Here is a 230,686-nt window from a genome sequence, read left to right as displayed (position 1 = left end):
GTGACCCTTGGCGGGGTAGATTGCCAACAAATATCTTCAAAAACCATGGAATCCCAATCACAGCAAGGGCTATATTTCATTGGCGAAGTGCTCGATGTCACCGGCCATTTAGGTGGTTTTAACTTTCAGTGGGCCTGGAGCTCGGCCTTTGCTTGTGCCAAGGCGCTTAAAGGCCAGAACCAGTAAATTAGGACATGCTTTAGTACACGTACTGGTCTAAGCTTTGCGATCTAACAAAACCAGTAGCGAGTAGTCTTATGAATCTAGCCATTATCTGCGGCAGCCAGCAGCCCAACTCTCAGAGCTTAAAGGTCGCCAAGTTCCTCCAGCAGCGCCTTAAAGAGCAGTCATTAAGCCAGCAAAGCTCAATACTGGACTTAGGAGAACAACCGCTCGCGCTTTGGGATCCAAGTATTTGGAGCGGTGACGAGCAATGGCAAGCGGTGTTAAACCCTATCGCTGACCGGCTAAAACAGGCCGATGCTTTTATCGTTATTGCCCCTGAGTACCACGGCATGGTGCCAGCGGCGCTCAAGAACTTCTTTTTAATGTGGGGTAATGGTGAGCTAGCCCATAAGCCAGCGCTACTAGTGGCAGTCTCAGCCGCTGTTGGTGGCGCCTACCCGATCGCCGAGCTGCGTATGAGCAGCTATAAAAACAACCGTATCAGCTATATGCCCGAGCATCTCATTATCCGCAACGTGGCTAAGGTGTTGAATGAAGAGCTGGCAGGTGAAGAGGATGAAAAACTGCGCCAAAGAATCGATTACAGCCTGGACCTACTGGCTGAGTACAGCAAGGCCTATGAAGGTTTACGTGCCAGCGGCGTTATTGACCTTAAAACCTGGCGCAATGGCATGTAAAGGCACAAAACTAAACAGCTAGATCTGTGTTGGCCAGTCATTGTGGTTGGCCAAGCATTTTCCTGAAGCCTCTTCAGGCACGATAAAACGCCCCAAAAACACTACCAAAAACAACAGCATCCATACTCTTAACCCTGCCCCAACCAAGCAAAACGCTTCTTTACCCAGCTTGAACCTACTTTAGATAGACATCCTTATAATGGGAACCATTGTCGAACGGCTCAAAAAGAGCCCAACTAATTTGAGGTCAGTCAGATGCTTGTTACTTCTATTTTGTATCCAGTTGTTTTCGCTCTACTGGGTTTAATTGCTAAGGACGATTTAAGTAAAGCCTAAGCAAATATCTTTTTATACCCCCTGCACCCTAGGTGCATTTACTCTGCGACGCTTGAAGCCCCAACTCCCGGGGCTTTTTTTATGCCTCGCGAAACTGAACGCTCTAACACCGCCCATTGTTTTACAAAAACAGCGGTCACACAGAAATCTGTTAGCGCTAAGCTCGTTTGCTCTGCGTTAAAACGCCTGAAAAATCCTATCAATAGCTGAGCAAGCGGAACACTTAACTCAGTCCCAACCAAGCAATACGCTTCTTTACCCAGCTTGAACCTACTTTAGCTAGACATCCGTATACTAGAAACCGTTGTCGAATGGCTCACAAATGAGCCCTACTAATTTTGAGGTCAGTCAGATGCTTGTTACTTCTATTTTATATCCGGTTGTTTTTACGCTCCTGGGTTTGATTGCTAAGGATGATTTGAGTAACTCCTAAGCATCACCTTTTTATACCCCCGCACCTTAGGTGCATTTACTCTGCGACGCTTGAAGCCCCAAACTCCCGGGGCTTTTTTTATTTCTGTAAACGGCTCTACTCATTTTCTGTTAACTTCCCTTTTTGAGCGGGTTCACCTTTTTCACGCTGCCGCAAACCCTACACCCTTTCCCAGCTGCCCAACTTGACTCAGCTCTACTCAGAAGAAACATTTCTAAACTACATACTTTCTGCTTATTTAGCTTGCCGAATATTTACCGATGCTATTGGAGTAATTACATTAGTCATATAAGAGCTTGTTAACATGAATGTACTGCTGTCTCCTGCGTATACTTCAGTTATCAAACTAAGGGAGTACAGCAGGTGGGTTCTTGAGATTGACACGGCGGTCAGTCTGCACTTTGCTCAACAAGGAATATGAGTAGTATCTAGTGTCAAAAATTCCTCTTAAAGCAGGCAGCCTTCTATCTGGCGTTTTAATTATTGGGCTACTGTGCTTGACTTTTCTAGCCAGCCCAACCTCACCAGCTCAAACGAGCATAGACAACGCTATTCAGTGGCCAATAGAAGGCGGCAAAACTCTACGTAGCAAATTACGTTTTTATGCTGATTCAGAAAACCAATTTCATGGCAGAAATTTTCCTGACGAGAAATTGTTCAAGCCGGCAGAGGAATTCAGACAGGCTGCCACAAATAATCCCATTTGGGTTACTTTTAGCCTTAGAGAGATGGCCGGCCGCAATCATGAGGCATTTCTGATTAACAACGACTCAATGTTTGATGTTATTGATATCTATGAGCGTAAAGATAACGGCAACTATCAATTAGCCATGAGGCTTGGTGATATTGATAGAGATTACACCGTACCAGAATTGTTTCAAATCCATCTAAAAAGTTATGAAATCAAAGAGTATTTAATAAAGTTGAGGCATAGCGGAACATTCAACCTACCGCTCAGCCTGCTATCCGATTATGATTTCTATGTAAATATAATCAAAGACACCATAGTAAAGAGTGCCTTCTATGCCACTTTAATTGCACTCATTGCGGTATATTTTATTGTTGTTAGGCAACACATTAATCGCAGTGATGTGTATTTTCTTACTTCATCCCTTCTCGCTGGCATGTGTTTTGCGCATATAGATGGGCTATTTCATACCCTATCTGATCGGCACTGGATAAAGCATGGCAACCTGGAGCTATTTACTTACCCCTACGTGATGTGTTGGGCTCTCTTTGTCAAAACATTCACAAATATTGAATCAGAGTTTCCACGAAAAATAAATGATAGGTTGTGTAGGATTTTTTTCTACTTCGGCTTAATACTATCTGCTACATACCTATTCGATTTATATAGTGGTCAATTGCCACACCCCAATCGAATATACATTTTCCCGGTAATAGCAGTATTTATCATGCTGATCATCAGTGTTAATTTGCGCTCGATATCTTACCGCACAATTACCATCGTATCCTCTGGCATACCCTGCATTGGCATATGTTTCTACCTGTTTTATAACGATGTTTTTGGCATGAGCCAAGAATATGACAACCATATCGTGGCAAGAGTGCTTTATGTGCTAAACCTGCTCTTTGCAGTTTATATTCTTAGCAAGCAATCAGTGAAACGCGTACAACAACAGTTACAAAGCGAGCAACGCAAAAGGCTCGACGACATCAAAGTGATTGAAACTGATCAGCTCATCAATAACATCGCCTCAAGCCTAAGGACACCACTGAACGGCTTAACAGGAATGATCGACCTAATCCGCAACACAAAACTAGAGGGCACCCAAAGGCATTGTGTGGATATTATCGACCGCTCAGGCGCCGAATTAGTACGACTGATTGACAATTTTGAAGATTACAACTCAAATAGCAGCCGCTTTACTGAAGAAATTCGTGAGACCTTTAGCTTGGAAGATTGCATTATCAGCAGCTGTCAAGGCTACTCTCAGCAAGCCATCAACAAGAACTTAGAACTCTTATATGACCCCAAATATGATACTAGCCATAAGTTCATTGGGGATCCCATAAAAATTCGGAAAGTCGTTTCGAGGCTGCTTGAAAATGCCGTAAATTTTAGCTGCAATGATGATATCAATATCATTTCAACCTTAAGCCAACCTGAAGCCAATGGCGAAGTTAATGTTGTTGTATGGGTAGAAAATAGAATCAGCAACGATATTGATGAACATATAAATAATATTAACTCGTTCTTTAATTCAACGGCCGACATCCAAAGGATGAAAGGCTTAGAAATCGCCCAGCAGTTGTTACACAGTATCGATGGAGAGCTGAAATTCAAAGTTGTTAACAATCTTGTAAGCATTGGGTTTTCAGTAGGCTTAGAACCAGCGCCCAGGACTCTGCGAACCACAGAAAGAAGTTTGAGTGACTACAATTGCTTGATAATTGCTCCAAAATCAAAACGAATTGAATTGCTCGAAATCCAACTGGAAGAGTGGAAAATGCGCTCGACCCACTTAAGCAATATAGAAATTATCGATAAGAGCTACCTAGAGCGACATGATTTTGATTGCTGCATCGTGGATATGGATTGTAAATTTACTTACAACTATATTAACAACCACTTTATGCGTGAATTCCATAGCTCGCTGCCTCCTGCCGTATTTATCTCTTATACCCTACGCCAACCCAATGTAGCCCTTGAAAACTTCAGATGGAATACAAAGTGCCTAGCAAAACCCATGCACCGCGATAAGTTAAAAATGGCACTCAAAAAATTAGCCGTATCCATCCAAAGTAATGACGATGACTATGTCAGCATCTCAAACACTGCACCACCCACCAGCGGTTTTAATTTATCTCTGGATATAAATACCGACAAGAGCTATCAACATCACCGAGTTATGGTAGCCGAAGATAATGCCGTCAATCGCCAAGTTATGCGCAGCCTGCTAAACAGATTGAGCATCAACTGTGATTTTAGAAATAATGGTTACGAGGTAACTACTGCCATCTGTGAAGTGCAGCGCCCTTATACAGTAGTACTAATGGACTGCGACATGCCAGGTATCGACGGATTCGAGGCCACAAAAAAAATCAGGCAATTCGAAAAACGTCATGCCTTAGAAGCGATACATATCATTGCCGTAACCAGCATAGGCGCCAAAGAACAGGAAGATAAGGCTCGCCAAAGTGGCATGACGGGCTTTATTCGCAAGCCCGTCAGCTTAGATATACTGCGCCTAGAGTTTGATAAACTGAGCAAAAACAAGCGTAATGCTGTAACTCGGCTTTACGAGTAATTTCCGTGTATAGAGCAACTAGGCCTGAACAAGTTTTTTGGGCCATAGAGCCCAAATTACGATCATAGACATGACTGCTTGACTCGATAGCGCAACCCACCATAGAGCGTTATCAAAGTAGTGTGAAAAACACACCAAACAAAACCAGCTAAGAACTAAACGTAATGTCTCCCAGCGCATGTCTTGATTATCAAGCATACTGGTAACCGTGAGTAAAGGCGCACTCATTAACACCCACAGTAGATACAGCTGTAACGAGCTAAAATCTGCCGCTGCCATGGCCAGATATAAAGTTGATAAAGCCGCCAATGAAATGTGAATACCCGCATAACACTTCATCCATAGTGGCGTATCAGGGTTGTATTTTTGAAAGCTCTTTAAAGGGTATTTTTTTATTGGTCGAGACTGCTCAACATCGAGGGGGCGCCAACCCGTTGGCATAAACCATATTCGTAATTTGTCTTTCCAGCTATTGGTATAAATCGCATCCTGTAGCATCTGCCACCACTGCTGAAAGTTGGCAAAGAAAGGGTTAAAACTTAACAGTGGGCGTCGAACACCAAAAATGGCAGGGACAGCATCAAGCTCCTCTTGAAAAGTACCAAAAAACTTATCCCAAATAATAAAAACTCCACCATGATTTTTATCAATGTATTCTGGATTTTGAGCGTGGTGAACACGGTGGTGAGCAGGTGTCACCATAATGGCCTCTATCCAACTAGGCAAACGCTTGATATGCCGTGTATGCACCCAAAATTGATAAACTAAATTCCAAGCCCCACAGGCAAGCACCACTTGCCAAGGGATTCCGATTAATAATAACGGTATTGAAAACAACCAAGTCATAATATGCGTGCTCGGCTGCCGTAAAGCCGTACTCAGGTTGTACTCTTCACTTTGGTGGTGCACAACATGCCCCGCCCAAAGAAAATTAATTTCATGGCTAAAGCGGTGCTTCCAGTAATAGCTGCAATCATAGATAATAAAAGCAATAACCCAGGTCCAAACAGACTCTTCTGGCCATAGCGGGAAAAGCGCGCCATTTAGTCCGGACATCGCCCACAGCCCTAATGAAAAAACAATAAGGCGGCTAGTTTGGCTTAAAACACCTGTTGCAAGGCTTCCAACGGTATCGTTTAATCGATAATAGCCCGTCCCTTTTCGCCAATCATAGGTAATTTCTAGCAACATCAATATAATGAACGCTGGTGTCGTATAGCTTAAAATACCCACAGGTAAACTCCCAAAGCTAAGCTAGTGATCGTTATTATTTTTACACTATACTACGATTTGCCGAGAAAATAACTGCAACAACAGGAGCAAATAATGATCAGCGAACAGCAATCCCTACCTTCCATAGACCTTCAAACCATGACAGAAAACGGCCCTATCACCCTCAGTAGTGATCAGCTGTTTAAAGATAAAAAAGTCGTTTTATTTGCAGTTCCTGGTGCTTTTACGCCAACTTGCTCGGCCGCCCATTTACCTGGCTATGTGGCACTGGCTGAGGACTTAAAGGCCAAAGGCGTAGAGGACATCTACTGCACGTCGGTCAATGATGTTTTTGTTATGCATGCTTGGGGGCAAGCGAGTGGCAGCCCGGATGTGAAGATGTTGGCAGACGGCAACGGAAAGTTTGCGGCCATCTTAGGGCTTGATATGGATGCTCAAGGCTTCAACATGGGCAGCATTCGATCAAAGCGTTACGCTATGATTGTTGATAATGGTGTAGTAAGTCACCTTGCTATAGACGCTAAAGGCCTCGATCAAAGTAGTGCCGAAGCCATTCTAGCCAAACTATAAATACTCGAGTCATAGCTTATTCTAGCGTTGTCTCACCATGCTTTGACGAGACCAAGAATAAGCTATGATCTGCGGCGACGCATATCACCGATTACTGTTTGCAGCGCCCGATCAAATAGCTGGCCGTCATTGAGCACCCGAAGCTTTTCATCTTTTATCGACCAAGCTAGCTCATCAAGGCTTAGCTCCATAACTTTTTTGCCTTGTCGATCAACAAAGACATAACGCCCAACAGAGGGCAAAATAGCCGCCAGGCGACATCGCTGTACACCATTATCACTATTCCACTGTAGCCATGCTCCCTGGCTTAAGCGTCTAGCTTGTCGCATCGCGTAGTCGCTTGGGGCCAAGCTCTCACGAACCAGTTTACTATCGGCACCAACTTCTTTTTCAGTCTTTTCTGCTAACTCTGCCTTAGGCTCATCCGGGTCAGCTAAAGGTAAGGCTTCAGTCTTCGCTGATACAGAACAAACTTCATCTAGATCTAAACTTACCTCTTGACGCGGCTTCTGATTACGCACATGGTTTTCAATAGCCTCAAACCAGCTTCGGCTCTGGAAACTATCTAAACCAACATCAGCTAGATCCGCTTCCATTTTTCGCACCAATAAAGCCAATTCAGCTTCATTATTGCGCTGAGCACTTTCGCGCACAATATTAGCCAACTGCTCTGCCAAATCCAGCTTTTCGCTCCAGGCGACGCTTTCCGCTCCCTGCTTTAGATAAACCATTTGCAGCACTCTAGACCAAGCCTGTCTTAGCAAGGCCTGGGCAACATTGGGTAAGTTTTGACAGGTTTTACCTAAGACCTGCTCAACCGCAGCTTTCGCTTGAGCACTAAGCGCTTCGCCCCTGACTTGATCGACAGTCCTCTGGGCAACTAATTCTGCACGGCGCTGTTCGCGATCTAGAAATTTTTTCAATTGATGGTGCAACTCAGTAAACAAAGTTACATCATCAACAAATTCACTCTGCACGCGCTGAACAATTAATTCTAATTGTTCTAGCAGCGTATCCTGTTTACGCTTATCAGCATCATCAGATTCCTGCCAACCCAGTGCGCAACGCGCCATCTCGTTTAATAACTGTCTAGCAGGGTGGCTGCCTGCTTGTAAGAATGCAGCATCGGCCAAGGCAACTTTTAATAAGGGAATTTGCATCCTAGACAATACTGCTCGCATTGGCGCTGCTAGATTTGGATCCTCCCAAATATACTCAAACAGCATATGTACGAGATTAATGATATTGCGGTCTAGCTGTGAAACCTGCCCCTGGCTTTGCAACAAAGCTGATAGTTTTGCGCTTAAAGCACGGGCATCCTGCTGGCTTTGCAAGGGCACATTTACTTGCTGCTGAAAACCCTCGAGTAACTGAGTAATATGCTGACTACTCAAAACATTTTCTTCAACCTTGCTATTTAAGGTTGGAATTAGGGCATCTTCATCAGTTATTAGCTCATGTAACTCACCAAGAGCATGGCCTTGCACTTTAGTATCTGCGCGAACACGGGTACGGCGGGTATTGAGCTTTGCACGTCTTTCGCGACTGATTTGACGCTGTAAATCAGGTAGCACTCCCTGTTGGGCCATTCGTTGATTCAGCAAGCTATAGGCATTGGCAAACTGCTGCAGAACGCTGCGCTCAAAGATTTTCAACAATAGGATTTTGATTTTTATTGCGACGGCTAAGCCGTCTAATTGCGCAGCGAAACAAGTCACGAGTTTTTGAGCATCACAGGGAAGTCGTTCCACATCATCTTCACCTTGTCGCCCTAACAAATAGAAACAGCGACGCCATAGGTGATCTAAGCTTTGCTGATGTTGCTGCTTATGGGCTGTCACCATAGCCTTGACAGCCACCTCTTCTTCTAAGTCGTCCTCAGAAACCAAGGCAACATCATCAGCGAATAACTCATGATCACCATAAATATCTATGGTAGTTACATTGCTAGCACTTGGACTTTGCAACTCTACAAAGGCTTTACGAAGAGCCTCAAACATTGATTGAGCCAAATTAGCCTTAGCCATTCGCACGGTGCGCATAGCCTCAAAATAACTGTTTTGCTCAAGATTACTGCCCGCTAGTTCTGCACGTTCAAATAGTGCATCATCAGCCTGATTGAAGAATTGACTCATGCCCTGCTGTAAGACCTTGGACAGCAACAGGTGCACAGCTTGCAGCCCTCTAGGCAGCTGTTCAACGGGTTTGTGAACCGGCTCTTTAAGCGCAGCGTCGCGCAGCTTGGCATTATCCACGCTGGGCTTATTGGCCTTAAGTGGTATCACATTGTCTTTGCTATTAACCATAAATTACTTAGCCTGGTAAGCAGAGTCCCTAGGTGAGCATAAAATGTCCAACAATGATTGATATTGCGGACGAAAGAAATCCGGCCTCCTATGCCGCTATTCCTTTAAGATAATAGTATTAATTATTCACAAATGGGCATAAAAACGACGTACTGTTAGAATGTTTGATAATAATTTGACTTGAAGCACACTCTCGCGGCTATAAGCTGGCGCCCTTTTTACCGGGCATCACTTAATTCAACCGGCGAACCAAAACCACCCAGAGACAAGAGCATGACAGATCACCAAACTCCCCCTGATCCAAGCACTGACAAAATGGGCCGAGGAATGATGTATTTGGCCTGGTTGTGCTTTTTAGTGCTGCTGAGCTTTGGCTTTAATAGTTGGCTGGAAAATCGCCAAGAACAGCGCTATCAACCTTTAAGTCAAAGGGAGGGGCAAGTGATCCGTGTCGACCTCAGCGCAAATAGGCAAGGACATTACCTCAGCCAGGGCAAGGTAAACGGCAAGAATGTTCGCTTTTTATTGGATACCGGTGCAACGCTGGTCGCAGTGCCTGAAGCATTGGCTCGCAAGCTGGGTATGCCAAAAGGCCAGGCCGGCTATGCGCAAACCGCCAATGGGCGGTCTCGCGTTTATATGAGCCGTATTGAAAGCCTAGAACTTGGAGATATTCAATTACAAAATGTCGCAGCTAGCATATCCACTGGCATGAAAGGCGAGGAGATACTGCTAGGCATGAGTGCACTTGGACAACTGGAGTTTAGTCAACAAGGGCGAACCCTTAGCCTACGCCAACTTAAAGCCCCCAATTAAGACTCACAGCCGCTATGGTATAATGCCTAGCTTTGTAACTTACAGAAGAGACAAACAATGGAGCTCAGTTCGCTCACAGAAGATATCAGCCGCAATGTACGTGCTGCACTGCTAGAAGATATTGGTGATGGTGACATTACCGCCGCATTGATTCCCGCCACGCAACAAGCGACCGCCAAGGTTATCACTAGAGAAGACTGTGTGGTCTGTGGAGTAGCTTGGGTGGATGAAGTTTTTCGCCAGCTGGACCCTAGCGTAAAGATCGACTGGCATGTACAGGATGGCGATAAGGTTAGCGCCGACAGCTTGTTATACACTCTCAGCGGCTCGGCCCGCAGCTTGTTAAGCGGAGAGCGCGCCGCACTGAATTTCTTACAACTGCTTTCTGGTACAGCTAGCAGCTGCCAAAGTTATGCACAAATGGTTGAGCATACCCAGGTTCGTATCTTGGATACCCGCAAAACTATCCCAGGGCTGCGCATGGCACAGAAATACGCCGTCAGCCAAGGCGGCTGCCATAACCACCGTATTGGTTTGTTTGATGCCTATCTGATTAAAGAAAACCATATCGCCGCCTGCGGTGGCATTGCAGAGGCTATTAACCAAGCTAAGATTAATCAGCCTGGAAAAGCGGTCGAAGTTGAGGTGGAATCAATCGACGAAATGATGCAAGCCTTAGAAGCTAAGGCCGACATTATTATGCTTGATAATTTTGACAATGACATGCTGCGCGAGGCAGTCGCTATTAATGGCGGCCATGCAAATAAAGCAAAGCTAGAAGCTTCTGGTAATGTTAATCAAAGCACCTTGGTGGGAATTGCAGAGACAGGTGTCGACTATATTTCCATCGGCGCACTTACCAAAGACTGCAAAGCTGTTGATTTATCAATGCGCTTGACCATGTCGTAATAAGCAAAAAAAAGGGCCTTAACTCAGGCCCTTTTTGTTTTATAAATCTGCTTTTAGGACCCTTCTTTTACAAACCAAATCGACCAACCAATTCATTTAAACGACTTACGGACTGACTCAGATCACCGGCCGTCTTTTTGGTTTCGGTCGAGCCTTGCTGCACAGCGGCGCCTAGAATTGAAAACTCTTCAACTTGGCTTTCAATACAGCGTGCATTATTACTTGCGCCGCTGTTCAACTCAGCTACTGTTCGACTAGATTGGCTTAAGTCCAATATGGTTTCTTGAATTTGATTCAAGGTCGCCACGGTTTCCTGAGACATCTTAGCGGACTGCTCAGCTTGATTACTATTGTGTTCCATCGAGGCAACTACCGTGCTTATAGCGTTCACCAGAGACGTTAACATATTGTTAATTTCTTCGGTTGACTGCTGCGTACGATTCGCCAATGTGCGAACCTCATCGGCAACTACTGCAAAGCCTCTACCCGACTCTCCTGCTCTAGCAGCTTCAATCGCTGCATTTAGTGCAAGCAAATTGGTTTGCTCTGCAATTTCTGCAATGGTTCCAACAACACTGGAAACTTGATCACCGGTATTACGAAGCTCACCAAGCTGCTGCGATGAAGCTTCAATATTATGGGACAGCTCCACCACACTGCCTGCCGTCGCGCGCACCTGCGCCGCACCACCTTCAACAACCTCTGCACCTTTTTGAGCGGCTTTATAACTTTCTTCAGAGCGCTGCAAACCTTCCTCAACTGAAGACCGAAGATCTTTCATTCGCAAATTCAATTGCTCGATTTCACCATTAAGTTGCACAACTTGTTGATCTGTATCACCAGAGTGCCCCTGCATATCTTCCGAAGCTGAGGCTACTCCGTAACTGACCTTTTGCACATCTGTGAGGGCCGACTGAACACTACTCAATAAGTTGTTAACACTGGATGATGCTCTGCTGATTTCTTCTGGACCACCAACAACTAGCTGCTCACGAAGATTCAGCTCTTCAGCAACCAAGGTTAATTTGTCAGCCAAATTTGATATAGGTTTTGAGATTGTCTGCCGACTTAGCCAAAATGCACCGATGGCCACTACACTGATGGATGCCAACATAATCAGCACCAGAGTAGTAATCTCATTAACATCTGCTCGAATCATCGCTGCACTTTCATTGGCCTCTCGCTCCAGAGAAAGCTTTATCTGATGCAGATCCTTGTGAGAAGTATCAATCTCTTCTTGTAATTCAGACAAGGTAATTCGCGCCGCATCCCAATCGATTTCTTCAGTGGACATATTTGCCAATAAGGTTTCCGATTTAGTGCGAATTTGAGTCACACCTCGAGAGAGTTTATCTCGCTCAACACCGAGTGCTTTTAATTGCAGAGCCTTATCAATGACTTTAAAGCTTTTAGCTGTGAGCTGCTGATATTGCTCTTTATCTATGCTGGTACTGTAAAAGGCATAGGAGCCGATAAGAATTTTATCTACCTGTTGTCCAAGCTGTTCAATCGTGGAAACTGCAGGAAGGGTTTCATCTACAAAATATTTGGTTCGCTGACCAACATTATTGGCGTCTGCAAAAAGAAAAACTGCAGCAATAGCGCTAACAATGAGTACAGCCAAGTAGCCAAGTAAGGCTTTCATACTGATCGAATTCACAATACACTCCTATGAGTAACGTCAGCCTTCCGTGGCTACGGGCGTTGACTGCTTCTCCCAAACAACCCTCGCAGGCGCTATCGGCCAGCTACTGCTTTTCTGAAGAGTAAAGATGAAAATTAAGAGTAAATTTCAAATATTTAGAATCAGCCTAGCCTTAATCAGCTTATTATTGTGGAGCCTAGGCTCAAGCGCAGCAGATAAGGACAATATCGCTATTGTGATCCACGGTGGCGCCGGTAATATCAAAGCCGCTCAGCTTAGCCCTGAACAAGAAGCTGCCTACAAAAAGAAGCTGCAAGAGGCGCGCGATAAAGGCTACGCTATTCTCGCCAAAGGTGGGGAGAGCATGGATGCTGTGGTTGCTGCCATCACCATCCTTGAAGACTCCCCACTCTTTAATGCCGGCAAGGGCGCTGTCTACAATTTCGACGGCCAGCATGATCTCGACGCTTCCATCATGGAGGGTAAAAACCTACAAGCCGGAGCCATCGCTGGGGTGCAAACCGTTAAAAATCCCATTCTTCTCGCTCGTGCCGTTATGGAGAAGTCAGAACATGTATTTCTGGCTGGCCGGGGTGCCGAAGCATTCGCTAAGCGACAACAGTTAGCCTTGGTGGAGAATCGTTATTTCAATACCGAAAAGCGCTTTAAATCCTTACAAAAAGCCAAACAATCGCTACTAAAAACCAGCTGGAATCAGACCGATAAAGATCTAGCAATAGACTATAAAATGGGTACAGTGGGTGCCGTAGCACTAGATCAACACGGTAATATCACCGCTGGTACTTCCACCGGTGGACGCACCGCCAAACGCTATGGCCGTATTGGCGACTCGCCGGTGATCGGCGCTGGCACCTGGGCTGACAATCGCAGCTGCGGCGTTTCGGCCACTGGACACGGTGAGTTTTTTATTCGATTCAATGTCGCTGCTGATATTTGTGCGCGGGTCAAATATCAAGGTTTAAATATTCAAACGGCAGCGGATCAGGTGATAAATCAGGAGCTTGCTAACATTCAGGGTTCTGGCGGCGTTATTGTGTTAGATAAACAAGGCAACATCGCATACTCCTTCAACACTAAAGGCATGTATCGAGCCTATAAAAATAAAAAGAACTCTCACGTAGCCATTTACTAAGCCCGCAAGGCTAATACTAAAGGACCAATTCAAGGGGAATCCTCCTAGGCCGATACGGTAAAGGCACATAAGTTAGTTTTAAGGTCTTGCTCTTCAAGCTACCATCACTATACTGCCTTGCTTTCCCGACCGGCCCTAAACTTTGGGGATACACCATGATCTTTAACGGTTCACACTCAGATATTAGCGAGCAATTGGATGCTATTGGTACCCCGGTATCTATCTGGCAACAGGGAAGTACAGACACTTATCAATTGATCAGTGCTAACGACTTGTACCAAGAGGTACTCGATGGCCCTGTCACCCGGCAGCTCGGCAATGAGCTGCAAGGGATATTACCTCGCTATATCATCGCCGATATTAAGCAAGCCATGAAGGAATGCTGTCGAGACCTAGAATCCAAAGAGGTCGAAATCGCCATTGAGCGGCATGGTGAAACATGCTGGTGGCGTTTTGTTTACACCCCCGTTAGCAGTGAAGGCAAACAAAGGGTCCTCAACACTTGCATAGATATCAGCGAGAAAAAGCGCCTAGAACATAGCTTACAAACTAGCATGCGGCGTTTCGAGGCTGTCATTAATTCTGCCTATGACGGCATTATCACTATTGATGACGAGCAGAACATTAAGATGTTCAATAAGGCTGCCAGTGAAATGTTCGGGCTTTCTCAGCACGAAGCATTAGGCAAATCTTTAAGCAATCTAATTCCTGCTCGATACCGTGGAAATCACGCCAGCCATGTCGCTGGCTTTCGGGAATCACCTACTTTATCAAGGCCCATGCATACTCGTGCATCGGTTATGGGCGTACGCCAAGATGGCAGTGAGTTTCCCCTAGAGATTACTATCTCTAAGATCCAAGTCGGCACCAATAGCGAAATGACAGCAGTCTTGCGAGATATTTCTGAGCGCGCCCTGCTGATTGAAGAGCTACGACAAGCTGCGGCAATCGACCCCTTAACCGGCGCCTTTAATCGACGTTACTTTTCTAAGCAACTCGACAATGAACGCAAACGCTGCCAGCGCTTTGATCATCAAATGGCCCTTATAATGTTTGATGTGGACCATTTTAAAGAAGTCAATGATGCCAAAGGTCACAGCGAAGGTGATAAAGTACTTGAAGCATTAAGCTTAAAAGTTCGCCAGCAATTGCGCGACGTGGATATTTTCGCGCGCTGGGGCGGAGACGAGTTTATTATTTTAATGCCAGAAAGCGATTTAGCGGCGGCTACCGTGGTGGCTGAAAAAATTCGTGAGGCCGTAGCAATTTCACTCGCTCCAATCAGCTTGAGCATGGGCGTGTTGGGCTCAAATGGTGAACAAGAAGGTATCGATATTCTCAATCAAGTTGATAGCTTGATGTATACCGCTAAGAACGAAGGTCGCAATCGTGTAATTGGGGCTTAACTAGGGGGGCTTAACTAGGAGCTTAAGGAGCACTCTAATAAAAAAGCCCAGGCCATGGCCTGGGCTTATTTGGCTGAAACAGCAGTAACTTAACCTGCCATTCCCTGCACAATAGAGATCATCACACCAGCAGCGACCGCCGAGCCAATTACACCCGCTACGTTCGGGCCCATCGCGTGCATCAACAAGAAGTTTTGTGGGTTGTATTCCAAGCCCACCTTGTTAGAAACACGCGCTGCCATTGGTACGGCCGATACACCCGCCGAACCAATCAAAGGGTTGATCTGCTGTTCGCTGAACTTGTTCATCAGCTTAGCCATCAACACACCCATGGCGGTCCCGATACCAAAGGCCACAACACCTAGCGCCATAATGCCTAAGGTCTTGGTGTCTAGGAATACATCTGCCGCCAACTTAGATCCTACAGAAAGGCCTAAGAAGATGGTGGTGATATTGATCAGAGCATTTTGAGCAGTATCCGATAAACGATCTACCACGCCACACTCTTTCATCAAGTTACCAAAGCAGAACATACCCAGCAGCGGTGCCGCCGAAGGTAGTAACAAGGCAACCGCAATCAAAACGATGATTGGGAATACAATCTTCTCGCGCTTCGATACAGGGCGTAGCTGAGTCATCACGATTTTACGCTCTTCCTCAGTGGTCAGGGCACGCATAATCGGTGGCTGAATCATAGGTACCAGTGCCATATATGAATATGCCGCTACCGCAATCGCGCCTAACAATTCTGGAGACAGGATCGAGGCCACGTAGATTGCTGTTGGGCCATCCGCACCACCAATAATACCAATGGCCGCCGCATCGGCAATGGAGAAATCCATGATGCCCATCGCACTGAGACCAACCGCACCCAACACCGTTGCAAAAATACCAAACTGCGCCGCTGCACCTAAGAACAGAGTACGAGGGTTGGCCAATAGCGGACCAAAATCGGTCATGGCGCCAACACCCATAAAGATCAACAAGGGCGCAATGGTTGAGCCAATCGCTACCGAGTAGAACTTATACAGCATGCCGCTTTCATAACCGGCATTGGCCGCAATCTGTTCAGCCAGTAAAATCTGCTGAGCCGAGGCATCACCCATTGCCGCTTTAATGTCGGCATAGGTTTCGTAGCTGCTCAGCTCAAGAGCACCCGCAATAGCCGCCATCATTTCTGGGCCACCACCCATCAGGGCATTTTGCACCGCCGAATAGGCCAAGCCAGCACCTGGAATGTTGGCCAAGATACCGCCGAAACCAATAGGAACTAACAATAAAGGTTCAAAGTTTTTGCTAATGGCCAACCACAATAGCAGCAAACCAATAGCAATCATGACGACCTGACCAGGCCCCGTAAACTGAGCAAGACCTGAGTCTGCCCATAGTCCAAGTAACGCTTCCATTTAGATCACCTCCAAACTTAAGCGATGGTCAGCAGGTTATCGCCAACGGCAACAGAGTCACCCTCTTTGATATTGATGCTGCCAATGGTGCCGGATTTAGGTGCACTTACTTCAGTTTCCATCTTCATGGCTTCCAAAATAATAATGGTGTCACCTTCATTTACTTGCTGGCCAGGGCTGACCAATACCTTAAAGATATTGCCCGCCAATGGAGCGGGTACTGGATCACCGCCGGCCGGTACTGTGCCGCCAGCTGTTGGAGCCGCGGCCGCTGCACCACCTACTGGAGCAATGCCTGTTAGATCTCCGCCATCGGATACGGTTACGGTGTAAGAGGCACCTTCAACCGTTACAGTGTAAACTTCTTCGCCGGCATCGTTAGTCACGGTAGAACCTTCCTTGCCAGTAGGCACAGGTTCAAAGGCCGATGCATCGCCACGATTTTCTAGGAACTTCAAGCCGATTTGCGGGAACAAGGCGTAAGTGAGGACGTCGTCGATTTCACGCTCACCTGATTCCAGTTTAACACCCTTCTCTTTGGCTAACTCTTGCAGCTCAGCCGTTAGCTTATCCAATTCAGGCTTTAGTAAATCCGCTGGGCGACAAGTGATGGCTTCAGCACCATCCAAAACGCGATCCTGCAGTTCCTTATTATAGGCCGCAGGCGCTGCGCCATATTCGCCCTTCAATACACCTTGGGTTTCTTTGGAGATTGACTTATAACGCTCACCGGTTAGAACGTTTAGCACCGCTTGTGTACCAACGATTTGCGAAGTTGGAGTTACTAGCGGGATAAAGCCCAAATCTTCACGTACGCGAGGAATCTCATTCAGTACATCGGCAAACTTGTCTTCAGCACCCTGATCACGCAGCTGGTTTTCCATATTGGTCAACATGCCGCCAGGAACCTGAGCGGTCAAAATACGGCCATCGATACCACGTAATGAACCTTCAAATTTAGCGTATTTCTTACGTACTTCTCGGAAGTAATTAGCAATATCTTCCAATAGTGCCAAATCCAAACCGGTATCACGATCTTGCCCTTGCAAGATAGCAACCATAGATTCTGTTGGACTGTGACCGTAGGTCATGGACATAGAAGAAATAGCCGTGTCGATATTATCGATACCCGCTTCCACACACTTCAAAGCTGTCGCTGTAGAAAGGCCGGTAGTGGCATGACACTGCATGTGAATCGGAATATTACAAGCTTCTTTAAGCTTGGTGACCAGCTCATAACCGGCGTAAGGCGTTAGCAAACCCGCCATATCTTTAATGGCGATAGAATCAGCGCCCATATCTTCGATTAGACGACCCTGATCAACCCACATATCAATAGTATGCACTGGGCTTAAGGTGTAAGCGATGGTGCCCTGAGCGTGTTTACCCTGCTTTTTAACCGCTTTCAACGCTGTTTCGATATTACGCATATCGTTCATGGCATCGAAAACACGGAACACATCAACACCGTTTACGGCACAACGCTCTACAAACTTGTCGACAACATCATCAGCGTAATGGCGATAACCCAAAATATTCTGGCCGCGGAACAACATCTGCATTGGGGTATTCGGCATGGCTTTTTTCAGCTCGCGAATACGCTCCCATGGGTCTTCACCCAAATAACGGATGCAGGCGTCGAAGGTCGCACCACCCCAGGTTTCCAATGACCAGAAGCCGACTTGATCAAGCTTCTCAGCGATGGGCAGCATATCGTCGATACGCATACGGGTGGCAAATAGGGACTGGTGGGCATCACGTAACACTACGTCGGTAATGCCTAGTGGTTTCTTGTTTTCGCTCATAATGGTGCCTTTAACTGGTGCCTAGCTAGTGCTGGCTTCCTAATTTCTAGTGGGCTGTTATTTGTTTCGATGCTGCTCAATGGCAGCCTGAAGAATCGCGATCAACTTTGGATCGTTAACTTGGGCTGGGGCCGCAGGTGAAGGCCCTGGTCTCGCCTCAGGTTCCGCTTCAGGGAAAAACTTTTGAATAACCGACGACATAACCGTCACGGATACTACGAGCAGGGTTAGGAATACGAATACCGTTCCCATCCCGAATAGCATCAGGTCAAAACCCTGCTGCATTAGGCTTGCTGACATGGTGGTCTCCTCGAAATCATACGAAGCTCGCTCAAGGCAAGTTTATACGTTTCTTTTATACGCTCTTTGATCCGCTTCATATAGATAGAAGCAGAATGAAGGCTTTTGTTAACAGCCCTTTAAACACTCGCAAATAAAGCTTGCGACTCACTACAGGGCCAAATCAGTGAGCTTGGAGAATGTATCTTGATCGGTCAAGGTAAGCAAATTTTCGCGCTTACTACAAAACTACAAAAACACTACAAAAAACATTTTTCATAAAATTCAACAACTTACGATAGACGTTTCGTCTGAAATCACCTAAACCCACATCCCAAACTACAAGAAATAAGGCCTTTATGCGGGAGGCGCTTAGAGATACTTCGCCAATTACAGTAGAATGCCTGCTTTTTTGCGAAGCTTATGCGTTTATTCCTAGCTCCAATGGAAGGTGTTGTCGACTTCCAGATGCGTCAAATGCTCACCGACATTGGCGGCCTAGATGCCTGCGTCACGGAATTCTTGCGCATCTGTGATCAACGCCTACCTAGGCGCGTTTTTATAAAGCTTTGCCCTGAGCTAGAACATCACAGTAAAACCCAAGCCAATACTCCAGTGGCCTTTCAGTTACTCGGGGGCAACCCTGAAGCCATGGCCTACAATGCCGCTAAAGCCGCAAGCTTGGGAGCCCATAGTATCGATCTGAACTTTGGCTGTCCGGCCAAAACTGTGAACCGTAATGACGGCGGAGCGAAACTCCTTCAAGAGCCAGAACGGGTGCACAATATTGTTAAAGCAGTCAGAAATGCTGTACCTAGTGACATCGATGTGACCGCTAAAATTCGCCTTGGATTTAAAGATCGTAGTCTGGGCTTAGATAATGCATTAGCCATTGCAGAAGGCGGTGCTCAGCAATTAGTTGTACATGCACGTAGCAAAGTCGACGGCTACCGCCCACCGGCCTATTGGAGCGAACTGCGCCCACTTCGGGAGCAACTGAGTATCCCTGTTATCGCCAATGGTGAAATATGGAGCCCAGAGGATTTGCAGCGCTGCGCTGAACAAAGTGGCTGCGTAGATTTTATGATAGGCCGAGGACTCCTGGCTCGTCCTGATCTAGCCCTACAGATAAAAAACCCCGATCAACATATTCCATGGCAATGGGGCAGTATACTGCCCATATTGCATAGCTTTTTCGAAAAGGGACTGACTCAATATCCCGAAAAGTATTGCGGCAATCGTTTAAAGCAATGGTTTATGTATCTTCAACGTAGCTACCCAGAAGCTGAAACTTTTTTCGATAAACTTAAGCGCTTGCGCAGCCGCATAGATATTGAAAACCTCTTTGTACAGCAGGCGTTAGCACACAATATTAAATTAAGCTATGACAACAAAAGATAGACAGCTGCAACATCATGAGCACAAACAAAGTAGCGCCAGCAAAACGGCAATTTACTTTTTACTACATGACATCGAGTCGCCCAGTAATGTAGGGGCTATCTTTCGTTGCGCTGATGCCCTTGGCTGCCAACACATCTATTTGAGCGGCAGCACGGCAGCACCGCCCAACCGCAAACTGCGCAAGGCCTCACGCTCGGCCGAACTCTATGTGAGCTACAGCCAACATCAGAGCTACCAAGAAGTCTTTGAAATACTGAACACTTCAAAGATAACAACTGCTGCACTTGAATTAAGCTTGCAAAGTGAAGCGATTGCCAACTTTCAAAAAAAGCCTGACTCGATGGGCATCTGCTTAATACCAGGCTCTGAAAACCATGGTTTAGATAATGAACTGCTTAACGCCTGTGAGGCCGCCGTTCATATCCCTATGCGGGGCAAAAACTCCTCCATGAACCTTGCAACGGCTTGCGCTATAGCAGCTTATCAATTGTCTACGCTTGACTAAGAAAAACAGGCTAGGCTATTTTTTCCGCGCCGTTTATTGACAGCATTTGACTAGCCTTATCTTCGCATAATCTCTTATCAATCTCTCGAAATAGATCGGAGACCTCTCGATTGATATTGCGCATAAAAATCTCACGCTCAAATAAAAACGGCGAGCGCCAGCCACAGTGTTTAACAGGGTCGCCAATTTCCTCAAACTTAAATCCAGATTGCTTTATAAGCTGAGCCAAACGAGGCTCCATCATCGCTGCACCGTACTCCGCTTCTGAGTTTACAAAGAGGGAAACACAAATTGAAAAGAGGCCTAAGAGAACCACTGGTGCTTTGCAAGCTTCTAATAAGTCAGCATTCTCTGGAAGAGTAGCGTCTCTACGAACCTGCCCTCTAAACTCTGGCAATACTGCTAAACGCGAGAACTCAATGATCTTCCCTGGCAGAAACACATCAGGGTCGAACAGTTCACGATTCAAATGATCCTTGAAAACGGTCTCGTAGGGCAATGGTTTTTCGGGCATGTCCATACTACCACCGATAATTCGAGCACAGGCTACGGCTTTACCACTTGGCTTATGCAACAACAGCGCGTGTTCAGAATGAGCATCATACTCGTCGACTTCTATCTCGTAGTCATCGGCGTCAAAATAATTAAGTTCACGACAAAAAACGCTATGTCGAATCCGATAACACTGTTCTAAGTCGTGCGGATTAAAAGCTCTTTTAACATCATAAAATTTTTCAAAATGGTCCAGCAAGGTCATCCTACTCCCTCCTAACTAATTGCGAAAACAAACACCCACAGTCGACCCCAAGGAGATCCTACTCTCTTACAGACAACAACAATTCTTTTAATAAGCTATGTCAAAGTAATATTATTTTCTTAAGATATGGTTTATCTTTTTGCACACCATTAACAAAGCAGAATCCATGATGAACAAAAACAAAGGTTATGTAAACCAGGATTATTTGAACCAAGCCGCACAAATGTTTGCTCCAATAAAATTAGATAGCTACGAAAAATTGCGTGCAAACAGCATTCAATCTTTGATTGACGTGGGCTGCGGAACTGGCATTGACACCACCACCATAGCCCAACTGAACCCCGAAATTAAAAACATTGTCGGTGTAGATTTTGATAAAGATATGATCGAACAAGCCGATAAGTTAGCTGAGCAAAAGGAATGCAGTGACAGGACGCGACACCAGCATGCCAACAGCTACGACCTACCGTTCGAGGATAATAGCTTTGATGCGGTAAGGGCCGAGCGCTTATTTATGCATTTGGAAGAGCCCGAAAAGGCTTTGCGAGAAATGTTACGCGTTGCAAAACCTGGGGGAAGACTGGTTATAGTAGAGACGGATTGGGCCAGCATGTCAGTCAATAATGGTATGGACGAACTAGAACGTCGAACCAGTCATTACTTTGCTAGCGAGTTTTTAAACAATGGTTATTCTGCGCGGCGCTTACCTGGACAGCTCAAAGCTGCTGGCTTAGAAAAGGTAGATATAGAGATCAGGAGCTTGCAGTCTTATGACTACCAGCTATGGCTGCTATTATCGCAGCACTCAGCAATGATGCAGAAGGCATTGCAAAACAACTTTGTATCGCAGACTGAATTTGATGACTGGAACAGCCAGTTAGAGAGCAATGACAGGAAAAAATCATTCTTTAGCACCATAAACATTATGAGTTTTTCTTGCGAGACCTAGTTCATTAGAAGCAAGTGTCACCACAAGCCTCCTTTCGACAAGCGGGAACGTGTGCCACTTTTTTTATAATGAAGGCCTACTCGCGAGCGAAAAGGCGCTATATCGGATATAATTTATCAGTCAATAATACTATTAAAAATTAATGCTGAAGGATGACACTTACCGTTAGAGGTCTTAAACGTCATCCAGTAAAACATGGAGGTAAGACCAGGTTAGGAAACCGGTACATTTAGACTAGTTTCGACTTGACAAGGATAGCGCTTGAAACTGTTAGCCGAAGTTAAACATTTTGCGAATTATAGGTATAGCGGAAATAGCTAGATGCGAGCAGGTTTTTTAAGTTTAAAGTGGCAAGTAGCTATTAGTGTCAGCCTGATTCTATTCTTGGGAATCGGGTTAATTACTAGCTTTGGGCAAAAAAACCTCGAAGAAACATTTATTCAAGAGCGTGAAAGGATTTTAAAAGACCGACAACGCTCTATTAACACCGCCCTGCTCTCAATCCAAGGGCAACTCTTACACCTTGCCGGCCACTTACAAGGGCAGGCCGCTCAGCGAACTGAGCCGAATTCTCTTAGAGAACGCCTAAGCGACTCGATTCATTCCAACTGGGACCAATTGAATTTCGAATGGGAAGTAGATGCCGTCCTTCTGTATGGCAGCGAACAAGAGCCCTGGTTACATCTTGGCCTACCCACCATGCAATCACTGCTCCCTAAAGAATGGCTAAATGCAGTATACAGCTCTGAATCACCATTGGACAAAATCCTATGCCGGCATTCATGCTGGCAGGTAGTGGCCGTACCAGTGCTTATTGATACCAATCAAAACGGTGTCATGATCTTAGTGAAATCATTGGTCGATGCCGTCATTGAATTTCAGCAATCTACAGCCGCTGATGTCGGAATTTTAATCCCTCAAAATGGCTCTAGAAGTAGTGCTCAAACAACCCTTCGCAGCCTACCGTCCTGGCAACACGACATCGTAGCCCTAACCGGCGGTCCGAGTGCACAGCAAGCTTTGCAGACACTCAGTTCCAGTACAGCTTTCCAAAACTTAGTTAACCAACGCAGAGTCTTAGCTTACAAACAACAAAATTTAGAGCTCGCAGCCATAAACCTAAGTGGTCAAACGCCCTCGGAGCAGGCTTCGGTTTTAATTATTGAGGACGTTAGTGTCCCTTTAAATGAATTAAACTCTACCATTCGCACATTATTATGGGCGGCCTTAGTTATTTTGATCAGTGCAGAAATAGCGCTGCTTTGGATACTTTGGCGCCCGATGAGCCAGCTCAAAAAAGTAGCCACAGTATTGCCCGAGTTGGCCCGTAACGATAGGAATCGACTAGAGTTGCTTCCCAAAGTTTCTGAAAGCTCGATTCTGCTACGCAATGAAATCCATAACTTACAGGACTCTAGCGTAGATCTAGCAGAAAAACTCGCTGAAATGGATGAGCAAATAAAGCTCCGAACCAGGGGGCTAAAAATTCGAAGCCGGGAACTGTTAACTGAAAAGAACTTCGCAACTACGCTAATCAATAACGTTCAGGCCATTATTCTCACCCAAGATAAAGATGGCAAGATTCATCTCATTAACAATGAAGGCTGCAATTTGCTGGGCGTTGCCATGAGCGCTGACAATCAAAGTAAAGATTCACTCAATTTTATAGATTGCTTTGGTTTTAGAGAAAACGAAATTGTAAACCATGGCATTGCAGCACTAAGCCAGGGGCCAGGAAACAGCTTTCAACATGAAGGCGAGCTGTCATTGCGCGGACAAAACTACTATATGCAATGGAAGCACAGCTTACTACCCGGCAAAGAGGAAATGATCTTAACGGTCGGTATTGACCTTAGCGGCCGCAAAGCCGCTGAGGATAATTTGGCTTGGCTGGCCGATCATGATCACCTTACGAAACTGTTCAATCGTCGCCACTTTCAACGTGAGTTTGAACAAATTTTGAAGCGCAGTCATCGCAATAAGCGAGCCGGCGCACTGTTCTTCTTCGATATCGATCAATTCAAGGTGATTAACGATACCTCTGGCCACCCAGCCGGTGATAGGCTACTTTGTGAAGTTGCAAATCATCTATCTCTTGGTGTACGTAATATCGATGTATTCGCACGACTAGGCGGAGATGAGTTTGCATTGTTAGTTGAAGAGATTAACGATGAAGGCATTATTATTTTGGCCCAAAAGCTCTGCGACATCGTCGGCAGCATTGAGGTAGATTTAAACGGCCTAAAACACAAGATATCTATCAGTACCGGAATTGTTAAATTCCCTGCCCACGGACAAGGTGTCGAAGAGCTCATGGCCAATGTCGATCTGGCTATGTACAAGGCCAAAGCCAACAATAATGGCCGCAGTAACTGGCAAATGTATTCAGCGTCTAGCAGCAGTAAAGGCGAGCTAGTAAAAACTGTGGACTGGCAGGCCCGCATACGCAGCGCCTTGGACGAAGAGCGTTTGGTACTCTACTACCAGCCCATTTACAACGTCAACGAGAAGAGCATCTCGCACTACGAAGCCTTAGTCCGCATGCTCGATGAGCATGGTAACATTATCCCACCCGGGCAATTTATACCTATCGCCGAGCAGACCGGCTTAATCATGGAACTGGATCAATATGTTGTTCAGCAAGCCATCAAAGACCTGTCGCGCTTTCAAAGCCAAGGGCAAGATATACATATTGCTATTAACATCTCCGCCAAAGCGCTGGCTAGCGGCGAATTTATACAAAGCCTCACCCAAGTAACCATGAACCGTGAAAGCCTTCACGGAAAAATTATTTTTGAGCTCACAGAGACTGCCGCGGTTGAAGATGTTCATATTACCGCCGATATCATTAACAGCTGTAAGCGCATGGGCTATTTATTCTCTATTGATGACTTCGGTAAGGGTTACGCCTCGTGGTTTTATCTAAGGGAATTGCCCGTCGACTATGTAAAAATCGATGGTTCCTTTGTACGCAACCTAGCTTCCAGCAAGGAAGATTACCTCTTTGTACAGGCGATCAATAATGTTGCCCAAGGCCTAGGTAAGAAGACCGTCGCTGAGTTTGTAGAAAATGCTGAATCTCTTGAGCTAATCAGGGAGCTCGGCATTGATTACGCCCAAGGCTATTACATCGGCAAGCCTGCCGAACAGCTTTTAAGAGATGAAGATATTCTTCATTTAGATAAAACCACTGAAAATCCAAATAAAGTTACAGCCATTAAAAAAAATACGGACTATGCAAAAAATAGCAATTAGAAATAAGCCCGCGTTTCTTGGCAGTGCCTACGCCTCTTTGCGGCGATACACGCTTTGCAGCCTGCTGCTGATGCTATGTATCCTCGAGAGTGCTGTGGCAAACCCACCCAATATAGCGGTGATTGCTCACCAGAAAGTCGACGCAGCTAGTCTCTCGGCACCACGTTTAAAATCTATCTTTGGAATGCGAACCACCACATGGAAAGATGGTAAGCAAATCAAAGTCTTTGTGCTGAAAGATAAAGACCCCTTGCATGTTCGCTTTGCGAAAGATGTCTTGCAAACCTATCCCTACAGTTTACGTCGAATATGGGAGCGCCGAGTCTATTCAGGGACCGGCTTAGCCCCCACGGTAGTCGGTTCAGAAACAGAGATGCTGAGATTAATCTCCGAAACAGAAAATGCCATCGGTTACATTCAGCAACACAATATTGATCAAAATGTTAAGGTATTAGAAATTCAATGAAAGGATTGCAAACAGCCATCACAGCCTTCTCAGTATTGGCACAGATAGCGGCCACCCCAGCGATGGCGGTGAATTTCGATACTGATCTAGGCAATATTCAAGTGCACGGTTTCGCCACTCAAACCGTGTTACACAGTGACGACAATAACTTCTTTGGCAACTCAGAAGACACCAGCTTTGAATTCTACGAAGCGGGCTTAAACGGTCTTTGGCAGTTAAGCCCAAATCTCAAACTGGCAGGCCAAATCCTCGCTCGAGATGCCGGAGCCACAGATGATGGCAAAGTCAGGGTGGATTATGCATTCTTAGATTATAACTTTTGGCGCGGCGATTCGGCGAATGCTGGCGTAAAACTCGGGCGCCTACTGAACCCATACGGCATGTACAACGACACCAGAGATGTTGTACATACACGCCCAAGCATCCTACTGCCGCAGTCTATTTATTTTGATGTTAATCGAAACTTGGCGCTTAGTTCGGATGGTGCCAGCCTTTATTATCAACAAGAATTTAGCAATAGCGGGCTAGATTTTGAAATACTATCTGTAAAGCCTAGAACCAGAGACCCTGACTTAGAGCCGGCAATATTCTTTACTGATAATCCTGGCGGCCTAGAAGGCGATCGCAGCACCTGGTTCGCGCGCGCGATCTACAGTTACGATTTAGATCGTGTTCGCCTCGGGCTCGCAGCAGGCTCCATTGATGTTAACTACCAGCCCGCTGAAGTTGACCCAATCGAATCTGCGGGCTTTAACTTTAAGCCTTTATTGATATTTGGCCAATATAATGCAGAAAAATGGAGTCTCACAGGTGAGTTCGCCAATCGCCGCCTTGAGCTATTCGCATCGATATTGCCTGCCAACGTGAAATCCGTAGGACACAGCTACTTCCTACAATATGATTATCGCCTAGCTCCAGCTTGGGAAGCCTTTATTCGCTATGATGATCTAGTTTGGGACAAGAGTGATCGAGAAGGGAAACAATTCTCGGCGGCTACAGGACTGCCTGCTCATTCGCGCTACGCTAAAGACTGGACCCTAGGCCTACGCTGGGATGTCAGTGACAATTTTCTGTTAAGGGCGGAATTTCACAAGGTCAAAGGTACTGGTTGGCTATCAAGTTTAGAAAACAGTAACCCACTTGCCACCAAGAAAGACTGGCGCCTATTCGCGCTCTCTGCATCTTATCGATTTTGAGGCTATGGCACGGCGTTTTTGTATCTGCAAGGCGCCAAAGCTGAAAAAAGAAGCCCTAAAACCAGCGCCCCTGCCCTGACATGCCTTCTTGCTTAAGACGAGCACCCAAACGCCCCTGGGTAATCACTCGGTGATTGGTAATCAACAATTTAATTTTGCGTCCCATACGCTTCATAAACTTCAACCTCAGCAGCGAATGGCGGAGTACAACTCAGCCTAAATAAAAAGCCCGCGAATTATAGTGGCTAGAGTTCAAAAAACCAGCACGGCTTTAGTCTAAATTCAGCTTTCAGACAAACTGCTGTTCAAAAATAGTACAGCACCCAACCATATCTTGATGTAAATCAGCGCAGCTCTCAGGACCACAGCTTAGAATGCTATGACTAGACCAGCTAAAGCTGGCGAATTTATGATCTCTAAGCAAGTGGACTAAAATGACTGATATTAGCTGGGATGAGTCGCTCATTAAGCGACATGATTTGGCGGGCCCTCGTTACACCTCCTACCCTACAGCCCCTCAATTTAGCGAAGATTTTGGCAGCACAGAACTAGAAGCTGCGATTGCACGCAGCAATCAAGCTGCTAGGCCGCTATCGCTGTATATGCACATCCCTTTTTGCGACACGATTTGCTACTACTGCGGCTGTAATAAGATCGTTACCGCCAACAAAAAACGCGCCGAGCCCTATCTAGAGAAATTGCATCAGGAAATGAGCATGCTGGCGCAGTGGATAGATTCGGATCGCAAGGTTAAGCAACTGCATTGGGGCGGCGGCACACCAACCTACATCAGTCATGATCAGATGCGAGCCCTAATGGATCACAGCAAATCGTTGTTCCAGTTTAGCGATGATGGCGAGTATTCCATCGAGCTGCACCCTGGCACTACCGATAGTGATACCATTAGCCTGCTAAAAGAAATCGGCTTTAATCGCTTGAGCATGGGTGTTCAGGATTTTGATCCAACCGTTCAAACCGCCGTCAACCGTTTTAATAGCGTGCAGGAAGTAAAAGATTTAGTCGACAGAGCAAGAATTGAGAATTTCGATTCTATCAGCATGGACTTGATCTATGGACTGCCATTTCAAAGCTGTAAAACTCTAGCCGAAACACTGGATAAGGTGATACAGCTCGGCCCAGATAGATTATCCCTTTTTAATTACGCCCACCTTCCGCATTTGTTTAAAACCCAAAGACAGATGGATGCCAGTGCTCTGCCCGCTGCAGAAGAGAAGCTTGCTATGCTGCATTTGGCCATCGACACCCTCTGTAGTAATGGCTATCAATATATTGGTATGGATCACTTCGCCAAACCAGATGATGAGCTTTGTAAGGCGCAATTCAACGGCAGCTTACAAAGAAATTTCCAAGGTTATGCTACCTATGGTGGCTGCGATATGTTCGCTTTTGGTGTTTCTTCTATCAGTGCTATTGATAATATCTTTGTGCAGAACCTTAAAGATATCCCTCGCTACAGCAAAGCGCTAGAGCAAAACGAGCTGCCCATTGCTAAAGGCTTAGAGCTCAGCAGAGATGACTTACTTCGCCAGCACGTGATCAATCGTTTAATTTGCCAGTTTGAATTGAACTTTGATGTCATCGGCCAAGAGTTTGACATCGACTTTCGCAGCTACTTTGCCAGTGAGCTGGATGAACTTAAGCCACTATACGCTGATGGCCTATTGAGCCAACTCGACCATAACAGCCTCCAAGTTAGCCCCGCAGGGCGCCTAATTATTCGTCGCGTCTGCATGGTATTTGATGCTTACCTAAAGCGCCCTCAAGATGAACAGCTGATCGCAAGCAGTCAGCAGCCTCGCTACTCTAAGATTATCTAACATTAGCACCCTTACCACTTTAGACATAGAGGGTGACCATTCGAGTTATAGACTCATAGGCCGGACTATTGAATAATGTTCGGCCTAGCCTAACTTAGAGATTTATCATGTCTGAATTTAGCCACCTAAGTGATAAGGGCGAAGCCCATATGGTGGATGTCGGCGATAAGAACGATAGCCAAAGGCTGGCCCGAGCCTATGCCCGAGTCGCATGTAGCCAGGCCATTTTAAGTGCACTCGCCGATCAAAGCGCCGCCAAAGGTGACGTATTGGCAACCATGCGAATAGCTGGTATTCAAGCCGCCAAGAAGTGCTCTGATATTATCCCTCTATGCCACCCTCTAATGCTCAACAAAGTCAGTATTGATATTGAGCTAGACCCAGCCAAGCACTGCGTACATATCTACAGCCTGTGCAAGGTAAGCGGAAAAACCGGTGTGGAAATGGAAGCCTTAAGCGCAGCCTCGGTTGCCGCACTGACTCTTTACGATATGTGCAAAGCCATTGACAAAGGTATGGTTATTGAAGAGGTTAAACTGCTAGAGAAGCAAGGCGGAAAATCCGGCCACTGGAAGAGCGAGTAAAGACATGATCACCCTATTGTATTTCGCCAGATATAGAGAAGCCCTTGGACTCGATAGTGAGCAGTTTTCCATTACATGTCCATGTAGCGTGCAAGATGTTATCGAACAACTAAAACAACGTGGTGAACCATGGCTAAGCATACTTGCTGATAGCAAATTAATGCTTGCGGTCAATCAAACCATCGCAACGCCCGACCAAGCTCTAACTGATGGCGATGAACTAGCATTCTTCCCACCTATAACGGGAGGCTAAACGTGAGCAGCTTATTAGAAGCCTATGTGCAAACAGAGGATTTTGATATCACCCAGGAATATCAAAACCTGCGTGAAAACAACAGCGAAAGCGGCGCCTTTGTCAGCTTTTTAGGACAAGTTCGAGACTTCAATGAAGGGGATAATGTTAGCAGCCTAGAGCTAGAACACTATCCAGGCATGACCGAAGCCGTACTAAATAAACTACTGCAGGAAGCATCCAATCGCTGGGCAATAAGCAGAGCAAAGATCATCCACCGTGTTGGCGCATTAAAGGCGAGTGATAAAATTGTTTGGGTAGCGGTTAGCTCCGCCCATCGAGCCGATGCTTTCGCGGCCTGTGAGTTCCTTATCGACGCCTTAAAAACCCAAGCACCATTTTGGAAAAAAGAACGCGGAAAGCAAGGCGAGCGATGGCTTGATGCCAAAGACAGTGATCAAGCGAAAGCCCGCCAGTGGATGAAATAAAGCTCTACAGAGCGGCTTTGCGACTCAACTGCAATAAATCCTGCTCACCTGCAACAATATTACTATAAAGATTCTCGTAGTCTTTACGGCGCTTTTCACCAAATAGCGGATCTTCTATGGCTGGCAGCTTTTCAGCAATCCACTGCCAGTCTTCATCTTGCAGGTGCTGCTCCATAAGAGGGTAAACCCACTTATTTTCTTTTTCTATGTGATCCGCTTGATTGTGAATATAAAGCTCAGCCAAGGTTTTCAAATTCTTGATTGGAACCACACAACCCTGGGCAATGCTACGCAAAAAGTGCTCTAACTCTGCGGTTTGTTTTTCCATGCGGCCATGATCGCAAATAATCTCTCGCAGCAATTCACTCTCAGGGACCCGCTTAAGCAAAAGCAGTGAAAACACTTGGTCTTCAATAGGATGATGCCAGTATTCTGGATACGTTTTAATATACTCAACAATATCCAAAAGCAGCTCTAAACGCTCAGGACTCACCCCTTCGGCTCCCAGTGGGTTGATGATGGTTCTCATACAATGAAGCAATCGCTGTATATGACGATGATCCATACACAGCTGGCGATACACGGGATGCATAATGGCGCCTCCAGGCAACTCAAGTTTTTATGTTTGCTACCGATGCTTTATAGCAAGGTAAGCTCTTTATCTCTTAAACCACAAGAGGCGAAGCAAAGCCGCAAAATGGCTCTACTAGGGCCTGTTAACACTAATTCGGCCTTTATGCCCTTTGGGTACGAAGGGTTAGGCTCGATAAAGCCCAGATTATTACTAAACTTAGATATGGGCGTTGATATGTATCAACGCAGGACCAGCGCAAGGAAACCTCTGTGCCAATGATTGATCCAGGCCCTAAAAACGGTAAATATTACTGGCAAGCTTTAAAAGCAGCGCTATATCAGCACTATACGGCCTCACAACGGCAGATCTTTAAGCAGTTTCGCTTAGGGGCAGGCTTATTTTTTGTGGGGCTAGTGGCCATTTATGGCAGCTACCAGCTAATGCCAGAATCTTTAGGAAGGGAGATAGTGCTGCTACTGAGCATCGCAGTGGTCTTAATCGGTTTTATAATTGCCATGCTGGCACAGATACGACTGTTGATTGGGCGCATCTTACACTTTATTTACCATTAGCCAGCTCAACTTAGTGATCAACATTTTTCTAATGCTTGATTGATGTATATATCGTAGCGACTGCTCTTACCTATAATTTGGTGATCGGGCTCCTCCATGCTCAAAAATGGAGCAACCTTAGGACGTTTAACCACAACTCTCGCCAAAGCCACAGCTTTAGCCGGCTCCAATAACTCATCTGCATCTAGGTCATTGCCCACCACATGGTGAAAACTCTGCATTTCTTTTTTAACTTGGGCGGATTTTTTTCGTTCTGGGAACATTGGATCTAGATACACCACTTGCGGGCGCTGCTCTACGACCAAGGCATCATTAGCAAGATCAAGTAGATAATCTTGAGCATTGGTATTGATCAGCTGCATTCGACTGATGACTTCAGCTAGCTCTGCGTCATCACGCCCCTCAGCTTTCGCACGTTCCAAACCGTCTCTTAACAGTGCATGCACAACAGCCGATCGCTCTAACATGGTAAGTTGGCAACCAAGGCTGGCCAGCACAAAGCTGTCTTGTCCCAAGCCCGCAGTGGCATCGAGAATTCGTGGGCGAAGCTTCGCTTTTATCCCGACAGCTTTGGCGATCATTTGTCCAGTGCCCCCACCGTAGACTCTTCGATGATTAGCCTTACCGTGGCAAAAATCCACTGTAACCATCATGGCATTGCTTAAATCAAGGAGTTGTATACCTTCAGCGGTGAGCAGATAGGCAAAGCGTTGATCCGGCGACTCTTCCAGAAGCTCTTTATAATAGACCGTACGCGCCTTACTTTTTTGCTTCAGTAATTCATATCGCTCTAGTAGAGGCAGCTGAAATTCTTCCGCTAGCTGCTGCGCTCGCACAGTCAAAGCAGAATCAAAAACCACAATGCCACGAAGGTTTTTTAGCGATAAATCATTTAACATTGGTCGAATTTTAACCCCACAGATCAACAATTGACTATTGGTCGGCAAGCTTAGCAACTGTTCACAGAACTTTCATAAAACTGTCATTTAAGATGCTTAAGTTAGCCCCTGATATTTCAATCTAATTCCAAACAACAGTTGCTAAACCTGTTTACTAGACTACTACTTAGAATCTCACCGGAGCACTTGCTTGCTGCGGCAAGAGGTCTTAATACATATCGAGATGTGCACAATATGATTTCTTTACGCCAACTGTTTATCTGTTGTTCTTTCCTTATTTTACTGCCCATCAGCAAACCTCTACATGCTAATGAGAACTGGGGCCTTAGCAGCACTGAAAGAGCCCTGTTTACCATGAAGGGATCGAACACTATTGGGGCAAGTTTAGGCCCCAACCTTGCCAAGCTATATCTTGAGCATAATGACGTTCAAGAGGTTCGTATTTTACCTAGCAATATCGAGAATGAATATAAAATTAGCGGGCTATTGCAAGGCCGGGAAGTTTATATCGATATTGCGGCACATGGTTCAAGCACTGGTTTTAGAGCTCTCCATAGTAACAATGCCGATATCGCTATGTCCTCTCGCCCAATTAAAGATAAAGAAGTTAAAAAGTTGGCGGCACTAGGAGATATGCTCGATCTGCATGCCGAGCATGTGATCGCAATTGACGGCATCGCGGTTATTGTGCACCCAAACAATCCCCTTGCTCAGCTAAGCGTTCAGCAAATAGCCAAAATATTCTCCGGTGAAATTCACAACTGGAATCAATTGAGTTCGAGTTACTCCGGCGCAATCAACATATACGCTCGAGATAACAACTCTGGTACTTGGGATACCTTCAAAAACTTGGTCCTCGGAAAAAAAATTCCCTTATCCGAATCAGCCAAGCGCTTTGAATCGAACGACCTACTTTCTGATACAGTTGCAGCCGATCCACAGGGCATCGGTTTCGTTGGTCTCGCATCGGTACGACAGGCAAAGCCGCTCTCGGTTTCAGACGAAAACACCGTGGCCTTACAGCCCTTACACATGACTGTAGCAACGGAAGATTACCCCCTCGCACGCCGCCTGCATTTATACACGGCCCCTACTGGCCGCAACTGGGCCGCGAATGACTTCTTAAGCTTTGTGCACGGACAATCGGGGCAAGAAATTGTGGAACAAGTAGGTTTCGTATCACAAAATCCAGTAGCCGTAGATAATCTAGAGGATCGCCAGGGACCCAATGAATACCTTGAATTAACGCGCAGCGCTAAACGCTTGAGTTTGAATTTTCGCTTCAAGCCAAGCAGCGCGTCTTTGGATAATAAGGCTCGCCAGGACATTTTACGCCTAAGCCAGTTCTTACAGCTTGCCGAAAATCGCCACATGCGTTTGCTGCTCATTGGCTTTGGTGATGAAAAGCAAAGTCAGCGTCGCGCTCACATCCTTTCCAAACTTCGCGCATCAGCGGTAAAATCGGCTTTACGCCATCAAGGAATCAGCAGCTTACCGGTAGCGGGCTTTGGCGCCTTTAAACCCGTTGCGACCAATAGTAGCTCAAAGCGTATTAAAAACCGAAGAGTGGAAGTGTGGTTAGTTTCAGAGGATAGCCATAGCGAAACACTCAGCATGGCTTGGCGTTAACCATTAAATTTCGAAGACTTAATAATAAAAGGCTTGAGTTAATCAAATAAGCCTTTTATTTCTAAGATTTTTTCCTTTGCCTGCTTCAAAATTTCCAGCGAAGTTTCTGGAGAGTAATTCTCTTTAAGAGGAAGCCTCTTTATAGCAGGAACTTCGGTTAGCCTGGCCATCGGAAGTGGTACTCGATTATTAAGATAGCGATGTAGAATGGCGACCTGTATTAAATCACATAAGTCTGCTGATGCTGGGTGTGTACGCTGCCAGTTTTCAGCCTGTTCAGTAACGGTGATGTACTGATCTGCGATTTGCCATTTACGCAGTATTTCAGCGCCCACATCGGCTTTAAATCCTGCTATGAGCTGATCGATATCCGCATCCTCTTTGAGTAGGCCTGGCTGCGCTAAGAACAGACCTAACAGACCTACCACACCAATATCATGCAATAAGCCCGCAAGCAGCGCCTCCTCGGATGAGTAAGCCGGAGCGATTAGCATTTCGCGAATTACCATCGCTAGAGCGGCCACTTCTAGGCTTTCAATCCAGCTCTGACGTAACTTAGCTCTCAATGCTTTGTCTTCGCTATTAAATAAATCACGCAGTGCAAAGCCCATGACCAATTGTCGAGTGGCCCCCAAGCCAAGCCTAACAATGGCATCGCGAGTGGTTTCACAGCGCCCTAAGGAGCCGTACAAGGAACTATTCGCTATACGCAGTAGTTTTGCGGCTATTGCCGGATCCGTATTGACTAAGTCGGCAACGGACTCTGCACTGGCCAAGTCTGACTCGACAAGCTCGCCAATTCGAATAGCCACTTGGGGTAGACTAGGGAGTTTTAAATCATCACTGTCTAAAGCAGCTTGCACTTCGCGAAACAAATCCACATCGTTTTCCGACTCTTCAGAGACTTCATCGACGCCGTAATCCAGCAGACTTGCCTCAAGATAATCGGGCGAGTCCGCGCTTTTAGCCTTGGGGCTATCGTAATCAAAGGATTTAACCACCAAGAGCTCTACAGCGCCTAGGGCCGAAACCGTGTATTGGCGGGGGCGTAATTTAGACACCTGGCGGTAAGCCATCGGATCTTCATCGCTGAATACACGGCTTTTCTGATCACTGGAGACCAGCTGTAATTGCCCTTTTAATAGAAAGTAGTCTTGCTCATCTCTATCCCCAACGCAAAAAACCACCTCTCCAGAGCGTAATACTCGGCGCTGGCTGTGGTTAATAACAATCGACAACTGGTCTTCACTCATGGAGTCGAAGGGCTCAAATCGCCGTAATTCTGATATTTCTATTTCGCTGGACATAAACTACTTATCACATTGTATTTTCACATCTGTTAGCGGCTAATTGAACAATTGCTTAAGCCGAAATTTAGTACTCTCCTCAGTATAGTCCAGCAATGCATAGCATTCCCTATTGGAAGCGCCTATGATGTTGGCAATTCAGTTAACAAGGAGCGCGCAAATGGCACGCAAATCTACGCTTTTAACGCCTTTGCTGATAGCAGCGACAGCAACGTGCTTAGTAGCTTGCGATGGCTACCGCTTGAGTATTAATGAGCAGGCCATTGGCCCCGAACGTGAAGTTTTCAGAGCCTACGACATCCCCGATAAGAATTTGCGCAACTGTGTAAGCCAACGCATTCACGACGAGCAAATCCAGCACGCAGGACAGCTGGATTACTTGAATTGTAGTCATGGAGATATTGCTGAGCTAACTGGTTTAGCGATCTTCGTCAGCCTGGCCCAAATCGATTTATCGTCAAACCAGATTCGAGATATCGGCGAGCTTAATCGTCTACCACAATTGAAAGAAGTTAATCTTGATAAAAACAGTGCTTTAGACTGCGCCCAGGTAGCCGCTTTACGAGCCAAGCAGGAAGTTGAAGTTAAAGCGAAGAGCTGCCGCTAGGGGTTAAAAGCTAGGTGTTTAGAGGCTAGGTGCTAGGAGCAGCCAAGAAGCAAAGCGCTAATGAGGCGCAAACATTAAGCCGACCACATTGCGATGTTGGTGCATTACCCTCATCGCAGTGGGCTCACTATTGATACTTCCCACTACCTTTTTAAATCTTACTTGCACCAAAGTTCCCACTGGTGGCAATGGTTGGTTTTCAATCAGTACCGATGCACCACCATCAGAGATATCTCTAGCAAAACCGATGATAGTGCCGAAGGCAGGATGAGTAATTTCGACACGAATTGAAGTCGGTTTTCGCTCAAAACGCCGGCGATCATCCCCACTCATAGCATCCCCTGAAATAGCTCTTATTCTGTTTTATTGCTTAAGTGAGCCAATATACACTGGCATCACAGTCCTTTTAAAGCCGAACAGCAGTATAAGATTTTATTCCGCTTGAAACCAGATCCTTTAACCCGCTTATGCGAATTCAACCACAACTCAGTTATGCACAGAATCTGTGGATAAACCTGTTCACAGCTTTGGGGTCTTTGTCAGCCCCCATTAAATATAGGGGGCGAGAGAGAACTGCGCAAACATTGAACAGAGTGAACGGCCTTATTTCTTGACCCACTGGCCGGCCGCATTTTGCACATAATTACCTTTGGCCGTTTTCGCATAGGCGCGTTGAGCAAAGCGTTTTGACACCTGATCTATAGTTGCACCTGTTTTACCCACAGTTTGGCGAAACTTATCACGGCGTTTATTATTTACGCTTTTAACGAGTTTTTGGACATCAGCACTTGCAGGCTTTACCACATAGCCTAAATAGCCATCACTACGCTCACCAACTAAACCTTTTGCCTTAGCGCCGGCTAAGTCGATCGCGAAAACCTGTACTGAAAATAATGCCGCAATGGCCGCTATCATTAACTTTTTCATAATGCCCCCTTTAAAATAGCCCACTATCTTCTTCGAACATGCCATCAAGCTCTTTGTCGACTTTAACTTTGATTTCATGCTCAATTTTTACGTTTAGGTTGATTTCAATAGGCTTATCAGGCACGGCTACTTGTACTGTAGGGGTACAAGCAGCAAGCCCAAAAGCTATGGCAAAAACAAACACAGCTCTATTCATTTTTTAGCTCCATTAAACAAAATTCGATTGATCTTACAGCTAAGCCGCTATTGCATTAGCTTTTCGCTGATCACATCGGTGACAATACGCCCGGCCTGAAGACTCTTAATTAGGTTGGGCACATTATCGCTGATATTTAAATTCAAATTCACTTGGCGTCCATCTTGAAAGTCAGGATTTTTTCCCTTTAGCACTACGGCCATTTGCAGATAACCACTGTCATCGTACTCTACATCCGCCGTTAACTGCTCATAGTGATAATTACTTAAAGCTTCAGACACCACATCCATCAAAGGGTTTCCGCTGTCTGCCAAACCAGAATAGCGAATATAACCTGGCTCTATTGCAGATAACTTTCCTTTTTCGACAAAAAGCTGATTCGCTTTGATCGCAAAGGGTAAGCGGCCACTTAACGTTGCGGTAGCATCAAGCCCGTCGTAATCCGCGGCAGCAAGCAAGCTTTGCAGTTTTACTTGCTCGATATCCAGATAACTCTTGGAACTGGATAGCAAGCCATCTTTGAACTGCAACTCCAGTTCCTGCTTTGAAAGCTGCCCATCTAGCAAACTGGCCCTAAAATCTTTGACGGTGACAGCGCCTAAATCGCTGAGCTGATACTGAAACCCTAATGAATTAAGCTCCAAGCCGATATCTAAACTCGACAGCGCTACAGAGCCATTAATATCCACCCTCTCAGCGGAATTTAGCTGCCAGCGCTGTTGCCCTTGCAAACCCAAAAAGCCGATATCTTGATAAACACCGCCTAGCTCTTCAAAGTTAAGCTCACCATCGGTTTTCCAACTAAACTGCGAACCTAGCTGCCAAGCGAAACGGCCCATTGCGCGCAGCCTACCATTGAGCAGATTGCCATCCAGCGGCCAATGTCCAAAACGCTTTGCCAGGCTATCAGAAGCCGTAAAAGGGTCCATTTTCATTTGCCAATGCAAAGCTCCTTCCGCTTTGTCCCTCAGTGCTTGATGAGAGCCTTCAACTGCCAAAATAGGACGAGCTTTATCACTGGCTAGCAGGCCATTGAAGAACCATTGCTGGCCATCAAACTTTAGCTCGCCATCAGCCTGCAAGCCCGCCACAGGAGTTTTCTGAAACTCACTTAAACCTAGATCCAGCTTCCACTTGCTGTTCAATTCGAATGTCTCAGCTAAGCTGAATGCAAGATCTTCAAGAGATACCGTCATTCGCTCGCTAAGTAAATCAGTGGCTAAGTTCAGCTGTTTTGTCTCTATGCTTAATTTAGGCAAACTGACATTAACCACAAATGAACCGCCCTGCAGATTCATATTGGCTGCAAGCTGATCAATATCGACGGTAGCAGCCTCGATTTTGGCAGGTGCTACATTCAACTTGCTGAGCTGCAGCTCACTGCTGCCCTGCCACTCTAATAAACGCTCTGTTAAACGTAGCTGCAGGGGACCAGACCAGCGTATCGTATCGATATACCCGCTCGTACTTTCTGGCAACAGATCTGTGGACTGCCAAGCCTGTAGATCACTATTGCTTGAGCTCCCTTGTACATCAATCAAACAACTGTCTAAGTTACAAGCCTGTTGTGATGCTAGCCTTAGCTGAAGTTTACCTAGTTTGTTGCCGTCAACAAAAACAGAAGACTGACCCAAACTAAATGACAGTTCTTGCGGCAGCCATTGCAATTCAAGTTTTTCTTGTAAAACAATCTTACTGTCGAGTTCAAGCTCGGCTATTTTTAGTTCAACTGATTGCTCACTAAAGGGCGGGACTACTCCAATAAATTGAAGTGGCGTAAAATCTTTATTTAGCTGAATCTTACCGTAAGCACTAATGTCCTCGCCTACGATTGCCTTAATACTATCTAGATCCGTTAACTCAGAATATGGAAGTTCTTTGGCCAAGCTCAAAAGCTTGCTGATTGAGCATTGGCCTTGCCAATCAATTTGATATTGACTGTCTTTAAGCTGAGCTTTGAGCCTGGCCGAAGCAATGTCTTGCAAGCCAAAACTGCCGGCAACAACGGGCTTATTCTCTTGCCAACTTTGCTCAACTTGCAGTTCAAATGCGAAAGGTTCTGGCCTTACTTCTGCCGCACTGATATGCCCCAACAGTTGAAAATTTTCCTGCTTCCCGTGTTGCCAATCAAGCTTAGCCAATAAGCTATTTTCTGCGTAGGATAACTGCAGTCTATCCACTCGCAGTTTAAACGGCTTCAAATCGCGTAATTGCTGCAAGCTTTCTTCAAAGGTCTGACTGAGAGTCATTTGTTGATCTTGTATGGCCGCATCACTTTGTTGCTCTAGCGATACGTCTACCAATCGATACTCTAAACGATCCAGCTGAATTTCCTTTGGCCAATAATGCCAAGACTTGAACTTAATTTTGAGTTGCTCAGTAGATAGCTCACCAGTTGGATGCTGCAATGAAAAAGAAGGACTCTTTAGCCACCAAAACCCTTGCTCCGAACTGAACTCGAAAGCTTGGTACTCCAACTGTTTGATATCGCTGCGCCAAAACCCAATCAACTTCGCGGTAAGAAAATAATTATGATTTAGTAATAACAGAAAACTGGCGAGCAGCACTAAGAAAAGTGCTGTATTTAGCAGCAAAAATTTAAGAGATTTTAGCAGCAGCTGTGATCGACCCCTTGGCATGATGCCGCTCCTTGTTCCAACAGCCTTAGTGCTTTTAGCAGCTGATTATGAGTGCTCGGCAACTTTCTCGCTAATCGCCTGCCCAACAGTTACCCAGCCAAAGCCTTCTTCTTGGTTGGCAAAGTGTAACTCTTCTAGCTGCTCATTAAAGCTTTGAAAAACTTCCTGCACTTTACTCAGGGCATTATTTTTTTCACTAATATGGGCTATCACCAATTGCTTTAGGCGATCTAAGTCGAGCGATTTAACAAATCGCAAAGCCTGCTGATTGTTTAAGTGGCCCCAAGGTCCACCAACCCTATCTTTGAGAGATGGAGGATAGGGCCCCATCGCCAACATCATAGAATCATGATTTGCTTCAAGCAATAGCGCATCACAATCTTGGTAACACTTCTCAACATGGGCACTTACATTGCCTAAATCGGTAAGCACCCCCAAGCGTAATTCCTCATAGCTGAATATAAACTGTGCGGGCTCTCTCGCATCATGAGGAACGGCAACAGGCTCAATATGTAAATCACCAAGCTGAAAACTTTGATAATTTTCAATCAAAACTAATTCAGGAATCTTGCCCAAGTCGCGAGCGCGATAAGTTCCCGGAGTCATATACACCGGCATACCATGTTTACGAGCAAAAGCAGGAACGCCTTTGATATGATCGCCATGCTCGTGGGTGACTACGATAGCATCAATATCGCCAGCTGCGAGATCAAGCGCGGCCAAGCGCTTTTCTGTTTCTTTAATCGTAAAACCGCAGTCCATTAACACGCAACTGCGGCCTGCTTGAACAACCGTGGCATTACCACGGCTGCCACTTCCGAGTGATGCAAACCTCACATCGACTCCACTATTAGATCAAATTACGACGGATGTGTTTCAGCAAATCATCAGCTTCCTTGCGGGCTAAACGCTGGCCGTAAGCATCGCGTATATGAACCTGCAGATCACCGTCTTCACCAGCAATGACCAATAGATAACCCGGCACATCTTCTAACTTGCGAGCCTCGTCACTGCCTTCCAGCTTTGGAAACAAGTTGGCTACATCTGGATTTTGCAGCGGCAAGTTACTCAAAATTTCATTCAGAGTGTAAGGTGATTTAGCCGCAACTTCTTCGCTGACAGGAAGCTCAACTTCTTCATCGTCACTACCAAAGCTAAACATGCGAGAGAAGAAACCTTGCTCTTCCTCGGAGGCGTTAACTTTGCCGAAGTTGATGTAGTAAACACCCGTGTTAGCATTTTCGTCATAGCGCACCATACCCTGCTGAGTGACCGCATGACCTAGTGTTGCCCAAGCGCGGGTTAAACCTAATGCCATGCTCAGTACAGGCTCGCGATCAACATCTTTAATGGCAATCTTAGCGCCACCACCGATGGTTTGTGCGAGTAATGAGGTTGCGCCGCCAGAGTCACCCTGTGCAGCCAAGTTACCGGCCAACTCATCAACCAACCAAGCTTCACGCTCTGCGTTAATCGAACGCTTAGGCCAATTTACCTGGCCATCGCCTTTTACTTCAGCAGGCACACTTAGGTGCAAAACATGAATCTCAGTACTATCGGGCTGAACTCCCTGCTCCATCTGAATGCGGTACCGATCTTTGGTCTCGGTAGATTCTTTAAACTGCAACCAACCGGTTTCAATAATACCGTTGATAGCGTCGGTATAAACCACTCGCAAGCCATTACTGCTTAAGAAGTGACGAACCTTCGGCCAAATTTCACTAGGCGGCAAGCCTGCCAAAATCCAACGACGGTCAGCTAATTTTTGAATTTTAACGTGCTCACCGAAAGCACTGGCTCCCAATGGTAGAGGACGTGGAACCGCAAAATCTAGGGCGGTAATCTCTTCATCCGCTTGGGCGTTAGCACGCGCCACTGGAGGAATCACATACAGCTCTTGGGTAGAGGCTTTATCAACCTGCTCGGGCATTTTCATCGCTGCAATCTCTACCGCATCTTGGTAGTCGTTGCCGCGATCACGAAACATGCCATCGTCCCCAGTCAGATAGCTACAACCATTAACAGCTACAACAGCTGCCGCCAGCAATAGGGGCTTAAAAGGTCTTGTATACATGATTAGCTGTTTATCCTTCGTTTTGGTCCTAAGATTTAGGCTTTTATTGTTCTTTGCTGATGACTCTTTAATTGAACCCTACAGCTTGCCTACTAGGCTGAATCAACCCAATAGCTATAAATTAAATCAGTTTCAGTGCGGCTAAGGCTGCACGTACCTGGCCATGATACTGCTCGGCTAGGTGGGTCATAGGTAGACGCAAGCCATGCTGCGCCAAGCCCATCTCGGCTACTGCCCACTTCACCGGTATCGGGTTAGACTCTACAAACATCGACTGATGCAGTGGCATTAGCTCTTCTTGCAATGCTTTTGCCTGCTCGGTTTCGCCGGCTATAGCCAATTGGCAGAGCTTGGACAGCAAATTAGGGGCAACGTTCGCCGTTACACTGATATCACCATGCCCACCCATAAGCATCAACTCAACAGCTGTTTCATCATCGCCAGAGTAAACTGCAAAATCAGCAGGCTTGGCATCGATAATGGCTTTCGCCCGACCCATATCGCCAGTGGCTTCTTTAATCCCAACAATGTTATCCACCTCAGCTAGACGCAAAGCCGTCTCAGCCAACATGTCTACACCGGTACGACCCGGCACATTATATAGAATTTGAGGGATCTCTACGGCCTTGGCGATATGCAAATGGTGTTGGTACAAGCCCTCTTGAGTTGGCTTATTGTAATACGGCGTTACTGATAGGCTGGCATCTGCGCCAAGATCTTTAGCTTGAGCGGTAAGCTCTACAGCTTCCGCTGTACTGTTTGCCCCAGTACCGGCGATAACAGGGATACGGCCTGCTACCTGATCAATAACGGCTTTCACTACCGCCATATGTTCCTGCACAGCCAAAGTAGCGGATTCACCAGTAGTGCCCATAGCCACAATGGCATTGGTGCCCTGCTCTACATGCCAGTCGACCAATTTGGCGAGGCTGTCCCAATCCAAGTTGCCAGCGGCATCCATTGGGGTGACGAGGGCAACCATACTACCTTGAATCATTGTTTACTCCGGCTACTAAAATGGCAAAGCGGTAATGGTACTGGCGCCCCCGCCTTGGCACAAGGCTTGCGGTGCATGTCGCGTGGATAAAGCCACAAATCAAAGCAAAATATCAGCGCTTAGAATCAAATTTGGCTATAAAGCCAAAGCCGGACGGGAATATTGATCATTTAAAGATCATTATTTCAGCGATAAAGATTGTTTGAAAACAGATCATGGAGGGTGGGCTACGCTAGGGGCAGCGGGACCACCCCCATGGCCAATTCACTCATAGCTGTGAGCGAGAATTATCTACGGTGCAGGAATCGGGTATTCGCCATGTAGCTTATCTAAAGCCTTTAGAGCCTCTTTATCTAGCTCCACACCCACACTCGCTATATTGCTACGCAACTGCTCCATGGTGGTGGCACCAATAATGTTGCTGGTGACGAATGCTTGCTGATTTACAAAGGCCAGAGCCATTTGTGCAGGATCTAGCGATAACTCACTAGCCAAACTAACATAGGCTTCAGTAGCGGCCGAAGAATTGGCATTGGTGTAGCGTGAGAAGCGCTCATATAAGCTTAAGCGCGCACCTTCAGGTCGCTTCCCTCCGAGATATTTACCACTGAGTACGCCGAATGCCAAAGGCGAATAAGCCAATAAGCCCACCTTTTCACGAATAGACATTTCAGCCAAACCCACCTCAAAACTGCGGTTCAATAAATTGTAGGGGTTTTGAATACTCACAACACTTGGCAAATTGTATTCTTTGGCTAGACGCAAATACTCCATCATGCCCCAAGGAGTTTCATTAGAAAGGCCGATATAACGAACCTTGCCCTGCTCCACTAACTTGGCCAATGCCGTTAAAGTCTCGTGAATGGCAATATCGTCACTTTCGCGATGGCGATAGCCGAGCTGGCCGAAAAAGTTAGCAGGGCGCTCAGGCCAGTGCACTTGATACAGATCGATAACGTCAGTTTGCAACCTTTCCAAAGAACCTTCGCAGGCCTGTTGCACATGATCGGCACTTAAACGAGGGCCACCACGAACATGTTCCATCCCTGGATTGTTATCACCGCGGCCGGTCACCTTGCTGGCTAAGGTTATTTTGTCTCTCAAGCCATGCTCTTTGAGCCAGTTGCCCACAATGGTTTCAGTACTGCCCTGGGTACTTGGTTTTGGCGGAACTGGATACATCTCAGCCGCATCAAAGAAATTCACGCCTTGCTCAAAGGCATAATTCATTTGTTCAAAAGCTTCCTGCTGAGTATTCTGCTCACCATAAGTCATGGTACCTAAGCAAATCAGACTTACATCAATATCCGTATTACCAAGTTGGCGGTACTTCATCTTTTTCTCCGTTACAGCCTAAGGCAGGTTTTTATTTAACGCAGCAGCGTCCACACTTCATGGTCTATCGATTCAGCCGCCCGCTTTTCAGCCCGGCCATCTATTTCTAATTTCAGCAAATGTGACCACAGGGCAATTTTTGCCACTGGCAAAACCTTAGGATCAACATCGTCATACACAATAGGGAGCAGCTGATCCAAAGTGCCAGATGCAATGCGTTCAAAGGCTGCCAGAACTTTTGATTCACGTGCCATGCGGTGGTCAATCAAACCTTGAATGACAGATTCCGCATCCAGCATCACATGACCGTGAGCAGGCGCCAGATACTCAGCGTGCAATTCCTTGAGCTTTTCCAAAGAGTGCAGGTATTCAGCCATATCTCCACTCGGCGGTATCACCACCACCGTGGTGCCCTGCATAATATGATCACCGGTAAACAGCGTTTTCTCTTCTTCGAGAAAAAAGCAGTAGTGATTACCGACGTGACCAGGCGTGTGCACGGCCCGCAAGCTAAATTCATCGTTGCTAAATACATCACCATCGTTCAACTCACGATCGGCCTTAAAGCTGGTATCTTGGTGGCCATCATCTTCAATGGTCGCCCCAATTAATTCTGCTCCTGTCGCCTCGGCCAAAAGCATCGCTGCCGGCGAATGATCAGGGTGGGTATGGGTAACGATAATCCAACGCAGCTTCGCACCTTCGCAGGCGTCTAATAAGGCGGATACATGGCTACTGATGCTTGGGCCTGGGTCGATGACGGCCAATTCTTTATTGCCGACGATATAACTATTGGTGCCGGGGCCCGTCATCACACTCGGGTTGGGGGCGGTGACACGACGCAATAAGGGGCTAACCTTACTGGCAGTGCCAGGCTCGATCTCTATCTCGAGCAATTTGGATTCCATCTGAGCCATCGTGTTACCTAATCAAACTCTCACAATCTACAGGTGCTGCTTAACTGTGTTTACACGCTTATTATTTTTTGTCGTAGGCAGCTGTTATTTTCTATGCTTAGCAGCATAGTTTATTTTGCTTTACAGCAAAACGGCCGGAATGACCGGCCGTTAAGTGGTTTGTGTCATCACTGCTAGGCAAGCCCAGCGCTGGCTTATTTCAGCTCGACATCAACTAAGGTTTCAACATCTTCTTCGTAATCTACACCGTCCAAGCCAAAGCCAAATAGACGTAAGAAGTTTTCGTTGTAGCCTTTAAAATCGGTCAACTCAAACAAGTTTTCTTCAGTAACCTGTGGCCAAAGGGCTTCAATTTTCGCCTGAGTTTCAGGGCGTAGCTCTTTGTCATCAACACGGAAACGATTACAATCATCCAAGCGCGGCGAATCGTTATACAAACACTCGGTAAATAAGCGATAGGCCTGTTCGATACAATCTTCATGAGTGCCCTCTTCTTTCATCACCTTGGCCATCAAGGAAATGTACAAAGGCATAATTGGGATCGCCGAGCTAGCTTGTGTTACCACCGCTTTTAACACGGCGACGTTGGCCTGCACCGACAAACCATCATGTGCCGTCGCAATGGCAGCCGCCGCACGATCCAGATCTTCTTTTGCTTTACCAATGGTGGCATGGCCATAGATTGGCCAAGTTAATTTTTCGCCCAAATAAGTATAGGCAACCGTTTTTGCGCCTTCGGCCAACACATCAGCATCAGCCAGAGCTTGCATCCACATTTCCCAATCTTCACCACCCATAACTTTAACGGTGTTGGCGATCTCTTCTTCGTTGGCGGGCTCAAGCGTGATATCACTTATTTTCAAAGTATCGGTATTGAGGTTTTTCGCCGTATAACTTTTGCCCACAGGCTTTAAGGTTGAGTTATAGGTTTCACCTGAATTGGGATCAGTGCGACGCGGTGAGGCCAAGCTGTAAACCACCAGATCTACCTTGCCCATATCGGCTTTAATCATTTCGATCGTTTGAGCTTTACACTCATTGGAGAAGGCATCGCCATTGATGGTTTCGCTATAAACTCCCGCCTCTTTAGCCGCTGCATGAAATGCAGCCGTATTGTAGTAACCGGCAGATGCTGTTTTGCGCTCGGTTGGAGGCTTTTCAAAACAGACACCCAAGGTATCGGCGCCAGAGCCAAAAGTCGCGGCAATTCGGGAAGCCAAGCCATAACCTGTAGAGCAGCCGATCACCAATACTTTTTTGGCGGCGCCATCAATAGGGCCTTGCGCTTTCAAGTAATCGATTTGCTGATTGACGTGGGCAGCACAGCCTTTAGGGTGAGCGTTAGTGCAAATAAAGCCACGAACTTTTGGTTTAATAATCATTGTTTCACCTTTGCAGTACAGATTATGCACAATTGGGTTTAGCGGGTGTCGAGGCTAGCCTGGAAGATCAAAATGTCTATTTTTTAGACAACAGCGTAGCCACAGAGCACCGGTTTTGCCGCCCATTATAGGGCGCTGTTAGAGATAAAGCAGCCATTTGGGCCAACTCTAAGCGCAAATTTACCCTGCAACTGGCTATAATGCCCCCTTTTGCATCAAGGAATAACCACCATCATGAGCAAGCTACGCTTTGCCACCACAGACGCCTGGACCGAAGCTGTCATGCAAGACTTAGACAGCTTTTTAATAGACCATGCTGCTGCCGAAAAAAAAGCGGCCGGCATGGCCAACTCCATGCTAAGTCACTATCCAGACAAAATTGAGCTAGTGAATGCTATGATTGATTTGAGCATTGAAGAGATGGTGCACTTTAAACAGGTGGTAAAGATCATGCATGAGCGCGGCTTAACACTTCAAGCCGATAGCAAAGACGCTTATGTTAATGAATTTCGAAAATCAATTCGCAAAGGCAGTGATGCCTATTTTCTAGACCGCCTATTGCTCGGCAGCGTCATCGAAGCCCGCGGCTGCGAGCGCTTTGGATTAGTCGCCGAGGCTTTGCCTGAAGGCAGCTTGAAAAAGTTTTATCGAAATATAGCCGCCAGCGAAGCAAAACATGACAGTTTGTTTGAAGATCTAGCGTGCTTATATTTTCCACAAGACAGCGTAGCAAGCCGCCTAGACGAGCTATTGGATATTGAAGCGGCAATCGTAGAAAAACTGCCAATCCGATCTGCCCTACACTAAACACTTATGAAAAAAAGCGTGCAACAATACCTTCAACGGTATGCCGCCAATGAAACTCGGTTACTGCAAAACTGGCCCATCAGCTTTGAAAGGGCCATGCTTATTCCTGCCAAGAATGAGACACCATCAATGATCGAGAACTGCCGGAGCTTCTGCTCTAGGCAGGGCAATACGCTATTGGTTTTGGTAATCAACCAGGGCGACAATCAAGAAGATAGAACTGAGAACAAACAGCTCTGGAATAGCGCCATTAAAAGTGGACCAAGTTGCTGGCAGCAAGGTAACTTACAGCTTCTACAGTGGCCAAATCAAAGCGGGCTACTGTTAATAGATCGTTTTAGCCAAGGCCTAAGCATTCCGCACAAAGAAGGTGTTGGCCTCGCGCGAAAAATCGCAGCCGATATCATCGTGCACCTAATCGCTAATGGAAAAATCATTAGCCCTTGGATATACAGTAGCGATGCCGATTGTCGCTGGCCGGCTAACTATTTTGATACTGACGCCCTCAATCAGAGAGAAGATAATAAAAACAAAATCGTGGCAGCTCACTTTGCCTTCGAGCATACAGCTTGTGTAGACGAATCCATAGATAGTGAAACAAGGCAAGCCATTAGCCAAGCCACAAAGATCTACGAACAAGGTCTGCACTACTATCAACAAGGGCTCGCTTGGGCGGAATCCCCCTATGCTTTTTATACCATTGGCTCATGCCTAGCCTTCCACTTCAAGGCCTATTGCGAAGTTCGGGGGTTTCCAGCAAGAGCTGCAGGGGAAGATTTTTATTTACTAAACAAGCTTGCCAAGCTCGGGGGTATCGCCTTTCTAAACCAGCAAACAATCGAAATTGAATCCCGACTCTCGCAGCGCGCACCTTTTGGTACCGGCCCTGCGGTCAGTGATATTATCGGAAATGGCATACAGCTTTGCGATTATGTCAGCTACCACCCTATGTGCTTTTTTAAAATAAAAGAGCTAATGCAGGCCCCATCAAAAATCCTTTCTACAGATCTCGATCCGACCATTGAAGTTGCTCTACAGAGCCTAGGTCTAGCAAAGTTCTTGCGTCACTTAAAGCAACAAAATGTAGGCCCTGACAAATTTGATTCAGAGTTCCATACTTGGTTCGATGGCTTTCGCAGCCTTAAATTTATCCACTATCTAAGAGATCATCATTATCCAAGCATCCCCCTACCCCAAGGTATTGCCCAACTACAAGACTGGAAAGCTTCGGTCACAGAAAAGTAAACGTCATGTCACTGTAGCTTTTTTAAGCTATGGTATATTAGTGTTTCAAAAACTAATAATCAGTAAACGCAACCGCAATACAATAATAAGGCGATCGCATGAGCATTTACGATAAATATATCCTCCCGCACCTATTGGATTTGGCCTGTAATACCAAGCCAATGCGCTACCAGCGCAAGAAAATCGTCCCACAAGCCTATGGCAAAGTCTTAGAGATAGGTATGGGCTCTGGATTGAACCTGCCTTTTTATGATCAAGATAAAGTTGATATGGTGTGGGGCCTGGAGCCCTCTGAAGGCATGCGCAGGAAAGCCCAGAAGAACCTCGCCAAGTCACCTATTAATGTTGAGTGGTTAGGCTTACCGGGTGAAGAGATCCCCCTAGAAGACGACAGCGCCGACTCGATTGTATTGACCTTTACCCTCTGTACGATTCCCGGCTGGCAACAAGCCCTAGAACAAATGCACCGCGTATTAAAACCAGGGGGCGACTTGCTTTTTGCCGAACACGGCCGAGCACCTGATCATCATGTCCGCAGTAAACAAGATAAATACAATCCGACCTGGTGTAAATTTGCCGGGGGCTGCAATATGAATCGCCCCATCGTGGAAATGCTACGAGATAGTGGCTTTGAAATAAAACAGCTAGATAGTGCTTACCTGCCTTCCACCCCCAAAGTGCTGGGCTTTAATGTTTGGGGAAGAGCTCAAATTCGTTGAGCACATCTTACTCAATTAGGGAAATAGGCAACACAAAAGAAAAGGCAGCTTCGATAAAGCTGCCCAATAATAAAGTGGCCTAAAGACCAACTGACTGAATAATAACTAAGCTTAGAAGCTGGCTAGCTCGAGCTGTAAATTAATAAACCAACTGAATGGAACCATGCACCTGGGTGCTTAAGGTAGATTCGCCGGCCTCCATTGCAACGCTTGGTGCCGCATCAGACATCATCATAGATTTCTCTGCACGTGCGTACATAACAGGAGGGTTGTGATGGCCTTGTTGATTCACAGAAATATTGACTACACGATAATCTTTTGCCTCCATCGCCTTTTGCACTAGCAAGGCCTTTTTCTTGAAAGCGCTCAATGCGCTTGTAGTCAGCTCATCCTGAACTTCATCACGTGTCTCATCTTTCGTGGTAAAACGCATCGACTCTATCTTTAAACGCTCCTGCAACTTAAGCAACAGATCGCCCACAGCATCGAAATCATCACTTTCAATAACCACTCGCTGACTAGATGTCCAAGAAGTGATGCGGTTGCTTCGATTGTAATTGGGATGGGTATTGTAGCCACGAGTTTGATACTTAATGTTTTTGGCTTTTTTCAGCAAATCCATTGCCCATGACATATCACGATTAACCTGACTTGAGGCACGCTCGGCTTTTTCTTCTTGGTGGTAACTGCTTAAAGTTACTTCCATTAAATCATTGGCCAGCTCCGTTTTGGCGCTGGCGTTGATATTCACGACATTGTAGTTAAGCTCTTCGGCAGAAACACTGAACGCAAAACAGGCTAACAATACACAAACTAAGGTTCTCATCGAACTCTCCTTCCAAAGTAGATACACCCTATACTTCACTCAGACCGCTTAATCCGAACTGAATTCCCTATAAACGGTTCACCGAGTTAAGGTTTTGCGCCGTTTATCTGTTCGATGAGATAATCTGCATTATTCAGAGCTGTACTAGAGCACCATTTCGGCAGCCCGAAAGATAGCGCGAGCCTTATTCATAGTTTCTTTCCATTCGAGCTCAGGTTTGGAGTCTGCGACTACCCCAGCACCCGCTTGTACATAGAGTGTTTTATCCTTAATAACCGCTGTCCTGATCGCAATAGCTGTATCCATATTGCCATTCCAAGAAAGATAGCCTACAGCACCACCATAGATCCCACGCTTTTCAGATTCCAGCTCATCGATAATCTCCATCGCTCGAATCTTCGGTGCGCCAGACAACGTACCGGCCGGCAATGCTGCACGTAGAACATCCATGGCACTGATATCCTCGCGAACTTCGCCTGTAACGTTAGAGGTGATGTGCATAACATGAGAATAACGCTCGACCACCATTTTATCGGTAAGTTTTACGCTACCAATTTTCGACACACGACCGGCGTCGTTGCGCCCCAAATCGATTAACATCAAATGCTCAGCAATTTCCTTCGGATCATTTACCAAATCTTGCTCAAGTGCCAGATCCTCTTCCTCATTTTTCCCTCGACGGCGAGTTCCTGCAATTGGCCTTACCGTAACCTCACTATTTTCTAAGCGCGCTAAAATTTCCGGGCTTGAACCAACTACATGGTGATCACCGAGATCAAGAAAATACATATAAGGTGATGGGTTTAAACTGCGCAGTGCTCGATACAGATTTAAAGGCTCAGCTTCAAAGGGTAGAGAAAGGCGCTGCGAGACCACCACCTGCATGGTATCTCCACTCAATACATAGTCTTTGATCTTATCCACCGCTTGGTGAAAATTTTGCTCTCCAAAGCTAGAGCGAAAGGCCGTTTCCGTATCCCCTTTCGCCTGCAGCGACATAGCTGCGGTTTCCGGAGTCGCTCCACGTAACTTATCTTCCAGTTTTAACAAATCCTGCTCGGCTCTCGCAATAGCAGCCAAGTCCTTTGCTTCCTCGCCACTAATCTCCGCATGATTAATCAAAATAATTTTTCCGGCCAAGTTATCAAAGACTAATATTTCTTCCGAAACCATCAGCAAAATATCAGGAGTACCAATAGTATCTTCATTTACCAAAGGCTTTAGCTTAGGCTCAACATAGCGCACACAATCGTAAGCAAAATAACCGACCAGACCACCGGTAAACATGGGCAGGCCAGAGATATCCGGACTGCGATAGCGCTCTTTGAACTCTTCTACAAAGCTAAGCGGATCCGCCAGAGTATGACTTTCAATCAACTCTCCGTGCCGGCGCACCTCTACTTGATCCCCTCTCGCTGTAAGAATCGTTTGCGCAGGTAAACCTAAGATGGAATAACGCCCCCATTTTTCTCCCCCTTGGACAGACTCAAAGAGGTAACTGTATGGACCTTGGGCCAGTTTCAAATAACTGGATAAAGGCGTATCAAGATCCGCCAGCACTTCACGTTGAACAGGTACACGGTTATAACCGGCCGCAGCCAGCGCTTTCACATCAATAGAGCTCATGGTATTGCCTTGCTAAAAACCCAACCGCTACATATAAAGAGCACAAAGCTCGAGTGTAGTTATGCGGGCTAGCCGTCGTTTGTATTGCGGCTAAATAATTAATATGTAAATGTTTTTTTAGAGGTGCAAAGATCACATCGATCCTTGCTAAAGAATCGCTTAGGGGCGCCATCGCCAGCTGAGGGCGTGGTAATTGATATGCATAGGCTTATTCACAGCCTGGGCTCCTAAAAGTGCACGGAATTGAAAGTGCACGCAAATTGAAAGTGCCTTCAAATAAAAATATCTGCAGATTTAGAGCTTCTGCAGATCAAAAGTGTGCGAAAGTTTACTGGCTTTTTTAGGGAATGAGAAGAGGGGAACATTTACAATATTGACTTACTAGTAAAGTACTTAAGTGTAAGATTACTATCTATCACAAGCATCGTAGAATAAAAAACCGGCTGGAGGTAATGCCAGCCGGGGTCCTATGGGCAAGTTCCTTTTGCCGCCTTGGGGGGAAATTGCTTACTTGCTGTGCGTGAAAAACCTTGTCGATCTTTGCTACATAAGCGCTGCTATTTTCGATGGCAGCGCTTAGATTCAGGGCTTCGAATTGGGGTCAGAACCCTTGGGTTCTGACCCCGGGGTTTGTTTCATCAGTGAAGCTTTTGGTTTTTGGGTCTTGCTAACTTGGTTATCTTGTCCCAGTCGCCATCAATCAGCGCCTGCTTTTTATCTCGATCCCAGGCTTTAATCCTTCGTTCAGATTTTTTGGCTTCATCTTTTGAAGGAAATTGATCTTTATAAACCAGTTTTACCGGCAAACGCTTGTAGGTATAACAACGCGTATTAATAGCTTCATTAATTTCATTAAGTCGGGCTTCTAAATCATCAGTGTGATTAGTGTAAAAGCTGCCGTCGGCACACTCTAAAATATAAACTATATAACTCATAGCTCATCTCCTTGTGTTGATTAACAGAGACCGGCGCTAGTACATTATTTTCCCGGTGAAATTAGTTGTCTCGAAAACTATTTTCAGATCCCTAAACAGGCCTCGAAGACAACTTAGGTATATCAAATTTTTTAATCTTGGGGAGGGGAAAATGGGTAAAAGGTCAGCTTAGGTTTAAAAAACCCAACTAGGAATGAACTGGTGTTAGCAGCAACTAAGCAAGAAGTTTTAGGCGCCATCACGCTTTTTTAAAATTGTTACCCTACTAAAGACATTACGATTAATTACAACAGCAACAAAAAGGAATCTATTTCCCCAAGGAAAGATTACTAGTCACGTAATTTGGCTGCCATGTTTGTACGGGCGTACCATTACTGTAGCCATAATCTACCGCAACCACTTTCACCTTTGCTGCTTGAGCAGCAAAAATATCTGCCTTCGAATCTCCAACCATAATGCACTGGCACGAACGTGCTAAAAATTTTTTCATGGCATGCTGAAGTGGCATAGGGTTTGGCTTTTTTTCCGGCAAACTATCACCGCCCAAGACCAATTCAAAGTAGTGGTCAATTTTCAAACCCTTCAATATAGGCCAAGTTAAATCGATTGGCTTATTGGTAATAACAGCCATCTTTATTTTTTGCTTATGCAAAGCTTGCAAACATTCTTCCACTCCAGGGTAGAGTACCGTTTTCGCAATGGGTACAGCTTGGTAGGCCAATAAAAACTGTTGCAGGTATTTTTGTACTTGGTTTTCTTCTAATTTATCAGCTGCCTGTTCAAATATATCGCCCGACAATTCTTTTTTAGATTCGAGGCATTGTAACCAGACTAAGGCTCTGCGAATTAAACGCTCGGCGCCGTTACCCACCCACTGGCGAATTCTTTGCTCACCGGCAGCGGGGTGTTGGTTTTTGACTAGCACCTTGTCTACAGCAGCGGCGATATCGTAGGCACTGTCTACGAGGGTTCCATCTAGGTCAAACATGACGAGCTTTGGTGGGGTTTGGAAGTTTAAGGCGTTTAGGATACTTGGATGCATGGTGCTTGAGGTTTTTTATTGGTGATGAGAGTTTTATTATTGAAGAGACTGAGAGACTTATCTCTGGCGAGATAAGGGTTTGAAACTTCGTTTTGTTGGCTGGGGCATTGAGTCTTTGGCTTCGAGTGGGGTCAGAACCTTCTGTTCTGACCCCGCCTGCGGCGTGCTCTAAAAGGCTTTGCTTTTAGAGGAGGCCTAGGCTTCCAAAAAAGTCCCTTAGCGCTTTTTCTTCGCCCTCTTCCCAGGCTTTTAGCGCTGCAGTACCGATAATACCCATGTCAGCATGCTTGGCTAAGAAATCTAAATCCTCTTTCGCGGAAACACCAAAGCCCACGCCTGTCGGTACAGGTGAGATGTCACGGCATTTATCGAGAAACTCGCCAACCTCCGCATCCATTTCTGTTTTGCCACCTGTTACACCACGGCGAGCAACTACGTATACAAAGCCATCAGCGGCTTTAGCAATGGTTTGCAAACGTGCATCTGTATTAGTTGGGGTCATCAACACAATTGGAGCAATGTCTTGGCTTTTGGCGTAGTCATGCAAAGCACCAGCTTCTTCCAATGGCAAATCCGGCACAATAAAACCACAGCCACCGGCGGCTTTTAATGCGTCCACAAAAGCTTCGTGGCCCATCTTAAATACCGTATTGTAATAGCCCATCATCAACACTTTAAAATCAAAGCGCTGACTGACCTTGGCCATAAACTCAAAACATTGCTCTACTGTCACGCCACTTTCGACAGCAATTTGATTAGCTTTTACAAACAGCGGGCCATCCGCAGAAGGCTCAGAAAAAGGAAACTGCAACTCTACGAAATCCACCCCTGCTTCGGCCATAATTTCCAGCTCTTTCAAATTGGCGTCAAAAGAGGGGTAACCACATACCACGTGAGTCATCAGCAGCAAGTCTTTATTTTGTTTGCGGCTTGCTATGTATTCATTCAGCGCCATAATGCTCGGCCTTTACCTTAATAAATTCTTTCCAGTGATCGTCATCCAGCGCATCCGCAACGGTGAAAATGTCTTTATCACCGCGACCAGACTGGTTAATTAAAATCACCTCGTCTTTGCTCATCTTTGGTGCTTCTTCAATAGCTCGAGCAAATGCGTGAGAACTTTCCAGTGCTGGAATTAAGCCCTCAGTTTTCATACAAAGCTTTAGAGCTTCGGTAACTTCAGCATCGGTTACCGCCTCAAAACGAACACGTTCGCGCTCCCATAAATGTACCAAGGCTGGATTGACGCCGATATAATCTAAGCCGGCTGCCACTGATTTGGTATGCAACATATTGCCGTCTTTGTTTTGCAAGAAATAGGTTTTAAAACCTTGGGCGACGCCAACACTGGCATCTTTATAAGCTAGGCGTGAAGCATGATTGCCCTCACCCGGACCAAGACCACCGGCTTCACAGCCGACCAGTTCAACTTGCTGGTCATCCAAAAAGCCCTGAAATAAGCCCATAGCATTCGAACCGCCGCCTACACAGGCAAACACGCGGTCTGGTAATTTACCTGCAACTTTCTGTATTTGACCGCGCGCTTCGCGACCAATAATCGACTGAAAGTAACTAACCATTTCAGGGAAAGGGTGCGGACCCGCGGCCGTACCTAAAACATAGTGAGTATCGTGCATATTGGTTACCCAATCGCGCAGGCACTCATTGATGGCATCTTTTAACGTTTGCTGGCCATCTTGTACCGCAACAACCTCCGCGCCCAAGTTTTCCATCCAAAAAACGTTTGGGCGTTGGCGAGCAACATCAACTGCTCCCATGTAGATTTTACAGTCGAAGCCAAAACGGGCAGCCATAGTAGCGGTCGCAAAGCCATGTTGGCCAGCACCGGTTTCAGCGATAACACGTTTTTTGCCCAGACGCTTACACAATAAGCCCTGCCCCATCACATTGTTAATTTTGTGGGATCCAGTGTGGTTAAGGTCTTCACGCTTTACATAAATCTGCGCGCCGCCAAGCTTGGCCGAAAGGTTGGCCAAATGACTGACCGGGGTAGGACGGCCAGAGTAGCTCTGCATTAACTGCTCGAACTCTTGCCAAAAACTAGGGTCGTGCTTGATATCCTGAAAAGCGGCTTTGAGCTCTTCAATAGTAGTGGTCAAAATTTCGGGCAGAAAACAACCGCCGTACTCCCCATAGTAGCCTTCACGGCCGGGTTCGAAATCAAATAAATCCATAGTGCTATTACTATCGTTAATGGTTGCTATCGTAAGGCTGGTTTAGCAGGCAAAGCCGCACCACTGAGGGTGTCAATCAGTCGAAAAGGGAGGACTGTTGAGCAGGCTTGCCAACAGATTACCTGGCGCAAAACTGGCCACATTATGGTTTTTTGCAGCCTCTGATTCAAGAGCCGCCCCCTTTTGACTAGCATTTGGCCGCTATTATGCGGATTCCTCGGAGCCTAAAAATCAATCAAGCAACAAATCCATGCTCAAGGTAGTGCTGAATAACAGCATCAACATAGCGGTCTGTGCCAGCTGCCGGTTGAGCTCCTGGCCCTCTCTGCGCAACATAAACCACATCAATAGAAAGACTGCGGGAAGCAAAATATAACTAAATCTCGGCGGCTGATGGAGACTCATAGCCCCTAATACCACGGCCATAAATAGCAATAAACCATATAAATATCGACTACCCCGTGCACCAAGGTAGGCCGCGAGTGTTTTCTTATTGGCCTGCAGGTCTGTACTGATATCTCGAGTATTGTTCACCAACATCACGGCTGCCGCCAATAAGCCCATGCTCAGGGCAGGCGAAATAAGATCCGTCGTGAGGTAACCCAGCTGAACATAAAAGCCACCTAAAATGGCAATAGGCCCGAAAACCACAAATACCGCGAGCTCACCAAGGCCGTTATAGGCTAAGGGCAAGGGGCCGGCGCTATATGTCATAACCGCCAGTACACAAATTATTCCAATTAATGATAAATAGGCATGACTGTGCAAAACCAAGAACAAACCCGCTAAGATACCCACAGCAAGGAATAATAGGTATGCCTTATGGATGGCAGCTTCACTTAGCCCTCCATTTACAAGCACCCGATCAGGGCCCAGTCTATTCGCTGTATCCACGCCCGATTTAAAATCGTAATAGTCGTTCGCTAGATTGACGGCAACCTGCAGGCACAGACCGCAAACCAAAATTAGGGCCGCAAGACTTATGTTAAAAAGTCCTTGCCCCAAACGAGAAGTTTGACAAATCTCTTGCAAAACAAGTACTTGGCTTAATAATATCGGCGCTAAAGAGATAACTAAGGTTTTCGGGCGGATGGCAGCCAGCCAGCTTGCAATCGTCATAATAACAACACTAAATCTATGGCAGGAGCCTACATTTGGACGCACTTACCATTAACAAAATTGTTTTGCCTGTGATGCTAGCATCCATGATGCTCACCATGGGACTCTCATTGCAGAGGGTTAACTTTATTGAGGTACTCCGGCACCCCAAAGCACTAGGCTTAGGTGTAACCCTACAGCTTGCTATATTACCTCTATTAGCTTGGCTGATCATCATAAGCTTTAGGCTACCTTCTGAACTGGCCGCTGGCTTATTACTGATAAGCCTTGCGCCAGGCGGAGCCTCCTCAAATGCCATTAGTTTTTTAGCCGATGGCGACGTTGCACTTTCAATCTCCCTTACCATCGTCAGTTCTTTGGTAGTGCCATTCATATTGCCGATCATGCTGATGTGGCACTACAGCTTCCTTGGCATGGGGGCCGAGCCCTTTGATATACCCATCCTCCCCACGATTACCCAACTTTGCGTGGTTTCCTTAATTCCCATTGCCTTAGGCATGTACATCCGCCATCGCTTTGAGGGTACCTTTGGCCCCTTGCAGAAACTCTTTGAAAAGTCGACTGGCATTATCCTTGGGCTGCTAATCGCCATTATGGCTTGGACCAATCGCGCAGAACTAATGGAGGTAATGGAAACCTCCAGCGTATTACTACTAGGGCTTTGCGCACTCGCTTATTGCAGCGGGGTGTTCATTGCACAGCTTATTGGGCTTCCCACTCAGCAACAACGCACCCTTGGGATTGAGACCGGCATTCAAAATGCTGGCATTGCGATGATGGTAGCCGCCAGTATTATGGGCAAGCCAGCATTAGCTATGATTGCGCTGTTTTACGGTATTGGCATGAACCTGCCCGCCATCGTTATGATTAGTTGGATTCGCTGGCGTAAACAAGAACCCAATGGCGAGCCCGCCCTCTAATACTCAATAAGGGTAGCCTAGTAAATAGGCTACCACTCCCTGGTAACTCTCTTACCCCTAGCCCTTAAATTACTCGCCTAAGCCCATGCTTGATCTATATGGTTTTGAAAAGTGTCCAGCTATGGTACTTTCTGCCTCGACTAATTTGAGGAATATTAGAATGAAAAAAATGACTTTGGCCTCGGCGCTGGCAGTAGCTAGCCTAGGTTTTGGTACTCAAAGCTACGCCAATGAAGGCATGTGGCAACCCCATCAGCTACCTCAGCTGAAAAAAGAGCTTAAGCGTACCGGTTTAAAAATCCCTGCAAAGAAAATTTCCAATCTAACCAGCTTTCCAATGAACGCGATTATCAGCCTTGGCGGCTGTACTGCGTCATTTGTATCTCCAGAAGGCTTAGCAGTAACTAACCACCACTGCGCTTATGGCAGCATTCAGTACAACTCTACAGCAGAGAAGAATCTATTGGCCGATGGTTTTTTAGCCAAGACCAAAGATGCTGAGCTGCAAGCGGCACCGGGCTCGCGTATTTATATTACCGAGTCTCTTGACAATGTTACTGATCAAATCTTAGGCGACTTGAGCGCTGAATTAAATGGTAAAGAGCGCTACCAGGCTATCGAAGATAAAGAAAAAGCCATGGTCGCAGAATGCGAAAAAGATGATGGCTATCGCTGTGAAATATACAGCTTTCATGGCGGTTTAGAGTATTACCTAATCAAACAGCTTGCCGTGCGAGATGTTCGTTTGGTTTATGCACCACCAGCCAGCATTGGTAAATACGGTGGTGACACCGATAACTGGATGTGGCCTCGTCACACTGGCGACTGGGCATTTTACCGCGCCTACGTAGGTAAAGATGGCAAGCCAGCAGACTTCAGCAAAGACAATGTCCCTTATAAGCCGAAGAGCCACTTAAAAGTATCGGCCAAAGGTGTAAAAGATGGTGATTTTATTATGGCTGCTGGCTATCCAGGCCGTACCAATCGCTATCGTACCTCCGCTGAGGTATTGAATAACTTTACTTGGGCTTACCCTACCGCTAAAGGTTATCGCGAAGAGTATATTGATACTATTAAGTCGGTAGCACCCGATGGCAGCGATGCTCGTATCAAATACGAAAGCACCATTGCAGGCCTAGCAAACTACGCCAAAAACTATGGCTCGATGATCAAGAGCTATAACAAAGGCGATATGTTGCAACGTAAACAAGCATTAGAAGCTAAGCTACAAAAATGGATTGACTCTGACGCTAGCCGTAAAGACAAATATGGCGCTGCTATTGCTGACTTAGACCGCTTGATTAAAGAAGGTCAGGAAGGTAAAGAGCATGATCTATTATTTGCGTACATCAAACGCACTAATATGATCCCAACAGCACAACGCTTATTGCGCTTAGCTCATGAAAAACAAAAAGCTGATGCCAAGCGCGAGCCGGGTTATCAAGAACGCGACATGACCCGCTTTACGCAGCGCATGGAACGTATTGATCGTCGCTATGATGCTAAAGTTGATGCTGCGGTAATTTTGCACTTCCTTCAAAAATACGCTGCACTACCTGCTGATCAACGCATCCCGCAAGTGGACAAAGCTTTTGGCTTGAGCGATGGCTTTAATGCTGAAAGCGTGGCCGCTATTTTACAAGAGATGCACAGTAAGACCAGCTTAGGCGATAAGAAAGCGCGCCTAGAGTGGATGAATAAAACGGTTGCTGACTTTGAAAAAAGCGACGACCCTTTCATCAAACTGGCCGTATCTTTGTACGATTACGAAATGGCCGAAGAAGCTAAAGAGAAAGCTCGCATCGGTGAATTACAGCAAGCGCGCCCTGCCTATATGGCGGCAATCATTGCTTACAATGAAAGCCTGAATAAGCCAATCTACGCAGATGCCAATAGCTCCTTACGTGTTACCTACGGTAAAGTGAAAGGCTATAGCCCTCAAGATGGCTTAATCGCAAAACCTTTTACTACTCTCGAAGGCTTAGCGGCCAAATATGTTAAAGGCGACGATGAATTTGATTCACCGCAGAAACAGTTAGATGCAATTGCCAATAAAGACTACGGTCGCTATGGTCAGAAATGGCTTGGCTCTGTACCGGTTAACTTCTTAGGCACCCTAGACATCACTGGCGGTAACTCAGGCTCACCAACCTTAAATGGCAAGGCTGAGTTAGTAGGCCTATTGTTTGATGGTGTTTACGAGAGCATCATTGGCGATTGGGATTATGACCAAAAGCTAAACCGTTCTATTTCTGTAGACTCACGCTATATGTTGTGGGTTATGGAAAAAGTAGATGGCGCTACCAATCTAATTGAAGAGATGGATGTTGTTCGTTAACGTTTAGACACTTCTCTTTCTTAAAGGGCCAGGGCTTTTAGCTCTGGCCTTTTTTATTATAGAGCTATTGCGCTGTATACCCACCATCCACAACCAATTCAGAACCTGTCATAAAACTCGCCTCTTCACTGGCTAGAAATACTACCGTAGTAGCGATCTCTTCTGGCTCTGCGATTCGACCAATTGGGTGAGCTGCTACAATTTGCTCGGCAAGTTCGCCGGGCAGCTCAGAAAACGTCTGTTCAACCAAGGGAGTTTTTACAAATCCTGGGTGCACGCTATTTACCCGAATCTTATAGCCTTGCTGGCCACAATGCAGCGCTGCAGATTTTGTTAATAATCTCACCGCGCCTTTAGCGGCATTGTAGGCGACTGCCAAAGAGTTTCCCACTAAGCCTTCAATTGATGAGATATTAATAATTGAGCCACCCGAATCCTTCATCACTTTAATGGCTTGTTGGGTTCCTAGGAATACCGATGTTTGATTGACTGCGATGGTTTTGTTCCAATCCTCTAGACTTAAATCTTCAATGCTACCGACAATAGCGATACCAGCATTGTTTACCAGAATATCTAAACGGCCAAACACCTCTATTGTGTATGCCATTAAGGTTTGCCACTGGGCGGGCGCAGTTACATCACAAGAAAAAATCTCAGCTTGACACCCTAAAGCGCGCATACTGTTTTGCAACGATTTAGCTTTATCCATTTGAACATCGGCAATCACAACCTTCGCACCAGCTTCCGCCAACGCTGTGCAACATGCTGCCCCAATACCACTAGCACCACCTGTGACAACAGCCACTTTGTTTTCAAGTCTCGACATAATATAAGCCCTTTTTTTGCTGATATTATTGCTTGGCATTAGCCCTCGAGATATGTGCTTGGCGGCCAGCCGCTTGTGAATTACGGCCAGCTTGAAATAGGCTATCTTTGAAGAGATTAACTTTAAAGAAACTGGCGTTGAATGGTCTAGGGCACCTCTGAATAATGCAGATTAGCTCAGGCTTCACGTCAATGTCGTAATCGAGGCGCTTCTTGCCAAGGGCTGCGGCTATTGCCGGCGAAGCACGCCTAGTATCTAAGCGCTTCAGGGCTCCGCTGAGCAAAACCTGCATTATTCAGAGGTGCCCTAGAAAAGCAAAGGACTAATAAACTTGTCGAAAGGTAATATTTATACGCTGACGTCCCAACAATGAGTGCTCACTGTCTTTAAGGGGCTGAACGCCATGAAAGCAAAAACGCGAAGGTCCACCCCAAACAACCGCATCACCGTGTTGCAAGGTGAGCCGCTTGGTAGGGCTACCTCTACTTAGACCACCAAACAAAAACTCAGCATTGATACCAAAGGATAGCGATACAATTGGAGCGCTCTTATTATTTTCGTCTTTATCTTGATGTAAAGACATCTTACTGCCCGGTAGGTATTGGTTTATTAAGCAGGCTTGGGGCTGAAAACGCTTATAACCAGCCTCCTGTGCAACTTGCTGAGCCAAATCTAAAAACAACTTGGGCATAGCAGGCCAAGCTTGCCCACTTAGCGGATCCAACTCTTGATAGCGATAACCCCCGCGATCACTCACCCAGCCCAGTTCGCCACAATTGCTCATCGCAACAGACATTTTATGGCCACCAGGCGTAATAAGATGCCTTAATGGTGCCTGTGTGAGTATAGGTTCTAGCTCAGCAATAACTTCTTCAGCTCTATCTAAGACAAAAGCCGGCAAGCATAGCGCCCCTCGGGCAAGCTCTTGCTTGTCGCGGTTTGTATCGGCCATTTGGTCAAAGAGATCTGCCATAACTGTTTTATGCTTTGCTAACTTTGTAAAACTCTACTTTTTATACCATCTAACTTTCCAAAAATACTGCACCGCTATGATCTTTACCGGCGATATCCTCTGGATTTCTTAAAGGGCAGGCTTTTAAGCTCAGGCAACCACAGCCAATGCACTCACCCAGCTCATCACGTAATTGATTCAATTGTCGAATGCGCTCATCCAGCTCCTTGCGCCAGTGTCTTGATAGACGCCCCCAGTCCTGTTTATTTGGCGTGCGATTATCAGGCAGGGTCGCCATAGCTTCCTGAATTCCTTGCAGGCTAATACCGATTCGCTGAGCCGACTTAATCACCGCCACTCTGCGTAAAACATCTTTATTAAAGCGTCGCTGATTTCCGCTATTGCGCCAGCTTTGAATCAGGGCCTTACTTTCATAGAAGTGCAAGGTAGAAACCGCCACACCGCTGCGTTTGGCAACCTCCCCTACCGATAGGCTCTCGCTTTCTTTTGCCATAGCTTAACCTTTAAATTGATGCCCCGGCCATTTAGAGCCTAGAAAATAATCCAACCATAGCGAAAAAAACTATTGACCTCAAGTTAACTTGAGGTTTTATAGTGCCTCCCGAATCGATATTTGAGAGCTGAACGCATCCAAACAGAGTACCGCATGGGAGGTGTCCAAATGAATGACCACACTGATAATCCAGAGAAGAAAACCATCGCCATTTTGTCGAGCTCACGCCGCAATGGAAATACCGCAAAGTTTCTAGAACTATTACAAGATTACTGGCCAATGGATTTTGTTTATCTCGAAGACCATGACATCCAAGCCTATGATTATCATTACCGCCAGCAAGATGATGATTTCCGACCACTAATGGATCGAGTACTGGCTTACGAGCATATTATCTTTGCCGCGCCTATTTACTGGTATTCAGTGCCACCTGCAATGAAAGCTTTCCTTGACCGGCTTTGTGACTACACGGAAATAGAAAGCCTAAAAAATGACGGGAGAAGGCTACGTGGCAAAAAAGCCTATGTATTGACGACCTCCAGCCACAGTAAAGCCTCTGATATCTTTATCAAGATGTTTAGCGGTACCTTTAAGTATTTAGGGATGGATTATCAAGGGTTTATTCACGCCGATTGCAGCGACGGCTTTATTGCTCACAGAGAGCGAGCAAGATGTGAAGACTTTGCCTTGCGAGACAGGCTGTTTTGGAGAAAAGTTAAGCACAGCCTAAAAGCTTGCGCTTTTTAACAATTGAAATCAGCATCGAGTACCGGGGTCAGAACCCAAGGGTTCTGACCCCGTTTCGAAGCCGAGATACTAAACCCCACCCCAAGTTTCAATTTCATTCACAAAGCAAGCAAGCCAAGCATTGGTTTGATGAGCATCCACTGCACGGTGATCAATACTTAAAGAAACATAGCACTTAGGACGAATACGCATTTCATCACGACCATCGACTTCAATCACTTCAACGCGCTTTTCCATCTTGCCAATACCCAAAATGGCCACTTGCGGTTGATTAATAATGATCGGCGCTGCCATCAAACTACCGCTCACACCATGATTAGAAATAGTAAAGGTTCCGCCCTTCATATCAAAAGGGGTTAACTTGTTCTCGCGCGCCCTTTGAGTTTGATCATCCAAGGCCTGAGCAATACCTAATAGATCCATCGCTTGTACGTTTTTCACTACGGGAACAACCAAGCCCTTATCACCAAGTGCCGTACCGACACCAATGTTGATCGATTGAAATATCTCTAAAGCATCTTCATGAAACTGAGCATTCATATCTGGCACGGCTGCCATTGCTTTGGCGCTGGCAGCAAGGAAATAAGCAGTAAAAGTTAGATTAACGCCTTTTTCAGCAAACTCTTTTTTATGCCATTTTCTGTGCTCGATAATATTGCTCATATCCATCTCAAACACAGAGGTCACATGAGGGGCTTTTTCCAACAAGCTCTCCACCATATGCTTTGCTATCGCCTTGCGCATAGATGAATGAGGCACCATACGGCTATTCATATCCGCCATAGCAACCGGACTGCTTATGGCATTATTATTCGATGCCGTTTTTTGCGCTTGCCCAGAGGCGATATAAGACAATGCATCTTCGCGAGTGATTCGACCACCGCGGCCACTACCCTGCATCTGTTCAATATCTAGATTATGCTCAGCAACCAGCTTACGTACCGCTGGGCCCATTAAATGACGACAAGACTGATCAGGGTTTACAGCGCTTTGTTGCGCAACAGCGTTAGTTGTTAAAACGTTCTCTTCAGATTTATTTCCCTTATCACCCTGTGAATCCGACTGCTGTGCTTCTGTATTGATCAAAGCCATTACAGAATCAGGCTCTACCTTATCGCCGGGCTTAAACTTATGCTCTGTCAAAACACCACTGCAAGGTGCCACCACTTCAATGGCAACCTTATCCGTCTCTAACTCCACCACAGGTTCGCCTTCGCTTACGGCATCACCAATGTTAAACAACCACTGGCTCAAAGTAGCCTCGGTGCCCTCTAACTGCTCAGCGGTCAAACGCAATTCTTGTAAACTCATCATCACAGCTCCAATAAATCCGTCATTTCACGAACAATATCTTCCACCGCAGGCACAGCAGCTTCGAGCAGGTGAATATTATGAGGGCTTGGAATATCCGGCATGGTTAAGCGACGCAGCGGCGCATCCAAATCGAAGAAACACTCATCACCCAAGGTCGCGGCAATTTCTGCTCCAAAACCTGCGGTTTTATTATCTTCGTGGACAATTAAGCAGCGTGCCGTTTTACGGACCGAGGCCAATATGGCGTCTTTATCCCATGGCTGAATACTACGTAAATCAATAACTTCAAGGGCGTCTCTTTCGGGGTTAATTTGCTCGGCAGCTATTTCGCAGCGCTCAACCATTGCACCCCAGGTAACCACCGTTAAACGATTGCCTTCTCTTAGTGTTTTTGCCTTGCCAAAAGGCACCACAAAATCATCACCCGGATACGGGCGGCGCGCCCAACCATTGTCGATAAGTGCACGATGCTCAAAGAAAATGGTTGGGTTATTGCTGCGCAAGGCTGAGCGCAATAAACCGACGGCATCCTCAGCATTCGACGGCATGACCAACTGCCAACCCACCTTGTGGGCCCATTCCACCTCATCCGACATGGAATGCCAAGGGTCACCACGACGAGCAAAGCCACCCGGTACACGCACCACCATAGGTGCAGCAAATTTATTCGCTGTGCGCCAGCGCATAATGCCTGTATCGGTTAGTTGCTCGGCCGCAGGTTCAGCATATTTGCGAAACTGAATTTCGGGCACTGGCATTAAGCCACTTAAGGCCATACCCACCGAGCGACCAATAATTCCCTCTTCAGATAAGCTGGTATCAAATACTCGCTGCTGACCGTATTTTTGATGCAAGCCTAAAGTTGCACCATGAACGCCACCCTTAGGGCCAACATCTTCACCAAATACCAGCACCTTAGGATTACCTTGCATCTCCACATCTAAGGTTTGGCGAATGGCCGCCAACATATTTAAACGACGACCTTCCGGTTTTGCTTCGGCATTACTTGCTGGAAATTGGTGATCTTGTGTCGCCAGGCCGCCGCGAGTTTGTAAAATCGTTTGGCCGGCGGCATCTTCTTCACTATATACAAAACGCTTAATCGCAGCCGGATCTGGCTGTGGCCTATGCATGGCTTCATCCAAGGCATGACGTACCTTGGCTTCGGCTCGCTCTTCAATTTGCGACCAGTGTGTTTCACTGACCAAACCGTTATCCAACATAAATTGCTTAAGCTTCGGTAACGGATCTTTGGCCTGCTCAGCTTCGATCATTTCAGCTGGCTTATAGGTTTGAGTGTCTTGGAAAGTGTGACCACATAGACGTGGCACTTTCAAACGAAGCAGGCAACAGCCTTTGCCAGAACGTACATAATCAACCGCCTCTTTAATTTTGCTAGCCGCTTCCAGCGGATCAGTGCCATCACCATCAACAATATGCAGCTGCTTGTAGGCTGCAAGGTTTGCGACCTGATCGCCCCCTGGAGTTTGCACCTCTTGTGGCACCGAAATACCGTAACCATTGTCTTCAATATAAAACAGATGGGGTAAATTATTAGTGGTGGAGATATTTAATGCCGCCCAGAAACCGCTGGTAGACATGGAAGAATCACCCCCCATAGAAACACCGATGGCCCCTTCATAACTACCATCATCTAGCTCGTCACGATGATAAACTACCGATTGTGCCCAACCGCTTATGGGAGAAAACTGAGAGCCCACACCACCACACATTGGAAATAAAGTGGTGCCGGTCGATTCGCCATTTCGCATATTGGGATAGTTGCACACCACCCCGATATCACGGCCATCGCTATAACCACCTGAGCGAGCCAGTGGCCCAGCAACAGCCTCTACAAAATCTAGGCCCAAGGACAACACAAAGGGACGAGAGCGGTAATATCCCGTAGCACCATCATGTTTGTGGTTAAGCAAGCTGCCCAGCATCACTTGAGCCAGGTCGTGCCCACGGGCTGAAAACTGGTTAAACACCAGCTTTTGAGGAACCAGTTCTTGCTCTTCAATGGTATCCATAGCTCGGGAGGCTAGAACAATATGGGCAATATGGGGCCAATCGAAGGCGGCGATCGCCTTTTCTGCATCGATGGAATTTGTCATTGTCGCTTCACATTTTAGTTATGGTTTCACAGCTCTAAAGCCGTGGCGGCGAGCAAGCTCAAGCCGCTTTATCACTCTGGGATACTGTAGCTTTAGAGGCCCGAAATGTGGTTGCGAATGCAGCCTAAGGCCCATAGGCAATAGAAACAAAAAGTCAACTACAATCCCAATAAGGAAAGGATATTGCTTTGTTATCGCAATTTATTAACTATATGATATGTAAATAAAGCAAGGGGGAGATACTCATCAAAAGCCCCAAACAACCATAACGATAACTATATTATGCAAAATGAGGCCGGTGATGGATAAATACGATGCACAGATACTGCATGAGCTACAACTAGAGGGGCGACTTTCCAACCGTGATCTGGCCGAACGCATTGCCCTTTCGCCAGCCCCTTGCTGGCGTCGAGTAAAGCGTCTAGAAGACGAGGGATTTATACGCGGTTACAGTGCCCAAGTAGACCATAAGAAAATAGGCTTACAGATAATCGCCTTTGTGGAGGTCAGTTTAGATATTCATCATCCCGAGACGATTCAAAACTTTCTATCCATGATCGCCAATGAGCCTGGCATTTTAGAATGTCACTCGGTAACGGGGCAGTGCGATTATCTACTCAAGATTGTCTCTAAAGACATGGAGAGTTATGAAACTTTCGTATCTACCCAATTATTAACCGCCCCAGGCATCCGCTCGGTGAATACTTTGATCTCGATGCGACAAAATAAATTGACCAGCGAACTGCCGGTAAACTTAGACTAATCACTTTAAATGAATCGTCTTGGCTGCAACTTGCCAAGACCTTGTTAGCGATTACAATGGGTGCTCTTTTGAGTTCGGCAGTAATGCTAGCTGCAACCATAGCGAAACGGGCCCAATGTTATGCGCCCACTTAGATAATCTGGAATAAATCATGTTTGAGAAACTCGACATTATCCCCCAAGACCCCATCCTTAGTTTGATGATGGAGTTCCAAGGTGACAACAATCCGAATAAGGTTGACCTAGGTGTAGGTGTTTATAAAACTCCTACCGGCGAAACGCCTATTCTGGCAAGTGTTAAAACAGCCGAAGAATATCGTTGGCGTAACGAGGCCACCAAATCTTATATTGGCGGCCCAGGTAATGCGGATTTCAACCAGCTGATGCGAGAACTCGCATTGGGTAAAGACCATAAGGTGCTCGCCCAAGGCCGAGTAGCGTCTATTCAAGCTCCAGGTGGCTGCGGCTCTTTACGTCTGGGCGCGGAGTTAATCAATCGAATTCAGCCTGGTAATAAAATTTGGATGAGCAACCCTACTTGGGCTAACCATGTCCCATTATTTGGCGAAGCTGGACTAGAGATAGCCGAATACCCATATTACGATCGCGAAAGCTGCTCTGTGCGCTTTGACGAAATGTACAAAACACTGGAACAAGAAGCCAAAGCCGGCGATGTTGTTTTACTGCATGCATGCTGCCATAACCCTTGCGGCGCGGACTTGAATACCGAGCAATGGCAAGCTATGGCTGAGCTATGCAAAAACAAAAGCTTGGTGCCTTTCTTGGATATGGCCTATCAAGGTTTTGGCACCGGCTTAGTGGAAGACACCATTGGTGTTCGCACCATGGCCGATACCGTGGACGAGATGTTTGTCGCGATTTCTTGCTCTAAAAACTTCGGTCTTTATCGCGAACGTATTGGCTTACTGATGGCCATCAGCAAAGACAGTAATGCTGCCCAAGCCGTTAGCAGTCAGCTGATTAATATTGCCCGTGGTATTTGGTCTATGCCGCCAGCTCATGGCGCTGCATTGGTAGCTACCATCCTTGGTTCTGATGAACTTACCAAGCAATGGGAAGCTGAAGTAAAGGAAATGCGCGATCGCATCAATGGTTTGCGCAGCCAAGCTGTAGCCAAATTAAACGCTGCCTGTAATGGTGTAGATTTTAGTTTTATCGAAAAAGAATTTGGCATGTTCTCTTTCTTGGGCATTAGCCCAGAACAGGTTGCCAAACTAAAAGCTGACTATGGCATTTATATGGTGAGCTCTTCGCGAATTAATGTTGCGGGCCTAAACGAAAGCAACTTAGACTACTTTGCAGATTCGGTAGCCAAAGTCCTATAAATCAGGTCCATTCGCTATACCAGTAGCGGGGTCAGAACCTTAGGCTCTGATCCCGTTTTTGTTTAAGCCATCTGTGTTGAAAACTCTTCCCGTAGAATCTTTGTTGCCGCCACCATATTTTCCAAAGCAGGCCACACTTCTTCTGACTTACGCGTTTTCAAACCACAATCGGGATTTACCCAAAGCTGATTAATATCAATATTCTTATTGGCTTCTCTTAAGAGCTTTACTATCGCTTCTCGGCTAGGGGTGTTTGGACTATGGATATCATACACACCAGGCCCTATATCATTGGGGTAATTAAAATCTTCAAATGCCTGTAGTAACTCATTACCAGAACGTGAGTTCTCGATAGTGATCACATCGGCGTCCATATCGGCAATATGCTCAATGATATCGTTAAACTCGGAGTAGCACATATGGGTATGAATTTGCGTAGCATCATCAACACCATTGGCCGATAATTTAAAGTTGCTCACCGCCCACTTCAAATAATTACCCCAAGCACTACGTTTTAAGGGCAAACCTTCACGCAGTGCGGCTTCATCTATTTGAATCACTTTGATTCCCGCCGCCTCTAGATCAAGCACCTCATCTCGTATTGCCAAGGCAATTTGCTCACAGGTCGTGTTACGTGGCTGATCATCACGTACAAAAGACCAATTTAAAATAGTCACCGGCCCGGTCAGCATTCCTTTCACAGGATTATCACTGCACGATTGCGCAAAGCGAGCCCAGCTTACCGTCATAGGTTTCGCTCTTTCGACATCACCGTAGATAATTGGCGGCTTAACACAGCGCGATCCATAAGATTGCACCCAAGCGAAACGGCTGAAAGCAAAGCCATTTAATTGCTCACCAAAGTACTCGACCATATCATTACGCTCGGCTTCTCCATGCACCAAGACATCCAAACCAATTTCTTCTTGTTGCTTAATACATTTGGAAATTTCGCTGCGCATCTGCTGCTGATATTGCGCCTCGCCTATTTGTCCCGACTTAAAGGCTCTACGTAAACGACGAATATCAGTAGTTTGCGGGAAAGATCCAATAGTAGTGCTTGGCAGCAATGGTAGTTTCAATGTTTTCTGCTGTATTTTCCGGCGCTTGTTAAATGCCGATTGACGTTGATACATATCGGCATGCAGAGCTTGACTACGTTGACGAACTTCAGTTCTTTGTGAAGCTTTATGAGCATTCCATTCTTTGAGCGCTCGCCGAGATTGTAAGAGCTCTTGCTCTACACTTTCCTCGCCATCGTTCAAGGCTAATGAGAGAACTTTCAATTCTTGCAGCTTCTGTTTTGCGAATGCCAGTACAGGGCGAATATCGGTCTCATCACCTACGGTTTGAGTTTCCAGCCCCAAATCTACCGGGACGTGTAACAGAGAGCAACTGGGCGCCAGCCAGATATCAGCTTCTCTTCGTTCAACAATTGGCTTAACAACACTTAAACTATGATCCAAGTTATTACGCCAAATATTTCTGCCGTTGATTATTCCCAGGGACAACACTTTGTGAGAAGGCAACCAATCCGCTACCACTTTGACTTCTTTTTCGGCGTTTACTGCATCAATATGCAAGCCTTGCACGGGTAGATCGCAAGCTAATCGCAAGTTATCCGCTAGGGCACAAAAATAGTTAGCCAATAGAATTTTAGGCCCGGTACCATTTAATTGATGATAGGCAAGGTTAATGGCATGGCGCCACTCTCTGTCCAACTCCAAAGACAAAATAGGCTCATCGATTTGCACCCACTCCACACCTTGTTCGGCAAAGGCTTGCAAAATCTCTTTATAAGCCAACAACAAACTAGGCAGAAGATCTAGTGGAGAAAAATCATCTCTTGCTTTTGACAGATACAAATACGTTACCGGCCCGATGATCACTGGCTTGGCTCGTTTTATTGAATATCCCTCTTCTACAAACTCTTTTAAAGCCTCAAGCCAGTGATTTGGATTCGCAGAAAACTTCGTCTGCTCTGAGACCTCGGGGACAATATAGTGGTAATTACTATCAAACCACTTAGTCATCTCAGCAGCCTGCGTGCAGTCACAAGTGTTATCAGCGACAGAGCGTCCACGCGCCGTTTTAAAGTAAGCTGCCAAGAAATCGTCTTGATTACTAATGATGTCTCCGACTTCGGCTCGATCGGGGATATTACCCAGGGCAAAGCTGGTATCAAGCACCTGGTCGTATAGCGAGAAATCACCCACGCTAATAAGATTTAGATCCTTTTGCTGCTGCCACATCCAGCTACGCATTTGTTTGGCCTTTTCCATCAACTCTACTGAGCTTGATTCGCCGGCCCAATAAGCTTCTAAAGCAAATTTCAATTCGCGCTGTGCGCCAATACGTGGAAATCCCAAACTGTGGATGTGTGCCATGTTTTTCTCCTAAATACGGCAAATTGGATAGGTCACGTATTGTAGAGAGGCCGAATTGTGAATAATATTGATATATTTACACCATATCATGAATATCACTCATAAATATGATTGAACGACTGCACTTAGAGATCATCCTGGCGGTTGCCGAACACAAAACCCTTACCCGGGCAGCTGAGCAGCTATGTCTAAGCCAATCAGCGCTTAGCCACTCTATCAAGAAATTAGAGGCTCGCTTAGGGGTTGAGCTTTGGTTAAAGGAAGGGCGTGGCTTAAGACTTAGCCCAGCTGGCTTGAGATTATTAAAGCTAGCACAACGCCTGCTACCTCAACTTAAGCATTGTGAGGGGGAGCTCATCGAGTATGCTAAGGGTCGCCGAGGGCAGCTGCGCATTGGTATGGAATGTCACCCGTGCTATCAATGGCTGTTGCGTACGGTCTCCCCGTTTTTAGAACATTGGCCCGATGTTGATGTTGATGTAAAGCAACGCTTCCAGTTTGGCGGCTTGGGTGCCATCTTACATCACGATATTGACCTGCTAATCACACCTGACCCCATTCAAGATAAGGCCCTGCAGTACCTTAGCGTATTCGATTATGAGCAAGTTTTGGTTCTGCATGAAGATCATCAGTTGGCGAATAAAAAATATGTACAGCCGGAAGATCTTCGTGATGAAACCTTGATTACCTACCCAGTCGAGAAAGATCGTTTAGATATTTTTAGTCAGTTTCTTTCACCTGCCGAACAATCGGTTAAAAAGCATCAGAGCATTGAAACGACCGACATTATGCTGCAAATGGTTGCCGCTAAACGCGGCGTTACTGCATTACCCGCATGGCTGTTAGAGCAGTATGAAAATACCTTGCCGCTAAGATCTTGTCGTTTAGGTAAGGCTGGAATACATAAGCATATTTATTTAGCGCACCGATTCGAGGATTCTGAAATACCTTATTTGCAGGGCTTTATCGAGCAAGCGCAAATAACGGCGGGGCATATGTTAAGAGCTTAGCCATCTCAGCTTCGACGCGGGGTCAGATCCCTAGGGATCTGACCCCAGGTTTAACGCATTGACCTTAGGATAAATGCTGGTTAGCATGCTCAAGCAATCAACACTACCCATAGCCTTGGCAAGGCAGTACTTCACGCTCTACGGAAGATAAGCCATATGGACATAATGCTAGCTTTACGGCCCAATACGTTTTACAAACTCGCTTTAACCCTATTTATTAGCTTCTGGTGTTCATTTTCACTGGCGACGATGTACACCTGGGTGGATGACAAAGGCGTTCGTCACTACAGTGATAAGGTTCCGGCTAAATACAAAGATCAAGCTACACCTATGGGGAGCCAAAAAACCAATGTGATGAAAAGTACAAAGGTTCCCAAGGTTAGTCACCGCAATAAAAAGCCTAAGCCCGCAAAAACGCAAGCTAAATCAAAAGCCCCTCGCGGTAACAAGCGCAAACAAAGAACGCCCAATATAAGTCAAAGCCAGTATGCAAAAATGAATTGCAAACAACAGTGGAACGCTTATAAGCAAAGCGAGCAATGTTACAACAAGTGCGCGGGATCGGTTGACAGGACTACCTATGTCAGCAGAGGCAGTGTGTGGGAAGAGCGCTCCAGAGATATGTCCGGCTGCGGACATTGCGTCGACTTAAAAAAGCCTGATTGCGATAAGCGATAGAATTTAAAATATCGGCTTCGATGCGGAGTCAGATCCCTCGGGATCTGACCCCAGCTTTTTCTTTAGTGAACGGGGTTAGAGTAAGCTTTGCTAATGTTTACCACTTTCATTGCAGTAAACTCATGAAAACCCTCTTCACCCCACTCGACACCAAGGCCGGATTCTTTGGCAGGCGCGAATGGTATATGGGGTCCAAAGGCGCAGTGCTGATTAATCCAAACGGTGCCAGAATCAATTTGCCCGGCGACTTCACGGGCACGATCCAAATTGCCAGACCAGACCGAACCACCTAGGCCATATTCTGAATTGTTCGCACGAACAATGACTTCGTCAAGATCGCTATAACGAACGATTGGTAGGATTGGGCCAAATGGCTCTTCATCAACTACCGTCGCACCATCTTCAATATCACGCACTACGGTGAGAGGAACAATAAAACCCGGAGCATCAGGAACATCGCCACCGGCTATGATACGGCCATTAGCCTTTGCACTTTCAATATAGGAACAAACCTTGTCGAACTGCATGCGGTTTTGTACCGGGCCAAACTGCACTCCATCTTCAAGGCCATTGCCTACAATGGCCGCAGAAGCCAGCTTTGCAATTTCATCACACAAGTCATCGTATATAGAATCGTGAACATATAAACGCTTTAAGGCAATACAAACCTGGCCAGAATTCAAGAATGCCGCACCGAAAATACCTTCAGCAACTTGCTTAGGATCCACATCATCTAAAACAATCGCAGCATCATTGCCGCCTAGTTCTAGGGTAAGGCGTTTAAGCGTGCTAGAAGCACTGGCCATGATTTTCTTACCCGTTGGGGTAGAGCCAGTAAATGAAACTTTTGCAATTTCTGGGTGACTACTAATTGCAGGGCCAAGATCATTGTTATCACAAATAATGTTTACCACTCCGGCTGGGAAAATATCGGCAACCAATTCGGCGAGCTTTAAACTACTTAAAGGAGTTGTAGGCGCCGGTTTAATGATAATGCTATTACCCGCCATCACCGCAGGAGCAATCTTGTACAAACTAATAAGTAATGGAAAATTCCAAGGGCAAATACCCGCAACAACACCTAAAGGTTCACGCAGAACTTCAATTCGACCGTTATCGTCTTCACTAAGCACTTTATCTTCAATAGTGCAGTCTGCGAAGTAATTGGCAAAAATTTGCGCAAACATCACCTCATCACGGGCTTGCGCTAATGGCTTACCCTGCTCTTGAGTCAGAATGCGGGCAAAATCCTCTGCATTTTCTTCAACTGCTGCGGTCAGCTTTTTGATATAGGCACCGCGCTCAGCGAAACTCAGTTTACGCCAGGATTGATAAGCTAGCTGAGCGGACTCTACAGCTTCGTTAAGCATTGCCTCATCAGCTACTGCGCATTTAGCCACTACCGTTTCATCAGCAGGGTTTATCACATCGATTGCTGATACGCCTTCGCGCAATTTGCCGCCAATCAATAGTTTGTATTCTGTCATCATCATTCTCTCTATATTAATAACCGAAACCAGGGGTCAGATCCCATGGGATCTGACCCCAACACGCGGCAACCTACTTCGTTAATTTTTCAAGCATGATTTCCCGCATACGGAATTTCTGAATCTTCCCTGTTACAGTCATCGGGAACTCTTCAACAAACTCGATAAATTTGGGAACCTTAAAATGCGTGATCTTGTCTTTGCAGAAGGCTCGCAAGGAATCTGTGCTCACACTCGCACCTGCTTTAAGCTGAATCCAAGCACAAACCTGCTCACCGAACGTTTCATCGGGAATACCAAAGACTTGGACATCTTGAATCTCTGGATGAGTAAACAGAAATTCTTCGACCTCTCGTGGATAAACATTTTCACCGCCACGAATGATCATATCTTTTAGGCGGCCAACGACCTGCACAAATCCCTCTTCGTCCATCACACCTAAATCACCAGAGTGCAGCCAGCCATCTTTATCGATGGTTTCCGCTGTGCGTTCAGCCTCATCCCAGTAACCTTTCATGACCGAGTAACCACGGGTACAAATTTCACCCCGCTCACCAATAGCTACGACAACACCATCATCGTTACAGATTTTGACTTCCAGGCGTGGCCCAGGTCGACCGACAGTTTCCACACGCTTTTCTAAAGGGTCATCAACCGCAGTCATGTGATTTACAGGGCTCAACTCAGTTTGCCCATAAGCAATCAGAACCTTACTCATATGCATCTGGCTGATCACTTTTTTCATTACTTCTGCCGGGCATGGAGCCCCCGCCATAATACCTGTACGCAAACTGCTGAGATTGAAATTTTGAAATTCGGGATGATCCAACTGTGCAATAAACATGGTGGGGACACCATGCAAAGCTGTGCAAGCTTCTTCTTCAACAGCCTGCAAAGTTGTAAGAGGATCGAAAGCTTCATCGGGGAAAATTGCGGCACTACCATGAGTAATACAAGCAAGGTTACCCATTACCATACCAAAGCAATGATATAGCGGTACAGGAATACAAAGGCGGTCGTTTTGATCTAGCTGCATACCATCGCCGACAACCTTACCATTATTTAAAATATTATAATGACTTAAAGTAGCCCCTTTAGGGTTGCCTGTTGTACCACTGGTAAATTGAATATTGATGGCATCATGACAATCCAAAGACCGTTGTACAGCTTTTACCTGTTCGCGATAATCTTCATTGGCCAGATCTTGCAACTCAGAAAAATTCAGCATCCCTGCTGAGGGAGTATCGCCCATCCGAATTACCCATTCCAACGAAGGTAATTTCTTGGACTTCAAAGCCTTAGTTGGCAAGGGGCTGTCGTCAACATGAGCTGCAACACGAGGAGAATGATTCTTTAATTCAGGCATAAGCTCATTGAGCATATCCAAATAGCGGCTGCTCTTAAAAGATTCTGCACTAATAATGGCCTTACACTGCACCTTATTCAGAGCGTACTCCAACTCATACAAGCGATAAGCTGGATTAATACACACCATAACGGCACCTATTTTTGCCGTAGCGAATTGTGTTAGACACCACTCGATACGATTAGGTGACCAGATGCCCACTCTATCACCGGGTTTAATCCCTATGGCCAGTAAGCCCGCAGCTAACTTTTCGATCTCCTGTTGATACTCTTTGTAAGTCCAACGTATATTCTGATGCTTAACAATAATAGCGGCGTGATCAGGGTATTGCTCAACGGTTTTATCAAAAGCAACTGGAATAGTCAGCTCTAATAAATCGACATCTTGACTGCCAGTTAACTGTGAATGTGTTAAGGGACTAGCTCGCATTGGCCCACTCCTTATCACGCAACTCAACTCGACGTATTTTTCCGCTAACCGTCTTTGGTAATTGATCGACAAATTCAATTTTTCTCGGGTATTTATAAGGTGCGGTCACAGTCTTTACATGATTTTGCAAATTGAGCTTTAATTCTTCATCGGGACTTACGCCCTCAGCCAAAACGATAAAGGCCTTTACTACCTCTCCGCGTTCTGCATCAGGGCTTGAAGTTACCGCAGATTCAATCACAGCAGCATGTTCTAAAAGAGCGCTTTCTACTTCAAAAGGGCCAATGCGATAACCTGAAGACAAAATCACATCATCAGCGCGCGAGACAAACCAAAAATAGCCATCTTCATCCACCGTGGCTCGATCACCCGTGATATACCAATCACCGCGAAAACAAGCTGCGGTTTTTTCTGGCAACCCCTTGTACTCTTTAAACAAACCTAAGGGCGCGATCGGTTTAACACACACAGCAATATCGCCCTCTTCACCAACGGCTAGACGATTGCCCTCTTGGTCAATCACCGCAAGGTCAATACCGGGAATGGGCTTACCCATTGAGCCAGGTTTCGGCTGCATATTTGGTGTATTGCCGCAAAGGATGACCGACTCGGTTTGCCCATAGCCATCGCGAATGGTAATCCCCGTTGCCCTGTTCCAGACATCGATAACTTCAGCATTTAAGGGCTCACCCGCACCAACACAGTGTCTCAGTTTGCCAAAGTTGGTATCACTTAAATCGTATTGCACGAACATGCGATAAACCGTTGGCGCCGCACAAAACGTCGTAATACCGTAGCGCGCAAACATAGCTAAGCTCTGCTCTGCGCTAAAACCCGATGTGTGGTGAACGAAAATTGCTGCACCTCGCAACCAAGGGGCAAAATAACTGCTCCATGCCGCCTTAGCCCAACCGGTATCACTCAAATTCCAGTGCAGATCGTTATCGGATAGATCCAACCAATGTTGCCCGGTACTGTTGTGGGCACGAGCATAAATATGATTATGGATGCACATCTTTGGATAGCCAGTGGTACCCGAAGTAAAATAGCAAAGCGCATCTTCATCAGATTCCGTTTTTACGGCAGGAAAATCCGCTGATGCATTGTTGACCATCTCCTGATAAGCCAACATCCCCCCTTGTGCGTCCCCGACAATGACAATGTGCTTGAGAGGATTACACTGCTCTTTCATCGAGCTAAGTTTATCGGTCTGACTAGCATCGGCGATTAAACAAGCGGCAGCTGTTGCTTCAACTCGATAGGCGATGTCTTTTTCAGACAGTTGAGTAGTGCCTGGTGATGCCACCAAGCCCATACGCAGGCAGGCCGTCATGGTGTACCACCACTCCAATTGACGCCCCATTAAAATAATTACAGTATCACCGCGCTTTAAACCCTGCATTTGCAAAGCACTGGCCAAACGCTGAGATTCAACACTTAGTTTTGAAAAACTAATTATTTCTTCGCGGCCTTCATCATCCACCCACACAATAGCGGTTTTCTCCGGCTGCTCTCTAGCAAATTTGTCAACCACTTCAGCGGCAAAGTTATAATACTGTGGCACAGAGGCGTTGGCGGAGATAGAAGCCTCACCTGGCAATGTGTGTTCATTATTCTGCATATCATCACTACTCATTAAAAAGTGCCTACCCCAGATCATTTAGCAGCGATCTAAGGCAGGCCAGCACACTACTTATTCAGACCAACTGTAATTAAAGGAAACGCCCCACCAACGCGGCAAACCATAATAGTTTTCAACCAAGCCAAATCCACCAACTGAAGGTTCACCCGCCAGATCAAAAGCCATAGTGCGATACTCTTCATCCGTTAGGTTGTTGACGAATAATTCTACTCGCCAGCTTTCATCGGCATTGGCATAACTTAAGCGAGCGTTACTCAAGGTGTAGGCTGACTCTCTGCCTACGGGGGAATTCTTCAACTGGAAATAATGATCATCCATATAAGTCGCATCTAATTGAGCAACGACTCTGGCCTCACCAAGATCCCACTGATAGCGTAACAAGCCATTTAGGTTTAACTTCGGAGTTAGTACAGCTGTGCGATCAACCGGCGTACCATCAGGTAGGGTATAGGCATCTTCGACATTGTTATCGATATAACCCGCACCAAAGATCAATTCTAAGCCATCCATTGGTGCTGCAAAAATCTCAATCTCGGCGCCCTTCACTTCAGCATCGGTGTTAAACACATAAGTCGTTAAGCTCTCAAGAGCAAAGGCCTGATAATCTTGATAATCGTAGTAGTAGCTCGCACCATTGATTCTCCAGCTGCCATCTTCCGAGCTCCACTTAAAGCCAAGCTCATAGGCGTTCAGCACTTCCTCATCAAACTTCATCTGGCTAGTTGGACGGCTACCGTTATAAAACAAGGTTGCATCCAATGGCGCATTGAATCCGCCTGCTTTAATGCCACGGTTATAACTGGCGTAAACTAAGGTGTTCTCGTCTGGTTTCCAATCGAGCTGCAATTTGGCAGTAATTAGATTCTCGTCGATACTGGCATCATTGGTATCGCCAACTACCAGCGCCTCCCCAAACCCTGTACCACCTGGATCATTAGTAACCGCTGTCGGACTAAAGGTGAATAAAGGGCCACCCAAGCCTAAACCATCAATCGCCGATACTTGACTGGAATCAGTAGCTGCAAAAAGGGAAGCGTATTGCTTGAAGTCAGTAGTTTTATCTTCGTTCGACCAGCGTAAACCCGCATGTACAGTAAAGGCTTCGCTTAGGTCATACTCGATTTGCCCAAAGAAAGCCGTAGATTTCGTTTCTGTTTTGAAAGGGCTATAGAGCCCCAAAGTATCCAAACTGGAATCATCTAATCCCGCCCCTGGAAAAGCTGCGCGGAAGAAGTTCGCCGCAATACCGCCGTTAGCAAAATCACCTTCGATCTCCAAATAGTAGGCGCCGGTAACCCAGCGTAAGTTATCGCTGTCACCACTTAAGCGAAACTCCTGGGACCACTGATCCAAATCACTTTGCAAAAAGAAAGAGAAGAAATCATTAGGTGAGGCATCGGAGTCTTCTAAGTAGTCTTTCTCCAAAGTTTGAAAATCAGTAATACTGACAAAATCAAAATTCTCAAACTCCCACTGAATATTACTCGTAAAGCCGCGAGTCTCGACTTTGTTATGGCCGATTACATTGTAGGCCCCAGAGTGAACGTCATTATTGTTCTCTTGGTAACCGGGCACCAGCGAATCGCCCAAGCCCTGCAAATCTTCACCATCAAATGGCAGACCTAGGCCGGTGTTCGGATCAACTCTAGCGGAACTGTGTTTGAAAAAACCTGAATCAATATCTTGCTCACCCGCCCTGGCACTTAGCAGCCATTGGCCTTTTTCAAACTCCCAGAGTAATTGGGCACGAACAGCCCAGTCATTACCGTCATTTAAATCTGTGCCGATACGATTTTCGATGTAAGGATCATGCTTATTACGCAAGAAAGAAATACGGCCAGATACCGTTTCGCTAAGACCGCCCCCAACAGCACCTTCGACTTTCACTTGATTGTGATCAGCTAGTGTGAGGTCAATATAACCCTCGTTTTCTTGGCTGGGCTTACGGGTAATGTAGTGCACTAGGCCACCCGTGGCATTACGGCCAAAGAGCGTACCTTGCGGACCCCGCAATACCTCGGCGCGTTCCATATCAAATAACTGAAAGCCTGCTCCCGAGGCCGCACTCACATAAGCTTCATCGACATAAACCGCTACCGGCGATTCTTGATGATCACCCGAAAAGTCATTTTGCCCGACGCCGCGAATACTGGTAAAAAATGACGACGGGCCATTGGGCTGAATAGTCGTTACTCCAGGAGTCATTGCGGTGATCTGCTGGGCTGTGTCATAACCCAATTCCTGCAATTGGTCGCCACTAAATGCTGTAACGGCGATGCCAACATCTTGCAAGCTTTGTTGTCTTTTCTGCGCAGTAACAACCACCTCCTCAATCACCGAAGAGTAGCTATTCATGGCTATGGGTAGGCTACAGGCGATCGCAATCGCCAAACGAGAGTGCTTCATCTTACTTACCTTCTATCATCGTTATTGTTATGTAGGTCAACCGTACTATATCCACGATTAATAGGTCAACCGTACAATTTTTAATAAAAAGCTATCCGCTTATAATTATTTTTATGCAATACGTACTATTTCTTGGCTTCTGTTATAATTTCGCTGGTGTGTTTACAGCGAATTAGGGGTTAACTTGAGCAGCACAAATAAAGTGAAGAATGGCGTATACAGCAAAGGAAAAAGCCGTATCAATGACATTCTCGACGCCGCCCATCAATTACTGATCGACGCGGGCTACCACAATTTTTCTATGCGCAAAGTCGCCGATGCCGCTGGCATCAAATTGGGGAATTTGCAGTATTACTTCCCCAGCAAGAGCTTATTAGTTTCTGCCATGTTGGATAAAACCATCCAGGTTTATCTCGACACCTTCGATGAAATTCGAACCCATGGCAGCCCAGAGGAACAGTTTCAAAATCTGATCAAACACGTCATCACAGATCTGACATCCCGTGAAACCACCCAGTTTTTCCCTGAACTTTGGTCGCTATCCAATCACGAAGAAGACATCACCGTGCATATGGATCAGATGTACGCCAAATATCGCAGCATCCTTGGCGATATCATCGCCGACATGAACCCTGCACTGAGCCCTAAGCAAGTTGAAAAGCTTTCTCTTTTCATTAGTGCCTCAGTTGAGGGCCATACTGTCTTTATTGGCCACAACAAACCTTGGACCAAGGAAGTCGACAATATCGTGGCCATGGCTACCCAGAGTTTTACCTGGCTTGTCGAACACGGAGACATACCAAAACGTTAGCCTTCAGGCCAAAAACTAGTTCGCCATTTCGTTTTATTTATTCTCTGCGAACTGGCGAACCAGTCGCTCACGTGTTTTCATCACATCCACTAGCACCTTGGCCCGTAGTTTTTTAACCTCAGCTTCGGTATACGGCGAAAAGTTATTGTTGCTAGTACCTGACGACATGCTACCCAGCATCCAATTCAAGAGCTCAGCCAGTTCCGCGTCGTTTAGAGGCGCATTAGCAGAGCCCGGCACTTGCACGAGAAATTCTCTACCACCAGGCACCGTTAAAAACTTATGCAATTCACCTTTCATGCTAGGCACACTGCCCGCCTTACCGCGACCATCAGCAAGATGGCAACCTTGGCAATTAATCATATAGTTGGTGCGCGGCTCCATCGCCGTCCAGCTGGTTGCTGGAAAACATAACAAGCACAAAGCGAATATTCGAAATACGGTGGCCATACCGAACGCCCTCAATTGATCAATTTAACTCTGGTCGCTTATTGATAAGCTGCTTACGCAAGTTAGCATTTGCTACAGGATTGCCCCTGTTTTTGCTAAGGTTCTTAATTTCTTGCTCGCTAAATGGCTGCCATGATTTAGATTTATTCTCAGCATCCAGTTTCTCAGTAGCATAGTTCAACAAATTAGTAATTTGTTGGGCGCTTAAATCGCCAGTTTGCGCAGGCATTACCCCAGAGTAGGTCTGGCCGTTTACCTTGATCACGCCCATTAGACCGCCATTGAGAACTTGCACTAGATACTGTCGACCTAGCTCAGAACTAGCAATTTTTGCAAGACGATTTTTTAAGGGAGGAAAGGCACCAGGAATGCCTTGCCCATCAGCTAAGTGGCAAGCTACACAACGAGCGTAATGTTGCTCGGCCTCACTGGCCTGAAGCAGGCCCGGTGAAGAAAGGATTAAGCTCAATGCCAATACGGATTTACTTATTATTGCTTTCATTATTTTTAACCTTATCGCTTTTCGGCTAGCAATGTTTAATTATCAGTGCTTAACTGGCTGAATCGGTTGCCACACCTAAGACGATCGCAGTCGAGCAGGTATATACCGTGCTGGATGCACCCAGACACCAATTGGTATCGTTGTTGGTTTGTGCACGATAGATCGGGGTATCACGTTCATTGCGATTACAAAGGCAGCGGCCGCAACTGCTGGTACCGCAGCAATCGTTATAAGAAATAATATAGCTCTTACCGTCTTCGGGATTTAGACAGGTACCAATCCAAGTAATGGGCGACATCTCAGTACCTGGCGGGCAACTATTTTGAGTACCACCACAACAGCTACATAAAAACCCATCGATGGCGCAGTAACGCCAATAATCACATTGACTCGGATCACCTGGATCTCCTTTTACACCCGATTCCTGAGCGGCAACGCCAGGGTACATTCCGCCCCCAGAACTGGATGCGCTCGCTCGAGCCACCGGCAATAAAGGAATCGCAGCACCACCGACAAGAGCCGTACCGAATCGCGTTATGAAGCTACGTCGCGAGGAGTTTTGCGCAAGGCGACGGGAGCTATTGACTGTTAATTTGTCTAACCACTTCATTATTATTCTCCTATCACAAACTACACACGAATTTCTTTTGCCAGTGCGGCACTAGGGTCCACCACATCTTTCTGCAGATAGCTTTGAATTGAGTCTATGCCGAGTTCTTTAGATTCAAACAAGCTTTCTAAATGCTCACGTGAATTAATCAAGCCCATGGAAGTTACACTACCCTGCTCGTCGATCAGAACTGCATAAGGCAGCTTGGCAACGCCATAAAGTTTACCTAGGCGCTCAGAAAGGACATAATCAAAGCTCTGTAATTGATGCTCGGCGATAAAATCAGCGTGCTCTTGCTCCTCGCCATCACTGGCCAAGGTTACCTTTAACCAAGATTTCTCAGCTTGGGCGCTCGATTTTAGTACTGGCAGTAGTGTTTTACAGACTGGGCAGCTAGGTGCTAGAAAAAATAGCAATTGCGATTTTTCTTGTTGCGCACCTATGCTAATCGCCCTTTTGCTTAGTAACTCTTCAACTTCTAGAGCCGGAGCTTTATCTCCTACTCTTAAAGTTTGATTCATCATCAAAGCACCAGCTGGTGCAACTCGTTCATAGAGCACACCAATTTGGCGGGCCAATGCCACCACCACAACAAGTAGCGCTATCACACATAGCCAAAGAACGGCATTTGAGATCAGTAGTAACTCAGTCATAATTTGATTCTCTTTATTCTCAACGTATATATTTTGCTTCTTTTGTTTTTAAATACTTATTGCCCTTGGCGGCTCATTAATTGTTGATTCTTGTAGAGCAGCTGCGCACCTTGACGCATAAGAATTAGGGCAGCACTGGAAAATAGCGCTAACACATAAGCATTTAATGGTGCTAATTCAGTCTGTATAGGCAGCATCAATAGCACCATTGCTATAAACAAGTTACGCAACACCATCCACCAAGAAATATTCTGCTTAGAATCGGGGCCATTACAGCCGCAATTCAAACGCTTGCGGCCTCGTAACAGATTAATAGCGATAGCCATGGCGTACACAAACAGCAATAGAGCAGCCACATATACAGCCATTGCCTGACTTAGCGGCAATATCAAGGCGGGAACCAATAGCAATTCCGTAGAAGCCAAGCTGCGATTTAGAAACCCAGTCAAGAACTTTGGAGCTAACTGATATGCTTCCAAGGCCTGTTGGCTATAGGCCTGATGGCGAATCTTCGACATGCCCGCGCTTAAAAACATAAAGCTAAATAGGAAAACAACGGTGTTTTGAAATACATCCATAGCATCACCCATTACTTACGCAGCGCATGCAGGCTCAAAGGCATCGCGGCAGCACCACCCACCATGGTTTTCCACTGGCCATTATTCGCCTGATATACATCAATCTGCATATCACCATTAGTGACCGCTAGCAGAGGATCTTTGCCACGGGTAACCTCAATGGATACGCCCCAGTTTTTAAGTACAATTTTTTGTAGGCGTTTTTGAGTATTTACGTCGTAAACCCAAACCTCTGGCCCACCCGATTTGTGTGTACCGTCCTTACCGTCTTTATGCATTAGGACATAGAGGTGGCCCGCATCATCCATGGTGGCAATTTGCCAACCACCGGGGCGCCAGTTATCTTTTAGCTCTTGCTCGCTCAATAGCGACCAACTGCCAAGATCTTTTGGCTTAGCTGCACTCAAATCGACAACTTGAACTAAACTTTTATAGCTTGGGAAATAGGCGACTCCCTTATGGAAAACCGGCTTATCAAAAAGTGGATCTTCATCAACACTGAATAGCGGTGGTAGTTTCTGTTGCTCGCTAAGCTTGCCATTGGCGTCTAGCTGCGCGCTATACATGGCACCATTACTGCAAAACGATGAGAAGCCACGCTTGCCTGTTGGATAAATCAAACCGCAGCCCGGCATCTGTACTTCTTCCACAATCTCTCGGCTATCCATGTCAATAACGCTGACCGACGCTGCGGGTGTAAAGTTGAAGACCAATAGAAAGCGGTCGTTATCGACCAAGCGGAAGGTATATCGATGACTTACCACCTGGCCGCGTTTATTACCCGGCAAAATAATCTCACCGTCTTGCTTTAGGCTTTCTGCATCATAGATGCTGATGACATCGGTTCTTTCGCCGCGAGTGGTGCGAGAATAATGAGTCTCGGCCACATAAAGCTCTGGCTTTCTGGTCGATTGAATAAAGCTGGCGAATTGAGCGGCATCCATTGCACCAAGATAGCGACGGCTTTGTTTTGCCAAATCTATCGCGACCACACGCCCCGCCACCAAGGCCTCGAAGTTCGCATCGTGAGCAAATAAAACAGAATCGGGTAATTGTTTTGGCAGTGTTTCATACACCGGTAGAGGTTCAGGTTGTATTTCTGCTTGTAGGGAACAGGCGGCCAGCATCAGCGGCCAAGCAAAAAACGAGCGGAGAGAATCTACGCGAGCCATTGAGATACCTTTTACTTATGTTGTTATTTTGGAAGTAGTCTAGGTCATTCGAACTATTTATGTCAACTGTACTAAATAGGTATTTTTTTGATCAGAGAAATAGCTAGTACTTAAGTGATTGAGAGAAAAGGAATTTTTGTTGCTGGCAAATAGGAGTTTGGGGCTCCCTTGTAGTGGCTGCTGAACGGAGAACCCCGGCTTCGATTAGGGGTCAGAACCCATGGGTTCTGACCCCATGTTTGGGCTCGATGCCTTTTTAGTGTCAGGAATTGGTTTTGGTACGAGTTGCTGTGATTTTCTAGGCTTTATGATCTCGACTTCGATTAGGGGTCAGAACCCGTGGGTTCTGACCCCTGCCGTCGCCTTAGTGGGCACTGTTATTCTTTATCTCGGCGGTATTCTTGAGGACTCAGGCCAGTCCATTGCTTAAAAGCACGGGTGAACGAGGAAGACTCAACAAAGCCAAGTTGCAAACCGATTTCAGAAATAGAGGTGCTTTCACGCACAAGTTTATCAATCGCGATATCGCGGCGCATGCTGTCTTTTAGTTGCTGATAGCTGGTATTTTCAGTTCGCAATTTACGTCGAAGCGTCGCCGTGGAAACATTAAGATATTCAGCTACACGCTCAAAATCTGGCACCGGCCCTTCTTTTCCAATAGTTTTGATCAAAATGGATTTAATTTGCGCCGTATAACTATTGTCACTGCCGGGTGTGACCATTAAACCCGCCGGGGCATCTTTAAGAAATTCTCGAGTTTCAGTCCAATCTCTAACACGCGGCAGAGATAGATACTGAGCATCAATAAAAAAACCATTGTATGCACTATCAAACACTCTTTTTTCAGGGAACAAGAGCTCATAAGCGCGGAGGTTTTCAGGTGCAGCGTAAGCAAAGTGATTTTCTAAGATTGGAATGCGCGTATCCGTTAGCCAGCACATCATCCGGTGGATACAAACCGTAATAAATTCCATTAAAAACGCGCTGACCTTCTCGTATCCCTGGGCACGCTTAAGCAAGAACCCTACTCGTCCATCCTCGTGCACTAGACTAAACTGCCACTCTACACGAGTCGTATTTTGAAAACGACAACACTCGCTGAGCATTCCCTTTAGACTATCAAACTGAAGTAAGTAGCGGGCCATTAAGGCAAAGTAACCTAACTTACAGCGCTGCCCCGTTAAGCCCCAATACTCATCGCCCGAAAGCTCTCTAAGCTTTTGCACCAAGCGAACATATTGCTCGGCGTGAACTACCGCATTATCCTGCGCGAATATATCGGCCGATATATCCAGCTCACTGAGTAATTCTTCAGTATCAATTCCAAGTTCGCCAGCTTGTCGGAGTGGAGCTCGAATAAAGTGAACGTCGATTGTTAGCATTGAAGCCATCTTTAGCTGACTGAAAGTGAAAACACTACAAATAAAAAGCCCTCGACTCAAGTAATACTTGGGCCGAGGGCTCTAAGTAGGACCAAGGAGATATCGTTGCTTCTTGTTATACCTCGACTAAAGCCTCACCCACCAAGGTCTGCTCGCCACTAGCCTTGGCGGCTTGAATCTCACAGCGCGCTAAGATTTTACCCTCTTGCTCTAGCAGCTCTACCACCTTTCCACTGCAGGTAACCACATCTTGCAACTGGGTAATGGCCGCAAATTTATTGCTAAACTTTTTCAGCTTAGCTTGTGGCTGCCAGTTCGTCAGCATTCTGCCAAGATACGCCATGGACAACATACCATGGGCAAATACATCCGGCATGCCTGCAGCTTTCGCAAAATCACTGTCAATATGAATTGGATTATGGTCGCCCGAGGCACCTGCAAACAAGGCCAAGGTATATCGAGAAATAGGCGCCAACTCTAAAGCGGGTATTTCACTGCCGATTTGAATATCAGTCATTTCTCTCTCCTTATCCGTTGCGGTAAACCAAGGTATTGGTAGAAGTTGCCACTAACTCGTCATCTTGATTGGTGAAGGAATATTGCAGAGCAACAAACTCTAAAGCGCCACCTTTCTTATCAAAGATGTCCACAATTTTTGAGCTTACAGTAATTTCATCACCTGCATAAATGGGTGCAAAGTACTCAAAGTCCTGTGAGCCGTGCAAGATACGGCCGATCTCTAGCTTTAAGGCTGTGACTACTGGAAATGGATCATCACTCTCTAGAGATAAGGTAAATGGAAATGTAGGCGGCGCCAAAACCGATTTATGGCCTTCGGCCTTAGCAGCTTCTTCATTAAAATAAATTGGGTTCGTTTCACCAATCGCTTTAGCGAAAAACTTCAAACGCCCTTTTTCGATTGTGGTGCTAAATGGCTCAAATTCATGGCCAATGAACTTCTTATCAATCATGCAACTGTCCTTTTTATTGGGCTCTTTACGAGGCTATCAGTGAGACCATTAACTCGCTTGATACAAGGTAACAACAACAGCGCCACCAAGACCTAGGTTATGCTGCAAGGCAAGCTTGGCATCAGTAACTTGACGCTGATCAGCAGTGCCACGTAATTGGTTTACCAGCTCATAGCACTGCGCTAGCCCGGTAGCCCCAATTGGGTGCCCTTTTGACATCAAACCACCAGAAGGGTTAACCACAAATTTACCACCATAGGTATTATCACCATCGGCAATAAATTTACTGGCTTCACCTTCAGAGCATAAGCCTAAACCTTCATAGGTAACAACTTCGTTAGTGGTGAAGCAATCGTGCAACTCAACCACGTCAACATCATTCACGTCCACGCCCGCTTGCTCAAACACTTGCTTAGAAGCACGACGAGTCATATCGGCGCCAATCAAATCGATGGGGTTGTCCCATGTTTGCGGCGTATCTGTAGCCATAGCTTGGGATAAAATTTTCACACCGCCATCGATGTTGTGCTTTTTAGCAAACTCTTCACTACACACAATCGCTGCACCAGCACCACAAGTAGGAGGACAGCACATGGTGCGAGTTAAGTAATCCATAAAGACCACTTTATCGCCCAAGACCTGTTCTTCAGTTAAAGGGGTGTTAAACAAAGACAATGGATTGTTTAAGGCATGATTACGGGTTTTTACCGATACCTTGGCGAAAATATCGCGAGTGGCACCATATTTTTCCATATAGTGGTGACCAGCAGCACCAAAGCAACGCAAGGCCAAAGGCGCGGCTGGATACTCAGCTTTATCTAATACCGTTAGAAAATTATCAAAGGGCGATTCGCGATCATCCCAATGAGAACTTAAAGCACCAGGCTGCATCTCTTCAAAACCGAAAGCCAATACACATTCTGCCGCACCACTTTCCACCGCTTGGCGAGCCAAGTACAAAGCGGTAGAACCTGAAGAGCAGTTGTTATTTACATTAATAACAGGGATGCCTGTCATAAAGGCATCGTACAAGGCATGCTGAGCACAGGTGGAATCGCCATAGATATAACTACCATAGGCTTGCTGCACTGAAGATGCTTCAATACCAGCGTCTTTTAGCGCGCCCTGAATGGCTTGCGACGCCATAACTCGATATGGTTCATGTTGGCCAGGCTTGGCAAACTTCACCATGTCTACGCCAGCAACAATTGCATTGCTCATAATTTTTCCTCGTAGTTTCTATTTGTTTGCTTTGGCCAATTACATGCCAGGAATTTTAATACCCAAGTTTGTAAAAACAGGTACAAACGAATCGTTAGCGGTTTTGGGTTTATCTGCATCGCTAAAGTCGCAGATTTGATCCCAGTTGTTTTCTACATCTTCGGCACTGAAACCTTCTGCAGGACTAAAGTTAACGCCCTTGGTGCGCTCCCACTGAAGCTTAGAAATCCAACCCGCACCTACTTCATAGAGGCCGCCGCTGTCTTGGTTTTGTTCGGCACAAAGCTTCACTACTAATGGGGTAATAAACTCCGGCTTCAGCGCTTTAACCACTTCAGGCGGCAAGATGGTTTCTGTCATGCGAGAACCCGCCACAGGTGCGATGGCATTCACTTTGATGTTTTTCTTGGCGCCCTCGATTGCTAGGGTTTGCGTTAAACCATACAAACCAAGCTTCGCCGTTGAATAGTTGGCCTGACCGAAGTTACCGTAGATGCCCGCAGCCGACGAGGTGTTAATTATGCGCCCGTACTCTTGCTCCATCATGTAAGGCCATGCAGCCTTGGCCACCTTGTAAGCACCCAGAATGTGTACGCGATAAATAAGATCCCAGTCTTGGTCGCTCATTTTGGCAAAGCTAGTATCACGCAGAATACCGGCGTTGTTGATAACGACATCTACACGATCAAAGTTATCGATTGCCGTTTGAATAATGGCATCACCATCTTCTACGGAGTCATAATTGGCCACGGCCTGGCCACCCATGGCGGTAATTTCGGCAACAACTTTATCAGCGGCTTCACTACCTTTACCTTCACCATGTGCGCTACCACCTAGATCATTCACCACAACTTTGGCGCCACGGCGAGCAAACTCTAGGGCATGAGAGCGACCAAGGCCGGCGCCCGCTCCGGTGACAACTACGACGCGATCTTCGAATTTAAGGGTATCAGACATGATTTGTTCTCCGATAATGGCTATAAAAACCAGAGTATGTCGTTATGGGCCCAGGATAGGAATGTTGAAGATGAGCAAAGCACTTAGCAAAATGTATCAATGCTATGGATTGAGGAGCAGATCAAGTAAACAACCTCGATCCGCAAGTAATAGATAGCCCCCTTAGCTGGAACGCGCTCAAGCCATCCAGGGCGCTCGGGTCGTGTCATCCGTGACACTCTACGGTTCCTGCTAAGGGGGCTACCTATTACTCGCTACCCTTCACTAAGCAATCAACAGCTATTTCTATTCAAGCATTAAACTCCCCAGACATTTGAATAAAGGCACTACTGTAGTCAAAAGGTGGGGATAAGCTTAGACCACAATTTAGAGCGAGCGCCGAACGAGTAAAAAAGACTCAGGTCTTTTCGTGAGGCTTTTTTAGGACTGAGGGAAGCCTGGAGGGCCGCCGATCGTGGGCTAAGCTTATCCCCACCTTTTGACGGTCAGACAACAAAGAAACAAAAACGAAGAAAACGCCAAGAACGAGCACAGATACTCATTTTTTGTGAAACTTTTTAGAACAGAGAAAAGCCTAGAAAGCTGCCAATCATGGGCTAAGCTTATCCCAACTTTTTGACGGTCAGACAACAAAGAAGTAATTAAAAAACGGAACTAGCAACAACGAGCCGGACGATCGTCCATGGCTTCTAGGCGCTTAAGATTTGATTTTGTCCAGCTACGATTTTCATCACTGGATAATTGCAGTAATTGCTTTGCCCAATCAGGCAAATTAGGGTTGATAGAATAAAAAACCCACTGCCCAGCACGGCGATCACTTAGCACACCTTGCTTGCGTAATTGTGCGAGGTGCCTCGACACTTTAGGCTGACTCAGGTCTAAAGCTTCCGTCAACTCACAGACACAAAGCTCTTCTTGCTGCACAATTAAATGCAGTGCACGAAGACGAGTATCGTCGGCCATCGCCTTATAAAATAGTACCGGGTCTAGAGTCACAGAATTACCTTAATTAAAACTTGGGCGACCTAGGCCGCCCTATTTTTTAATTAGCTGTTCTTGTAAACAGCTAATTAATTGAAGAAGGATTATTTAACTTCAATAACGCCTTCTTCAATTTTTGCTTGCCAAATTTTCGGACCAGTCTGGTGAGCAGATTCACCGGTACTGTCAACTGCTACGGTTACCGGCATATCTTTGATATCAAACTCATAGATAGCTTCCATACCAAGATCTTCAAAACCCGCAACCTTAGAAGCCTTGATGGCCTTAGATACCAAGTAAGCCGAACCACCCACTGCCATTAGATAAACCGCCTTGTTATCTTTAATAGCTTCGATAGCAAGCTCACCGCGCTCAGCTTTACCGACCATGCCAATTAGACCAGTTTCTTCCAGCATAGTGCGAGTAAACTTATCCATGCGAGTAGCGGTTGTAGGACCAGCAGGGCCAACAACTTCTTCACGTACTGGGTCTACCGGGCCAACGTAGTAAATAAACTTATTGGTGAAATCAACGGGTAGTTTTTCACCCTTAGCGATCATATCCACCATACGTTTATGGGCAGCGTCGCGGCCAGTGTACATTTTGCCGGATAGCAAAACAGTTTCACCAGTTTTCCACTCTTGAATGTCTTCTTTAGTAAGCTCATCCAAATTCACGCGACGAGCATCACCCACTTCCCAAGTAATCTCAGGCCAATCGTCTAAACTAGGAGGCGTTTGTAAAGATGGACCAGAACCATCTAAGGTAAACTTAGCCAAACGAGTCGCCGCACAGTTTGGAATAATCGCCACTGGCTTGTTGGCCGCGTGGGTTGGGCAATCTTTTACTTTGATGTCTAGAACCGTGGTTAAACCACCTAAGCCCTGAGCACCAATGCCTAGCTTATTCACTTTATCGAACAACTCTAAGCGCAATTCTTCAGCACGATTGCTCGCACCGGCTTCTTGTAGATCGTGAATATCGATAGGGTCAAGCAATGACTCTTTCGCCATTGCCAGAGCTTTATCTGCAGTACCACCGATACCAATACCTAGGATACCAGGCGGACACCAACCAGCACCCATAGTCGGCACCATCTTCAATACCCAATCGACAACATTGTCAGAAGGGTTCAGCATGGCAAATTTCGTTTTGGCTTCGCTACCGCCGCCTTTGGCTACAACATGCACATCAACTTTATCACCAGGGACAATTTTGTAGGTGATCATTGCTGGAGTGTTATCACCGGTGTTTTTACGGGCACCGTCTGGGTCGGCCAAAACCGAAGCGCGCAGCTTGTTATCTGGGTGGTTATAAGCCCGACGAACACCTTCGTTTACCATATCCTCTAGGCTCATATCGCCCTCCCACTGCACGTTCATGCCCACTTTCAGGAATACAGAAACAATACCGGTATCCTGACAGATCGGACGATGGCCTTCGGCACACATACGAGAGTTAATCAGGATCTGCGCCATAGCGTCTTTCGCCGCTGGGTTAGCTTCCTTTTCATAGGCACGGTGAACGGCCTGAATAAAGTCTACCGGATGGTAGTAGGAAATAAACTGAAGGGCATCTGCGACACTGTCGATCAGATCCTGGGGACGAATCACGGTAGTCATGGTGTTCTCTCTAATCTAGTTAGGCTAATTTCTACTATGGTTAAACTGTACGTTATCTGCGGCTGCAGCAGGGCGAAGCTTTAAGCTTCCTTTAACTCCCTTACAGCTCTAATTATAGCTCAGCTACGCGGCTGGTTTAGTGCCAGCTTGCACAGCATCTAAGCGTTTCTTGATGTTCAGTAGTTCTCTATTGGTGGTTTTACGGTAAACCGTAATGGACTCAATAGATTCCTCATTTTGCTTCACACGCTCAAGAATGCCATTACGCAATTGGTCTAATTGCAAAGCCTGAGCTTCTACATCACTCAAAGCGCTTTGTAAGTCCTTAGCGCGCTGCTGCAGGCTAGCCTCAGCTTGTGCTAGGCGTTTTTCCTGACCAGTACTAAGGGTTTCCAGCTTGCTTAAGCTATCCGCTTGGCTTGCAGAAGTTTTAGCAGCCTTAGAGGCCTCGCTCGCAGTGCTCTTTAGCTTTTTATCTAGGCTCGCCAGTTGCTTCTTATGTTGATCGATCGTTTTGCGGTTGCGATCATAGGCCACCCCCCACAACTTGCGAATCTCAGAATCTGCCCATTTTATCTTGGCGCGAATAGCCTCTACCGACTGGGTAGATTCTTCATTGGAAAAGTCGAGTTTTTGCTCCAAGGCGGCAATACGATCTTCTGCTGAGGACATAGCGGCGGCCGCTGCCTGCTTATCTTGCTGTCCCTGCCAATAGAGGTAGCCGGCAGCGCCGCTTGCTGCGAAGGCAAATAGTAGGGCGAAAAGTGCCAACCAAGAGAAAGAAGAACCCTGCGACTTAGCCGCCTTGGGCGGCGGCGCATAACTGGCCTGCTCAGATGTAACAGAATAACCAGTATTTACCTCGGCTTCGGGGGCTGCTTGAGAAGCACCCTGCTCTCCAAAAGTCGGCTCACGACGTTCAACACTCATATGACTAGCTATCCTCTTTTTACTGCCCTTATTTGATGGGCTAGCTGGTACCTTAATCAGCCCAGCATTCTACACGATCAAAGGCCGCTTCACGACACCTGTACACAAAACCACCAGTCCGCTCGAGGGTGGATTCCCCAGCAAACAAACGAAAAGTGATCTAGCAAGAAGAACTGGCTGGCACTTAATGAAAGTTAACGCTTGTTGGCTTTTCTTGGGCCCTTCGCCGTAAACGCGGATACGTTTATCCCAAATCTGAGACCTAAAATACAGCCATTGATTCAACGGACGTGGAGTATCACTATGAAATTATCAGTTAGCATGAGTCTTGCAGTATTGGCTTTGAGTTTAAACTCTCCTTTGAGCTATGCCGCTGAGCCCAAATATGATTATGTCGACATCAATGCTGGTGTGGCGGAATCGAAAATTAAAGTAGGTAATAACAGCTTTAAGTTAGACAGCAAAGCGTTTCGCACCGAGTTAAGCAAGCGTATTAATGAATACACATACGTACGTGGTGAGCTCACTCAATCACGTACGGATGACAGCGCCAACTCCGGCAATATACGTTTATCGCTGGATGACAAAGAAACCAATGCGAATGTTTCATTAGGTGTAATCGCAAAGCTAGACCCAAGTAATCATCTAAACTTCGAATTAGGCATGAACCACAATGATCACAAAGATCATGGCAGCTTAAAAATCGATAAAGCCATCGAGCCTTTTAGAGGATCTGGTAAAGAGACCGATGTACTTTGGTCAGTAGCTTGGAAAACCGCCATTAGCGATGGCTGGGAACTCAATGTCCGCTATACTAAAGCAGGAGATGTGAGTAGCTGGAAGCTCAACAGCCCTATCGCTATTAGCAAAGATGTATCTCTAGATTTGGCTCTTATTCACGGCAAAGACGATAGCGATAAGCGTCGCTATGAATCCAATGCCGCCACCATTGGCTTAAGATTCCACTTCTAAGCGATAGACGACCTTTCAACGACTCTCCTCTAGGCTATGGTTTATCCATAGCCTCTTTTTGTTCAGCCACTATGAACTGAATAACTTGCAAAGCTATATAGTTTGAAAGCCTATATAACTTGAAAAACGTGAATTTGCCGAACTCTGCCATAGGGAAGTCTACTATGACAAAAAAAGATGCCACTGTTTTAATTCCAGAATCTCAATTAATTGATGATCTTGCACCGCATTGGAAAAAGCGCTTTGTTAAAGCCACCCAAATCATGCAAGACCGCTTTAGCGAAAATTTAAATTGGAATGATATTGCCGATGAATGCGCCATATCACCCAGTCATTTTCACTATATGTTTAAGCTGGTATTCGGCGAATCGCCAGTTAAGTATCTTCGCCGAATGCGCCTAAAACAAGCGGTTTATAGCCTTTCCCTAGAGAAAAAAGCCGTTACAGATATCGCACTGGAAACGGGATTTTCTTCATCGCAAGCATTGGCGAAAGCCTTAAAAAGAGACCTAGGCTTATCCGCTTCTGAGATCCGACGCAGCAATCAACTAAAGGATGCCGAGTTGTGGGATCAAATTATGTTGAAGCTAGGACAGCCAACAGAAAATGAAACCAGCCTTGAAAAAGCTATGTGTAAAGACATGCAATTTGAACTTGTGAGTCTCCCCGAGCGTCACTACTTCACCAGTAAGCAGCAAGGTCATAACCTCGAAAAAATCTTTGAAATCTGGTTTCAAATCACACCCAAAGACATCTCCCACGGTGTGTCTATTTACCAATGGGACGCTGCGATTTCACCGGTCTCCCAACCATTTTACGTAGGCTATGAATGCCCAGCTCACTCTGCCAACAAAAGCCTTCCAGCTTCTCACTACCTGTGCACCAAAGTACGAATAGACTCCGGCACAGCTTATGCCGCTGCTTGGGATGCGCTATACAGTCACTTGCTAGAGCAAGATTTAGAAGCTGATTATGAAGCCGAGGTTATGGAGTTGATGAGTAATCTAAGAGATTATGAATCAAGAGAGATGGAAGTTACGCTGTATCTTCCAGTTAAAGTAAAAGACTAAAGACAAATAATTGATCTACCAAAAACAAAACCGCCAGCAAAGCTGGCGGTTTTAGTACAAATAAACTGTACTCGTAATTACGCCATGTTAGCGTTAACGAAGTCCCAGTTTACAAGCGCCCAGAAAGCGTTCATGTAGTTAGGACGCGCATTACGGTAATCGATGTAGTAAGCGTGCTCCCACAAATCAACGGTCAATAGCGGAGTTACACCTTCGTCAGTCAATGGAGTGGCTGCATTGCTGGTGTTTACAATAGCTACACTGCCATCAGCATTCTGTACCAACCAAGTCCAAGAAGAACCAAAGTTGTTAACGGCTGAAGTAGTGAAAGCTTCTTTAAAGGCTTCGAAAGAACCAAAAGCTTCGTTGATTTTATCAGCAACAGCACCAGTAGCTTCGCCACCACCATTTGGGCTTAAGCAGTTCCAGTAGAAGCTGTGGTTCCAGATTTGAGCAGCGTTGTTGAACACACCACCATCTGAAGACTTAACGATTTCTTCTAGAGTCTTGCCTTCGAACTCAGTACCTGGGATCAAACCATTTAGCTTGGTCACATAGGTTTGATGATGCTTGCCATAGTGATACTCAAGGGTTTCAGCAGAGATATGAGGTGCCAGGGCATCCTGGGCGTAAGGCAAAGCAGGTAATTCAATGGACATAGTCGTTTCCTTATCTTGCGGCTATCGGTTATCGGTATCAGGGTTTGTCTCGAATTATCAGTATCGAGTAATGGGGCTAATTTTAGCATCTTTTGCTTTTTGATTTACCGAATCCTAATAAATTTTTTCTATGGTGATTTGGAGCAGCCACTCTTAATTAATATTGCAAATCACTTACATTCGCATTAGCATCAATGTGTAATCACTCATGCAATATCACGCTAAACCACAGGGGAGCCCCTTTATGAAAAAATACCTACTTGCCGCTAGCCTTGGAGCCAGCCAAATTGCCTTAGCCCATCCAGGTCACGACCACCAGCACTGGGCCGCAGAGCCTATCCATATTCTTACCGCCATTGCGATCACGGCCGTTATTGGCACGGCGTTCTATATCGCCCGCAAGCAAAAAGCGAAAAACCACGATTAATGAAAAGCCTGCTAACAAAAGGAATAACCATGCATAAGCTATTGTCTTTGTTCGACAAAACCATCCCCAGCGCCAGCGCCCACTGCGATATCCCCTGTGGTATTTATGATCCAGCTATCGCGCAAATTGCCGCTTTAACCGCTATTCGCATGATCGACCAAATTAATGAGCTGGCTGCAAAAGGCGAACTTAGCCTTGCTGATCAAGCCAAGCTTGGCCGCCTAGTTGCTGAAAAAGAAAGCCACTGCAATAAAGCTAAAGAAGAGATTCGCATTATCTGGGGTGATTATTTTAAAGCGCCGCAGTTTGAGAAGTTTCCTGGCACCCACGAGCTTGCCCATAACATCATGCTGCAAGGCTCAAAAGTTCGTCAACATATCGATCGCGATATGGCTGTTGAGTTTCTAAATTTAATTAATCAATTTGCCGAAAACTTTTGGGCGACTAAAGGTGTTGAAACCTACACCGCCACCTGCCCTTATGCTCCAGCCGAGCAAGTGGTATACCCAAAGCTAGCCTAAGTTTTCATGCTGAAGATTTTTAAGATTACTGGTAACAGTATGAGCCCCCGTTTTAATGACGGGGACTACCTTCTACTATTCACACTTTACCAAAAATCAAGGCCGGGCCAGTTTTTGGTTTATGACCACCCCACGATAGGGCCCATATTCAAACAAGTTTGTGAAGTAACGGAAGGCGGAAGTTTTTATCTTAAAAGCCTTAATTCAGCGGGTGTTAGCAGCGAAGATATAGGGCTGTGCCAAACGGAAAATATCATTGGCAGAATGCTTTGGCATTTTTATCCTTAATGGGGATCTGCCCCCGGCTTTAGCGACTTACTTACTCTCTCCACAATCGAGCTTACTACGCTTATGCCCAACCATTACTGCATTACGCTCTTCTTTGTTTACCCACATTGGCGGTAACTCTTCAACAACTAAGCGGTAGTCATTCCCGCTCAATTTTTCATCTGCAGTGACCGCAGTAATATAAGCAATTTTTAAATTTGGTTTTAATTTCAGAAGCTCAGCCCCTGTGCCCAATCCGCCTTCCGTATGGAAACGTCCAGCAACATGAAATATTCGACGATTAGGGTTTTTATCCAAATGCAAAGCAATAGATTCAGCCATTGTGGCATCCCATGTCATTTGGGCGCCAAACATTTTAGCAATGCGTTCTTCGGATAAGCTCATACCCTTCATATTGCCCAAGAACTTTTCACGGTAAGGTGATTCACTGATATCCACCTTGGCGGCCACCATTGCACGCTCATCCGTTGCCAAACCATCTAGATAGGCTGGCCCAATTCGACCAACGCACTTCACATGGTTCCTTGGGGCATTTGCGGCAATAACAGGTAGTTTGTTGTGACGGGCAATTTCCACCATAGGGCGGTAATCACTTTTATAATTGTCCCAGGCCTTGGTGTTTTTGAGTAAAGTACTCTCACCAATTTCACCTGCTAGGTAGCGATTAAGCTCTGCTTGATCGGCACGCGTAAAATGCTCCATTGCTAAGCTGAGCGGGCGCTCTTGTGCTACCAAGGCCGCCATCAATTTGGCTTGAAATAAATGCACAGCTGGATGTGCATGCCACTCACCCACCATAAGCACATCGGCTTTATCGATCTCGGAAAGTAGCTGTGCTAATTCAATGGTCTCACTCGCGCTATTTTGCAGTTGGTAGTCGTATAAATTGGCTACAGATTCCACCTTCCCTCCCTTTATCACAATCGATTTGGATATTGGCGCAGTGCCAGAGCAGGCACTTAGTAATAGAGATAATGGTAACAACACAAAAGAAGTTTTGCGCATAGACGGCTTAAGCCAAGACATGATTAACCCCAACTAAAAGGGCGTTATTTTATCTCCTAAACCTACACACAGCAATGATTATCAATTACATCTGCAAGTAATTCCCAAAAACTTCAATGCTAGCCCCCTAGACATTAGCCCGACAAAGCGCTTCTAGCACAATTGGATATAATATGTCATACCAAGAAAAGCTAGCCTGTAGAGATATATAACAATGAATCAACTGCCCGTAACCGTACTATCCGGCTTCCTCGGCGCCGGTAAAACAACGGTACTCAGCCACATCCTCAATAATCGCCAAGGTAAAAAAGTGGCTGTAATCGTCAATGATATGAGTGAAATCAATATCGATGCCGCCACCGTTCAAAGCGAAGTATCACTTAGCCATCAAGAAGAAAAGTTGGTAGAGATGAGTAATGGTTGCATCTGTTGCACCTTGCGGGAAGATTTACTACTCGAAGTCAGCAAGCTCGCGCGGGAAGGACGGTTCGATTATTTAGTGATTGAATCCACTGGCATTTCAGAGCCTCTACCGGTAGCAGAGACATTTACCTTCGCCGATGAAAACGGAACATCCCTATCTGATGTCGCCTTGCTTGATACCATGGTAACCGTAGTCGATGCCGTTAATTTTTTAAAGGATTACGACGAAGCAAAATATCTGCAAGATGTGGGCGAATCATTAGGCGAAGACGATGAACGCAGCGTCGCTGATTTGCTGGTTGATCAAGTCGAGTTCGCCGACGTAATACTAATTAGCAAGACTGATTTAATCGAAGAAAAAGATTTAAAACGATTAAGCGCTATTTTAAAAACCCTCAACACCCACGCAAAAATCATCCCGATTGCCAACGGGCAAATCGATATTAACGAGGTATTAAATACTGGCTTATTCGATTTTGATCGCGCACAGCAAGCACCTGGCTGGCTAAAAGAACTACGTGGTGAACACGTACCAGAAACTGAAGAGTACGGCATAGCCAGCTTTAGCTATCTCGCCCGCCGCCCCTTCCACCCCGAAAAGTTTTATCGTTTTCTTCACAACAGCGAAACCTTCGGCAAGCTTATTCGCTCCAAGGGATACTTCTGGTTGGCAACACGCCCAGAGTTTGCTGGCCAATGGAGCCAAGCAGGTGGCATCGCCCACTACGGTTTTGCCGGCATGTTTTGGAAAGCTATTCCCAAAGCGAACTGGCCTACAGACCCAGAGTATTTGGAGTCTATAGAAAAAAGCTGGGAGGAACCTTTCGGGGACATGCGTCAGGAGTTGGTTTTTATCGGTCAGGGTCTAAACCAAGAAGCCATGATCGATGCATTGGATAGCTGCTTGCTTAGCGAGGAAGAAGTACTGCAAGGTAAATCATACTGGTTGCAACTGTCAGATCCATTTCCTGTCTGGCAACAAGAAGCATAATTTTAAAAAGCCGAACCCCTAATGGAGCATCAATGCTAAGCGAAGATCAAATCAAAGCCGCGCCCGATTCTGATTACATGAACGAGGCGCAATTAGAGTTTTTTAAACAGCTCCTGCTCGATCTTTACGATTCAACCAGCGCTCGCATAGAGCAAGCCAAACAACAAATGGCAACCCCCATCGATCTTAACGATGAAAATGACCGGGCATCTATGGAGGAGCAAAACAGTATTTCACTGCGAATATTTGAACGGGAACAACGCTTGCTGCCCAAAATACAGCAGTCCCTAAAACGTATTCGCGAAGGCGATTACGGATACTGTTTAGAATCTGGTGACCCAATTGGTATTCCGAGACTCTTGCTTAGGCCAACCGCTGAGTATTGTGCCGAAGTAAAAGCGATCCAAGAAACGAAGGAGCAACTTTATAGCAAACTTTAATAGCAAGATTTATCTCTTGTAATCTTTTCACTAAAGTAAAGCATGACCTATAATTGAAAACGCTATATAGCCGTACCCAATGGTTACTGGCATTACGCCGATACAAATAAAAACACCCGTTTTTCGGGTGATACCTCCCCTTAACTCATCTGGTTTTTTCATCGCCATGATAATAAACGGAGATGGGTTATATATCGCACCTATACAAGCTAGAGCAATAATTATTGTCGGTAAAGTGATATTCAATGACTGAACAGCCACATAAAACAGCCCAAGCAATCCTGCCATAATGCAATAGTCAACATGGGACCTTATCAACTGATGTGGCGAAGGGAATATTTTTTTAAAACCCTGCACTTTTAAGTAGTAAATGAGTGATACGATCCAAGCTTCTACCAGGGAAATAACAAGCACCACCGCAGCTGTTATCAAAAACCATCGACTATTCGAGTCACCAACAGACAACACTTCGTTAAACATTACATCTTTACCTCACGTTTATAATCACTCACTTAGGCTATTGAAGTGAGACTAGAAGAGAGGCTAGCTTACCAGCTTTAAAAAATGCGGACTTGTAAGATTATGCTACGACAAAAAGTAATCATCATCTTTGAGAAAGTTAAAGAAATCGAAGCTCATGAACCTATCAACCTTAGAAGTAAATATTTAGGTCTATATGCTTATTGAGAATTTGGGACGGAGCCACTCCAAATATATTTTTAAACGAATTTGAAAAGTGAGATGAATCAGAGTAACCACTGAGCAAAGCTGCATCTGTCAAATTTCCTGTTTTTGCGTATTGTTGATAGAAACAAGATAACTTTGACCATTGACGGTACTTTCTATAGCTAACCCCCATGCTTTCTGTGAACAAATGACTGTACCTAGAGCTGGACATACCTACTTTCTCAGCCAGCTCTTTCATACTTTGCTGATTTTTATCTTGATAAAAGCAGCGCAGGCTTTTTTGAATTCGCTCATCCACGGCACTATATATACTCGGCAATGAATCACGCAAAAGCTCATTAAACTCAAAGTCGTGTACTAAGTTAAGAAAACGTCGCTCACCCAAACTAGTACATGCAACATCAATTGCATATTCAGAGCCAGCTAAATAGTGAATTCGCATTCTATGGGCATCCAAGCTTTTCGTATTTAGATAGAAAAGCGCCATAAGCTCATTACATGGCTCGACCTTATGTGAAATACCTGCATCCACAATTGCACTTGAGGTGACAACTTTTTTCCCATCTCGGAACTCAAGTTCAAACCTTCCAGATACCCCCAGAAGGAGAACTGGTGAACCATGTGAATGCCAAGAAGTGGCAGGGAATGCACCCAAAAATGAAGATCTATCCTGCCATATATTCAAACAGTTCATATTGTTCATAAATTACCAGCCTTTAACTAACCAACTAGTGCCGAAAACTAAAAATAACATAACATCTCAAATTGAAACTCAGGCAACTTAGTTAGACTTTGAACGCAACAAGATACCACCAACAGGGCTTGCTTGGGAGCCCTCCAAAGCTGTCACTCAAATCTCAGATAGTCGTTTTTTCAGGCGCCAACAGCGTTGGAGTGCACAAGCCCTTTGCTAACCTTCATTTTCCACGAAACCGACCTATGACTGAAAATACAAAAACCTTCAAAACCATCACCCAATAAAAAACCCGCAAGCTTTCACTTGCGGGTTTTTAAGAGCTTTGGGTAAAGCGGGTGGCTTACATCATGCCGCCCATTCCACCCATTCCGCCCATGCCGCCCATATCTGGCATGCCGCCACCGGCGCCAGCTTCGGCAGGCTGATCCGCTACCATTGCTTCGGTAGTGATCATTAGGCCAGCGATAGAGCCAGCAGCTTGTAGTGCGCTACGGGTTACTTTAGCTGGATCTAGGATACCCATTTCCAACATGTCGCCGTACTCACCAGTACCAGCATTGTAGCCCTGGTTACCTTCAGCTTGCTTCACCTTATCGGCAACAACAGAAGACTCATCGCCAGCGTTGCTTACGATTTGACGCAGTGGAGCTTCCATCGCGCGACGGGCAATGCCAACACCAGCAGTCTGGTCTTCGTTAGCACCTTCCAAGTCAGCGATAGCGGCAACAGCGCGTAGCAAGGCAGTACCACCACCAGGCACTACACCTTCTTCTACGGCAGCGCGAGTTGCATGCAATGCATCTTCAACACGAGCTTTCTTCTCTTTCATTTCTACTTCAGTAGCAGCGCCAACCTTAATTACTGCAACACCGCCAGCTAATTTAGCTACGCGCTCTTGTAGTTTTTCACGGTCGTAATCAGAAGAAGTATCTTCGATTTGAGCACGAATCTGAGCAACACGTGCTTCGATCTCAGATGCTTCACCAGCACCGTCAACGATGGTGGTATTTTCTTTGCTCATGGTTACACGCTTAGCGGTACCTAGGTGCTCAAGAGTAGTGCTTTCTAGATCTAAGCCTACTTCTTCAGAGATCACAGTCGCGCCAGTTAGGGTAGCGATGTCTTGCAACATGGCTTTACGACGATCACCGAAACCAGGTGCTTTACAAGCTGCAACTTTAACGATGCCACGCATGTTGTTTACAACCAAAGTAGCTAGCGCTTCGCCTTCAACATCTTCAGCGATAATGATTAGTGGCTTACCGGCTTTTGCAACGGCTTCCAAAGTTGGTAGCAATTCGCGGATGTTGGAGATTTTCTTATCAACCAACAATAGGAATGGCGCTTCGTGCTCTACAGCCATGCTCTCTTGGTTGGTAATGAAGTAAGGCGATAGGTAGCCGCGATCGAACTGCATACCTTCTACTACGTCTAGTTCGTTCTCTAGTGCGTTACCTTCTTCAACGGTGATTACGCCTTCTTTACCCACTTTATCCATGGCTTCAGCGATGATTTCGCCAACAGAAGAATCGTCGTTTGCAGAAACAGTACCTACCTGTGCGATAGATTTGCTATCAGCACAAGGCTGAGCGATTGATTTGATGTGCTCTACAGCAGCGACAACGGCTTTATCGATACCGCGCTTAAGATCCATTGGGTTCATACCGGCTGCAACAGACTTCAAGCCTTCGTTTACGATAGCCTGAGCCAATACAGTTGCAGTAGTAGTACCGTCACCAGCGTCATCGTTGGCTTTGGAAGCAACTTCCTTAACCATTTGCGCGCCCATGTTTTCGAACTTGTCAGCCAGTTCGATATCTTTTGCTACGGATACACCGTCTTTGGTTACGGTTGGCGCACCAAATGACTTATCTAGTACTACGTTACGGCCTTTAGGGCCTAGGGTAGTTTTTACTGCGTCAGCTAGGATGTTTACACCTACCAACATTCTCTGGCGAGCTTCATCACCAAACAATACGTCTTTAGCCATGATTCAAATTTCCTTCAAATTTGTGTCTTAGGGGGTTATTGGAAGCAAGGCTCGCCTTAGCCTTCCAATACGCCGTAAATTTCGCTTTCGTTTAGGATAAGTAGCTCTTCGCCGTCTACCTGTACGGTATTGCTACCAGAGTACTTACCAAACACTACGATATCGCCTTCTTTTACTGCCAATGGGCGAACTTCGCCATTGTCAGCGATACGGCCTGTGCCTGCTGCAACAACTACACCTTGGGCTGGCTTTTCTTGCGCAGAACCCGGTAGAACGATACCGCCAGCGGAAGTAGCTTCTTCTTCCTGACGACGAACCACAACACGATCGTGTAAGGGACGAATTTTCATCAACTTTCTCCAAACGTTTACCTTCTACTGAAGGTCTATTGAACTTGATCTGGTCCAGCTCTGCGCCGGCCTAGATGTGTATATTGTGCCGCTCATAGGGGTTTCAAGCCTATGGAGGCGAAATTCTTGCGGGTTTATCCCGACTCTAGGAATGATGGGGGTCGAAATTGGGTTTTCAAGCGTTTGGAGGGATTTTTTTACGCTTCAAGAACGAAGATTTTTAGAAACGGTGGCTCCGATGAGAGTCTTAGCGCCTTTTCTGACCTGAGGGGCGCATAAATACATCCATGTAGCTCTTCTCCGGCATCCCTGCCTCCAAAGCCCTCAGGCCAGAAAAGGCGCTAAGACTCTCAGTTTAATACAGGCTTTCAAGTTAGCAGTATTCAAAGGAAATACTAATTCAAGGCTAAAAACTACAATGCCTAGCACTACGTAGAGGTTTATGTTGGGGGAGGGTGTCTAGGGGCTTTGGAGGCAGGGATGCCGGAGAAGAGCCCCAGGGACGGGTTTATGCGCCCCCTAGACACCCTTCCCCAACATAAGCCTCGGAACCGAAGCCCCTATTAAGCAAAACTAACGATCAGACGAGCTCCCTTGGTCAATATGCCCTTTAGGCTGATCAGCGGAGGGTTCCCACTCACCTTCGATAATATCGCCAGATTGCCCAGCGGGGCCTCGGCGGTAGCTTTGGCCACCAAAGCCCTGGCTATTGAAGGACTGAGTATGAACGGTTTGAACGTGTAGGTTTTTAACCACCAAAGCGATTAAAGCGGTACGAAGACCTGGAATTAAACAAGCAAAGCCGATCGCATCAGTAATAAAGCCAGGGGTAAGAAGCAAAGCACCTCCCACTGCCAAACAGATACCTTCAGCCATCTCTTTAGCTGGCATTTGGCCGCTTTCCATCTTAGTGCGGGCCTGTAGAAGGGTTTTTAGGCCTTGCCTACGAAGCAACCAGGTGCCAATGATCGCCGTTAAGAAAACCAGCGCAATGGTGTTTAAGCCGCCAATTTGCCCGCCAACCTGAATGAGTAGCCATAGCTCCAACACTGGCATAACGACAAACAACAAAAATAAACCACGCACCTTGATAACCTCGCTAATTAGAACAAGCTTGCAATAACACCAAGCTTTATATCTTAGATATGGCCCTTAAGTATCCAATAACAAGCGTACTTAGCCAATCTTAACCTACCATTGGTAGGCAACTCCTACAGTTAGACGAGTATCTTTACGTTTTGCTCCCTCAGCGGGCATATTATCGAAATCGTATTGGAATTTAAGATCCGAAGATAAACCGTAGCCCAACGGCACCTTTAAGCCGGTTTCACTATCAATTTCCCAATCTTCAGCCATCTGCATGGAATAGCTGAGTTTGTGCTTGTGAAACAAAGTTGCCGAAAACGGCAGGCGATAATCCAGCTGCAGCGCCCACTGCCAGTTAAGGCGCTCTTCAGCCTCGGTAGCCCCTGTTTGCTCTTCGTTTTGCAGATTCAAACCGCTTTCCAAGGCCAAACTGAGATCTTGCCTTTTAAACCACTGATAACCCACCCCCAAACCAAGGCCGTAGCGCTGATCTATATTCTTGGATTCCAGCATCTCAGTACTGACATCGCTGTATAAGAACCAACGCTCTTTAAAAAACCAATCTAACTGGTAAGCCAACTTATAGTCTTCGGTCTGTTCTGATTGCAGAAGCTTATCGGTGTTATCGTATTTGAAATCGGCCTCATGGCGATAGTCGCCATGTTCAGCACCAAGCTTGGCCGCCACATCCCAATCATCTTCTTCCTTATTACCGCGCGAGAGCACACCGGCCACCGCCAAGCTGCCATTTATATCGATATCTTTGGTATAGAATTTCTCAAAGGGCTCTACTTGATCAACCGCTAGTAAATCTACCTTGTTGCCCTGCTCCTCAGAGCAGCTGTAATGCATCACGCCATCAGTTACCGAAGTAATGCTGCAAGCATCTTTGCGACCTTGGATTTTGACCAGGGTATCGCTGTTAAAGCTTTCCACTTTATTTAAGGGTACTTTTAGCTCGCCCAGCATCGGTGACTGCCAGCGTAGAGTATTGCCCTCGATTCCGAGCAAATCCCCCTGTAAGCTATCACCATTCAGTAAAGTTAAACGTGCAGCCTGGCTAAGATTGCAGGCTAGCAGGTAAATAAGAAAAATAGTGCTTAATCGAATCATCTTTTAAGTAAATGAGTTTTATAAATAATGTCGATGGAAGAATTCTCCCAAGCGGTGTACCAAATCGTGGCAGCCATCCCCAAAGGCAAAGTGGCAAGCTACGGCCAAGTCGCCAAACTAGCGGGCTACCCCAATCATAGCCGGCACGTTGGCAAGTTGATGGGGCGCTTACCTAAGGGCAGCAAGATACCTTGGTTTCGGGTACTCAATAGCCAGGGAAAAATTTCACTCGCCCCCGGCCCAGCCTATCAGCGCCAACACGAATTATTGCTGGGCGAAGGGGTCGAGTTTATTGGGGAGCGAGTTGCCAAAGGCTGCCGCTGGCAACCTTAACTCTTAGGTATCCGCCAAAAGAATAGATTCTAAGTAAGTTGGCGACCTATTGCTTAGTTATTTTGAAATCACTCAAGAAATTCTAATGTTAAAAACGGAGTTTACTGTGGCGAATCTTTATCGATAGGTAAAGAGCGTTGCAACATTAGCACCAACACAACAGCAGGTATCCCCAACGCCGCGGTGAGATAGAAAAAGTACTCGTAACCTATTGCTAAAGACACCATCCCGGAGTAGCCCGCCAATAGCTTAGGAAATAAGGTCATTAGTGAACTAAAAATGGCGTATTGCATGGCAGTGAAAGAAACGCTTGTTAAGCTGGACAAATAAGCAACAAAAGCCGCCATCGCTAGACCGCCGCTCAAGTTATCTGCCGTAATCGCCATCATTAGCAGTGTGCTATCGGCCGCTGCAGTGGCTAAGAATGAAAAAAGAATATTTGTCAGCGCGGAAAGAACCGCACCAAGTAGCAGGACCCTATACACACCGTAGCGAATGGACAATAAGCCACCCAGGAACCCCCCGGCAAGGGTAGCAAACAAACCGTAGAATTTCGAAAAGGACGCTATTTGCTGTTTGGTATAGCCAGCGTCTACATAAAAAATATTGGCGATTACCCCCATTACAATATCCGACATTCGATATAAAGCGATCAAAGCTAGCAACATTACGGTTTTTTTGCCGTAGCGCTCAAAAAAATCAGCGATAGGGTCAATATAACTACGCTTTACTACTGCAGCAGGCACAAGCTCAACGGTGATAGCCAGCTTTACTAAAACAAAGGCAAAAACGATAGAAGCCAGTAAGCGAGCGCTCTCGACAATAAAGCTAGCCAACGCTTTATTATTGAACAGTTCCACCAACCAAGGTTTTAATTCAATAATATGCTGGCCAATAAACACAAACGCCAATACAAAGGATGCTGCGCAGATAATAAAACCCAATAAAAGCCGAACATTATCTCCCCTCGAAGCTACCACCTCACGCCTTTGCGAAACTGGCTCCTCAACCACCAACGTCGTAAACACACCTGCCAGCATAGCCACCGCCATACAAGCATAAGCAATAGTCCAAGCCGTCGGGCTATAGCCCTCCCCTCCAAACCAATCCGATAAATATAAAGCCCCAGCCCCGCCGAGTAACATTCCGATTCTAAAACCAGCAATATAGGCACTAGAGAGCATCGACTGCAGCGAACTGTCAGCAGACTCAATTCGATAGGCATCAATCACAATATCCTGTGTCGCTGCGGCAAAGCCCAAGGAAACCGCAGCCATTGTGGTCAGCCAGAGGCTATGTTGCGGATCACTAAAGGCCATCGTGAGTAGCGAGGCTATCACCCAACACTGGCTAATCAGCAGCCAGGAGCGGCGGCGTCCCAGCGATTGAGCCAAAAGTGGAATCTTTAATTGATCAATAAGCGGAGCCCAAACAAACTTAAACGAGTAGCCGAGGGCCGCCCAACTCAGGAAAGAAATAGTAGAGCGATCTATACCAGCTTCTTTGAGCCACAAAGAAAGCGTCCCAAAGATTAAGAAATAGGGAATACCGGCAGACAAACCCAACAAAAGCAGGGCGAGGACTTTTTTAGATAAAATGAGCCGAAACGTTTCGTTCCAACTCTGAGCATGGCTATCAGGCATTAAGTTGTTCTATTGATTAATCGCGAAAGTTATTAAACTGCAAAGGCATATCCAATTCAGAGGCGCGCAACATCGCCATAACAGCTTGCAGGTCATCACGCTTCTTGCCCGTTACCCGAACTTGATCGCCCTGCACCTGGGCTTGTACCTTGAGTTTTTTCTCTTTAATCATTTTGACGATTTTTCTCGCCAAATCGCTATCAATACCAGTGCGAACAATAACATCCTGCTTTTTTTGCTTGCCTGAGGAGATAATGTCTTTACATTCCAAACACTGAATGTCGATCTTATTTTTGTGCAAATCACTTTGTAGAATATCCAGCATTTGCTGAACCTGGAATTCTTCATCAGCACGAATAGTGATGGTGAAATCGTTGCGAGTGAAATCAGCATCCACGCCTTTAAAATCAAAACGGGTTGTTACCACACGATTAGATTGGTCAACGGCATTGGTTAAAGTGTGCTTATCCACTTCCGATACGATGTCAAAAGACGGCATGAAATTCCCCGGCTAACAAGTTCATAAATATGCGCCGCATAATAACAGCACCACCAAAAACTATCTCGATTGATTTTATGAGAAGTGCTTGAAGGAGAACTAAGCTGTTGGAATTTTGAGCGCGCTTAAACAGGGAATAAAGCGAAAGAGAAGATGGAAAAGGCCCTTACCGGCTCGACCCAAATGCAGCTAGTGTTTCAGTGCTAGGCGTCCATGCGAATCGAGGAGCTGTATATTTGTACAGGCAAACCGGCAAGGGTATTCATAATAGGTCTTGGCCACCTGCCCCGTCAAGGCCTGCTGTAAGTTATTTTTCAAAGACTGAAGCTTAAGCGCTAACCCTATATATTTAGGATCATACGTAGTTAGCAACTACCCACTAACTAACTGAGAACTAAGAAGTCTATGGAGACGAAGATGAACATCCTCTCGGCTAAGCATTTGAGGAACAGCCAATCGACGAAAGCGCAAAAAATGAGCAACATCCAGTAGCAGGTGAGCATCAGTGGCGGGATCATCACTGCCCATCTCTAGATAAAAATCATGCATCCGGGGATAGAGGCGATTGCACAATTCATAGGCAAAATTGCGCTGTTCTTCTTCCAGGTGAAGGTCAAAATGAAAGGTCATTTCCACAGCCACACCTTCACTGCGCTCTAGCAAATCAGACTCGATAAAGTCGGTCATATAGTTGACCAATAGGGTGACGAGCGCCGTTCTATCGCCGCTGAGCTTGGCCTCCACAATGGCCGGCTGTAAAAACTCCCCATGGAGGCTCTGCCAACGGCCCTCAAATTCATTGAGAACATTCTGCTTATAGTAGGCAAAAGCATCGTGCAGCAGCGCTTCTAGGTCTTTAAAATGGTAGGTGGTTAGTGAAAGGCTTACCCCAGCCTCTTTGGCTATAGCTCGATGAGTAAGGGCTCGATAACCCTGGCTTGCCAAGACTCTTAACGCCGCCTCCAGTATCTGTTGGCGAGTCTGCTCTCCCCTACTGGGCTTTGAGGACGGCTGGGCCATGGAAATTCCTACTTAAAAGGCGCCATCATAACAGCCAGGGGGCAATCTGTTGAGCTGTAAAAACGCAAAAGGGCAGCGATTAACTGCCCTTAATCTTTGCAAAGTCGCTAGGAATAGCGCTTACAAGGCCAACATGAGATAAACCGCCAATGCACATAACCAGAATAAGCCGGTTCGGTAGAACAAGGACTGTAAGGTCTCCATTTCACAGCAGATAGCCTCACAATCAAGCTTTTCAACATCAATATCTAAGGCGCCACCAACTGCATTACCCAACACCTTTTTCGACGGTGTTTTAAAACACAGCAAGCTGTCACGCCAGCGCTGCATACAGCTCATAAAGTTACCGGTGATGGCAAAGCTTAGCCCCAACACTCTAACTACCGGCCACTCCAACAGCCAAAGCAGCTTATTGAGAGGCTTGGCATCAATGACAAAGTCACCACCTTTAGCCTCCACGTTAGCCTCTTTCTTAGCCTCAGCGCTAGATTGGTCTTGGCCAGAAGCCTCAAGTGCTTGAGGCGCTTGCTCTGAGCTTTCCATGTTTTGGGCGTCTGTTTCTTGCTTGTCGCTATCTTCGCCGGTAGAAGAGGCTTGCTCCGCGGCTACGTTAACCTGCTGGGCATTTAGCTCTACACGACGTGCCTGATACTCGCTATAGAAAACACGTAAGATTCGGTAAGCCAGAGCTGCCAATGGGCCTAACATGGCAAACCAAAAGAACACCACAAATACGCGTTCCATAGCACGGTAGGCCGCATTTAACAGTGTTTGATGGTATAGCTCTGCCTTGTCGTTCGCGAGCTCTTCCTCTGCAGGACTTGCCTGTAACTCGCGCGCAGCGGCTTTAATGGCGTCGTTATCTGCGCCTCTAACAGCAGCAATAAAGCCTTGTACCTGGGCTTTGAAATCATCTCGACCAATGCTGTATAACAAGATAAAGGCGGTCACAATAAACTCTAAGAAGCCACTTTGATGGGCGCTCCATTGCAGCGCATAGGCCGCTATGGCCAAAGGCACCAAAGCCGCAATGAGCCAATATAGCCAAGGCTTATTTCGTAAACTCTTTCCCGCGATGGCCTCTAGCCACGGCTTTACCCATTGATCAAAATGAAGCCAGGATGGAGTTCCAAACCAGCGTACACAGATCAGGGCAATCAATAGAACAGTCAATTGCATAGTTTCACCCAATGTCTTTTCATTCGATAGCTATTCATTCGGTACAGTTTTACCGATTAAGTTTTACTCTCCCTTTTTAGACGAGGCTAAAGCGACTAACTATCACCATAAAGTGTAAAGATTTGCTGCAGCTGCTTTTCATAGCGGCGCCAGTCAAAGTGTGGGCCTGGATCTGTTTTGCGCCCTGGGGCGATATCGCTGTGGCCACTAATATGAAAACCAGCAACTTTTGACGACAAATTAGGCTGAGTGGCACGGATGGACGGGCATAGCTCTATCAGTTTGAAGCTAAGCTCTGCCAGGGCTTGATACTGCTCGGGGCTATAGCATTGGTCGTCACAGCCTTCGAGCTCTACTCCAATACTGTAATCATTGCAGTTTTCGCGCCCCTCGTAGCTTGACTGCCCTGCATGCCAAGCTCGCTCAAAGACATCCACAAACTGAATGATTTGCCCGCTACGCTCAATCAGAAAATGGGCCGACACTTGTAGCTCAGCGATGGTGGCGAAATACGCATGGGCGTTGCAATCGAGCTGATTGCAAAAAAACTTCTCGATATGATTACCGCCAAACTGCCCTGGCGGCAAACTGATATTGTGAATAACCAGCAGGGATATATCAGCAGACGCTGGGCGCCGGTTAAAATTAGGCGATGGGCATGCTCGAATATGGTGCAGCCAACCTTGATTCTGTTTACTCAAATTTATTCCTCATAGGCGCAGTACTTTGACAACCAAGATTAAATAATCAACATATATTTCGCCAGAGCAGCAATTGGCTTAAAATAAACCGTTTGGATAGTGGCTGCCTTCAGCCCATCTGCATTATTCTAACGCTCAACTAAGCGAGATAAAACTATGCGCGCTGCCGACATAATTGCTGAAATGAAAGTTTTACCGGAGATCAACCCCGAGCAAGAGGTCAATCGCCGCGTGTCTTTTATCAAAACCATACTAAAAGCAGCGAACAGTAAAACCCTCGTTCTTGGTATTTCAGGGGGTGTTGACTCAACTACATGCGGCCGATTAGCGCAGCTAGCAGTCAGCCAGCTAAACCAGGAAGAAGCTCAACAAGGCTACCAATTTATAGCTGTTCGCCTGCCATATGGCGAGCAACAAGACGAAGACGAAGCTCAACTGTCTTTGCGTTTTATCGAGCCAAGCCACTCTGTCAGTGTCAATATTCAGGCAGCTGCCGATGGCGCCCACAGCGCGACTTTGGCCGCAATTGGTAATGCAGGCCTAGATCAAGGCAGTACCGTTAAACAGGACTTTGTAAAAGGCAATGTAAAAGCTCGCTGCCGGATGCTTGTGCAGTACGAAATTGCCGGCTTATATAATGGTTTAGTGCTGGGTACGGATCACTCAGCCGAGAACATCACCGGCTTTTACACCAAATGGGGTGACGGCGCCTGCGATTTAGCGCCGCTATTTGGCCTAAGTAAAAGACAAGTTCGCCAATTAGCCGCACACCTTGGCGCCCCAGAGCAGCTGGTGCACAAAACTCCAACGGCAGATTTAGAATGCCTAGAGCCGCAAAAAGCTGACGAGCAGGCGCTGGGACTAAGCTATGACCAGATTGATGACTTTCTTGAAGCGAAAAATCAAGACCAGGATGTGGAAGATAAACTCATCCAAATCTATCTGCGCACACAGCATAAACGAGAAGCCATTCCTACGGTTTACGATGTAGAAGGCTAATTACGATGGCCACAGCCGCCAGCTCGACTCAACTGCCAGAATCCAGCCTTCGTATACTACGAGTCTACAGCTATTATCGTTTTGCCCTGAGTGCACTGCTGCTGACCATGTTCAGCAGTGGCTTTAGCCGAGATATTTTTGGCTCTTATGATCCCAAGCTGTTTTTCTATACAGCGGCGGCCTACTGCTTTCTTAGTTCCGTTAGCTTACTCCGCTTATGGCTGCAAGCTCCTGCCGCCAGAACCGAACAAGTCTTTGCTAGCACAGTCGTTGACTTAATTTTTATTAGCTTACTCTGTTATAGCAGTGGTGGTACCAGTAGCGGCCTTGGCTATTTATTTTTCATCAGCGTTATTACCGCCAGTTTATTTATCCAAGGACAGATACACTACGCCTTAGCCGCAATCGCCAGCATCTTTCTATTAACTGGTGAGTTGTTAATCACACCAGTCGATCCTCGCAATGTTTTTTCGGCCGGCGCCATTGGTGCTTTATTATTTCTGGTTTCTGGAATTTTTCAAAATGTAAGCCGTCGCCTGCACCTCAGTGAAGCTGCCGCACTAAAACAAGCGGAGCATGCTCAATACTTGGAGCAGTTAACTCATAGGATTGTGGCTCGCTTATACACTGGCATAGTCGTTGTAAACCAACATAAGCAAGTCGAAATTATCAACGAATCCGCTAGGCACCTACTAAACATTGAAGAGCAACTACCCGAGCTACCGTTTTCAATGCAAGTGCTACCCGAACTGCAAGAGCTACTCCTAAAGTGGCTAGAGAAACCCCAGCCCAGTGCCCAAATTATTCAGCTAGCAAACAACCCGCAGGAGCTGCGTATCGGTTTTGTTCAACAAGGGGACGACACTTTAATTTTTATCGATGATAATCGGCAAATCCATAACCAGGCGCAACAGTTAAAACTGGCTTCTCTCGGTCGCCTCACAGCATCTATCGCACATGAGATTCGCAATCCACTCGGGGCCCTTAGTCATGCCAATCAATTGCTACAAGAATCTAGCGAAATTCACGATGCCGATAAACGCCTAACGGAAATTATCGACAACCACTGTTTGCGAGTTAACGGTATTATTGAAAGTGTTTTACAACTTTCAAGAAGGCAGGCCGCCAATATTAGCTCTATAGAGCTCAACCACTGGTGCAGCGAATTCTGCAAGCGCTATAGCAGTGAAAAAGGCGCCTTTATCGGCAGCCACTCCTTAGCTGAAAATTTAAACAGTGCCTTCGACCAACACCAAATGTCACAGGTACTTAGCAACTTAGTAGATAACGGTGTGCGCTATAGCGAAGAACACAGTGGCAATGCCAAAATTGAACTAGTGCTGGATCTCGACAAGGAGACCGGACGCCCCATTATCGATATAATCGATAGCGGCCCAGGCATCCCGGAGCATGAGCGCAGTAAAATCTTTGAACCTTTTTATACAACGCACCACGCGGGCTCGGGATTAGGCTTGTATCTTGTAAAAGAATTATGCGAGGCCAACCAAGTTTCCATTATTATCAAAGAAAGCCGACCAGGGCATAACTGTTTCAGACTACGCTTTCCAGATCCAGAGGCATTACTGCAATGAGCAAGGCGCGCAAAGTTCTTGTTATCGATGACGAACCTGATATTCGCGAACTACTAGAAATCACCTTAGGCCGAATGGGTTTGGATACTGTTGCCGCTGGAGACTGCAAACAGGCAAGAAGCCTGCTAAAAGAGCAGGAGTTCGATCTCTGTCTTACTGATTTAAAGCTGCCCGATGGCGATGGTATTGAACTGGTTGAAGAGATTCAAAAGCTGGACTACGCCTTACCCGTCGCAGTCTTCACTGCGCATGGTAATACAGACACCGCCATCAACGCCATGAAAGCGGGCGCCTACGACTTTGTGTCGAAACCCGTAAACCTTGAGCAACTTCGGACCCTTGTAAATAATGCTCTAGAGGTAAAGAAAAAAGCCAAAAACGGCCGTAAGCAACAAGGACCAAGTTTTGTTGGTGATTCCCAAGCCACCAAGCGTTTGAAAAAACAGATCAAAAAATTAGCGCAGTCCCAGGCACCTATTTATATTTCAGGTGAGTCAGGAAGCGGTAAGGAAGTCGTTGCTCGCTCGATACACTATCAAGGACCAAGGGCAGAAGGCCCCTTTATTCCAGTTAACTGTGGTGCCATCCCTGCTGAGCTAATGGAAAGTGAATTTTTCGGTCATCAAAAAGGCGCCTTTACCGGCGCACACCAAGACAAAATCGGTCTGTTTCAAGCTGCCGATGGCGGCACTCTGTTTCTTGATGAAGTTGCCGACCTACCCCTAGATATGCAGGTAAAATTACTGCGCGCTATTCAAGAAAAAGCAATACGCCCTATTGGCGCTCAAGCAGAAATCCCCATTAACGTTAGAATTCTAAGCGCTACCCATAAAGATTTACATGCCGAGGTCAGCGCACAACGTTTTCGTAGTGACTTATTTTATCGAATCAATGTGATTGAAATAGCCGTTCCTGCATTGCGCGAGCGTCGAGAGGACATTACTGAATTATGCGATTTCTTTCTTGAAAGAATTGCCAAAGATATGGACCTGCAGGCAGCCAGTTTAGATCAAGGAGCCAAACGCAGACTACATAACTATCAATTTCCAGGGAATATTCGCGAGCTTGAAAATATACTAGAAAGAGCTTTCACGCTTTGTGACAATGACCTTATTACCGAAGCAGACTTATTCATCAACGAGCCACCTAGAAACAGTGTAGAAAAGCAATCAAGTGGCTCCAAACATAGCCTCGATGGTCGCAGCCTGGATGATTATTTGATCGAAATTGAAAAAGAGTTCTTGCTAGGAGCACTGGAAGAATGCCGCTGGAACAAAACCGCAGCAGCAGAGAGTCTAGGCATTACATTTCGCTCTTTCCGCTATCGCCTTAAGAAACTGGGTTTAGAAGACGTTTAATCTCTACACCAGATGGCTTATACAAAATAAGCCATCACCCTTCCCTTGCCCTAGTGCTAATGTAAAGACAGTCGTTATGCTTTGTTGAATCTTATCGTCGTTCTCAGCGAGAGGTTCAGCATGGAAAGACTATCGATCAGTAGTAAACATTTAAAAGGATTCAGCCTAATTGATGCCATGCTTGGAATTGCAAGCCTGGCCATTATAAGCGCATTGGCTTTACCGAATATGCGAAGCTTTTATCACAAGAGCAGCGCAGAGCATAGTGTGCGCCAACTTATTAGCGCATTACAAGCAACTCGAGCAGCTGCCGTACACAAGAGAAAGATAGTCAGCCTATGTCCCACTAGGAATGCACAAACTTGCAGCCGGCGGTGGGATGATCAACTTATGATTTTTGTCGACCTAGACAAAAGTGGCAAACGATCTGAAAACGAGGAAATAATTTATGTGAAAGGCGGCCTACAAAGAGGTGCATATATAGAGTGGAGAGCATTTCGCAACCCTAAATACTATATTCAATATCGACCTGATGGCAGCACCAATTATCACAACGGTACCTTTGCCTACTGTCCACCAATAGACCCAGAAATCAATCACCGGCAGATTCGAATAAACCGAGCTGGCCGACCAAGAATGGCATTCAAGCATGAGCACAATAAAAAGTTCTGCAAAAAATAAAGGCTATGGAGAAACTCACATAGCCCTTATTTAGAATCAGTTCAGGTTTAACGCCAGCACTTATTGATCTTATCTTGGTTGCTAGAGTTCTTTAAGCCGCGAACCCCGCCACTGGTATAAGTTAACGGGCCGCAATCGGGATCACTAAAACCGCCAGTTGGTGAAGCAGTCAAAGTATAAGTTCTGCACAATGGCGCAGTGTCAGAACCTGCCTCGCAGCCACCAGGGCCCACAGTCATGGTTAGCTTATAATGTTCATTTTCACTGAGATCATCAGTAAGGCCGATACCACAGGCAACGCCACTGCAACTACCACCACCACTTATTTTGTTGGTATAAGACACATACTGTGCAAAGAATTGCTCCTGCTTCGAAGCAGCCTTTAACAACAAATCCTTTGCTTCAATCCGCTGCCCGCGCTTAGCAGCCTCACCGAAGTATGGTATGGCAACAGAGGCAATAATGCCTACGATTACAACGACAATCATCAATTCAATCAGGGTAAAACCACTGTTAAATCTCGGGGATGGCTTCATGTACACTCCGTATATCAAATTTTTAAACTGCCAACTAGTTTAGCAGTTGTACGCTGTCAACGTACAAAACCTGAGTCTTTTTATCATAGCGCACAAAATACTCAACAGCCTGGCCCGTTCTCATCGCAAAACGGTTAGTTTTAGCACCGTTAGCCGCCAATACTTTAAAGTTCAGCGGCATTACAAATCGGCGGTCATCAATTATGAGCTGCTGCTTTTCATGGTGCACATAATGGATTGTACCTCTTAGCAGCCCCAATAGCTTAACCCCGCCGTTCTCATCATACTGTTGCGCGGCCACAGGACCTGTGAACAACCCAAACAACAACCCCAATATAATCATTTTTTTCATGTTGAGCCTCTATTACTTTAAGGTTGTCCAAGAGGTTTGCCTTGCCTGACTGCCAGAGCCGAGCAAATCTAACTGGATTAACTCTCCATCTTGCGTTGGAATCAGCACTTTAGTTGTCCCATTATCACCCTCCAGTGTAGATATTTCACCTGGCATACCCTCAAGTTTGATTCCTGCTAGAGGTACTGAGCCAATATTGGCTCTAGTGAAAACCTGAAATGGCGGCTCACCACCGGTGAACGCATCTACTGCCATCAAATAACCACTAGGACTACCTTCACACGTTGCAGCATCAGGGATAATACTGCCAAACACCACTACAGAAGAGCCCACCACAAAGGAATTAATAATCCGCTCACGATCAGCTGGCAAGTCAATCATCCAACCAGCTTCAGAAACTAAATCGTCGTAATCTACAGCATTATTACTCAGTGTTCTGCTATTGCTTTGGTTAGATACCGTCTGCCTCTGTAAATTGTTACGAGTTAAGCCGCCAACGCCTCTATCCCAAACACCATAAGCGGATTGTTTGGCGGTGTTTGCTTGGTCACCATTCGAAATAAATTGCCCAGTACCAAAATAAATTAACAAACTTGGGCGATAATTTGACGCCAACCGAAAGCGATGAGATTTTACTCTAGGCATGCTAGTAATCGGCTGCCTGTTTGCTACCTTACCATTTTGCTCGCAAGGAGCTTGATAACAGGCTGTAAATAGCGGTTGATTTCTGCCATTCTTTTGGTGAGCAACCTTCCAATTGTCACCATCTTTAGCGCTAACATCAAAGCTCCACATGTTGCCATGAAGATCGCCTGCGTAAATACGATCTGCAATTGAGTCGCTGTCTAAGTCCAGAACTAGTGGGGAGGACATGCCATTACAGTCGCTACCAATATCTTCGCAATTTCCTGCCGCTATCAGATTGGGATCACCGCTATTTTTAGTTTCAAGCACTCTATACGATGGAGATTTATTATCGAGATATACTATAAATAGTTTCGCATGACCATCACTGTTCGCCCCAGGGTTATAGCCATTGCCCATTACCGCCGCCCAACGACCGTCATTCATCCTTATTACAACAGGCTCGCTAAAAGTAAAGCCGAGGTCATTATGACTAAATTCTCTTACTACTTTTGATGCTGCATTCGATTCCGTCACTTGATCTGGGTTAGTAACATCTAGCACATAGATACCGCGGCCACCGCCGCGTAAAGCACCAACCAAATAAGTTTTCCAGGCGCCATCGACATAAACATCACGAACGGTAATTGAACCATCTACGTATGGAATATGTGAATAGTTAGTTGACGATAAATAATGCAAACCAAAAGCTGAGTTTTCATTAAATATTATTGAAGGTACGTATGCGAAACGCTCTTCCCCTGTATCTGCATCAAAGGCATGCAGCATACCGTCATTAGCGCCGACATATACCATTTCTCGGCGATTTGCTTTTGACTTTGCGAAAGCAATATAGGACTTTGATGCCTCATCACCCTCTATCCTATCCGGATAACTTTCATTTGGTTGTGCTACATAGATAGGGCTCGAGTGTGCAATATCACCCAGTCGCTCGCCGACTCGATCACGAAACACCTTATTAAAGTTATCTTCAATAGTCGCACTATTGGCCACGCCACGCTCATAAACATGCTCGCCACGCAGATAGTTCAACAGGCGTTCACCAAAAACTTTATTTTCATTAATTTGGCTTTGGGTACTAGCAGACTCATGTGGAGCGTCAAAAAGTAAGTCTGCAACCTGCCCTTTTGATATTTCAGTATTAGCGTCTGGGGTAACATAATTATTCGGGAACCTAAATGGAACGCCACGACTACCATTATATGTCAATATCTGCCGACCATTAGGGTCTCGAGCTTTAAGCTTTTCTGCCGCTGACCACTCATCTGTTAGTGCAATTTGTTCCACGCCGCCAACTGAAACAGTTGTGATTTTCTGCCTAATTAAATCGCCAGACCATGATTTCTCTGGAGAAAACACAGCTTTAAAAACTGCAGAATCAGATGTAATTGATGAGCTATTTAAAGCTAGCCCTGAAGAGGAGCCTACTTTGCTTTTGATCGAGTTGATCGCATCCGATAGGCGCTGAATAAGCTCCTGGGGATTCTTAGCACTTAAGAATTCTCCGCGCGAATTATAAGCCGCATGCAACATATCATCCACAGTACTTGCTTGGTTAGCTACAGGCTGCGGCCAATTACCATTTGCAGGCGGTTCGCTTAAACTACCATTTACACCGAAAGCTACCGTATAGCTGACTAAGTGCTGAGCACGATTCAACAGCGGGTCCGGTACAGGAGCATTAGGGTCTAGCTTTGGGCCAACTAGATTAGGAAGACCTGGAGCCAAATCACCTTCATAATAATACATCGCCACATCAGCTAGAGTGTTGGAGTATCCATCGCCGTATTTGTCCCCATCAAAGTCGGTATTGTCATCATTATCCGCATTGCCTACATTTGGATTGCCGCCATTCCAAAAACCATCACTCATTACTACCGCAAAATTTTGCTGACAGGCTCCATTTTCCGATGATGGTAGGATTGGTGAAGAAGGCGTTTGCCCGCCAAACAACTGACTGGGAGTGGTTTGATTTTGATGAAAATACTTGCCAACACGCTCCAAACTTCTACGCAACGGCGTTCCACCACTGGAGTCAATCTTAAACAATCGGCGCATCAAATCATTCTTGTTAGCTCGACTACCATAGTCTATCGGGGTGCTCAGATCATCAATATCTTTGATTGGTACACCCACGCTGCTGTTATTATGGAGAGTTGCCAAGCCCATTCGAGCATTACTCTCCAAAATGATTTGTGAAAGTGCACGTTTCGCAACAAACTCACGCTTGCGGTAGTATGTATACCAGTTAGCAAAATCGATTTGCTGCTCGGCCGGTAAGTTTCTAGCATAAATTTGAGTATTTAACGCACACTCACCTGCATCATATCTACCATTGCCCTTACCATCCGCCTCAATCGCATCATTCCACTCGTAAAAATACCAGTCGCGAATATTTCTATAAGATGTTGGGTTACTATATGGGTCGTCTGAAGCCGTAGTTAATGTTCTGTTGCCATATTCATTTCCATCGGAGTCGACGCCACGCCAAGGACTGTAAGCCAAGCGTTTCTCTAGCGTATCATTTGCAGGATCGGCCGCTTTCTCCCGGTATAGGTTCGCGTTGTACCACATGGCGTTAATCGCAGTACAACGATACGTAGCGGTATTTGCGTAATACACGTCGTAATCTGTGATCAAATATTCCCAGTTCATACTTCCGGAATCATCCACCAGAAACATAATATTGGACTGCGGAGTTTTACCTACAAACAATGGCTGAGACGCAATTGGGCCTGGCGCAGCGTGGGCTATATTTAGCCCTAGTGTCATTACCACTGCCACCGTAGCTTTTTTAAATAGAATTTCCATTAGTGCATTACCGTTCTTAGTGACCCACGCCGATTAAAATGACTCAGCGGTTTTGTAGGTAGTTTGAACTATCGAGTAGACCTGCGGGTCTTGCGCCCAGCCGATAGATATTATCCTGTAATGAAACACAGGCTTAGATTTAGCGCCCTTTTTATCGAGCTCTTTCACTGATCGACCTAGCTCTTGCTCACCTAAGAACTCGATAATATAACGCGGATTTTTAGCGGTCATAGGCAGTTTCAAGTCAGCCGCACTTACTTCTACACTATTACTGTTCTTCCAGGAGCTAGGATCGTGATAATCTGCAAAATTGTCATCCACAGAAATAGTTTCGTAAAAATACTCTTCACTATTGGCTGTATTAGAATACAACCCTTTGCTTACATCCTTGAAACGTAAATAAGGATTATTTGCATTAGTTTGCAAATACAACAATGCGGCTCTCGAACCAGCTTCCGCTGCATGCAATGAAACTTGCATTTGCCTTTCATTTGAAGCCATACGAGCTTGAAGCGTACTACTGGACATAGATGCTATCGCCACTACAGACATAACCAACAGCACAACAAGAGCCACTATAAGTGTAACCCCTTTTTGTTTAACTGGAAGCTCTCCCCAACCCAAACCAGGGAATCGTTTTTGAACTATCATCACAATTCCACCACCGGGTTTTTCAGCATAATCACTTGGGACATCTCGCGCTGAATGCGTTTAGTACTAGAATTATCATTCGTACCAGTAGCCTCAATAGCACTTAGAGTAACATCCATTTTAACTCGATCTACACGATTCCAACGTCCAGCTGACGCAACTGCAGTTGCATTTCCAAAGCTAACTAAGTTGCCATCTCTCCAACCATACTCAACTTGAAAATCTACAACTCCATCCATAATTTCCTGGCCATTTCTAAACAAAGCACAGTACTGAGGATGATTGCTGTCGCACTGAGCTGTACCACCTCTAGTGTTCGCTTGTTTAGCGGATTCGCTTAGCTGCACTTGGTAACTATAGCCCCCCATCCCCGCTAAAAATAAGCGCGCTCTTATTTTTCCTTCATTGTCCGCATTGTTTATACCAATAAAAGGTAGGTCTATGTTAGTAGATATATTCTTTTGCCCTGCATTAGGGTGACCACTCGGTGCTCCATTACCACCTTTAGTTAAAGCCACAACACCATCTGTGCCAGGATCATTGGTGACAATAAAAACAACTGCATAGTTACAATCGGTTAATACCGCAACATCCCACTGTTTGATGGAGTCATAAGCTAACTGAAAATTTATACTGTTATCTAAGGTTATTTGATCATCTAGCTCGGGCTTAAAGTCTTCCACCAGAGGAATCGAGCGCGGCAAAGCAAAGCGAAAGAAAACCTCGTCGGTACTATTCACCCCACTTGCATCTTTACCACTAATGGACGATGAAAAATTAGCTACTTCAGGCGTGCCATCAGCGTCAGCACCCGTACCTTCCGCCAGCAAGTTTATTACTCGCGTATCATCATCTAGGCGTGGTAGACATCCCAGAAAACCTGAGCTAGAACCTTCATCATTTAGCCTATTACTTGCAAAACGTATATTTTCTTGAATTCGCGACAGACCTTCCTGGCTTCGCTGACTTTCAACTGAGGTCAAATATAACTGAACCACCCCAGCCATAATCAACAAGCCGATAGTAACCGAAACCATTAACTCAATTAGACCAACACCTTGCTGGCGCTTTAAGGAAATAAATTTTCTCACAATCTAAACTCCAATCTAACGCAGGTTAAATCCGTTTTAGGGTTACCACCACAACCAACTTCAGACGCACCCGTTAGCTGGTCATCCCACATTACGATTACCTCGTGAACGCCATTATCATCAATTTCGACTGTGCCCCGCCCGGACGGCAATCTACTTTTTATCTCCTCGGCCCATTGCCCTGCATCCATAGTCTTGATGGTAGCCTGATCGCAATCAACACTACATACTGTTGCAGATCCAGAGTGGCTTTCAGTATCGATATTGTCATATAGGTTGTCATCAGCGGCTGAAAACACATTGTTGTTCGCATTGATTCGGTTAGCCATGTCTCTTGCCAAAACGATCGCAGACGAAGAAAACATCGCGCTTTGATTGCTTCGCTGACTGGAGTTTTGTAATGCCAGCGTACCAAGTAGTCCAACTGCCAATAAGAATAAGGCCACCATCACCTCAATCATGGTCGTCCCAGTCTGACGCTTACGCAGCACTGCTTTTATCCGCATGAATCTGCTCCTTTACGCACCGAAAAGGCGCCCGTTGGCATTATGGTAATTGTGACAGAGCGGTATTCGTCATTTGTGGCTTCTGCATTACCAGCACAAACCACCATTGTATAACCGGAAGCATCCCCCGGACTGCCATCGGCATTAAAGGTAATATATTTATCTGAAAATGCCATTGTCAGCTGACCACTACCAAAACGCTCTGTCGACAATAAACAGTCTTCTGTATCTTCACACTGCCCAGTCCCCGGGTTATAGGCATTGTTATTATTCCTATCAAGAAACATGATCCAATCTTCATCAAAGCGATTCTTAGCCTGATTTCCGGTACGGCAAGCGAATGAATTCGCCTTTTTAGCACACATAACTACTGGCGCACGGCGAGATACCGCTTCAGAACGGGCCATTTGCAAGGAGGTTTTAAACTTATCGAGATTGGCTCGCATTTGGCCGCGCTCACTCATTGAGGTCAGCCCAGGCACAGCAACCGACATAATTACAGCCACAATGGCGACAACAATTAAGAGCTCGATTAAGGTAAATCCATTTTCAGGGAACTTTTTCATAGCTTATATATACCAGAGAGATTCAATCAAAGAATCTTGAGGGGGATCGGCGGTGAGATGTGGCGATAAAATGCTAGATGTTGAGACAACTGACCGCATCCTGTCGGTTTAGAAGTGGTTCTGAGCATAGCTCAGCGGAGGAGAATGTGCCAGTTTTCAGCGACTTAGCACATTCTTAGCCATAGACTTATTAGCGCAGCTCCTTCGGCAAAGAGAAGCTTACATTCTCCTCTTGACCGCTCATCTCGGCTGGCGGGCTTGCACCAAGAAGCTGTAAGCGCTTGATCACATCTTGCACCAGCACCTCTGGAGCCGAAGCCCCGGCACTTATACCTATAGATGATATAGACGCCAACCAAGCCTCGTCGATATCTCGCGCAGTATCAATTAAATAGGCTTTTGCGCCACAGCGCTCTGCCAGTTCACGTAAGCGATTGGAATTTGAGCTGTTTGGAGAGCCCACCACCAACACAAGATCGTTTTCCAGGGCCAGCTGCTTTATGGCATCTTGGCGATTTTGGGTGGCATAGCAAATATCGTTTTTGCGTGGGCCGCGAATCTCTGGGAATCGCTCACGCAAAGCATCAATAACCTTGGCGGTATCGTCCATCGATAAAGTAGTTTGAGTAACATAAGCCAATTTAGCAGGGTCGCGGACGGCAAGCTTGGCCACATCTGCCTCATCCTCCACTAAGTAGATGCTGCCACCATAGCTATCATCAAACTGCCCCATGGTCCCCTCAACTTCAGGGTGGCCATTATGACCAATAAGTATGCACTCGCTTCCTTCGCGGCTGTATTTTAAAACCTCGATATGCACCTTGGTCACTAACGGGCAGGTCGCGTCAAAAACTTTTAAGCTGCGGCGCTTGGCTTCTTCTTGTACCGCTTTGGATACGCCATGAGCACTAAAAATAACGATAACGTCATCAGGCACTTCGTGCAGCTCATCGACAAATACCGCGCCGCGGTCGCGCAAGCTATCCACGACAAATTTGTTATGCACCACTTCATGTCGCACATAGATGGGCGCACCGTGTATATCCAAGGCTCGATTAACAATATCGATGGCACGGTCTACACCGGCACAGAAGCCACGCGGGTTCGCTAGGTTAATATTGATCATTAGTGCTTTTGCACTCCATCACAAACCGCCACAGCGATGATGCGCACCTCAAAAATAAGGTCGCGACCGGCTAGAGGGTGGTTGAAATCGACTTTAACCACATCATCATTTACCTCTGCAACTACACCAGGTAGCTCAGCCTGCTGCGCATCTGCAAAAGACACCATCAAACCTTCTTCCAGCTCAATATCATCTGCGAAAGAATTCTTGGGGATCTCTTGAATGTTGTTTGGATTACGCTGACCAAAACCTTGCTCCGGTGAGATCGGAAATTCTTTTTCATCGCCAGCGTACAAACCCATTAAGACCTGCTCAAACCCCGGCAGCAAATTGCCATCCCCAACACTGAAGGTCGCCGGCGAACCATCAAAGGTAGAATCTACTAAGGTTCCGCCTGCCATTTTGATGGCAAAGTGCAAGGTTACTTGTGTTCCTGGGCCAATGGCCAATTCTGTCATATCAGTCATAAAAGCTAATCACTTTCTTTCCATCAAGCTGCGCCCAAAAACATACTGGTGCTACTTAGAATCTTTTTTAAGTCGAACTTTTAAACTTTATTCGTTCACATCACTGTCTTTGCTGCGCCAAAGATCGATCAACAGCATTACTGCTCCAGCGCATATCGCACTGTCAGCAATATTAAAGGATGGCCAGCGATGCTGCTGATAATGCAAAGAAATAAAGTCGACCACATAACCTAAGGTTAGTCGATCGTAGAGATTCCCCAAGGCTCCGCCAAGAATAAGCGCCAAGGCAATGGGCTCCCAACGCTGCTCCGGGCGAATACGCGCCAACCAAACTACCAACATGCAGCTAACGCCCACAGCAATTGCCGAAAAGAACCAACGCTGCCAGCCACCTTCTTCGCTTAAAAAGCTGAAGGCGGCGCCATAGTTATACAACAATAACCAATCGAAAAACGGTGTCACCTCAACTGGCTGGGCATATTGAAAACTGGCCAAAGCCCAAGCTTTGGTGAGCAAATCAAAGGCAATAACAAAAGCTGCCAAGGCATACCAGAGCAGGGCTTTTTTCCAAAACCAGGGGCCGGCCAAAAGACCGGCAGCTTCGCTAGTCGGCTTAGGCGAACTCACGCACTTCCCCTTCACCGGCAACATTCTCTACACAGCGACCGCAAATTGTTTCATGTTCCGCAACTTGACCGACATCTTCACGGAAGTGCCAGCAGCGCTCACATTTTTCATGGGCCGATTTATTAACCAGAATCTTTAAGCCTTCAACTTCTGTTTCCACGGCTTCAGCAGGCGCATCGGCCAGTGATTTAACTTCAGCCGCTGAAGTAATCAGCACAAAACGTAATTCATTTGCCAAGCTAGACAATGAAGCTTGCAGTACTTCATCACAATACAACACCACCTCGGCCTGCAAAGAGCCACCAACAACACCCTCAGCACGTTTTGCCTCCAAGGTCTTATTGACCTCAGTCTTCACCGCAGCAACTTGCTGCCAGAACTCATGCCCCATGGCAGATTCCGCAGCTGCTTCGGGTAAGGCGTACCACTCTTGCACAAAGATAGAACCCTGACGCTCACCAGGAATATGCTGCCACAACTCATCAGCGGTAAAGCTGGTGATGGGCGCCAACCAACGCGTCATCGCTTCGATAATATGATACAAGGCTGTCTGCGCCGAGCGGCGTGCAACACTGTCTTCTTTACAGGTGTACTGGCGATCCTTAATGATATCCAAATAGAAACCACCCAAATCTACCACACAGAAATTGTGCAACTTTTGATAAATTTGGTGGAAGCTATAAGCATCGTAGGCCGCAATAATTTCTTTTTGCAGTTCTGCGGTACGCTCAACCGCCCAACGGTCCAAGGACAGCATATCTTCGATAGCCACTTGGTCGCTCGCCGGATCAAAACCATTCAAGTTCGATAACAGGAAGCGTGCGGTATTACGAATACGGCGATAGGAGTCTGCTGTACGCTTAAAGATCTCCTTAGATACCGTCATATCGCCACTAAAGTCAGTAGCAGCAACCCATAGGCGAAGCACATCAGCGCCCAACTCACTAATGATTTCTTTTGGTGGAATCACATTGCCCAATGACTTAGACATTTTATGGCCATTGGTATCAACCGTAAAACCGTGGGTTAACACCTGCTTATACGGTGCGGCGCCATTAATGGCCATTGCGGTTTTCAAAGACGACTGGAACCAACCGCGATGCTGATCCGAGCCCTCTAGATATAAATCGGCCGGGTAGCGCAAATTATCTCTACGTTGTAGAACAGCGTGATGAGTCACACCAGAATCGAACCATACATCTAAGGTATCAGTTACCTTTTTGTATTTATCAGCATCGTCACCCAAAAGCTCAGCAGCGTCTAATTCGAACCACGCTTCCATACCATCTTGCTCAACACGCTTAGCAACCTCTTCAATTAAACGTGGAGTATCCGGGTGTAACTCTTGAGAGTCTTTATCAACGAATAAAGCGATTGGCACACCCCAAGTACGTTGGCGGGAGATACACCAGTCAGGACTGGAATCCAGCATGCTATCGATACGAGCGCGGCCCCAGCCGGGAATCCATTCAACATCTTCTACCGCTTTTTTAACATCATCGCGCAAGCCCTTTTGGCTCATGCTAATAAACCATTGCGGGGTCGCACGGAAGATCAATGGCGTTTTGGTGCGCCAGCAATGCGGGTAGCTATGCTCGATCTTTTCTTCGCACAGCAATACGTCTTTTTCTTTCAGCAGTTCAACTACCGCAGGATCAACTTTATAAACATGCTGACCGGCAAAAACTTCGACGATGTCGCGATATATACCGCTATCGTTCAAATAATTTAAAGTACCCAAGCCATAACGCTGTCCAACATTAAAGTCATCGACACCGTGATCGGGGGCGGTGTGTACGCAACCTGTACCTGCATCTGTGGTTACATGATCACCCAAAATCACTGGAATCTCGCGATCGTAAAACGGGTGCGACAAGGCCAATTTCTCTAAGGCTTCGCCTTTACAACGTGCAATCACTTCAAAGCTTTCAATGCCCGCGCGAGCCATAACAGATTCGTGCAGAGCTTCGGCCATTAGCAAAACCTGCTCGCCCGCCTTAACGGCAACATAGTCCAGTTCGGCGTGCATAGAAACAGCCTGACTCGACGGCAAGGTCCAAGGCGTTGTAGTCCAAATAACCACAAACACATTCTCAACACCCGTGAGCTCTGGCATGGCTTCAGACAGTTTTGCGCTGCCTTTCACTGGGTATTTAACATCAATCGAGAATGAGGTTTTGTTTTGGTATTCTACTTCAGCTTCAGCCAAAGCCGAGCCACCAACAACACTCCAATACACCGGCTTAAAACCACGATGCAAATGACCGTTTTCAGCGATTTTGCCAAGTGCGCGAATGATGTCAGCTTCAAATTGATAGTTCATAGTGAGGTAAGGGTTTTCCCACTCACCAAAAACACCTAGGCGAATAAATTCCTTCTTTTGACCCTCTACCTGGCGTGCCGCATAATCACGACACTTCTGGCGAAAGCTTTTAAAATCTAATTTAACGCCGGCCTTGCCGTTTTTCTTTTCTACCTGATTCTCAATAGGTAGACCATGGCAATCCCAACCTGGAACATAAGGCGCATCGAAACCGCTCAAGGTTTTCGACTTGATAATAATATCTTTTAAAATCTTATTAAGTGAATGGCCAAGGTGAATATCACCGTTAGCGTATGGAGGGCCATCGTGCAAAATGAATTGCTCTGCGCCTTGGCGGGCATCGCGAATCTGCTGATACAGATTGTCATCTTGCCATTTTTTCAACATGCCCGGCTCGCGCTGAGCCAGGTTCGCCTTCATGGCAAAGCCAGTTTTTGGCAAATTTAAGGTGGCTTTGTAATCACTCATTGTCGTCACTTAATAATACGGGCGCAGTATTGCGCATTTTAACGGGCAGCAAACCAAGCTTGCGCTTCGTCCTTATCCCGGTAGATCTGTTGCTTAAGCTCGTCGAGAGAATCAAATTTCTGCTCGTCGCGCAGTTTATGTTTAAACTCCACCGCAATTTCTTGCTCGTAGATATCTCCCTCGAAGTCAAATAAATGCACTTCGAGAATTGGCGTGTTTTCTCCACCAATAGTTGGCCTAACGCCCACATTGGCGACGCCTTGCAATAGCTGTCCATCAGCTAGGCTTACTTCAACGGCAAACACCCCATTAAGCGGCGAGCGATAGCGGTGAAGTTGCACATTGGCTGTTGGCATATCCCATTGGCGAGCCAACTGTTGACCACGGATAACTTTGCCCTCAATTTTATAGGGGCGCCCCAATAAACGTTCGGCCAAGCGAAAATCACTCGCCTCTAGTGCCGCTCGAATACGGGTACTGCTGATGCGCTCACTGTCTAGCATCAGAGTTTGGGTGTCCGTCACCTCAAAACCATAGCGCTTACCCGCATCCAATAGGAACTGATAGTCCCCACTGCGATCACAACCAAATCGGAAGTCATCACCTATAACTAGGTACTTCACCCCCAGGCCATCAACCAGAATTTGCTTTACAAACTCTTCCGCTGATAAGGAGCTGAATCGACGGTTAAAGGTGACACAAAACACGCGATCAACACCCGCCTCAAACAAGGCCTTAGCCTTGTCTCGCACCCGCATTAGTCGTGCAGGAGCTTTTTCACCGGCAAAGTATTCATGGGGCTGTGGCTCGAAAGTCATCACTACCGAGGCCAAACGCAGGCGCTGGGCCTGATCTCGAACTTGGCGAACGATGGTTTTATGGCCTAGATGCACCCCATCAAAGGAGCCGATCGTCACCACGCTGCCTCGATGACGAGGCTGCAAATTGGCGATACCGCGAATAAACTCTTGTGCGCCCTGCTGCATGGTCGACTGCTAAGCCCTTTTAAAACACAAAAGGCCGAGTATACCGAAAAGCCCTGTACTGGCCTACAGCAGATGGGGGAATTACCGGAATAAATTACCCTTATTTAGGGCCTAGAGCATTTAGAGAGAAGGCTCTTACTGTAAACGGTGAGGAGGCAGCTCAACCGAGACATTGCGAGAACCTTGCATGATCACCCAGCCTTGATAGCGGTGATTGCCTGTTGAGGTAAACTCGAAGGCAAACTCTCGACGCAGACCCATATTACCATTGCCTGCACGCTGAAACTTAACGCCTTTGAGGGCAATACTGTCGTCAAGCAATTGCACATTTTCCATATTGCAACGTCTAGCGGCGGCCTGAAAAGCTAGCTCTTTCACCTTTACAGCTGTGAGCCAATACCATGCAAAGATCGCTACTGGTATTAAGGGCCACCATTGAGACAAGGTATACAACATTAGGCTTTTGCCTCCTTACTACGCTGCAGGGCAGCTCTTAAGTGGGCCACCCCCAAACGCTCGGCATGGCGTCGATTTCGCTCGGGGATTTTTTCAGGTGAACTCACATGCTCTAGCGCTTCGCTTAAGCTACTTTCACGTAGCAAGTGAAAAATCGGCCAAGGACTGCGATTAGTGTAATTTTCAGCCTCTTCCGCTGAAATACCATCAAAACAATAATCTGGATGAAAACTCGCCAACTGAAACTCACCAATAAAACCTTGCGCTTCTAACAAGGCCTGCAGCAAATCCAATCGTTCAAGATAATCATCAAAATCTTCTAGCCCTTGAGGAACAATCAACAGAGCGGTTTCAATAGCTGATTCCGCCTGCAGCTGATAGCAGCTGTCGATAAAGTCTTGCAGCTGCTCATGGGGGTCAGAAGCCAACAGTTGATAATGCACACGATCAAGCACAGGGGCCGCGTAAGGGCAAAAATTCTCCCCCACCACAACGCTATTCACCCAAGCTTGAACCTGAGCAATAATATCCTGTGCTTTTAATTCAGTACTCAATCTAAACCTCGCCCTTACCGGCTATAGCGACTTAGCTGTATTCATAGAAGCCGCGGCCAGACTTCTTGCCCAACCAACCTGCAGCAACATATTTGCGCAATAATGGCGCAGGGCGATATTTATCTTCACCCAACTCTTTATGCAGCACTTCCATAATAGCCAAGCAGGTATCCAAACCTACAAAATCAGCCAAGGTTAGTGGCCCCATCGGGTGATTCAGACCAAGACGAGCGCCGCGATCAATATCATCACGGCTGGCAACACCTTCCTCTAGGGCAAAAATTGCCTCATTTAGGAATGGCACCAATAAACGGTTTACCGCAAAGCCTGCTTTATCTTCACAGCTAACAACTTCTTTGCCCATTTGCTCAGCGAAAGCTTTTACTGCTAGGTAGGTTTCTTCGCTGGTCGCCAAACCTTTAATTACCTCTACCAGCTTCATCACAGGCACGGGGTTAAAGAAATGCAGACCGATAAATTTCTCAGGGCGAGAAATAGCACCGGCCATTAAAGTAATACTGATGGAGCTGGTATTAGAAGCCAAAATAGCAGAAGGCTTACAAACCTTATCCAATTCGGCAAACAGCTTTAACTTAAGATCAAGATTTTCACTGGCCGCCTCGATAACCAAGTCACAGTCGGCCAAATCAGCAAGGCCATTCACAGGTTCAATACCAGTCAGTACAGCCTGCGCTTCGGCTTCTACCAATTTGCCCCTGGCAACCTGGCCCATCAAACGCTTCTCAATGGCGGCTTTACCATTTTGCGCAGTGGCTAAATCAATATCGGCCAGCTTTACATCCAAACCTGTGGCTGCTGCAACCTGGGCAATGCCACCACCCATTTGACCTGAGCCCAATACGCCCACAACTTTAATCTGAGTCATCGTTACTCCAAACGCTATGCTATTGCTATTAGAAAACCGCGCTAGGATAGAGCCCCAGCAAGGGTTTGGAAAGGGGAACTTGTGTTAAATCTGGAAGGAATAGTTAAGAATTATTCGTCATCGCCGCCAAAAATGCTGTTTAAAGCATCTTTTTCGGCCGCCGAGACTTCAGCCTCAGCCTCAACTTTATGGATACCGTAGCAAACCTTATTGCGGCCGCTTTTCTTTGCCTTGTACAAAAAGTCATCAGCTTCTTGGATTAGCTCTTTTGCACTGATCGTGCTGTGGCGAGGATAAATACCAATACCCAAACTGGCCGTCATTTTAATCTCTAAGGTTTCGCCTTTTTGATTACAGATCTCAACATCCATGGCCTCGATATTTTTGCGTAGGCGTTCTGCCACCTGTACCGCCACCAAAGCCTCAGTGGCTGGCAGTATGATGGCAAACTCTTCGCCACCATAACGACACACCACATCCAGCTTGCGAAAGCTAGCCAGCATGCAATTCGCCAAGGCTTGCAAGGCCATATTACCGGCCTCGTGACCGTAGTTGTCATTAATCTTTTTAAAGTAATCGATATCCACCATGATCAAAGAGGTAGAAGCACCACTTCGCCTGGTACGTTCCATTTCTTGATCCAGTGCGCTGCTAAAATGCCGGTAGTTAGCGATCCCCGTAAGCGGGTCAGTCAGCAACTGCTCTTCAAGCTTACGTACCTCTTCTGGCCAAGGGCAGTTTTCGCCAGCAGGGCATTCAATGCCCTCATAGCTAGAAAACTGGTAATCGCTGTTGGAAATCTCTTCACTCATAGTCAATTAAGATAGTACATCTATAGCTCATTGGCACGAAATTAGCTGGTTTTCACAAGAAACCAAGGCTAGCTGTCATAGCGCTTTTGGCGAATGTGGTGGGGCCGGATACCTGAAATAAGCAAGCTTAGGGCATAACTAAGCAGACCAGCCAACACTAAGGCCAGCATAGTATAGCTACGCTGCCACCAGCCCCATTGATACCAGTCTTGCCAGAGGCTGCTCATATATAGCAAGACCAAGGCCATCACCACATTAGCCAATAGCATACGCAGCGCCAAAGCCCACCAACCAGGTTCCGCTTGAAACACCTGCTGCCGGCGCAAACCGACAAAAAGCAAACCAGCATTCAAGAAGGCCGAACAGGATGTGGCCAAAGCCAAACCCACATGCCCTAGGTTCATATAGGTATAGAGCGGCCAAACAAAGGCAATATTGAGTACCATATTGGCAACCATCGCGATAATACCGTATTTGACGGGTGTTTTTGTGTCCTGCCTAGAGAAGTAACCAGGTGCCAATATTTTAATCAGCATGAAGGCCACCAAACCAAAGGAGTATGCCCGCAAGCTCCAAGCCGCCATCTGAATATCTTCAACGCCATATTTACCGTATTGAAACAGCGTGGTCAGAATGGGTTCCGCCAGCAACATCAGGGCCAATGCAGCTGGCACCGCGATCAATAATACTAGGCGCAATGCCCAATCCATGGTGGCACTGAATTGTTGAGGCTTATCCGCTGAATGCTGGCGTGAAAGGCTCGGTAGAATCACCGTAGCCACTGCGATACCGAACACACCTAGTGGCAGCTCTGCCAAACGATCTGAAAAGTACAACCAAGTCACACTGCCCAATGGCAGCAAAGAGGCTAGAACAGTATCTAACAATAAATTAATCTGGCTAACGGACACTCCAAAGATAGCCGGCGCCATTAATTTTAAGATACGCCGAACTCCCGGATCCTTCCAATTCGCCTTCGGGTAAGGCAATAAACGTAATTGATATAAAAACGGCAGCTGAAACAACAGTTGCACTATACCTGCAGCCATCACACCCCAAGCCAAAGCCATAACCGGCTTTTCAAAATATGGACTAGCCCAAATCGCAGCGCTAATTAGGCAGATATTGAGCAGTACCGGCGTAGCGGCAGGTACCGCAAAGCGATCATAGCTATTGAGAATAGCGCCAGCGAAACCAGTGAGGGAAATAAGCAATAAATACGGGAAGGTGATGCGAATCATATCGCTGGCTAATTCATAGCGCTCACCGCCTTCCATATAAAACCCTGGCGCAAACAACATGGTCACAATAGGGGCGGCACTTACCACCAGTGCCGTGAGCAACAGCAAGCTTGAGCCCAAGCAGCCAGCTACCGCATTGAGCAACTGCCTGACTGCAGCCTGAGAGCCATTTTCACGATATTCCGATAACACCGGAACAAAAGCTTGTGCAAAGGCACCTTCCGCAAATAAGCGCCGCATAAAATTGGGGATCTTAAAGGCGACGATAAAAGCATCGGCATTGGCATCCGCCCCAAGAAAACGGGCTAGAACGACGTCACGGATCAAACCAAGAATACGAGAGAGGAAGGTGAAAGCACTTACCACCAAGCTGGATTTTAATAAGCCAGGACTGGCCTTAGGCTGCTGCTCTGCCTCAGTCAATGAATGCTTCCCCCAAGCATGGCCCGCTCTCTTCGTAACTCACGCGCTTTATACGCAACGCTCTTTAATAAAAGCAGGCCCAATAAAAAGCGGCATTGTCGCACAGATTACAGGCAAGCACACAGCCGGCCAAAGGGGTGATAAAATATTTTTATCACCCCTAACAAAGAGCCTGCATTGGACTTTGCAATGCCAACTGGCGAAACTGCCCTGCTTAGCGTTAATTTGAAGGAAATAAGCCATGAGCCTTTCACCTCAACTATCAGCCGAACAACTTGCCAACATCAGCCCTGCTGAGCTGCGACAAGCGATCCGTGAAGGCCGCCACAAGGCGAATACCTCCGGCCTGTGCACAGGCTTCGTGCAGTGTAATGTGGCCATATTACCGGCAGACTGGGCTAATGAATTCCTGCAATTCTGCCAGCTTAACCCGAAACCATGCCCAGTGGTTGCCATGAGCAGCCAGCCCGGTCAAATCGATATGCCTGAGATAGCTGAAGGCTTCGATATACGCAGCGACGTACCAAGCTATCGCATTTTCAAAGATGGTCAATTCACTGAAGAAGTTCACGATATAAAAGAGTACTGGCAAGACGACCTAGTCACCTTCCTATTGGGCTGTTCATTTTCATTTGAAGAGGCACTACTGGCCGACGGGCTAGAAGTTCGCAATATCAGCGAAGCCAAAAATGTCCCCATGTATCGCACTAATATCGCCTGCAAACCCGCCGGCCGATTCAGTGGCGATATGGTTGTGAGTATGCGTCCTTTTAAAGCGGCCGATGCAATTCGTGCCATTCAAATTTGCAGCCGCTTCCCAAGCGTACATGGCGCACCGGTGCATTTTGGTGATCCAAGTTTAATTGGCGTTAAGGATATCAACACACCCGACTACGGCGATGCGGTAACGATTGCCGAAGATGAAGCACCTGTGTTTTGGGCCTGCGGTGTGACCCCACAAGTTGCACTGGAACAAGCCAAGCCACCATTTTGCATCACCCACAGCCCCGGCTGCATGGTAGTGAGCGATTTACCTAATAGCCGCCTTGCCATTATGTAATTTCAAGCAAGATAGCCAATACCGAATAGCCAAAAAAACAATTAGAGAGGAAGCAATGAGCCTGTTATTGAACTGTGATTTAGGAGAGAGCTTCGGCAACTGGACCATGGGAATGGATGCCGCCGTTATGCCCCACATCGATCAAGCCAATATCGCCTGCGGCTTTCATGCTGGTGATCCTTTGATTATGCAGCATACACTCGAGCTGGCCAAAACTCACAGTGTGAGTGTTGGCGCTCATCCAGCCTACCCAGACCTTGTTGGCTTCGGTCGTCGCAGCATGAATATCAGCATGAGCGAATTAAAAGCGATGATCAGCTACCAACTAAGTGCCCTAGAAGGCATGGCTGCGAGCAAAGGTTTAACGGTGGAATACCTAAAACCCCATGGTGCCATGTACAACGACATGATGGCAAAGACAGAAAATCGCATTGCTATTATGGAAGCCATTGCTGAACACCATCGCCCAGTTAAATTAATGCTGCAAGCCACACCGCAGTGGCAAAGCCACCAAGACGAAGCACAAAAGATAGGTATTGAGTGCTTGTTTGAGGCCTTTGCCGATCGCTGTTACGACGATGACGGAAAACTTCTGGCCCGCAGCAAAGCCGGCGCAGTGCACGACAAGGAAAAAATGTTGGCGCAAGTTATTCAGCTAGCCAAGCAAGGCACCGTTACTACCGTAAGCGGCCATATTTTAGAATTACAGGCCGACACTCTGTGCGTTCATGGCGACAATGCCGAAGGTGTTGCGGCCATCGCCTCTATTCGCGAGGCAATTTCCTAATGACAGCAACACTTTATCCGCACATAGAAATTGCGGGCGCGGATGCACTGATTGTTTACTTAGGTGCAGATACTCAGCCAGAAATTTCAGCTGAAGTGCAGCGACTAGCTCAGGGGCTGCAAAGTTTTCAAGGACAAGAAATTGTCGACCTCGTTCCCTCTTACGCCTCGCTACTGATTAACTTTAATCCTTTGCTGTGTGACCACTTATGGCTACGCAAAAAAATTCGCGAGACTTTAGATAGCTCAACAAGCCAGCAAGAAAGCGAGAGCCGCCTAGTTGAATTACCCAGTTACTACAGCGAGGAATCAGGGCCCGATTTAAATTTGCTGGCAAATAACGCTGGTTTAAGCCCTGAAGAAGTTATCGCTCTGCACAGCGAAGCTGAGTATCGCGTTTACGCCATCGGCTTTGCGCCAGGATTCGCCTACCTCGGTCAAGTCGATCAAAAAATTGCTGCACCACGCTTAGCGACACCACGTAAAAAAGTACCCAAGGGCGCAGTGGCCATCGCCGACCGTCAAACGGCGGTTTATCCAGCCGTATCTCCAGGCGGCTGGAATTTAATTGGCCTATGCCCCACCCCGATGTTCGACGCCAATAATGAACCCCATATGCTTGTCGCGGTAGGTGATCGCATTCGCTTTCGCCCAATTGGCCGGGAAGAATTTTTTGATTTGGGCGGAGAACTGCCTGAATTTGAAGTGCAATCTTAAGGTGCCCATATGCAAGGATTAACGGTAATTGCCCCTGGCATTTTAAGCCTACTGCAAGACGCTGGCCGCTTTGGCCAACAGCAAATCGGACTAACAACTGGCGGCCCATTAGATAGCTTTGCTTTTACCGTCGCTAACCGGTTGTGCCACAACAGCGACAACGCTTGCGCGATTGAAGTCAGCATTGGCGGCCTAACACTGGAATCATCTATCGATAGTGTTATTGCCCTAACTGGCGCCAAGCTCGGTTTGAAAATTAACGGCCAAAACAAGGTTCAATGGCAAAGCCACGCAATTAAAGCAGGCGATAAAATTAATATTGGTTTTGCCAGCGAAAAAAACAGCGGCTGTCGAGCCTATCTTGCTGTTGCCGGCGGTTTTGATATTGCTAAACAGTTTGGTAGCCAAGCTACTGTGAGCCGTGAAGGTATCGGCGGTCTGCAAGGCGGCCCATTGCAAAAAGCAGATCTGCTGCCCAGCTCGAATCACCGCGACTTAGAGCTACTAAGCCTCAGCGAAGAACAGCAAAGTAACTTTAATAGCAGCTTTAATAGCAACTACCCCGATCTTGTAGAACTGCGAGTAATCCTAGGCTACCAGCAAAATCATTTTAGCCCAGTAAAGCAAGCCATCTTTTTCAGCAGCGAATATACCGTCAGCGATCTATGTGATCGTATGGGTTACCGTTTAGAGGGCCCCAAAGTTAATGCCGATATCGAAGGTATTTTATCGGAAGGTATTTGCTTAGGAGCAATTCAAGTCCCAGCGGATGGTCAGCCTATTGTGTTGATGAACGACCGCCAAACCATTGGTGGATACCCCAAAATTGGTGCAGTCTTCGGCCCTGATCTTGCCAAGCTTGCACAACTCAGCGCTGGTGGCCGTATTAAATTTAGCGCGATGGATATCAACGACGCACATCAAGAACTGTTACTGGCCAAACGTCAGCTCGATCAGCTTGTTTTAGAAGCACTATAATTATGACATTAGAAAATATTTCCCTTAGTGACAGCGAATTAGAACTCAGCAAAACTATTGAAGATTTGTTGGTTGCAAGAAATCTTCGCGGCATGGCTCAGGTTCAACCCCATTTAAAAGCCGGTTACTGTATGCGCGCTGCTAAAGCGATGCTGGCCGCCGTAGAAAGTAATGCTGTGGTATTTATTGGCACCGGCTTCCCAGTTATCGATACCTTCGAAACCGACGGCCCTCCAGGGGCCATCTCTTTGTATCGGGCTATCGAGGCCTGCGGAGGCACACCCTATATTTGCTGCGGGGCGCCCCTTTCCGGCGCCATTGTCGAGGACTATCGGGTCATTGAGCTGGCGGTAGGCGAGGATTGCGAACAGCAGCAACATCAAGAAGCACAAGCGATACTTGCACAGTACCAACCTGGCCTCGTCATTTCCATCGAGCGACCAGGTAAAGCAGCCGATGGCGGCTATTACAATATGCGTGGCGAATCCATCAGCCCTCGCAGTGCCTGCTTTGATGAAATTATGCAGCTATGCCAATGTACCACGCTGGCTATTGGCGATGGCGGCAATGAGATTGGCATGGGCAAGGTTCAAGATGCCCTAAGCGAGCTTAATATTGTTCCCGCCGCTACTAGCTGCGACGAGCTGATTGTGGCGGACGTCTCCAACTGGGGCGGCCATGCCCTAGTCGCATTGCTGGGGTATCTACGCCAAGAAGATCTGTTAGCCCGCTTTGATAACGTGGCCGTATTGCAATATTTGAGTGAGCGCGGCAGCGTAGATGGTGTTACCCGTGAAAACACCCTTACAGAAGACAGCTTAGATTCAGCAGAAGGCGCTGAGCTGCTCTATGCTTTAAGAAAACACTGCGGCTTTGCCTAAACATTGGGGTCATATTTTAGAACCGAGCCTTATTCTTTCCAATGCAACTTAGGAATTATAAGGCTTAGGCCCCAAAGTCGAAAAAGCCGTGTAAAATCGTTGCCTTATCGACTAAATGAAGGACACCATGAAAAATTTGATTTTGGGCCTGTGCAGCTTCTGCCTGAGCCTTAGTAGCTTCGCTGCCAGCCCGGTTTGGAAAATTAGCAAGGGTGACAATCACTTCTATCTTGGTGGCACCATCCACCTATTAGCTGAATCGGATTACCCCCTACCCAATGCCTTCGAGCAGGCTTATCGCGAAGCCAGCACATTGGTTTTTGAAACCGATATAGAGCAGATGAAAGCTTCGGGTAATCAAACCCAGCTTTTGCGTAAACTGCTCTACCCATCCGGCGAAAGCCTGCGCCAAAAGCTCAGCACTGAAACTTATCAACGGTTGGATAACTTCTTTGCCGCCCGGGGCGTGCCCACTAATCAGATCACTCGCTTTCGTATAGGCATGACAGTGATGACGCTCACTTTGATTGAGCTGCGTCGCAATGGACTCGCCGAAGAAGGGGTTGATATGTTCTTTATGGATAAGGCCAAACAAGATCAAAAAGGCGTCGAATCATTAGAGGAGCTTAATGCTCATATGGATTTTATTGCCAATATGGGCGAGGGCCAAGAAGATGAAATGATTCGTCAAACCTTGGACGATTTAGAAGAAATCCCAGCAATGATTCGCGACATGAAAGCCGCTTGGCGCTCAGGCGATAACGCTAGATTAGTCGAAATCGGAATCCGTGAGTGGAAAAGTGAATTCCCCAATGTCTTTAAGCGCCTGCTTACCGATCGCAATAACGACTGGATGACAGAGCTAGCTAATTACAATGACGACGCCGATGTTGAATTTGTATTGGTGGGCGCCTTACATCTAGTTGGCGAAGATGGCTTATTACAGCAACTTCAGGCGAGCGGACACCAGTTAGAACAACTGCCTTAACCCTCTCCTTTACTCATCTAACGCTAAAAACAGCCAACACGGCCTGAATACTCGGGTCGTGAGGTGGAAGTACCCTTCTGCTTATCCAATCGCCAAGCCCTACCCATTCACAGCTCCTGGCAATACCTGCCTTAAAAACTTGATCAAACTCTAGGCCTTAGCTAAATTGAAGCTCTCGTTGGCAGCTATAGAAACTGCCCAACTTAACAAGCCTTCAGCCAGCAAAGGATAAGCCCGTGCATAAATCGATTATTTTAGGCAGCAGTCTCTTCATGGCCCTAATGAGCAATCAAAGTTGGGCCGCTAAAAACTGTATTGAGGCAGACCTAGCCTTTAGCGGAAATATCTATACCGCCAATGATAAATTCCCCAAGGCAAAACACCTCGCGATCAAAGGCAATAAAATTAGCGCGGTGAGTTTAGAGCCTTTGGAGCTTTGCGACGGGGCGAGACACTTCAAGCTAAAATCAGGTGCCATCTACCCGGGATTTAGCGATGCCCATGTACACTTAAAAGGCATTGGCTACCGGGAAAAAAATCTAAATTTGCAAGGCATCAACAGCCTAGCAGACACCATGCAGGCCGTCGGCGATTACGCCAAGGCTAATCCAAATAGCAGCTGGGTAGTCGGCAGAGGCTGGATTGAAAAACTTTGGCCAGAAAAACGATTCCCAAGCATCGCCGATCTCGATGCGGTAGTCAGCGACCGTCCTGCCTATATAAAACGAGCCGACGGCCATTCAGCGGTGGCCAATAGCCTAGCCCTAAAGATGGCAGGAATCGATACCAATACCGTTGCACCTGAGGGCGGTGCTATCGAGAAAAATTCTAAAGGCGAACTCACAGGGCTCTTAGTGGATAACGCCATGGCTTTGGTAGAACAGCTGATTCCCCAAAATTCCAGAGCCGACGACAAAGATGCGCTTGCCAAAGGCTTAGCTAGAAATGTCGCTTTAGGCTGGACCCAAACTCAAAACGCCGGGGGCAGTTGGCAAGATTTAGAATTATTAAAAGAACTGCAAGCAGAGGGCAAATTAGCACACCGCGTTTATTATGCGCTTAGCCAAGGTGCTGATGCCGATAAACTTTTACAAGATAAAGCACAATTGGATGAAAGCCACTGGATCAGTGCCAGAGGCATCAAGCTCTATTCTGATGGTGCCTTAGGCTCTCGTGGTGCTGCCTTAATCGAACCCTACCATGATGCCAAGGGCAAAGGCTTACTGTTAATCGACGAGCAAACCATTATGCCGATTTTGCAAAAATCACTTCGCACTGGCATTCAAATACAAACCCATGCGATTGGTGATCTAGCAAATCGCTTGGTTCTCGACTGGTACGAGAAAGCCTTCCGCAGTGTTCCCAGAGACCAATGGGCAATTGCAAACCCACGCTGGCGCATAGAACACTCGCAAAATATTACCTCAGAGGATCAAGATCGATTTAAACAACTAGGCATAATCCCTTCTATGCAGCCTTCGCACGCGATTGGCGATTTGCATTTTGCACCGGATCGCTTGGGCAAAGAACGCTTACAAAACGCATACCCCTGGCAGAGCCTCTTAGACAAAGGCCTAATTATTGCCGGCGGCTCTGACGCCCCAGTAGAGATTGGAGATCCAAGAATAGAGTTTTACGCTGCGAGTTTACGCAAGGATACCCGTGGTTTTCAAAGCGAGGGCTGGCACCCAGAACTGGCCGTTAGCCGTGAAAATGCCCTCAAAATGTTTACTTTGTGGCCTGCCTACGCGGCATTTGAAGAAAACTTGCGGGGTAGCATTGAAGTCGGCAAGTTAGCAGATTTAACGATTTTTGCCGACGACATTATGATCGCAGAAGGTGAAAAAATATTAACAACAAAAACTCTCTTCACGGTAATCGATGGAAAAATAGCTTATCAGAACAACCCTTAATAGCTCACCCCCAATTTACACTCTGAACTACTTGTGCCTTACCATGGTAAGGCTCTTTACCTCGACTAAACTTGAACTGACAAATATACCTCCAGATAAACCCTACCAGCACAAACCTAGGTAAATCGTGATTTTGTAATACTTCAGACCTATAATTGCTGCCGTATCTAAATTTAGGAGATCAATATGCGTCGCATCAGCGTGATAATCTTTACCCTTGCACTGATAGCAAGCAGCCCGTACGCCACTGCCTGGGGCAAGCAAGGACATCGCATCAGTAGTCAGATATCTGAGCACTATCTAAGTGAAGACGCCAAGGTGTTAGTGGAGTCAGTCCTGGGAGTAGAGACTTTGGCTGAGGCCTCTACCTGGCCGGACTACATGCGCTCCAACCCAAGTACCTTCTGGCAGCGCCAATCAATGTGGTTGCACTTTGTTACTCTGCCAGAGGATGAACGTAAACATAATAAAAACGGCGATGCTATTTCGGCCTTGAAGGACTTTAGCGAAATAATAAAAGACAAAAACCGCTCGCTGGAAGAGCGCCAAAAAGCCTTACGTTTTGCGGTACATATCATTACCGACCTTCATCAACCTTTCCATGCTGGCAATGGTAAGGATCGTGGAGGCAACGATGTAAAGCTGAAGTTTTTCGGCGAGGATACCAATCTACACAGTATCTGGGATACCAAGTTGATCGACCATGAAAAACTTTCTTATACCGAATGGGCATCATGGCTACAGCCTAAAATCACTGCCCAGCAAGCAAAAGAATGGTGCGTAACTGACCCAATGATATGGGCACGAGAAAGCCGAGCTTTAAATGAAGGCTTGTACCCTGGCCGCAAGAGCGTTAAGTGGCAATATATTTATAAGGCCCGCCCAATCTTGCGCAAGCGATTAATGCAAGGCGGTGTGCGTTTGGCCTGTTACTTGAATGAAGTGGCTAAAAGCTAGTCTCGCCCCCAAAAGTAATCCTATGGTAATCAAACCAAGTTTAAAGATAGCGCCATATCTTTAAACTTGGCCCTTTAGCTTTACTAGTCGTTTATAAAGTTAAAGCCTAGCTCTTGATTTGATAGACCTTGGCCCTCTGGCATTGGCGCTTCATCTACTTTGAAAACCGCCACATAACGCCACTTTTCATCTCCTACTTCGATAGTGGCTGTTTTACCCAGCTCAACCATCAATTGTGGCTCGCTAATCACCTGTTCCTCAAGTGTCAGATCCAATAGCGTAGTCGCCAAGAATACCGCGTCACCTTGCTGTTTTATAAGTTTAAGGCGCAATTCAAAATCATTGCCAAAAGCCATTTTTATCTCTTTATCGTAATGCACCCAAAGCTCTGTCTTAGTCGAGCTTGTGTCTACATGCTCAGAGCCTACGCGCTTTGTTTCTACAAATATATCTAAAACAGCCCCTTCGGATTTAGAATTTGAAGCAGCTACAATTGAGCTCCCTAATAAGCTAGGAATTGTAAGTGCTAGCAAGGCCAGCATTAGCATTGAAAATAAGCCGTTTTTCAAATTTAGTAACTTAGCATTCATCGAACTCTCCATGACTTTCAGTCTCCAGATTATGCTGCCCATCGCCATCGAGCAGCCTTGATTAAAACCCTTTTCGGTAAGTGCCACCCGGCCCAGCATGGCGCGGTAGGCCTCCGCCCCGTCTGTGGCAACTTGAGCATCGCACCTGGCTTCGATCAAGTTGCGCTGCATATTGATTAATGCCCTCACTAGAGGATTCCAAAAAAACAGTGATTCTAATAGAGCCAAGCACGCCACTTTCCAATGATCAAAGTGCTGACGATGGTTTAACTCATGCTCTAACATAAAGTTTAGTTCTTGCATGTTTTGAGCATTCTTAGGCAATAGAATGGTCGGCCGGAAAAGCCCTATCAATACGGCGGACTCAAGCTTATCGCTAATTAAAATATTCCCACCATGGAGGCTTTGAAGCTTAAGATCGGCCTCAGCTGATCCGATTAATGATTTACAAAAAGCCAAGTGTCGATTCATTCTAAAAACATGAATAACAATACCTACAGCGCACAACAACATTAGCGACCAGGCAAGAAGTCGATCAATATCGACACCTTGCGCATAAGCAGCTTGCTTAATTACTGGTGCCGCAATAGTCTCCACCTGACTATTGGATATAAGCCCAATCGCAGGGGCAGAAAGCAAGCTTGAAAAGTAAGGCCATGGTAAAACCCAGAGTGCAATAGCCAGCGCACAAAGAGAGCGCTGGAGTACCGGGTGAACCTTAGGTATACGTAGCATCAGCAAAGCCAAGATGCCAAAAAGACTGCAATACAAAAGATAATTAACCATCTTTTAAGGCCTTTTTGCGTTCTTTTAGGATTTTTTCTAGATACTGAATATCACCCAGCGATAGGTCTTCTTCTTCCAATAGATGCACAGCCAGACTCTGGCTTTTTCCCAAAAACACTTTGCTTATAAACTGCTTTATCATTGGGAGTCGAACTTTGCTGCGCTCTACGGCCGCGGCATAGTAGATAGTGCGCCCTTCTTGGGCCGCGCGCTTTAGGGCGCCCTTCTTTTCTAAACGATCAATGATCGTTTTAACCGCCGAGTAACTAATATCCCGCTTAGCACAAATACTCTTATGCACCTGCGGTGCACTTTGATGCTCAGCCCCCCAAAAGCAATGCATGACTTCTAATTCAAAATCGCTAAATTCCATTCGGCCACCTTTTCATTCGATCACCCTTCTATTCGACCGCCTTTCCAGTCTTATCGCCACATCCAAGACAACAATCTCTACACTTGTAGATATAATATCTACAAGTGTAGAGATTGCAAACACTTTTATAAAATAGGCCTTTGTTAGCTAGCAACCAAGAAGCAATTAGAGTTATTGAGCGCGATCTCGAAATTGGCTGGGGGTACAGTGATTCACTCGCTTAAACGCCCTGTTGAAAGCACTGGAATCTGAGTAACCCAAGCTTTGGGCGATAAGAGATATGGAGGCGCTGCTGTTAAGAAGGCTGTCACAGGCAAGCCTCATCAACTCGGCTTCTTTAAGCTTGCTAAAGCTGCTGCCCTGCTGAGCCAACAAGCGACAGAGATTGCGGCGACTATAGCCCAGCTCTTTCGCCAGCCTTTCTACACTCAGCTTTGCTATGTCTGAGCTAGCGGCAATATAAGCTTTAACCTTAACAACAATGTCATCACTGACAATTGCCTCTAGGCTCTCAACAGCGCTGGTTTCTAAGATCTGCAACAACTTTAAGTCTTGGCTTTTAACGGGGTAGCTTAACAGCTGCCTATCAAAATAAAGGCCATTACAAGAGGCACCAAAAGATACCTTCTTTGCGAAGGGGTAATGAAGCAAATCAGTACCGGCCTTGTCCTGGTGCTCAAAACTAATATGACTCGCTTGCCAATGCTCCTGCTCTAAAACTTGGCGAAACAACATAACAAACTGCGCCAAGGTGCCTTCAATATCCTGAGCGCATAAATCAGCAGGCAAACCTGGGTAGCTGTAGCATAGAAGATATTGTTGCTTATCTGCGGCTTCATGTAATGATACCTCGGCCGAAGGCGAAACCAATCTAATAAAGCGAGATAACAACTGAATCACCATGCCGATATTACTGGCACTTCTCAACATATAGATAAGAATCCCAATATCTCTTTCATCCATCAGCTCAGCCAACTCTACTGCTAAAAAACGACGCTGATAGTAATCAGACAAGGCATTGAGAAATTGTAGATAGTCGCGGGTAGAGATCGTTCGCTGCCCTGAAAGTAAGTCGGACAAACTATAATCCATCTCTTCCAATATCGGCTTTGGATTCAAACCTAATTGATAGCAGGCATCGATAAAACGATTTACATTGGGTTTTATGGCCTCGCTCATAGCGCCGCACCTGTGTTTATAGAAACTTAATCTGCGGGTTACCGCGCTTATACCCTAGCAATAAGACCAGCAATATAGCAAGCACACTGCTATAAACCGGGTAGAAGTACTCACCGAAATAGAGCCTAGGTGTTGCGGCATGAAACAAGGAGAAGAACAAATGTAGGCATATTAACACCGTTGCGATAAACAAGATCTTTTTAGCCCATAGCTGCCCTGCAAGGCCTGCTTTCCCCGTAATGTATAGCAGGGTAGCGGATGCACAAAGAACGCTTGGAATAATATAATGCCCCTGATAGAAGCTCACTAAAACCGCAAAAATATGCGCACCGGAGAGCAATAAACACAGAGCATCAAGCGAAACAGCCCAATATGAATTGAAAGACTTAGTTAACATTAGATCACAAACTATTTAAAAGGTTAAAACTGCCTTTAAGCATTAAGCTGCGGTAATAATCAGGAGGAAAAGACAACTGCTGACTTAAACGGCTAAGCGAATGCCATGCCGGATCTTCAATGCCAACTATTTTTCTCGCCGTAAGATACGCGCTGAAGTGACTGGGCATAATTCCCAAACCATTATAAGCGCCACAGAAATAGATCTTGCCACCTTGCTCATAGTCTACAAGTGATGCTATGGATTGTGTGCTGATCGTATGAGCCGTAACACCATGCCATTCATTCGGCAGACCTACATCGCGCAATTGAGGGTAACGCTGATAAAAGTACTTATGCACCAGCTCACGGGCATAAGATACATCCTTCCATTCAGTTGAATTATCACTCGCATAACCCAATACAACACGCAAAAAGAAATGACCTGTTGTACTCAGTCCAAAGGTGATAGGCAAAATATTGGGTTCGAAACGCAGATCCCATTTATCAAGTGCAAACTGTCTTATCTGCGCCGGACTTAATTTATCGCTGGCGCAGCTGTATTGATGTACCGGATATACCTTGGACGCCACATAGCCCAGGCGAGGAGTATAGGCATTTGTAGCCAAAAGAACCTTAGCACAAGAAACCCGGGCTATAGATGTTTGTACATCCAAAGATGAGCCCTTGTCGTTGACTCCCAGCACTGGAGTGTTTTCATAGACCTCTACACCATACTCCAAAGCAATACGCCGGTATTCACTTAACAACTTGGCAGGATTAAGCTTATAGAACCCCCTCCCCACTTTAGCCGCTGCGTAAAAATCACTAGCAATGCCCTGCTTGAGTTTATCGCCTACTATCCATTGCTCAGTTGATTTTTGATTATTTTGGGCCGTTTTATATTCTGAATTATCTTCGTACAGATAAAGCGTATTGGCCGGCTGAAAATCACAGTTAATAGACTCATCTCGTAAAAAGTTCTTAAAGTGCTGCAAGCCCTGTTCAGCAAAATCTTGATCATCGATACTCGTGAACTTCGCATAAACCGCACCTGAGTTTCTTGTGCTAGCACCTGCCCCCAACTGATGGGATTCCAGTACCAGAACCCGCAAACTTGGCTGTATTTTTTTAAGATAAATAGCCGCACAAAGCCCAGTATAACCACCGCCCACAATACATATATCGGCAGTTTGAGACTGCTGCAGAGAAGGTAAAGCCGGCACCCCATCACCAATTTTCTGCCACAGGCTGGAGCCACCGCTGCGCCGCTTGGGGAGTTCTATACCAGCATCACTGGCGAGTAAACCCGCCAAACCGGGCGCTGCAGTTGCAGCGGCGCTTCCAAGTAATAAATTCCGACGGCTTATTTTCATAGCATGATTCCAAATTCACTTTGGAACATGGTAAAAAATAAGCGCAACTAAGAATTGGCCTTTGGGGACAATCAGCGGACATCTGGGGCCAAGTGCCGCCTGCATACCCCGAAAATTGAAATGGCAGCCCAACATAGCTCTAAGGCGAATACGGCGATATTTTGATCGAGCCAAAGCTGGGGCAGAAAAGCAATTGCTGCATATATATTCCAATACAGATACTGCAATACCGATATTTTCTGAGAGCTCATTAATAGATAGGCCATGCCAAAACACAGCACTGAGCTCCAACTTAATATCGATGCATTCAGCTCTTGCAAACGTAGAAGGTATACCAATAAGTAAATCAGCAATAGGCTAAACAGGACATAAAACACTTTTGGACTAACAGGCAGACGCTTTAAATCGACCTGTAGCAATAGCAAGGCACTGATTACAAACCAAAAGAAATTGTTAAAGACCGCCTGCCACGATGATAGAGCTAAAGAGCTAAAAACCAAACAAGCGGCCGCCAATGCATTGGCCCCAAAATACAAAGGCTTGCTGTGGGCTTTTGAAATAGATAGGTAGGCGTGATTCGCCAAATACAAAACGGTGCCAAACCAGCCAATTAACGCAATCATTCTATGGCCCTACTGCAGCTCTATATGCATATTGCGTACAAACAACTCTTTACCTACGTGAGGGCCATTGAGTACCAGTACCTTACTCAAATCCATCATATGGTGATACAAACGGTCATTACTGGCCGGGCGCAACATGTTTTCGCTCCAGGAAAGAACAATTACTTGAGTACCCAAAGGCAGAGTAAAGTACTCGACTTTGCTTCCCGATTCTGCGCTCTGGCCTAGGATGGAGGGGTAGCCTTCTGAGGTTACCAAATTGGCAATATCAATAGAATCTGGTGTTTCGAAAGGTTCATTTTGCAGGCTACTTAAACCGGCGTTTTTTAAACGCGCTAAAGCTTTATTTACGCGATCTATAACGAGCCTGCCCTGGGCATTCTTTGCCGCTACCAAATACATACTCGAATTATCTGTAAGATTTTCGATTGGGCGTATTAACTGCTTACGCTCTTTGTAATCACTTTCTAAGAGCTGATTCATCACGCTTTGTGTCATGGGCAATAAATCTATTTCGCCGTTGAACAGTGCCGTTAATGCCCGTTTTTCGCTGTTGTATATTTTTGCCTTAGCAATGATTTTATCCAGCGAGGCACCATAGCTATAGCCGGCAACCCGACCTATACGCTGATGCTTGTCTAAAGCGTTTTTTGCCTGCTGCTGATTCAAATACTGACGGTTATAAAATACCTGGCTGGCTACTGTAAAAATGGGATCGGAATAGAGCACTTTTTCGGCGCGCTCAACGGTCTTAAAATAAGGGTATGACAAAAGCTGCTGCCCTTCGCTTACCTCATAAAACGCCAGTTCATAGGGCACATACTGCCATGTTGCCCGCACATCGCTATAGCGAAAAATCAGCTCTAATACTTGTGCGGCTTGACCAACTTCTTCCCCTTGAGTATTGATATAAGGCGCCCAAGTATTGGTCAAAACCGTTTGCTCGGTACGAAGTACTTTAGTGACCGCCTGTTTATCAACAGCGTTCTTAACGTTTTCTGTTACAGTTAGTGCTGATGTTTGTGCAAGTACAGATGAAGACCCTAGAAGTAATACAGCAAGCACCACAACATAGCGCAACGTACTTCTCAACAAACATATCATTCGAAACTCCAAAACCTAAAGCCTAATGCCTAAAGCAAATAAATAACAACAAAAACCAACGAGCGATACTAGGAAACCCAGACAGAGACTTACTCTCGCGATTTAATAAACTGATAGATCAACACTAACAACAAGGTAAGAGCAAACCCCGTCCCAAACATCACATCCGTATCGACATTTGCAATCACCTCTAGAAACAGCGAAGAGTTTTCATCGGTATAGCTGAGTGCCGGCCGAGACATCATTTCACGACTCAACTCCATCAAGTAAAGAGATAACTCAAATACCGCAAAGAAACTCAATGCAACCAGCAAGAAATCCGTCAGTCTAGAAGCACGCTCGCGCTTGCGACTTTCTACCTCTTCTATTCGACTGGAGCAGATATCAATCATACGCTGAGAATTATCTTGCAAAGCAGAGTAATCCCAGCAATCTAAAATCCCTTCTAATAGCAAACGCTTGGGGCGCGTAAGAAACTTTAGGTGCTCATAGTAATCGACCTGGTGCAAACGTGATATCAAGCGACTATCAGACAGCTGCTCTTGCACATCTTCAATGGAATCGTGGTTATACGCCGAGTCAATCGAGGCACTTAGGCGTTGGTTACAATATTCTTGCGCTGTATAGTAATACTGAGCAAGAATCATAGCATCCAAGCGTGGGTCTTCTTTTTGCTTGGCTGCGGGGCCTGAGTTATCTGCCTCATTTTCCTTACCTTCCTCATCATCTTGAACGATATCGCTAGGATCAAGATAGTCCACCAGTACATAATTCAGCCACGTCAGTGAATGATCTTTTTTAGCGGCAATAATGTCAGCAGCATCTTGCGGGCGGTGGGTGTGGGAAAGCCAATTACTCAATAGATCTTTTATGCGTTGTTCTTGCAGCTGCTCTTGCTCAAGCATTATAGTTCGAGAAATCCAAAAGACTTTTAGATCTTGCTGCCAATCAGGCAGTAACATGAAAAGACCTTCATCATCCTGCGCGACAAAGCGCTCTATCGCTAGCACAAGCTCTGGATACAGCTCATCCATAAGTTCCTTAGAAAGGCGCTGACAGTCTTTTTCCAAAGCTTCATGGTCATTGTTATATGGCACATTGAGCCTTAGTTCAGCTACAGCAATGCTGTTGGTAAACACATGCACTTTTAAATCTGGGTTTAGATCCGGCCGCTGCCAGATACACAAACGGGACTCCCAGCTATCAACATTGGTGCTTTCATATTCTTGTGCTTGCTTAGGTTTAGGTAAGCTCAAATCTGGGTGCCTAGTTAACTGGCTGCGTAAACTTTCATCAAACTCACTGGCCCGACGATTTATACCAGGGTTGACCGATAAAGGCACATGAATGGGCAATAAAGTGCGTATAGTAATAGTAGAGTTCGACATGAAAAATCTCAGAGTCCGTCTTTAAGGCTCCATTTATTATAGAGCGATGACATTATAGAGTACTGATCATAGCTGACAATCTGAACATTGCAGTATGGCATTCACGAAATAACACAACTGCTAAAATAAAAAGGGCCGCGATGAATCGCAGCCCTTTCAATACAGCGTGGTGATCGCAGCAAATACCTACAACACCATGGATTTACGCTTTATGATGCCAAACTCAAGCCCGCAAAACGCTGCTGGTGATAGTCGCCATCACCAAATGCCGCATTAATACTGAGCAAACGGCGAACATAGTGACCAACATCTAGCTCATCGGTCATTCCCATACCACCGTGCAACTGAACAGCTTCGCCACCAATATGTTTGGCGGCCTTGCCCAGCATCGCCTTGAGCGCTGCAATGTTGATCTCGATGGAGTCAGCACTTTCATTTTGTTCGATTGAACAAACGGCGCGATACAGAATAGATTTAAATTGCTCAGCAGCCATAAACGTATCAACCATACGATGCTGCAAGGCCTGGAATGAACCAATAGCAACACCAAACTGCTTACGCGTTTTACAGTATTCCAAAGTAGTCGCGTTTAGTTTTTCCATGATACCTAGAGCTTCCGCCGCTAAGGCAACAATGAGTTGTTGACGCATTTGTTGAAGCATCGCCAATCCTTCATTTGCACCACAAATCGCTTGGGCTGAGACATTTTCAAGCTTCAGATTGGCAACGACTTGTGCATCCATTGTGCGCAGTGCCGTCTTGCTTAGGCCTTGGGCATCAGCATCGATTAAAAACAGTGCAGTACCCTGCTCATCATTTTGATCACCGCTAACACGGGCACTTATAATAATTTTATTGGCCGACATTGCGTTCAATACAAGCGACTTTTCACCACTTAGGCGATAGGCATCGCCCTCCGGCTTAGCAGAACACTTTACATCGTGTAGCTCGTAACGAGATTGCGGCTCAGCGTAAGCAACAGCACCCTGCACAGAGCCATCAATTACGGCTGCGATCAAGGCATCACGTTCTTCACTCTGCGCACTGGCTTGGAGTAGACCACCAAACATTAATACCGATGCTGCAAATGGCTCTGCAACTAAGCCCTTGCCCATTTCTTCCATTACCGCCATGGTATCTGTGGCTCCACCACCAAAGCCACCAAGTTCTTCAGCGAATGGAATGGACAACCAGCCCAGCTCAGCAAATTTCTGCCAGTTTGCAGCACTAAAACCCGCTTCATTGGCTACCACTTTGTTGCGCGCTTCGAAATCGTACTCATCTTGTACAAAGCGAGCGACGCTGTCTTTGAGCATTTGCTGCTCTTCAGAGAAATCAAAATTCATTGCTTTTATCCTTTTAGGTCGCTGGCTTAAAGGCCCAGTACAAATTTAGCGGTAATGTTCTTCTGAACCTCATCAGAACCACCATAAATGGTTGCAGCACGGCTCATCATAAAGCCACGGCGCGCAACATCACCAAAGTCATGACCTACCTGCTCATTGTTAGCTCCATCTTGTACTACCGTACCGAAGTAACCGGCGAGGTCTAGCTTCAACTCCTGAATTGATTGCTGAATTTCGGTACCTTTTAGTTTCAATAAGGATGACTCTACGCCCGGACCATTACCCTTAGACATCGAGGCTAATACTCGCAGCTCGGTAAACTCCAAAGCCATTAGGTCAATTTCAATGTCACTGATACGCTGACGGAAGATAGGGTCTTCAATCATGGCGCGGCCACCATTAACTTCGGCCGCTGCCAGCTTTTTCACTTCAGCCAAATTTCGCTTAGAATCAGCCACACCGGCAATCGCGGTACGCTCATGGGCTAACAAACTCTTAGCGTATGTCCAACCTTTGTTTTCTTCCCCGATCAAGTTTTCAACTGGTACACGTACCTCTTCAAAAATGACCTCATTCAAGTGGTGCTCGCCATCAATCGTTACGATTGGGCGCACGGTAATACCTGGGCTTGTCATATCGATAAGGATAAAACTGATACCCTGCTGGGGCTTACCTTCGTTGCTGGTACGTACTAGGCAGAACATCCAGTTGGCATGCTGAGCTAAGGTTGTCCAAATCTTCGCGCCGTTAATGACATAATGATCGCCATCACGTTCGGCTTTGGTTTTCAGAGAAGCCAAATCCGAACCTGCACCTGGCTCAGAGTAACCTTGGCACCACCAATCGTCAGCGTTCAGAATTCGCGGTAAAAAACGCTCTTTCTGAGCATCGTTACCAAAGCTGTAAATGACCGGACCTACCATTTTTAGACCAAATGGCGATACATCAGGTGCACCTACGGCGGCGCGCTCATTTTCAAAAATATAGCTTTGGGCAGGGGTCCAACCAGCGCCACCGTATTCAACTGGCCACAATGGCGCAGCCCAGCCCTTCGAATTGAGCTTACGCTCCCAGGCAACCTGTACATCTTTATAGCTACCAGGCTGTTTCGCTTGGCTGGCCAATTCTTCGTTCCAAGCGTCCTTCAAAAAGGCGCGTACTTCATCGCGAAAAGCAAGCTCCGCTTCGCTAAAGTTGATATCCACCTTGCTGTCCTCATTGTTGTTCTATGACCGGTGTTTACTGGGCTTCATCGCCTCAGCAATCCATTTATCTTTCACGTTCTAGTGTAGAGCGAATAAACACAAACATCTTTATGTTAAAGTGACAGCTTTCTTAGCAAAAAGTGACAGCTGGGCGATCTGGCAAGTCGAATGATTTATTATGCAAATTAAGAACCTCATTAGCTTTGTAAAGGTGGCCCAATTAGGCAGTTTTCATGCCGCCGCCAAACAGCTGCATAGCTCACAGCCCGCCATATCTGCACGAATAAACTCGCTTGAGAACGAGCTAGGGGTACAACTGTTTGAAAGAGATGCCAGCGGCACCCGCCTAACCAGCCGAGGCCAGCAGTTGCTGCCACTAGCTCAGAAGATGTGCTCCCTACAGCAAGATATGAAAGAGCAGCTACGCGATGTGCTACCTGAGCGGGGCATTGCACGCATTGGGGTATCCGATACCTTAGCCCACCTATGGCTAACCAGCATGCTAAGCCGCTGGCAAGAACGCTTACCCTTGATGGAATTTGAGATCTGTGTGGATGTCAGCAACAATCTGAATCAGCAGCTTTTAAAACACCAACTCGATCTTGCCTTTGTCGTTGGCCCACGGCAGAGCGATGAACTATGCAGCGAGCCACTTATTGAATACCCACTATGTTGGGTAAGCAGCCCAAGCCTTGCGGGCAATTGGCATGGCCAAATAAGCCTAGCCGAGCTGAGCAAGCACCCACTATTAAGCTTTCCACGCAATAGCTTGCCAGGCAGCCAATTGCAAAGAATGCTAGACGAGGCCGAGCTAGACGAGGTGCGCCTACACAGCTGCAGCTCACTGGCGAACCTGCTACCACTGGCAGAACAGGGCCTTGGTAGCGCCTTAATACCAGAAGCGGCCGCCAGCAAAGCCCTACAAAACGGCAAGCTAGAAAAACTGGATGTAAAACCGAGCCCAGCTCCTCTGCCTTTTATCAGTTGCTGGCGAGCCGACGACGATCGCCACTTGGCGCCACTATTGGCGCAGATTGCTTTGGAAATTGTTGCTCAGGAGCAGTTTGAATAGCGAGCTGCTCTAGCGCAATAATGAGCTCATCAGCTAAGGTCTCGGCGATAGCTCATACTATTCGCCAGGGAGCAACTTAGCGGTAAAACCAAATACAAAATAGGAAACCACATACTCACCACAATCGGTCCCGTAAAACGTATTTCTGGTTGCAACAAAATAAAAATGTGTACACCCCATAACTAAAAATTCATATACAAATTCAGATCCATACACAGTTGTCTGAATCGTTGAATTTATAGTATTAAATAGATAAACGTAAAGTTCAGAAATAGAGTGTGCGCTCAATACAGTGAGACAATAGCTAAACGGGCTCAAGAGAATATGTTCCACCAATACCATCGCCAGAACCAAAAATAGCGATAGCACTTGAAGGCTTACTAAAATAATACCCCTGAACAACATCGCAACCAAGCTCTCTTAATATCAGTGCCACCTCTAGAGTCTCAACCCCTTCAGCGATAACTTCCAACTTCATTTTTCTCGCCAAATATATAATGGCACTGACGATATCTCGGCTACTTTCATTGACGGAGATATCTTTAACAAACACCATATCTATTTTTACTGCATGAACTGGTAACTGCTTTAGGTAGGCCAAAGAGGAATAACCTGTTCCGAAATCATCAATGTAAATCTTGTGGCCTAATAATTTTAGCTGCTTTAACTGCTTTATGGCATTTCTGCTGTTATCAAGAAGCATGCTCTCGGTAACTTCGAGCTCGAGCAAACTCGGCTCAAACTCATATTGACTAACTAACTCAAGGAATCTCTCAAAAAAATTATCTATCGCCAATTGCTTGGCCGATATATTTACGGCAATGGGCAAGGCCCGCTCGCTATTTGATAGGCTTTCTAGCTGCTTGCATACTTGGTGTAAAATATCCCACCCTATATCGATAATATTCCCTGTTTTTTCGGCAAGATCAATGAAACCTGCTGGTGAGACAACCCCTTCAACTGGGCAATGCCAACGCGCCAAGGCCTCATAACCAACAAAGCACTGACTATCCATATCATATTTGGCCTGATAGTGAGGTATAAACTCCTTGTTTTGAACAGCTTTATGCAGCTTTGATTCAAGGATTAAGTAATTTAATGATGCTTGCCCCATCTGAATAGAGTGCCAACACCAGGCATTGCCGCCGTGCGCCTTCGCCTCATACATAGCCGCATCGGCTCTAGACATCAGCAAAGGGATTGAATCAGAATCAGAAGGATACTGAGCTAGGCCTATACTGAGAGATATATGAAGCTGCTTCTTTTCTAAAAGCAATGGCTCATTGATTGTTTCGATCAAGTTTTTCGCACAGTTTTCCGCCTCCCACCGATTGCCAGCACACTTACAGACGACTAGAAATTCATCACCGCCTAAGCGTGAAATCAAGCTGCCAGGTTTGAGTGTTGCTTGTAATCTCTTTGCCAGCAAGATAAGCAGTTTATCTCCAACTTGATGACCCAGAGAATCGTTCACATGCTTAAAGCGGTCAAGGTCGATAAATAGTACAGTGAAAGCTTCCTTGCGGCGCGCGAGAGACTTCATATGCTCTACAACTTGATGACGATTAGGTAATGTAGTTAAGCTATCAACACTTGCCAGATATTTTAGTTCCCGATGATACTTAAGCCGCTGCCATATAAACGACAACAAAACCGAGCCAACAACAATTGTATATATGAGGTAAGCCCACCAACGCATCCAGGGTGGAGCTTCAACAAAGACTTCAAGATTAGTTTTACTATCTGAGTTAAAACCTTCCTTGATTTCAAGACGATACTCTCCTGGGCTAAGGCCAGAAAACCGAGCAAACCCTCTTTGAGTTTTAATCCAATTGTCATTAAACCCCTTTAGGCGATAAAAGATTGTCTCACTCACATTAGCCTTGGGTCTTGTTGTACCAAATGAAACTTCCATAGCATCGTCCGTATAAAGCAATGTAATCGAGTCTTTTACATTTAGTATCTCCTTTTCCTTACCGCTCTCACCAAAAACGACAAGATGATGAAATTTCAGCGCGCTATCAACTTTCACCTTTTCAAGCTCGGACACATCAAGAAGTACAATTTTTCCAGGTTCAGAAAAGACGAGCCGTTCACCTTTCATCACCCCTAACAAAATAGAGTCTTTCTTCCGAGGAACTCCTTCGCTGAGATTATAAAAATCTACCTTGTAGGTATCGGTATTGATTCGATAAAGTCTAGTTTTTGCCAGGTTCAAGGACCAAATGTAGCCTCCACTAAGAACCTGGCCATTTGGATCCAAATGAACACCATCCAGCTCTTCTATCGTATTTGCAATCAGGGTATCCGAACCTGCAACAGGCTCGTAATATTCAATGGCTGGGCTAAGCGCCCAATACTTTCCGTCTGAGTAGAATAGTTTTTGTGGGAATTCACCTTCTCCCCTGTTTTCAATATTAATCTTGTCGAAACTATCTAACCCCCGATTGTAACGACACAAGAACCCGTCCCCGGACCAAGCTAGCAAACCATTATCTACAATTTTAGGGTAGACTCTTTTTATCAAACTCAAACAAGAAGAATCCGGATAAGAAAATACAGAATTTGTTTCTTTATCTAGGCGATAAATATTGTATTGGGTATCAATAACCCAAAGCCCATCATTGGGGCTATCCACTATAGAATTAACATCGAAACCTGCTATGACGCTAGACTGCCCCGTATCAGGATCAAATTTGATAGCTTTAAGTGATTCAGAATCGTGAAGCCAAACTTTTTTCTCTTTATCGACTTGAAAGGAATAAGGCGGGTGATGCAGTGAGTACTGCTTAAATTGCTTGCTAAATAAGTTGAACTCTATGAGCAGATTTTCGCTGCTCAACCATATATTACCAAGTTCATCTTGATGATAACTCGTCGGCACGAAGTGTGTAAGAGCAGGATCCACATCACTTAGACTTACTACTCCATATAAAGCTTCCCCAACTCTTGCGGCCCCTAAAGCATTAAGGCCGTAAAACAGCAATTCATCATCCTGCCCAAGAAATAAATCACTTAGGTATACAGATTTAGTATTTGTTGCAACCTGAATAAGCCCAGCGTGATCATCAACCCTCGCAACGGTGCTTAGATTCAGCCTTCCCCATATCACCCCAAAACGATCTTCTTGCAGCTTAAGAAATGAGCATTGTTCTTCAGCATCGCAGGGCAACTCTATTTTGGCGAGTAAATTGTAGTTTTTATCGAAGGCATAGTAGTAGCGATTGCTCACCAGCAAGAACTTATCGGCAGTCTCATGAACCGTACTAACACTCTGGCTGGCAATATCTTGAAAATCTCTTGGGTAGCGGGTAGTACCATCACCTGGAGTGGTGAGCTGCGTAGATACAGGGTCGTAAAGATAAAGACCGCTACTAGATGAAAGCCAAACACTGCGATCATTAGCTATAACGGCATCTTGCTTAAATCGAATTCCCTTGGATTCCTGTGCTTGCCTCAGCCCCGGATCCAGAGTGATGACATCATCCGTAAATGTTAACCTGAACGCACCGTTTTTGTTGGTAAGGACAACAACATCAGAGCCTGAAACAATAATATTCCAGACATACATGGACTTTAGATCTTGTACCTCAAATATCTGATAGCTGTCCAAGTCAATGTAATACAATCCGCTTAGAGTCCCAATCAAAATTCTTCCATCTGTTAGTTTTAATCGGGAAACCGGCAGATTGTAGAGGGGCATCGATTTATCTGAGTGCACCTTGATAACTTGCCTACCATCGTAACGATAGAGACCTGTTTCAGTACCAATCCAATACAGACCTTTTTCGTCTTTAACAACGGTGTGAAATAAGTTAACGCTTGAAAAGTCAGATAGACCTAAGTCGTATATATCTAGCTCAAACGAACTCGCTTCGGCCTTATGCAATCCAATCATTAACAGCAAAAGCAAGAAGCAGAAGCTAAAAACTCCTATTTTTGTATTCACATTGCTCATCAGTTACCCATAGAGAAGTTACAAAATTTAGTTTCGCCGCGCCGCAACCCCACGTTAGAGAACCGCTTAGATTTACATTCATTAAACCAATAGAATGATTTTGCCCTTATTGATAAACCTGCAATCGCCTATAAAAACTGATTATGAACACAACTTGAATAAGCCATAAATATGATTATTTAGCCGTCAGCGCTAATATTTAAGTGCCATCCAGACATCAATAGCATTGCCTTTTTGCGGCCGAATTAAAGTTGCAATAAAGGTGTTACGATGAAAGCAGGCTGTATCAGCTAAGGATACTTACAGGCTTCTAGCTACTACATGTAGCTCAATTCCAACACCCTTGGGCTACGCCCTAGTTTGATTTAAGGTGGAAAGAAAAACAGTGGCTTCACTAGCAGTACTGAGCCTTTGAGGTGGCAGTCCTTTATATTAATCACCGCACATAAAGCTTGAAAACTCAACGACAAAGTTCCGACAGGAATTAGCCACTCGGGAAAAGGTGGCCAATATCGTGAAAAGGAAAAATCTGCAAACATTTTGCAACAAGCATATTATAAATAGTTATTTGTAATTTGTATGCTAGTTATTAATATCACCGAGCTCGCAACAATAACAATAAAAAATCTAACACGACATAAGCACAAAGATGCCTATGCAGTCCGATACCGCCATTCAATAGATTGAAAATTTAAGCGCCAAGCCTCTTGCTTTCACTTAGCTACGGCACCGAATCTAACTTGGGGGAATAATGAAGCACCTGTATCTATTAGCAGCGGTTATCTTTACCTTTTTTGGCCTCACATTATTTAAGCATACAAACCATGAGGCGGCCGTCAATTACCTCGACAAAAACCAACCAAGCCCCTATAAAAGACAAAGAAAGGAAAGGCAATCCTGGATTCACGGCGGAGAGAGAAGTAATTGGCAATCTATCGAAAGACTCAACTTGAAAAACCGAGTCGTTAGCAGAAACATAGCAAGGAAAAACCTACAAAATCGCCAAATAGATAGCACTATCCATGTAGCTGGCTTACAGGGTCATTGGTTAGAGCTAGGCAGTCAAAACCAAGCCGGCCGAATGCTGGGGATTGACTACAACGGAAAATCGAATGAATTGATTTCAATCAGCGATGGGGGGCATGTTTGGCTGTATGACGCTAATAATCAATGGCATAGCCTGAACGACACATTCCGCCTTGACTCACCGTTTAGCGTGCATTGGCTCGATAAAACTGACAATACTCAAGACAGGATCATCGCCGTATCTCGCGTCCCTGGTCAAGTGCACTATTCTGATGATCGCGGTTTCACTTGGAATTCTTCTACGGGTATACCAACCCCTAGAAAGCAAGCGAACATCGACCATGAGGTTATTAGTAGCTGGGAGTCACGAGGCAAGGTTTATCTTTTAAAGAACATTGGTCATCAGCTAGTGATTTTCAGCTCTGAAGATAGAGGCGAAACTTTTTCCAATGTTACAACATTCAACAAAAGACTATCACGATTCACACCGCGAGCATGGCATTCTGCCAATAACAATGAACTGTATATTGTTGAAGATGATGAAAACAGAAAAAAAATTAAAGTTCACATTTATTCAGATGACGTGCTAAAAAGCGTAGATGGGCCAACTTTTAATTTTGGCATAATTGATGCCACCATCACAGGTAGCGATGGTGTTATTTATTTGGCCTATGAACATTTCTCGGCGAATGGAATCGTGAGAACTCAATTTTTCGAAAGTGAGGACGGGGGTAGCAACTGGCGGCAAAAGGGTAGTTTAGATGGCAGTGAATTAGCGATAGGACATAACAACTTTGCGGCAGATTCATCAGACAAACATACCTTATATTTTGGTGGCGTAGATGCTTATGTGAGCCGAGACGGGGCCAACAGTTGGCAAAAAGTCAACTACTGGCATGAGTATTATGACACTCCCAATTCCAGACTTCATGCAGACATCACTTTCTTTTACGAACATCCCGGGCACCCTACGTTTATTAGCACCGATGGCGGGATATACAAATCTATAGATCAATTGTCTACAGTAGAGAACATAAGCTTAAACGGCTTAAACGTCTCACAGTACTATGATGTTTATACAGCGGAATACAATCCGCATCAAATGATAGCTGGCAGCCAAGACCAAGGCTTTCAATTACCCAGGGTTCATGGCAAAAAACATGTCGTTTTCGATCAGCTGCAAGCTGGAGATATAGGGCTTACAAAGTCCTCGGATGGAGGACGCTCTGTATGGTTGGTGTTTCCTGATTTCCTGAGTTATTACGTCAGTATGGAATCCCGCGAGAGGGAAATGTTTAACTATTTATCAAATAGCAGCTGGTCCATAAGCGACCCAGAAAACCCAGGCGGCCCCATTAATGCACACTGGATGAACCCAATAGTTGCAGCACCGGATGAACCTAATGCAGCCTATATCGGCATAGGCACTCCTCAAGCCACCTATTTGTGGAAAGTAACAGCTGATACAGAACTAGGGCAATCTAGTGTGGAAAAGCAGCCCTTTGATTTTTCTCAGGGCCAAGGGTTCACGGCGGTATCAGCATTGGCAATATCTAATCTCAATAATAAATACCGCTACGTGGTTACTAATCATTCTGGCAGTGAAGCCAATCACGTATTTACCTCTGTTGACGGAGGTCGAAACTGGAAGCAGTCACCCTTCCAGGGTGATTCAGGCATCAATCATTTACGAGGTATTGTTATCCTGCCATCGAAAACTAAATTAGGGCGATTTTATCTTTCGGGAAGTTATTACAGTACTGGAGAATCTGTTTATGTTTCAGAGGACAATGGTCAAACATTTCAAGCCATCAACAATGGATTGCCGAATACTCTTGTCAGGGATCTAGAGGAATCACCTGATGGGGAGTTAGTCTTCGCCGCCACGGACTCTGGGCCCTTTGTATATTCGAGAAGCAGCGGAGAATGGACTCCTATGCATGGATTGGCGGCCCCAGAGACCGTGTACACGTCTGTTGAATACGTCGACGCCTTAAACCTGATTCGCTTTTCCACCTACGGCCGTGGAATCTGGGACTTCCACCTAGAAAATCTAGGGCGGCCCAAAATCAATGGCAGCTACTCAGGCCTATTTTACGAACCCGCACACAATGGCGAGGGCATGTATTTACAAGTACTTAGTGATAAACGTGCCATAGTTGCTTGGTTTACCTACGACGACAAAGGCAATCAATCATGGCTGTTAAGTACCGACGGTAAGATAGAGGGCGATACGATTATTTTTAAAGACATGTTTTCAACCTCTGGTAGTGGTTTCGGCCCTGAATTTAAACCCGAATCAGTGGAAAACAAGCCTTGGGGTCAAATGGCTTTAACCTTTGAGTCCTGCACCAATGTGTGGATGAGTTATTCTGGCCCGAACTCTTATGGGCGCGGCTATCAAAACCACATAAAGTTGGCTGGAATCAACGGCCTCAGCTGCCAAAATGAAGAAGCAAACTCATCTGATCGAGGCCTCTGGACAGGTGCTTATTACAACAAAAAAAGATCTGGGGAAGGGATATTTTTACAAGAGGTCAACGATGAACTAGCGGTCATTACTTTTTTTGGTTACGACAACAATCATCAACAGATGTGGCTGATTGCCGAAGGTCAGGTTAGCAATGATCGCATCGTTTTTGATCAAGTCAAAAAACCGATTAATGGACAATTCGGCCCTCATTTTGATCCGAACTCGGTCGAAAGGAAAGCCTGGGGACGATTGCTTATTGAAGGCTCTGCCTGTGATTCCGTTACATTACGATTCGAAGCAACAGACAAAACAATTACTACTTTGGACATGGTGCCACTAAGCAAGCCACAGGGCCTAGTATGCGAATAGTCGCAGTCGAAAGCATACTCGACCACTCTTTATTTCACATTGCCTTCGAGAAGGCTCAATTTCCATAACATAAAATCAGCAGTGGGGTTCTTTTAAGCCAAAAGCTTACCAAGAGCCCAACGCCATACTCGCTCAGCTAGTAACTCGAAGATAAAACCAACAGGACACCCACCCATAATTATCCCCCAAAACTAACACATGCAGCTCACCATAAGACACAGACAAATTACCTAGTTTCTAACCAGAGATCGGCCTGTCTTAGGCTTGTTTAACTCATGAAAGTAGGTCATACGATTGGCCTAGCTCTCTAGTTGCGATGCTGGGCCAATTAGAGTGGATGCCCTTTATATTTATATTTTGCACCCAAGATCAGCGAAGTCAGTTAAAGAAATTTCACTCGCCAACCTTAGTGCAAATAAGTTTTATTATGCCAGTTATTTGAGTAGCCTAATTAGCCAATAGATTAATACCAGAAGTACTTCGGGCAACAAAATATACATTATCTTAGAGCAAGAAATATTACCAATCACCATTACTATGTTATAACATTGCACTGGAGTATTTTTAAGGACTTTGTTTTTTGTTGATCGCCTTACAGTTTACCCAACATAAGAACCTTACTGCGCGTATTCGTTTTTTCGATAAATCGATATTAGCTTGCAGCATAGCTCGTCATAGCTTAGGTGACTGAACTTATGAGGCTTTAGCGCTTTGCATGAAATCGCCTTGTATACACAATGAATACAATCAAATCTAAAGAGACGATCATATGAGTGATTTACGTTCGCCCGCATATTGGGTAAGCCATACCTTGTCGGTGGCAGCAACCATCATCGGTGTCTACTACGCCGCTATTGTTGGTTTTGATGCAGCCTTAAAATTGGAGTTAGTCAAGGCAGATCGGGGCACTTACTATTTGTCGGAATCCTTGTATCAAGAACTGGATTTCAACGTTAAAAACATGGACCGCTATATAGAGCAGGCAAAAGGAAAAAAATTCGTTTATCAAGAACATCTTGATGGCATAAAGCTAAACGACTATGTATTCCAGGCGTCAAAATTCTCTGAATCTACTTTTGAGATTGAGCCTAGATTACTGTCAGAGATATCGACCTATTACTTTTCAGTTGGCAACGCCATCGCACAATACTATCAAGGCCACAAGCAGTCACCAAATAACGTCATGGTGGTATTGAAGCGAGAGTCGAAAAGACTTCAAGAGCAACAAACCTTAGAGCGCTTTGCGGCCTATAAAGATGCGCTAGCGCGTGATGTCAAAGATTCGGGCGTTGACGTAGAGCATGTTAGTTTCAAGTGAATGGATAGCATTGAACAGATAAGGCCTCCATCTATAACAACCACCCGAAACTAACGCAAGCATGGTCTGGCTTTTAAATTGACCTTACCAAAACAGCACTTTTAAAAGCACAAACAAAGTAATATCCAATGCCCTAGAGCTTGTTTTTCACTACCAATCATTCAACCTCAGGGTGCGCTCATGTAATTCAAGTGCTTCTTTGAGTTCTCGCTGACTTAACTCAAACACCTGGACAATCTTGAATCCGTCTTCATGGAACTCAGCTGGATTTTCATCTTGAAAGCGAATATTCGCACCAAGTTTCGGTAAAAGTTCTTTATTGTAAGCAAACAATTTGGCATCGCGCTTATCGATATAGGCTGGCATCATACCTATAATGGTGATTGCTTGTTTCACTCCAATTTTATTAAAGAACTCTACCTCTTCGGTATGCCATTGACGAATATAATCATCCGTCTCTTTATCTAGATCTCTACCCGTCAACCAGAACCAAAAGCGACGTAAAAGCGACGGTTCAGAGCCATAATCTGCGTATAAAGGCTGAGTTGATCCTCCATGCCACCCCAAAAAAGCGCCTTTTTCCACTTCAGTGTCGTGACTGGCTGTTGCTATGTAGTTAGCGCAGGAGGAAGCACAGAGGGTTTTCACTACCACTTTCAAATTCCGTTCAAAAACTAACTCACCAATTTTCATCCCACCTGTAACAGGGCCACCACCACTAGTAACATAAAGCGTTTTAACTTCTTTTCCAGCCGTATTCAGTACATGCTCTAATTTTAGAGCATTCTCCATTGTTGTATCACCAATAAACTGCAGGCGATGCTTGCCGATTAGCTGTACAAAATACCCATCATTACCACCCCACCAATAGGTGGAACAGGCCGAGATTAGAAGTGAAAATAAAACTATGAGATATCGCATTAATCATCCTTGAATTACAAAGGTCTTCCTTTAAAGTAAATTCTCAAACAGTCAGGTCTGCCATTGAAAGCTATACTTTTTGTGCTTTATTTTTTGGAGCAGCTTTCTAACAAAGCCCCATAACCCTCTTCACGCTGAAAGTCAGGTCTATTAACCTTCTCATTGACCAAAGCTCTAAACTTATCAAAATCTAGTAAGTTCTCGCAGATATAGGCTTCGGTTAGCTTTTTATCACACATATTATTGTGATAACAAAAGCCCCAGGCACTTAGGTGAGCTTGAATGGGGAAATAGATGGTTTGGAGTTTTACCCAATCTTCTATGCTGGCGTCATCGTTTTTTCTTAGCTCATTAAATACCTTCTGTATTTCATGGGCAGACTTGGAAATCGATTCGTTTTGTCCGCTCAGCATCAACTGTAAAACCGCTTCTTTTTTTAGTTTCTCTTGGGCTCGGTCATGCAGAATGAATTCCCAAGCTGCGTAGGCCACCCCCATGGTAACCGCTAAAGCTTGAATCCAATCAGTAATAGAAGGCTTCATTGTTATCCCTGTACAACATTTACATTATTATTTTACGCAGCTACTTATCTTAAATATCGACACTTCATATATAGATAGAAACAGCGAGCTTGTTACTTTGGTTTTATCAGCCAGAACTTTCCTTTATGGGCCATACGCCCAGCAAATTCACCTGCTTGCTCTCCTTCGCCCGCAAAGATATCGGCGCGAATACCACCATTGATAGCACCACCTTTATCTTGAGCGATAAAAACCTGCTCTATTTTGCTGTCGTTTAATGGATGAGGTACCGCCACATAGGCCATGGTTCCCAAGGGAATATATCGAGTATCCACGGCCAGCGAACGCATAGTGGTTAGGGGAACACCCAAGGCACCCAAGGGTGCTTCTTGATTGTAGGCCTCATCTCTAAAGAATACATAGCTTTGATTATTGCCGATCAAACGTTGATACTCGATAGGTTTGGCGGCATCAACCCAAGCTCGAATAGAGGGCAAGGAGATTTTTGCTGGGGGTATTTCACCGCATTCACGCAATACCTTGCCTAAGCTGATATAGTTTTCTTTATTTTTTCCCGCATAGAGTACTTTAACTTTACTGCCATCAGGCAATTTGCCTACGCCACTGCCCTGAACATGCAGTACAAAATTATCAAAGGCATTGTCGGACCAGAACAGCGCCTCTGATTCTGCTAGCCCGCCAGCTTCAATTTGTTTGCGGGATAAAGTTTTCGCTTTTTTTGAAAACTTATAAATAGGGTGCTGATACTTATCAGTTTTGTTTTTGCTCACATTAACGTAAGACGCATAGTAAGAAGTAAACTTTCCTTTATCATTGCGCGCGCTTTTTGTATCCACCACTAGCTGATAAGGAACAAAGTTATTTTCGATATAGTCGTAGACATTGCCCGAATTCAATCCTTCCGACTCTTGACATACCTTCGCCCAGCCCTTTGGCAATTTACTGGTTTTACAATTGCTCTCGATAACCTGCAATAAGGATTCTGGCTCTGGCTTATCCAACCAGCCAGGTAACTCACTAAATTGCTGCTTTACTTCATTTATCTGTAAGTTGGCTGTTTTTTTTCGTTGCTCACGGGAGCCTTTTACCTTTGTTTCTACAACCCGACCATCAGGACACTGGTAACTTTGGGTTTTGGCCTCCAAGTTGATGGCAAGGCTACTGCTTAGTACGGCAATCGATATTAATAATGGGCGCATTCTTGGTCCGTCTATGGCTTTAAAACAGCTAGTGATTCTGACATAGATTGGAGCATGCAAACACAGCGTTGTTCAAAAATACTGCCCCTGAATATTACTCTTACACATGAGCCCACCTTTACTGTTGGAGGCGCCCTAATCAACAAAAGCTTTCAATGTGCTACTTTGTCAGAGGGTATCTACGTAAACCGCCACAAAATCAGATCATTATTCACTCAATTCAGAACAATCCACCACACAAGCCCCGTTTTCCGAATAATCCTCTGCAAAGCTTTGCTAAAATAGCGGCAATTGGAAGCACTGCTTCGCAGCAAGCCCTGCCCTGTCGCCAAAAGTGACCCCGCTCGGCCTACCCAGCCCACCCGGCCGGATTAGCGTTCACCCTACGCTTACCCTTAATCTGCACTACAATATGCGCAACAGCATTGGGCTTTAATATGCCCACTGACGACTGCTGTTGGCGCTATAGCCGGGTTCCATCTGCTTATATTTATCGAGGATATTATGACCACAGCCTATTTGAATGGAGAATTTCTGCCCCTGGAAGAGGCACGTATATCACCTATGGATCGTGGCTTCTTATTTGGCGACGGCATTTATGAGGTGATTCCCTCTTATGATGGCAAGCTGGTTGGCTTTGGTCCTCATATTGATCGCATGCACCAGGGTATGGGCTTTATTGATATCAAGCACGATCTTAACCATGAAAAATGGCGCGAGATCTGTGAAGGCCTTATCGAAAAGAACGGATCGGGCAACCTAGGCATTTATCTACACGTTAGCCGTGGCGCCGATGTTAAACGCTTTCACGCATACCCAGACGATGTAGCCCCTACTGTTTTTGGCTTTGCCTTTGAGATTGCCCCCCCACCGGTTGCCGATCGCGAGCAAGCCAATGGCTATAAAGTGGCCACCACCGAAGACCTACGCTGGCAGCGCTGTCACATTAAATCTACGGCTTTGCTGGGCAATGTAATGCACTTTCAACATGGCTTTAGCAGCGGGCAAAATGAAACCTTGTTGTACAACGCCAAGGGCGAGCTAACCGAAGCCAGTGCTTGTAATGCCTACATCGTTAAGGACGGGGTTATTGCGACACCGCCACTGGATAATCAAATCTTACCTGGCATTACCCGCTTGATGCTTTTGGATATTTTACGTAAGCACAGCGATATCACCGTTGAAGAGCGTATTATCACAATGGACGAAGTAGCTAATGCAGATGAAGTATGGATCAGTAGCTCCAGCAAAGAAGTTGCGGCTGTTGTTGAAGTGGACGGCAAAGCTGTTGGCGATGGTAAAGTCGGCCCGGTTTGGGAAGCTGCCCAAGCGCTATATAGCGCCCACAAGCACGACTACTAATGTAATTAGCGTTCAATGTGCTTTAGCGGCTAACCGTTAAAGCACTAACAGAACGAAATAGAAACACACAGAAAGAAATAAAGAACACTCGGATTTATTATGAGTCGCCCCTGTCACGCCCGTATCGATCTAGCAGCGCTGCGCCACAACTATCAGTTGGCCTGCGATCTTGCGCCGGCCGCCCAAGCTGTCGCCGTTGTCAAAGCCAATGCCTATGGTCACGGTGCTGTAGCTGCAGCTAAGGCACTTGAGCCTTTGGCGCCTGTGCTTGGGGTAGCGTGTATAGAAGAGGCTTTAGAACTTCGTGATGCAGGCATTAAAAAACCGATTCTTTTATTAGAGGGTATTTTTAGCGCCGATGAAGTTAGCATTGCCAGCGAGCAAAACTTCTACTTAATGGTCGAAAACCTTGAGCAGGTTCAAGCCATCATTCAAGCCAATGTTAGCCAGCCACTGCATTGTTGGTTAAAAGTCGATACCGGCATGCATCGTTTGGGGTTATTGCCGGAACAAGCCGACGGTGCCCTAAGCATTTTAAAAGCCAGCGATAATGTACACAGCGATATCATTATTGCCAGCCACTTTGCCAGTGCCGATGAGTTGGATAACCCAAGCAATCAAGCTCAGCTCGAATGTTTTGATCATTTAATTGCTCAAAGTGAACAAGCCAAAGGGCTCGCCCAAAGCCTTGCTAATTCAGCTTGTGTACTCGGCCATCCTCAAGCTCATCGTCAGTGGCTACGCCCTGGTTTTATGTTATACGGCGCTTCACCTTTTACGGTGCCTCATGAAAATGCCGATAAACTAAAACCTGTTATGAGCCTAGTGAGCGAAGTGATTTCGGTACGTCCGATTAAAGCAGGGGAACGCGTTGGTTACGGTGGCAAGTGGCAAGCTGAGCGCGATAGCCTAATTGCCACCATAGCCTGCGGTTACGGAGACGGATACCCACGCCACGCCCCCAACGGCACGCCAGTATTGATTGACGGGCAAGAAGCACCGCTGGTTGGCCGCGTCTCTATGGACATGATAACCGTGGATATCACCGAGCTTAAAGATATTGCCATTGGCAGCAAGGCCGAAATGTGGGGGCAAAATCTTTGCGTTAATCGTATTGCTGATGCCGCAAGCACTATTGGCTATGAGCTGTTAACACGCATGCCAGCTAGGCCTCTTCGGGTATATAGCGAATAGGCCTGCCGGTTTTTAGGCATTACTGCCACAACCAAGCGCTGGATTAAGGTTGCTGTGCTGTTGCCGCTAAGACGATCTCGCGAACGCATACATTTTGTGGCATTTGATAAGCAAACAAAATACTGTTTGCGACATCTTCAGCGCTCAGTACATTACCCATTTCTGTTTTCCAAGCTTCGTAGCCATCAATAATCTCCTGGGAACTGGTATGCGATAGCAACTCAGTTTCAACGGCACCCGGAGCGATAGTTATGACTCGCACATTGCTATCGGCTACTTCTTCTCGAATATTCTCAGTGAGCCCATGCACGGCAAACTTTGTACCGCAATAAGCCGCATGATTAGCAAAGGTTTTACGCCCTGCAATTGAGCTAATATTCACAATAGTACCGCGATTATTAGCCTTCATATCAGAAAGCACGGCCTGCATACCATTGAGCAAACCTAAAACGTTCACTCCAAACATCTGCTGCCACTCACTGGCCTGCTGGTTGGCCACATCACCAAGCAACATAACACCCGCATTGTTAACAAGCAGATCTACCGGACCAAATCTTTCCACAGCTTTGGCGATGGCTGCCTGCAGCCCCGATTGATCACTAACATCCACCTTGGCACATAGGCAGTTTTTTAAGCCTAGAGCCTCCAAACGCTCCACCCGGCGCGCCAGTAACAGCAGGGGGTGTCCCGCTGCGCTCATTTTTTTGGCCAAAGCCGCCCCAATACCGGAGCTGGCGCCTGTAATCACCACTAAGCCTTTTTGATCCGCTGCTGTTACACTATTACTTAGCTTATCTGTCATTTTCTTGCCCTCTTGAAGTACTTGTTTGCCTTATTCAATATGGGGCTAACTGTAAATAAGCCGGGCCTTGGGATATATAGAGCGCCTGGAACAGCATTGTTTCCAAGCAAGAAACAATGCGCTGGAAAAAGAAACAATGCACTGGAAAGAAGAAATAAACAGACTAGCTATGCCACCACCGGTTTAGAGCACAGCAGCGATGATCCCTAAAGATATAAGCCTAAGCGATATACGCACATTTGTAGTTTTGGCGGAGGCCGGCAGTTTTACCAAAGCGGCCGAGCAGCTCGGCTGTGGCCGCCCTCAAATATCGAAACAGCTGGCGCAATTAGAAGACAGCCTGGGCTTGAGTTTATTGATTCGCACCACTCGCAGACAACAGCTTACCGAACAAGGGCAATTGTTTTACCAACAATGCCAACAAGCTTTGCTGGATATAGAGCAGGCCATCGAAAAGCTACAGGATTCACGCGATAAGCTGCATGGCCATCTTCATATCAACTCCGTGGGCGGCCCCATTGGAGAAGATATTATCGCCCCCATGATTAATCAATTCCTAGGGCAGCACCCAGAAATTAAAATCGAGCTGGATTTTAGCAGCCCCAGAGTTGACTTAATTCAGGAGCAATATGATTTTGTTTTTCGTATGGGCGAGCTGGAAGATTCCTCACTGATTGCTCGTAAGCTCTGCGATTTAAATATATCGCTTTATTGCAGCCCCAGTTATGCCCAGCAGTATGGCCAGCCGCAAACGCCGGATGAACTTTCACAGCATCGCTGTATTACAGGTAGTGTTCAGCAATGGTCTTTCAAGAATCCAGATAACGGCAAGGTCGAAGACTTTAGCATCGACGGGCAACTGCAATGCAAAAACGGACGAGTCATGTTAGCGTCAGCCATTGCTGGCAATGGTATTATTCGTGTACCGGAGCTGTATTGCCAAAAGGAAATCAGAGAAGGTAATCTTATCCCTTTACTTCAAGACTGGCGTTTAGTCGCCACGCCGTTTTACCTGATTTACTTAAAACAGAAGAACTCGGCAGCTCGAATTCAGGCTTTTAAGGATTTTGTTATTGAGAGTTTTGAGCAGTTCAATCCTTAAACCCAAATCACAACACAAGGGAAATTTAGCCACAGCAGAGACGTTCGGCTATGGCTGAAATACCTAAGAAACATACTAAATAATAATTAGACATCGTACCAATTAGCTTCACCAAAGCTCTAAATAGATATCTTTCATTTCACTTTCACTGGGCACTCGCGGATTATTACCCGGCGAGCCCGAAGCCAAAGCTTGCTCAGCCATGATATCCAGCTTATTCATAAACTCGTCTTTGTTGATACCAAATTCTGCAGGGCTGGGCACTAACAGTTCTTTGTTTAAAGCTTCTAACCACAACAGCAATGCATCACAAGCAACTTGCTCGTCAGTTTCTTCACTAACGATCGCCATTGCCTTAGTACAGTGGGCATAACGCTCGATGGCGGCCGGAATAGAGTATTTAGTCACTGCCGGTAGCAACATAGCATTGCTCATACCATGAGGCACATGAAAATGAGCACCTATTGGGCGGCTCATACCGTGCACCAAGGCCACCGAAGCATTGGAAAAAGCAACACCCGCTAGATGCGAGCCTAGCATTAACTTTTCTCGTGCTTCTTCATCATTACCATCGTGGAATGCGCTGCGCAAATTAGGCGCTATGAGCTTCATGGCAGCCAAGGCTTGTTGATCACTAAAGTCGTTGGCGCGCTTTGAAACATAAGCCTCAATAGCATGAGTTAAGGCATCGATACCGGTATCCGCCGTCACTCGCGCAGGTACGGTAAGACTAAGCTTGTAATCAACGATGGCCGCCTGCGGTAAAAACGCTAGGCCTTTGCATAGCATTTTCTCATCACTATCTGCATCAGTAATGATGGTAAATTGAGTAGCTTCCGAGCCCGTGCCTGCCGTCGTCGGAATAGCGACAAGGGGCAAGCCCGGCTGATCACAAATAGCAGGCACTTTGTAATCACTCATTCGTCCACCTTTTGCCGCCAGATAAGCAATGGCTTTAGCACTATCAATTGCACTGCCGCCACCTAAAGCAATAACACCATCATAATTACCCTCTGCCATTGCTCTAATGGCGGGCTGCAAGGAGTCTTCTGTCGGCTCTGGCATTACATCGCTAAACACATCGCCATCAGTAAGCTCTACCCCCGCCTTGGCACAGGCTTGCTGCACTTTTGCTTGCACGCCGATATCACGCATTAATCCATCGCAAATCATATAGGGGCGCTGACTATCTAAGCTGCGCAGCACTTCAGGAAGTTTATTTAGGCTATCACCACCGAGTTCTATTAAGCGCGGCAGTGAGATACGGGCTATTGCTGTGTTCATTATTTTTTCTTGTTTTGATGTGTGAGTTGATCATCCTGACAAATGATGAAGAGGCATGCAAGTCGCGGCAGATATCCGTAAAATAGCCGCATGAATTCTCAAGCTACGATTAAAATTTACTACTGGCTTAGCCCGCTTTTTCTTATCAGCTTCGCGCTGTGGGGCTCAGATATTCGCATCAGCATCCCCGGCGCTAGCCCCGGCCTGCACTATTTGTACTTAGCGGCCTGCTTTGTAGTACCCAGCCTCTTACTTAAACGCCCCACCATGCGAGCCCTCTTTGCTTTGGGTGAAAGTGCCTTAAACATTTTCCTGCTGCTCTACGGTGTGTTAATGCGCTATTTGGAGTACATCGATATCGCCAGCCAAGGTGGACAAGCCATAACCGTAATGAGCCGCGGCGACATGCTGCACTTTATGATGGCGGCGGTTATTTTAGGCATGGGGTTTTATGGGAATCCGTTGGTTAAATCAAAGAGCTAGTTGGTAACTTGTCTTCGAACGCTGAAGGACTTTAGGGGCTCTGTAAAACGCGCCGTGAACCCATCCCCGGGGGCTCCCCAAAAGCGTCCTTGCTTTTGAGGGCTTAACAGTGCCCCTAAAGTCCTTCAGCTCACAACATGCAAACGTTACGTCAATTGCAGTTACCCAACAGGCTCCAAAACCACTAAGTAATGGCTTTCTCAATTTCCCACAGCAGGTGAGTTCTTGCTTGAAACGCGGCAAAACTGCGATTGCATCAAACCTTCTAAAGTGATTTTTCATCACAAATTTCTCTCGCCTCCTAAAACCAAACTAGTAGCCCAAATACCGATCGAAGCCCTCTTAAATCAAACCAAAAACCAAAGTCCCAACATCAACACTTGCAACCAGCCAAATATACTGTATATTTAACCAGTAATTGATACAGGAGATTTGCTCATGGCTGTAGTAGCTGTTTGGAAGTGTGACCGAGACGGAAAGATGTTTGAAAACAAAAAAGATGCGGAAGAACACGACAAAATGTTGGAGCTGGCAGCGAACATTACCACGCTGCTGGAAAACCATATCGACGGCCTAGATGAAAATACCAGCGAAGCCATAGGCTTACTGCTTGCCGAGCGCCGCGATGCCCTTGCTAAAGCCTGTAAAGGCAAGCCTGATGTATTGCTAGAAGAGCCAGCTCAGGAAGACAACGTAACACCTCTAACGGCACAAGCTTAACTCTTGAACTAGCACCCGGCTTTCCCCAGCGGCCTTTAGGCTCCTCGGGCGCTATTCAAGTACTTGTTGCTGTTTTAGTACCCACCTCCCCCGGTGGGTACGTTTTTTGAGGATCTTTTTATTAGAGACCCTTTTGTTAAAGGTCGTCTTCTTTCCTCACTTCTGTTGATTCAAACTCTTCAGCTTGTGGAGATTTTTCTTGTTCTTGCTTTGTTTCTAGAACAGGAATCTTTTCAGCCTTCTCTAAATTATTCTTCGCCTCAAGATCGCCTATGTTTTTAAGCGAGGCCTCAGTGAAAGGCTCACTTAAATGATCTTGCTCTTTAAGCTCTAGTAAATTCTTAGTAGGTAATGGCTCGGCACCTGGGTTCAAATTTTTATGGATTTTTGCCGCTTCACGTAAGCCCGACAAATAAGCACCATGCACAGTCGATGGAAATTCACTGTGGCTGGCCTCACCTGCAAAATAAATTAAACCCTCATTTTCCGCCAATATCTGCCGGTGCTCTGGACGTCCACCTTGGCGAAGATAACTGTATGCCCCTAAAGAGAAAGGATCATTTTGCCAGCGGCTGATATAGCTTTTAAGCGGATCAGGAATCTCATCGCCATACATACCCCGCAAAGCCAGCATCGCTTCCTCGACAATTTCTGCATCACTGCCGGCTTCTAGTTGAGTGGCCGTACTTAACGCCAAAAGGTAAGGTTGCTGGCTGACTTGATGAAAATTAAGCCAAAGGCTAAAGCGATCTTTTTCTGGGCCTACCCGAAGAAAAGCTTGGGCATCATCCCAAAACACTTCTGGAAACTTTAACCATACTTTATTGAGATGCCCCATCCCCAAAAGAGCAATAGCTTCACGCTTACGGACGCTAAGCTCTGGACTAAAACGGATCTTGCCTGCCTGCAAAATAGATACAGGCACAGTGATCACAACGCGTTTAGCTCGCATGACCTGTGTTTGGCCTTGATAGCTATAACTAATCTCTACAGAATCTTCTAGCTGCTGCACAGCAGTAACCTGGCGAGCCAACTGCACATCGACATTTTGACTCAATGGATCAAGAATAGCTTGAAAGCCTGCCAATGGAATAGGGTCACCACCACGATAGTCCTCGCCATCCATCTCCGACTGAACAGATAACTCTGCGGCATCGGCGGCCCAATCTTGCTCATACATAAAATTAATAAACAGATTGTGTAAATCATCATTAACAAAACCCAGATCACCGGACTTTTGGGCATCGTCCATTAGCATCTGCATGCTGGCATTTGGCTCACGCTCTAAATACTGCTCGATGTATTTAGCAACCACGGCATACCAACGATCCGAGAGATCCTCGGTATCTTCAATTTCCTCACCGTACTCGTCGTAGCTAAGGCTATCCCCCCAATCCGTAGGCGCACTTAAACGATGGCCCTGCTGTTTCGCTAAAGCAACCAAAGGGTTGTCGTCTTGGCCATGTAGCCAATTGGCGCCCATCTCAATAGCTTGCTCACCATCAAAAAGCGTATGAACACGCCCCCCGATACGTTCACGTGCCTCCAACACCACAACTTTATAACCGAGAGACTGAAGCTCACTTGCCGCAGCCAAGCCCGCAGCACCCGCACCAACAACAATGACATCGGCATCATAATTCTTGGCCTTGGCCTGGAGTTCGTTCTTTGTGTCTAAATTGGAATCGACAGGCAATGATGGCCCCTGTGCAAAGGTCGAGCTCGAACCTAGCGTAAATAGCGAAGAGAGAATAAGCGCAAAAAGAGAAAACTGGCGAGGCGCCAGGCGAAAAGATAAAAGAGGCATCAAACGAGCTAACTCCCTACACGCCCAGCACGCAAAGCCCCGACAGCTCGTGGAAAACATCATTGCAGGAACCTCGCTTATAGTGATTATGGGGCAGGCCCGAGGGCCTAGTCACCCCGAAAATCAAAAGCCTGCAATGCGTTCAAAAAACCAAAAACTCGCCAATACGCCGACTGCACAAGCGCTAAAATACTGTCCTTTCTGGTGCAAATTGGCCATATCGGTAAATACCTTACGCAACAGCGCAAAGACCAAAGCTGCAATACAGACAAAGAAGAGCTGCCCGAGTTCGACGCCGATATTAAAAAACAACAGCGCCACTGGCAACTCGGTTTGCGGCAGGCCTATATCAGCGAGTACTGCAGCAAAGCCAAAACCATGCAGTAAACCGAAGCTACTGGCTACAAATACTGGCTGACGCCACGTTAAAGTATCACGGCGATTTAGCACTAATTCCCGAGCTAAAAAGATGATACTTAATGCGATAACCGCCTCAATAGCTGGCACCGGCAAGCTCACAATGCCCAAGGCCGCAGCCGCCAGTGTGATTGAATGGGCGATGGTAAAGCCGGTCACGGTAATAAGTATACGACGCCAGCCACCCGCAATAAAAACAAGGCAAGCAAGGAACAATAAATGATCCAATCCAATTAGGATATGCTCAATGCCAAGTATGGTGTAATCCTTAGCTAGTAGCCAACGCTCCTCTAAGGCAGGAACCTGCCAGGACATTTGCTTTGGCCCAAGCCGAGCATTATGCACTTGGCCGTTACTGCGCTCTAAGCGAATAAGGCTGGAAATCGACGGATTTGCCAAGGGGTAAACAATGTTGAGCTCAGCCCCTTCAATTCCTTCACTACAACTAAATGGCTTTCGCAGAGCCGTCTGTGCCTGCTGATACTGACAAAAGCTTGGCAGCTCGATACGAGGACGATTAAAGTTAGGCACCGATGCAGGCACTCTGGCTCGTAACTCAAATTGACCCGGCTCGCTCTCTCGGATATCAATATAAAAAGGGCGGCTTTCGTGAGCCTGCACCTGCCAACTAAAAAGGGAGGCAAATGCCAGCAGGCCAGATAGCAAAAAAGCTCGAAGAGTCATCGCAGCAGGCATATTAAGACTCCTGCAATAACTTAATTAGAGCTTCATCTCCCCTCGCAGGGTATTTCTCACTGAGTTTTTTTACCGCAGCCTTGCGCTGTAAACGCTGCTGCTGCCGCAAATAATCCTGCTCAACACGGCTATACACCTCAGCTAACGCGGGCTGATAGGCCGCTTTGCGCTGGGTAACCAATAAAAAATGCTGACCATGCTCCGAGCTAATAGGGCCAACCCATTGTTTACCGTCTAGCTCTTCTTGAGGCCATGCAAATAATTTTTCCGCAAAGGCTTCGCCAAAGTGGGCAAGCACATAATCGCGAGTACGTTCAATATAATTACGGTGGTAAAGAAAACGCTCGCCGAATTTACCGGCATCGGCGAAAGCGACGGATTGTTGATTGAGAGTCTGCAATAAATCCTGATCAACAGCCGCCCCAGCGGGAAAATAAATATGGGTAAAACTAATATAAGGCTGTACTTTATAATCAGCCTTATGCTCTTCCATATAGGCTAATAGCTCAGCTTCGCTTGGACGTTTTTCTTCAGCGGCTTCTGATTGAATAATAAATTCCATTTTCTGCACTAAACGCCGCTTAATGATGTAATCATCCTCCATCAATTCCAGACCATCAGCTTCGCGGAATAGCAGCTCTTCTTCATAGTAATCCAATAGCAGTTGCTTACGTTCTTCTTGGCTCATCGCTTGCCATCGCTGCTTGGCCAACTCTGGTGAAAACGCCTTACTGCGATACTGGATAAAGGTGAGGATACTGTTCTCATCCACCGCAATGGACTGATCTTCCACTTCGGGATTAACACTGTAATACAGCACAAATAAAGCGAAGCCCGCCAACAAAAAGTACAACAGGGGCTCTTTAAATAAACGCATATTGAAATTCTTATAGTCTGCTTGATAGGTTGGAATAGGGGCAAAATACATTACCCCTGTATTGATTCTTAAGGAGTGTACCAAATCGGTGAGCTATATGCCCTTTCTTGGATGCTGCTAGATTGCGTCTTAGGGTGCGCTTTATTCATCGCGACCGCATCTAGCAGGGTATGCCTAGGTGTTGGAATCTCTAGCACACGCACATAGTAAAAAGCTCTCTGCTTTGGCTTGAAGTCGGGATCTTTCCACAACACGACGAACTCATCAGCACCAATAGTATTTTGGTAGCTGGCCGCTTGAGTATCGACAGTATCTTGTACAGCTGTGGTTTTGCCATCTTTAAGCTCGCGTTCAGAAGAAACCGCGACATTATAAATTTTCTCTTGTGGCTGCCCTGCCTCGTCAATATAGCCTTTTACCACTTGTAAGCGATCTAATTTAGCGCCTTCTGCATCACGAACCGCTTGAATCAATAAGCCTGGAGATTTACCTTTTGGCGCAGTGCTTAGATCGCTGCCCATCGGCACGCCTTTGCGATAGCCAATAGTAGCGAGGTTTCTAGTTTTGGTATCGCGCTGTTTAAAGTCCCAACCCGCGAATACCCTTAAAGCAATACGAGTGCCTGTTGTTGCATAAACCTCTTTGCGCTTGAATGCAGCAAAGATTTCTTCACGAGTATTTTCCTTGGCCCACACCGCAGCTAAACCTGATGCTGAGAAATCCCAGCCACTAACATTGGTGGCGTTACTGCTACTTGGCCTTTGATCGTAGCTTTCGGGCTTGCCGTAGATGCTCACCTTGCCAGCAAAGTTATGCTCATCTGCAGCCCCCTGCCCGGTATGGGCATCACTGGAGCCGATTAAAGCAAACTTATAGGGATTCACCCCCAGAGATTGCTCAAAGCCCAAACCTCGCAGTAAAGCTGAGCGAATATAATCCGCTTCTGTAACAGGTGCCTTGCCGTCATCTTTAACACTGAGCAAATGACGATAGGTTTCGAAATCAGCAAACTCGTCTGAAGGCGATAGCAAAGGATGTGTTTCCGAGTCACCTTTAATCTGAGTCGCCTCGACTACTGGCTCCCAGCGCATACGGCTGCGAGCATAATCAGCAGTAATCGGTCGGCCATCACTATCGACCACGTCAAACATTAGGCCACCACTGATGTTTGAGTTGTGGGGAATGGAAATAAAATCTGTTTTATATTTCTCGCTGGTTTCGCCTAGCCAGTTCCACAATCCCTCCGGGGTTTCATTATCTAAAGCGCTAAATGGAATGTACTGGCTGGCTTTTGCTCCACTCGAGGAAGACATCACTACACGGTGTAAATTTTTGCCGCCGGGTGTCGATGTCCACTCCCAACCCACTAGGGTGGTAAATTTTCCGGGCTGATTATATTGATCGGCCAAGGCTGTGGTTTCCTGCCAGATAGAACGTCTAATCTTCTCACTATTAAATTCAGGAGTAGCGCGCTTAGCGTTTATATTGCCCAAAAACTCTGCGAATACATCAGCACCACGGCCTTCCTTTACCATCTTGATAAAGCGCTGGCCGGTCTTGGTGCCCGCCAATTCTGGGTCGCCACGAAAGAGACGATAAGGAACTCCCATCATCTCAGCATGATCAGCAATCAATAGAAAATCGAGGGGGCGATCAATTTTCACTCGAGCCCCTGTCGCAGCATTCACAATAGGCAAGCCTTTGGCATAACGATAGGCACCACGGGGGTCAACACTGCGATTACCTAGAAAATAGGCATCCGGTGAAAAGGAAGTGTGTAAATGGGTGTCCCCCCACAATAATTGGGGAGTACTTTCTGCCATGGCCACAGCACAAGCGATCGAGCTAACAGTAGCGCCGATAAGTGTTGTCAGTAATTGTCTGTTTTGCTTTGTCATTATTTTCTCACTTATGGAGTATACCAAACCGGTGAACTGTAAGCCCGTTCTTGAATACTCGCTTTTGCCACATCAATTTTTTCACCCAAGGCGACTTTATCAAAGGTGGTGTGGCGCGGGGTCGCAATCTCTAATACCCGTACGTAATAAACGGCACGCTGTTTGGGGTTGAAGTCAGGGTCTTTCCAATAAACGGCAAATTCTTTTTCGCCAACTGTGTTGCGGTAACTAGCGTTTTCAGCATCCACTGTGCTAGCTAGTGCTTTGGGATCTTTTAGATTTCGGCCATCGGATACTGCTATGTTGTAAATGTCTTCTCGGCTATTACCCTCTGCGTCTAAATAGGACTTCACCATCTGTACACGATCTAAATTCGCGCTTTTAGGATCTTTTACGGCGCGAACAATAAAGCTTGGCGCTTTGCGTTTTGGTGCCGCACTTAAATCACCACCCATTGGCACCCCTTTGCGCTGACCGATCTTGGCAAAGGTTTTACTCTCGGCATCACGTTTTTTAAAATTCCAACCGGCAAATAGCTGCAGCTTTATTCTCGGCCCGGTGGTGGCATACACTTCACGGCGCTGGAACGCGGCCATAATTGACTCGCGAGTATTTTCAGGAGCCCACACGGCGGCCAACCCTTGCGCGGCCATATCCCAACCACTGGCGCCTTTTTTGCCGACTCGCATAGCGTTCTTGCCATTCGGTGTACCGTCCAAGGCCATCTTGCCATGAAAGTTATTTTCCTCGGCCGAGGCCAAACCAGTGTGCGCATCGGTGGAACCAATAAGGCCAAACTTATAGGGGTTAACTCCGATTTCGCTCTCTATCTTTAAACCGCGCTGCAAGGCTGAACGCATATAGGAGCCAGCATTTACTGGCGCTGTTTTATCTACATCAGGGCGGGTATCAATGAGGAAGCGATAGGTTTCATAGTCCGCAAACTCATCATTGGGTGATAACAACGGATGAGTCTCTGAGTCACCTTTAATCTGGGTCATTTCAATGACAGGTTCGAAGCGCATTCTTGTGCGAGCGTATTCAGCCGTAAGCGGACGCCCATCAGAATCGACATTATTAAACATCTCTCCTTTTGAGATGTTTGGATTATGGGGAATAGAAATCATATCGATGGATAGATCTTTCGAAGTATCGGCCATCCACTGCCAAAGATCTTCAGCTTTCCAACTGTCAATCGAGCTATAGGGCAAAAACTGTTTGGCCTTATCAGCACCTGCAGAGGTTAATACTATGCGGTGCAAGTTGGCGCCTTTGTTCATCGCCGACCATTCCCAACCCACTAGTGTGGTGAACTTACCTGGCTCATTATGACGCTCTGTCGCATCGACGATTTCACCCCACATGGTTTTGCGAACCTTATCTGCACTCAGCGCGGTTATGCCCTCCGGACGTTCACCACTGTTGGCGCCAGCAACCAGTTCAGAAAATACATCGCGGGCTCGCCCTGCTTTCATCCAGCCCATATATTTTTGTGCAATAGGGATGTCGGCAAGTACCTTTTCGCCACGACCAAGGCCGCGCACTACGCCCATCATTTCGGCATGATCTGAGACCACTAAGAAGTCTAGGGGTGTTTCGATTTGTACTCGACCACGATGAAAGGGATGTACCACGGGATAGCCCTTGGCATAGCGATAGGCGGTATCAGGATCGGCGGTATGATTGCGGAACAAGTAAGCATCGAAGGAATAGCTGCTGTGTAGGTGGGTATCCCCCCAATAAACCTGCTTTTCTTCTGCCGCCGCCAGCTGGCTATTGCCAAGTGCGATAGCTAAACTCATTGCGCTGAAGAGGCCGCTGAGCGCTTTGCTTGTTTTACGGTGCTTTTTAATCATTGTCTTCGCCTATTATTTTTCTGCTTTTCCCTTCACGAACAAGAGCTTACCCCTAAGTCACCCTTTTCACCTGTCACATATGTTGCACCTAGCCGACTAGTTTTCCATTACCCCACAGTCACATTGCCATAATTGGCCATTTTTCATCGCAAACCGCCCTTTTCTCGCCCGCTACTGGCCAGATTAGTTCGTTTTAATACTCAACAAGCGAAACAGATAGCCACCCAGACAGGATCGGTTCAGGAGACAAGATGAATACTTCAAACCCTATTAAGAAAATCACCACTATTGTTGCCATTAGCGGCGCTTTGGCGAGTCCACTGACTCAGGCTGAGGTGAGTACTGAGGCCAAGCAAGGCATGAGTTTTGTTGGCGCCACGGTTGCTGGAGCCGTCGCTGGCGGCCCGGTTGGCATGATGATTGGCGCTATTAGCGGCGCTTTTATTGGTGAAACCATAGAGAAAGCAGACACTGCACAGGAGACGGCCATGTCACTCAGTCAAGCGCAAGCCGAGCTTTATGATTTACGCCAGCAGCTGGCTAGCAATCAGTTACAGATGGAGCAACTTGAGCAGTTGGCTTGGCATAATCTTGAGTTCCAGCTGTTATTTCACACGGGTTCCGATGAGTTAAGTGATAACGGGCATCGTCGTTTGGCGAGATTGGCGGAGTTTTTACAACTCAATCCGCAATTGAAGGTGCGCTTAGATGGTTACGCCGATCCCCGCGGCACTGATGAATACAATAATGTTCTGTCGATGTATAGGGCGAAGAATGTGCGCCTGACCCTGGAGAAGATGGGCGTTGAGGCTTCCCGCATTGAAGATTTTAGTCACGGTTCTAAATATGCTCAGGCGCAGGACCCTAAGCAGTATGCGCAGGACCGCCGGGTAAGTATTGAGTTGTTTAAGTCTGATGATAAGGCCGAAATGACCGCTAGCCGTTAAGTTTTGATTTGCTCCATGGGGTTTGAGGCGCTGTTTTTGTTTTAAGCTGATACCCCTTCTTTTCTTTAGTTTTTTCCTTTGTACTCGCTGTACGCTTTTGCCGCGACTTAAAATCGCGGCATTTTTTGTTGTTCATGTTTGTTGATTGCTTGAAATAGAAGAAACCCCGCTGTAGTTCGCAGGTATAAGGGCTGTCTGTCAGGAACCGTAAAGCAGCATGACAAATTGCCTTGGAGGCAATTTGGGCTTGGCCGAAGGCTGGGCACCTGGATGGTGCGAATCCACGCTGCGAAGTCGAGCGCCCGCGGGTGGTTTAAGCGCGTTCCAGACAGACAGCCCCTATACCTGTGAACGGCCCGAGCCACCTTATCAAAACCACTAAACGTAATTTCCTCGTGCTATTTCCCATTTACTGTTTTCTATAGCCTTATTAAGTAACGCGATTTGAGCTGGCCACGTCTATGCATAAGCACTCCTCGCCTGGAACACGCTTAAACCATCCGCGGGCGCTCGGGTCGTGACGTCCATGTCACTCTACGGTTCCTTGCAAGGAGTGCTTATGCATAGACGCTACTTTGGCGGGCTTACTGATTTTTAAATAATGTCCTTTAAAACCTCATCAATAGGCGCCTCCTTGCAATAATCCAATTGCTCATATAGCGTTAAATCAGTAGTACTTTAAAAAACAATAAACATGGATTGCTTATGAGCGTTGTTATTGATTTATTCTTTTCGCTTAGAAGCCCGTACTCCTATCTAAGTACTCCAGGCGCGCTGAAGATTAAGGAGCAGTATTTCGCTGAGATACAACTGCGCCCCGTATTGCCCCTTGCAGTTCGGCAACCTGATTTTTTTAGCCCCGAGAACTTAAAGCGTGGTGCTTATATATTGAGAGACTGGCCCCGCCGCGCTGAGATGATGGGCATGCCACATGCTTGGCCTAGGCCAGACCCGATTGTTTCTGACATGGAAACCTTTCAGGCCACCGAAGAACAACCTTATATCTATCGACTAACTCACCTGGGTGTTGAAGCAAACCGTCAGGGACGTGGATTCGAGTATGCGGCTGAAATTTCTCGTCTTATTTTTGGTGGCACAGAAGATTGGGATCAAGGAGATCATCTAGCCAGAGCTGCCGAGCGTGCCGGCTTAGATCTGGCAGCTATGGATAACGCAATTTCAGCAAACCCCAAAAGCTATGCCAATGAAGTAGAAATGAATCAAACCAACTTAGAGATCTGTGGTCACTGGGGAGTGCCAACCTTCGGCTTGAATGGCGAGCCGTATTTCGGCCATGACAGGGTAGATTCTGTTTGCTTTGAACTGGATAAACTAGGGCTGCGTCGCTAATAGAGTATTTATATTTGGCTGTTATAGTTTTGTGAGGCTTCTCGCCCGGCTAAGGGTAACAATCTTAAGTATTCGCTATCACAGTGTTTTACTCGAGAACGCCATTATGAATATAGCTTCCAATTACCCTTTTGCTCGTAAACTGCTCTTCGCCTTTGCACTGGCTTCCGTATTCGCCGTAAGTGCTAAGGCGTCGACAAAAACTCTGCAATCGCAAACTCAGCCCCCTATGCTATTAGAGCTCTATACCTCACAGGGTTGCAGCAGCTGCCCACCGGCTGAACGATGGTTTACTTCGCTAAAGGAATCACCTGATCTTTGGACTAAATTAATTCCAATTAACTTTCATGTGGATTATTGGGATTACTTAGGCTGGAAAGATCCATTTGCACAATCACAATTTAGTCAGCGTCAGCGTCTCTATAAAAAACTGGGGCATAGTCGCAATGTTGCCACACCTGGCTTTATGACGAATGGCGAACAATGGAACGGTTGGTTTTATCGTCGTTCGATTCCAAAGAGTGAGCTCACTTCACCAGGTACTCTGTCTGCGGATATTAGCGGTGATGAGCTTAGCGTGAACTTCCAAGCAAAAACCGCTAGTGAGTTAAAACCTTACACCGTCAATGTTGCTATTTTGGGATTTGATCTAAAACACAAAATCAAAGCCGGTGAAAACCGCCGTAAAACCTTGCAGCATGACTTTGTTGTTTTAGGCTATAAAAAAGCGCGCTTAGCGTCCGACGGCACAGTTGATCTAGATCTCCCGGATACCAGCAAATTTAACTCTAGCAAACAGGCAATAGTGTTGTGGTTAAGTGAAGGAAGAGACCCTAGTCCGATTTTAGCGATGGGAGATTGGTTGTAACAAGCGCTCAATTTTACCGAGACTGAAATTACCCATTCAGTCTCATATTCACCATATGGCCTGTGACAAAAAAAGAAAATCAAACTACCTAGCCTCACAAACATGATCCTTAGTGTATAAAATAGACCTGTAATAATCCGAAACATGAAATTTCGAAATCAAGTAGTCGTCCACCACGAACTTCTCTACGAACGACAGCTTGAAATTCTTAGAAGCTTGCTTTCTCATACCTACTCCATCTGACTTTGGGGAATGCAAGACTTCCGCATTAAGCATAACCGTACTTGGGTGAAGAACATATAAATAGATATTGGACCCGACATTAAACAGCTGAAAAGGATAGTCCACATCAGCGGAACCCACCTTAATTTTGCAGGCATCACTTGATGCACCACTAAAGAAATTCACAATCGTTCTCTTCTCTTTCTTCAATGGGCGGTAACTGTAAGAACTAAGAAAATACTCAAGACTGACTTTCTCGCAATAGTATTTTCTATCAAAATACACCCAGCCATGACCGCTCTCCTTCCCAAGTTTCTGACAAGCCAGCCCCATATTAAACCAAGCATTGGCCAGAAAATCCTCATTTTGGCTATCTCCAACAAGTCTATTACTTGAACTTAGCGATATCTTCAGTGCACCGACTTTTCTCGCTACCAAGGAAATCTCATTCAACACAACTTCACTAGCCGGTTCAATCTCAATAGCTCGCATAAGGCCCCTATAAGAGTCTTCATACCTTCCTTGCTTGTGGTGAGCTACGGCCTTTTGAACATACTCAGCGAACATACGTTTCAACATACTTTGACTGGGAGGGGCCAGCCTTTTCTCCAAACCAGGAAGCAATTCTTTTTTCAAACCGGACACATTATCTAGATTGCTACCTTTAGAATAACGGTAAAACCAATCAAGCGGCGTTCCTCTTTCCTGTGTAATACCGTTTGAGTTTTTGGTTCTTATAAAAGTTGGCGCCCCATGATCCAATAGTAACTCTATAAACTCAACAGAAGCATACCTAACGGCATAGTGCAGGGCGCTCACATTATAGGTTGACAATTTGTAGTAGCAGCTATCCTCAGGCCTTGTCGTCAAGTCCACTGTTCTAGCACCATACTTCAGTAAAATTCTTGCTGACTCTAGTGCATTATGCTGTGCGGCATACATCAGTGGTGTTTTTCCAAACGCATTTTTAACATTTGGATCAAGCCCCTCGTTCAACAAATTCTCTAAAGCTTTGGGATGCAATATAGCGACATTAAGAACGCTATCCAAGGCAGCATTACTGCCGCTGTAATACTCCACCTTGTTATCTAGTTCTTGAAAATTCAGCTTGATTTTAGTAATTCTTTCAACGGTAGATTTTTCGAGAATCAACTTCCTTAATTCCGCTTCCCCAATTGCAAACCCTGGATCGAAGGTACCAAATACGAAGCCTCTGCTGATTGCGCCCTTTAAGGCGTGGCCAGCTATTCTTTCCGACTTATCCTGGGACCATTTATAGGTAGCTTGATAAAAGTTAGCAAGCGCTTTAGTTGTCACTTGCAACTGACTTCTGTATAAATTGTAGGCTGCATACTCTGAGATACCGGTCAGCGACCATTTTTCAAAGCTTTTTAGCGTTTTCTCGTAATCCCCAAAACTATTGCCAAAGCTCGCTGCCGCACCGGTTAACGCCCAAGGCCTGTACAGAGTTCTATTCAACTCATCGACGGTTTTATATTGCAGGCGCGAGTGAGATCTCAAACTTCCACACAAGCCTGAATCTCGCCTCAAGCCTCCAAGCGTGCTTTTTAAGTCATCTAATTGCTTTAAAACTGGGGGCAAATGTACACTCTGTTTTTCATTTGGTGAAAAGACAATTTTGCATGCGAGAGACCACCGACCTTCCACTGACAATCTATAGATAAATACGTCATCTACGTGGTGGCTACGATCACCCCAGTAAAAAAGATAAGGGGGCGACTCATTGCTCTCTCGGGCTATTAGGTAGCTATAAGCTAAAGCAGGCGGGGAGAATTTAGAAAGAGTGCCTAGGTATTGATAATCTCTTGGCTCTGGAAACGGACGCTTTGCAACAACAGGTTGGTGCGCTTCACAGCCACCACCACAACCTGGGTGACCCACATAATCTAAATAGTACTTTGCCCCATAAGCCTTCACACTTTTAAGCTCGTGATTGCCCAAGGTATCCCATGTCAATACAGCTCCGGATTTTGGCAGCCCATAGCCTCGGCTTCCATAGAGCGTTCCCAAATCAGTAGTGGTTAAAAATTTTTGCTTAGCATCCTCCAATAACAAGTCACACTTTTCATCCTTGTTTACCACTAAAATTGGGGGAAACGGAATATTAGAGGCCGCCTTACCACCTAACCCCAGCTCTTCGTTTTCAGCGGCCCCTATCCCCACAGTTGTCATAACTATTGAAATGAGAGCAATAAGACATACCATTGGGTCTTTACTGGTCATACTTTTCCACCTATACCTTCCTCAGCCGCAATACATACCTTAAAGGCCCGCCCGCTTCGATTTGATCGAAGGGATAGCAGCTAATAAGCACCAGCTCTTCCTCAGCGACCCAGAGTTGATGTTCATTGATATTGTGAATTTCAACCGCTTCGGCTTGCCAGCTTTGCCATTGCCCATTGTTGTTTTGTATTTGAACCTGATCACCGATTGTTAAATCTTTTAGGAATTGAAAATGGGTATCTCGGTGTGCGGATATTAGGCGACCGCCATTCGCTGCCACTGTCATCCCAGGCGCGAAAGCGAGACTGGCACCGTGGGCGCCATGCAATACCAGTAAATCCTGATCGCCTGCCTGCCATCGTAATCTCGCCACCGGCCAATGATCAGCCCAGGACCAAGGGCGTACTTTTTTGTTTTCTGCACCGGTATTGACCAAGGTTTTTTGCCAGGCGTTTTGTAACAGTTGTTGAGCAAGCTGCGCTTTACCATACATCCATAAGCCATCTGCAGCGGGAAGCAAGGCAAAAATAAGGGCCAAGATAAACGCTATCTTGGCGCCTTTGTTGATGAGCCTTCTTGATACTGAGTGGCCCACACCACCTACTGCAACTATCATCTTTAAGCCACCACATTCGCGTGATCTGGGCGAGTAGCACCTCTTAGCGCTATTCGATAGAGACAGTAAGCAACTAACAATATCAATAGCATCGATATACTTTGAGAAAGTTTAGCCTGCCACCCCGAGGCCGTCTTTGGGTAGGCCATAGCAAGCTGTTGTTTTATAGCGGCAGCAGGCTTAGCACTGCCCTTTGGCAATTGATTGGGCACTGCAACGCTATCTGAGATAGCATTGACTGGGCGCAATATTTTTTCTTCTACAGCGATAAAGCTGGTATAGGGTGATAGCAATTGCTCGGCTAGTGCTATTTTAAGAACTTCTGCTCTAACTCGCTTGGGATCACGCCCTAAGGTCTTTTCGTCTTCCAAGGCGGCAATTTTTTTACGTCCCCACAAATTGGATAAACCGCTATGCTCTTTATCCGCCAAGGCGGCTAATGGGATGCTCTGCTGCCAAGGCCCTGTAGCTAACCGACCTTTAATTACCACATTGCCATCCATTACTGCTGATGCATTCATTTCTGTTAGCTTGGCATGTAACTGTAGCGCTTCCCCCATATAGAGATCAGCAATACGCTCTGGCAGAGCACTTACTGTTAAATGCTCCGGCCATTGCACTTCGATATCACGTAGAACTGGCGCGGACAATTGTTTAAACAGTAATGCCATCTCTTCTTCCACTTGATTTAAGCGAGAAATATATCGATGGCTACCGCGACCAAACTCTGCCGCTTTACGCATGAAAAAGCCATTGGGAGCAGAGCCTATTCCTACAGTAAACAAACGACTATCGCCCAGTAGTTTGTGAATTTCTCGAAACAGCTCTGTTTCATTCCCGACACTGCCATCGGTAATAAAGACGACTTGTTTTAAAAAGCCTTCTTGGGCCTCAGCTTGCAAGGCTTCTCTAAGCGCCGGCAACATCTGCGTGCCACCACCTGAGTGTAGGCCCGCTACAAAATCTAAGGCTTGCATTCTATTGTGCACATTCATTTGCAAAGGCTGACTGGCAAACAAGCTGTAATTTGAGTTGAATTCAATAATGTTAAATCGCTCACCATCATTCATTTGCTGTATTGCAGTTTTTAAGGCGGCCTTAGCCTGAATGATAGATTCACCATCCATAGAGCCTGAGGTATCAATGATGTAAATTACCTCTCTTGGCAACGCGATGCTTAACGTCTGCGGCGGCAATAGCATTAGCATGGCATAGTCGCTTTGCTCTTTGCTTTGGCGAAACAAAGCTGCACGAGGCTGTACGGAAGGATTAGGTGACCACTCTAAAATAAAATCACGATTCATTGCCGCCACCCCATTAGCCAGCGTAATGTGATGTTGCTCCGCTGATTTGTTTAGCGATAGGCGATGACTAGGACTGCTTACACTGGCCAATGGTAAACCCGCATCCAGGGTGAGTTCTAAACTCATCGGATTGACGATATCATTGTCGCCAACTTGCGTTAGCATCGGTGGAGTAATTTCACCAGCATCAGCAACCTGATCCGTTGCTTGTGCCCAGCCATGGCTATCCAGTTTAACTTGCTGTTCTTGCGGATGAGCTTTCACTTGTGTACCAGGAATAAAGCGCGGCGTTAAAGTAGTAGGAATACGCAGGCTAAATTGCATCCCTCCAAGCTCCGCTTTATCCCTTAGACTGACGGCCTGAACAACTTTGAGTTCAACCTCAATCGTCTCACCCGGTGCAATATTAGCGACACGCTGAGTAAACAAATTGGCCCGCTGCTGCTCACTTAAGGCTGCTTTTTTACCTTGCTTTTTGGCAAGCTGATATTGTTTTCTAGCGGCCTGCTTCTCAGCGATTTTGCCTTTGATAAGACGCTCGCCAACTCGCATTTGCATGGCACTTATCGCGGACTGCTCATCTAAAGGAAAAACATAAACGGCTTCTAGCCACTCATCTCCTTGGTTTTTGAAACGCTGCTGCAAGGTAATTTCGGCAACCATGCCATTTACCTGCACATTAAAATCACTGCCTAAATGCAAAGCAGCAGCTTTGCGACCCGCTGCATCTTTAAAAAATAATTCGCCACCACGCTCATTAAAGTCATTTTGCCAGCGGTAATCTTCTTCTGCGCTGGCTAGATCAGCCAGGGCGAATAAGAGCAACAGCAATGGCAAACTTAGCAGCAGCATTACATACTTCGGCCAGCTGCGTTTTTTGGTCTCACTCTCTAGCACTAAATGCTTTGGAATTTTGCGTCGGCTGCGCTGACGGCACATAGCCGGCATTGGTAAAGGTGTGGTTAGTTTCATGCGGCATACCCTGTTTAATCCGTTTCAGGATATTTAAACAGGGCTCTATGGCAGGCCAGTGCCCAAATGGTGGCAAGCTGAGGCTCAATTATGATCAATTGTGGCAGGGATTTATTTTTTGCACTTTGGCGATAAACTATAGCCCAACATAACAGGTCATAATGCTAAGGCCAGTACAAGGATTTAATATGCCCAGGCACATTGCCATTGTGGAAGATGAAATAGCCATCGCCGCCAATTACCAAGAAGCTCTGCAGCGCCAAGGCTTTCAAGTGAGTCACTACATTGATCGCCCTAGCGCCTTACTGGCCTTCGCCGATGCCTTACCAGATTTGGCCATTATCGACGTTGGGCTTGGTGAAGAGATTGAAGGCGGCTTTGATCTTTGTCGGCAGCTTCGCGCCCAAGCCCCCCAGCTACCCATCATTTTTCTTACCGCCCGCGACAGCGAGCTGGATATGATCAGCGGCCTGCGCCTAGGCGCCGATGACTACCTCACCAAAGATATTAGCCAGGCCCATATGCTGGCTCGAATCGTCGCCCTGTTTCGCCGCATGGATGCCCTGCAAGGCCCCGAGCATGAAGAGCAAGAGAACCGCTTACAAAGAGGTGATCTCGATATTAACTTAGATCGAATGCATGCCCGTTGGCAGGAGCAACTGCTTGAGCTAACCGTAACTGAGCTATGGATTGTGCACGCACTAGCAAAGCACCCAGGCCATGTGAAAAACCGTCAACAACTGATGGATGCTGCCAATGTTGTGCTGGATGACAATACTATTACCTCCCACATCAAACGCATTCGCAAAAAATTTCAACAGATAGACCCCGAATTTCGCTGTATAGCTACCGCCTACGGCATGGGTTATCGCTGGCAGGAAAGTGCTGAATGAAGCTTAGCCGGCAACTTTTACTGCTAAGTTTACTCACCCTAGTAATCCCCTGGGCTGGATACCAACACCTACAGGAAATGGATCAGCTTCTGCGCGACGGTCAAAGCCGAGCCTTGCTGGCTCAAGCCAAGGCTGTAGCCACTGCTTTGGGTAAAGACAAAAACCTAGAGCTTTTTCCCGCTCATAATGCATTAAGTGGCGAGGCCGGCTTTTTTGCCCCTTTGCAAAAAGGTCAAACCGTCTTAGATGGTTACGGTGGTGATTGGCCCAGCTGGCGCACCGGGCCGGTATATCGAGCTGGTGAAGCGCCCTTTCGGGCCCGCTGGCGACTCATGCTGCAGCGCGCCGAACAAGAGACCTTCGCCAATCGCAAACGTCTACGTAGCCCCCACAATCGCATTTTTGTCTTTGTGGAAGTACAAAAGCCCGAATTACGTTATTACCATCCAGGCAAGAATGGCTTAGTCAATGGCGATCATTTAGTCCTGCAAAGTGCATCCACAAGTTATGCGCTGAGCACCAGCTCACCCGGAAAAGTCATTGCACGTTTTCAAAATGGCGAAAAAATCAGCACAGAGCATCGTATTCAAGGTTGGTGGCGCGAAAACAGCAAAGGTTACCAAGTTGAATTACAAATGCCGCTGTCGTTTTTATCAGGCCGTTTTAATCTATCGGTAGTCTCCGATACTGGCGAGACCTTAAACCTCTGGCCCAATGACGCCCAAGCACCCAGACTGGTGCAGCAACTGGAAGGTTTGGATGAAGAACTGAGCCATTTTCAGCAAGAGGGCTTACGCCTAAGCCTCAGCGGTACACAAGGCGAGCTACTGGCTGATCTACAAGGTGACGACGCCGCTAACGCTCCTTATTTTCCAGAAGCGAATAAGCTGCATCCGCTTAAAGCTTGGATCTATCAGCGTTTATTGCAGAGTCAGCAGTTAGAGGTTATCGAAGCGTGGCAAGCAAATGGCTGGTATTTTGGCGACGAGCTAAGCCAAGCACTAGCCGGTAATGCGAGTGAACGCTGGTACCAAGGCACAGGGCAACTAAAAGTTCGCGCCAGTGCGCCGATACGCAGCCCAAGTGGGCAAGTTTTGGGGGCAGTGATAGCCGAGCAGAGCAATGATACACAGGCGGCCTTGATGAACTCCGCCCTGCTTAACTTGCTGCTCTACTCAAGCCTCGGTAGCTTCCTATTGGGCGCCGCGCTATTGGCTTATGCCAGCTGGCTAGGTTGGCGTATCAGGCAGCTTAGCCAAGCTGCTGAGCAGGCACTCGATGAGTATGGTCGCCCAAAGCCTGAACAGGGGCTACTGCCTGCCAGTGATGCAAAAGATGAGCTTGGCGACTTAAGCCGTAATTACCATCAACTACTGCGTCGCCTACGGGCCTATAGCGACTATTTGGGCAGCCTTTCAAGTAAGCTGTCCCATGAGCTGAGAACCCCTCTAGCGGTGGTTAAAACCTCCTTGGATAACCTACAGCAGTGCGAGCTTAATCAAGAGCAACAAAGCTACGGTCAGCGTGCCTTACAGGGCAGTGAGCGATTGTCGGCGATATTGAACGCCATGGGAGCGGCCAGTCAGGTAGAAGCGGCCATTGCCAGCGCCGAAAAAGAGCACTTCCCGCTAGATCAACTACTCAAAGATCTGAGTCTCGCTTATGGAGACACCTTTTCCAAGCACTGTAAAATAAAGCTAGATTTAAGTATCGAAGGTCAAGTCAGCTATTGGGGAGCACCGGAATTGCTGGCTCAAGCACTAGATAAGCTGATTGAGAATGCCGTGGACTTCTGCCCTCCAGCCGGCACAATCACCCTATCGCTGGCAGCACATGAGCGAGGGTTTAGCTTGTCGGTCGATAACGACGGCCCACTGCTGCCCGATCTAGTCAGTGAACAGCTATTCGATTCATTGGTCTCGATTAGAGATAAAAGCGACAGCGAGCGCCCACACCTAGGGCTTGGCCTTCGTATCGTGCAGCTGATCGCCGAATTCCATCACGCAAGCGTAAAGGCGCAGAACCGAGCAGATCTAGGAGGCGTGGTGTTTAGCATAGAGCTACCTAGGGCAGCCCTGAACAATGACCGTGGCAGCCAATCAACTTGATCAACAAAATAGACGACTTATCGCTGCAAAGGTCTTGACTTAGAAAACCAAAACGGCATAATACCGCGTCCTTAATTTAGACCAAACGTTATAGGAGCATTACGGTGGCAAATACACCTCAAGCCAAAAAACGTGCCCGCCAGAACGAAAAGGCTCGCCAGCACAACGCCAGCCTACGCTCCATGGTGCGTACTTACATCAAAAAAGTTAACGCCGCGATTGACGCTGGCGATGCAGACGCCGCTAAAGCCGCTTACGCCGCTGCAGTACCTGTTATCGACCGCATTGCAGACAAAGGCATTATTCACAAGAATAAAGCTGCTCGTCATAAGAGCCGTCTGAACGCACAAGTTAAGGCTTTGGCTGCTTAATTGCACCCCTGCCTCAACTATCAAAAAAGCCGGCTTTAGCCGGTTTTTTTGTGCCTGAAATTTACCTCCCTCAGCTATCGGCGCAAGACGACAGGAAGCCTGGGATCAAGCTAATAGCAGCCCCTCATCCTCAAGTGGCAAAGCCCGCGACCGTTCAGCCACACAGATCAAATAAAAGAACTAATTCCAGCCATTAATCCATAGTCAGATATTCCCATTTTCACCGACTGGTAGCGACCACACTCAAATAGCGTGACATAGTTCACAAAACAAAAGAGAGGCCGTTCTCAGCTGAGTGATTCATCATGCCGACAAAGACTGCCCCAATAGCCATACGGATTTGCCTATTATGCATTGCATTGCTGCGCGCTCCGCTCGTATACGCTCAAGAAGACCCTATACAAGGCATAGCCGCACTGCAGAATTGGGCGTCTGCGGTAAACAGCCTGCGCCACAATGGCTTTAACCAAGAACAGCAGCTACAGGCCGTTAACCAGTACTTTAACCGCTTTTCATGGCGCAGCGACCGTCAACGCTGGCAATCAGACGATCACTGGTCCAGCAGTTTCGACACCATTCGTAATCGACAAGGGGATTGCGAAGACCTGAGCATTGCCAAGTTCACCACCCTCTTAGCCCTAGGCTTTAAAGAGCGGCAGCTGCATCTGCATTATGTCTATTCTCGCCCCATTAAAGCAGGGCACATGGTTCTGTCAGTTCGCTTGGAAAACGGGCGACAGCTCGTCTTAGACAGCCTTAGCGATAGCTTAAGTCCACTTTCCCAGCGAAGCGATTTGCAAAGCATCTACCGCTTTAATCGTGAAGGGCTCTGGATACCTAAACTGAGCCAAGATAAGCGCAGCCACAGCTTACTTCCGAGCTGGAAAAACCTGCTACAAAACGACCCCATGCTGCGCAACCCTGAATTACTTTCGACCCAACTAGCAAGCCTTTGAGCCTAAACTCTGCTCGGCCAAAACTATGGGACATACTCTCTCTTAGTTTATCCAACTGCCAGTATTTACTTGGCAATCGATACTATCCAGCGCCATATGAATCACCAAACCCAAGCCAAGCCATCGGGTTTTACTGAAAACACAAAGAGCCAAATAGCCAATAATCATCGGTAAGCGATGCAGCGGGTGAAAACCAATACTGCAACGATTTGGATCATAAATAGGATCTGCCAATAGATGATCGACATCCACCAGCATCGTTAGCATCATGACCAGATAGGCCTTACGCCACTGCTTGGGGAAAAACAAAACCGCTACTGTAAGCGGCACTATGAAATGTTGAGCTATGTGAAAAATAAGAAAACCTCGAACGACAGGAGACGACATTTAGAATAATCGCAGTATAACAGTTACCAGATGCTCGTTGCTTGACCGATGCCACCCAGTGTTGCCCTAGCTATTTATCAAACAGCACAGCAACTGCTAACAGGGGGTAAATCCAAGTCGCCGTATATTGCACATCCAGCCCTATCAAGCCTAGCTTCACAGTAAGCATAACCGCAATATACAAGCAGCCCAAAACTGTCAGGCCAAACAGTTTTTTAGTTTTGTACTTATGATAATTCCGAAACGCCACTCCCAATCCCGAAATAAACAAAAAATATATAAAAAATTGCACCGGGATTTCATGGCCTTTATATACCTCAGAGCCAATCGGCCAGCTCAGATAAACGTAACAAGCCAAGCAAATGGCGCCCACAAGCCAAACCAAGTAGAAAATGCACTGCGGTAAGTTATTTATTCTCTGATTCATATTACCCTCAAGCGAAAACTTGTGAGTTAAATATTATTAAACTGATCAGGATTAAAAATCAGCCAAATCAACCAAGGCTGACACCAAGAATAAGTAGCTTTACCGACTACCAGGGCCAAACAAGAAGAGAAAAGACAAAGAGAGGACTATATAACACTAAGGCTAAGGGCAAACCAGCGAACCAGCTCGCCCTAGCCTATTCAGCAATTAGCAATTAGCTTTTAGCTAGCGCCTCCTCGCCCTGTTCAGCCGGCTTATCTTCTTCACCATTAATACTGTAGTGAATACCAAACCAAGACAGCACACCAGATTTAATACTAGCGCCTAACGAGTACAAAGCTGGCACCAACAGTAAAGAAACAAACAGTGCAAACAAGACGCCAAAGGCCAAAGCAATTACCGCCGGATGTAAGAACTGAGCCTGCGCTGAGCGCTCGGCCAACATCGGCATCAAGCCAATAAAGGTAGTAATTGAAGTCAACAAAATTGGACGGAAACGATTCACACCGCCAGCAATGACTGCATCGCGCACAGACATGCCCTTTTGACGCTGCTTACCAATATAATCCATCAATACTAAGTTATCGTTTACCACAACACCCGCGGCTGCACCGATACCAAAGTAAGAGAACAGTGCCATTGATGTATCAAAAATCAAATGGCCATAAACCGCCCCCATAAAGCCGAAGGGGATCGCAGTCATAATAATGATTGGCTTAAAGTAAGACTTAAAGGCAACAGCAAGTAAGGCGTACATGCCAAATAGAGCCAGGAAGTATAGCGAAGCAATTTCCTTCATAAATTGCGCCTCACCTTCAGCTTGACCAGCCTTATTCACCGACAAACCAGGGTAGCGCGCCTTCCAGTCCTCCAGGAAGTTTTTCTCCATATCATCCATAATATCTTTGCGCACATCACCGCTTAGTTCGGCATCAATATAAGCGCTGCGATTACCGTTGCGGCGATTAATGCTCTTAATGCCTGGTGCATATTCCACCTCAGCCACTGAGAACAATGGCACTTCACGACCGTCCGCTGTACGAATTCGAAAATCATCCAGACTATCCAAGCTGTGTCGCGCTGATTTCGGGTAGCGCAACATAACACGCACATCACCGTTAGCACGAGGTAAGCGTTGAACCTCCTCACCGTAATAAGCTTGACGTACTTGGCGAGAAACCGAAGCCAAATCAACACCCAGCTTCTCAGCACCTGGCAGCAAGCTTAAGCGCAACTCATCGGCGCTGCCCTGCATATTATTGCGAACAAAGAAAATAGAGTCATAAGATTGCAATTGCATCTCTAGCTCTGCCACAGCCTCGCGCAAGGTATCCAGATCTTTATGCTGCAAAGAGTAATTAATTCGCTGACCACCATCGTTCATGGTGTACTCTACCGAGACACTTTCCGCGTCTGGCACTTCACCCACCAACTCACTTAATCGCTTGGCGGTTTCTTTCGCGGAGAGCTCACGCACCTCAGGTGGGGCAAGTTTTACAATGGCAATCACGCTGTCACGACGTGAGCGGGTATACCAATTTTCAATTAGCTCACCACTACCGCCTTCAGCATTTTGATTCACTTCAGCTTCCAACTGCTTTTCTGCCGTTTGCAGCTGATCAAGAACCTCTAAAGCTCGGCTATAAGGTGAGCCAGAAGGCATCTCTACATTAATAATAACCTGATCACTTTCGATTTCTGGGTTGAAGGAAAAACGTACCCAGCCGGTGCTGAAAACACCCAAACTAATGATAAAGAAAGAGATAAAAATCGAGATGGTCAAACCACGATACTTAATCGCCTTTTCCAACCAACCACGATAAGTCGTATCAGCAAATCTCACCAAAGAATGTGCAATCTTTTGCTGAGTGCGAGCCAAACCATGTAAGTCTTTACGCGGGCGCAGCTTTCTCAAATGCGCAGGAAGAATTAAAAATGCTTCTACTAAAGAGATTACCAGTGCTGCAGTAATAACAATCGATAGCATACGGGTAATTTGCACACTTTCGCCACTGAGGAACATCCAAGGCATAAAGGCAACAATGGTTGTTAGTACCGCGAATATAACCGGCTTCGCTACCGCCTTAGTACCCTCAACAGCGGATTCCACACCGCCACCGTGATCCGCACCATGGTGGTGGATACTTTCACCCACGACGATAGCATCGTCTACCACGATCCCGAGCACCAATAAGAAGGCGAAAGTCGACATTACATTCATGGAGACATCGTAGGCTGGCAAAAAGGCCAAGGTGCCCACGAAAGCCACTCCGATTCCCACAGTCACCCAAAGCGCAACTTGTGGACGGAGAGTAAGAATCAAAACTAAAAATACTAATAGCAAACCCGAAAGCGCTGCAGAAACAATGGTATCCATACGATTGTTATAAACATCTGCTGAATCCCACCACAGGGTTAAACTCATACCCTCTGGCATATTTTCTTGGCGCTTAACCAACCACTCATTCATGGAACGACTGGCCGCCACAATATCCATTGAGTCGGTTGTCATCACCTGCACCAATACCGCAGGCTCGCCGTTCAATGTAGCTAGAATCTCGTTTTCTTCGTAACCATCGATTACTTTGGCAACATCACCCAGCAAAACAACACCACCATCTTCACTCTGGCGAAGAATAATGCTGTCAAAATCTTGCTGATTATTGGCCATATTGCGTGCACGTAGCTGCACATCACCTGTGGCAGTACGAACACTACCCGACGATAAATTTAAAGAGTTAGCACGAATAACTGCCGAGACCTGATCAAAACTCAAACCATAGCGACGCATCGCCTCTTCAGAAAGCTCAATGGCAACCTCTTCAGAGCGGGCCCCAAACAACTCCACAATAGAAATATTTGGCAAAGCAGCCACTTCATCGCGAATATTCTCTGCCATATCGGTTAAGCGTTTTTCGCCGACATTACCATGCACAGCCAAACGCATCATTTCGTTGCGAAATACCGACTGACGCACTACTGGCGGCTCAATATCCCGAGGCAAAGAATTAACACTATCGACACGAAGCTTTACATCATTCACAAACTCCGCCATATCAACTTGGCCAAGCGCTCGAACCACAATGCGACCAAAGCCTTCCGCCGCAAAAGAGTTTACTCGATCGATATTATCAAGATCCTTTAAGGCCTCTTCTATGCGAATAACGACCTGTTCTTCTACTTCTTGGGGAGCTGCGCCCGGCCAAGGAACATTAATCTCAACCTGGTTCGCTTCAAAAATAGGAAATACTTCACGCTCAACATTTAGATAGCCGATGACGCCCGCCACCAACAAACCAAACATTAACAGGTTTGCCGCCACAGAGTTTTTGGCAAACCATGCAATTAACTTATCCATTTGCAGAACCCTCAGCTACAGTTGCGGTCTGCACTTCACTTTGTTCATTGCGCTCCATAATGTTGATGGCCATACCCTGTGTTGGGTTACGCAGCGGAGAAACAATAACCATCTCACCTTCTTGCACAGCGCCTTCAATCAATACTCGCTCTGGGCTTTTATCGATCACATGAACTTCACGTACATCAAGACGATTTTCTTTATCAACTACATAAATACGGTCATTGGCTCGCAAAGCAGCACGAGGAACTACCAAAGCCTGATTAATCGTATCGCCATAAACTTCTGCGCGAACATACATACCCACCGCTAGCGGGTTGGCTTGCTGATAAGGGTTTTTCACCTCGGCAATGGCATAGACTAGACGAGTACTCTGATCAAAGGCCGCATCAACACGGGTAAGCTGCGCATCCCACTCTAGCTCTTTACCTGCAAAGCGAGTTTTTAGTTTGACTAGAGGGGTACGCTCTTCTGAAGCTACAAAACCTATCGGCAAATTCAAAGAAGCCAACTGGCGGTCGGTTAATGGCAAGCGAAGTTTAACTTTGTCAGTCGCAAAAGCGCGGCCAACATTACTGCCCTGAGAAATATATTGGCCAATGTTTGCTGCGATTGACTTTAGGCGCCCATCAAAGGGGAGAGAAATTTTGGTACGCTTTAAATTAAGTTGCGCTTGAGCAAGGTCTGCATCGGCAGCTTTCAGGTTTGCCTTGGCTTCAGCCAACTGTGGCTTCTTAAGAGCCAGTGCTGATGGGTTCTTCACACCACGCAACTGACGACGCGCAACTTCGGCATCCGCCTCCACTTGCTCCACTCGAGTTTTGGCCTCGGCGACACGCGCCTCGGCACGCTTTAAGGCCAATTTATAATCAGCGTCATCAATTCTTAAAATGGCCTCGCCCGCTTTAAACTGACCACCTTCAATATACTCAGGAGATACCCACTCCACCATACCGCTCACCTGGCTAATAACATTCACCTCGGTGTTAGCTTTAACTTCAGCTTGGGTTCGAATTTTCAAGGTAATCTCTTCGCGAGAAACCGGCTCCGCAAAAAGTGAAGGTGCTTGACTCACCTCATCCTTTTTCTCTGGCTCTGGCTTAGTTGCATCGAGCACAACCCAAACGGCGACACCAGCGGCAATAACAGCAACGGGGGCTAGGAACTTAAACAGGCGTTTCATTATTTTGGCCTTCCTTATCATTTTCTTGATAGGCTAAATGCGGGTAAAAACTCCACTATAGGAGCCTTAGTTGTAGCATTAGACGAGACTCAGAAATAAAAGGTTGCAACGTAAGTTAAAACGAGTGAAATTCTCGTCAAACAACGGCTGTAATGCTGAAGAGTGGCCGAACAGCCCAGGCCAGAAGCCAAGCATTTATTGAAGTATAGACGGGTGCAGCCGGCCTGGCTTTAGGTAGAAAGAAGGGATGCTTAGATGGAAGCACCGTAGACCCGGGGTCAGACCCTTTGAGGGTCTGCCCCCTATCTGGGTAGATCATAAAAGGTTCTGATCCAAGACCTTAATCAAAAACTCAGTTTGTTCAAGCGTACCAATGGTTATACGCAAGCCGGTACGACCTTCCGCATCTGCTTTAGGACGAACTAATATAGCAGCCTCTTGCAGCTTTTTATTAAGAGCCTCAGGCTCATCAGGAAAGATCCATAGATAGTTAGCCGCGGATGGCCAGTACAACAAGCCTTTAGCCTCGCAAAATTCTTCTAGCCTTGGTTTAGCCTGCTGCATCACCTCGGCCACATAGCGCTCGGTATACTCTGGGTTTTCCAATGCCGCTGTCGCAGCAACAATAGCGAGCTGATTAATATCGTAAGGCCCTCGAACATTCAGCAAGGCTTTAATATTCTGCTCAGCCGCCAACACATAGCCAAAGCGTAATGAGGGAATCCCCCAAGTCTTCGAAAAGGTGCGAGTAATCAGCAGATTAGGGCACTCTTTAATCGCTGCCGCCACAGTGCACTGGCTATATTCGAAATAACACTCATCGACCAATATCGCGACGTCTTTTGCTGATTTCGCCAGTTCAATAATCGCCGCAGGCTCAACAATCGTACCGCATGGATTATTCGGGTTGGATATGACGATCAGCTTGGTCTTCGACGTTATTGCGGCCTTCACTTGCGCCAAAGGATAACCGCTGTCGCGCTGATAGAGCGGCTTAATAATGTTTAAATTCTCTACCTTCGCTACCTGCTCATACATCGCAAAGCTCGGCGCAGGAATTATGATCTCGTCACCCTCACGACAACAAGCCCGAATGATCAAATCAATTCCCTGATCTGAGCCATTGGTCACCATCACCTGGCCAAGCTCTACATTACAATAATCCGCTAAGCGCTCACATATATCGCCATAATGCGGGTACTGCTGTAAACGATTACCTTGGACGTAATCCACCAAGGCCTGCTTAATGGCATCACTCACTGGAATAGTGCGCTCATTAAAATCCAGTAGCGTAAAATCATCTGGATTTCGCCCTTCTAGTGGCGGAGCGTATGCAGCCATTGCCTCAATATGATCTTTAAATATTCCCACTTTCTTTCTCCAGCAAGCGCTCGCTAAAACCGTTTATTATTCACTCAGCACCAGATTGTCTCGATGAATCAGCTCATCATCGCCGCCATAACCTAAAGCGGCGCCAATCTTTTCACTAGACAATCCGATAATACGGCGCGCTTCATCGCTGTTATAGTTTACTAACCCCCGAGCTATTTCCAGCCCTTGCTCATTACAGCATAAAACCAACTCACCACGGGTAAAGTCACCAACAACCTGGGTAACCCCAACAGGCAGCAAACTTTTACCCTGACCGCTCAACACCCTGGTGGCACCAGCATCAAGGATAAGCTTACCTTTGGCCTGTAGATGACCCGCCAGCCACTGCTTTCGCGCCGCCTCTGGCTGGCGATCTGCCAACAATAAAGTACCCAAGTCTTCGGCTTTGCGTAGGCGACTCAATACATTCTCGATACGACCACCGACGATTACTGTATGAGCGCCAGAACGAGCAGCCACTCTTGCCGCTCTTACTTTGGTTCGCATACCTCCGCGCCCCAACTTACCGCCGCCACCTGCTTTTTCTTCTAAGCTACTATCGCGAGCACTGGCCTCACTAATAAGCTTTGCATCAGGATTGCTGCGTGGATCAGCATCAAACATACCCTGCTGATCTGTCAAAATTACAAGCTGTTCCGCATCTAACAGGTTGGCCACCAAAGCCGCCAGAGTATCATTGTCCCCAAAGCGAATCTCATCGGTAACCACCGTATCGTTTTCATTAACAATCGGGATAACACTAAGATCAAGCAAGGTGTTTAAGGTAGAGCGGGCATTAAGGTAGCGCTGACGACTGGAAAAGTCGTCATGATCTAATAACACCTGAGCTGTTTGTAGCCCAAAGCGTTGGAATTTTTGTTGGTAGGTCTGCACCAAACCGGCTTGCCCAACAGCAGCGGCCGCCTGCAATTCATGCAAGCTTTTCGGTCGTTTGCTCCAGCCAAGCTGGGTCATTCCGGCGGCTACGGCACCAGAGGAAACCAAGATAATTTCCAAGCCCGCTTGACGCAGATGCGCCAACTCAGAGACCCAGGCATCAATAGCGGCCTCATCCAAACCTTGGCCATCATTGGTCAGTAAGGCACTGCCAATTTTCACCACCCAGCGGCGGCTTGTTTGTAAACTTTTGCGACTCATTGTTTTTGCTATGCTTTTGTTTGCTATGGTGTGCGTCGCAGAATTAGATAACTATTGACCGACCTTAGGGCACATACTCCACTTCAACGTCGTAGTCATCATCATCCCAATCGTCGTCACTACTTGATTGTTCTTTCGCGGATTTGCGTTCAGCACGATGCTGCTCACGTAAGCTTTCGATTCGCTCGCGAGCCTCGTCTTGCATTTGCTGCTGAGTTTCTATCTCTTGCTCAACCAACTCGGGGTTGGCTTTTTCAGCTTCCCAAGTCTCTTCGAGATATTCTAGAATCTCGTTACACATTTCATGGGTGCCGGTTTTATTAATGGCGGCTACTTTAAAAACAGGGCCTTGCCAATTCAGTTTTTCAATCACTTCTTGGCAAGCGGCTTCAGCTTCATCTTCTGGCAACATATCCAGCTTGTTTAACACCAACCAGCGCTCACGCTGCGCCAAAGTCGGGCTAAACTGCTCTAATTCATTAACGATCGCCAGAGCATTTTCTGCTGGCGTCGTGCCATCGTATGGGCACATATCCACTAGGTGCAACAATACACGACAGCGCGTTAAGTGTTTTAAGAAGCGAATACCAAGACCTGCACCTTCACTGGCACCTTCGATCAAGCCTGGAATATCGGCCACTACAAAGCTGCGGTGATCATGCACTTTTACCACGCCCAGATTTGGCACCAGCGTGGTAAATGGATAATTAGCTACTTTTGGCTTGGCTGAGGAAACTGCGCGAATCAAGGTAGACTTTCCGGCATTGGGCAAACCCAATAAACCGACATCAGCCAGTACTTTCAACTCGAGCTTTAAATTACGCTGCTCACCCGGCTTACCCGGAGATGTTTGGCGCGGCGCACGGTTTACACTGGATTTAAAGCGGGTATTACCCAAGCCATGCCAACCGCCTTTAGCAACCAATAATCGATCGCCCGCTTTACGCAGATCACCTAGCACCTCTTCGGTATCCATATCGATGGCAGTAGTGCCCACAGGCACCTTCAAAACCATATCGGCGCCTTTAGCACCGGTACAGTTACCACCACGACCTGAAGCACCATGCTCGGCACGATATTTAGGTTGGTAACGGTAATCAACCAGAGTGTTGAGGTTGTCATCAGCTTCCAGGTACACGCTACCGCCATCACCACCGTCACCCCCATCAGGGCCACCTTTGGCAACAAACTTTTCACGCCAGAAACTCAGGCAGCCATTGCCGCCATTACCAGCGGCGACAAAAATCGGCGCTTCATCTACAAACTTCACAATCACTCCACGCCCAAAGGCTTTTGATTGACTTAAAAACAGTGTAACCCGAGAAAGACAATTAGAAAAAGAAAGCTCTCTTTCAAGACAGCCAAGAAGCCAACCGACTTAAAAGATAAAGGCAAAACCACCGCCCAAACTAAATCGAAGCCTCCCCGCCACACAGGAGTGTGGCCACAATTGAGAACGCCTAAGCGTTCACAATTGTGCGAGCCACGTTAGGGCAAGCAGCTTCACAAGCTGCGCCAGCCCTAGCGCGGCGACGCCATGCTCAATTCAGGAGAATTGAACATGGCAGCAGGTAAAAAGAAGCCCCATCCAGAAACTGAACGGGGCTCTCTTTAAGCTTTTACGCAAAGCTGAAGTGTCGCCTAGCGACAGGTCTCGCAATTAAGCAGCAACGATGCTGATGTACTTGCGGTTTTTAGGACCTTTAACTTCAAACTTAACTTCGCCAGTTGCTTTGGCGAACAAGGTGTGGTCTTTACCCATACCTACGTTCTCACCAGCGTGGAACTTAGTGCCACGCTGACGAACCAAAATGTTACCAGCTAAAACTTGTTGGCCACCGAAACGCTTAACACCAAGGCGTTTACTTTCCGAATCGCGACCGTTACGAGTACTACCACCAGCTTTTTTGTGAGCCATGATAATCTTCCTCTGTTGGGCCTCACTTTAGATTTATATGCCCAGTGCTCACGGGGCCTAAAGCAAAGCGAATTGATCGAATACTATTAAAAGCGATTAGCCTTTAATACCGGTAATTTTAACCTCGGTGTACCACTGACGGTGACCTTGGCGTTTCATGTGATGCTTACGACGACGGAACTTGATGATAGTTACCTTTTCGCCGCGGCCGTGGCTAACTACTTCAGCAGTTACCTTGGCGCCAGCAACAGTCGGCTCACCAATTTTGATGTCGTCACCATTGGCAACCATCAATACTTCGTCGAAGTCGATAGTTTCGCCAGTGGCTACTTCAATTTTTTCCAGCTTCAGGGTTTCGCCTTCCACTACACGGTGCTGCTTACCACCGCTCTTAATTACAGCGTACATTGTATGCTCCAGTTTTTGCTTTCAGGCTTTTGACCCGATCGCTTTTGGACGACACGAAGCAGCTAAATCATTAATATTTAACAACTTTTGCTTTTAAAAGCACCGGTTAACTCCCATGCTTCACAGGGCTTGCGTCGTATAAAGGGCGGGCATTCTACTTCATCAGAGCCCTTACAACAAGCCTTTGAGCAGACAAATTGCTCAAAATACCCACAGCTGAAATAGAGCGAAAACCCCCGCAACTATTGAGCTTGCCCAAGCTGACTGCTAGGATCGCGCCTTTGATGTATCAACCCTGTTAAGGCCCACACTATGCTGCCCTTCCACCAAGCGGTCGAAGACGACTTTGCCGCCGTCAACCAGCTAATCATTGATCAACTGCATTCCGATGTCGGGCTGGTAGAGAATATTGGGCATTATATTGTCGACGCCGGTGGTAAGCGACTTCGCCCACTACTGGTTTTGCTGTGCGCAAACGCCTTAGGCTATCAACACAAACAGCACATCGATCTGGCAGCCATTATCGAGTTTATTCACACGGCAACACTGCTGCACGACGATGTTGTTGATGTTAGTGAGCTGCGCAGAGGCCGCCCGACCGCCAATGCTCAATGGGGCAACGCCCCTAGCGTTTTGGTTGGCGATTTCCTTTATTCCCGCGCCTTCCAAATGCTGGTGGCAATCGGCAGCATGGATATCATGGCGATCATGTCTGATACCACCAACACCATCTCGGAAGGCGAGGTGCAACAGCTGGTGAATGCCAAAGACCCAGAAGTTGATGAAGCTAATTACTATACGGTGATTCATAAGAAGACCGGCGCCTTGTTTGAAGCCGCTTGTGAAACTGCCGCGGTACTATGCCAGGCACCCGAGACCACAAGAGAGAGCTTAAAAGCTTACGGTTACCACCTAGGGCTCGCATTCCAGCTTATAGATGATGCCCTCGACTATGAAGGTGACGCCGAAGCACTGGGTAAAAATGTCGGTGATGACCTAGCCGAAGGCAAGCCAACCCTACCGTTGATTCGCGCAATGGCTAAGGGGGATGCAAAGGATCGCGATCTAATCGCCAATGCAATCCGCGAAGGCGCCGTAGAACAACTCAATAACATTGTTGAAATTGTTCGTAAAACCGGCGCCCTAGAGGATACTAAGCAAGCGGCCATTGACCATGCCGAGCAAGCCAAAGCAACTTTAGCCGACCTTCCGCCATCAAAATTTAAAACCGCCATGGAACAACTAGCGGATTTCGCGGTAGGACGCGATCACTAAAAACAGCTCCCACAGGCACCCTTTAGGGTGCCTAGCTTCCCCTCCTTTCTCAAACTAACCCAGCTCCCACTTTAAACTTAGCAAGCCTTTCAGCGCTCTCTTAATGACATCTAAATTCTCATAAGTAATATCTAAAATAACCACAAGATATTGATATTGTTAATTTTTTTGATTTACACCTACATTTTCTACCAATTTAAAAATATTCATTGTGCCTTCAGTATTTTGGCCTACACTTCCGGCGCCTAAATCTTTATTGGTACTTTTTACTTAATTAGAGAGGATCCTGATTAGCTATTAAGTTCAGTTTTTCAACGGTATGTATTTAAGTAGTAAGGAGGTTGCATGCCACAGTTTGAAAAGAGTGTCCGTCGCGCCCAGAAGAAGCGCTGGTCACCTGCACTAATTGCTTTACCCGCATCACTGATATCCGCACAGCTTTTTGCTGCGGACGTGTTAATTCCGCAAATCATCGACACCCCAGACCCCGCTAGCCGCGGAGGCAACATCACCTACTCTATCACCGCGCAGAATGCCGCCGGTGATGCAGCCGATGATGTCGTGTTAAATTTCCCGCTGCCGGCCACCACCGAGTTTGTAAACGCCAACAACCCTAGCTGCCTACATAATGGAGCCACACCCGGCGAAGTTAACTGCGCGCTTGGCACATTGGCGGCAAACAGCCAGCAAGATGTCGATATCGTAATTCGTACCAACGCTAGCACTGGCAGCACCATTGCCATCAGCGCCAATATTGCTACCAGCAGTAGCGACAGCAACAACAGTAACAATAGCGTAAATCAGAACACCACTATTAATGACGGTGCCGACCTGGCCTTAAGTTTGAACGCCAGCCCTAGCAGCGTTATCGCCGGTGGAGACATCCAGTACTCAGCCACCATCGCAAACTTAGGCCCGAATACATCAAATGGCATTCGCGCCATATTCGATCTATCTGTGGACGTCACTTTTGTTGCGGGCTCAGTATCCGGCAGCGGCTGGAATTGCAGTTTGAGTGGTCAACAGCTGAGTTGTAATTACAGCGGCAGCTTAAGTAATGGCGCCAGTAGCAATCTAGGCTTCAGAACCCAAGTCACAGGCTCCCAACTAGGCAACCTAATCAGCCTTGGTCGCGTTGAATCCGACACAGGCGATCCAGAGCTAAGCAACAATAACAGTAGCGCTGACACCACAGTGACAGCAGGCACCGATGTTGCTGTTACCATTTTGCGCCCGCAAGCGAGCGCTGTGGGCGGTGAGGCTCTCAATTTCACTTTGCGTCCGCGCAATTTAGGCCCACTAGATGCAAACAATGTTGAAGTAACGTACGAAGTAGACAGTGGCTTTAGTATTGCCAGCACCCCAACGGGTTCAGGCTGGAGTTGTGCTATCAACAGCCCAACAACAGCGAGCTGTACACGCAGCGCTTATGTTGTCGGAGCAAGTGACGATATTACCGTGCCCGTAATTGCCGCATCTCCAAGCACTCTGAGCAGCTACGAGCATCGCACGAGCATCAGTACAACAAGTGCCGAAGCGACAGAACGACTTGCCAATAACAGCCATCAAACCAATATCAGTGTTACACCCGACGGTTTAGACTTGTCGTTAACAAAAACGAAAAGCGCAGCAAGTAATGGCGGCAGCAGCAATCCCGTTGCTATTGGCGAGCTAATGTACAGCTTTATTACTGTGCGTAATGAGGGACCTCGCACAGCTAACAGCGGAACCGTTACCGTTAACGATCAGCTGGCTGCGAATGAAAGCTATGTTGGTTTTACCGGCAGTAACTGGTCCTGCGTATCGGGAAGCCCCGTAATCTGTACTTACAACAGTAATCTGAGCGCGAACTCTAACAGCTCCACGCTAACCATTAGAACCCGAGCCAATGCCGCAGGAACCCTAAGCAATAATGCGACTGTTAATTACTCTGGTATTCCTGGTGACTTCAATAGCAGCAATAACAGTTCTTCAGCGAGTGTAACGGCCAGCAATTTATCGGTTAATCTAAATGTTGTTAAGTCCACATCGACTGGCAGTCCAACTGGTGGCGATAACACACTAGATCAAAATGAAGAAAGTGTTTATTACCGTATCGAAATTCGCAATAGCTCAACGACGCCCGCGACCGGTATTGTGATGACAGACTATGTGCCGGCCTTTTATTCAATCGGTGGCTATACCAGTGGCGTTAGCATTCACAGTGCCCCCGCCAACTATAACTGTACTACCGGCAGTTTAGTTCGCTGTACTCAAAACTCTGGCAGTCTTAGCCAGGGTGCGGTAGATACCATAGTGATTAAAATGGATCGCCCAATTCGCGATGGCAACTTCACTAATACAGCCGATGCTTTCTCAGCGGACTTTGGCGATAGCGATCGCAGCGATAACAGTGGCAGTAGTAGCTTAAATATAGCAGCGGCCGTCGACATTGAGCTCAGCAACAAAGTTGTTAGCCCAAGCTCTACACCCGCTGGTGCAAATGCGGTTTACACAATATCTGTACGCAACCGAGGCGCATCAACCGCTAATAATGTTGAGCTTACCGATACTTTTGTTCTTCCCGCTGGCGACCCAGGTTTTACATTTATTGCAAGCACAGGAGCCAGCTGTACCGGCTTGACGGCAGGCAATAGCTACACCGCGGCCGACAACCCGACACTACTTTGTGATTTAGGCAACATGGGAGCCGGTGCTACACGCGCCATTACACTGACCATTCGCCCAAACTATTTAGCGGGACAAAGTGGCAGTCGCGTTTTTCAAAACAGCACCAGCGTGAGTACCGATACCTTTGAAGAGGCTAGCAATCAGAGTAACAACAGTTTTGGCCCAGTTGACCTCACCATCACTAAAGATCAAGTTGATTTATTAATTGATGTAGTTGATAACAAGGATGGTTTTTTCTGGGACGCTAGCAATAACGGCGACAATGCCAACAATGATGTTGTGTACGATGTGAACTATAAAAACCGCGGGCCCTCTTACGCCACCGGTGTTTACTATGAATATGACATCACTCCAAAAGACGGAAAAAGCGTACAGTTCATGTGTGATGAAACCAACGCTGGAGACAGCTGCGGCAGCAACGCTGATACTTGTACCGTGCAATCTGGTAGCAATCCAATTGTAGGACCAGCAACATTAACCTTACGCTGCTTGGCCAACACCGTTGCCGGAAAAACTGACGAGATGGATGTTGATGCTACCGTTGGCGGGCACCGTTACTTAACTTTCCGCTACTTGAGCAAACCCGATAGCGGTGGCGATACCCATCGACATGAAGCCCGCATCAATGCCAATGAAGCGGAAACCGCTGTGAGCAACAACTCGGAAGATGAGCCGACCAGTTTACGCGCCCATACTGATCTTGTTGTTGTGGAAAAGCGAGCCGATATCAGCGAAGCCGATCTTGAACAACCGTTCCGTTGGACTATCAGCCTGCGCAATGATGGTCCGCTAGACAGCGACGACACGGTTGTTAGCGATACACTGCCAGCCGATATGGAACTTGATGGTAGCGCACGCTGGTCTATCAATGGCGGTTCCAGTGGCGATTGCACGATTAGCGGCCAAGATCTGCGCTGTGAGCTAGGCACCCTAGCGAACACACAAACCGCTACCGTTACTGTACCGGTTAAGGTCATGGCATTTAGTAGCGCTCAAATGCAAAACTGTGCTGCTGCAACAACAGCGGGAACCGATCCCGACGCAAGCAACAACAGCAACATTTGCGGCACCATCGATATCAATAACCGCATCTGGAACCCACCGAAAAATGTACCAACACTTGGGCCTTGGGGCATTGCCCTAATGATGAGCGGTTTATTACTTATCGCTAGGCGCCGAGCGTTTTCTGCATGATTTTCAAGCAAGAAAATTAAACAACAGCACAAGCCCAGCTCATAGACTGGGCTTTTTTATTTCAATCGAAAGCCGTTCGATTGAAAATTACTCCCCTAAAACATAATAACCAAAGGTACACAAATTAAGAAAGTAAAGGATAACAAGTTGACAAATCAGCTAGACGAATCAAGCAAAAAAACTAACACTTTCTAACAGTCAAAATTTTTCCCATCAAACTAAAACAGTAACTAGACTAACTATTAGTCGTTACTACCTTCACTTAAGCATGGTTTTGACCAGCAAACATGGCATGCCATCACAAAATTCGTAAGATCGACTTGCAATAGGCATTTAGACTGCCATCAGCATTGCAATTATTCCCCAAAACCACTCAATTTAGTGAGAGAAAACATGGCCAGAATCAAATCAATTACGGACAACAAGGGTGGAGATAGAGGGTATCTAAGACAAAATGAAGTGACGGATGATAATTCATTGCTGCTACATGGCAAAGCCAAAGCCGGTGAAAGAATACGTATCTTTAAAGATGGCGAGTTAATTGGCACAGCTAAAGCCAACAAGAAAGGAAACTGGAAGTTTCTAGCGAAAGACTTAGAAGATGGCGCCACTTCATTTACTGTCAGCAGCGTAAACAAAAAAGGAGTGGTGTCCAAACCTAGCGGCGCCTTTAAGGTGGTTGTCGATACCAGTGTTGACGAAGCCAGTAACGTAAGCTTCATCAATGAAGGCTCAAAAGTCCAACAAGGCAGAGCCATTAGTAACGGCAAAGTTGAAGTGACCGGGCAAGCAGAGGCCGATGCTACGGTTAAAGTTTTCAACAATGGAAAGTTGGTAGCTACAGTTAAATCTGATGAAAACGGTGACTGGTCTACCATGCTCAAGCTGGACAATGGCGAGCATAATATTGCTACCCAGGTAACCGACAAAGTCGGCAACAGCACTCAAATTGCCAGTAGTGCAACCTTGCAGGTTGATCCAAACGCCCAACACAACACCCCCAACAGCAATACAAGTCAAGACCCCCCTGTCGTGCTTCCTCCAGACACAACAATTCGAGACGGCGGTTACAGTAATACCAACACCCCCTTAATCAGCGGGGTAACCAACCCGAACGCGATCGTCACCATGACAGTAGGAAACATAACCTACGGCCCAGTTACGGCCAATGACGATGGCACTTGGGAAATTCAAGTTACTACCCCATTACCAGAAGGGCTGTCTATCTTTAAAGCTAAAGCCGTCGACGGCGACCTTGATGCCTTTATCGGGTACAAAATGGTTATAGATACCGAAGCTCCTGACACTCCCACTATTGAGTTTGCCATTGATAATGTCGGCACAATTCAAGGCAAGCTATATGATCAAGACCATACCGACGATGACGCCTTAGCGCTTAGTGGCAAAGGTGAAATCGGTACAATAATACGAGTATTTAACGGCAATACGGATCTCGGACTTACCATCGTAAAAGATGACGGCAACGGCAATGGCGTTTGGGAGTTAACTCTCAGCAAATCACTTACCGAAGGAACACATGAATTTTTCGCTTACGCCCTAGATCGCGCAGGCAACCTCAGCGACAAGAGCGAAGAGTTTGAAATTACCGTTGATCGCTCAATTGAGGCGCCAACCATATCTTATCTAGTCGATGACCAAGGTAATGATCAAAGCAATGTAAATCACGGCGACACTACCGACGATCAAGAACCTAAAATAGTGGGAAGATCAGAACCCAACGCCCTTGTATCAGTAACCTTGGACGGTCATCTTTTAGCACCTGTCACTGCTGACGACAATGGTGATTGGGAACTGCAACTCACTCAAACACTCGACGACGGTATGCACACTATTGTCGCTGTTCAAGTAGATAAAGCAGGCAACCGCAGTGGAGAGTCCGATGATTTTGAATTTGATGTCACCAGCAATATAGCACCTGTTGCCGAAGATGACAGTTACACTGTAAGTAAAGAGCAGACCTTAAATGTTCTCAAAAATGACTCAGATCCCGATGGCGACCCCATCCATATCAGCAAGATTGTCTCACAAGGCAACTACGGAAGCGCTCGTATCAATAATGCGGGTAAGTTAGTTTTCACTCCTGATGGCAGTAATAGCACAGCGGTTGAAGACTCTATTGTTTACGAGATAAGTGATGGTCGCGGAGGCTTTGATACCGCCACAGTCAAAATCACCGTATTACCTCCGCTCGACAATCCAACCATCGATCTAGATATCGCCAGCGATAGTGGTGTTTCAATGTTTGATCGCCACACCAATGTAGTGCGCCCCACTTTTAATGGTTATGCAACAGCGAAAAGTACTATTGATCTATACGCTGGAAAGTTACATCTAGGCACCACAACAGTAAAAGCCGATGGCAGCTGGTCCCTAGAGATCAATCAAGATCTGAGTCATGACATTTATGACATTCACGCAAAGAGTTCGTTTTATGGGCAAACAAAAAGCTCAGATGAGATCACTGTAAATATCGACACTATTGTTGAAGCCGATGCAGCCCACCACCTTGGTGATACAGGCAACCTTCCCAAATATCTTTTAATGTGGCCAGACCTAACAGGCTTTGAAATAAGCACTAAGGAAGAGGTGGCTTTTACCATTAAAGACATCGCTTTTTCACCTACTCGCGAAAGAGACAAATGGTTAGACCCTGGTGAAACCCTTAACAATTCAGGCGTTATAAGAGAAGACACTGTGGTCAAAGATCACACCATCCCACTGACGCATGGCAGGGCCCACGGCCACGGCGACTATACTTTTGGCGTCACCCTCGTAGACCGCGCAGGCAACGTTAAAGAGGTCGAACTAGACCCTGTAACTATTGATCCAATTGCCGCATTAAAAGATGGCGGTTACGTCATTAGCTACTTACAGATGTCCGATCAAGACGGTCAAGGCTATGACGTGTTTGTTCAGCGCTATGACGCAAACGGACAGGCCGTGGGAAGCAGCATCCAAGTCAATACCTACAACGCCGGCCATCAACTAAACCCTGACGCTACAGGTTTAAGCGATGGTGGCTATGTAATCAGCTGGCAATCTAAAGACCAAGACGGCGACTTAAATGGTATTTATGTGCAGCGCTTTGATAAAAACAATCAAAAACTTGGCGATGAAATTCAAATCAATACCAACAGCCAAGGCGAGCAAATTGAAGCCAGTATTTCCGCACTTGAAGATGGCGGTTTTGTTATCAGTTGGACAAGTGATGACAAGAGCGCTGGCGAAAAAGATGTGTATATGCGAGTGTTTGACGAGCAGGGCAAGGCACTAAGTAGTGATATTTTGGTAAATGAAGAAACTGCAGGCAGCCAAGCCAATTCTTCAATCAGCTCCTTAAGTGATGGACGCTTTATCATCAGCTGGGACAGTCAAAATGCAGACGGCCAAAAGCGAACCATGGCCAAGATTTATGATTCAACCGGAAAAGCTGATAGCTCCGCCTTTGATCTGCAACTTGGCAGTCAGTCAAGCAATAGCGACCCCCATATCAGCCAGTTGCCACAAGGCGGCTTTGCAGTTAGTTGGCTAGCAGACGATAACCAAATCTATGTCATGATGTATAACGCCAATGGAGAACCCACTCTCGAACAAGCTATTTTAGTAAGCCGAATTGACAACGGTTCACTTGATAAAGCTGAGGTTGCGGGTTTAGAGAACGGCGATATTGTGGTGAGCTGGTCCGCACCAAGTGAAGACAGTAGAGATATCTTAGCGTCACGATACACCGCGTCTGGGGAAACCGTGTTCGAAAATAAATTGATCAATGAGGACCAAAGCGAGCAACAAATCGAGCCTCATATTACCGCCCTTGAAGGTGGTGGATACTTAATTAGTTGGACCAATATGAGCTTTTCAGACTCCGAGCTTAGCATTCACGGCAAGCAGTTTGATGCCAACGACAATAGTCTTGGCGGAAGTTTTGAAGTAGGTGTTGTAAGTAACTTTAGCGAATTAACTGATCTGCTTGAAAGCCGGGCACAGGAGCTAAACTTAGCGCCCGAAGGTGACAGCACAGAAACTAACAGTTTAAGCAGTGACGAAACCAAGCAAGACTCACTTACAGCGACCAGTAGTGCTGAAGAGGCCCTTCTTTTGAGCGATCTGTTTGAAGATCACCAAGGAGCTCAAGCAGACACGGTTCAATCAGCTATTGAAAGCACTCTTCAACCTAGCAAGGCTCCTGACATAGAATTAAGCATTGAGTTTGACTTACACGCCCCTGGAGAGCCTACCCTAAAAGCCCTAGATCAATCATACCTAGAGTTTTAGTAATTAATTATCGAAAATAAAAAAGCGCCTAAAGGCGCTTTTTTATTTAGGATCTATTAAAAACTTTTTAATCTACTGAAATTCTTTTATTAAGCCTAAAAGCTCATCTCGTTTCGCTTCCATCAATACAGTATCCGCTTTGGTTTCAACATTAAGACGCACGACAGGTTCTGTGTTTGAACGGCGTAAATTAAATCGCCATTGGCCCATATCAAAAGACAAACCATCAGTTTCATCCAACTGGATAGCATCAGCTGAATAACGCCCTGCGATAGCATTCAATAACCCATCCGTGTCTTTTACCTTGCTGTTAATTTCACCACTACAAGGAAACGCCCGCATGCGTTCCACTACCATGGATTCCAAAGACTGTTGCTTACGGCTCATTAATTCGCTGACCAATAGCCAAGGAATCATGCCACTGTCGCAATAAGCAAAATCTTTAAAATAATGATGGGCGCTCATCTCGCCACCATAAACCGCATCTTCTTTGCGCATCCGCTCTTTGATAAAGGCGTGCCCCGTTTTACTTTGAACGGCTTGGCCACCAGCGGCTTCGCAAATCGCCTGAGTGTTCCAAATCAAACGCGGATCGTGGACAACTTTGGCACCGGCATTTTTTGCCAAAAACGCATCGGCCAATAAACCCACAACGTAGTAGCCTTCGATAAACTGCCCCTTCGCATCAAAGAAAAAACAGCGGTCGAAATCACCATCCCAGGCTATACCTAAATCGGCATTATGGGCAATAACGGCTTCAGCCGTAGGGGCACGATTTTCCACTAAGAGAGGGTTGGGAATACCGTTTGGAAAGTTGCCATCTGGATTATGATGCACCTTGATAAATTCGAATGGCAAGTGAGACTCTAAAGCATCAATCACTTCACCAGCGCCACCATTACCGGCATTAACCACAATCTTCAACGGCTTTAGCGCACTGGCATCAACATAAGACAGCAAATGCTCAATATAAGCTGGGCGTGAATCTAGTTTTCTCACAGCACCTTTTTGCGTAGCTATAGTGAAGTTATCCGCTTCAGCAAGTGCTTGAATCTGCTTCAAACCAGTATCGCCACTGATAGGTTTTGCGCCTTCACGCACAAACTTCATACCGTTGTAGTCCATGGGGTTGTGGCTCGCGGTTACACAAATGCCACCATCGACAGGCTGATCAAAAGCCGCAAAGTACACCTCTTCAGTACCACACTGCCCGATATGAATAACCTCTGCCCCCATATCAGTAATGCCGTCAATAAGTGCATCACTAAGGGATGTGCTGGTTAAACGCACGTCGTGGCCAACCACCACCGATTTTGCCCCTAAAAACTCCACAAACGCACATCCTATGCGGTAGGCGATAGCCTCATTCAACTGATCTGGAACACGACCACGAATATCATAGGCCTTAAAACACGTTAATGTGCTCACCCTAAAACTCCTTTATTTTGTCTGTAATAGTAAGTGTCTTGTACCGAAGCGGCCAATATACCACAGCCATACGTCTTAAGTGTGACATAGCCTGTCCCCCTGAGCCCTAGACATAGCTTGGCTAGAAGGTAGAATGTGCGCTCCCAATCAGGCAGCGACAGGCAGTCTATTGGGCTTGCAGCAGACAAGCTGCACAAAGATTAATCAACCAGAGTAAATTATGGAATTCCAGCCTAAAAACGCTTACAACCGCGATGAACTGCTTGAGTGCGGCCATGGAAACCTATTTGGCCCAGGCAACGCTCAGCTACCAGTACCAAACATGCTAATGTTGGACCGCATTACTGAAATCAACCTAGATGGTGGCGAATACGGTAAAGGCAAAATTGTCGCAGAACTCGATATTACTCCTGATCTCTGGTTTTTCGATTGTCACTTCCCGGGCGATCCAGTAATGCCTGGCTGCCTAGGCTTAGACGCCATGTGGCAATTGGTTGGCTTTTTCCTAGCTTGGAAAGGCAATAGCGGTAAAGGCCGTGCCTTGGGCTCTGGTGAGGTGAAGTTCACTGGCCAAATTCTACCTACCGCCAAAAAGGTTACCTATGAAATTGACCTTAAGCGCGTTATCGAGCGTAAGCTGGTCATGGGGCTTGCGGATGGTAAAGTTTCTGTAGATGGCAAAGAGATTTACTTTGCCAAAGACCTAAAAGTCGGCCTATTCCAAAATACCGACTCTTTCTAAGCAGACTAAAGTCGAAAATACACGGGGGTGCCAATTAAGGCACCCCCGTTTTATTTGTGCAATAATAAGCGGCCAAAATGGCTAATGGCCCGATGAGGAAAATACAATGAAACGTGTGGTTGTCACCGGTATGGGTATTGTGTCCTGCCTAGGAAACAATATTTCAGCGGTAACCGAATCCCTACGCGCTGGTCGCTCTGGCATCAGTCGCCAGCCTGAATACGAAGAAATGGGCTTTCGCAGCCACATTGCCGGCCAGGTAGATATTGACCTTAAAGAGCACATCGATCGCAAAACATTGCGCTTTATGGGCAACGCTGCCGGTTACTCCTATATTTCCATGCAGCAAGCCATTGACGATGCAGGCTTGAGTGAAGAGCAAGTCTCTAACATTCGAACCGGTTTGATCATGGGCTCTGGCGGAGCCTCATCTGAAAATCTAGTGCAAGCTGCTGACACCTTGCGTGAGCGAGGCCTCAAACGTGTTGGACCTTATCGCGTCACTCAAACCATGGGCAGCACAACATCCGCTTGCTTGGCCACACCTTTCAAGATTAAAGGCGTGAACTACTCAATTTCTTCCGCATGCTCCACCAGCGCACACTGTATTGGTGTAGCCATGGAGCAAATTCAGCTTGGCAAGCAAGACGTAGTTTTTGCCGGCGGCGGCGAAGAAGAGCACTGGACCTTAACGGCTCTATTTGACGCCATGGGCGCGCTATCAACCAAGTACAACGACACTCCAGAAAAAGCATCTCGTACCTACGATGCCAACCGTGACGGTTTTGTAATCGCTGGCGGCGGCGGCTGTTTGGTACTGGAAGAGCTTGAGCACGCTAAGGCTCGCGGCGCGAAAATTTACGCCGAAGTCGTTGGCTATGGCGCAACTTCTGACGGCCACGATATGGTTGCTCCTTCCGGTGAAGGTGCGGTGCGATGCATGCAGTTAGCCATGTCCACTGTGGATGGCGATATTGATTACATCAACACCCACGGCACCAGTACGCCAGTTGGCGATGTTGCCGAACTTAAAGCTATCCGTGAAGTATTTGGCGATAACATTCCGCCGCTAGCTTCAACCAAATCCCTATCAGGTCACTCCTTAGGAGCAGCTGGTGTTCAAGAGGCCATCTACTCATTAATTATGATGAACAATAACTTCATCGCCGCCTCGGCCAATGTCGAAGAGCTTGATGAAGCCGCCGACGGCATGCCAGTAGTAACCGAAGCGAAAGAAGGTGTAGAAATTAAACGCGCACTCTCAAACAGCTTTGGCTTTGGCGGCACCAATGCCTGCTTGGTGATGGAAAAATACGAAGGCTAATTGCTAACGTAGACGGGGTTAGCCCCAACCAAAAAGCAACCATTCGTAGTACGGGGTCAGATCCCCAAACCAAAAAAACGCAGCCATTGGCTGCGTTTTTTAGTTTAGGGGTCTGACCCCATTATCATGACTCGATGATTAATTCACCGCCTTAGCCTTATCACCCCAAAACGGTTTTCTCAATTCTGTTTTTAAGATCTTACCCGCACCACTCAATGGCAAAGGCTCAGCCTGTAGTGTGACACTGCGTGGACATTTAAAGCCGGCAATCAGCTCTTTACAGTGCGCAATGATTTCTTGCTCGGAAGTTTCTGCGCCCGCTTTGATTTGTATAACCGCATGCACCTGCTCGCCCCATTGCTCACTTGGAATTCCGATCACAGCGCAGGACTCGACAGCCTGGTGGCGGTACAGGGCATTTTCCACCTCAACCGAATATACATTCTCGCCACCACTAATGATCATATCTTTCACACGATCAACGATAAAAATATATCCTTCGTCATCCATGTAAGCGCCATCACCGGTGTGCAGCCAACCGTTTTTTAAGGTCTCTGCTGTGGTCTCTTCCATGCCAAGATAGCCCAACATGACATTGTCACCTTTTGCGCAAACCTGACCGATTTCTCCGCGCGGCAACTCTTTGTCATTATCATCAAGAATCGCCAAGGTAACACCTGGCGCTGCCTTACCGGCAGACTTTAACAAACGTGAGCGCTCACCTTCTGGCACATGATCTTCCGGCATTAAAATGGTTAGCACTGGGGCTGCTTCGGTCTGCCCATAGGCCTGCATAAATTCCATCGCTGGGTATTTTGCCATCGCCGCTTTTAACACGGCCTCAGGCATTGGCGAAGCACCGTAAAAGATAGACTTTAAGGAAGACAAATCATAATCATCCAACTCGGGATAACTCATTACCATGCCCACCATCGTTGGCACCAGCAAAATTCGAGTAACTTTTTCTTCTCCGATCAACTCCAAAACTCGTTTAGGATCAAAGCCTGGCGTAAAGACGTGGGTGCCACCTAATAAACAAAAACAAATGGCATTATAGGCATCGGCAGCATGGAACATTGGCGCCGCGTGAAGATAAATTTCATCGCCACTATAAGATTGCACCACCATACCCTGCATAGCGTTAAACAGCATATTGTGGTGACTAAGCATGACCCCTTTCGAACGACCGGTAGTACCACCGGTATAATACAAAGCAACAAGATCATTGGGCAGCACAGGAGTTGCATCGATCGCTTCGGCATCTGCCAGCAAGTCTTCATAATGCGGCAAGCCTTCTGCAGGCTCGCCGTTATCCATGAAGATAATGTGTTTCAGCTTCGGCAGAGTTGCCCGCAAGTGATCAAGCATTGGTAGGAAATTGCGATCCACCAACAGCACCTCACTCTCACTGTTTTGCATCCAATATTCAACTTCTGGCGCCGCTAAGCGAGTATTAATCGGAACATAGGCCGCACCAGCCCAAGGAATGGCAAACATCGCTTCCAAATAGCGATCACTATTGAGCGATAAAATGGCAACGCGTGAACCTTGCTTTACACCTAACTTTTGAAGAGCAGCCGCAAACTGACTAACGCGCTGGTGAAATTCTTTCCAGCTATGGCGACGATCACCGTCGATGGTGGCAATTTTTTCCGCGCGCTGCTGAACCACACGCTGCAAAGTGTTTGAAAAAGTGAGCATAGTGCACCTTGAATTATTGTTACTTATTCTTAGAGTGCCCCAAGCATAATAAGGGCTGGGCATTTAAGGCAAGTGCACAATTGGCCAAATCGCTAGACGTGATTTATCAAGCGACATTGGCGACTTACATTAGTTGACTTTGTGGCTATCGATATAAGCTTTTACTCTTGATTCAAGACGTAAACGCCAAGATCGCTGCTGAACACCAAAATCATCACGAGTACTTATGCAGCCCAATACGGCGCTAGGATACTGTACATCACTTGAATCATCGGTGAGCTGCCCAGTTTGATGCCCTAAAGAGCTTACGATGTCACTTAGATACTCAGCAAACTCCTTTTCATCGCAAGGATCTGAGCTGGCATAGTGATAGATTCCCCAGTTTTGAGCACCAGAGAATATTTGCTTGATCATAGCCACCAAAACACGGCAGGCATCATCTATAAATGTCGGAGAGGCTCGACGCTCTGCGCTAACGGCAACCTTGTCTTTATCCAGCATTAAATCCAACAAACGGGTAAAGACACTATCGCCATGGTGGCATATTAACCAACTTAAACGATAAACAATGTATTGCTCACACTGCAATTCAACTTTGCGCTCGGCATCCCAGAGAGCCTGCCCCAAAGCCGTCAAAGGAGACGGATGATCATCTTCACGATATACGGTTAAATTTTCACCACCAAAGACTTCATGGGTTGATAGCTGAATAATAGGAATGCTCAGGCTCTTAGCGGCCGAAGCCATATCTTCACTGGCGCTTACCAGCAGAGCCCTACGCTCAGGATCGTCCCCGACTGAGTAGGCCAGCGTATTGATAAGTAAATCAGCCCCCTCTTCGCGCAAGAACTCTAGCAGCTTTTGCTCTGAATCCTCGGCAGCAAGAACACCTTGCGGCAGGCATTTCAAAGAGAAAGGCTCAAGCTGAAGCGCTTCAATTAAGTGCTGAGCGAATATCGACTGATCGCAACTAAGGATGATTTTTTGGGCCACGGAAATAACTACCTACACAAACATACTCACAACGTTATGGATCATAACAAGCTCAGTGCAGGAACACTAATTAGCCGAACTCGTAATGGCAGGCGAAAACTAAATTCCATAAGAAAACATCAGAAATAAAAAAGGCCCGCATTGCGAGCCTTTTTAGCATTCGTTAAGTACGAGCTAGAATGGAATGTCATCATCAAAGCTATTATCAAAACCTTGAGGCTGAGGCGCTGGCTGTGGTGCTGGGGCGGCCTGCTGCTGTTGTGCAGGAGGTGGTGACATTGGCGCCTGCTGCTGAGGGGCCGCCGCTTGTGGAGCTTGCTGCTGATATCCACCCTGCTGTTGATAAGCTTGCTGCGGCTGCTGCTGAGGCATACCACCACCTTGTGGCGCATAACCTTGATCCATACCGCCTTGGCGGCCACCTAGCATTTGCATTTCGTTAGCAACGATCTCGGTGGTATAGCGATCTTGACCAGACTGATCCTGCCACTTGCGGGTTTGTAAGCGGCCTTCAACATAAACCTGAGAGCCCTTACGCAAATACTCGCCAGCAATCTCTGCCAAACGGTTGAAAAACACAATGCGATGCCATTCTGTGCGTTCTTGCTTCTGGCCGCTCTGCTTATCGGTCCAGGAGTCACTTGTCGCTACGCTGATGTTAGTTACCGCACTACCCGATGGCAGGTATTTGGTTTCAGGGTCTTGACCACAATTACCTACAATGATGACTTTGTTTATGCCTCGGGCCATTTTTCTCTCCTAAATTCTCGTCACGGGCCAATTAATCATTTTGCTTGCCCAAACTACTATTCTATCCCATTTAAGCTTGATTTGGAGCATCCAATTTAAGGGCAATTAATTGCTGCTCATCAAAGTCCTTATCATCGATGCGCACACTGGCAATACCTGCCTCACTTAAGGCCACCTCGATAACACCAGGCAATTGCACCAATAGACTATGCGCCTCGCTTACCCTCTGAGGGTGAACATCGACAAACAAGGTTTCAAACTCCGGCAACTGCGGTAAACGCCATATTACAGCCCCAATCAACAGCGCCAACAACAGCAGCAATGAGATGACGGCCGAACTACCCAAATACTGCAGCAAAACCCCGCCCATCAACCCGCCCAGGAAGGTGCCAATAAACTGGGCGCTGGAATAGACACCTGAAGCGGCGCCACGCTGCTCCATACTCAATAAACGTGTAAGCAGCGAGGGCAAGCTCGCTTCAAACACATTAAAACCGATAAAAAACAACAGTAAACCAGCCAATAGCCCTAAAGCCAGAACGCCGGAGCCTGCCAAAAGAAACAAAGCCCCAGCCAATAATAGGGCGCCAGCGGCCAGGCGCAGTACCTTCAAGTGCGCTTTGGATCTTTCTGCCCAAATGATCGCAGGCACCATCGCGGTGAAGGCCAGCAGCATTACGGGTAGGTACACTTTCCAATGATCTATAACGGCTAAATCTAACTGAGCCAGTAATAACCCTGGAACGACGACAAATAAAGCCATTAAGGCAAAATGAAGTACGAAGATCGCGGCACTGAGGCGCAGCAAGGCAGGATTCTTTAGTAATTGAAGCAAAGGTACCGCAGGGGAGCTTTTCATGCGAGGCGGCTGAGGAATGCCAAAATATAGAACCAACAAACCAATAAATGCTAATAAGGCGGTCACCAGGAACAACAGCTGCAGACCACCCATAGCCGCCAAAACAGGCCCCAATACCAACGAGACTGCAAACGCCACTCCAATAGCGGCGCCAATGGAAGCCATAGCCTTACTGCGATTGCGCTCGGCAGTAACGTCGCCCACCAAAGCCATAATCACAGCAGCTATTGCACCTGATCCCTGGAGTGCTCGCCCTGCAATCAAACCCCAAATGGAGTCACTGAAAGCCGCTAGAAGACTGCCAGCAGCAAAGAGCATAAGCCCAAAGGCAATCAGTGGTTTTCTACCCCACTTGTCAGAGCCCATCCCAAAGGGAATTTGAAACATGGCTTGAGTGAGCCCATAAACTCCCAAAGCCAAGCCCATTAACATGGGCGTCGCCCCGGAGTACTGCTCGCCAGCAACTGCCAGTAAAGGCAGAACCATAAACAAGCCCAACATCCGGAAGGTATATAAAAGCGTTAGAAATAGAACTGATCGGCGTTCAAACGCCGACATTTCTGTCGCAACGGCCATAAATGCGGATTCCAGAGCAAATTGCCAATTTTAACAGCAGCGGCTAATGAAATATATTGTTGACCTTACAGCTATTGGACTGAGCTTATACCAGACGAATACAGCCAGAAGAAATAGCCTTCGCCCCAGCCAAGTATGAAAGAAACTTTAGGTGCCACAGGCTAACTCATGCGAAATTACATGCCCTGATCAGAAAAACCAATCAACTAAACCAGGTTTCTGGCGAATTCCCAAAAGCAGAACCATACTTATTACTGAATTTTGGGAAAGCATGGGTTCTTTTTATTGCAGCTATCATTAGGGCCACTTATTCTTGACCCATCGGATCTCAGTAATGTGACTTAGATCAGAGTATTAAGCTCTAGGAAGTAGTAAACGAAGTATTAGATAACTTTCTGTTATATCTAATCACTTCCAATTCTAAAGACCTAACTGGCTCCGATATATAACAAGAATAGCCCTAATGCTCCGATTTAGGATTTGAGGGGCAGATCATAATCTATAAAAAGCGAACCGTAACCTCATGTAAACAGTTACTTTTGATCTATCGCACAGGAATGCATTATGCAGCCAAAGGCTAATACCCCCGTTGAAACCAGCCAGCCATCAGTGGCCTTGGTTTCCCATCAAAGCAGCTTGCAAACGTCTCTGCTGGCCCATTTAATCAGTCATGAACTCAATATTGAGTGCCCAATCGTGGAGCTTTCCACCTTTGCTCAGCTTAATACGACTTTTGCTCTGGTTGATTGCCAACATCACCGCCGAGAGGATCTCGCCAAGTGGCTGCATGATTGCCAGGATTGCGACGACGCGCCAATTATCGCGCTATTTAACGTAACCCCACATAGCGAGCATGAGGATCTACTCGCTTGGCCATGTGTTCATGGTCTATTCCACACCACCAGTAGCCAAGAGTTGCTGCTACAGGGCCTTAATCAGCTCTTAAGCGGTGAATACTGGCTGCCACGCCGCCTACTGCATCATTTCTTGCAGAGCCGCAGGCCACCAGTCTTCAACCCGATTGCAGAGAAGCTAACCAAGCGTGAGCGCCAGATTCTCACCTTGATTCGCGAAGGCGCCACTAACGCCAACATTGCCAATATGTTGTTCGTCAGTGAGCATACGGTTAAAAGCCACCTCTATAATGTGTACAAAAAAATCGGCGTTAAAAACCGCCTAGAAGCCTGCAACTGGGCACGAGTACACATCCCAGAGAATTAAATCGACTCCTCCTAGGTGTTTGCTAACGAGGGCGGCATGGAGCCCCCTCATCAGCAAACCACGCCATTCGCTATACAATTCAAAATACCTGTTTATTTATCCAGCTTTTTCGCATTATACTTACCGGCTGTTTTCTAAGCTAAGAACTGGTAAAGGCATTGGATACCATACACGTTAGGGGCGCACGCACCCACAATCTGAAGAACATCGATTTAGATATTCCTCGCGATAAGCTTATTGTCATTACCGGTTTATCCGGCTCAGGCAAATCTTCCCTGGCCTTTGACACCCTCTATGCAGAAGGGCAGCGCCGCTACGTGGAGTCACTCTCTACCTACGCTCGCCAGTTCCTGTCGATGATGGAAAAGCCCGATGTCGATCATGTCGAAGGCTTAAGCCCCGCCATCTCAATCGAACAGAAGTCGACATCTCACAATCCACGCTCGACTGTGGGTACCATTACTGAGATCTACGATTATCTAAGGCTCCTCTATGCCCGCGTGGGCGAGCCTCGCTGCCCTATTCACGATGAGCCTTTAGCCGCTCAAACCATTAGTGAAATGGTTGACCAAGTGCTGGATCACGAAGAAGGCACCAAATTGATGTTGCTTGCTCCAGTGGTGAGAGACCGTAAAGGTGAGCACCTACACACTTTTGAGCAGCTGCGCCGTGAAGGCTATGTCCGTGCGCGTATTGATGGGCTGGTCGTCGACCTTGACGACACCCCAAAGCTAGACAAGAAAAAGAAGCACACCATCGAAGTTGTCGTTGATCGCTTTAAAGTGCGTGATGATTTGCAGCTGCGCATCTCAGAGTCTATTGAAACCGCGCTGAATCTAAGCGAAGGTTTGTTGCTATTAAACTATATGGATGGCGACAAAGAAGACCGCATGTTTTCAGCAAAGCATGCCTGCCCCGTGTGCGATTACTCCCTAACCGAATTAGAACCTCGCCTGTTTTCTTTTAACAACCCTGCCGGCGCCTGCCCTAGCTGCGATGGTTTAGGGGTTAAACAGTATTTTGACGAAGAGAAGGTCGTACAGTTTGATGACGCTTCTTTATCGACCGGCGCTATTCGCGGCTGGGACAAACGCAACGTCTACTACTTCCACATGCTCAACTCATTGGCCGAGCATTATGGCTTTGATGTTGACACTCCCTGGAAAAAGCTCCGCAAAAAGGATCGCCAGGTTATTCTCAATGGTTCAGGTCGAACTGAAATTGACTTTAGCTATGTAAACGATCGCGGTGATCTGCATCAGCGCCGTCATGCTTTCGAGGGCGTACTACCCAATATGGAGCGCCGCTATCGAGATACCGAATCGAACTCGGTGCGTGAAGAGCTAGCAAAATATTTATCTACCCAGCATTGCCCGGAATGTGACGGTACCCGTTTACGCCGTGATGCTCGCCATGTATTTGTGGATAACAAAACCTTACCAGAACTCACAACTCTTCCCGTGGGTGAAGCTTTTGAATATTTTAGTCAATTAAAATTCAAAGGCGCTAAAGCTGAAATTGCTGAGAAAATTTTAAAAGAGCTACAGGATCGCTTCCGCTTTCTAGTGGATGTAGGCTTAAACTATTTAAGCCTTAACCGTAGCGCGGAAACCTTATCGGGCGGCGAAGCCCAACGAATTCGCCTAGCCAGCCAAATTGGCGCCGGCCTTGTTGGCGTTATGTATATTCTCGACGAGCCTTCCATTGGCTTGCACCAACGGGATAATGATCGCCTATTGGCCACTCTTACTCATCTTCGCGATATCGGCAACACGGTTATTGTTGTAGAACATGATGAGGACGCCATTCGCCAAGCCGACCATGTTATCGATATTGGGCCTGGCGCCGGCGTGCACGGTGGCGAAGTAATTGCCCAAGGCGACATGAAAAAAATCATGCGCAGCAAGGCCTCTTTAACCGGGCAGTATTTATCCGGTAAAAAGTCTATTGCCATACCAGCTGAGCGCAACCCAACTCAAGACGACAAGTGGCTTAAGCTATTTGGCGCCAATAGCAATAACTTGCAAGATGTAGACTTAGAAATTCCTTTTGGTTTGATGACGTGCGTAACCGGTGTTTCTGGTTCAGGAAAATCTACTCTTATTAACGCCACACTGTATCCATTAGCCGCAACAGAGCTTAATGGCGCAACCACATTAAAGGCAGCCGCTCATGATCGTGTTGAAGGCTTAGATCTTTTCGATAAATGTGTCGATATTGACCAAAGCCCTATTGGCCGTACACCGCGCTCTAACCCAGCGACTTACACGGGCATCTTCACACCCATTCGTGAATTATTTGCAGGCACCCAAGAGGCTCGCTCACGCGGTTACAAGCCTGGCAGATTTAGCTTTAATGTAAAAGGTGGTCGCTGTGAAGCTTGTCAGGGCGATGGCGTTGTAAAGGTAGAAATGCACTTCCTACCCGATGTTTACGTACCTTGCGATAGCTGCAAAGGTAAACGCTACAATCGCGAAACCTTAGAGGTTAAGTACAAAGGCAAGAATATCCACGAAGTATTGGAAATGACCGTTGAAGATGCACGTGAGTTTTTCGATGCGATCCCAGCGGTAGCAAAAAAGCTACAAACGTTAATGGATGTTGGCCTTACCTATATTTGCCTAGGCCAAGCCGCCACCACCCTGTCTGGCGGTGAAGCACAGCGCGTAAAATTATCGCGAGAGCTTTCAAAACGCGACACAGGTAGAACACTGTATATTCTGGATGAACCTACCACGGGCTTGCACTTTCACGATATTCAGCAGTTGCTAACCGTTTTGCACCGCCTGCGCGATCATGGCAACACCGTCGTTGTGATTGAGCATAACTTAGATGTGATTAAGACAGCAGATTGGATTGTCGACCTTGGACCTGAAGGTGGTAGTGGTGGAGGCCAAATCATTGCGACTGGCACACCTGAAGAAGTAAGCAAGGTGAAGGCTTCTCACACTGGCCGCTATTTAAAAACAATGCTGAAAGCAAAAAAGTAATTTCAAAAGAACTTCTGGATATCAGCTATAATCAGGGTCAGAACCGATCGGTTCTGACCCTTTTTAAAAAATCTAGCCAGCCTTCAAAGGCTTACTCATTTCCGCCCAATCAATCTCTCCGTCATCCACTAGGTTTTCATACTCCAACACACCTAGAGCTTCGAACTTCGGACGAATCTTATCGGTCAGCAAGCCAATTCGGCGAAGGTTAGGAACAACACGTGAGAATAAGTGATTACGGAATTTAGCCGTACCCGAAGATTCCAAGAATATCTGACGCGCCTCTTCTACATCCCAGCCATAGAATTCAAACACATCGGTAGGCACTAGACGCTCGCGGCTAACCACACAAGCTTGATAGGCAAACTCCGCACGCTCTTCACGCTCCTCTTCACTCAGAGACTTCACAAACTCTTCAAGGTAGTGAATACCAAAGGCAACATGGCGGGCTTCGTCACGTATTACGTAACCTAAGATATCTTTGATCAAGCTGTCTTCTGTGGCCAGCTCATGCATGGTGTTAAAGGCCGACAAAGCCAGGCCCTCAATCACTACCTGCATACCGATAAATTTCAAATCCCAACGATGATCAGTAAGAATTTTATCCAAGATACTTTTCAGTGAGCTGTTTACTGGATACATCAGGCCGAACTTCTTCTGGATGTACTTATTAAACACTTCTACATGACGGGCTTCATCGAAGGTCTGAGAACCAGCATAGAGTTTGGCGGCATAGGTAGGTGCGCAAGATACCAGCTGTGATGCAACCAGTAGCGCGCCTTGTTCACCGTGTAAAAACTGCGAGAGGGTCCAGGCATCACTGTGATCATAAAACTCTAGCTTCTGGCGCTCACTTAGCGCCTCAAAAGGCCCCCAGCCAGCAAAGCCGTTTTGCATGGCACGCAACTCGTCATCCATGCCCACCATGGGTTTTGTCCAGTCAATGTCGGTTTCAGCATTCCAGTTAAGCTTTTTACCCAACTCATACAATTGACGAATGCGATTTTCCTGGATTTTGTAATCCCAGTTATAGGCCCCAGTTAATGGCGTCTGAAATATCTCAGCAATATCATCCACTGATTCAGGTGTTAGATCGATATCGTCGCAAGCACCAGGCAAATCCTTGGCTGCTTCGAAAAATCGCACTTCATTCGGGGTATCTTCTGTAAATTCCACCGCCATCACGGGCTCCTTTTAATTTTTATTCTGTTCTTTTTATAGTCTCGTACTGAAACACTTGCTTCTCAAGGTGATCTTATGCCATATTTTTGGTCATAAGAGGCCAACAGAAAATCAACAAGGACCTAGGCCATATGGCAAACCCACGATTTCCAGCCAGTTATGTTGCGATATTGAGCGAGATGCTCAAGGACTACGGGCAGCCGGCCGACTCGGTATTGGCCACGGTAGGACTAACTAGCGAGTACTTAGATCAACCCGATGCCAGCATTAGTGACCAACAACTGCGCCAATTACTGCAGCTAGCCACAAGACTGAGTGATGACCCAGCTCTGGGCTTAAACTTCGGCCGACGGCTTACCCTAACCTCGCATGGCGTTTTGGGCTATGCCTTGATGAGCTGTAACGACCTTATCTCGGCACTTGATCTACTGATGAAGTACTATCGATTGCTGATGAGCTCCGCCATGTTGACCTTAGAAGAAGTCGACGATCACATCGTGATAGAGCACAAAAACTTGGGGCCAGATCTAATGAACCCCAATTTTGATGAAGAGATATTTTCAGCAGGTATTGTTACCGCAGTAAAACAGTTATTGCACCGCGACAGCTTGCCCATGGAGTTGTATTTTGCTTATCCAGAGCCGGCGCATGGTGACGAATACCGCAAGATATTTAACTGTTCAATAAACTTTGATCAGAAGCGCAATGCCATCAAGCTACCTAATAGCTTGCTGCAGGAAAAACCCGAATTCGCCAACCCATCTATGCTTAAAATTTATCAACAGCAGTGCGATAAATTACTAGCAAGGCTGGATGATAATGCCGATTTAAGCAGCAGCGTGAGGCGCATGCTGGTTGCCGAAAACAGTGGTTTTCCTAAGCTAGAGGCCATGGCCGAAAAGTTCCATATGAGCCCACGAACCTTCCGACGACGTTTACAAGAAGAAGGCAGCTCATTCCAAAAGATATCCGATGAAGTTAAACGCCAGCTCGCCGAAGACTATTTGAGAAACTCAAATTTCTCGATTGATACTATTGCCAGCCTGGTAGGCTTCAACGATATATCCAATTTTCGTCGCGCCTTTATTCGCTGGACGGGTGAATCACCGGCTAACTTTCAAAAAAAGCATCGACCATAGATAAATAGACAACTGAATAATCACAATAAATTAAAAGGCATTATTTTGACTATAGAAAAGCAACAACTTCGTTCAGGCCCATACAAAAACATCTATGCCCAAGCCATTAAAGTAGACAATGTATTGTATCTTTCAGGCCAGGTAGGAGTCGATCAGCAAGGTAAAGCCGGCGCTGATATTGTAGATCAAACTCGATTAGCCTATGAAAACATTACCGCCGTGCTTTCCGAGTTTGGAGCCAGCATGGACAATATTGTTGACGAAACCATGTATGTTACCGACATGAACAACACCATGGCTCAAGCAAAATCGATTTTCGCCGAACGAGCAAAAGCCTATGGTGGAGAGCCTGCCGTTTGCCAAACACTGATTGGAGTTACAGCGCTTGTATTAGCCGAACTTCAACTGGAAATTAAATGCGTGGCCCATTTATAGGGCCATTAGTAATGCAGCAGAACTATCGGGGCATTGCGCCCTACTATAACAATTGGTTTAAAAATAATGATTTCTCACACCACGCTAGGAAGCAACAACCTCTCCAATGCCGATGCCTTTTATAGTAGTTGGCTACCAGAACTGCATGCCAAAAAGATCTATCAATCAGAACAGGTCATCTTCTGGGAATTTTACGGCGGCGGTGCTAAATTAGCGATTAGCAAACCTTATGATGGAGAGCCTGCAAGTAACGGCAATGGCACCATGCTGGCCTTGCAAGCAGACAGCGTACAAACAGTAGACAAGATATATCATTTAGCGATAGACGCCGGCGCAAACTGTGAAGGTAAGCCAGGCGATCGTAACCCAGGATCCTTCTATGGAGCCTACTTTAGGGACTTAGATGGCAATAAGCTGGCAGTCTTTTTCAGAGTACCCCCTCCAACCGATATAAAGGTAAAAACCTGATTTTATCCCTAACCATCTCGCACTACCGGCTAGAACAGATCAAGTTTTAACCAGATTCAAAGGTTTACGGCTACGAAATTTGAAATACATTAGGAATTTTCAAGTTTCGTAAGAAGCGATCGTAAACAAGGGTTAGTGTTAACGCTGATTTTAAATTGGTGTAGGCGATGACACATACCCAAAGGCTCCACGGCCTAGACTTTTTAAGAGCGCTAATGATGTCTCTGGGCATCGTTTTCCATGCTGCGCAGATGTATACCCATATGAATGTTCTAGACTACTACTGGGACCCAGCGCGCTCACTAAGCATGGATATCATTATGGTATTCATAAATACCTTTCGCATGCCTGTGTTTTTTGCATTGTCTGGTTTTTTTACTGCCTTGCTTTACTTTCGCCATGGCAGTGCTTACATGCTAAAAAACCGCTGGCAACGTGTTGTATTGCCATTCCTAATCCTCTTACCCCCACTCGCGATGGCCATGAGTACACTCAGAGTCGTCGCCTATCAATTAATGGAGGATGGCAGTTGGGCATTCAATCCTAGCTTAGTGAGCAGCAAGTTAATGTGGGACAACACCCACAACCTTTGGTTTTTGTACTACCTAATGCTTATGGTCATCACTGCTGGAATAGCACTAAAAATAAAACCCGTGCTGAATGTAAATAAAAGCTGTACAAATCTAAGCTTGCTTGGCACAAAAGTAATGCTAAGCGGTATTGTGGTACTGACGCTACTGGGTAGTCTTAGTCCGTCTGGTCGAATCAGCGCGGATGTCAGTTTTATTCCTAATTGGAAAGTATACAGTTATTTTGGAATATGCTTCTTATTGGGCTGGATAATCTATAGCAATATCAAGCAGCTTCAAGATCTTGCAAAATATGCTATAGCCAGCCTAATAATTGCTGTGCTATTTCTATTTGCAGCCCTAGCCTGTTTTAGTCAGAAAACCGACGATAACAGCCTATGGCACTGGGGCCTCAGCTTGTTTTCGGCTTTGTCTGTATATTGTTTTATCTGCGGTTTTTTTGGGTTGTTCAGCAAGTTATTTAAACAGTATTCACCGTGGGTACGATACTTCTCCGATAGCGCGTACTGGATTTTTATCTTTCACTCGATACCAATGGTGATAATTGCCTTACCACTCCACTTTCTGCCACTTATCGCGGAACTCAAGTTCCTCATAGTATGCACCCTAACAATGGCGGCCTGCCTTTGGACTTATCAAAAGTGGGTTAGATATGGGGGCTTGGGAGAACTGCTTAATGGAAAAAGGTACAAGCATTCAATTTAATCAAACAACAAAACACACACCGCTTGCCTTCAAACGCCTAGAGATAATCCATACGAAAAACCCAACCTGGCCGCCCCAACTGAGAAGTCGTTTTTTGAAGCTTTACTTTTTCATGTGTATCGCCACCAATGGTATCGCCGTTCATAATCTCAGTGCAGCCATCGAGAGCATATGATGTAAAGCCCTCTAAACGCCTGCGCAACTCTAGCGGATTCTCTGGTGCCGCTACTGCCTCAAATTCAGTCTTTGCATAATCCTCCAAGCCCTCAGTAAAGCCGCAAACTTGGCCATGCTTATCAACATAAGTGTCAACAGCCACCCAAAAGTGGCAGGGCAAGCTTTTTGAAACTATCTTAAACTCATCTGCCATAGTTTGGACCGATATTGCTTGCCTGCGATTCCATATGGCGCCAGACGCGTTTATCTTCATAGAGAAGACTGTCTGCAGTAAAAAAGACAGAAAGATAGATTGATCTAAAGCCCTACCCGCTTCCTCGCAGTAGCACAACATCGCCAACTTACTATTGCTCAAGTCTTCACTGGCCTCAGGCCAGTAGTAATTAGAACTGGCCAAGCGGCTAGCCGGTTCTGCATTTTGAAACGCTGGGTTTTTCACAATCTCTAATTTGATGCGAGGCGAAAGATTTACCCCGTGGATGACAATCTGCTTTTTAAGCTCTCCCTCGCTTGCCGCTCGGTAGTTATGAAACATCTCATCCTGCAAGGACATCTGCCGGGCAATGTTATCGATATTCAGACCCTTAATGCCATCAAGAAAAACCAAGCAATGAACCGCCCCCTTCGGAACATCACCTAAAACATCACGATAACTCCGCGTCTGTGCGAGCAACTGCTCATCAAGCTCCGCTGTATTCGCACCAAAGGATGACTCTGCCCGCTGTATGCCCCGTAGCATAAAAAAGAAAAAGGCTAAAAAGATGATTAAGGTAATCAGATAAGGCATAAATTTATATCCTGAATAAGCAGCCGCTAGAGAGTTTCAAACCACTCATTTTTTAAAACGATATACATTGATGATATTTCCAATCAACATACATAAAGCACCAAGCAAGAGCGCTAAAGTAACTGGCTCTTGGTAAAAATACACACCTGCCAAAGCAATCAAGGGCAGTCTTAGAAAATCTAAAGTCACGATCAAAGTGACATCGGCCAGCTTTAACGCTTGATTCAAACAGTAATGAGCACTAAGAGCAGCAATACTGATTAAAAATATAATCAGTCCCTGCTCTAAACTAATCGACTGCCATTGCGGCAACGCCAGCAGCAGGCCCAATGGCATTTGCATTAGGCACATATAAAACAAGATCAGCAATGGCGAGTCGGTTCTGGTTAAGGCCTTTGTGCTCACAAAGGATACCGCAAAGCCAATTGCCGCCGCCAACACTACTAGAGCTGCGGGATTATAAATCTCTGAACCCGGCCTCACGATAATAAACACCCCAAGCAAACCCGCCAACAAGGCCAGAATACGTTGCAGCGTTAACTTTTCACCTAAAAACAATGCGGCCAACAAAGCCGTCCAAAGTGGCGCAGTAAATTCTAAAGCAAATACCTCAGCCAACGGCAACAAGGCTATACCGACAAACCAACCATACTGGGCCCCAAAATGAAAAACACTGCGCACGCCATGCAAGGCAATCCGCTCGGTCTTTAAAGCAGCGAGCTGTCGATTAAATGCCAACAGAGCAAACAGCAAAATAGCGCCGATTAAACTTCTAAAGAACAGGGTCTGAAAGACCGGCACCTCACCGCTTAATTCACGCGCACCAAGCGCCAAAAGACAAAATGATGCCAGTGACGCCAGCATCCATAGTAAAGCCTGCACTAAGAGCCCCTTAGAGTTAATCTGCGTGAATTATACGTTAGAAAGCCCTGTACCGTCCGCTTGAGAATTGAGCCATAGAGAGACTTTTTCGTTATGTATATACCTTGCTAAGACTGTTAGCTTCAGTCATACCTGGCCCTCTATAAACAAAGCAAATGAGAGCGATTATGAAAGGCTTAAAAGTACTCCCTTTAGTCATATCCAGTGTGGCATTAGGCTTAATGCCTGCGGCACATGCC

The 230,686-nt window shown here is 46.4% G+C and carries 200 protein-coding genes (2 of these 200 cut by a window edge); 79 read left to right on the top strand and 121 right to left on the bottom strand.

What is annotated here, in order from left to right:
* The 3 genes from Q1A08_RS08180 to Q1A08_RS08170 form a co-directional block, all read left to right on the top strand.
* Positions 1-186, top strand: the 3' end of a protein-coding gene (locus tag Q1A08_RS08180) for an NAD(P)/FAD-dependent oxidoreductase (RefSeq protein WP_363323509.1). 1,020 nt of this gene lie to the left of the window's left edge; only the last 186 of its 1,206 coding nucleotides appear in the window; its start codon lies beyond the left edge, outside the window; its stop codon occupies positions 184-186.
* A 71-nt stretch (positions 187-257) separates the two neighbouring features.
* Positions 258-863: an NAD(P)H-dependent oxidoreductase gene (locus Q1A08_RS08175; RefSeq protein WP_299771698.1), complete on the top strand. Its 606-nt coding sequence runs from the start codon at positions 258-260 to the stop codon at positions 861-863.
* 1,200 nt (positions 864-2,063) lie between these two features.
* Complete coding sequence (locus Q1A08_RS08170) at positions 2,064-4,904, top strand: response regulator (RefSeq protein WP_299771696.1); 2,841 nt, start codon at positions 2,064-2,066, stop codon at positions 4,902-4,904.
* Positions 4,905-4,922: 18 nt separating this feature from the next.
* Here Q1A08_RS08170 and Q1A08_RS08165 read toward each other — a convergent pair whose 3' ends face one another.
* Positions 4,923-6,137: a sterol desaturase family protein gene (locus Q1A08_RS08165; RefSeq protein ID WP_299771694.1), complete on the bottom strand. Its 1,215-nt coding sequence runs from the start codon at positions 6,135-6,137 to the stop codon at positions 4,923-4,925.
* Between the two features lie 93 nt (positions 6,138-6,230).
* On the opposite strand from Q1A08_RS08165, the gene Q1A08_RS08160 reads away from it, so the two are divergent.
* Positions 6,231-6,707, top strand: coding sequence for a peroxiredoxin (locus Q1A08_RS08160; RefSeq protein WP_299771692.1), 477 nt, complete (start codon positions 6,231-6,233; stop codon positions 6,705-6,707).
* A gap of 62 nt (positions 6,708-6,769) precedes the next feature.
* Here Q1A08_RS08160 and Q1A08_RS08155 read toward each other — a convergent pair whose 3' ends face one another.
* On the bottom strand, positions 6,770-9,013 hold the full coding sequence (locus Q1A08_RS08155) for a DUF1631 family protein (protein ID WP_299771690.1): 2,244 nt from the start codon (positions 9,011-9,013) through the stop codon (positions 6,770-6,772).
* Between the two features lie 273 nt (positions 9,014-9,286).
* Between Q1A08_RS08155 and Q1A08_RS08150 the strand changes: the two genes are divergently transcribed.
* Entirely contained in the window at positions 9,287-9,829 is a 543-nt protein-coding gene (locus Q1A08_RS08150; RefSeq protein ID WP_299771688.1) for a TIGR02281 family clan AA aspartic protease, read from the top strand.
* A gap of 57 nt (positions 9,830-9,886) precedes the next feature.
* Positions 9,887-10,738, top strand: a complete 852-nt coding sequence (gene nadC / locus Q1A08_RS08145; protein ID WP_299771686.1) for a carboxylating nicotinate-nucleotide diphosphorylase — start codon at positions 9,887-9,889, stop codon at positions 10,736-10,738.
* Between the two features lie 67 nt (positions 10,739-10,805).
* Here nadC and Q1A08_RS08140 read toward each other — a convergent pair whose 3' ends face one another.
* Positions 10,806-12,398, bottom strand: coding sequence for a methyl-accepting chemotaxis protein (locus Q1A08_RS08140; protein WP_299771684.1), 1,593 nt, complete (start codon positions 12,396-12,398; stop codon positions 10,806-10,808).
* 112 nt (positions 12,399-12,510) lie between these two features.
* On the opposite strand from Q1A08_RS08140, the gene Q1A08_RS08135 reads away from it, so the two are divergent.
* Both Q1A08_RS08135 and Q1A08_RS08130 read left to right on the top strand, forming a co-directional pair.
* Complete coding sequence (locus tag Q1A08_RS08135) at positions 12,511-13,536, top strand: isoaspartyl peptidase/L-asparaginase (RefSeq protein ID WP_299771682.1); 1,026 nt, start codon at positions 12,511-12,513, stop codon at positions 13,534-13,536.
* A 155-nt stretch (positions 13,537-13,691) separates the two neighbouring features.
* Positions 13,692-14,942 (top strand): sensor domain-containing diguanylate cyclase, encoded by a 1,251-nt coding sequence (locus Q1A08_RS08130; protein WP_299771680.1) that lies wholly within the window; start codon positions 13,692-13,694, stop codon positions 14,940-14,942.
* Positions 14,943-15,031: 89 nt separating this feature from the next.
* Here the strand turns inward: Q1A08_RS08130 and Q1A08_RS08125 are convergent, their stop codons facing one another.
* From Q1A08_RS08125 to Q1A08_RS08115, 3 genes are read right to left on the bottom strand one after another with little or no spacing between them, the layout of a single operon-like run.
* Positions 15,032-16,348: a sodium ion-translocating decarboxylase subunit beta gene (locus tag Q1A08_RS08125; protein ID WP_299771678.1), complete on the bottom strand. Its 1,317-nt coding sequence runs from the start codon at positions 16,346-16,348 to the stop codon at positions 15,032-15,034.
* A 17-nt stretch (positions 16,349-16,365) separates the two neighbouring features.
* Complete coding sequence (oadA, locus tag Q1A08_RS08120) at positions 16,366-18,153, bottom strand: sodium-extruding oxaloacetate decarboxylase subunit alpha (protein ID WP_299771676.1); 1,788 nt, start codon at positions 18,151-18,153, stop codon at positions 16,366-16,368.
* A 57-nt stretch (positions 18,154-18,210) separates the two neighbouring features.
* Complete coding sequence (locus Q1A08_RS08115) at positions 18,211-18,453, bottom strand: OadG family protein (protein WP_299771674.1); 243 nt, start codon at positions 18,451-18,453, stop codon at positions 18,211-18,213.
* A 402-nt stretch (positions 18,454-18,855) separates the two neighbouring features.
* Here Q1A08_RS08115 and Q1A08_RS08110 point away from each other — a divergent pair, with 402 nt between their 5' ends.
* Together Q1A08_RS08110 and Q1A08_RS08105 are read left to right on the top strand one after the other, a co-directional pair.
* A complete protein-coding gene (locus Q1A08_RS08110; protein ID WP_299771672.1) occupies positions 18,856-19,833 on the top strand; it encodes a tRNA-dihydrouridine synthase in 978 nt (325 codons plus the stop codon).
* The gene (locus Q1A08_RS08105) at positions 19,817-20,338 is read left to right on the top strand and encodes a TrmH family RNA methyltransferase (protein ID WP_299771670.1); all 522 of its coding nucleotides are present in this window, start codon (positions 19,817-19,819) and stop codon (positions 20,336-20,338) included. The genes Q1A08_RS08110 and Q1A08_RS08105 overlap by 17 nt, the downstream gene beginning before the upstream one ends.
* A 10-nt stretch (positions 20,339-20,348) precedes the next feature.
* Here the strand turns inward: Q1A08_RS08105 and Q1A08_RS08100 are convergent, their stop codons facing one another.
* Positions 20,349-21,095 carry a PEP-CTERM/exosortase system-associated acyltransferase gene (locus tag Q1A08_RS08100; protein ID WP_299771668.1) on the bottom strand — a complete coding sequence of 249 codons (747 nt, stop codon included), beginning with the start codon at positions 21,093-21,095 and terminating at the stop codon, positions 20,349-20,351.
* Positions 21,096-21,261: 166 nt separating this feature from the next.
* On the opposite strand from Q1A08_RS08100, the gene Q1A08_RS08095 reads away from it, so the two are divergent.
* The 8 genes from Q1A08_RS08095 (at position 21,262) to moaE (ending at position 30,103) form a co-directional block, all read left to right on the top strand.
* Positions 21,262-22,044, top strand: coding sequence for a methyltransferase domain-containing protein (locus tag Q1A08_RS08095; protein ID WP_299771666.1), 783 nt, complete (start codon positions 21,262-21,264; stop codon positions 22,042-22,044).
* Between the two features lie 321 nt (positions 22,045-22,365).
* Positions 22,366-25,299: an EAL domain-containing protein gene (locus Q1A08_RS08090; RefSeq protein WP_299771664.1), complete on the top strand. Its 2,934-nt coding sequence runs from the start codon at positions 22,366-22,368 to the stop codon at positions 25,297-25,299.
* A 94-nt stretch (positions 25,300-25,393) separates the two neighbouring features.
* Positions 25,394-25,765, top strand: coding sequence for a hypothetical protein (locus tag Q1A08_RS08085; RefSeq protein WP_299771663.1), 372 nt, complete (start codon positions 25,394-25,396; stop codon positions 25,763-25,765).
* On the top strand, positions 25,762-26,961 hold the full coding sequence (locus Q1A08_RS08080) for a hypothetical protein (protein WP_299771661.1): 1,200 nt from the start codon (positions 25,762-25,764) through the stop codon (positions 26,959-26,961). The genes Q1A08_RS08085 and Q1A08_RS08080 overlap by 4 nt, the downstream gene beginning before the upstream one ends.
* A 434-nt stretch (positions 26,962-27,395) precedes the next feature.
* Positions 27,396-28,799, top strand: coding sequence for an oxygen-independent coproporphyrinogen III oxidase (gene hemN, locus Q1A08_RS08075; RefSeq protein ID WP_299771659.1), 1,404 nt, complete (start codon positions 27,396-27,398; stop codon positions 28,797-28,799).
* A 107-nt stretch (positions 28,800-28,906) separates the two neighbouring features.
* The gene (gene moaC / locus Q1A08_RS08070) at positions 28,907-29,383 is read left to right on the top strand and encodes a cyclic pyranopterin monophosphate synthase MoaC (RefSeq protein ID WP_299771657.1); all 477 of its coding nucleotides are present in this window, start codon (positions 28,907-28,909) and stop codon (positions 29,381-29,383) included.
* A 4-nt stretch (positions 29,384-29,387) separates the two neighbouring features.
* The gene (gene moaD / locus Q1A08_RS08065) at positions 29,388-29,636 is read left to right on the top strand and encodes a molybdopterin converting factor subunit 1 (protein WP_299771655.1); all 249 of its coding nucleotides are present in this window, start codon (positions 29,388-29,390) and stop codon (positions 29,634-29,636) included.
* Between the two features lie 2 nt (positions 29,637-29,638).
* Entirely contained in the window at positions 29,639-30,103 is a 465-nt protein-coding gene (moaE, locus tag Q1A08_RS08060) for a molybdopterin synthase catalytic subunit MoaE (protein WP_299771653.1), read from the top strand.
* A gap of 4 nt (positions 30,104-30,107) precedes the next feature.
* Here moaE and Q1A08_RS08055 read toward each other — a convergent pair whose 3' ends face one another.
* On the bottom strand, positions 30,108-30,695 hold the full coding sequence (locus Q1A08_RS08055) for a hemerythrin domain-containing protein (RefSeq protein ID WP_299771651.1): 588 nt from the start codon (positions 30,693-30,695) through the stop codon (positions 30,108-30,110).
* Between the two features lie 257 nt (positions 30,696-30,952).
* On the opposite strand from Q1A08_RS08055, the gene Q1A08_RS08050 reads away from it, so the two are divergent.
* Complete coding sequence (locus Q1A08_RS08050; RefSeq protein ID WP_299771893.1) at positions 30,953-31,249, top strand: hypothetical protein; 297 nt, start codon at positions 30,953-30,955, stop codon at positions 31,247-31,249.
* Between the two features lie 17 nt (positions 31,250-31,266).
* On the opposite strand, the gene Q1A08_RS08045 is transcribed toward Q1A08_RS08050, so the two are convergent.
* Positions 31,267-32,148, bottom strand: coding sequence for a class I SAM-dependent methyltransferase (locus Q1A08_RS08045; RefSeq protein WP_299771649.1), 882 nt, complete (start codon positions 32,146-32,148; stop codon positions 31,267-31,269).
* A gap of 354 nt (positions 32,149-32,502) precedes the next feature.
* Between Q1A08_RS08045 and Q1A08_RS08040 the strand changes: the two genes are divergently transcribed.
* Positions 32,503-33,777, top strand: coding sequence for a phosphate ABC transporter substrate-binding/OmpA family protein (locus Q1A08_RS08040; RefSeq protein ID WP_299771647.1), 1,275 nt, complete (start codon positions 32,503-32,505; stop codon positions 33,775-33,777).
* Positions 33,778-33,815: 38 nt separating this feature from the next.
* On the opposite strand, the gene Q1A08_RS08035 is transcribed toward Q1A08_RS08040, so the two are convergent.
* Positions 33,816-35,084 (bottom strand): HDOD domain-containing protein, encoded by a 1,269-nt coding sequence (locus Q1A08_RS08035; protein ID WP_299771645.1) that lies wholly within the window; start codon positions 35,082-35,084, stop codon positions 33,816-33,818.
* A gap of 160 nt (positions 35,085-35,244) precedes the next feature.
* On the opposite strand from Q1A08_RS08035, the gene Q1A08_RS08030 reads away from it, so the two are divergent.
* The gene (locus Q1A08_RS08030; protein WP_299771643.1) at positions 35,245-35,691 is read left to right on the top strand and encodes a hypothetical protein; all 447 of its coding nucleotides are present in this window, start codon (positions 35,245-35,247) and stop codon (positions 35,689-35,691) included.
* A gap of 57 nt (positions 35,692-35,748) precedes the next feature.
* Here the strand turns inward: Q1A08_RS08030 and Q1A08_RS08025 are convergent, their stop codons facing one another.
* The 10 genes from Q1A08_RS08025 to fabV form a co-directional block, all read right to left on the bottom strand.
* A complete protein-coding gene (locus tag Q1A08_RS08025; RefSeq protein WP_299771641.1) occupies positions 35,749-36,024 on the bottom strand; it encodes a PilZ domain-containing protein in 276 nt (91 codons plus the stop codon).
* Between the two features lie 270 nt (positions 36,025-36,294).
* Positions 36,295-36,618: a YdbL family protein gene (locus tag Q1A08_RS08020; protein ID WP_299771639.1), complete on the bottom strand. Its 324-nt coding sequence runs from the start codon at positions 36,616-36,618 to the stop codon at positions 36,295-36,297.
* A 10-nt stretch (positions 36,619-36,628) separates the two neighbouring features.
* A complete protein-coding gene (locus Q1A08_RS08015; protein WP_299771637.1) occupies positions 36,629-36,814 on the bottom strand; it encodes a YnbE family lipoprotein in 186 nt (61 codons plus the stop codon).
* A 47-nt stretch (positions 36,815-36,861) separates the two neighbouring features.
* Positions 36,862-39,453 (bottom strand): YdbH domain-containing protein, encoded by a 2,592-nt coding sequence (locus Q1A08_RS08010; RefSeq protein WP_299771635.1) that lies wholly within the window; start codon positions 39,451-39,453, stop codon positions 36,862-36,864.
* Positions 39,454-39,498: 45 nt separating this feature from the next.
* Positions 39,499-40,290, bottom strand: coding sequence for an MBL fold metallo-hydrolase (locus Q1A08_RS08005; RefSeq protein WP_299771633.1), 792 nt, complete (start codon positions 40,288-40,290; stop codon positions 39,499-39,501).
* 13 nt (positions 40,291-40,303) lie between these two features.
* Positions 40,304-41,527, bottom strand: coding sequence for an outer membrane protein assembly factor BamC (gene bamC / locus Q1A08_RS08000; RefSeq protein WP_299771631.1), 1,224 nt, complete (start codon positions 41,525-41,527; stop codon positions 40,304-40,306).
* Positions 41,528-41,648: 121 nt separating this feature from the next.
* Positions 41,649-42,524, bottom strand: coding sequence for a 4-hydroxy-tetrahydrodipicolinate synthase (gene dapA / locus Q1A08_RS07995; RefSeq protein ID WP_299771629.1), 876 nt, complete (start codon positions 42,522-42,524; stop codon positions 41,649-41,651).
* A gap of 291 nt (positions 42,525-42,815) precedes the next feature.
* Positions 42,816-43,859, bottom strand: a complete 1,044-nt coding sequence (locus Q1A08_RS07990) for an NADP(H)-dependent aldo-keto reductase (RefSeq protein WP_299771627.1) — start codon at positions 43,857-43,859, stop codon at positions 42,816-42,818.
* Between the two features lie 35 nt (positions 43,860-43,894).
* Positions 43,895-44,776 (bottom strand): MBL fold metallo-hydrolase, encoded by an 882-nt coding sequence (locus Q1A08_RS07985; protein WP_299771625.1) that lies wholly within the window; start codon positions 44,774-44,776, stop codon positions 43,895-43,897.
* A gap of 194 nt (positions 44,777-44,970) precedes the next feature.
* A complete protein-coding gene (gene fabV, locus Q1A08_RS07980) occupies positions 44,971-46,158 on the bottom strand; it encodes an enoyl-ACP reductase FabV (RefSeq protein WP_299771623.1) in 1,188 nt (395 codons plus the stop codon).
* 234 nt (positions 46,159-46,392) lie between these two features.
* Between fabV and Q1A08_RS07975 the strand changes: the two genes are divergently transcribed.
* The 3 genes from Q1A08_RS07975 (at position 46,393) to Q1A08_RS07965 (ending at position 48,929) form a co-directional block, all read left to right on the top strand.
* Complete coding sequence (locus Q1A08_RS07975; RefSeq protein WP_299771621.1) at positions 46,393-46,965, top strand: tRNA-(ms[2]io[6]A)-hydroxylase; 573 nt, start codon at positions 46,393-46,395, stop codon at positions 46,963-46,965.
* Positions 46,966-46,983: 18 nt separating this feature from the next.
* A complete protein-coding gene (locus Q1A08_RS07970; RefSeq protein WP_299771619.1) occupies positions 46,984-48,210 on the top strand; it encodes a hypothetical protein in 1,227 nt (408 codons plus the stop codon).
* 98 nt (positions 48,211-48,308) lie between these two features.
* Positions 48,309-48,929: a class I SAM-dependent methyltransferase gene (locus tag Q1A08_RS07965; protein ID WP_299771617.1), complete on the top strand. Its 621-nt coding sequence runs from the start codon at positions 48,309-48,311 to the stop codon at positions 48,927-48,929.
* A gap of 139 nt (positions 48,930-49,068) precedes the next feature.
* Here the strand turns inward: Q1A08_RS07965 and Q1A08_RS07960 are convergent, their stop codons facing one another.
* The 7 genes from Q1A08_RS07960 to menA form a co-directional block, all read right to left on the bottom strand.
* Positions 49,069-49,755 carry an SIMPL domain-containing protein gene (locus Q1A08_RS07960; RefSeq protein ID WP_299771615.1) on the bottom strand — a complete coding sequence of 229 codons (687 nt, stop codon included), beginning with the start codon at positions 49,753-49,755 and terminating at the stop codon, positions 49,069-49,071.
* A gap of 144 nt (positions 49,756-49,899) precedes the next feature.
* Positions 49,900-51,381 carry an anthranilate synthase component I gene (gene trpE, locus Q1A08_RS07955; protein WP_299771613.1) on the bottom strand — a complete coding sequence of 494 codons (1,482 nt, stop codon included), beginning with the start codon at positions 51,379-51,381 and terminating at the stop codon, positions 49,900-49,902.
* Between the two features lie 638 nt (positions 51,382-52,019).
* Positions 52,020-52,316, bottom strand: a complete 297-nt coding sequence (locus Q1A08_RS07950; protein ID WP_299771611.1) for a GIY-YIG nuclease family protein — start codon at positions 52,314-52,316, stop codon at positions 52,020-52,022.
* A gap of 307 nt (positions 52,317-52,623) precedes the next feature.
* The gene (locus tag Q1A08_RS07945) at positions 52,624-53,358 is read right to left on the bottom strand and encodes a phosphoglycolate phosphatase (protein ID WP_299771609.1); all 735 of its coding nucleotides are present in this window, start codon (positions 53,356-53,358) and stop codon (positions 52,624-52,626) included.
* A 184-nt stretch (positions 53,359-53,542) separates the two neighbouring features.
* Positions 53,543-54,313 carry a tryptophan synthase subunit alpha gene (gene trpA, locus Q1A08_RS07940; RefSeq protein WP_299771607.1) on the bottom strand — a complete coding sequence of 257 codons (771 nt, stop codon included), beginning with the start codon at positions 54,311-54,313 and terminating at the stop codon, positions 53,543-53,545.
* On the bottom strand, positions 54,300-55,553 hold the full coding sequence (gene trpB / locus Q1A08_RS07935) for a tryptophan synthase subunit beta (RefSeq protein ID WP_299771605.1): 1,254 nt from the start codon (positions 55,551-55,553) through the stop codon (positions 54,300-54,302). The genes trpA and trpB overlap by 14 nt, the downstream gene beginning before the upstream one ends.
* Before the next feature lie 231 nt (positions 55,554-55,784).
* Positions 55,785-56,672, bottom strand: coding sequence for a 1,4-dihydroxy-2-naphthoate octaprenyltransferase (gene menA, locus Q1A08_RS07930; protein ID WP_299771603.1), 888 nt, complete (start codon positions 56,670-56,672; stop codon positions 55,785-55,787).
* 35 nt (positions 56,673-56,707) lie between these two features.
* Here menA and Q1A08_RS07925 point away from each other — a divergent pair, with 35 nt between their 5' ends.
* Together Q1A08_RS07925 and Q1A08_RS07920 are read left to right on the top strand one after the other, a co-directional pair.
* Positions 56,708-57,592: a bile acid:sodium symporter family protein gene (locus Q1A08_RS07925; RefSeq protein WP_299771601.1), complete on the top strand. Its 885-nt coding sequence runs from the start codon at positions 56,708-56,710 to the stop codon at positions 57,590-57,592.
* Between the two features lie 160 nt (positions 57,593-57,752).
* Positions 57,753-59,930 (top strand): S46 family peptidase, encoded by a 2,178-nt coding sequence (locus Q1A08_RS07920; RefSeq protein ID WP_299771599.1) that lies wholly within the window; start codon positions 57,753-57,755, stop codon positions 59,928-59,930.
* Positions 59,931-59,994: 64 nt separating this feature from the next.
* Here the strand turns inward: Q1A08_RS07920 and Q1A08_RS07915 are convergent, their stop codons facing one another.
* The 3 genes from Q1A08_RS07915 to soxR form a co-directional block, all read right to left on the bottom strand.
* On the bottom strand, positions 59,995-60,756 hold the full coding sequence (locus Q1A08_RS07915) for a glucose 1-dehydrogenase (protein ID WP_299771597.1): 762 nt from the start codon (positions 60,754-60,756) through the stop codon (positions 59,995-59,997).
* A 322-nt stretch (positions 60,757-61,078) separates the two neighbouring features.
* A complete protein-coding gene (gene alkB / locus Q1A08_RS07910; RefSeq protein WP_299771595.1) occupies positions 61,079-61,729 on the bottom strand; it encodes a DNA oxidative demethylase AlkB in 651 nt (216 codons plus the stop codon).
* A gap of 49 nt (positions 61,730-61,778) precedes the next feature.
* Positions 61,779-62,222 (bottom strand): redox-sensitive transcriptional activator SoxR, encoded by a 444-nt coding sequence (soxR, locus tag Q1A08_RS07905; protein WP_299771593.1) that lies wholly within the window; start codon positions 62,220-62,222, stop codon positions 61,779-61,781.
* Between the two features lie 168 nt (positions 62,223-62,390).
* On the opposite strand from soxR, the gene Q1A08_RS07900 reads away from it, so the two are divergent.
* Complete coding sequence (locus tag Q1A08_RS07900; RefSeq protein ID WP_299771591.1) at positions 62,391-62,969, top strand: NAD(P)H-dependent oxidoreductase; 579 nt, start codon at positions 62,391-62,393, stop codon at positions 62,967-62,969.
* A gap of 69 nt (positions 62,970-63,038) precedes the next feature.
* On the opposite strand, the gene Q1A08_RS07895 is transcribed toward Q1A08_RS07900, so the two are convergent.
* Positions 63,039-64,283 carry a 2-oxo acid dehydrogenase subunit E2 gene (locus Q1A08_RS07895; protein ID WP_299771589.1) on the bottom strand — a complete coding sequence of 415 codons (1,245 nt, stop codon included), beginning with the start codon at positions 64,281-64,283 and terminating at the stop codon, positions 63,039-63,041.
* Positions 64,283-66,400, bottom strand: a complete 2,118-nt coding sequence (locus Q1A08_RS07890) for a transketolase C-terminal domain-containing protein (protein WP_299771587.1) — start codon at positions 66,398-66,400, stop codon at positions 64,283-64,285. Before Q1A08_RS07890 ends, Q1A08_RS07895 begins: the two co-directional genes overlap by 1 nt.
* Positions 66,401-66,701: 301 nt before the next feature.
* On the opposite strand from Q1A08_RS07890, the gene Q1A08_RS07885 reads away from it, so the two are divergent.
* Together Q1A08_RS07885 and Q1A08_RS07880 are read left to right on the top strand one after the other, a co-directional pair.
* The gene (locus tag Q1A08_RS07885) at positions 66,702-67,163 is read left to right on the top strand and encodes an Lrp/AsnC family transcriptional regulator (protein ID WP_299771585.1); all 462 of its coding nucleotides are present in this window, start codon (positions 66,702-66,704) and stop codon (positions 67,161-67,163) included.
* Between the two features lie 151 nt (positions 67,164-67,314).
* Positions 67,315-68,508: an amino acid aminotransferase gene (locus Q1A08_RS07880; protein WP_299771582.1), complete on the top strand. Its 1,194-nt coding sequence runs from the start codon at positions 67,315-67,317 to the stop codon at positions 68,506-68,508.
* 62 nt (positions 68,509-68,570) lie between these two features.
* Here Q1A08_RS07880 and metE read toward each other — a convergent pair whose 3' ends face one another.
* Positions 68,571-70,895 carry a 5-methyltetrahydropteroyltriglutamate--homocysteine S-methyltransferase gene (gene metE / locus Q1A08_RS07875; protein WP_299771581.1) on the bottom strand — a complete coding sequence of 775 codons (2,325 nt, stop codon included), beginning with the start codon at positions 70,893-70,895 and terminating at the stop codon, positions 68,571-68,573.
* A gap of 107 nt (positions 70,896-71,002) precedes the next feature.
* Here metE and Q1A08_RS07870 point away from each other — a divergent pair, with 107 nt between their 5' ends.
* A complete protein-coding gene (locus Q1A08_RS07870; RefSeq protein ID WP_299771579.1) occupies positions 71,003-71,905 on the top strand; it encodes a LysR family transcriptional regulator in 903 nt (300 codons plus the stop codon).
* Positions 71,906-72,061: 156 nt separating this feature from the next.
* Entirely contained in the window at positions 72,062-72,583 is a 522-nt protein-coding gene (locus Q1A08_RS07865; RefSeq protein WP_299771577.1) for a DUF4124 domain-containing protein, read from the top strand.
* A gap of 62 nt (positions 72,584-72,645) precedes the next feature.
* On the opposite strand, the gene Q1A08_RS07860 is transcribed toward Q1A08_RS07865, so the two are convergent.
* The 4 genes from Q1A08_RS07860 to Q1A08_RS07845 all read right to left on the bottom strand — a co-directional run bounded on the left by Q1A08_RS07860 (position 72,646) and on the right by Q1A08_RS07845 (position 79,913).
* On the bottom strand, positions 72,646-74,070 hold the full coding sequence (locus Q1A08_RS07860) for an aldehyde dehydrogenase family protein (protein WP_299771575.1): 1,425 nt from the start codon (positions 74,068-74,070) through the stop codon (positions 72,646-72,648).
* A 73-nt stretch (positions 74,071-74,143) separates the two neighbouring features.
* Positions 74,144-75,865 (bottom strand): AMP-binding protein, encoded by a 1,722-nt coding sequence (locus Q1A08_RS07855; protein WP_299771572.1) that lies wholly within the window; start codon positions 75,863-75,865, stop codon positions 74,144-74,146.
* On the bottom strand, positions 75,855-77,501 hold the full coding sequence (locus Q1A08_RS07850; RefSeq protein ID WP_299771570.1) for an AMP-binding protein: 1,647 nt from the start codon (positions 77,499-77,501) through the stop codon (positions 75,855-75,857). The genes Q1A08_RS07855 and Q1A08_RS07850 overlap by 11 nt, the downstream gene beginning before the upstream one ends.
* A gap of 57 nt (positions 77,502-77,558) precedes the next feature.
* Positions 77,559-79,913, bottom strand: coding sequence for a TonB-dependent receptor (locus Q1A08_RS07845; RefSeq protein ID WP_299771568.1), 2,355 nt, complete (start codon positions 79,911-79,913; stop codon positions 77,559-77,561).
* Between the two features lie 184 nt (positions 79,914-80,097).
* Here Q1A08_RS07845 and Q1A08_RS07840 point away from each other — a divergent pair, with 184 nt between their 5' ends.
* Positions 80,098-80,724 (top strand): TetR/AcrR family transcriptional regulator, encoded by a 627-nt coding sequence (locus Q1A08_RS07840; protein ID WP_299771566.1) that lies wholly within the window; start codon positions 80,098-80,100, stop codon positions 80,722-80,724.
* Between the two features lie 33 nt (positions 80,725-80,757).
* On the opposite strand, the gene Q1A08_RS07835 is transcribed toward Q1A08_RS07840, so the two are convergent.
* The 14 genes from Q1A08_RS07835 to Q1A08_RS07770 form a co-directional block, all read right to left on the bottom strand.
* Positions 80,758-81,174, bottom strand: coding sequence for a cytochrome c, class I (locus Q1A08_RS07835; protein ID WP_299771564.1), 417 nt, complete (start codon positions 81,172-81,174; stop codon positions 80,758-80,760).
* A 19-nt stretch (positions 81,175-81,193) separates the two neighbouring features.
* Positions 81,194-81,676 (bottom strand): cytochrome c, encoded by a 483-nt coding sequence (locus Q1A08_RS07830; RefSeq protein ID WP_299771563.1) that lies wholly within the window; start codon positions 81,674-81,676, stop codon positions 81,194-81,196.
* A gap of 49 nt (positions 81,677-81,725) precedes the next feature.
* The gene (locus tag Q1A08_RS07825) at positions 81,726-82,286 is read right to left on the bottom strand and encodes a methylamine dehydrogenase light chain (protein ID WP_299771561.1); all 561 of its coding nucleotides are present in this window, start codon (positions 82,284-82,286) and stop codon (positions 81,726-81,728) included.
* A 20-nt stretch (positions 82,287-82,306) separates the two neighbouring features.
* Positions 82,307-82,939, bottom strand: coding sequence for a redoxin domain-containing protein (locus Q1A08_RS07820; protein ID WP_299771559.1), 633 nt, complete (start codon positions 82,937-82,939; stop codon positions 82,307-82,309).
* Positions 82,940-82,995: 56 nt separating this feature from the next.
* Positions 82,996-83,517 (bottom strand): MauE/DoxX family redox-associated membrane protein, encoded by a 522-nt coding sequence (locus tag Q1A08_RS07815; RefSeq protein ID WP_299771557.1) that lies wholly within the window; start codon positions 83,515-83,517, stop codon positions 82,996-82,998.
* Between the two features lie 11 nt (positions 83,518-83,528).
* Complete coding sequence (locus Q1A08_RS07810) at positions 83,529-84,689, bottom strand: amine dehydrogenase large subunit (RefSeq protein ID WP_299771555.1); 1,161 nt, start codon at positions 84,687-84,689, stop codon at positions 83,529-83,531.
* Between the two features lie 377 nt (positions 84,690-85,066).
* Complete coding sequence (locus tag Q1A08_RS07805; protein WP_299771553.1) at positions 85,067-86,071, bottom strand: AraC family transcriptional regulator; 1,005 nt, start codon at positions 86,069-86,071, stop codon at positions 85,067-85,069.
* A 115-nt stretch (positions 86,072-86,186) separates the two neighbouring features.
* Entirely contained in the window at positions 86,187-86,588 is a 402-nt protein-coding gene (locus Q1A08_RS07800; RefSeq protein WP_299771551.1) for a MaoC family dehydratase, read from the bottom strand.
* Positions 86,589-86,598: 10 nt separating this feature from the next.
* Positions 86,599-87,042: a MaoC family dehydratase N-terminal domain-containing protein gene (locus Q1A08_RS07795; protein WP_299771548.1), complete on the bottom strand. Its 444-nt coding sequence runs from the start codon at positions 87,040-87,042 to the stop codon at positions 86,599-86,601.
* 48 nt (positions 87,043-87,090) lie between these two features.
* Entirely contained in the window at positions 87,091-88,263 is a 1,173-nt protein-coding gene (locus Q1A08_RS07790; protein WP_299771546.1) for a lipid-transfer protein, read from the bottom strand.
* Between the two features lie 39 nt (positions 88,264-88,302).
* A complete protein-coding gene (locus Q1A08_RS07785) occupies positions 88,303-89,220 on the bottom strand; it encodes an SDR family oxidoreductase (RefSeq protein WP_299771545.1) in 918 nt (305 codons plus the stop codon).
* 654 nt (positions 89,221-89,874) lie between these two features.
* Positions 89,875-90,216 carry a metalloregulator ArsR/SmtB family transcription factor gene (locus Q1A08_RS07780; RefSeq protein ID WP_299771543.1) on the bottom strand — a complete coding sequence of 114 codons (342 nt, stop codon included), beginning with the start codon at positions 90,214-90,216 and terminating at the stop codon, positions 89,875-89,877.
* An 89-nt stretch (positions 90,217-90,305) separates the two neighbouring features.
* Positions 90,306-91,823: a fumarate hydratase gene (locus tag Q1A08_RS07775; protein ID WP_299771541.1), complete on the bottom strand. Its 1,518-nt coding sequence runs from the start codon at positions 91,821-91,823 to the stop codon at positions 90,306-90,308.
* Positions 91,824-91,946: 123 nt separating this feature from the next.
* Positions 91,947-92,753 (bottom strand): hypothetical protein, encoded by an 807-nt coding sequence (locus tag Q1A08_RS07770; protein ID WP_299771539.1) that lies wholly within the window; start codon positions 92,751-92,753, stop codon positions 91,947-91,949.
* A 303-nt stretch (positions 92,754-93,056) separates the two neighbouring features.
* On the opposite strand from Q1A08_RS07770, the gene Q1A08_RS07765 reads away from it, so the two are divergent.
* Both Q1A08_RS07765 and Q1A08_RS07760 read left to right on the top strand, forming a co-directional pair.
* Entirely contained in the window at positions 93,057-93,725 is a 669-nt protein-coding gene (locus Q1A08_RS07765; RefSeq protein ID WP_299771537.1) for an outer membrane beta-barrel protein, read from the top strand.
* A 164-nt stretch (positions 93,726-93,889) separates the two neighbouring features.
* Positions 93,890-94,795, top strand: coding sequence for an AraC family transcriptional regulator (locus tag Q1A08_RS07760; RefSeq protein WP_299771535.1), 906 nt, complete (start codon positions 93,890-93,892; stop codon positions 94,793-94,795).
* A 77-nt stretch (positions 94,796-94,872) separates the two neighbouring features.
* Here the strand turns inward: Q1A08_RS07760 and sodB are convergent, their stop codons facing one another.
* Complete coding sequence (sodB, locus tag Q1A08_RS07755) at positions 94,873-95,454, bottom strand: superoxide dismutase [Fe] (protein WP_299771533.1); 582 nt, start codon at positions 95,452-95,454, stop codon at positions 94,873-94,875.
* 244 nt (positions 95,455-95,698) lie between these two features.
* On the opposite strand from sodB, the gene Q1A08_RS07750 reads away from it, so the two are divergent.
* Genes Q1A08_RS07750 through Q1A08_RS21495 form a run of 3 tightly spaced genes read left to right on the top strand, consistent with a single transcriptional unit; the run spans position 95,699 to position 96,690 of the window.
* Positions 95,699-95,881 carry a hypothetical protein gene (locus tag Q1A08_RS07750; RefSeq protein WP_299771532.1) on the top strand — a complete coding sequence of 61 codons (183 nt, stop codon included), beginning with the start codon at positions 95,699-95,701 and terminating at the stop codon, positions 95,879-95,881.
* A 29-nt stretch (positions 95,882-95,910) separates the two neighbouring features.
* Entirely contained in the window at positions 95,911-96,402 is a 492-nt protein-coding gene (gene sodN, locus Q1A08_RS07745) for a superoxide dismutase, Ni (RefSeq protein WP_299771530.1), read from the top strand.
* 6 nt (positions 96,403-96,408) lie between these two features.
* Positions 96,409-96,690 carry a S24/S26 family peptidase gene (locus tag Q1A08_RS21495; protein ID WP_363323506.1) on the top strand — a complete coding sequence of 94 codons (282 nt, stop codon included), beginning with the start codon at positions 96,409-96,411 and terminating at the stop codon, positions 96,688-96,690.
* A 27-nt stretch (positions 96,691-96,717) separates the two neighbouring features.
* Here Q1A08_RS21495 and Q1A08_RS07740 read toward each other — a convergent pair whose 3' ends face one another.
* On the bottom strand, positions 96,718-97,716 hold the full coding sequence (locus tag Q1A08_RS07740; RefSeq protein ID WP_299771528.1) for a ChaN family lipoprotein: 999 nt from the start codon (positions 97,714-97,716) through the stop codon (positions 96,718-96,720).
* Between the two features lie 193 nt (positions 97,717-97,909).
* Between Q1A08_RS07740 and zigA the strand changes: the two genes are divergently transcribed.
* Entirely contained in the window at positions 97,910-99,109 is a 1,200-nt protein-coding gene (gene zigA / locus Q1A08_RS07735) for a zinc metallochaperone GTPase ZigA (RefSeq protein ID WP_299771526.1), read from the top strand.
* Between the two features lie 32 nt (positions 99,110-99,141).
* On the top strand, positions 99,142-99,549 hold the full coding sequence (locus Q1A08_RS07730; RefSeq protein ID WP_299771524.1) for a TraR/DksA C4-type zinc finger protein: 408 nt from the start codon (positions 99,142-99,144) through the stop codon (positions 99,547-99,549).
* 30 nt (positions 99,550-99,579) lie between these two features.
* Here Q1A08_RS07730 and Q1A08_RS07725 read toward each other — a convergent pair whose 3' ends face one another.
* The 6 genes from Q1A08_RS07725 to Q1A08_RS07700 form a co-directional block, all read right to left on the bottom strand.
* Positions 99,580-100,029 (bottom strand): hypothetical protein, encoded by a 450-nt coding sequence (locus tag Q1A08_RS07725; RefSeq protein WP_299771522.1) that lies wholly within the window; start codon positions 100,027-100,029, stop codon positions 99,580-99,582.
* 172 nt (positions 100,030-100,201) lie between these two features.
* The gene (locus Q1A08_RS07720; RefSeq protein ID WP_299771521.1) at positions 100,202-100,939 is read right to left on the bottom strand and encodes an AraC family transcriptional regulator; all 738 of its coding nucleotides are present in this window, start codon (positions 100,937-100,939) and stop codon (positions 100,202-100,204) included.
* A gap of 334 nt (positions 100,940-101,273) precedes the next feature.
* Entirely contained in the window at positions 101,274-102,926 is a 1,653-nt protein-coding gene (gene groL / locus Q1A08_RS07715; protein ID WP_299771892.1) for a chaperonin GroEL, read from the bottom strand.
* A 53-nt stretch (positions 102,927-102,979) separates the two neighbouring features.
* Positions 102,980-103,273, bottom strand: a complete 294-nt coding sequence (locus Q1A08_RS07710; RefSeq protein ID WP_299771519.1) for a co-chaperone GroES — start codon at positions 103,271-103,273, stop codon at positions 102,980-102,982.
* Between the two features lie 573 nt (positions 103,274-103,846).
* Entirely contained in the window at positions 103,847-104,359 is a 513-nt protein-coding gene (locus Q1A08_RS07705; protein WP_299771517.1) for an FxsA family protein, read from the bottom strand.
* A 105-nt stretch (positions 104,360-104,464) separates the two neighbouring features.
* On the bottom strand, positions 104,465-105,472 hold the full coding sequence (locus Q1A08_RS07700) for a DUF481 domain-containing protein (protein WP_299771515.1): 1,008 nt from the start codon (positions 105,470-105,472) through the stop codon (positions 104,465-104,467).
* A gap of 27 nt (positions 105,473-105,499) precedes the next feature.
* Here Q1A08_RS07700 and Q1A08_RS07695 point away from each other — a divergent pair, with 27 nt between their 5' ends.
* Positions 105,500-105,805, top strand: a complete 306-nt coding sequence (locus Q1A08_RS07695) for an MGMT family protein (RefSeq protein ID WP_299771513.1) — start codon at positions 105,500-105,502, stop codon at positions 105,803-105,805.
* 101 nt (positions 105,806-105,906) lie between these two features.
* Here Q1A08_RS07695 and Q1A08_RS07690 read toward each other — a convergent pair whose 3' ends face one another.
* The 5 genes from Q1A08_RS07690 to ampD all read right to left on the bottom strand — a co-directional run bounded on the left by Q1A08_RS07690 (position 105,907) and on the right by ampD (position 110,853).
* Entirely contained in the window at positions 105,907-107,448 is a 1,542-nt protein-coding gene (locus Q1A08_RS07690; protein WP_299771511.1) for an MFS transporter, read from the bottom strand.
* 16 nt (positions 107,449-107,464) lie between these two features.
* A complete protein-coding gene (locus Q1A08_RS07685) occupies positions 107,465-107,947 on the bottom strand; it encodes a YajQ family cyclic di-GMP-binding protein (RefSeq protein ID WP_299771509.1) in 483 nt (160 codons plus the stop codon).
* Positions 107,948-108,319: 372 nt separating this feature from the next.
* Positions 108,320-108,967 (bottom strand): TetR family transcriptional regulator, encoded by a 648-nt coding sequence (locus Q1A08_RS07680; RefSeq protein ID WP_299771508.1) that lies wholly within the window; start codon positions 108,965-108,967, stop codon positions 108,320-108,322.
* Positions 108,968-109,087: 120 nt separating this feature from the next.
* Positions 109,088-110,146, bottom strand: coding sequence for a hypothetical protein (locus Q1A08_RS07675; RefSeq protein WP_299771506.1), 1,059 nt, complete (start codon positions 110,144-110,146; stop codon positions 109,088-109,090).
* A gap of 95 nt (positions 110,147-110,241) precedes the next feature.
* Entirely contained in the window at positions 110,242-110,853 is a 612-nt protein-coding gene (ampD, locus tag Q1A08_RS07670; protein ID WP_299771890.1) for a 1,6-anhydro-N-acetylmuramyl-L-alanine amidase AmpD, read from the bottom strand.
* A 150-nt stretch (positions 110,854-111,003) separates the two neighbouring features.
* Between ampD and nadE the strand changes: the two genes are divergently transcribed.
* The 4 genes from nadE to Q1A08_RS07650 all read left to right on the top strand — a co-directional run bounded on the left by nadE (position 111,004) and on the right by Q1A08_RS07650 (position 115,477).
* Positions 111,004-111,846, top strand: coding sequence for an ammonia-dependent NAD(+) synthetase (gene nadE / locus Q1A08_RS07665; protein WP_299771504.1), 843 nt, complete (start codon positions 111,004-111,006; stop codon positions 111,844-111,846).
* Positions 111,847-111,851: 5 nt separating this feature from the next.
* The gene (locus Q1A08_RS07660) at positions 111,852-113,438 is read left to right on the top strand and encodes an ATP-binding protein (protein ID WP_299771502.1); all 1,587 of its coding nucleotides are present in this window, start codon (positions 111,852-111,854) and stop codon (positions 113,436-113,438) included.
* Positions 113,435-114,796 carry a sigma-54 dependent transcriptional regulator gene (locus Q1A08_RS07655; RefSeq protein ID WP_299771500.1) on the top strand — a complete coding sequence of 454 codons (1,362 nt, stop codon included), beginning with the start codon at positions 113,435-113,437 and terminating at the stop codon, positions 114,794-114,796. Before Q1A08_RS07660 ends, Q1A08_RS07655 begins: the two co-directional genes overlap by 4 nt.
* Positions 114,797-114,916: 120 nt before the next feature.
* On the top strand, positions 114,917-115,477 hold the full coding sequence (locus tag Q1A08_RS07650) for a GspH/FimT family pseudopilin (protein ID WP_299771498.1): 561 nt from the start codon (positions 114,917-114,919) through the stop codon (positions 115,475-115,477).
* Between the two features lie 47 nt (positions 115,478-115,524).
* Here Q1A08_RS07650 and Q1A08_RS07645 read toward each other — a convergent pair whose 3' ends face one another.
* The 17 genes from Q1A08_RS07645 to murJ all read right to left on the bottom strand — a co-directional run bounded on the left by Q1A08_RS07645 (position 115,525) and on the right by murJ (position 133,004).
* Positions 115,525-116,013 carry a type IV pilin protein gene (locus Q1A08_RS07645; protein ID WP_299771496.1) on the bottom strand — a complete coding sequence of 163 codons (489 nt, stop codon included), beginning with the start codon at positions 116,011-116,013 and terminating at the stop codon, positions 115,525-115,527.
* A 34-nt stretch (positions 116,014-116,047) separates the two neighbouring features.
* Positions 116,048-116,365, bottom strand: a complete 318-nt coding sequence (locus tag Q1A08_RS07640; RefSeq protein WP_299771494.1) for a hypothetical protein — start codon at positions 116,363-116,365, stop codon at positions 116,048-116,050.
* Between the two features lie 12 nt (positions 116,366-116,377).
* Complete coding sequence (locus tag Q1A08_RS07635; protein WP_299771492.1) at positions 116,378-119,821, bottom strand: PilC/PilY family type IV pilus protein; 3,444 nt, start codon at positions 119,819-119,821, stop codon at positions 116,378-116,380.
* Between the two features lie 33 nt (positions 119,822-119,854).
* A complete protein-coding gene (locus Q1A08_RS07630) occupies positions 119,855-120,472 on the bottom strand; it encodes a pilus assembly protein (protein WP_299771490.1) in 618 nt (205 codons plus the stop codon).
* Positions 120,472-121,563 carry a PilW family protein gene (locus Q1A08_RS07625; protein WP_299771488.1) on the bottom strand — a complete coding sequence of 364 codons (1,092 nt, stop codon included), beginning with the start codon at positions 121,561-121,563 and terminating at the stop codon, positions 120,472-120,474. The genes Q1A08_RS07630 and Q1A08_RS07625 overlap by 1 nt, the downstream gene beginning before the upstream one ends.
* Positions 121,560-122,069: a type IV pilus modification protein PilV gene (gene pilV, locus Q1A08_RS07620; protein WP_299771486.1), complete on the bottom strand. Its 510-nt coding sequence runs from the start codon at positions 122,067-122,069 to the stop codon at positions 121,560-121,562. The genes Q1A08_RS07625 and pilV overlap by 4 nt, the downstream gene beginning before the upstream one ends.
* Positions 122,060-122,635, bottom strand: coding sequence for a GspH/FimT family pseudopilin (locus Q1A08_RS07615; RefSeq protein ID WP_299771485.1), 576 nt, complete (start codon positions 122,633-122,635; stop codon positions 122,060-122,062). The genes pilV and Q1A08_RS07615 overlap by 10 nt, the downstream gene beginning before the upstream one ends.
* Positions 122,636-122,825: 190 nt before the next feature.
* Positions 122,826-123,758, bottom strand: coding sequence for a 4-hydroxy-3-methylbut-2-enyl diphosphate reductase (gene ispH / locus Q1A08_RS07610; protein ID WP_299771888.1), 933 nt, complete (start codon positions 123,756-123,758; stop codon positions 122,826-122,828).
* A gap of 2 nt (positions 123,759-123,760) precedes the next feature.
* A complete protein-coding gene (locus Q1A08_RS07605; RefSeq protein WP_299771886.1) occupies positions 123,761-124,219 on the bottom strand; it encodes a peptidylprolyl isomerase in 459 nt (152 codons plus the stop codon).
* A 96-nt stretch (positions 124,220-124,315) separates the two neighbouring features.
* Positions 124,316-124,816 (bottom strand): signal peptidase II, encoded by a 501-nt coding sequence (gene lspA / locus Q1A08_RS07600; protein ID WP_299771884.1) that lies wholly within the window; start codon positions 124,814-124,816, stop codon positions 124,316-124,318.
* A 25-nt stretch (positions 124,817-124,841) separates the two neighbouring features.
* Positions 124,842-127,646, bottom strand: a complete 2,805-nt coding sequence (ileS, locus tag Q1A08_RS07595) for an isoleucine--tRNA ligase (protein ID WP_299771483.1) — start codon at positions 127,644-127,646, stop codon at positions 124,842-124,844.
* A gap of 38 nt (positions 127,647-127,684) precedes the next feature.
* The gene (ribF, locus tag Q1A08_RS07590; RefSeq protein ID WP_299771480.1) at positions 127,685-128,632 is read right to left on the bottom strand and encodes a bifunctional riboflavin kinase/FAD synthetase; all 948 of its coding nucleotides are present in this window, start codon (positions 128,630-128,632) and stop codon (positions 127,685-127,687) included.
* Positions 128,633-128,767: 135 nt separating this feature from the next.
* A complete protein-coding gene (locus Q1A08_RS07585; RefSeq protein ID WP_299771478.1) occupies positions 128,768-129,088 on the bottom strand; it encodes a DUF3301 domain-containing protein in 321 nt (106 codons plus the stop codon).
* Positions 129,088-129,642, bottom strand: coding sequence for a DUF1415 domain-containing protein (locus tag Q1A08_RS07580; protein ID WP_299771477.1), 555 nt, complete (start codon positions 129,640-129,642; stop codon positions 129,088-129,090). Before Q1A08_RS07580 ends, Q1A08_RS07585 begins: the two co-directional genes overlap by 1 nt.
* A gap of 31 nt (positions 129,643-129,673) precedes the next feature.
* A complete protein-coding gene (locus Q1A08_RS07575) occupies positions 129,674-130,528 on the bottom strand; it encodes a 3-hydroxybutyryl-CoA dehydrogenase (RefSeq protein WP_299771475.1) in 855 nt (284 codons plus the stop codon).
* A gap of 110 nt (positions 130,529-130,638) precedes the next feature.
* Positions 130,639-131,340, bottom strand: coding sequence for a GGDEF domain-containing protein (locus Q1A08_RS07570; protein ID WP_299771473.1), 702 nt, complete (start codon positions 131,338-131,340; stop codon positions 130,639-130,641).
* A gap of 68 nt (positions 131,341-131,408) precedes the next feature.
* Positions 131,409-133,004 carry a murein biosynthesis integral membrane protein MurJ gene (gene murJ, locus Q1A08_RS07565; protein ID WP_299771471.1) on the bottom strand — a complete coding sequence of 532 codons (1,596 nt, stop codon included), beginning with the start codon at positions 133,002-133,004 and terminating at the stop codon, positions 131,409-131,411.
* A gap of 241 nt (positions 133,005-133,245) precedes the next feature.
* On the opposite strand from murJ, the gene Q1A08_RS07560 reads away from it, so the two are divergent.
* From Q1A08_RS07560 to Q1A08_RS07525, 8 genes are all read left to right on the top strand, one after another.
* On the top strand, positions 133,246-134,064 hold the full coding sequence (locus tag Q1A08_RS07560; RefSeq protein WP_299771469.1) for a putative hydro-lyase: 819 nt from the start codon (positions 133,246-133,248) through the stop codon (positions 134,062-134,064).
* A gap of 55 nt (positions 134,065-134,119) precedes the next feature.
* Positions 134,120-134,851 (top strand): 5-oxoprolinase subunit PxpA, encoded by a 732-nt coding sequence (locus Q1A08_RS07555; RefSeq protein ID WP_299771467.1) that lies wholly within the window; start codon positions 134,120-134,122, stop codon positions 134,849-134,851.
* Positions 134,851-135,567 carry a 5-oxoprolinase subunit PxpB gene (gene pxpB / locus Q1A08_RS07550; RefSeq protein WP_299771465.1) on the top strand — a complete coding sequence of 239 codons (717 nt, stop codon included), beginning with the start codon at positions 134,851-134,853 and terminating at the stop codon, positions 135,565-135,567. Before Q1A08_RS07555 ends, pxpB begins: the two co-directional genes overlap by 1 nt.
* Before the next feature lie 9 nt (positions 135,568-135,576).
* The gene (locus tag Q1A08_RS07545; protein WP_299771463.1) at positions 135,577-136,545 is read left to right on the top strand and encodes a biotin-dependent carboxyltransferase family protein; all 969 of its coding nucleotides are present in this window, start codon (positions 135,577-135,579) and stop codon (positions 136,543-136,545) included.
* 2 nt (positions 136,546-136,547) lie between these two features.
* The gene (locus Q1A08_RS07540) at positions 136,548-137,426 is read left to right on the top strand and encodes a glutamate cyclase domain-containing protein (RefSeq protein WP_299771461.1); all 879 of its coding nucleotides are present in this window, start codon (positions 136,548-136,550) and stop codon (positions 137,424-137,426) included.
* Positions 137,427-137,553: 127 nt separating this feature from the next.
* The gene (locus Q1A08_RS07535; protein WP_299771459.1) at positions 137,554-138,414 is read left to right on the top strand and encodes a TraB/GumN family protein; all 861 of its coding nucleotides are present in this window, start codon (positions 137,554-137,556) and stop codon (positions 138,412-138,414) included.
* Positions 138,415-138,650: 236 nt separating this feature from the next.
* Positions 138,651-140,327, top strand: coding sequence for an amidohydrolase (locus tag Q1A08_RS07530; protein ID WP_299771457.1), 1,677 nt, complete (start codon positions 138,651-138,653; stop codon positions 140,325-140,327).
* 186 nt (positions 140,328-140,513) lie between these two features.
* Positions 140,514-141,284 carry a S1/P1 nuclease gene (locus Q1A08_RS07525; protein WP_299771455.1) on the top strand — a complete coding sequence of 257 codons (771 nt, stop codon included), beginning with the start codon at positions 140,514-140,516 and terminating at the stop codon, positions 141,282-141,284.
* 83 nt (positions 141,285-141,367) lie between these two features.
* Here Q1A08_RS07525 and Q1A08_RS07520 read toward each other — a convergent pair whose 3' ends face one another.
* From Q1A08_RS07520 to Q1A08_RS07475, 10 genes are all read right to left on the bottom strand, one after another.
* Positions 141,368-142,660, bottom strand: a complete 1,293-nt coding sequence (locus Q1A08_RS07520; protein ID WP_299771453.1) for a M56 family metallopeptidase — start codon at positions 142,658-142,660, stop codon at positions 141,368-141,370.
* Positions 142,653-143,033, bottom strand: coding sequence for a BlaI/MecI/CopY family transcriptional regulator (locus Q1A08_RS07515; protein WP_299771452.1), 381 nt, complete (start codon positions 143,031-143,033; stop codon positions 142,653-142,655). The genes Q1A08_RS07520 and Q1A08_RS07515 overlap by 8 nt, the downstream gene beginning before the upstream one ends.
* 171 nt (positions 143,034-143,204) lie before the next feature.
* Complete coding sequence (locus Q1A08_RS07510; RefSeq protein ID WP_299771450.1) at positions 143,205-144,212, bottom strand: AraC family transcriptional regulator; 1,008 nt, start codon at positions 144,210-144,212, stop codon at positions 143,205-143,207.
* A gap of 16 nt (positions 144,213-144,228) precedes the next feature.
* Positions 144,229-144,609 carry a hypothetical protein gene (locus tag Q1A08_RS07505; RefSeq protein ID WP_299771447.1) on the bottom strand — a complete coding sequence of 127 codons (381 nt, stop codon included), beginning with the start codon at positions 144,607-144,609 and terminating at the stop codon, positions 144,229-144,231.
* Between the two features lie 4 nt (positions 144,610-144,613).
* A complete protein-coding gene (locus tag Q1A08_RS07500; RefSeq protein ID WP_299771446.1) occupies positions 144,614-145,963 on the bottom strand; it encodes an FAD-binding oxidoreductase in 1,350 nt (449 codons plus the stop codon).
* A 71-nt stretch (positions 145,964-146,034) separates the two neighbouring features.
* Positions 146,035-146,586: a hypothetical protein gene (locus tag Q1A08_RS07495; protein WP_299771444.1), complete on the bottom strand. Its 552-nt coding sequence runs from the start codon at positions 146,584-146,586 to the stop codon at positions 146,035-146,037.
* A gap of 9 nt (positions 146,587-146,595) precedes the next feature.
* Positions 146,596-147,690: a transporter substrate-binding domain-containing protein gene (locus Q1A08_RS07490; protein WP_299771443.1), complete on the bottom strand. Its 1,095-nt coding sequence runs from the start codon at positions 147,688-147,690 to the stop codon at positions 146,596-146,598.
* 89 nt (positions 147,691-147,779) lie between these two features.
* Positions 147,780-149,078, bottom strand: a complete 1,299-nt coding sequence (locus tag Q1A08_RS07485; protein WP_299771441.1) for a hypothetical protein — start codon at positions 149,076-149,078, stop codon at positions 147,780-147,782.
* A gap of 209 nt (positions 149,079-149,287) precedes the next feature.
* Entirely contained in the window at positions 149,288-150,424 is a 1,137-nt protein-coding gene (locus Q1A08_RS07480; RefSeq protein ID WP_299771439.1) for an acyl-CoA dehydrogenase family protein, read from the bottom strand.
* Positions 150,425-150,450: 26 nt separating this feature from the next.
* The gene (locus Q1A08_RS07475) at positions 150,451-151,629 is read right to left on the bottom strand and encodes an acyl-CoA dehydrogenase family protein (RefSeq protein ID WP_299771426.1); all 1,179 of its coding nucleotides are present in this window, start codon (positions 151,627-151,629) and stop codon (positions 150,451-150,453) included.
* 178 nt (positions 151,630-151,807) lie between these two features.
* Here Q1A08_RS07475 and Q1A08_RS07470 point away from each other — a divergent pair, with 178 nt between their 5' ends.
* Positions 151,808-152,701 (top strand): LysR family transcriptional regulator, encoded by an 894-nt coding sequence (locus tag Q1A08_RS07470; protein WP_299771424.1) that lies wholly within the window; start codon positions 151,808-151,810, stop codon positions 152,699-152,701.
* A 304-nt stretch (positions 152,702-153,005) separates the two neighbouring features.
* On the opposite strand, the gene Q1A08_RS07465 is transcribed toward Q1A08_RS07470, so the two are convergent.
* Positions 153,006-156,659 carry an EAL domain-containing protein gene (locus tag Q1A08_RS07465; protein ID WP_299771422.1) on the bottom strand — a complete coding sequence of 1,218 codons (3,654 nt, stop codon included), beginning with the start codon at positions 156,657-156,659 and terminating at the stop codon, positions 153,006-153,008.
* A gap of 751 nt (positions 156,660-157,410) precedes the next feature.
* On the opposite strand from Q1A08_RS07465, the gene Q1A08_RS07460 reads away from it, so the two are divergent.
* Together Q1A08_RS07460 and Q1A08_RS07455 are read left to right on the top strand one after the other, a co-directional pair.
* Positions 157,411-160,527 carry a sialidase family protein gene (locus Q1A08_RS07460; protein ID WP_299771420.1) on the top strand — a complete coding sequence of 1,039 codons (3,117 nt, stop codon included), beginning with the start codon at positions 157,411-157,413 and terminating at the stop codon, positions 160,525-160,527.
* Positions 160,528-161,296: 769 nt separating this feature from the next.
* Positions 161,297-161,845 (top strand): hypothetical protein, encoded by a 549-nt coding sequence (locus tag Q1A08_RS07455; protein ID WP_299771419.1) that lies wholly within the window; start codon positions 161,297-161,299, stop codon positions 161,843-161,845.
* 150 nt (positions 161,846-161,995) lie between these two features.
* Here the strand turns inward: Q1A08_RS07455 and Q1A08_RS07450 are convergent, their stop codons facing one another.
* The 3 genes from Q1A08_RS07450 to Q1A08_RS07440 all read right to left on the bottom strand — a co-directional run bounded on the left by Q1A08_RS07450 (position 161,996) and on the right by Q1A08_RS07440 (position 164,507).
* Complete coding sequence (locus Q1A08_RS07450; RefSeq protein ID WP_299771417.1) at positions 161,996-162,766, bottom strand: hypothetical protein; 771 nt, start codon at positions 162,764-162,766, stop codon at positions 161,996-161,998.
* A gap of 86 nt (positions 162,767-162,852) precedes the next feature.
* Complete coding sequence (locus Q1A08_RS07445; RefSeq protein WP_299771415.1) at positions 162,853-163,308, bottom strand: hypothetical protein; 456 nt, start codon at positions 163,306-163,308, stop codon at positions 162,853-162,855.
* A gap of 92 nt (positions 163,309-163,400) precedes the next feature.
* The gene (locus tag Q1A08_RS07440) at positions 163,401-164,507 is read right to left on the bottom strand and encodes an MltA domain-containing protein (protein WP_299771413.1); all 1,107 of its coding nucleotides are present in this window, start codon (positions 164,505-164,507) and stop codon (positions 163,401-163,403) included.
* Between the two features lie 504 nt (positions 164,508-165,011).
* Between Q1A08_RS07440 and Q1A08_RS07435 the strand changes: the two genes are divergently transcribed.
* Both Q1A08_RS07435 and alr read left to right on the top strand, forming a co-directional pair.
* On the top strand, positions 165,012-165,869 hold the full coding sequence (locus Q1A08_RS07435; protein WP_299771411.1) for a D-amino acid aminotransferase: 858 nt from the start codon (positions 165,012-165,014) through the stop codon (positions 165,867-165,869).
* Positions 165,870-165,968: 99 nt separating this feature from the next.
* Complete coding sequence (gene alr / locus Q1A08_RS07430) at positions 165,969-167,063, top strand: alanine racemase (protein ID WP_299771409.1); 1,095 nt, start codon at positions 165,969-165,971, stop codon at positions 167,061-167,063.
* A gap of 43 nt (positions 167,064-167,106) precedes the next feature.
* Here alr and Q1A08_RS07425 read toward each other — a convergent pair whose 3' ends face one another.
* The gene (locus Q1A08_RS07425; RefSeq protein WP_299771407.1) at positions 167,107-167,865 is read right to left on the bottom strand and encodes an SDR family oxidoreductase; all 759 of its coding nucleotides are present in this window, start codon (positions 167,863-167,865) and stop codon (positions 167,107-167,109) included.
* 199 nt (positions 167,866-168,064) lie between these two features.
* Here Q1A08_RS07425 and Q1A08_RS07420 point away from each other — a divergent pair, with 199 nt between their 5' ends.
* On the top strand, positions 168,065-168,967 hold the full coding sequence (locus Q1A08_RS07420; protein WP_299771405.1) for a LysR family transcriptional regulator: 903 nt from the start codon (positions 168,065-168,067) through the stop codon (positions 168,965-168,967).
* A 108-nt stretch (positions 168,968-169,075) separates the two neighbouring features.
* Here Q1A08_RS07420 and Q1A08_RS07415 read toward each other — a convergent pair whose 3' ends face one another.
* A complete protein-coding gene (locus Q1A08_RS07415; protein WP_299771403.1) occupies positions 169,076-170,251 on the bottom strand; it encodes an iron-containing alcohol dehydrogenase in 1,176 nt (391 codons plus the stop codon).
* Between the two features lie 90 nt (positions 170,252-170,341).
* On the opposite strand from Q1A08_RS07415, the gene Q1A08_RS07410 reads away from it, so the two are divergent.
* Complete coding sequence (locus Q1A08_RS07410) at positions 170,342-170,734, top strand: hypothetical protein (protein WP_299771401.1); 393 nt, start codon at positions 170,342-170,344, stop codon at positions 170,732-170,734.
* Between the two features lie 438 nt (positions 170,735-171,172).
* Positions 171,173-171,454, top strand: coding sequence for a YebG family protein (locus Q1A08_RS07405; RefSeq protein WP_299771399.1), 282 nt, complete (start codon positions 171,173-171,175; stop codon positions 171,452-171,454).
* Between the two features lie 136 nt (positions 171,455-171,590).
* On the opposite strand, the gene Q1A08_RS07400 is transcribed toward Q1A08_RS07405, so the two are convergent.
* The 5 genes from Q1A08_RS07400 to Q1A08_RS07380 form a co-directional block, all read right to left on the bottom strand.
* Positions 171,591-173,261: an NAD(P)/FAD-dependent oxidoreductase gene (locus Q1A08_RS07400; RefSeq protein WP_299771397.1), complete on the bottom strand. Its 1,671-nt coding sequence runs from the start codon at positions 173,259-173,261 to the stop codon at positions 171,591-171,593.
* 123 nt (positions 173,262-173,384) lie between these two features.
* Positions 173,385-174,374, bottom strand: a complete 990-nt coding sequence (locus Q1A08_RS07395) for a HupE/UreJ family protein (RefSeq protein WP_299771395.1) — start codon at positions 174,372-174,374, stop codon at positions 173,385-173,387.
* 1 nt (position 174,375) lies between these two features.
* A complete protein-coding gene (locus Q1A08_RS07390) occupies positions 174,376-175,251 on the bottom strand; it encodes a peptidylprolyl isomerase (protein ID WP_299771393.1) in 876 nt (291 codons plus the stop codon).
* A gap of 68 nt (positions 175,252-175,319) precedes the next feature.
* Complete coding sequence (locus Q1A08_RS07385) at positions 175,320-177,149, bottom strand: DUF3604 domain-containing protein (RefSeq protein ID WP_299771390.1); 1,830 nt, start codon at positions 177,147-177,149, stop codon at positions 175,320-175,322.
* 11 nt (positions 177,150-177,160) lie between these two features.
* On the bottom strand, positions 177,161-179,005 hold the full coding sequence (locus Q1A08_RS07380; protein ID WP_299771388.1) for a DUF3604 domain-containing protein: 1,845 nt from the start codon (positions 179,003-179,005) through the stop codon (positions 177,161-177,163).
* A 251-nt stretch (positions 179,006-179,256) separates the two neighbouring features.
* Between Q1A08_RS07380 and Q1A08_RS07375 the strand changes: the two genes are divergently transcribed.
* The 3 genes from Q1A08_RS07375 (at position 179,257) to Q1A08_RS07365 (ending at position 182,170) form a co-directional block, all read left to right on the top strand.
* Positions 179,257-179,952, top strand: a complete 696-nt coding sequence (locus Q1A08_RS07375; RefSeq protein WP_299771386.1) for an OmpA family protein — start codon at positions 179,257-179,259, stop codon at positions 179,950-179,952.
* Positions 179,953-180,657: 705 nt separating this feature from the next.
* Complete coding sequence (locus Q1A08_RS07370) at positions 180,658-181,302, top strand: DsbA family protein (protein ID WP_299771384.1); 645 nt, start codon at positions 180,658-180,660, stop codon at positions 181,300-181,302.
* Positions 181,303-181,408: 106 nt separating this feature from the next.
* Complete coding sequence (locus tag Q1A08_RS07365) at positions 181,409-182,170, top strand: DUF1223 domain-containing protein (RefSeq protein ID WP_299771382.1); 762 nt, start codon at positions 181,409-181,411, stop codon at positions 182,168-182,170.
* Between the two features lie 84 nt (positions 182,171-182,254).
* Here the strand turns inward: Q1A08_RS07365 and Q1A08_RS07360 are convergent, their stop codons facing one another.
* From Q1A08_RS07360 to Q1A08_RS07350, 3 genes are read right to left on the bottom strand one after another with little or no spacing between them, the layout of a single operon-like run.
* Positions 182,255-184,636: an ankyrin repeat domain-containing protein gene (locus Q1A08_RS07360; protein WP_299771380.1), complete on the bottom strand. Its 2,382-nt coding sequence runs from the start codon at positions 184,634-184,636 to the stop codon at positions 182,255-182,257.
* 10 nt (positions 184,637-184,646) lie between these two features.
* Positions 184,647-185,252, bottom strand: coding sequence for a class GN sortase (locus Q1A08_RS07355; RefSeq protein ID WP_299771378.1), 606 nt, complete (start codon positions 185,250-185,252; stop codon positions 184,647-184,649).
* Between the two features lie 2 nt (positions 185,253-185,254).
* On the bottom strand, positions 185,255-187,528 hold the full coding sequence (locus tag Q1A08_RS07350) for a marine proteobacterial sortase target protein (protein WP_299771376.1): 2,274 nt from the start codon (positions 187,526-187,528) through the stop codon (positions 185,255-185,257).
* 188 nt (positions 187,529-187,716) lie between these two features.
* Here Q1A08_RS07350 and pdsR point away from each other — a divergent pair, with 188 nt between their 5' ends.
* From pdsR to Q1A08_RS07330, 4 genes are all read left to right on the top strand, one after another.
* On the top strand, positions 187,717-188,421 hold the full coding sequence (gene pdsR / locus Q1A08_RS07345) for a proteobacterial dedicated sortase system response regulator (protein ID WP_299771374.1): 705 nt from the start codon (positions 187,717-187,719) through the stop codon (positions 188,419-188,421).
* On the top strand, positions 188,418-190,529 hold the full coding sequence (locus Q1A08_RS07340; RefSeq protein WP_299771372.1) for an ATP-binding protein: 2,112 nt from the start codon (positions 188,418-188,420) through the stop codon (positions 190,527-190,529). Before pdsR ends, Q1A08_RS07340 begins: the two co-directional genes overlap by 4 nt.
* 104 nt (positions 190,530-190,633) lie before the next feature.
* Positions 190,634-190,900 (top strand): 30S ribosomal protein S20, encoded by a 267-nt coding sequence (gene rpsT, locus Q1A08_RS07335; RefSeq protein WP_299771371.1) that lies wholly within the window; start codon positions 190,634-190,636, stop codon positions 190,898-190,900.
* Between the two features lie 305 nt (positions 190,901-191,205).
* Entirely contained in the window at positions 191,206-191,856 is a 651-nt protein-coding gene (locus tag Q1A08_RS07330) for a transglutaminase-like cysteine peptidase (protein ID WP_299771369.1), read from the top strand.
* A gap of 42 nt (positions 191,857-191,898) precedes the next feature.
* On the opposite strand, the gene Q1A08_RS07325 is transcribed toward Q1A08_RS07330, so the two are convergent.
* The 8 genes from Q1A08_RS07325 to rplU form a co-directional block, all read right to left on the bottom strand.
* Positions 191,899-192,243, bottom strand: a complete 345-nt coding sequence (locus Q1A08_RS07325; protein WP_299771367.1) for a DUF6122 family protein — start codon at positions 192,241-192,243, stop codon at positions 191,899-191,901.
* A gap of 641 nt (positions 192,244-192,884) precedes the next feature.
* A complete protein-coding gene (locus Q1A08_RS07320; RefSeq protein WP_299771365.1) occupies positions 192,885-196,028 on the bottom strand; it encodes an efflux RND transporter permease subunit in 3,144 nt (1,047 codons plus the stop codon).
* Positions 196,021-197,211: an efflux RND transporter periplasmic adaptor subunit gene (locus Q1A08_RS07315; protein WP_299771363.1), complete on the bottom strand. Its 1,191-nt coding sequence runs from the start codon at positions 197,209-197,211 to the stop codon at positions 196,021-196,023. Before Q1A08_RS07315 ends, Q1A08_RS07320 begins: the two co-directional genes overlap by 8 nt.
* A 315-nt stretch (positions 197,212-197,526) precedes the next feature.
* Positions 197,527-198,582: a histidinol-phosphate transaminase gene (locus tag Q1A08_RS07310; protein ID WP_299771361.1), complete on the bottom strand. Its 1,056-nt coding sequence runs from the start codon at positions 198,580-198,582 to the stop codon at positions 197,527-197,529.
* Between the two features lie 36 nt (positions 198,583-198,618).
* Positions 198,619-199,740, bottom strand: a complete 1,122-nt coding sequence (proB, locus tag Q1A08_RS07305) for a glutamate 5-kinase (RefSeq protein ID WP_299771359.1) — start codon at positions 199,738-199,740, stop codon at positions 198,619-198,621.
* A gap of 64 nt (positions 199,741-199,804) precedes the next feature.
* Positions 199,805-201,010 carry an Obg family GTPase CgtA gene (gene cgtA / locus Q1A08_RS07300; RefSeq protein ID WP_299771357.1) on the bottom strand — a complete coding sequence of 402 codons (1,206 nt, stop codon included), beginning with the start codon at positions 201,008-201,010 and terminating at the stop codon, positions 199,805-199,807.
* Positions 201,011-201,400: 390 nt separating this feature from the next.
* Complete coding sequence (rpmA, locus tag Q1A08_RS07295) at positions 201,401-201,658, bottom strand: 50S ribosomal protein L27 (RefSeq protein ID WP_299771355.1); 258 nt, start codon at positions 201,656-201,658, stop codon at positions 201,401-201,403.
* Between the two features lie 96 nt (positions 201,659-201,754).
* Positions 201,755-202,066 (bottom strand): 50S ribosomal protein L21, encoded by a 312-nt coding sequence (gene rplU, locus Q1A08_RS07290; protein WP_299771354.1) that lies wholly within the window; start codon positions 202,064-202,066, stop codon positions 201,755-201,757.
* Between the two features lie 312 nt (positions 202,067-202,378).
* Between rplU and Q1A08_RS07285 the strand changes: the two genes are divergently transcribed.
* The 3 genes from Q1A08_RS07285 (at position 202,379) to Q1A08_RS07275 (ending at position 211,498) form a co-directional block, all read left to right on the top strand.
* Entirely contained in the window at positions 202,379-203,341 is a 963-nt protein-coding gene (locus Q1A08_RS07285; RefSeq protein WP_299771352.1) for a polyprenyl synthetase family protein, read from the top strand.
* A 345-nt stretch (positions 203,342-203,686) separates the two neighbouring features.
* Positions 203,687-207,205, top strand: coding sequence for a hypothetical protein (locus Q1A08_RS07280; protein WP_299771350.1), 3,519 nt, complete (start codon positions 203,687-203,689; stop codon positions 207,203-207,205).
* A 393-nt stretch (positions 207,206-207,598) separates the two neighbouring features.
* Positions 207,599-211,498 carry an Ig-like domain-containing protein gene (locus Q1A08_RS07275; protein WP_299771348.1) on the top strand — a complete coding sequence of 1,300 codons (3,900 nt, stop codon included), beginning with the start codon at positions 207,599-207,601 and terminating at the stop codon, positions 211,496-211,498.
* Between the two features lie 72 nt (positions 211,499-211,570).
* Here Q1A08_RS07275 and Q1A08_RS07270 read toward each other — a convergent pair whose 3' ends face one another.
* The gene (locus Q1A08_RS07270) at positions 211,571-212,926 is read right to left on the bottom strand and encodes a phosphomannomutase (RefSeq protein ID WP_299771346.1); all 1,356 of its coding nucleotides are present in this window, start codon (positions 212,924-212,926) and stop codon (positions 211,571-211,573) included.
* Between the two features lie 217 nt (positions 212,927-213,143).
* Between Q1A08_RS07270 and fabA the strand changes: the two genes are divergently transcribed.
* Together fabA and fabB are read left to right on the top strand one after the other, a co-directional pair.
* Positions 213,144-213,668: a 3-hydroxyacyl-[acyl-carrier-protein] dehydratase FabA gene (fabA, locus tag Q1A08_RS07265; protein WP_299771882.1), complete on the top strand. Its 525-nt coding sequence runs from the start codon at positions 213,144-213,146 to the stop codon at positions 213,666-213,668.
* Between the two features lie 106 nt (positions 213,669-213,774).
* Positions 213,775-214,992 carry a beta-ketoacyl-ACP synthase I gene (gene fabB, locus Q1A08_RS07260; RefSeq protein WP_299771344.1) on the top strand — a complete coding sequence of 406 codons (1,218 nt, stop codon included), beginning with the start codon at positions 213,775-213,777 and terminating at the stop codon, positions 214,990-214,992.
* A 138-nt stretch (positions 214,993-215,130) separates the two neighbouring features.
* On the opposite strand, the gene Q1A08_RS07255 is transcribed toward fabB, so the two are convergent.
* From Q1A08_RS07255 to Q1A08_RS07240, 4 genes are all read right to left on the bottom strand, one after another.
* Positions 215,131-216,693 (bottom strand): long-chain-fatty-acid--CoA ligase, encoded by a 1,563-nt coding sequence (locus Q1A08_RS07255; protein WP_299771343.1) that lies wholly within the window; start codon positions 216,691-216,693, stop codon positions 215,131-215,133.
* Positions 216,694-216,822: 129 nt separating this feature from the next.
* Positions 216,823-217,686 carry a sugar nucleotide-binding protein gene (locus Q1A08_RS07250; RefSeq protein ID WP_299771341.1) on the bottom strand — a complete coding sequence of 288 codons (864 nt, stop codon included), beginning with the start codon at positions 217,684-217,686 and terminating at the stop codon, positions 216,823-216,825.
* Between the two features lie 174 nt (positions 217,687-217,860).
* Complete coding sequence (gene ssb / locus Q1A08_RS07245) at positions 217,861-218,436, bottom strand: single-stranded DNA-binding protein (protein ID WP_299771339.1); 576 nt, start codon at positions 218,434-218,436, stop codon at positions 217,861-217,863.
* Between the two features lie 70 nt (positions 218,437-218,506).
* A complete protein-coding gene (locus Q1A08_RS07240) occupies positions 218,507-219,871 on the bottom strand; it encodes an MFS transporter (protein WP_299771337.1) in 1,365 nt (454 codons plus the stop codon).
* A gap of 564 nt (positions 219,872-220,435) precedes the next feature.
* Between Q1A08_RS07240 and Q1A08_RS07235 the strand changes: the two genes are divergently transcribed.
* Both Q1A08_RS07235 and uvrA read left to right on the top strand, forming a co-directional pair.
* Entirely contained in the window at positions 220,436-221,092 is a 657-nt protein-coding gene (locus tag Q1A08_RS07235) for a LuxR C-terminal-related transcriptional regulator (protein WP_299771335.1), read from the top strand.
* A 158-nt stretch (positions 221,093-221,250) separates the two neighbouring features.
* Positions 221,251-224,082: an excinuclease ABC subunit UvrA gene (gene uvrA / locus Q1A08_RS07230; protein WP_299771333.1), complete on the top strand. Its 2,832-nt coding sequence runs from the start codon at positions 221,251-221,253 to the stop codon at positions 224,080-224,082.
* A 72-nt stretch (positions 224,083-224,154) separates the two neighbouring features.
* On the opposite strand, the gene Q1A08_RS07225 is transcribed toward uvrA, so the two are convergent.
* Positions 224,155-225,264, bottom strand: a complete 1,110-nt coding sequence (locus Q1A08_RS07225; protein ID WP_299771331.1) for a ferritin-like domain-containing protein — start codon at positions 225,262-225,264, stop codon at positions 224,155-224,157.
* A 131-nt stretch (positions 225,265-225,395) separates the two neighbouring features.
* On the opposite strand from Q1A08_RS07225, the gene Q1A08_RS07220 reads away from it, so the two are divergent.
* From Q1A08_RS07220 to Q1A08_RS07205, 4 genes are all read left to right on the top strand, one after another.
* Entirely contained in the window at positions 225,396-226,403 is a 1,008-nt protein-coding gene (locus Q1A08_RS07220) for an AraC family transcriptional regulator (protein WP_299771329.1), read from the top strand.
* 45 nt (positions 226,404-226,448) lie between these two features.
* The gene (locus Q1A08_RS07215; protein WP_299771327.1) at positions 226,449-226,838 is read left to right on the top strand and encodes a Rid family hydrolase; all 390 of its coding nucleotides are present in this window, start codon (positions 226,449-226,451) and stop codon (positions 226,836-226,838) included.
* Between the two features lie 66 nt (positions 226,839-226,904).
* Positions 226,905-227,306: a VOC family protein gene (locus Q1A08_RS07210; protein ID WP_299771325.1), complete on the top strand. Its 402-nt coding sequence runs from the start codon at positions 226,905-226,907 to the stop codon at positions 227,304-227,306.
* A gap of 167 nt (positions 227,307-227,473) precedes the next feature.
* Entirely contained in the window at positions 227,474-228,601 is a 1,128-nt protein-coding gene (locus Q1A08_RS07205) for an acyltransferase family protein (protein WP_299771323.1), read from the top strand.
* Between the two features lie 37 nt (positions 228,602-228,638).
* On the opposite strand, the gene Q1A08_RS07200 is transcribed toward Q1A08_RS07205, so the two are convergent.
* Positions 228,639-229,565, bottom strand: coding sequence for a DUF4261 domain-containing protein (locus tag Q1A08_RS07200; RefSeq protein WP_299771321.1), 927 nt, complete (start codon positions 229,563-229,565; stop codon positions 228,639-228,641).
* A gap of 45 nt (positions 229,566-229,610) precedes the next feature.
* The gene (locus tag Q1A08_RS07195) at positions 229,611-230,447 is read right to left on the bottom strand and encodes a DMT family transporter (protein ID WP_299771319.1); all 837 of its coding nucleotides are present in this window, start codon (positions 230,445-230,447) and stop codon (positions 229,611-229,613) included.
* A gap of 167 nt (positions 230,448-230,614) precedes the next feature.
* Here Q1A08_RS07195 and Q1A08_RS07190 point away from each other — a divergent pair, with 167 nt between their 5' ends.
* Positions 230,615-230,686: the start of a M3 family metallopeptidase gene (locus Q1A08_RS07190; protein WP_299771318.1), read on the top strand. It continues 2,067 nt past the right edge of the window; 72 of the gene's 2,139 nt are visible here — the first part of the coding sequence; it begins with the start codon at positions 230,615-230,617; its stop codon lies off the right edge, out of view.

The organism is uncultured Pseudoteredinibacter sp., from assembly GCF_947500695.1.
Lineage (GTDB): Bacteria > Pseudomonadota > Gammaproteobacteria > Pseudomonadales > Cellvibrionaceae > Pseudoteredinibacter.
Note: the sequence above shows the minus strand (reverse complement) of the source record. Positions and strands in the feature narration are given on the sequence as shown.

Bases quoted from the DNA above. Each gene is read 5' to 3' on its own strand.
- Q1A08_RS08135 (WP_299771682.1), top strand. From the start codon at position 12,511: ATGAAAATTAAGAGTAAATTTCAAATATTTAGAATCAGCCTAGCCTTA.
- menA (WP_299771603.1), bottom strand. From the start codon at position 56,672: ATGACGATTGCAAGCTGGCTGGCTGCCATCCGCCCGAAAACCTTAGTT.
- Q1A08_RS07830 (WP_299771563.1), bottom strand. From the start codon at position 81,676: ATGAAAGCAATAATAAGTAAATCCGTATTGGCATTGAGCTTAATCCTT.
- Q1A08_RS08035 (WP_299771645.1), bottom strand. From the start codon at position 35,084: ATGTCCAGCGAAATAGAAATATCAGAATTACGGCGATTTGAGCCCTTC.
- Q1A08_RS07365 (WP_299771382.1), top strand. From the start codon at position 181,409: ATGAATATAGCTTCCAATTACCCTTTTGCTCGTAAACTGCTCTTCGCC.
- Q1A08_RS07800 (WP_299771551.1), bottom strand. From the start codon at position 86,588: ATGACTGATATTCAAATCGGCAGTGAAATACCCGCTTTAGAGTTGGCG.
- Q1A08_RS07850 (WP_299771570.1), bottom strand. From the start codon at position 77,501: ATGAGTAGTGATGATATGCAGAATAATGAACACACATTGCCAGGTGAG.
- trpE (WP_299771613.1), bottom strand. From the start codon at position 51,381: ATGAGCTCTATTGATGTGAAAGCGCTGGCTGCGGCCGGTTATAACCGT.
- oadA (WP_299771676.1), bottom strand. From the start codon at position 18,153: ATGAGCGAAAACAAGAAACCACTAGGCATTACCGACGTAGTGTTACGT.
- Q1A08_RS07790 (WP_299771546.1), bottom strand. From the start codon at position 88,263: ATGAGCAATGCAATTGTTGCTGGCGTAGACATGGTGAAGTTTGCCAAG.
- Q1A08_RS07880 (WP_299771582.1), top strand. From the start codon at position 67,315: ATGTTTGAGAAACTCGACATTATCCCCCAAGACCCCATCCTTAGTTTG.
- Q1A08_RS07560 (WP_299771469.1), top strand. From the start codon at position 133,246: ATGAGCCTTTCACCTCAACTATCAGCCGAACAACTTGCCAACATCAGC.
- Q1A08_RS07460 (WP_299771420.1), top strand. From the start codon at position 157,411: ATGAAGCACCTGTATCTATTAGCAGCGGTTATCTTTACCTTTTTTGGC.
- Q1A08_RS08015 (WP_299771637.1), bottom strand. From the start codon at position 36,814: ATGAATAGAGCTGTGTTTGTTTTTGCCATAGCTTTTGGGCTTGCTGCT.
- Q1A08_RS08155 (WP_299771690.1), bottom strand. From the start codon at position 9,013: ATGGTTAATAGCAAAGACAATGTGATACCACTTAAGGCCAATAAGCCC.
- Q1A08_RS07645 (WP_299771496.1), bottom strand. From the start codon at position 116,013: ATGAAGCCATCCCCGAGATTTAACAGTGGTTTTACCCTGATTGAATTG.
- Q1A08_RS07655 (WP_299771500.1), top strand. From the start codon at position 113,435: ATGAGCAAGGCGCGCAAAGTTCTTGTTATCGATGACGAACCTGATATT.
- Q1A08_RS07990 (WP_299771627.1), bottom strand. From the start codon at position 43,859: ATGAAGTACCGCCAACTTGGTAATACGGATATTGATGTAAGTCTGATT.
- Q1A08_RS07240 (WP_299771337.1), bottom strand. From the start codon at position 219,871: ATGGCCGTTGCGACAGAAATGTCGGCGTTTGAACGCCGATCAGTTCTA.
- dapA (WP_299771629.1), bottom strand. From the start codon at position 42,524: ATGATTCAAGGTAGTATGGTTGCCCTCGTCACCCCAATGGATGCCGCT.
- bamC (WP_299771631.1), bottom strand. From the start codon at position 41,527: ATGTATACAAGACCTTTTAAGCCCCTATTGCTGGCGGCAGCTGTTGTA.
- Q1A08_RS07425 (WP_299771407.1), bottom strand. From the start codon at position 167,865: ATGACAGATAAGCTAAGTAATAGTGTAACAGCAGCGGATCAAAAAGGC.
- Q1A08_RS07965 (WP_299771617.1), top strand. From the start codon at position 48,309: ATGAGCATTTACGATAAATATATCCTCCCGCACCTATTGGATTTGGCC.
- alr (WP_299771409.1), top strand. From the start codon at position 165,969: ATGAGTCGCCCCTGTCACGCCCGTATCGATCTAGCAGCGCTGCGCCAC.
- Q1A08_RS07355 (WP_299771378.1), bottom strand. From the start codon at position 185,252: ATGATAGTTGCAGTAGGTGGTGTGGGCCACTCAGTATCAAGAAGGCTC.
- Q1A08_RS07605 (WP_299771886.1), bottom strand. From the start codon at position 124,219: ATGACAGAATTGGCCATTGGCCCAGGAACACAAGTAACCTTGCACTTT.
- Q1A08_RS08050 (WP_299771893.1), top strand. From the start codon at position 30,953: ATGATTGATCCAGGCCCTAAAAACGGTAAATATTACTGGCAAGCTTTA.
- Q1A08_RS07860 (WP_299771575.1), bottom strand. From the start codon at position 74,070: ATGACAGAATACAAACTATTGATTGGCGGCAAATTGCGCGAAGGCGTA.
- rplU (WP_299771354.1), bottom strand. From the start codon at position 202,066: ATGTACGCTGTAATTAAGAGCGGTGGTAAGCAGCACCGTGTAGTGGAA.
- alkB (WP_299771595.1), bottom strand. From the start codon at position 61,729: ATGGCAGATCTCTTTGACCAAATGGCCGATACAAACCGCGACAAGCAA.
- Q1A08_RS07775 (WP_299771541.1), bottom strand. From the start codon at position 91,823: ATGACTACCGTGATTCGTCCCCAGGATCTGATCGACAGTGTCGCAGAT.
- Q1A08_RS07440 (WP_299771413.1), bottom strand. From the start codon at position 164,507: ATGCGCCCATTATTAATATCGATTGCCGTACTAAGCAGTAGCCTTGCC.
- Q1A08_RS07865 (WP_299771577.1), top strand. From the start codon at position 72,062: ATGGACATAATGCTAGCTTTACGGCCCAATACGTTTTACAAACTCGCT.
- Q1A08_RS07285 (WP_299771352.1), top strand. From the start codon at position 202,379: ATGCTGCCCTTCCACCAAGCGGTCGAAGACGACTTTGCCGCCGTCAAC.
- moaD (WP_299771655.1), top strand. From the start codon at position 29,388: ATGATCACCCTATTGTATTTCGCCAGATATAGAGAAGCCCTTGGACTC.
- Q1A08_RS07205 (WP_299771323.1), top strand. From the start codon at position 227,474: ATGACACATACCCAAAGGCTCCACGGCCTAGACTTTTTAAGAGCGCTA.
- Q1A08_RS07635 (WP_299771492.1), bottom strand. From the start codon at position 119,821: ATGGAAATTCTATTTAAAAAAGCTACGGTGGCAGTGGTAATGACACTA.
- Q1A08_RS07340 (WP_299771372.1), top strand. From the start codon at position 188,418: ATGAAGCTTAGCCGGCAACTTTTACTGCTAAGTTTACTCACCCTAGTA.
- Q1A08_RS07370 (WP_299771384.1), top strand. From the start codon at position 180,658: ATGAGCGTTGTTATTGATTTATTCTTTTCGCTTAGAAGCCCGTACTCC.
- Q1A08_RS07650 (WP_299771498.1), top strand. From the start codon at position 114,917: ATGGAAAGACTATCGATCAGTAGTAAACATTTAAAAGGATTCAGCCTA.
- Q1A08_RS07480 (WP_299771439.1), bottom strand. From the start codon at position 150,424: ATGAATTTTGATTTCTCTGAAGAGCAGCAAATGCTCAAAGACAGCGTC.
- Q1A08_RS07810 (WP_299771555.1), bottom strand. From the start codon at position 84,689: ATGGCTCGCGTAGATTCTCTCCGCTCGTTTTTTGCTTGGCCGCTGATG.
- Q1A08_RS07770 (WP_299771539.1), bottom strand. From the start codon at position 92,753: ATGAGTGTTGAACGTCGTGAGCCGACTTTTGGAGAGCAGGGTGCTTCT.
- Q1A08_RS07225 (WP_299771331.1), bottom strand. From the start codon at position 225,264: ATGGCGGTGGAATTTACAGAAGATACCCCGAATGAAGTGCGATTTTTC.
- Q1A08_RS07360 (WP_299771380.1), bottom strand. From the start codon at position 184,636: ATGACCAGTAAAGACCCAATGGTATGTCTTATTGCTCTCATTTCAATA.
- Q1A08_RS07390 (WP_299771393.1), bottom strand. From the start codon at position 175,251: ATGCGTTTATTTAAAGAGCCCCTGTTGTACTTTTTGTTGGCGGGCTTC.
- Q1A08_RS07915 (WP_299771597.1), bottom strand. From the start codon at position 60,756: ATGTCGAGACTTGAAAACAAAGTGGCTGTTGTCACAGGTGGTGCTAGT.
- Q1A08_RS07695 (WP_299771513.1), top strand. From the start codon at position 105,500: ATGTCGATGGAAGAATTCTCCCAAGCGGTGTACCAAATCGTGGCAGCC.
- Q1A08_RS07535 (WP_299771459.1), top strand. From the start codon at position 137,554: ATGAAAAATTTGATTTTGGGCCTGTGCAGCTTCTGCCTGAGCCTTAGT.
- Q1A08_RS07280 (WP_299771350.1), top strand. From the start codon at position 203,687: ATGCCACAGTTTGAAAAGAGTGTCCGTCGCGCCCAGAAGAAGCGCTGG.
- hemN (WP_299771659.1), top strand. From the start codon at position 27,396: ATGACTGATATTAGCTGGGATGAGTCGCTCATTAAGCGACATGATTTG.
- ribF (WP_299771480.1), bottom strand. From the start codon at position 128,632: ATGCAGCAGGGCGCACAAGAGTTTATTCGCGGTATCGCCAATTTGCAG.
- Q1A08_RS07815 (WP_299771557.1), bottom strand. From the start codon at position 83,517: ATGGATGTATTTCAAAACACCGTTGTTTTCCTATTTAGCTTTATGTTT.
- Q1A08_RS07585 (WP_299771478.1), bottom strand. From the start codon at position 129,088: ATGTTGTATACCTTGTCTCAATGGTGGCCCTTAATACCAGTAGCGATC.
- Q1A08_RS07545 (WP_299771463.1), top strand. From the start codon at position 135,577: ATGCAAGGATTAACGGTAATTGCCCCTGGCATTTTAAGCCTACTGCAA.
- Q1A08_RS07575 (WP_299771475.1), bottom strand. From the start codon at position 130,528: ATGACTCAGATTAAAGTTGTGGGCGTATTGGGCTCAGGTCAAATGGGT.
- sodN (WP_299771530.1), top strand. From the start codon at position 95,911: ATGCATAAGCTATTGTCTTTGTTCGACAAAACCATCCCCAGCGCCAGC.
- Q1A08_RS07895 (WP_299771589.1), bottom strand. From the start codon at position 64,283: ATGATGAGTTTACAAGAATTGCGTTTGACCGCTGAGCAGTTAGAGGGC.
- Q1A08_RS08160 (WP_299771692.1), top strand. From the start codon at position 6,231: ATGATCAGCGAACAGCAATCCCTACCTTCCATAGACCTTCAAACCATG.
- Q1A08_RS08150 (WP_299771688.1), top strand. From the start codon at position 9,287: ATGACAGATCACCAAACTCCCCCTGATCCAAGCACTGACAAAATGGGC.
- Q1A08_RS07455 (WP_299771419.1), top strand. From the start codon at position 161,297: ATGAGTGATTTACGTTCGCCCGCATATTGGGTAAGCCATACCTTGTCG.
- Q1A08_RS07920 (WP_299771599.1), top strand. From the start codon at position 57,753: ATGAAAAAAATGACTTTGGCCTCGGCGCTGGCAGTAGCTAGCCTAGGT.
- pdsR (WP_299771374.1), top strand. From the start codon at position 187,717: ATGCCCAGGCACATTGCCATTGTGGAAGATGAAATAGCCATCGCCGCC.
- Q1A08_RS07730 (WP_299771524.1), top strand. From the start codon at position 99,142: ATGCTAAGCGAAGATCAAATCAAAGCCGCGCCCGATTCTGATTACATG.
- Q1A08_RS07515 (WP_299771452.1), bottom strand. From the start codon at position 143,033: ATGGAATTTAGCGATTTTGAATTAGAAGTCATGCATTGCTTTTGGGGG.
- Q1A08_RS07200 (WP_299771321.1), bottom strand. From the start codon at position 229,565: ATGCCTTATCTGATTACCTTAATCATCTTTTTAGCCTTTTTCTTTTTT.
- Q1A08_RS07630 (WP_299771490.1), bottom strand. From the start codon at position 120,472: ATGATAGTTCAAAAACGATTCCCTGGTTTGGGTTGGGGAGAGCTTCCA.
- Q1A08_RS07680 (WP_299771508.1), bottom strand. From the start codon at position 108,967: ATGGCCCAGCCGTCCTCAAAGCCCAGTAGGGGAGAGCAGACTCGCCAA.
- fabB (WP_299771344.1), top strand. From the start codon at position 213,775: ATGAAACGTGTGGTTGTCACCGGTATGGGTATTGTGTCCTGCCTAGGA.
- Q1A08_RS07570 (WP_299771473.1), bottom strand. From the start codon at position 131,340: ATGAGTGAAGAGATTTCCAACAGCGATTACCAGTTTTCTAGCTATGAG.
- Q1A08_RS07495 (WP_299771444.1), bottom strand. From the start codon at position 146,586: ATGATTGCGTTAATTGGCTGGTTTGGCACCGTTTTGTATTTGGCGAAT.
- Q1A08_RS07725 (WP_299771522.1), bottom strand. From the start codon at position 100,029: ATGTTTAACGAAGTGTTGTCTGTTGGTGACTCGAATAGTCGATGGTTT.
- Q1A08_RS07445 (WP_299771415.1), bottom strand. From the start codon at position 163,308: ATGAAGCCTTCTATTACTGATTGGATTCAAGCTTTAGCGGTTACCATG.
- Q1A08_RS07420 (WP_299771405.1), top strand. From the start codon at position 168,065: ATGATCCCTAAAGATATAAGCCTAAGCGATATACGCACATTTGTAGTT.
- Q1A08_RS08030 (WP_299771643.1), top strand. From the start codon at position 35,245: ATGGCACGCAAATCTACGCTTTTAACGCCTTTGCTGATAGCAGCGACA.
- Q1A08_RS08105 (WP_299771670.1), top strand. From the start codon at position 19,817: ATGACAACAAAAGATAGACAGCTGCAACATCATGAGCACAAACAAAGT.
- Q1A08_RS07640 (WP_299771494.1), bottom strand. From the start codon at position 116,365: ATGAAAAAAATGATTATATTGGGGTTGTTGTTTGGGTTGTTCACAGGT.
- Q1A08_RS07945 (WP_299771609.1), bottom strand. From the start codon at position 53,358: ATGCATCCAAGTATCCTAAACGCCTTAAACTTCCAAACCCCACCAAAG.
- nadC (WP_299771686.1), top strand. From the start codon at position 9,887: ATGGAGCTCAGTTCGCTCACAGAAGATATCAGCCGCAATGTACGTGCT.
- Q1A08_RS07485 (WP_299771441.1), bottom strand. From the start codon at position 149,078: ATGTCGAACTCTACTATTACTATACGCACTTTATTGCCCATTCATGTG.
- zigA (WP_299771526.1), top strand. From the start codon at position 97,910: ATGAATCAACTGCCCGTAACCGTACTATCCGGCTTCCTCGGCGCCGGT.
- Q1A08_RS07900 (WP_299771591.1), top strand. From the start codon at position 62,391: ATGAATGACCACACTGATAATCCAGAGAAGAAAACCATCGCCATTTTG.
- Q1A08_RS07275 (WP_299771348.1), top strand. From the start codon at position 207,599: ATGGCCAGAATCAAATCAATTACGGACAACAAGGGTGGAGATAGAGGG.
- Q1A08_RS08010 (WP_299771635.1), bottom strand. From the start codon at position 39,453: ATGCCAAGGGGTCGATCACAGCTGCTGCTAAAATCTCTTAAATTTTTG.
- Q1A08_RS07820 (WP_299771559.1), bottom strand. From the start codon at position 82,939: ATGACTGAGTTACTACTGATCTCAAATGCCGTTCTTTGGCTATGTGTG.
- Q1A08_RS07325 (WP_299771367.1), bottom strand. From the start codon at position 192,243: ATGTCGTCTCCTGTCGTTCGAGGTTTTCTTATTTTTCACATAGCTCAA.
- ssb (WP_299771339.1), bottom strand. From the start codon at position 218,436: ATGGCCCGAGGCATAAACAAAGTCATCATTGTAGGTAATTGTGGTCAA.
- Q1A08_RS07490 (WP_299771443.1), bottom strand. From the start codon at position 147,690: ATGATATGTTTGTTGAGAAGTACGTTGCGCTATGTTGTGGTGCTTGCT.
- Q1A08_RS07870 (WP_299771579.1), top strand. From the start codon at position 71,003: ATGATTGAACGACTGCACTTAGAGATCATCCTGGCGGTTGCCGAACAC.
- Q1A08_RS08125 (WP_299771678.1), bottom strand. From the start codon at position 16,348: ATGGAAGCGTTACTTGGACTATGGGCAGACTCAGGTCTTGCTCAGTTT.
- ileS (WP_299771483.1), bottom strand. From the start codon at position 127,646: ATGAGTGATTACAAAGCCACCTTAAATTTGCCAAAAACTGGCTTTGCC.
- Q1A08_RS07350 (WP_299771376.1), bottom strand. From the start codon at position 187,528: ATGAAACTAACCACACCTTTACCAATGCCGGCTATGTGCCGTCAGCGC.
- metE (WP_299771581.1), bottom strand. From the start codon at position 70,895: ATGGCACACATCCACAGTTTGGGATTTCCACGTATTGGCGCACAGCGC.
- Q1A08_RS07330 (WP_299771369.1), top strand. From the start codon at position 191,206: ATGCCGACAAAGACTGCCCCAATAGCCATACGGATTTGCCTATTATGC.
- Q1A08_RS07465 (WP_299771422.1), bottom strand. From the start codon at position 156,659: ATGAGCAATGTGAATACAAAAATAGGAGTTTTTAGCTTCTGCTTCTTG.
- Q1A08_RS08130 (WP_299771680.1), top strand. From the start codon at position 13,692: ATGATCTTTAACGGTTCACACTCAGATATTAGCGAGCAATTGGATGCT.
- Q1A08_RS08040 (WP_299771647.1), top strand. From the start codon at position 32,503: ATGAAGGGATCGAACACTATTGGGGCAAGTTTAGGCCCCAACCTTGCC.
- Q1A08_RS07675 (WP_299771506.1), bottom strand. From the start codon at position 110,146: ATGCAATTGACTGTTCTATTGATTGCCCTGATCTGTGTACGCTGGTTT.
- Q1A08_RS07845 (WP_299771568.1), bottom strand. From the start codon at position 79,913: ATGAAGCACTCTCGTTTGGCGATTGCGATCGCCTGTAGCCTACCCATA.
- Q1A08_RS07765 (WP_299771537.1), top strand. From the start codon at position 93,057: ATGAAATTATCAGTTAGCATGAGTCTTGCAGTATTGGCTTTGAGTTTA.
- Q1A08_RS07710 (WP_299771519.1), bottom strand. From the start codon at position 103,273: ATGAAAATTCGTCCCTTACACGATCGTGTTGTGGTTCGTCGTCAGGAA.
- Q1A08_RS08095 (WP_299771666.1), top strand. From the start codon at position 21,262: ATGATGAACAAAAACAAAGGTTATGTAAACCAGGATTATTTGAACCAA.
- Q1A08_RS07220 (WP_299771329.1), top strand. From the start codon at position 225,396: ATGGCAAACCCACGATTTCCAGCCAGTTATGTTGCGATATTGAGCGAG.
- Q1A08_RS08175 (WP_299771698.1), top strand. From the start codon at position 258: ATGAATCTAGCCATTATCTGCGGCAGCCAGCAGCCCAACTCTCAGAGC.
- Q1A08_RS08115 (WP_299771674.1), bottom strand. From the start codon at position 18,453: ATGTCAGCAAGCCTAATGCAGCAGGGTTTTGACCTGATGCTATTCGGG.
- rpmA (WP_299771355.1), bottom strand. From the start codon at position 201,658: ATGGCTCACAAAAAAGCTGGTGGTAGTACTCGTAACGGTCGCGATTCG.
- Q1A08_RS07690 (WP_299771511.1), bottom strand. From the start codon at position 107,448: ATGCCTGATAGCCATGCTCAGAGTTGGAACGAAACGTTTCGGCTCATT.
- moaC (WP_299771657.1), top strand. From the start codon at position 28,907: ATGTCTGAATTTAGCCACCTAAGTGATAAGGGCGAAGCCCATATGGTG.
- Q1A08_RS07825 (WP_299771561.1), bottom strand. From the start codon at position 82,286: ATGAAGTGGTTAGACAAATTAACAGTCAATAGCTCCCGTCGCCTTGCG.
- Q1A08_RS07405 (WP_299771399.1), top strand. From the start codon at position 171,173: ATGGCTGTAGTAGCTGTTTGGAAGTGTGACCGAGACGGAAAGATGTTT.
- Q1A08_RS07315 (WP_299771363.1), bottom strand. From the start codon at position 197,211: ATGAAACGCCTGTTTAAGTTCCTAGCCCCCGTTGCTGTTATTGCCGCT.
- Q1A08_RS07975 (WP_299771621.1), top strand. From the start codon at position 46,393: ATGAGCAAGCTACGCTTTGCCACCACAGACGCCTGGACCGAAGCTGTC.
- Q1A08_RS07505 (WP_299771447.1), bottom strand. From the start codon at position 144,609: ATGTTAACTAAGTCTTTCAATTCATATTGGGCTGTTTCGCTTGATGCT.
- Q1A08_RS07380 (WP_299771388.1), bottom strand. From the start codon at position 179,005: ATGATTAAAAAGCACCGTAAAACAAGCAAAGCGCTCAGCGGCCTCTTC.
- Q1A08_RS07510 (WP_299771450.1), bottom strand. From the start codon at position 144,212: ATGAGCGAGGCCATAAAACCCAATGTAAATCGTTTTATCGATGCCTGC.
- Q1A08_RS07960 (WP_299771615.1), bottom strand. From the start codon at position 49,755: ATGAGAACCTTAGTTTGTGTATTGTTAGCCTGTTTTGCGTTCAGTGTT.
- Q1A08_RS07890 (WP_299771587.1), bottom strand. From the start codon at position 66,400: ATGACAAATTCCATCGATGCAGAAAAGGCGATCGCCGCCTTCGATTGG.
- trpA (WP_299771607.1), bottom strand. From the start codon at position 54,313: ATGGCGCTGAATGAATACATAGCAAGCCGCAAACAAAATAAAGACTTG.
- Q1A08_RS07795 (WP_299771548.1), bottom strand. From the start codon at position 87,042: ATGATTGATAAGAAGTTCATTGGCCATGAATTTGAGCCATTTAGCACC.
- Q1A08_RS07415 (WP_299771403.1), bottom strand. From the start codon at position 170,251: ATGAACACAGCAATAGCCCGTATCTCACTGCCGCGCTTAATAGAACTC.
- Q1A08_RS07985 (WP_299771625.1), bottom strand. From the start codon at position 44,776: ATGGCTCAGATGGAATCCAAATTGCTCGAGATAGAGATCGAGCCTGGC.
- Q1A08_RS07805 (WP_299771553.1), bottom strand. From the start codon at position 86,071: ATGCTAACAATCGACGTTCACTTTATTCGAGCTCCACTCCGACAAGCT.
- Q1A08_RS08020 (WP_299771639.1), bottom strand. From the start codon at position 36,618: ATGAAAAAGTTAATGATAGCGGCCATTGCGGCATTATTTTCAGTACAG.
- Q1A08_RS07950 (WP_299771611.1), bottom strand. From the start codon at position 52,316: ATGAGTTATATAGTTTATATTTTAGAGTGTGCCGACGGCAGCTTTTAC.
- Q1A08_RS08110 (WP_299771672.1), top strand. From the start codon at position 18,856: ATGCGTTTATTCCTAGCTCCAATGGAAGGTGTTGTCGACTTCCAGATG.
- Q1A08_RS07750 (WP_299771532.1), top strand. From the start codon at position 95,699: ATGAAAAAATACCTACTTGCCGCTAGCCTTGGAGCCAGCCAAATTGCC.
- nadE (WP_299771504.1), top strand. From the start codon at position 111,004: ATGCGCGCTGCCGACATAATTGCTGAAATGAAAGTTTTACCGGAGATC.
- Q1A08_RS07450 (WP_299771417.1), bottom strand. From the start codon at position 162,766: ATGCGATATCTCATAGTTTTATTTTCACTTCTAATCTCGGCCTGTTCC.
- Q1A08_RS08100 (WP_299771668.1), bottom strand. From the start codon at position 21,095: ATGACCTTGCTGGACCATTTTGAAAAATTTTATGATGTTAAAAGAGCT.
- Q1A08_RS07700 (WP_299771515.1), bottom strand. From the start codon at position 105,472: ATGATTCGATTAAGCACTATTTTTCTTATTTACCTGCTAGCCTGCAAT.
- Q1A08_RS07615 (WP_299771485.1), bottom strand. From the start codon at position 122,635: ATGAAAAAGTTCCCTGAAAATGGATTTACCTTAATCGAGCTCTTAATT.
- Q1A08_RS07720 (WP_299771521.1), bottom strand. From the start codon at position 100,939: ATGAACAATATGAACTGTTTGAATATATGGCAGGATAGATCTTCATTT.
- Q1A08_RS07235 (WP_299771335.1), top strand. From the start codon at position 220,436: ATGCAGCCAAAGGCTAATACCCCCGTTGAAACCAGCCAGCCATCAGTG.
- Q1A08_RS08025 (WP_299771641.1), bottom strand. From the start codon at position 36,024: ATGAGTGGGGATGATCGCCGGCGTTTTGAGCGAAAACCGACTTCAATT.
- Q1A08_RS07760 (WP_299771535.1), top strand. From the start codon at position 93,890: ATGACAAAAAAAGATGCCACTGTTTTAATTCCAGAATCTCAATTAATT.
- Q1A08_RS07855 (WP_299771572.1), bottom strand. From the start codon at position 75,865: ATGCGAGCTAGTCCCTTAACACATTCACAGTTAACTGGCAGTCAAGAT.
- Q1A08_RS07210 (WP_299771325.1), top strand. From the start codon at position 226,905: ATGATTTCTCACACCACGCTAGGAAGCAACAACCTCTCCAATGCCGAT.
- Q1A08_RS07435 (WP_299771411.1), top strand. From the start codon at position 165,012: ATGACCACAGCCTATTTGAATGGAGAATTTCTGCCCCTGGAAGAGGCA.
- Q1A08_RS07470 (WP_299771424.1), top strand. From the start codon at position 151,808: ATGCAAATTAAGAACCTCATTAGCTTTGTAAAGGTGGCCCAATTAGGC.
- Q1A08_RS07395 (WP_299771395.1), bottom strand. From the start codon at position 174,374: ATGCCTGCTGCGATGACTCTTCGAGCTTTTTTGCTATCTGGCCTGCTG.
- fabV (WP_299771623.1), bottom strand. From the start codon at position 46,158: ATGATTATTAAACCAAAAGTTCGTGGCTTTATTTGCACTAACGCTCAC.
- Q1A08_RS07740 (WP_299771528.1), bottom strand. From the start codon at position 97,716: ATGTCTTGGCTTAAGCCGTCTATGCGCAAAACTTCTTTTGTGTTGTTA.
- Q1A08_RS07520 (WP_299771453.1), bottom strand. From the start codon at position 142,660: ATGGTTAATTATCTTTTGTATTGCAGTCTTTTTGGCATCTTGGCTTTG.
- Q1A08_RS08055 (WP_299771651.1), bottom strand. From the start codon at position 30,695: ATGCATCCCGTGTATCGCCAGCTGTGTATGGATCATCGTCATATACAG.
- Q1A08_RS07660 (WP_299771502.1), top strand. From the start codon at position 111,852: ATGGCCACAGCCGCCAGCTCGACTCAACTGCCAGAATCCAGCCTTCGT.
- Q1A08_RS07400 (WP_299771397.1), bottom strand. From the start codon at position 173,261: ATGCCTCTTTTATCTTTTCGCCTGGCGCCTCGCCAGTTTTCTCTTTTT.
- Q1A08_RS07410 (WP_299771401.1), top strand. From the start codon at position 170,342: ATGAATTCTCAAGCTACGATTAAAATTTACTACTGGCTTAGCCCGCTT.
- Q1A08_RS07525 (WP_299771455.1), top strand. From the start codon at position 140,514: ATGCGTCGCATCAGCGTGATAATCTTTACCCTTGCACTGATAGCAAGC.
- proB (WP_299771359.1), bottom strand. From the start codon at position 199,740: ATGAGTCGCAAAAGTTTACAAACAAGCCGCCGCTGGGTGGTGAAAATT.
- soxR (WP_299771593.1), bottom strand. From the start codon at position 62,222: ATGGCAAAAGAAAGCGAGAGCCTATCGGTAGGGGAGGTTGCCAAACGC.
- Q1A08_RS21495 (WP_363323506.1), top strand. From the start codon at position 96,409: ATGCTGAAGATTTTTAAGATTACTGGTAACAGTATGAGCCCCCGTTTT.
- pilV (WP_299771486.1), bottom strand. From the start codon at position 122,069: ATGCGGATAAAAGCAGTGCTGCGTAAGCGTCAGACTGGGACGACCATG.
- Q1A08_RS08080 (WP_299771661.1), top strand. From the start codon at position 25,762: ATGAAAGGATTGCAAACAGCCATCACAGCCTTCTCAGTATTGGCACAG.
- Q1A08_RS08090 (WP_299771664.1), top strand. From the start codon at position 22,366: ATGCGAGCAGGTTTTTTAAGTTTAAAGTGGCAAGTAGCTATTAGTGTC.
- Q1A08_RS07540 (WP_299771461.1), top strand. From the start codon at position 136,548: ATGACATTAGAAAATATTTCCCTTAGTGACAGCGAATTAGAACTCAGC.
- Q1A08_RS07885 (WP_299771585.1), top strand. From the start codon at position 66,702: ATGGATAAATACGATGCACAGATACTGCATGAGCTACAACTAGAGGGG.
- trpB (WP_299771605.1), bottom strand. From the start codon at position 55,553: ATGGATTTATTTGATTTCGAACCCGGCCGTGAAGGCTACTATGGGGAG.
- Q1A08_RS07255 (WP_299771343.1), bottom strand. From the start codon at position 216,693: ATGCTCACTTTTTCAAACACTTTGCAGCGTGTGGTTCAGCAGCGCGCG.
- Q1A08_RS07555 (WP_299771467.1), top strand. From the start codon at position 134,120: ATGAGCCTGTTATTGAACTGTGATTTAGGAGAGAGCTTCGGCAACTGG.
- Q1A08_RS07500 (WP_299771446.1), bottom strand. From the start codon at position 145,963: ATGAAAATAAGCCGTCGGAATTTATTACTTGGAAGCGCCGCTGCAACT.
- Q1A08_RS07320 (WP_299771365.1), bottom strand. From the start codon at position 196,028: ATGGATAAGTTAATTGCATGGTTTGCCAAAAACTCTGTGGCGGCAAAC.
- Q1A08_RS07375 (WP_299771386.1), top strand. From the start codon at position 179,257: ATGAATACTTCAAACCCTATTAAGAAAATCACCACTATTGTTGCCATT.
- Q1A08_RS08045 (WP_299771649.1), bottom strand. From the start codon at position 32,148: ATGTTAAATGATTTATCGCTAAAAAACCTTCGTGGCATTGTGGTTTTT.
- Q1A08_RS07685 (WP_299771509.1), bottom strand. From the start codon at position 107,947: ATGCCGTCTTTTGACATCGTATCGGAAGTGGATAAGCACACTTTAACC.
- Q1A08_RS07835 (WP_299771564.1), bottom strand. From the start codon at position 81,174: ATGGCCACCGTATTTCGAATATTCGCTTTGTGCTTGTTATGTTTTCCA.
- sodB (WP_299771533.1), bottom strand. From the start codon at position 95,454: ATGTCCATTGAATTACCTGCTTTGCCTTACGCCCAGGATGCCCTGGCA.
- Q1A08_RS07385 (WP_299771390.1), bottom strand. From the start codon at position 177,149: ATGACAAAGCAAAACAGACAATTACTGACAACACTTATCGGCGCTACT.
- Q1A08_RS07785 (WP_299771545.1), bottom strand. From the start codon at position 89,220: ATGTCTGATACCCTTAAATTCGAAGATCGCGTCGTAGTTGTCACCGGA.
- pxpB (WP_299771465.1), top strand. From the start codon at position 134,851: ATGACAGCAACACTTTATCCGCACATAGAAATTGCGGGCGCGGATGCA.